This is a genomic window from Sphingopyxis witflariensis (assembly GCF_002205635.1).
Classification (GTDB): Bacteria; Pseudomonadota; Alphaproteobacteria; order Sphingomonadales; family Sphingomonadaceae; genus Sphingopyxis; species Sphingopyxis witflariensis.
In genome coordinates this window covers 1-228,074 of sequence record NZ_NISJ01000002.1, presented here as the reverse complement: position 1 = coordinate 228,074, position 228,074 = coordinate 1, and the positions used below count along the sequence as shown (strand labels likewise).

The 228,074-nt window shown below is 63.9% G+C and carries 208 protein-coding genes, 1 tRNA gene, 2 pseudogenes and 4 riboswitches (1 of these 215 running past the window's edge); of the genes and pseudogenes, 119 read left to right on the top strand and 92 right to left on the bottom strand.

Annotated features, from left to right (window positions below; genetic code table 11):
- Positions 1–296: the 5' end (the start) of an MFS transporter gene (locus CDQ91_RS05080; RefSeq protein ID WP_088471637.1), read on the bottom strand. 2,284 nt of this gene lie to the left of the window's left edge; only the first 296 of its 2,580 coding nucleotides appear in the window; the start codon lies at positions 294–296; its stop codon lies beyond the left edge, outside the window.
- 115 nt (positions 297–411) lie between these two features.
- Here CDQ91_RS05080 and CDQ91_RS05075 point away from each other — a divergent pair, with 115 nt between their 5' ends.
- Positions 412–2,031: a PP2C family protein-serine/threonine phosphatase gene (locus CDQ91_RS05075; RefSeq protein WP_088471636.1), complete on the top strand. Its 1,620-nt coding sequence runs from the start codon at positions 412–414 to the stop codon at positions 2,029–2,031.
- Here CDQ91_RS05075 and CDQ91_RS05070 read toward each other — a convergent pair.
- Positions 2,028–2,816, bottom strand: a complete 789-nt coding sequence (locus CDQ91_RS05070) for a hypothetical protein (protein ID WP_088471635.1) — start codon at positions 2,814–2,816, stop codon at positions 2,028–2,030. The two genes, CDQ91_RS05075 and CDQ91_RS05070, sit on opposite strands and share 4 nt — an antisense overlap.
- Before the next feature lie 355 nt (positions 2,817–3,171).
- Between CDQ91_RS05070 and CDQ91_RS05065 the strand changes: the two genes are divergently transcribed.
- Positions 3,172–5,790, top strand: coding sequence for a TonB-dependent receptor (locus tag CDQ91_RS05065; protein ID WP_237245824.1), 2,619 nt, complete (start codon positions 3,172–3,174; stop codon positions 5,788–5,790).
- Positions 5,791–5,903: 113 nt separating this feature from the next.
- On the opposite strand, the gene CDQ91_RS05060 is transcribed toward CDQ91_RS05065, so the two are convergent.
- On the bottom strand, positions 5,904–8,945 hold the full coding sequence (locus CDQ91_RS05060) for a TonB-dependent receptor (RefSeq protein ID WP_088471634.1): 3,042 nt from the start codon (positions 8,943–8,945) through the stop codon (positions 5,904–5,906).
- Between the two features lie 434 nt (positions 8,946–9,379).
- Between CDQ91_RS05060 and folE the strand changes: the two genes are divergently transcribed.
- Positions 9,380–9,976 carry a GTP cyclohydrolase I FolE gene (gene folE / locus CDQ91_RS05055; RefSeq protein WP_088471633.1) on the top strand — a complete coding sequence of 199 codons (597 nt, stop codon included), beginning with the start codon at positions 9,380–9,382 and terminating at the stop codon, positions 9,974–9,976.
- Between the two features lie 361 nt (positions 9,977–10,337).
- Here folE and rplI read toward each other — a convergent pair whose 3' ends face one another.
- The 5 genes from rplI to CDQ91_RS05030 all read right to left on the bottom strand — a co-directional run bounded on the left by rplI (position 10,338) and on the right by CDQ91_RS05030 (position 13,620).
- Entirely contained in the window at positions 10,338–10,955 is a 618-nt protein-coding gene (gene rplI / locus CDQ91_RS05050; protein WP_088471632.1) for a 50S ribosomal protein L9, read from the bottom strand.
- 13 nt (positions 10,956–10,968) lie between these two features.
- Positions 10,969–11,193 carry a 30S ribosomal protein S18 gene (rpsR, locus tag CDQ91_RS05045; RefSeq protein WP_088471631.1) on the bottom strand — a complete coding sequence of 75 codons (225 nt, stop codon included), beginning with the start codon at positions 11,191–11,193 and terminating at the stop codon, positions 10,969–10,971.
- 12 nt (positions 11,194–11,205) lie between these two features.
- A complete protein-coding gene (gene rpsF / locus CDQ91_RS05040) occupies positions 11,206–11,571 on the bottom strand; it encodes a 30S ribosomal protein S6 (protein WP_088471630.1) in 366 nt (121 codons plus the stop codon).
- Between the two features lie 202 nt (positions 11,572–11,773).
- Positions 11,774–12,127, bottom strand: coding sequence for a hypothetical protein (locus CDQ91_RS05035; RefSeq protein WP_088471629.1), 354 nt, complete (start codon positions 12,125–12,127; stop codon positions 11,774–11,776).
- Between the two features lie 101 nt (positions 12,128–12,228).
- On the bottom strand, positions 12,229–13,620 hold the full coding sequence (locus CDQ91_RS05030) for a Mur ligase family protein (protein ID WP_088471628.1): 1,392 nt from the start codon (positions 13,618–13,620) through the stop codon (positions 12,229–12,231).
- Between the two features lie 211 nt (positions 13,621–13,831).
- Between CDQ91_RS05030 and CDQ91_RS05025 the strand changes: the two genes are divergently transcribed.
- The 4 genes from CDQ91_RS05025 to CDQ91_RS05010 are packed head-to-tail and all read left to right on the top strand — an operon-like array spanning position 13,832 to position 17,285.
- Positions 13,832–14,659, top strand: coding sequence for an LD-carboxypeptidase (locus tag CDQ91_RS05025; protein ID WP_088471627.1), 828 nt, complete (start codon positions 13,832–13,834; stop codon positions 14,657–14,659).
- Positions 14,660–14,703: 44 nt separating this feature from the next.
- The gene (gene fabD, locus CDQ91_RS05020; RefSeq protein WP_088471626.1) at positions 14,704–15,642 is read left to right on the top strand and encodes an ACP S-malonyltransferase; all 939 of its coding nucleotides are present in this window, start codon (positions 14,704–14,706) and stop codon (positions 15,640–15,642) included.
- 24 nt (positions 15,643–15,666) lie between these two features.
- On the top strand, positions 15,667–16,407 hold the full coding sequence (gene fabG / locus CDQ91_RS05015) for a 3-oxoacyl-[acyl-carrier-protein] reductase (protein ID WP_088471625.1): 741 nt from the start codon (positions 15,667–15,669) through the stop codon (positions 16,405–16,407).
- Between the two features lie 38 nt (positions 16,408–16,445).
- On the top strand, positions 16,446–17,285 hold the full coding sequence (locus tag CDQ91_RS05010; RefSeq protein WP_088471624.1) for a hypothetical protein: 840 nt from the start codon (positions 16,446–16,448) through the stop codon (positions 17,283–17,285).
- Here the strand turns inward: CDQ91_RS05010 and CDQ91_RS05005 are convergent.
- Complete coding sequence (locus CDQ91_RS05005; RefSeq protein ID WP_088471623.1) at positions 17,263–19,383, bottom strand: TonB-dependent receptor; 2,121 nt, start codon at positions 19,381–19,383, stop codon at positions 17,263–17,265. The genes CDQ91_RS05010 and CDQ91_RS05005 overlap by 23 nt on opposite strands.
- Before the next feature lie 193 nt (positions 19,384–19,576).
- On the opposite strand from CDQ91_RS05005, the gene CDQ91_RS05000 reads away from it, so the two are divergent.
- The 33 genes from CDQ91_RS05000 (at position 19,577) to CDQ91_RS04840 (ending at position 58,838) form a co-directional block, all read left to right on the top strand.
- A complete protein-coding gene (locus CDQ91_RS05000; protein WP_088471622.1) occupies positions 19,577–20,560 on the top strand; it encodes a cysteine synthase A in 984 nt (327 codons plus the stop codon).
- Complete coding sequence (locus CDQ91_RS04995) at positions 20,557–20,934, top strand: hypothetical protein (RefSeq protein ID WP_088471621.1); 378 nt, start codon at positions 20,557–20,559, stop codon at positions 20,932–20,934. The genes CDQ91_RS05000 and CDQ91_RS04995 overlap by 4 nt, the downstream gene beginning before the upstream one ends.
- Positions 20,934–22,100: a Gldg family protein gene (locus tag CDQ91_RS04990; RefSeq protein ID WP_088471620.1), complete on the top strand. Its 1,167-nt coding sequence runs from the start codon at positions 20,934–20,936 to the stop codon at positions 22,098–22,100. Before CDQ91_RS04995 ends, CDQ91_RS04990 begins: the two co-directional genes overlap by 1 nt.
- Positions 22,101–22,375: 275 nt before the next feature.
- Positions 22,376–22,876, top strand: coding sequence for a division/cell wall cluster transcriptional repressor MraZ (locus tag CDQ91_RS04985; RefSeq protein ID WP_088471619.1), 501 nt, complete (start codon positions 22,376–22,378; stop codon positions 22,874–22,876).
- On the top strand, positions 22,873–23,865 hold the full coding sequence (gene rsmH / locus CDQ91_RS04980; protein ID WP_088471618.1) for a 16S rRNA (cytosine(1402)-N(4))-methyltransferase RsmH: 993 nt from the start codon (positions 22,873–22,875) through the stop codon (positions 23,863–23,865). The genes CDQ91_RS04985 and rsmH overlap by 4 nt, the downstream gene beginning before the upstream one ends.
- Positions 23,859–24,455, top strand: a complete 597-nt coding sequence (locus CDQ91_RS04975; protein WP_088471617.1) for a hypothetical protein — start codon at positions 23,859–23,861, stop codon at positions 24,453–24,455. Before rsmH ends, CDQ91_RS04975 begins: the two co-directional genes overlap by 7 nt.
- Positions 24,452–26,146 carry a peptidoglycan D,D-transpeptidase FtsI family protein gene (locus CDQ91_RS04970; RefSeq protein ID WP_088471616.1) on the top strand — a complete coding sequence of 565 codons (1,695 nt, stop codon included), beginning with the start codon at positions 24,452–24,454 and terminating at the stop codon, positions 26,144–26,146. The genes CDQ91_RS04975 and CDQ91_RS04970 overlap by 4 nt, the downstream gene beginning before the upstream one ends.
- Entirely contained in the window at positions 26,146–27,585 is a 1,440-nt protein-coding gene (locus tag CDQ91_RS04965) for a UDP-N-acetylmuramoyl-L-alanyl-D-glutamate--2,6-diaminopimelate ligase (protein ID WP_088471615.1), read from the top strand. Before CDQ91_RS04970 ends, CDQ91_RS04965 begins: the two co-directional genes overlap by 1 nt.
- Positions 27,582–28,958 (top strand): UDP-N-acetylmuramoyl-tripeptide--D-alanyl-D-alanine ligase, encoded by a 1,377-nt coding sequence (locus CDQ91_RS04960; RefSeq protein WP_088471614.1) that lies wholly within the window; start codon positions 27,582–27,584, stop codon positions 28,956–28,958. The genes CDQ91_RS04965 and CDQ91_RS04960 overlap by 4 nt, the downstream gene beginning before the upstream one ends.
- Positions 28,958–30,028, top strand: a complete 1,071-nt coding sequence (mraY, locus tag CDQ91_RS04955) for a phospho-N-acetylmuramoyl-pentapeptide-transferase (protein ID WP_088471613.1) — start codon at positions 28,958–28,960, stop codon at positions 30,026–30,028. Before CDQ91_RS04960 ends, mraY begins: the two co-directional genes overlap by 1 nt.
- Positions 30,025–31,329: a UDP-N-acetylmuramoyl-L-alanine--D-glutamate ligase gene (gene murD / locus CDQ91_RS04950; protein WP_088471612.1), complete on the top strand. Its 1,305-nt coding sequence runs from the start codon at positions 30,025–30,027 to the stop codon at positions 31,327–31,329. Before mraY ends, murD begins: the two co-directional genes overlap by 4 nt.
- Positions 31,326–32,564, top strand: a complete 1,239-nt coding sequence (locus CDQ91_RS04945) for an FtsW/RodA/SpoVE family cell cycle protein (protein ID WP_088471611.1) — start codon at positions 31,326–31,328, stop codon at positions 32,562–32,564. Before murD ends, CDQ91_RS04945 begins: the two co-directional genes overlap by 4 nt.
- Positions 32,561–33,742, top strand: a complete 1,182-nt coding sequence (gene murG, locus CDQ91_RS04940; protein ID WP_088471610.1) for an undecaprenyldiphospho-muramoylpentapeptide beta-N-acetylglucosaminyltransferase — start codon at positions 32,561–32,563, stop codon at positions 33,740–33,742. The genes CDQ91_RS04945 and murG overlap by 4 nt, the downstream gene beginning before the upstream one ends.
- Entirely contained in the window at positions 33,742–35,172 is a 1,431-nt protein-coding gene (murC, locus tag CDQ91_RS04935; protein WP_088471609.1) for a UDP-N-acetylmuramate--L-alanine ligase, read from the top strand. Before murG ends, murC begins: the two co-directional genes overlap by 1 nt.
- A 127-nt stretch (positions 35,173–35,299) precedes the next feature.
- Positions 35,300–36,196 carry a UDP-N-acetylmuramate dehydrogenase gene (gene murB / locus CDQ91_RS04930; RefSeq protein ID WP_088471608.1) on the top strand — a complete coding sequence of 299 codons (897 nt, stop codon included), beginning with the start codon at positions 35,300–35,302 and terminating at the stop codon, positions 36,194–36,196.
- A complete protein-coding gene (locus CDQ91_RS04925) occupies positions 36,193–37,119 on the top strand; it encodes a D-alanine--D-alanine ligase (protein ID WP_088471607.1) in 927 nt (308 codons plus the stop codon). The genes murB and CDQ91_RS04925 overlap by 4 nt, the downstream gene beginning before the upstream one ends.
- Positions 37,116–38,057, top strand: coding sequence for a cell division protein FtsQ/DivIB (locus tag CDQ91_RS04920; RefSeq protein WP_088471606.1), 942 nt, complete (start codon positions 37,116–37,118; stop codon positions 38,055–38,057). Before CDQ91_RS04925 ends, CDQ91_RS04920 begins: the two co-directional genes overlap by 4 nt.
- A gap of 4 nt (positions 38,058–38,061) precedes the next feature.
- Positions 38,062–39,318 (top strand): cell division protein FtsA, encoded by a 1,257-nt coding sequence (ftsA, locus tag CDQ91_RS04915; RefSeq protein WP_088471605.1) that lies wholly within the window; start codon positions 38,062–38,064, stop codon positions 39,316–39,318.
- Between the two features lie 153 nt (positions 39,319–39,471).
- Entirely contained in the window at positions 39,472–40,911 is a 1,440-nt protein-coding gene (ftsZ, locus tag CDQ91_RS04910) for a cell division protein FtsZ (RefSeq protein WP_088471604.1), read from the top strand.
- A gap of 77 nt (positions 40,912–40,988) precedes the next feature.
- Positions 40,989–42,941, top strand: coding sequence for a tetratricopeptide repeat protein (locus CDQ91_RS04905; RefSeq protein WP_088471603.1), 1,953 nt, complete (start codon positions 40,989–40,991; stop codon positions 42,939–42,941).
- Positions 42,938–44,110 carry a deoxyguanosinetriphosphate triphosphohydrolase gene (locus CDQ91_RS04900; protein ID WP_088471602.1) on the top strand — a complete coding sequence of 391 codons (1,173 nt, stop codon included), beginning with the start codon at positions 42,938–42,940 and terminating at the stop codon, positions 44,108–44,110. Before CDQ91_RS04905 ends, CDQ91_RS04900 begins: the two co-directional genes overlap by 4 nt.
- Positions 44,103–44,738, top strand: a complete 636-nt coding sequence (locus CDQ91_RS04895; protein ID WP_088471913.1) for a Rossmann-fold NAD(P)-binding domain-containing protein — start codon at positions 44,103–44,105, stop codon at positions 44,736–44,738. Before CDQ91_RS04900 ends, CDQ91_RS04895 begins: the two co-directional genes overlap by 8 nt.
- Positions 44,739–44,796: 58 nt before the next feature.
- A riboswitch (glycine riboswitch) is annotated at positions 44,797–44,898 on the top strand.
- Positions 44,899–45,033, top strand: a riboswitch (glycine riboswitch).
- Positions 45,034–45,086: 53 nt separating this feature from the next.
- Complete coding sequence (gcvT, locus tag CDQ91_RS04890) at positions 45,087–46,223, top strand: glycine cleavage system aminomethyltransferase GcvT (RefSeq protein ID WP_088471601.1); 1,137 nt, start codon at positions 45,087–45,089, stop codon at positions 46,221–46,223.
- Positions 46,224–46,226: 3 nt separating this feature from the next.
- A complete protein-coding gene (gene gcvH, locus CDQ91_RS04885; RefSeq protein WP_088471600.1) occupies positions 46,227–46,598 on the top strand; it encodes a glycine cleavage system protein GcvH in 372 nt (123 codons plus the stop codon).
- A gap of 97 nt (positions 46,599–46,695) precedes the next feature.
- A complete protein-coding gene (gene gcvPA / locus CDQ91_RS04880) occupies positions 46,696–48,054 on the top strand; it encodes an aminomethyl-transferring glycine dehydrogenase subunit GcvPA (protein WP_088471599.1) in 1,359 nt (452 codons plus the stop codon).
- Complete coding sequence (gcvPB, locus tag CDQ91_RS04875) at positions 48,051–49,598, top strand: aminomethyl-transferring glycine dehydrogenase subunit GcvPB (protein ID WP_088471598.1); 1,548 nt, start codon at positions 48,051–48,053, stop codon at positions 49,596–49,598. The genes gcvPA and gcvPB overlap by 4 nt, the downstream gene beginning before the upstream one ends.
- Positions 49,598–49,951: a hypothetical protein gene (locus tag CDQ91_RS04870; protein WP_088471597.1), complete on the top strand. Its 354-nt coding sequence runs from the start codon at positions 49,598–49,600 to the stop codon at positions 49,949–49,951. Before gcvPB ends, CDQ91_RS04870 begins: the two co-directional genes overlap by 1 nt.
- Positions 49,952–49,964: 13 nt before the next feature.
- Positions 49,965–50,411, top strand: a complete 447-nt coding sequence (locus tag CDQ91_RS04865) for an ABA4-like family protein (RefSeq protein WP_088471596.1) — start codon at positions 49,965–49,967, stop codon at positions 50,409–50,411.
- Between the two features lie 14 nt (positions 50,412–50,425).
- Entirely contained in the window at positions 50,426–51,043 is a 618-nt protein-coding gene (locus CDQ91_RS04860; RefSeq protein WP_088471595.1) for a DUF938 domain-containing protein, read from the top strand.
- A gap of 100 nt (positions 51,044–51,143) precedes the next feature.
- Positions 51,144–52,703, top strand: a complete 1,560-nt coding sequence (locus CDQ91_RS04855) for a fatty acid--CoA ligase (RefSeq protein ID WP_088471594.1) — start codon at positions 51,144–51,146, stop codon at positions 52,701–52,703.
- A 175-nt stretch (positions 52,704–52,878) separates the two neighbouring features.
- Complete coding sequence (locus CDQ91_RS04850; protein ID WP_088471593.1) at positions 52,879–53,550, top strand: spermidine synthase; 672 nt, start codon at positions 52,879–52,881, stop codon at positions 53,548–53,550.
- A 104-nt stretch (positions 53,551–53,654) separates the two neighbouring features.
- The gene (locus CDQ91_RS04845; RefSeq protein ID WP_088471592.1) at positions 53,655–56,666 is read left to right on the top strand and encodes a DUF2339 domain-containing protein; all 3,012 of its coding nucleotides are present in this window, start codon (positions 53,655–53,657) and stop codon (positions 56,664–56,666) included.
- A 105-nt stretch (positions 56,667–56,771) separates the two neighbouring features.
- Positions 56,772–58,838: a putative bifunctional diguanylate cyclase/phosphodiesterase gene (locus CDQ91_RS04840; protein ID WP_167836661.1), complete on the top strand. Its 2,067-nt coding sequence runs from the start codon at positions 56,772–56,774 to the stop codon at positions 58,836–58,838.
- Here the strand turns inward: CDQ91_RS04840 and CDQ91_RS04835 are convergent.
- Both CDQ91_RS04835 and CDQ91_RS04830 read right to left on the bottom strand, forming a co-directional pair.
- A complete protein-coding gene (locus CDQ91_RS04835) occupies positions 58,835–59,461 on the bottom strand; it encodes a glutathione S-transferase family protein (protein ID WP_088471591.1) in 627 nt (208 codons plus the stop codon). The genes CDQ91_RS04840 and CDQ91_RS04835 overlap by 4 nt on opposite strands.
- Positions 59,458–60,393: a DMT family transporter gene (locus tag CDQ91_RS04830; RefSeq protein WP_088471590.1), complete on the bottom strand. Its 936-nt coding sequence runs from the start codon at positions 60,391–60,393 to the stop codon at positions 59,458–59,460. The genes CDQ91_RS04835 and CDQ91_RS04830 overlap by 4 nt, the downstream gene beginning before the upstream one ends.
- A gap of 91 nt (positions 60,394–60,484) precedes the next feature.
- Between CDQ91_RS04830 and CDQ91_RS04825 the strand changes: the two genes are divergently transcribed.
- The 11 genes and pseudogenes from CDQ91_RS04825 to CDQ91_RS20945 all read left to right on the top strand — a co-directional run bounded on the left by CDQ91_RS04825 (position 60,485) and on the right by CDQ91_RS20945 (position 68,063).
- Positions 60,485–60,560: transfer RNA gene (locus CDQ91_RS04825), tRNA-Trp, on the top strand.
- Between the two features lie 91 nt (positions 60,561–60,651).
- Positions 60,652–60,972, top strand: a complete 321-nt coding sequence (locus CDQ91_RS04820; RefSeq protein ID WP_088471589.1) for a DMT family transporter — start codon at positions 60,652–60,654, stop codon at positions 60,970–60,972.
- A 97-nt stretch (positions 60,973–61,069) separates the two neighbouring features.
- Entirely contained in the window at positions 61,070–61,495 is a 426-nt protein-coding gene (locus CDQ91_RS04815; RefSeq protein ID WP_088471588.1) for an NADH-quinone oxidoreductase subunit A, read from the top strand.
- Between the two features lie 70 nt (positions 61,496–61,565).
- Positions 61,566–62,882 carry an MFS transporter gene (locus CDQ91_RS04810; RefSeq protein ID WP_158213616.1) on the top strand — a complete coding sequence of 439 codons (1,317 nt, stop codon included), beginning with the start codon at positions 61,566–61,568 and terminating at the stop codon, positions 62,880–62,882.
- Positions 62,883–63,066: 184 nt separating this feature from the next.
- Positions 63,067–63,264, top strand: a complete 198-nt coding sequence (gene secE / locus CDQ91_RS04805; RefSeq protein ID WP_088471586.1) for a preprotein translocase subunit SecE — start codon at positions 63,067–63,069, stop codon at positions 63,262–63,264.
- Between the two features lie 34 nt (positions 63,265–63,298).
- The gene (gene nusG, locus CDQ91_RS04800; protein ID WP_088471585.1) at positions 63,299–63,835 is read left to right on the top strand and encodes a transcription termination/antitermination protein NusG; all 537 of its coding nucleotides are present in this window, start codon (positions 63,299–63,301) and stop codon (positions 63,833–63,835) included.
- A 100-nt stretch (positions 63,836–63,935) separates the two neighbouring features.
- Positions 63,936–64,865 (top strand): acyl-CoA thioesterase, encoded by a 930-nt coding sequence (locus tag CDQ91_RS04795; RefSeq protein ID WP_237245822.1) that lies wholly within the window; start codon positions 63,936–63,938, stop codon positions 64,863–64,865.
- 293 nt (positions 64,866–65,158) lie between these two features.
- On the top strand, positions 65,159–65,590 hold the full coding sequence (rplK, locus tag CDQ91_RS04790) for a 50S ribosomal protein L11 (RefSeq protein WP_088471583.1): 432 nt from the start codon (positions 65,159–65,161) through the stop codon (positions 65,588–65,590).
- Positions 65,591–65,594: 4 nt separating this feature from the next.
- Positions 65,595–66,293 (top strand): 50S ribosomal protein L1, encoded by a 699-nt coding sequence (rplA, locus tag CDQ91_RS04785; RefSeq protein WP_088471582.1) that lies wholly within the window; start codon positions 65,595–65,597, stop codon positions 66,291–66,293.
- Between the two features lie 562 nt (positions 66,294–66,855).
- Positions 66,856–67,637, top strand: a pseudogene (locus tag CDQ91_RS04780) (IS5 family transposase).
- Positions 67,638–67,646: 9 nt separating this feature from the next.
- Positions 67,647–68,063, top strand: coding sequence for a hypothetical protein (locus tag CDQ91_RS20945; protein WP_144036687.1), 417 nt, complete (start codon positions 67,647–67,649; stop codon positions 68,061–68,063).
- Positions 68,064–68,085: 22 nt separating this feature from the next.
- Here CDQ91_RS20945 and CDQ91_RS04775 read toward each other — a convergent pair whose 3' ends face one another.
- From CDQ91_RS04775 to CDQ91_RS04760, 4 genes are all read right to left on the bottom strand, one after another.
- A complete protein-coding gene (locus CDQ91_RS04775) occupies positions 68,086–68,502 on the bottom strand; it encodes a VOC family protein (RefSeq protein WP_201791861.1) in 417 nt (138 codons plus the stop codon).
- A complete protein-coding gene (locus tag CDQ91_RS04770; RefSeq protein ID WP_088471581.1) occupies positions 68,499–69,146 on the bottom strand; it encodes a heme exporter protein CcmB in 648 nt (215 codons plus the stop codon). The genes CDQ91_RS04775 and CDQ91_RS04770 overlap by 4 nt, the downstream gene beginning before the upstream one ends.
- A gap of 121 nt (positions 69,147–69,267) precedes the next feature.
- Positions 69,268–69,852: a heme ABC exporter ATP-binding protein CcmA gene (gene ccmA, locus CDQ91_RS04765; protein WP_088471910.1), complete on the bottom strand. Its 585-nt coding sequence runs from the start codon at positions 69,850–69,852 to the stop codon at positions 69,268–69,270.
- A 23-nt stretch (positions 69,853–69,875) separates the two neighbouring features.
- Complete coding sequence (locus CDQ91_RS04760; protein ID WP_088471580.1) at positions 69,876–70,295, bottom strand: metallopeptidase family protein; 420 nt, start codon at positions 70,293–70,295, stop codon at positions 69,876–69,878.
- Between the two features lie 52 nt (positions 70,296–70,347).
- Here CDQ91_RS04760 and CDQ91_RS04755 point away from each other — a divergent pair, with 52 nt between their 5' ends.
- From CDQ91_RS04755 to CDQ91_RS04745, 3 genes are all read left to right on the top strand, one after another.
- The gene (locus CDQ91_RS04755) at positions 70,348–70,635 is read left to right on the top strand and encodes a 4a-hydroxytetrahydrobiopterin dehydratase (protein ID WP_088471579.1); all 288 of its coding nucleotides are present in this window, start codon (positions 70,348–70,350) and stop codon (positions 70,633–70,635) included.
- 6 nt (positions 70,636–70,641) lie between these two features.
- Positions 70,642–71,283 (top strand): YoaK family protein, encoded by a 642-nt coding sequence (locus CDQ91_RS04750; RefSeq protein ID WP_088471578.1) that lies wholly within the window; start codon positions 70,642–70,644, stop codon positions 71,281–71,283.
- 75 nt (positions 71,284–71,358) lie between these two features.
- The gene (locus CDQ91_RS04745; protein ID WP_088471577.1) at positions 71,359–72,756 is read left to right on the top strand and encodes an amino acid permease; all 1,398 of its coding nucleotides are present in this window, start codon (positions 71,359–71,361) and stop codon (positions 72,754–72,756) included.
- A gap of 43 nt (positions 72,757–72,799) precedes the next feature.
- Here the strand turns inward: CDQ91_RS04745 and CDQ91_RS04740 are convergent, their stop codons facing one another.
- From CDQ91_RS04740 to CDQ91_RS04730, 3 genes are all read right to left on the bottom strand, one after another.
- Complete coding sequence (locus CDQ91_RS04740; RefSeq protein ID WP_088471576.1) at positions 72,800–73,126, bottom strand: DUF2218 domain-containing protein; 327 nt, start codon at positions 73,124–73,126, stop codon at positions 72,800–72,802.
- Positions 73,127–73,137: 11 nt separating this feature from the next.
- Positions 73,138–73,740, bottom strand: a complete 603-nt coding sequence (locus tag CDQ91_RS04735) for a PadR family transcriptional regulator (RefSeq protein WP_419722541.1) — start codon at positions 73,738–73,740, stop codon at positions 73,138–73,140.
- A 111-nt stretch (positions 73,741–73,851) separates the two neighbouring features.
- Complete coding sequence (locus CDQ91_RS04730) at positions 73,852–74,295, bottom strand: acetyltransferase (RefSeq protein ID WP_088471574.1); 444 nt, start codon at positions 74,293–74,295, stop codon at positions 73,852–73,854.
- An 823-nt stretch (positions 74,296–75,118) separates the two neighbouring features.
- On the opposite strand from CDQ91_RS04730, the gene rplJ reads away from it, so the two are divergent.
- Both rplJ and rplL read left to right on the top strand, forming a co-directional pair.
- Positions 75,119–75,634 (top strand): 50S ribosomal protein L10, encoded by a 516-nt coding sequence (rplJ, locus tag CDQ91_RS04725; RefSeq protein WP_088471573.1) that lies wholly within the window; start codon positions 75,119–75,121, stop codon positions 75,632–75,634.
- Between the two features lie 59 nt (positions 75,635–75,693).
- Positions 75,694–76,065, top strand: coding sequence for a 50S ribosomal protein L7/L12 (rplL, locus tag CDQ91_RS04720; RefSeq protein WP_088471572.1), 372 nt, complete (start codon positions 75,694–75,696; stop codon positions 76,063–76,065).
- Positions 76,066–76,170: 105 nt separating this feature from the next.
- On the opposite strand, the gene CDQ91_RS04715 is transcribed toward rplL, so the two are convergent.
- On the bottom strand, positions 76,171–77,157 hold the full coding sequence (locus CDQ91_RS04715) for a hypothetical protein (protein WP_088471571.1): 987 nt from the start codon (positions 77,155–77,157) through the stop codon (positions 76,171–76,173).
- Between the two features lie 225 nt (positions 77,158–77,382).
- Positions 77,383–78,822 (bottom strand): 8'-apo-carotenoid 13,14-cleaving dioxygenase, encoded by a 1,440-nt coding sequence (locus CDQ91_RS04710; RefSeq protein WP_088471570.1) that lies wholly within the window; start codon positions 78,820–78,822, stop codon positions 77,383–77,385.
- 81 nt (positions 78,823–78,903) lie between these two features.
- Between CDQ91_RS04710 and CDQ91_RS04705 the strand changes: the two genes are divergently transcribed.
- Positions 78,904–79,512 (top strand): TetR/AcrR family transcriptional regulator, encoded by a 609-nt coding sequence (locus CDQ91_RS04705; protein WP_088471569.1) that lies wholly within the window; start codon positions 78,904–78,906, stop codon positions 79,510–79,512.
- Between the two features lie 81 nt (positions 79,513–79,593).
- Positions 79,594–81,378 (top strand): sensor domain-containing diguanylate cyclase, encoded by a 1,785-nt coding sequence (locus CDQ91_RS04700; RefSeq protein ID WP_088471568.1) that lies wholly within the window; start codon positions 79,594–79,596, stop codon positions 81,376–81,378.
- A gap of 152 nt (positions 81,379–81,530) precedes the next feature.
- Here the strand turns inward: CDQ91_RS04700 and CDQ91_RS04695 are convergent, their stop codons facing one another.
- From CDQ91_RS04695 to CDQ91_RS04685, 3 genes are all read right to left on the bottom strand, one after another.
- Positions 81,531–82,589, bottom strand: a complete 1,059-nt coding sequence (locus tag CDQ91_RS04695; protein WP_088471567.1) for a type 1 glutamine amidotransferase domain-containing protein — start codon at positions 82,587–82,589, stop codon at positions 81,531–81,533.
- Between the two features lie 85 nt (positions 82,590–82,674).
- Positions 82,675–82,884, bottom strand: coding sequence for a helix-turn-helix domain-containing protein (locus CDQ91_RS04690; RefSeq protein ID WP_088471566.1), 210 nt, complete (start codon positions 82,882–82,884; stop codon positions 82,675–82,677).
- Entirely contained in the window at positions 82,884–83,408 is a 525-nt protein-coding gene (locus tag CDQ91_RS04685; RefSeq protein ID WP_144036686.1) for a DUF2975 domain-containing protein, read from the bottom strand. Before CDQ91_RS04685 ends, CDQ91_RS04690 begins: the two co-directional genes overlap by 1 nt.
- A gap of 184 nt (positions 83,409–83,592) precedes the next feature.
- Here CDQ91_RS04685 and CDQ91_RS04680 point away from each other — a divergent pair, with 184 nt between their 5' ends.
- The 4 genes from CDQ91_RS04680 (at position 83,593) to rpoC (ending at position 93,422) form a co-directional block, all read left to right on the top strand.
- A complete protein-coding gene (locus tag CDQ91_RS04680; RefSeq protein WP_088471564.1) occupies positions 83,593–84,261 on the top strand; it encodes a DUF4197 domain-containing protein in 669 nt (222 codons plus the stop codon).
- Positions 84,262–84,362: 101 nt separating this feature from the next.
- Positions 84,363–84,605, top strand: a complete 243-nt coding sequence (locus tag CDQ91_RS04675; protein WP_088471563.1) for a hypothetical protein — start codon at positions 84,363–84,365, stop codon at positions 84,603–84,605.
- Between the two features lie 296 nt (positions 84,606–84,901).
- A complete protein-coding gene (rpoB, locus tag CDQ91_RS04670; protein WP_088471562.1) occupies positions 84,902–89,080 on the top strand; it encodes a DNA-directed RNA polymerase subunit beta in 4,179 nt (1,392 codons plus the stop codon).
- Positions 89,081–89,135: 55 nt separating this feature from the next.
- A complete protein-coding gene (gene rpoC / locus CDQ91_RS04665; protein WP_088471561.1) occupies positions 89,136–93,422 on the top strand; it encodes a DNA-directed RNA polymerase subunit beta' in 4,287 nt (1,428 codons plus the stop codon).
- Positions 93,423–93,796: 374 nt separating this feature from the next.
- Here rpoC and CDQ91_RS04660 read toward each other — a convergent pair whose 3' ends face one another.
- On the bottom strand, positions 93,797–93,976 hold the full coding sequence (locus CDQ91_RS04660; protein ID WP_088471560.1) for a PspC domain-containing protein: 180 nt from the start codon (positions 93,974–93,976) through the stop codon (positions 93,797–93,799).
- A 59-nt stretch (positions 93,977–94,035) separates the two neighbouring features.
- A complete protein-coding gene (locus tag CDQ91_RS21850) occupies positions 94,036–94,164 on the bottom strand; it encodes a hypothetical protein (RefSeq protein ID WP_272897605.1) in 129 nt (42 codons plus the stop codon).
- A 268-nt stretch (positions 94,165–94,432) separates the two neighbouring features.
- Here CDQ91_RS21850 and recF point away from each other — a divergent pair, with 268 nt between their 5' ends.
- The 3 genes from recF (at position 94,433) to CDQ91_RS04645 (ending at position 98,585) form a co-directional block, all read left to right on the top strand.
- Positions 94,433–95,542 (top strand): DNA replication/repair protein RecF, encoded by a 1,110-nt coding sequence (gene recF / locus CDQ91_RS04655; RefSeq protein WP_088471559.1) that lies wholly within the window; start codon positions 94,433–94,435, stop codon positions 95,540–95,542.
- An 86-nt stretch (positions 95,543–95,628) separates the two neighbouring features.
- Positions 95,629–96,183, top strand: a complete 555-nt coding sequence (locus CDQ91_RS04650) for a septal ring lytic transglycosylase RlpA family protein (RefSeq protein WP_088471558.1) — start codon at positions 95,629–95,631, stop codon at positions 96,181–96,183.
- Between the two features lie 125 nt (positions 96,184–96,308).
- A complete protein-coding gene (locus CDQ91_RS04645; protein ID WP_088471557.1) occupies positions 96,309–98,585 on the top strand; it encodes a penicillin acylase family protein in 2,277 nt (758 codons plus the stop codon).
- A 12-nt stretch (positions 98,586–98,597) separates the two neighbouring features.
- Here CDQ91_RS04645 and CDQ91_RS04640 read toward each other — a convergent pair whose 3' ends face one another.
- Positions 98,598–99,812 carry an SPOR domain-containing protein gene (locus CDQ91_RS04640; RefSeq protein WP_088471556.1) on the bottom strand — a complete coding sequence of 405 codons (1,215 nt, stop codon included), beginning with the start codon at positions 99,810–99,812 and terminating at the stop codon, positions 98,598–98,600.
- A 255-nt stretch (positions 99,813–100,067) separates the two neighbouring features.
- On the opposite strand from CDQ91_RS04640, the gene CDQ91_RS04635 reads away from it, so the two are divergent.
- The 3 genes from CDQ91_RS04635 to CDQ91_RS04625 are packed head-to-tail and all read left to right on the top strand — an operon-like array spanning position 100,068 to position 102,904.
- Positions 100,068–100,790: a ParA family protein gene (locus tag CDQ91_RS04635; protein WP_088471555.1), complete on the top strand. Its 723-nt coding sequence runs from the start codon at positions 100,068–100,070 to the stop codon at positions 100,788–100,790.
- A gap of 17 nt (positions 100,791–100,807) precedes the next feature.
- Complete coding sequence (locus tag CDQ91_RS04630; RefSeq protein WP_088471554.1) at positions 100,808–101,482, top strand: hypothetical protein; 675 nt, start codon at positions 100,808–100,810, stop codon at positions 101,480–101,482.
- 21 nt (positions 101,483–101,503) lie between these two features.
- The gene (locus CDQ91_RS04625) at positions 101,504–102,904 is read left to right on the top strand and encodes an SPOR domain-containing protein (protein ID WP_088471553.1); all 1,401 of its coding nucleotides are present in this window, start codon (positions 101,504–101,506) and stop codon (positions 102,902–102,904) included.
- A 69-nt stretch (positions 102,905–102,973) separates the two neighbouring features.
- Here the strand turns inward: CDQ91_RS04625 and CDQ91_RS04620 are convergent, their stop codons facing one another.
- The gene (locus tag CDQ91_RS04620; RefSeq protein WP_088471552.1) at positions 102,974–103,318 is read right to left on the bottom strand and encodes an arsenate reductase family protein; all 345 of its coding nucleotides are present in this window, start codon (positions 103,316–103,318) and stop codon (positions 102,974–102,976) included.
- Positions 103,319–103,488: 170 nt separating this feature from the next.
- Between CDQ91_RS04620 and CDQ91_RS04615 the strand changes: the two genes are divergently transcribed.
- Complete coding sequence (locus CDQ91_RS04615; RefSeq protein WP_237245821.1) at positions 103,489–104,217, top strand: murein L,D-transpeptidase catalytic domain family protein; 729 nt, start codon at positions 103,489–103,491, stop codon at positions 104,215–104,217.
- 131 nt (positions 104,218–104,348) lie between these two features.
- Here CDQ91_RS04615 and CDQ91_RS04610 read toward each other — a convergent pair whose 3' ends face one another.
- The 4 genes from CDQ91_RS04610 to CDQ91_RS04595 all read right to left on the bottom strand — a co-directional run bounded on the left by CDQ91_RS04610 (position 104,349) and on the right by CDQ91_RS04595 (position 108,160).
- Positions 104,349–105,713, bottom strand: coding sequence for a L,D-transpeptidase scaffold domain-containing protein (locus tag CDQ91_RS04610; protein ID WP_088471908.1), 1,365 nt, complete (start codon positions 105,711–105,713; stop codon positions 104,349–104,351).
- A gap of 87 nt (positions 105,714–105,800) precedes the next feature.
- Entirely contained in the window at positions 105,801–107,162 is a 1,362-nt protein-coding gene (gene accC / locus CDQ91_RS04605) for an acetyl-CoA carboxylase biotin carboxylase subunit (protein WP_088471551.1), read from the bottom strand.
- Between the two features lie 11 nt (positions 107,163–107,173).
- The gene (gene accB / locus CDQ91_RS04600) at positions 107,174–107,650 is read right to left on the bottom strand and encodes an acetyl-CoA carboxylase biotin carboxyl carrier protein (protein ID WP_088471550.1); all 477 of its coding nucleotides are present in this window, start codon (positions 107,648–107,650) and stop codon (positions 107,174–107,176) included.
- A gap of 69 nt (positions 107,651–107,719) precedes the next feature.
- A complete protein-coding gene (locus tag CDQ91_RS04595) occupies positions 107,720–108,160 on the bottom strand; it encodes a type II 3-dehydroquinate dehydratase (protein WP_088471549.1) in 441 nt (146 codons plus the stop codon).
- Between the two features lie 79 nt (positions 108,161–108,239).
- Between CDQ91_RS04595 and thiS the strand changes: the two genes are divergently transcribed.
- From thiS to CDQ91_RS04580, 3 genes are read left to right on the top strand one after another with little or no spacing between them, the layout of a single operon-like run.
- Entirely contained in the window at positions 108,240–108,443 is a 204-nt protein-coding gene (gene thiS / locus CDQ91_RS21940; RefSeq protein WP_237245820.1) for a sulfur carrier protein ThiS, read from the top strand.
- Positions 108,440–109,210 carry a thiazole synthase gene (locus CDQ91_RS04585; RefSeq protein ID WP_088471547.1) on the top strand — a complete coding sequence of 257 codons (771 nt, stop codon included), beginning with the start codon at positions 108,440–108,442 and terminating at the stop codon, positions 109,208–109,210. Before thiS ends, CDQ91_RS04585 begins: the two co-directional genes overlap by 4 nt.
- A 10-nt stretch (positions 109,211–109,220) precedes the next feature.
- Positions 109,221–110,069: an amidohydrolase family protein gene (locus CDQ91_RS04580; protein WP_237245819.1), complete on the top strand. Its 849-nt coding sequence runs from the start codon at positions 109,221–109,223 to the stop codon at positions 110,067–110,069.
- Positions 110,070–110,414: 345 nt separating this feature from the next.
- Here the strand turns inward: CDQ91_RS04580 and CDQ91_RS04575 are convergent, their stop codons facing one another.
- Positions 110,415–111,158, bottom strand: a complete 744-nt coding sequence (locus CDQ91_RS04575) for a pentapeptide repeat-containing protein (RefSeq protein ID WP_201791860.1) — start codon at positions 111,156–111,158, stop codon at positions 110,415–110,417.
- Between the two features lie 206 nt (positions 111,159–111,364).
- Between CDQ91_RS04575 and CDQ91_RS04570 the strand changes: the two genes are divergently transcribed.
- Complete coding sequence (locus CDQ91_RS04570) at positions 111,365–111,547, top strand: CsbD family protein (protein ID WP_088471546.1); 183 nt, start codon at positions 111,365–111,367, stop codon at positions 111,545–111,547.
- A gap of 91 nt (positions 111,548–111,638) precedes the next feature.
- On the opposite strand, the gene CDQ91_RS04565 is transcribed toward CDQ91_RS04570, so the two are convergent.
- The 4 genes from CDQ91_RS04565 to CDQ91_RS04550 all read right to left on the bottom strand — a co-directional run bounded on the left by CDQ91_RS04565 (position 111,639) and on the right by CDQ91_RS04550 (position 114,055).
- Positions 111,639–112,388, bottom strand: a complete 750-nt coding sequence (locus CDQ91_RS04565) for a hypothetical protein (RefSeq protein WP_088471545.1) — start codon at positions 112,386–112,388, stop codon at positions 111,639–111,641.
- 86 nt (positions 112,389–112,474) lie between these two features.
- Complete coding sequence (locus tag CDQ91_RS04560; RefSeq protein ID WP_088471544.1) at positions 112,475–112,927, bottom strand: DUF1330 domain-containing protein; 453 nt, start codon at positions 112,925–112,927, stop codon at positions 112,475–112,477.
- On the bottom strand, positions 112,924–113,475 hold the full coding sequence (locus CDQ91_RS04555; protein ID WP_088471543.1) for a GNAT family N-acetyltransferase: 552 nt from the start codon (positions 113,473–113,475) through the stop codon (positions 112,924–112,926). The genes CDQ91_RS04560 and CDQ91_RS04555 overlap by 4 nt, the downstream gene beginning before the upstream one ends.
- 181 nt (positions 113,476–113,656) lie before the next feature.
- Positions 113,657–114,055 carry a glycine zipper 2TM domain-containing protein gene (locus CDQ91_RS04550; RefSeq protein WP_088471542.1) on the bottom strand — a complete coding sequence of 133 codons (399 nt, stop codon included), beginning with the start codon at positions 114,053–114,055 and terminating at the stop codon, positions 113,657–113,659.
- A gap of 179 nt (positions 114,056–114,234) precedes the next feature.
- Between CDQ91_RS04550 and CDQ91_RS04545 the strand changes: the two genes are divergently transcribed.
- The gene (locus tag CDQ91_RS04545; protein ID WP_088471541.1) at positions 114,235–114,456 is read left to right on the top strand and encodes a hypothetical protein; all 222 of its coding nucleotides are present in this window, start codon (positions 114,235–114,237) and stop codon (positions 114,454–114,456) included.
- A 22-nt stretch (positions 114,457–114,478) separates the two neighbouring features.
- Positions 114,479–115,402 carry an EamA family transporter RarD gene (rarD, locus tag CDQ91_RS04540; protein ID WP_088471540.1) on the top strand — a complete coding sequence of 308 codons (924 nt, stop codon included), beginning with the start codon at positions 114,479–114,481 and terminating at the stop codon, positions 115,400–115,402.
- Between the two features lie 80 nt (positions 115,403–115,482).
- On the opposite strand, the gene pyrC is transcribed toward rarD, so the two are convergent.
- Positions 115,483–116,505: a dihydroorotase gene (pyrC, locus tag CDQ91_RS04535; protein WP_088471539.1), complete on the bottom strand. Its 1,023-nt coding sequence runs from the start codon at positions 116,503–116,505 to the stop codon at positions 115,483–115,485.
- Positions 116,506–116,565: 60 nt separating this feature from the next.
- On the opposite strand from pyrC, the gene ygfZ reads away from it, so the two are divergent.
- The 4 genes from ygfZ to CDQ91_RS04515 all read left to right on the top strand — a co-directional run bounded on the left by ygfZ (position 116,566) and on the right by CDQ91_RS04515 (position 119,421).
- Positions 116,566–117,291, top strand: coding sequence for a CAF17-like 4Fe-4S cluster assembly/insertion protein YgfZ (gene ygfZ / locus CDQ91_RS04530; protein WP_088471538.1), 726 nt, complete (start codon positions 116,566–116,568; stop codon positions 117,289–117,291).
- Between the two features lie 110 nt (positions 117,292–117,401).
- The gene (locus tag CDQ91_RS04525) at positions 117,402–118,100 is read left to right on the top strand and encodes a hypothetical protein (protein WP_144036685.1); all 699 of its coding nucleotides are present in this window, start codon (positions 117,402–117,404) and stop codon (positions 118,098–118,100) included.
- Positions 118,101–118,174: 74 nt separating this feature from the next.
- The gene (locus tag CDQ91_RS04520) at positions 118,175–118,702 is read left to right on the top strand and encodes a retropepsin-like aspartic protease family protein (RefSeq protein WP_237245818.1); all 528 of its coding nucleotides are present in this window, start codon (positions 118,175–118,177) and stop codon (positions 118,700–118,702) included.
- Positions 118,703–118,749: 47 nt separating this feature from the next.
- Entirely contained in the window at positions 118,750–119,421 is a 672-nt protein-coding gene (locus tag CDQ91_RS04515; RefSeq protein ID WP_088471535.1) for an MBL fold metallo-hydrolase, read from the top strand.
- 30 nt (positions 119,422–119,451) lie between these two features.
- Here CDQ91_RS04515 and CDQ91_RS04510 read toward each other — a convergent pair whose 3' ends face one another.
- Positions 119,452–119,892: an MAPEG family protein gene (locus tag CDQ91_RS04510; RefSeq protein ID WP_088471534.1), complete on the bottom strand. Its 441-nt coding sequence runs from the start codon at positions 119,890–119,892 to the stop codon at positions 119,452–119,454.
- A gap of 337 nt (positions 119,893–120,229) precedes the next feature.
- Here CDQ91_RS04510 and rpmF point away from each other — a divergent pair, with 337 nt between their 5' ends.
- The 5 genes from rpmF (at position 120,230) to CDQ91_RS04485 (ending at position 123,347) form a co-directional block, all read left to right on the top strand.
- Entirely contained in the window at positions 120,230–120,409 is a 180-nt protein-coding gene (rpmF, locus tag CDQ91_RS04505; RefSeq protein ID WP_011541714.1) for a 50S ribosomal protein L32, read from the top strand.
- A gap of 22 nt (positions 120,410–120,431) precedes the next feature.
- On the top strand, positions 120,432–121,466 hold the full coding sequence (plsX, locus tag CDQ91_RS04500; RefSeq protein ID WP_088471533.1) for a phosphate acyltransferase PlsX: 1,035 nt from the start codon (positions 120,432–120,434) through the stop codon (positions 121,464–121,466).
- Complete coding sequence (locus tag CDQ91_RS04495; protein WP_088471532.1) at positions 121,463–122,428, top strand: beta-ketoacyl-ACP synthase III; 966 nt, start codon at positions 121,463–121,465, stop codon at positions 122,426–122,428. The genes plsX and CDQ91_RS04495 overlap by 4 nt, the downstream gene beginning before the upstream one ends.
- Before the next feature lie 179 nt (positions 122,429–122,607).
- Entirely contained in the window at positions 122,608–122,904 is a 297-nt protein-coding gene (locus CDQ91_RS04490; protein ID WP_088471531.1) for an integration host factor subunit alpha, read from the top strand.
- Between the two features lie 14 nt (positions 122,905–122,918).
- On the top strand, positions 122,919–123,347 hold the full coding sequence (locus CDQ91_RS04485; RefSeq protein ID WP_088471530.1) for a MerR family transcriptional regulator: 429 nt from the start codon (positions 122,919–122,921) through the stop codon (positions 123,345–123,347).
- A gap of 133 nt (positions 123,348–123,480) precedes the next feature.
- On the opposite strand, the gene CDQ91_RS04480 is transcribed toward CDQ91_RS04485, so the two are convergent.
- From CDQ91_RS04480 to CDQ91_RS04470, 3 genes are all read right to left on the bottom strand, one after another.
- Positions 123,481–124,026: a SixA phosphatase family protein gene (locus CDQ91_RS04480; protein ID WP_088471529.1), complete on the bottom strand. Its 546-nt coding sequence runs from the start codon at positions 124,024–124,026 to the stop codon at positions 123,481–123,483.
- Between the two features lie 56 nt (positions 124,027–124,082).
- Positions 124,083–126,812: an ATP-dependent DNA helicase gene (locus CDQ91_RS04475; protein ID WP_088471905.1), complete on the bottom strand. Its 2,730-nt coding sequence runs from the start codon at positions 126,810–126,812 to the stop codon at positions 124,083–124,085.
- 203 nt (positions 126,813–127,015) lie between these two features.
- The gene (locus CDQ91_RS04470) at positions 127,016–127,384 is read right to left on the bottom strand and encodes a PilZ domain-containing protein (protein WP_088471528.1); all 369 of its coding nucleotides are present in this window, start codon (positions 127,382–127,384) and stop codon (positions 127,016–127,018) included.
- Between the two features lie 156 nt (positions 127,385–127,540).
- On the opposite strand from CDQ91_RS04470, the gene CDQ91_RS04465 reads away from it, so the two are divergent.
- The 3 genes from CDQ91_RS04465 (at position 127,541) to CDQ91_RS04455 (ending at position 130,922) form a co-directional block, all read left to right on the top strand.
- Positions 127,541–128,656 (top strand): hypothetical protein, encoded by a 1,116-nt coding sequence (locus tag CDQ91_RS04465; RefSeq protein ID WP_144036684.1) that lies wholly within the window; start codon positions 127,541–127,543, stop codon positions 128,654–128,656.
- A gap of 179 nt (positions 128,657–128,835) precedes the next feature.
- Positions 128,836–130,437, top strand: coding sequence for a lysine--tRNA ligase (locus CDQ91_RS04460; protein WP_174688466.1), 1,602 nt, complete (start codon positions 128,836–128,838; stop codon positions 130,435–130,437).
- Positions 130,434–130,922, top strand: coding sequence for an asparaginase domain-containing protein (locus CDQ91_RS04455; RefSeq protein ID WP_088471526.1), 489 nt, complete (start codon positions 130,434–130,436; stop codon positions 130,920–130,922). The genes CDQ91_RS04460 and CDQ91_RS04455 overlap by 4 nt, the downstream gene beginning before the upstream one ends.
- 10 nt (positions 130,923–130,932) lie before the next feature.
- Here CDQ91_RS04455 and CDQ91_RS04450 read toward each other — a convergent pair whose 3' ends face one another.
- The 4 genes from CDQ91_RS04450 to CDQ91_RS04435 form a co-directional block, all read right to left on the bottom strand.
- On the bottom strand, positions 130,933–131,964 hold the full coding sequence (locus tag CDQ91_RS04450; RefSeq protein ID WP_088471525.1) for a fatty acid desaturase family protein: 1,032 nt from the start codon (positions 131,962–131,964) through the stop codon (positions 130,933–130,935).
- 151 nt (positions 131,965–132,115) lie between these two features.
- Positions 132,116–133,039 (bottom strand): RcnB family protein, encoded by a 924-nt coding sequence (locus CDQ91_RS04445; protein WP_237245817.1) that lies wholly within the window; start codon positions 133,037–133,039, stop codon positions 132,116–132,118.
- Between the two features lie 133 nt (positions 133,040–133,172).
- Positions 133,173–133,718, bottom strand: coding sequence for a (2Fe-2S)-binding protein (locus tag CDQ91_RS04440; protein WP_088471524.1), 546 nt, complete (start codon positions 133,716–133,718; stop codon positions 133,173–133,175).
- Positions 133,719–133,745: 27 nt separating this feature from the next.
- Complete coding sequence (locus CDQ91_RS04435; protein ID WP_088471523.1) at positions 133,746–134,513, bottom strand: class II aldolase/adducin family protein; 768 nt, start codon at positions 134,511–134,513, stop codon at positions 133,746–133,748.
- A gap of 282 nt (positions 134,514–134,795) precedes the next feature.
- On the opposite strand from CDQ91_RS04435, the gene rpsU reads away from it, so the two are divergent.
- Together rpsU and CDQ91_RS04425 are read left to right on the top strand one after the other, a co-directional pair.
- Positions 134,796–135,002 carry a 30S ribosomal protein S21 gene (rpsU, locus tag CDQ91_RS04430; protein WP_003047635.1) on the top strand — a complete coding sequence of 69 codons (207 nt, stop codon included), beginning with the start codon at positions 134,796–134,798 and terminating at the stop codon, positions 135,000–135,002.
- A gap of 169 nt (positions 135,003–135,171) precedes the next feature.
- Positions 135,172–135,699: an FKBP-type peptidyl-prolyl cis-trans isomerase gene (locus CDQ91_RS04425; protein WP_088471522.1), complete on the top strand. Its 528-nt coding sequence runs from the start codon at positions 135,172–135,174 to the stop codon at positions 135,697–135,699.
- Between the two features lie 64 nt (positions 135,700–135,763).
- Here CDQ91_RS04425 and CDQ91_RS04420 read toward each other — a convergent pair whose 3' ends face one another.
- The 5 genes from CDQ91_RS04420 to pyrE form a co-directional block, all read right to left on the bottom strand.
- Positions 135,764–136,834: an AI-2E family transporter gene (locus CDQ91_RS04420; protein WP_088471521.1), complete on the bottom strand. Its 1,071-nt coding sequence runs from the start codon at positions 136,832–136,834 to the stop codon at positions 135,764–135,766.
- A gap of 11 nt (positions 136,835–136,845) precedes the next feature.
- Positions 136,846–137,694 (bottom strand): signal peptidase I, encoded by an 849-nt coding sequence (gene lepB / locus CDQ91_RS04415; RefSeq protein ID WP_088471902.1) that lies wholly within the window; start codon positions 137,692–137,694, stop codon positions 136,846–136,848.
- A gap of 6 nt (positions 137,695–137,700) precedes the next feature.
- Positions 137,701–138,102: a holo-ACP synthase gene (gene acpS, locus CDQ91_RS04410; RefSeq protein WP_088471520.1), complete on the bottom strand. Its 402-nt coding sequence runs from the start codon at positions 138,100–138,102 to the stop codon at positions 137,701–137,703.
- 109 nt (positions 138,103–138,211) lie between these two features.
- A complete protein-coding gene (locus tag CDQ91_RS04405) occupies positions 138,212–138,961 on the bottom strand; it encodes a pyridoxine 5'-phosphate synthase (RefSeq protein WP_088471519.1) in 750 nt (249 codons plus the stop codon).
- A complete protein-coding gene (gene pyrE / locus CDQ91_RS04400; RefSeq protein ID WP_088471518.1) occupies positions 138,958–139,545 on the bottom strand; it encodes an orotate phosphoribosyltransferase in 588 nt (195 codons plus the stop codon). Before pyrE ends, CDQ91_RS04405 begins: the two co-directional genes overlap by 4 nt.
- A gap of 232 nt (positions 139,546–139,777) precedes the next feature.
- Here pyrE and coxB point away from each other — a divergent pair, with 232 nt between their 5' ends.
- The 11 genes from coxB to CDQ91_RS04350 all read left to right on the top strand — a co-directional run bounded on the left by coxB (position 139,778) and on the right by CDQ91_RS04350 (position 150,299).
- Positions 139,778–140,842 (top strand): cytochrome c oxidase subunit II, encoded by a 1,065-nt coding sequence (gene coxB / locus CDQ91_RS04395; protein ID WP_088471517.1) that lies wholly within the window; start codon positions 139,778–139,780, stop codon positions 140,840–140,842.
- A gap of 15 nt (positions 140,843–140,857) precedes the next feature.
- On the top strand, positions 140,858–142,522 hold the full coding sequence (ctaD, locus tag CDQ91_RS04390; RefSeq protein ID WP_088471516.1) for a cytochrome c oxidase subunit I: 1,665 nt from the start codon (positions 140,858–140,860) through the stop codon (positions 142,520–142,522).
- Between the two features lie 58 nt (positions 142,523–142,580).
- Complete coding sequence (locus CDQ91_RS04385; RefSeq protein WP_088471515.1) at positions 142,581–143,492, top strand: heme o synthase; 912 nt, start codon at positions 142,581–142,583, stop codon at positions 143,490–143,492.
- The gene (locus CDQ91_RS21440) at positions 143,489–143,638 is read left to right on the top strand and encodes a hypothetical protein (RefSeq protein ID WP_164499229.1); all 150 of its coding nucleotides are present in this window, start codon (positions 143,489–143,491) and stop codon (positions 143,636–143,638) included. The genes CDQ91_RS04385 and CDQ91_RS21440 overlap by 4 nt, the downstream gene beginning before the upstream one ends.
- Positions 143,635–144,195, top strand: coding sequence for a cytochrome c oxidase assembly protein (locus CDQ91_RS04380; RefSeq protein WP_088471514.1), 561 nt, complete (start codon positions 143,635–143,637; stop codon positions 144,193–144,195). Before CDQ91_RS21440 ends, CDQ91_RS04380 begins: the two co-directional genes overlap by 4 nt.
- A gap of 81 nt (positions 144,196–144,276) precedes the next feature.
- Entirely contained in the window at positions 144,277–145,152 is an 876-nt protein-coding gene (locus CDQ91_RS04375; RefSeq protein ID WP_088471513.1) for a cytochrome c oxidase subunit 3, read from the top strand.
- A 1-nt stretch (position 145,153) separates the two neighbouring features.
- Entirely contained in the window at positions 145,154–145,549 is a 396-nt protein-coding gene (locus CDQ91_RS04370) for a DUF983 domain-containing protein (RefSeq protein WP_088471512.1), read from the top strand.
- Complete coding sequence (locus tag CDQ91_RS04365; RefSeq protein ID WP_164499228.1) at positions 145,542–146,186, top strand: SURF1 family protein; 645 nt, start codon at positions 145,542–145,544, stop codon at positions 146,184–146,186. Before CDQ91_RS04370 ends, CDQ91_RS04365 begins: the two co-directional genes overlap by 8 nt.
- A gap of 26 nt (positions 146,187–146,212) precedes the next feature.
- The gene (gene thrC, locus CDQ91_RS04360) at positions 146,213–147,610 is read left to right on the top strand and encodes a threonine synthase (RefSeq protein ID WP_088471511.1); all 1,398 of its coding nucleotides are present in this window, start codon (positions 146,213–146,215) and stop codon (positions 147,608–147,610) included.
- The gene (locus tag CDQ91_RS04355; RefSeq protein WP_088471510.1) at positions 147,603–148,493 is read left to right on the top strand and encodes a class I SAM-dependent methyltransferase; all 891 of its coding nucleotides are present in this window, start codon (positions 147,603–147,605) and stop codon (positions 148,491–148,493) included. The genes thrC and CDQ91_RS04355 overlap by 8 nt, the downstream gene beginning before the upstream one ends.
- 510 nt (positions 148,494–149,003) lie before the next feature.
- A complete protein-coding gene (locus tag CDQ91_RS04350) occupies positions 149,004–150,299 on the top strand; it encodes a sugar MFS transporter (protein ID WP_088471509.1) in 1,296 nt (431 codons plus the stop codon).
- 93 nt (positions 150,300–150,392) lie between these two features.
- Here the strand turns inward: CDQ91_RS04350 and CDQ91_RS04345 are convergent, their stop codons facing one another.
- From CDQ91_RS04345 to CDQ91_RS04290, 12 genes are all read right to left on the bottom strand, one after another.
- Positions 150,393–151,376 carry a GGDEF domain-containing protein gene (locus CDQ91_RS04345; protein WP_237245816.1) on the bottom strand — a complete coding sequence of 328 codons (984 nt, stop codon included), beginning with the start codon at positions 151,374–151,376 and terminating at the stop codon, positions 150,393–150,395.
- A gap of 166 nt (positions 151,377–151,542) precedes the next feature.
- Positions 151,543–152,562 (bottom strand): sugar kinase, encoded by a 1,020-nt coding sequence (locus tag CDQ91_RS04340; protein ID WP_088471507.1) that lies wholly within the window; start codon positions 152,560–152,562, stop codon positions 151,543–151,545.
- Positions 152,559–153,350 carry a 2-keto-4-pentenoate hydratase gene (locus CDQ91_RS04335; RefSeq protein WP_088471506.1) on the bottom strand — a complete coding sequence of 264 codons (792 nt, stop codon included), beginning with the start codon at positions 153,348–153,350 and terminating at the stop codon, positions 152,559–152,561. The genes CDQ91_RS04340 and CDQ91_RS04335 overlap by 4 nt, the downstream gene beginning before the upstream one ends.
- Before the next feature lie 19 nt (positions 153,351–153,369).
- Entirely contained in the window at positions 153,370–154,116 is a 747-nt protein-coding gene (locus CDQ91_RS04330) for a FadR/GntR family transcriptional regulator (RefSeq protein ID WP_088471505.1), read from the bottom strand.
- An 83-nt stretch (positions 154,117–154,199) separates the two neighbouring features.
- On the bottom strand, positions 154,200–155,108 hold the full coding sequence (locus CDQ91_RS04325; protein ID WP_158213615.1) for an alpha/beta hydrolase: 909 nt from the start codon (positions 155,106–155,108) through the stop codon (positions 154,200–154,202).
- A gap of 7 nt (positions 155,109–155,115) precedes the next feature.
- Positions 155,116–157,986 (bottom strand): TonB-dependent receptor, encoded by a 2,871-nt coding sequence (locus tag CDQ91_RS04320; RefSeq protein ID WP_237245815.1) that lies wholly within the window; start codon positions 157,984–157,986, stop codon positions 155,116–155,118.
- Between the two features lie 120 nt (positions 157,987–158,106).
- Positions 158,107–158,946: a rhamnogalacturonan acetylesterase gene (locus CDQ91_RS04315; protein ID WP_088471503.1), complete on the bottom strand. Its 840-nt coding sequence runs from the start codon at positions 158,944–158,946 to the stop codon at positions 158,107–158,109.
- Positions 158,947–158,967: 21 nt separating this feature from the next.
- Positions 158,968–159,720, bottom strand: a complete 753-nt coding sequence (locus CDQ91_RS04310; protein ID WP_088471502.1) for an SDR family NAD(P)-dependent oxidoreductase — start codon at positions 159,718–159,720, stop codon at positions 158,968–158,970.
- A 12-nt stretch (positions 159,721–159,732) separates the two neighbouring features.
- Positions 159,733–161,016 carry an MFS transporter gene (locus CDQ91_RS04305; protein WP_088471501.1) on the bottom strand — a complete coding sequence of 428 codons (1,284 nt, stop codon included), beginning with the start codon at positions 161,014–161,016 and terminating at the stop codon, positions 159,733–159,735.
- Entirely contained in the window at positions 161,013–163,178 is a 2,166-nt protein-coding gene (locus CDQ91_RS04300; protein WP_237245814.1) for a heparinase II/III domain-containing protein, read from the bottom strand. Before CDQ91_RS04300 ends, CDQ91_RS04305 begins: the two co-directional genes overlap by 4 nt.
- Positions 163,175–165,373, bottom strand: a complete 2,199-nt coding sequence (locus CDQ91_RS04295; RefSeq protein WP_237245813.1) for a polysaccharide lyase 6 family protein — start codon at positions 165,371–165,373, stop codon at positions 163,175–163,177. The genes CDQ91_RS04300 and CDQ91_RS04295 overlap by 4 nt, the downstream gene beginning before the upstream one ends.
- A 227-nt stretch (positions 165,374–165,600) precedes the next feature.
- A complete protein-coding gene (locus CDQ91_RS04290; protein ID WP_088471499.1) occupies positions 165,601–166,182 on the bottom strand; it encodes a TetR/AcrR family transcriptional regulator in 582 nt (193 codons plus the stop codon).
- 152 nt (positions 166,183–166,334) lie between these two features.
- Between CDQ91_RS04290 and CDQ91_RS04285 the strand changes: the two genes are divergently transcribed.
- The 3 genes from CDQ91_RS04285 to CDQ91_RS04275 are packed head-to-tail and all read left to right on the top strand — an operon-like array spanning position 166,335 to position 172,116.
- Positions 166,335–167,507 carry an efflux RND transporter periplasmic adaptor subunit gene (locus tag CDQ91_RS04285; RefSeq protein ID WP_088471498.1) on the top strand — a complete coding sequence of 391 codons (1,173 nt, stop codon included), beginning with the start codon at positions 166,335–166,337 and terminating at the stop codon, positions 167,505–167,507.
- Positions 167,504–170,701, top strand: coding sequence for an efflux RND transporter permease subunit (locus CDQ91_RS04280; protein WP_088471497.1), 3,198 nt, complete (start codon positions 167,504–167,506; stop codon positions 170,699–170,701). The genes CDQ91_RS04285 and CDQ91_RS04280 overlap by 4 nt, the downstream gene beginning before the upstream one ends.
- Positions 170,701–172,116, top strand: coding sequence for an efflux transporter outer membrane subunit (locus CDQ91_RS04275; protein WP_088471496.1), 1,416 nt, complete (start codon positions 170,701–170,703; stop codon positions 172,114–172,116). Before CDQ91_RS04280 ends, CDQ91_RS04275 begins: the two co-directional genes overlap by 1 nt.
- A 4-nt stretch (positions 172,117–172,120) precedes the next feature.
- Here the strand turns inward: CDQ91_RS04275 and cobU are convergent, their stop codons facing one another.
- The 17 genes from cobU to CDQ91_RS04190 form a co-directional block, all read right to left on the bottom strand.
- Entirely contained in the window at positions 172,121–172,627 is a 507-nt protein-coding gene (cobU, locus tag CDQ91_RS04270; protein WP_088471495.1) for a bifunctional adenosylcobinamide kinase/adenosylcobinamide-phosphate guanylyltransferase, read from the bottom strand.
- Positions 172,624–174,081, bottom strand: a complete 1,458-nt coding sequence (locus tag CDQ91_RS04265; RefSeq protein WP_088471494.1) for a cobyric acid synthase — start codon at positions 174,079–174,081, stop codon at positions 172,624–172,626. The genes cobU and CDQ91_RS04265 overlap by 4 nt, the downstream gene beginning before the upstream one ends.
- Positions 174,069–175,001 carry an adenosylcobinamide-phosphate synthase CbiB gene (cbiB, locus tag CDQ91_RS04260; protein WP_088471493.1) on the bottom strand — a complete coding sequence of 311 codons (933 nt, stop codon included), beginning with the start codon at positions 174,999–175,001 and terminating at the stop codon, positions 174,069–174,071. Before cbiB ends, CDQ91_RS04265 begins: the two co-directional genes overlap by 13 nt.
- The gene (locus CDQ91_RS04255) at positions 174,994–175,968 is read right to left on the bottom strand and encodes a threonine-phosphate decarboxylase (protein WP_088471492.1); all 975 of its coding nucleotides are present in this window, start codon (positions 175,966–175,968) and stop codon (positions 174,994–174,996) included. The genes cbiB and CDQ91_RS04255 overlap by 8 nt, the downstream gene beginning before the upstream one ends.
- Positions 175,965–176,684 carry an adenosylcobinamide-GDP ribazoletransferase gene (locus CDQ91_RS04250; RefSeq protein WP_088471491.1) on the bottom strand — a complete coding sequence of 240 codons (720 nt, stop codon included), beginning with the start codon at positions 176,682–176,684 and terminating at the stop codon, positions 175,965–175,967. The genes CDQ91_RS04255 and CDQ91_RS04250 overlap by 4 nt, the downstream gene beginning before the upstream one ends.
- Positions 176,681–177,250, bottom strand: a complete 570-nt coding sequence (locus tag CDQ91_RS04245) for a histidine phosphatase family protein (protein WP_088471490.1) — start codon at positions 177,248–177,250, stop codon at positions 176,681–176,683. The genes CDQ91_RS04250 and CDQ91_RS04245 overlap by 4 nt, the downstream gene beginning before the upstream one ends.
- Positions 177,247–178,263, bottom strand: coding sequence for a nicotinate-nucleotide--dimethylbenzimidazole phosphoribosyltransferase (gene cobT, locus CDQ91_RS04240; RefSeq protein ID WP_088471489.1), 1,017 nt, complete (start codon positions 178,261–178,263; stop codon positions 177,247–177,249). Before cobT ends, CDQ91_RS04245 begins: the two co-directional genes overlap by 4 nt.
- Positions 178,260–178,667 (bottom strand): DUF1636 domain-containing protein, encoded by a 408-nt coding sequence (locus tag CDQ91_RS04235; RefSeq protein WP_088471488.1) that lies wholly within the window; start codon positions 178,665–178,667, stop codon positions 178,260–178,262. The genes cobT and CDQ91_RS04235 overlap by 4 nt, the downstream gene beginning before the upstream one ends.
- A 1-nt stretch (position 178,668) precedes the next feature.
- Complete coding sequence (locus CDQ91_RS04230; protein ID WP_088471487.1) at positions 178,669–179,217, bottom strand: hypothetical protein; 549 nt, start codon at positions 179,215–179,217, stop codon at positions 178,669–178,671.
- On the bottom strand, positions 179,217–181,190 hold the full coding sequence (locus CDQ91_RS04225; protein ID WP_088471898.1) for a TonB-dependent receptor plug domain-containing protein: 1,974 nt from the start codon (positions 181,188–181,190) through the stop codon (positions 179,217–179,219). Before CDQ91_RS04225 ends, CDQ91_RS04230 begins: the two co-directional genes overlap by 1 nt.
- A gap of 142 nt (positions 181,191–181,332) precedes the next feature.
- Positions 181,333–181,524: riboswitch (cobalamin riboswitch) on the bottom strand.
- Positions 181,525–181,582: 58 nt separating this feature from the next.
- The gene (locus CDQ91_RS04220) at positions 181,583–182,275 is read right to left on the bottom strand and encodes a phytanoyl-CoA dioxygenase family protein (RefSeq protein WP_088471486.1); all 693 of its coding nucleotides are present in this window, start codon (positions 182,273–182,275) and stop codon (positions 181,583–181,585) included.
- Positions 182,272–183,048: an ABC transporter ATP-binding protein gene (locus CDQ91_RS04215; protein ID WP_088471485.1), complete on the bottom strand. Its 777-nt coding sequence runs from the start codon at positions 183,046–183,048 to the stop codon at positions 182,272–182,274. The genes CDQ91_RS04220 and CDQ91_RS04215 overlap by 4 nt, the downstream gene beginning before the upstream one ends.
- On the bottom strand, positions 183,042–184,043 hold the full coding sequence (locus CDQ91_RS04210) for a FecCD family ABC transporter permease (RefSeq protein WP_088471484.1): 1,002 nt from the start codon (positions 184,041–184,043) through the stop codon (positions 183,042–183,044). Before CDQ91_RS04210 ends, CDQ91_RS04215 begins: the two co-directional genes overlap by 7 nt.
- On the bottom strand, positions 184,040–184,891 hold the full coding sequence (locus CDQ91_RS04205) for an ABC transporter substrate-binding protein (RefSeq protein ID WP_088471483.1): 852 nt from the start codon (positions 184,889–184,891) through the stop codon (positions 184,040–184,042). Before CDQ91_RS04205 ends, CDQ91_RS04210 begins: the two co-directional genes overlap by 4 nt.
- 2 nt (positions 184,892–184,893) lie before the next feature.
- Entirely contained in the window at positions 184,894–185,502 is a 609-nt protein-coding gene (gene cobO / locus CDQ91_RS04200; RefSeq protein ID WP_088471482.1) for a cob(I)yrinic acid a,c-diamide adenosyltransferase, read from the bottom strand.
- A 58-nt stretch (positions 185,503–185,560) separates the two neighbouring features.
- Positions 185,561–187,483, bottom strand: a complete 1,923-nt coding sequence (locus tag CDQ91_RS04195) for a TonB-dependent receptor plug domain-containing protein (RefSeq protein WP_088471481.1) — start codon at positions 187,481–187,483, stop codon at positions 185,561–185,563.
- A 182-nt stretch (positions 187,484–187,665) separates the two neighbouring features.
- Positions 187,666–187,894, bottom strand: a riboswitch (cobalamin riboswitch).
- Positions 187,895–187,981: 87 nt separating this feature from the next.
- Positions 187,982–190,732: a TonB-dependent receptor plug domain-containing protein gene (locus CDQ91_RS04190; protein WP_088471480.1), complete on the bottom strand. Its 2,751-nt coding sequence runs from the start codon at positions 190,730–190,732 to the stop codon at positions 187,982–187,984.
- 184 nt (positions 190,733–190,916) lie between these two features.
- Between CDQ91_RS04190 and CDQ91_RS04185 the strand changes: the two genes are divergently transcribed.
- From CDQ91_RS04185 to CDQ91_RS04155, 7 genes are all read left to right on the top strand, one after another.
- Positions 190,917–192,857 (top strand): isoaspartyl peptidase/L-asparaginase, encoded by a 1,941-nt coding sequence (locus CDQ91_RS04185; RefSeq protein ID WP_237245812.1) that lies wholly within the window; start codon positions 190,917–190,919, stop codon positions 192,855–192,857.
- On the top strand, positions 192,857–193,303 hold the full coding sequence (locus CDQ91_RS04180) for an Lrp/AsnC family transcriptional regulator (RefSeq protein WP_088471479.1): 447 nt from the start codon (positions 192,857–192,859) through the stop codon (positions 193,301–193,303). Before CDQ91_RS04185 ends, CDQ91_RS04180 begins: the two co-directional genes overlap by 1 nt.
- Before the next feature lie 85 nt (positions 193,304–193,388).
- The gene (locus CDQ91_RS04175; RefSeq protein ID WP_088471478.1) at positions 193,389–193,805 is read left to right on the top strand and encodes a hypothetical protein; all 417 of its coding nucleotides are present in this window, start codon (positions 193,389–193,391) and stop codon (positions 193,803–193,805) included.
- A gap of 55 nt (positions 193,806–193,860) precedes the next feature.
- The gene (locus tag CDQ91_RS04170; protein ID WP_088471477.1) at positions 193,861–195,069 is read left to right on the top strand and encodes a TolC family protein; all 1,209 of its coding nucleotides are present in this window, start codon (positions 193,861–193,863) and stop codon (positions 195,067–195,069) included.
- An 11-nt stretch (positions 195,070–195,080) separates the two neighbouring features.
- The gene (locus CDQ91_RS04165; RefSeq protein ID WP_088471476.1) at positions 195,081–196,253 is read left to right on the top strand and encodes an efflux RND transporter periplasmic adaptor subunit; all 1,173 of its coding nucleotides are present in this window, start codon (positions 195,081–195,083) and stop codon (positions 196,251–196,253) included.
- 1 nt (position 196,254) lies between these two features.
- The gene (locus CDQ91_RS04160; RefSeq protein WP_088471475.1) at positions 196,255–199,512 is read left to right on the top strand and encodes an efflux RND transporter permease subunit; all 3,258 of its coding nucleotides are present in this window, start codon (positions 196,255–196,257) and stop codon (positions 199,510–199,512) included.
- 10 nt (positions 199,513–199,522) lie between these two features.
- Positions 199,523–200,461, top strand: coding sequence for a cation diffusion facilitator family transporter (locus tag CDQ91_RS04155; protein ID WP_237245811.1), 939 nt, complete (start codon positions 199,523–199,525; stop codon positions 200,459–200,461).
- A 142-nt stretch (positions 200,462–200,603) separates the two neighbouring features.
- Here CDQ91_RS04155 and CDQ91_RS04150 read toward each other — a convergent pair whose 3' ends face one another.
- The 5 genes from CDQ91_RS04150 to CDQ91_RS04130 all read right to left on the bottom strand — a co-directional run bounded on the left by CDQ91_RS04150 (position 200,604) and on the right by CDQ91_RS04130 (position 203,928).
- Positions 200,604–201,044 carry an OsmC family protein gene (locus CDQ91_RS04150; protein ID WP_088471473.1) on the bottom strand — a complete coding sequence of 147 codons (441 nt, stop codon included), beginning with the start codon at positions 201,042–201,044 and terminating at the stop codon, positions 200,604–200,606.
- A gap of 17 nt (positions 201,045–201,061) precedes the next feature.
- Complete coding sequence (locus CDQ91_RS04145; RefSeq protein ID WP_088471472.1) at positions 201,062–201,949, bottom strand: pirin family protein; 888 nt, start codon at positions 201,947–201,949, stop codon at positions 201,062–201,064.
- A gap of 22 nt (positions 201,950–201,971) precedes the next feature.
- Positions 201,972–202,253, bottom strand: coding sequence for a GNAT family N-acetyltransferase (locus CDQ91_RS04140; RefSeq protein WP_164499227.1), 282 nt, complete (start codon positions 202,251–202,253; stop codon positions 201,972–201,974).
- Between the two features lie 71 nt (positions 202,254–202,324).
- Entirely contained in the window at positions 202,325–202,966 is a 642-nt protein-coding gene (locus CDQ91_RS04135) for a hydrolase (RefSeq protein ID WP_088471470.1), read from the bottom strand.
- A 92-nt stretch (positions 202,967–203,058) separates the two neighbouring features.
- The gene (locus CDQ91_RS04130; RefSeq protein WP_088471469.1) at positions 203,059–203,928 is read right to left on the bottom strand and encodes a pirin family protein; all 870 of its coding nucleotides are present in this window, start codon (positions 203,926–203,928) and stop codon (positions 203,059–203,061) included.
- Between the two features lie 117 nt (positions 203,929–204,045).
- Between CDQ91_RS04130 and CDQ91_RS04125 the strand changes: the two genes are divergently transcribed.
- The 3 genes from CDQ91_RS04125 to CDQ91_RS21555 all read left to right on the top strand — a co-directional run bounded on the left by CDQ91_RS04125 (position 204,046) and on the right by CDQ91_RS21555 (position 205,694).
- The gene (locus CDQ91_RS04125; RefSeq protein WP_088471468.1) at positions 204,046–204,963 is read left to right on the top strand and encodes a LysR substrate-binding domain-containing protein; all 918 of its coding nucleotides are present in this window, start codon (positions 204,046–204,048) and stop codon (positions 204,961–204,963) included.
- A gap of 56 nt (positions 204,964–205,019) precedes the next feature.
- Positions 205,020–205,331: a hypothetical protein gene (locus CDQ91_RS04120; protein ID WP_088471467.1), complete on the top strand. Its 312-nt coding sequence runs from the start codon at positions 205,020–205,022 to the stop codon at positions 205,329–205,331.
- Positions 205,332–205,508: 177 nt separating this feature from the next.
- The gene (locus CDQ91_RS21555; protein ID WP_201791858.1) at positions 205,509–205,694 is read left to right on the top strand and encodes a hypothetical protein; all 186 of its coding nucleotides are present in this window, start codon (positions 205,509–205,511) and stop codon (positions 205,692–205,694) included.
- Here CDQ91_RS21555 and CDQ91_RS21665 read toward each other — a convergent pair.
- The 4 genes and pseudogenes from CDQ91_RS21665 to CDQ91_RS04095 form a co-directional block, all read right to left on the bottom strand.
- Positions 205,608–205,834: pseudogene (locus tag CDQ91_RS21665) on the bottom strand (nicotinate phosphoribosyltransferase); the annotation flags it as partial. The gene CDQ91_RS21555 and the pseudogene CDQ91_RS21665 overlap by 87 nt on opposite strands.
- A 45-nt stretch (positions 205,835–205,879) precedes the next feature.
- Positions 205,880–207,097: a Ca2+-dependent phosphoinositide-specific phospholipase C gene (locus CDQ91_RS04105; protein ID WP_088471466.1), complete on the bottom strand. Its 1,218-nt coding sequence runs from the start codon at positions 207,095–207,097 to the stop codon at positions 205,880–205,882.
- Between the two features lie 21 nt (positions 207,098–207,118).
- On the bottom strand, positions 207,119–209,404 hold the full coding sequence (locus CDQ91_RS04100; protein ID WP_088471465.1) for a TonB-dependent receptor: 2,286 nt from the start codon (positions 209,402–209,404) through the stop codon (positions 207,119–207,121).
- A gap of 101 nt (positions 209,405–209,505) precedes the next feature.
- Positions 209,506–210,699: a TetR family transcriptional regulator gene (locus CDQ91_RS04095; protein WP_088471896.1), complete on the bottom strand. Its 1,194-nt coding sequence runs from the start codon at positions 210,697–210,699 to the stop codon at positions 209,506–209,508.
- Between the two features lie 139 nt (positions 210,700–210,838).
- Between CDQ91_RS04095 and CDQ91_RS04090 the strand changes: the two genes are divergently transcribed.
- Positions 210,839–212,065, top strand: a complete 1,227-nt coding sequence (locus CDQ91_RS04090) for an MFS transporter (protein ID WP_158213614.1) — start codon at positions 210,839–210,841, stop codon at positions 212,063–212,065.
- A 207-nt stretch (positions 212,066–212,272) separates the two neighbouring features.
- Here CDQ91_RS04090 and CDQ91_RS04085 read toward each other — a convergent pair whose 3' ends face one another.
- Positions 212,273–213,196, bottom strand: a complete 924-nt coding sequence (locus CDQ91_RS04085; protein ID WP_088471894.1) for a formylglycine-generating enzyme family protein — start codon at positions 213,194–213,196, stop codon at positions 212,273–212,275.
- 192 nt (positions 213,197–213,388) lie between these two features.
- Here CDQ91_RS04085 and CDQ91_RS04080 point away from each other — a divergent pair, with 192 nt between their 5' ends.
- The 4 genes from CDQ91_RS04080 to CDQ91_RS04065 all read left to right on the top strand — a co-directional run bounded on the left by CDQ91_RS04080 (position 213,389) and on the right by CDQ91_RS04065 (position 220,939).
- A complete protein-coding gene (locus CDQ91_RS04080; protein WP_144036681.1) occupies positions 213,389–214,444 on the top strand; it encodes a LacI family DNA-binding transcriptional regulator in 1,056 nt (351 codons plus the stop codon).
- Positions 214,445–214,598: 154 nt separating this feature from the next.
- The gene (locus CDQ91_RS04075) at positions 214,599–216,896 is read left to right on the top strand and encodes a TonB-dependent receptor (protein ID WP_158213613.1); all 2,298 of its coding nucleotides are present in this window, start codon (positions 214,599–214,601) and stop codon (positions 216,894–216,896) included.
- Between the two features lie 64 nt (positions 216,897–216,960).
- Positions 216,961–218,688 carry an arylsulfatase gene (locus CDQ91_RS04070; protein WP_088471462.1) on the top strand — a complete coding sequence of 576 codons (1,728 nt, stop codon included), beginning with the start codon at positions 216,961–216,963 and terminating at the stop codon, positions 218,686–218,688.
- A 103-nt stretch (positions 218,689–218,791) separates the two neighbouring features.
- A complete protein-coding gene (locus CDQ91_RS04065; RefSeq protein ID WP_237245810.1) occupies positions 218,792–220,939 on the top strand; it encodes a beta-glucosidase in 2,148 nt (715 codons plus the stop codon).
- A 161-nt stretch (positions 220,940–221,100) separates the two neighbouring features.
- Here the strand turns inward: CDQ91_RS04065 and CDQ91_RS04060 are convergent, their stop codons facing one another.
- From CDQ91_RS04060 to CDQ91_RS04050, 3 genes are read right to left on the bottom strand one after another with little or no spacing between them, the layout of a single operon-like run.
- The gene (locus CDQ91_RS04060) at positions 221,101–222,483 is read right to left on the bottom strand and encodes an efflux transporter outer membrane subunit (protein WP_088471460.1); all 1,383 of its coding nucleotides are present in this window, start codon (positions 222,481–222,483) and stop codon (positions 221,101–221,103) included.
- Complete coding sequence (locus CDQ91_RS04055) at positions 222,476–225,553, bottom strand: efflux RND transporter permease subunit (RefSeq protein ID WP_088471459.1); 3,078 nt, start codon at positions 225,551–225,553, stop codon at positions 222,476–222,478. The genes CDQ91_RS04060 and CDQ91_RS04055 overlap by 8 nt, the downstream gene beginning before the upstream one ends.
- 1 nt (position 225,554) lies before the next feature.
- Entirely contained in the window at positions 225,555–226,619 is a 1,065-nt protein-coding gene (locus tag CDQ91_RS04050; RefSeq protein WP_237245809.1) for an efflux RND transporter periplasmic adaptor subunit, read from the bottom strand.
- 664 nt (positions 226,620–227,283) lie between these two features.
- On the opposite strand from CDQ91_RS04050, the gene CDQ91_RS04045 reads away from it, so the two are divergent.
- Positions 227,284–227,916 carry a hypothetical protein gene (locus tag CDQ91_RS04045; RefSeq protein WP_144036680.1) on the top strand — a complete coding sequence of 211 codons (633 nt, stop codon included), beginning with the start codon at positions 227,284–227,286 and terminating at the stop codon, positions 227,914–227,916.
- Positions 227,917–228,074 lie beyond the last annotated feature (158 nt).

Here is a 228,074-nt window from a genome sequence, read left to right as displayed (position 1 = left end):
CAGAGCAGCAGGCCGCCGATGACGAGCAGCAGCAGTGTCGTCGTCACCATCTGGTCGATCGAGAAGCGGACCATCAACACCGAAAAAATGCCGGTGTAGACCAGCATCACCAGCGGGGTCAGCATGAAGATGATGGGCAATTTGTCGGCGCCGACGTGGCTTAAAAAGGCCGCATCGCCAGCGCTGAAACCGATCCCCAGTCCCATCTGGAGCAGGAACCCGAACAGCCCGAACTGGACGAGCTTGGGCCATTCGCCCCGGTTCACGCGGAACAGGCGATTCAGTCTGTCGATCAAATTCCTTCGCCCTCCCGCCCTTCGTTCGTTTGCATAGCAACAAAATATTGAAGAAGTTAGCTGCAGAGTTGTCAGGCGCGCGCAAAGACGCAATGGTGGGTGCAGCGGGGTCTAAATGACAGGACGAAAACGGAAAATCGGGCTCAAGCCCCAGCTGTTGCTGCTGCTGTTCGCGCTCAATTTGATCGCGGCGGTGGCCTATTCGGTCGTGCTCTATGGCATCGATCGCGCTGAAATCATGAACGGGATCGACGGCCGGCTGCAAACCGCGGTGAATGCGGTGCAGGAGATTATTCCGGCGGGCTATCATGAGCGGATAGCCAACATGGATTCGATTGCGCCGGCGGAATTTGACGCCTTGCAGGATCGCCTGTCGCGCTTCTCGAACGATTCCGAACTCGCCTATGTCTATACCTATATGAAATTCGGGCCGCAGGTGCGGACCGTGGCGACCAGCGCGACGACCGCCGAAATGCAGGCCGGTTCGCAGACGCGCTATTTCGCCCTTTATGACACCGCGCCCACCCAGTTGCTGCGTAGCTTCGCCGACGGGCGCGTGCGCTATGACGAATATAGCGACGCCTTCGGCCGGTTCCGGTCGATGTATAAACCGGTCCGCGCTGCCGATGGCCGCATCTATGTCGTCGGCGCCGACGTCGACCTGGGACAGCTCAACCAGAAACTCAATCGGGCGCTGATGCAGTCGATCGGCGTCGGGGTGATCATGTTCATGCTGTCGCTCGCGGTCGGTTGGCTTGTCATCGGCCGGATTGTCGAGCCGTTGGTGCGCCTGACCGCCTTCACCCGCAATATGGAACGGCGCAGCTTCAACCCTGATGATCAGGAGATGGAGGCGATCCAGCGCATCGGCAGCGGCCGCGGTGACGAGGTGGGCAGTCTCGCCGAGGCGATGGCGGCGATGATCGCACGCCTGCAGCGCTATCTGATCGAGATGGAGGCTGCGACTGCGGCGCGCGAACGTGTCGAGGGCGAGCTATCCGCCGCGCGCGATATTCAGGTCGGGATGCTGCCCAGCAAATTCCCGCCCTTCCCGGGGCGATCCGACGTCGATGTCTTCGCCATGCTCGAATCGGCCAAGCAGGTCGGCGGCGACCTTTATGATTATTTCCTGATCGACGATCACCGGCTGTTCTTCGTCGTTGGTGACGTGTCGGGGAAGGGCGTGCCGGCGGCGCTGTTCATGGCGATGACGACGACCCTGTTCAAAGCGCAGGCGCTGTCCGCCGCATCGACCGCGACGATCATGACGCGCGTCAACGCCGAACTGGCGCGCGACAATGTCGCCGAAATGTTCGTCACTGCCTTCGCCGGCATATTGGATCTGCGTGACGGCAGCGTCGAATATAGCGACGCAGGGCATGAGGCGCCCTTCATCGTGCGGCGCGGTGGTGCGGTCGAACGGCTGGTCAAACAACAGGGCATGGCGATGGGGATATTCGACGATGTCGCTTATCAATCCGCCCGTTTCACCCTCGCGCCCGGCGATGCACTGATCCTGTTCACCGACGGCGTTTCGGAAGCGACCGGGGCGGACGACGCGCTTTATACCACCGACCGTATCCAGACAGCGCTCGAGCAGGCGCGCGAAAACCCTTCGGCGCGCTACATTGCCGAGGGGCTCGCCGACAGTGTGCGCACCTTTGTCGGGACGGTGCCGCAGTCGGACGACATCGCGATTTTGGTGGTCTGTTTCGAGGGTGCTGCGGCTCGCTAGGCGCCGAGTTTCAACGGCTCGCGATCGACGCCGTGCATCTTGCGCAGATATAGTCGCATGTCGGCAATGGCTTTTTGCAGCGGTGCTGCCGCGGTCGGCTCGGCGCTGGCCGCCGCGGCGACCAACGGGCAGCTCTCAACCTCCCACGGCAGGAAATCGAAACCCGTGTCGGCGTCGCACGCCCAGATGACCGGATAGGGGCGTCCGAACATCACTCCCTTCAATTCCTCATTGCCGAGCAGGTGAAGCGAAAGCTGATCGCGGTTGGGCGCGATGAGCAGCGCTTCTACAAGATCGAGCGAGAGGGTGAGGCTGGATGGACGGGCGAATTTCGACAGTCGGAAACCCAGGTCGATGTCGGGTCCGATGAAATCGATATGGTTGCCGCCGTCGCCCGCCAGTTCGGCGATGTCGAGCTCGATATTCTGTTCGCCGAATTCGACCAGCCACGCCGTGCCTTTGAGCCGCAGCGGCAGGCGTTCGAAATATTTCTTCTCGTAAAGCGTCATCGTGCGCAGCAGTGCGCGCAGGATCGACGACAGTTCGGCGGGGCTGGACGGCTGCGCGGTAAAGATCACCTCGTCGCCCATCGCCTTCCATACGTCGATCGCGGGCGTGGAATCATCGTCGAGAAATTCGAACCCGACCTGGCCTGCGAACATCAGCGGGAAATTGGTGAAAAAGACGCGAAACGTCTCCAGCCATCCCCTGTTGCCCTGCCCGGTGAGGCGGGCCTTGAATTCGGTCGAGCCGGCCATGTCGACGGACAGGAAAAGACGGATCATATCGGCTCCATGATGGGCGGGGAAATTTCGGTGCCCACTATTCTATCCGGGTGAGGTCAGCCGGCCGCTACGGCAATCTATGTTCTTCACCTTAACAATTGACTGCCTATTGCGCGTCAATCGAACTCCTAGCGGGGGCGAAGCGGGCAGTAAATCACCGAACGCATATCCTTTGCGACACTTATGTTGCGGCGCAAACTGTTGCTTTTTGGCCACAAATTTTGGAAAATTTGACAGGGTGCCAAGCATCGCGTTGACGCGGCAGTCCGCCCTATGACAGCACTCAATCACCGGTGGGGCATCTCCCTCCTTGGCCAACGTGCCGCGCTTCTACCGGTTTGGAGAGAGAGACATCATGAATTTGCGCAATATTTTGTTGGGCGCCACGATGCTGTGCGCCGCAACGACCCCTGTTTACGCCTTTGCCCAGGATGCGGCTCCCGCAGGCGAACCCGCCGCGGCGAGCGACGTCGACTATGGCAATGACATCATCGTGACCGCCAGCAAGCGGTCGCAGACGCTGCAGGATACGCCGATCGCCGTGTCGGTGACCTCGGCCGCCGACATTCAGAATTCGGCGATCCGCGACCTGATCGATCTTCAATCGGCAGTGCCCAGCCTGCGCGTGTCGCAGCTTCAGTCGAGCGCCAACACCAATTTCATCATTCGCGGCTTCGGCAATGGCGCCAACAACGCCGGGATCGAACCGTCGGTCGGCGTGTTCATCGACGGCGTCTATCGCTCGCGTTCGGCCGCCCAGATCGGCGATCTTCCGAACCTCGAACGCGTCGAAGTGCTGCGCGGGCCGCAGTCGACCTTGTTCGGCAAAAATGCGTCGGCGGGTGTCATCAGCATCGTCACGCAAAAGCCGCAGTTTGACTTCGGCGGCTCTGCCGAGGTCAGCTACGGCAATTATGACGCGATCACCGCCAAGGCCAGCATCACCGGTCCGATCAGCGAAACGATCGCCTTTTCGCTCGCCGGCAATTTCAACCGCCGCGACGGCTATGCGCAGGATCTGAACCTCGACACCGATGTCAACGACCGCAACCGCTGGGGCGTGCGCGGACAGCTCTTGTTCGAACCGACCGACGCGCTGTCGATCCGCCTGATCGGCGACTATGACAAGATCGACGAAAATTGCTGCATTGCGGGCAATGTCATTGCCGGCCCGACGATCGGTATCACCAATGCGCTTGTTGGCGGCCCCAGCGTCGATGCGAACAACCCCTTCTCGTACAATGTCTACAACAACTTCCTGTCGTCGAACGAGATCGAGAATTACGGCGGTTCGGCGCAGATCGACTATGACCTCGGCAACCTCGCGCTGACCTCGATCACCGCCTATCGCAAGGTTCAGGCCGACACCAATCAGGATTCGGACTTCACCAGCGCCGATCTGATCGGCGAAAAGAGCGACAAGGTCGGCATCGACACCTTCACGCAGGAAATCCGCCTGACCTCCGATTTTGACGGTCCGGTCAACTTCCTGCTCGGCGGCTATTATTTCCACGAGAAGGTGAAGCAGCAGAGCGCGATCAAATTCGGCGACGATTTCCGCGACTATGGCAATGCGCTGATTCAGGGGGCGAGCGGCGGTTTACTCAACGTCGGTGTGCTCGAGGGCGCTTTGGGCGCGCCGAGCGGCTCCTTCTTCAAGGTGGGGACGGGCCTCGACGAAGCCTATCGCATGAAAAACACTGCCTGGTCGATCTTCGGCACCGTCGATTTCGAAGTCACCGATCGCCTGACGCTGTCGGCAGGAGCGAACTACACGCAGGATCGCAAGCGTTTCTCGACTGACGTGGTGAGCAGCGACGCCTTCTCGAAGGTCAACCTCGACGCTGGCGCCTATGCGCCATTCCGCAACCAGCTGCTCTTTCAGGGCGGTGTCGCGGCAGGCGTCGGGCAGGCGCTCGGGTTGAATCGCGCTGCCACGGCGGCGGAGGTCAACGCCTTTGCGGGTGCGAACCCGGTCGCGTTCGGCGGGATCGCGACTGCCGCGCAGACCAATGCCAACAACAACCAGAACAACCCGGCTGCGAACCCCCTCAATCCGCTGAAGGCGTTCCAGTTCCTGCCCGACTTCTTCAACCTTCCGAATGCATTCGAGCCCAACCGGACCCGCGACAATGACCTCGCGTGGAGCCTGCGCGCCGCTTATGAAGTGACCGACACGGTCAATGTCTATGCGACTTATGCGACAGGCTTCAAGGCGAGCTCGGTCAACCTGTCGCGCGAAAGCCGTCCGCTGGCGGCGGATCTCGCAGCCATCGTTGCTGCGGGGCAGGCGACACCGAACCTCACTTCGGGCACCCGTTTCGCGACCCCCGAGGAATCGGAAGTCTATGAAATCGGCCTGAAGGGGCAGTGGTCGGTCGCAGCATTGAACCTTGCGGTGTTCAAACAGTCGATCAAGGGGTTCCAGTCGAACGTCTTCAACGGCACGGGCTTCGAACTGGTCAACGCCGAAAAGCAGTCGACCTTCGGTATCGAATTCGACGGTTCGGTGCGTCCGGTTCAGGGGCTCAACCTGACGCTGGCGGTGACCTATCTCGATCCGAAATATGACAAGTTCACCAACTCGTCCTTTGGCGACATTTCGGGAACCATGCCCGCGGGCATTCCCGAACTGACGATGGCAGTCGGCGGTACTTATACCCACGAGTTCGCCGGTGGAACGCGCGCGATCTTCCACGCCGACTATCATTATGAAAGCCCGGTCCAGATCGTCGAAGGCCTGAACGGCTTCCCGCCGAGCGTCGCACAGAGCCTTAAGCGCGAAGTGAACCAGCTCAACGCGTCGTTCACCCTCGCGCTCACCAACGGGCTCGAAGTCGGCGTATGGGGCCGCAACCTGACCAACGCCAAATATCTGACGACGGTTTTCCCGGCCGTCGCCCAGTCGGGCAGCGTCTCGGGCTATCCCAATCAGCCGCGCACCTATGGTGTGACCGGCCGCTTCAAATTCTGATCGTTTGAAGGCCGGGGCTCCGTCGCCCCGGTCTTCACGAACAGCGGACAAAGAAAAACCCCGGCCTCTCCATCGAGAGGCCGGGGTTTCTTTTGGCGTTGCCGCCGGAGCGCTTAGAATTTCACGCCCGCTGCGATGCCATAACGGCGCGGTTCGAGGGTGAAGATGTTGGTGTAGTTCCCCGACGACTGATCGGTGATATACTGGCCGGTGACGCTGTTGGCGTCGAACAGGTTCTGGATGAACCCCTTCACATACCATTTATCGTCGGCGCCGTTCAGCTGCAGTTGGGCGTTGACCTGGGCATATCCCTCGATCTTGTTGACGTTGCCGTTGAAGATGCTGCCATAGCTTTCACCGGTATAGGCGATATCGAAGCGCGGGACGAGTGTCATGCCGCCGCTACCCAGATGCGCCGTATACTGGACGCCGGCGCTGAACTTATAGTTCGGAGCCTGCGGCAGTTCATTGCCCTTGATGTTGACGGGAATGCCGGCCGAGAAAACCTGAATCCCGTTGGGATCGAAGCCGTTTCCGGCCGCCGCCGCAAAGGCTTGCAGCACGCCGCAGATGCCGAATGCACCCGTCGAAGCGATACCGCCATCGGCCGGGAAGGTCGTCGTACCCTGCAACCCCGCGCCGGGGAGAATATCTCCCTGGCCCGGCGCAATCACGCCATTCTGGTTCACGTCGACACCGGTGGTGTTGATCGTGTTGTTGACGAAATTCACAAAGGCGTTGCTGCCTGCGGCATTGCCCGCCGTTCCCGGTGCGACGGCGCAGTTCGCGCCATTGGTGATGTCCTTGATAATCACCGAGTCCGAACGCCCACCGCCGAAATCGCGCGGATTGCTGGTGAATTTGTCCTGCGATACCTTGGTATGGAGATAGCTGAAGCCCAGGTTGATCACCAAATTCGGGTCGGGCCGGACGATGGATTCGACTTCGAAACCATAAATGTCGGCGTTGACATTGTCGTTGACCGCGGTGCGGGCGACGATCTCGCTGAGCTGAAGATCCTTATATTTATAGAAGAAGGCCGTCAGGTTCAGCTGGAGCGCGCCATTGCCGAAGCTGTTCTTCGACCCGATTTCGAACGCGTCGACCTGTTCGGGCTTGAAGGTTTCGGGAACCGCAAAAATGGGCTGCAACGGCGGGTTGATGCCGCCCGATTTATAACCCCGCGAATAGGACGCATAGAGAAGATTATCGTCAGTCACCTTGAAATCGATCACCGCGCGGCCGGTGACTTTTTCATAGGAAACGCCGCGAACCTGGAAGGCTTCGCAGCCCGGGACCGAGCCCACGGCACCCACGGGCGATCCCGGCGGGCAGAGGGTGGCGCTGTCGCCGTCGAAGCGGGCGCCATAGAGCGTGTCGAACAGTCCACCGGTCATGGCGTGCGGGGCAAAGATATTGCCGTTGGAACTGGCGAGCAGCGAGCGTGCGCGAACGTCCTTCTTGTCATTATTGTACCGCACGCCGACGGTCAGCTTCAGCCGGTCGTTGAACTCGACATAGGCTTCGCCGAAGATGCCATAGGATTTGATCTTCAGATCGTCGGTGTTGTTGCGGAAAAACGGCTGGCCCAGCACCGACGGGGGCAGGCCCGCGCCCGACGCCGAGAAGGCGCCAAGCACGCCGGTGAGATAGTCGATCGGGAAAGCATTCACATAATAGCTGTTCTCGGTGAGGTGATAATTGGCATAGATGCCGCCGAGCAGGAAGTTGAACGGGCCGTCCAGATCGCTGTTCAGGATCGCTTCGGCCGACCAGCTGGTGTTATACTGGTTCGACCGGTCGAACTGCAGCGACTGGTTGCTGCAGATGCCGTTGCCGCCGTACACACCCCGGCCACTATCATCCGATTGCGACGTGCACAGAACTCCCGTCGGGCCTCCTGGAATAAGCGCCGCGGCAACGGGCGCGAAATAGGTGGCAAGACCGGGGCCAAAGGCGCCATTCGCTGCCGCCTGCAAGGTCGCGAGGCCGCCCGCATAGAGCGCGCGGTTGCCGATGTTGCTGTTATAATCCTGCTGCGCTTCCAGCTTGATCTTCTGATACTGGCCCGACACCTGCAGTGCCACGGGCCCGAAATTATGATCGATCCGACCCTGTAGCGTCAGCTCGCTGGTGAAATAGCTGGGCGTAAAGGCGGTGTTGACCGTCCGCGAGTCCGCCGGGATCGTCGTGTTGGCATAGACGTCGGGGCCATAGATACTGCCCAGTGCGAACGCCCCCGGGATGCCCTGCGTCGCCAGAAATTCCTTCGACGTCAGCACCGCGGTAAAGGTGGAATTGCCATTGAACGGCGAATTGTCGAGGCGGTTGTTCAAACAGCCAAGGATGCCTGTCGGGTCGCGCTGGCAAAGCTGTTTCTGGATGCGCGTGCGCTGGTCCTTTTCGCGGAAATAGGACGCCATCAGGTCGATCGTCGTGTCGGACGAAGGCTCCCATCGGAACGAACCGCGGACCGAGTAAAGGTCGCGGTCGTCGATGCGCGTGTTGAGGAAGGTGTTTTTCGTATAGCCGTCGCGGTTGAGATAAATGCCGGCAACGCGCAGCCCCATGGTGTCGCCCAAGGGGATGTTGACCATCGCCTTGCCCTTCATGGAATCATAATTGCCATATTCGGCTTCGGCGGCAGCTTCGAACACGCCGAGCTTCGGCTTGGCGGTGATCACGTTGACCACGCCCGAGGTCGCGTTGCGGCCGAACAATGTCCCCTGTGGCCCGCGCAGCACTTCGATGCGTTCGAGGTCGAAGAATTCGGTTTCGAACAGGCGGGTCGAAAAGAGCGGGTCGCCGTTCAAATGGATCGCAGTTGCGCTGTCGCAGGTCGTGCCGACGCACAGATCGCCGATGCCGCGAATGGTGAAGCTCGCGCCGGTGAAGTTGGTCTTGGTGAAGGTGACGTTCGGCAGCGTCAGCTGAAGATCGGACGGCGTCTTGATCTGCTGTGCTTCCAGCGCTTCGCTGGAAAAGGCGCTGACCGCGATCGGCACGTCCTGCAGGCGTTCCGACTGGCGCTGGGCCGTGACGACGATTTCGCCGCCGAAGGCATCCCTTTCCGTTTCAGCTGCGTCTTGCGCAAATACAGGCGTCGCCGCCGTCATCGCAAGAATCGACGTCCCGATCAGTGCCTTGAACTTCATGTATAGCCTCCCTTTTTCGAACCCGCGAGGTGCGGGGCCGCCCAACTCAATCAGTGGTAAGGGGAGGGGGTATGACCAGATGTGGCACAAGGTGCCCGGCCCAGATGGCCCGGTTCCATGGTGTATCCCACTTGCCAGCGGTGCTGGTCATCGTCCTCTCCCACCGGCGTCGGGGAAAACGCCGGCATCTCCGGAATACGGCTCGCTTGAGCGAACTCTGTATGAAGCCAAAGGTGCGCTTAGTTGACGAAAGCGTCAAGCCACTTGTTTGGCGCAGAAATACGCCGAAATTTGATCGTGTTTGAACGCGGGAAAACTTCGGTTTCCGCAACGTAAACTTGGTCCCGGGTCATAAAAACTTGTCGCTGCGGCCTTGCTTATCGGCCCAATCGGCCCGACATGTGCGGCTTGAAAGCAACAGTGAAAGCGGGGCGATGAGCGAAGTTGAAGTGGGGCCGGACGGCAAGATCATTGTTCCCGACCATGTGCTGGATGCCGTCCGTACGCTGATCGAATGGACCGGCGACGATGTGGCGCGCGAAGGGCTGCTCGACACGCCGCGTCGCGTAGCGCGCGCGTGGAAGGAATATTGTCAGGGTTATGCCGAGGATCCGTCGGTGTATCTGTCGCGCACCTTCGAAGAGGTCGGCGGTTATGACGAGATCGTGCTGCTGCGCGACATCCCGTTCCAGTCGCATTGCGAACATCATATGGCGCCGATCACCGGCAAGGCTTCGATCGCCTATCTGCCCAGGGACCGCGTCGTCGGCATCTCGAAACTCGCGCGCGTGCTGAATGGTTATGCGCGGCGGCTGCAGGTGCAGGAACGGCTGACCGCCGAGGTCGCGAAGTGCATCTGGGACAATCTCCAGCCGCACGGCGTCGCGGTGGTCATCGACGCGCAGCACGGTTGCATGACCGGGCGCGGCGTTCGCACTCCGGGCGTGGGCATGGTCACCAGTCGCCTGCTCGGTTGCTTCCTCGACGACCAGCGCAGCCGGAAGGAAGTCCTGAGCCTGATGGGTTATTGATGGCGGGCTGCTTGCTGGTTCTGGGGTGAGAATGGCAGAAGATCCTCCCTGTGCCGCAGGCATGGGGAGGTGGCAGCGCGAAGCGCTGACGGAGGGGCAGGAGCGCCTCGGCCCCTCCACCACCGCTTCGCGGCGGTCCCCCTCCCCTTCGTCATCCCGGACTTGATCCGGGATCCATGGCTTCCATTGCCTTCTGGGCCCCGGATCAAATCCGGGGTGACGAGGATTGGGCATAGTGAACGGCTTCTCACCTCAAAGCTGGGCTCGCACTTGCGCTCGCCGAACACCAAATCACCATAGAAAAAAGGCCCCGGAACATGATGTTCCGAGGCCTTTTCTGTCTCTTGCGAGAGGGAAGCGATTAAGCTTCTTCGCCCTCTGCGTCCGCTGCAGCGACTTCCGAAGGGGGCGTGCCCTCTTCATATTCGTCTTCGCTGTCGGGTTCCAGTGCCGTGGCGACTGCCTCGGCCTGTTCTTCCTCGAACATCGCAGCGATGACGTCGATGCCCTGCTTCTGCATTTCTGCTTCGTCAGGCGAACGTGCCACGTTGACGCTGACGGTCACGATGACTTCGGGGTGCAGCTTGACCTTGACGTCGACGAGGCCGAGCGCCTTGATCGGGCGTTCCAGCTCGATCATCGCCTTGCCAACGCCTTCGACGCCGTTTTCGACCAGCGCATCGACGATGTCGCGGACCGAAACCGAACCATAAAGCTGGCCGGTGTTCGACGCCTGACGGATCAGGACGACCTGCTGGCCGTCGATGCCGCTGGCGCGGCCTTCGGCGTCGGTGCGGCGTTCAGCGTTGTCAGCTTCGATCTTCGACCGGTTGGCTTCGAACAGCTTGCGGTTGGCTTCGTTTGCGCGCAGCGCCTTGTTGTTGGGCAACAGGAAGTTACGGGCAAAGCCATTCTTGACGGTGACGACATCGCCGATACCGCCCAGTTTCTCGATACGCTCGAGCAGGATGATTTCCATCGTTCCGCGCTCCTTACTTCACAATGTAGGGGAGCAGGCCGATGTGGCGCGCGCGCTTGATCGCACGGGCCAGCTCACGCTGCTTCTTGGTGGACACCGCGGTGATCCGCGACGGGACGATCTTGCCACGCTCCGACAGGTAACCCTGAAGCAGGCGGACGTCCTTGAAATCGATGACCGGTGCATCCTTCGTGCTGAAGGGGCAGGTCTTGCGGCGGCGGAAAAAGGGTCGTGCCATGGTGCTTGTTCCTTATTCTTCGCCGTCGCGGTCACGGCCGCGGCCGCCACGACGTTCTTGCTTGCGCATCATCACGGACGGACCCTTTTCGAGTTCGTCGACGCGGATGGTGATCCAGCGAAGGATGTCTTCGTTGATGGCAGCCTGGCGCTCGATCTCGGCGACGGCTTCGCCCGACACTTCGGCCGACAGCATCACATAATGACCCTTACGGTTCTTCTGGATCTTGTAGGCGAGCTGCTTCAGGCCCCAGGTTTCGGTCTTGTGAACCTGGCCCTTATACTCGGTAATGACGTTGGTGACGGTTTCCGCCAGCGCGTCGACCTGAGCTTGGCTCAGGTCCTGACGCGCAATAAAAACATGCTCGTAGAACGGCATGGTGCGCTTCCTCAATTTGGCCGATCGCTGGTGCCGCGCCAATCGCGTCACCCCTCCGGCTGTCGTCGTTGCTGTGCGAAATGGTGCAAAGCAAACGGGGCGATGGCAAAAGAGCCTCGCCCCGATGCGGGCGCCTATACAGATTCGCGGGCGGAAATCAAGCATTCGCTGGAAATCTGCAAACGTCGAACCGTATGGCGGTTCAGTGGGTCGCCCTTGGTCCCTGCGCCAATAGCGGTGCCCATATCGCCCGCAGGTCGCGATCGGGGGAGGGGGAGGAGGGGGTGGCAATCGTCGCAAGCGATTGTTCCATTGCTCTCACGAAATCCTTGCCGGGGGCGGGACTCAAAAATCGCCCCTGCATTTGCTCTGTCCACGTCCAGGGCTTGTTGCCCGGCTTGCTGCCGGCGGTCATGGACAACCAGCGGTCGTCCCAGACGGTGATGTTCAAAATGCGATGGGGAGAGCGGCTTTGGATGCAGGCGATCTCCACGCATCGGATATCGACCCCATCGCGGCGATCCAGGACATGCTCCACCGAAATGCTGGCGAGCATATGTTTCAAAGCCTTGCTTCGTTTTTGCAGGCTTTGCGTAACCTCATCCAGAAAGCTGCTCTGCCTCGATGGCGCCGAGCGATCGAGGGGAGGCGAGGCTGTCACAAGCCTGCCTGTTGCAATCGTCCCAGCAATTCCCGGCCGAATTCGGTGAGCGTATCGTCGCGCGCGCCGAGGATGAGGATGCGGTCGCCGGGTTTCGCTTCGTCCAGCATCGCCGCGCCGCACGCCGCACGTGTGGTCAGGTGGGCGGCCTCCGCGCCACCGGCAACGATATCGGCGACCAGCGCCTCGCTGCCGACGCTGCGGTCGACGGTGCCGCCGAAATAGACGGGGTCGCACACGAACAGCCTGTCGCCGTCGCGCATCCCGCCGGCAAAGCTCGCCGCCAGTTCCTTGCCCATCTGGCGCAGCGGGCCATAGCCGTGCGGCTGGAAGAAGAGCAAAGCCCGCCCCGGCAGCTCGGCGACGGCGGCGAGGGTCGCCGCCACCTTGTCGGGATTATGCGCGAAATCGTCGATGACGGTGACGCCATTCGCCTGCCCCAGCACTTCATAGCGGCGCGCGAGGCCGGTGAAATCGGCGAGTGCGGCGACCGATTGCCCGACCGATATATTGACCGCACGCGCCGCCGCGATCGCGGCGAGCGCATTGGCGGCATTGTGGCGCCCCGGCATGCGCAGGCGCACGTCGTGGCGGTCGGCCGCGAAGCTGACGGTGAAGCGGCAACCATCGGGAAGCGCCTCGAAATCGCCGCCGCGGATCGCTGCGGCATCGCTGAAACCGAACCGCATCACATTGTCGCCGTTGAGCAGCGGCACCGATTCCGCGTCGTCGGCGTTAATCACCGCAATCCGCGCCTTGGCGGCAAAGTCGCCGAACAGCCGGTGCAGCTCTTCGAGGCTCTTGTGATCGAGGCTGATGTTGGTGACCACCGCGACGTCGGGCTGATAAAGCGCGATCGAGCCGTCGCTTTCATCGACTTCGCTGACATAAGAGGCGGCATCGCCGACCAGCGCACTTGCGAAGGGCATGTCCTCGCCCGCAAAATTGCGCATCACCGCGCCGTTCATTACCGTCGGCTTGCGACCTGCGCTTTCGAGGATCCAGCCGATCATCCCGGTCACGGTCGACTTGCCGCTCGTCCCGCCGACGCCGATCGCCTTGTCGGCGGCGTTGAACAGCGCGGCATTGAGGTCGGCGCGCGTCATGCGCGGCAGGCCGAGCGCGTTGGCGGCGGCAACATCGGGCACGCTATCCTCGACCGCCGCCGAGGCGACGAGGATCTGCCCGGCCTTCGGTCCGCTGCCATCCTGCGGGAACAATGTGATCCCCTGATCGGCAAGCCATTGGAATTTCTCGGGCGAGCGACCTTGATCGCGGCTGCGATCAGACCCCGAAACCGCACTGCCGCGCGCCGCAACGATCATCGCCAGCGGCAACATGCCCGACCCACCGATGCCGCAAAAGAAATAGGATTTGTTTTCGGTCATGGCCCGGCGTTATGGCCTCATGCGAGCAATGGCAATATCCCCTCTCCCGTCGGGAGAGGGTTGCGCAGACTTGGCGCGAAGCGCCTAGGCGAAGCTGGGTGAGGGGATCAGGGGTGGCGCGAGTATCAAACGACAGGTCCCCTCATCCAACTTCGCCTAGCCGGCGAGCCGGCAAGGCTACATATCCTTCTCCCAAGGGGAGAAGGAGCTGATGCGCATCGGAATTGTCGCCCCCTCCACCCCCATTCTCCCCGACGACGCCGAAGCCGTGCGGGCTCTCGCCAGTCTCGGCTATCCCGGCGTCGAGTTGGAATTCGACCCGCAATGCTTTGCTGTTCACGGCCATTTTGCGGGTGAAGACGGGCATCGTTTTGCGGCGCTCGTCGAGATGGCGAACCGTCCCGACATCGACGCGATCTGGTTCGCGCGCGGCGGCTATGGTGCGTGTCGGATTGCTGAGGATGCGGTCGCGGCGATGACCCCGGTCGCGCGTGGCAAGGCCTTCCTCGGCTATTCGGATCAGGGCAATCTGCTCGGCGCGCTCTATCGCGACGGCTTCGACCATGTCGCGCATGGCCCGATGGTCGCCGACATTCGCCGCGAGGGCGGCGATGCCGCAGTGCTGCGTGCGCTCGACTGGCTGGTCGCGCGCGATCCGGCGGCGTGCGAGCCGGGGTTGCAGCACGGCGCGCGCCACGCGGCGTTCAATCTGATGACGCTGTCGATGCTGCTCGGCACCCCGCTCGAGCCCGACCTATCGGGCCATGTGCTGCTGGTCGAGGAGGTCAGCGAATATCTCTACGCCTTCGACCGCGCCCTTTTCCATGTCACAAGCTATCTGGCGCCGCGCGGCCTCGCCGGCCTGCGTCTCGGGCGGGTCAGCGACGTGCCTGAAAACGACCGGCCTTTCGGCGCCGAGGCTGAGGAAATCGCGCAGGGCTGGTGCGCGCGCGGGGGCATCCCTTGGCTCGGTCGCGCCGACATCGGGCATGATGCGGACAATAAGGTCGTCCCCTTCGGCTTGCATCGCGCCGGGTGACGCAATAGGCGCGGGGCAACAAATCACTCCACAGGGGACGCAAGATGCGCGCATTTATTTTTCCGGGTCAGGGCAGTCAGGCAGTCGGCATGGGCAAGGCGCTCGCCGACGCATCGCCGGTCGCGCGCGAAGTGTTTCAGGAGGTCGACGACGCGCTCGGCCAGAAACTCTTCCAGCTGATGAGCGAAGGGCCGGTCGAAGAGCTGACCCTCACCGAAAATGCCCAGCCCGCGATCATGGCCAACGCCATCGCGACGTTGCGTGTGCTCGAAAAGGAAGGCGGCGTGACGCTGTCGGCCAAGGCCGATTATGTCGCGGGTCACAGCCTTGGCGAATATAGCGCGCTCTGCGCCGCAGGTGCCTTCGACCTCGCGACCACCGCACGTCTGCTCAAGACGCGCGGGCAGGCGATGCAGGCGGCGGTGCCGGTCGGCATCGGCGCGATGGCCGCGCTGCTCGGCGCCGATATCGAAACCGCGCAAAAGCTTGCCGATGCCGCGGCCGAGGGCGAAGTGTGCACGGTCGCCAACGACAATGACCCGTCGCAGGTCGTGATCTCGGGCCACAAGGGCGCGGTCGAGCGCGCGGTCGCGCTGGTCAAGGATTATGGCATCAAGCGTGGCGTGTTGCTGCCGGTGTCGGCGCCCTTCCATTGCGCCCTGATGCAGCCCGCCGCCGACGCGATGGCCGAAGCGCTCGGCGCCAACTCGCCCGCCGCGCCGCTGATCCCCGTCGTCGCCAATGTCACCGCAAGCCCGGTGAGCGACGCCGCTGCGATCCGCGACCTGCTCGTCCAGCAAATCACCGGCCGCGTCCGCTGGCGCGAGAGCGTCGGCGCGATGGAAGATATCGGCGTGACCCACTTCGTCGAATTCGGCGGCAAGGTTCTGTCCCCGATGGTCAAGCGCAGCGCGTCGGGCGAAGTCGAGACGACCAGCGTCATTTCGATGGACGATATCGAGGCGCTGCTCAAAGCGCTGTAAGCTGAAAATTTCAGGAGACTAAATATGTTCGATCTCACCGGCATGACTGCCCTCGTTACCGGCGCTTCGGGCGGCATCGGCTCGGCCATCGCGCAGGCGCTCGCCGCGCAGGGCGCGCGGCTTGCGGTTTCGGGTTCCAACGCCAACAAGCTGAATGCCTTTCGCGATAGCCTCGGCGGCGATCATGTCGCACTGCCGTGCAACCTTGGCGATGGCGCCGCGGTCGATGCGCTCGTGCCGTCGGCGGTCGAGGCGCTCGGCAAGCTCGATATCCTCGTCAACAACGCCGGGGTCACCCGCGACAATCTGATCATGCGGATGAAGGATGACGAGTGGATGGACGTCATCCGCATCAATCTGGAAGCCAATTTCCGCCTCGCGCGCGCTGCCGCCAAGCCGATGATGAAGGCGCGCTTTGGCCGCATCATCTCGATCACCAGCGTCGTCGGCGCCACCGGAAATCCCGGGCAGGCCAATTATGCGGCGTCGAAGGCGGGCGTCACCGGCATGACCAAGGCGCTGGCGCAGGAACTGGCAAGCCGCGGCGTCACCGCCAACTGCGTTGCACCCGGCTTCATCGCCACCGCAATGACTGACGACCTGCCCGACGCGCAGAAGGAAGCGCTCAACCAGCGCATCCCGGCGGGCCGGATGGGCGAGGGGAGCGACATCGCTGCCGCAGTCGTCTATCTTGCTTCGAAGGAAGCCGGCTATGTCACCGGCCAGACATTGCATGTGAACGGCGGGATGGCCATGCTGTCCTGAGCCAGATGGGGCGAAGGCCCCGGTGGGGGAGGAAGCGCATGATCAGATTCTGGGTGTGCGGTGCGGCGTTGGCGACGGCAGCGATGCCGGTCGCGGCATCGGCGCAATTGGGGGACAAGCTCGATTGCGCGGTCGACAAGGCTGAGCCGCCGTTCAAGAATCTGCTGGCCGAAGCGCTGATCGGCGACGGCGAGAATCTGGGCTTTGAGCGACTGCTGGGCCAGTTTTCGACAATCGCCGATAGCTGTACCTCAGGCTTCGTACTCGATGCCGCGCAGAAGAAGGCGTATCTCGACTATGGGGTCAGCCGCATATTGCGCGACTGGCTGACCAGCCGGTTGGCGAGCTACGGCCTGTCGGCAACGGCTATCGATACCGCGCTCGATTTCGGGCCGGGCCGCAGCAACCCACGCCTGTCCGGCGAGATGAGCGAGGATCAGGTCAAGATATTGGTCCAGGCCTTCATGGAAGGCGGGGTTGATACCGAAAGCCTCAGCTCGCCCGCGTGGGAAAGCGTCGGCACCTATGCGGCGGTGTCGTCAATCTATTGGCGCCAGCGGCAGGCCTTGTCCGCATGGACGGTGATGCCGCTATCGCTGCTTGCGGAGCCGGAACGAGCGAAGCCGGCCTCAGTCGCACCTGCCGCCGGGCTCGAACCGGCCGTCGCTGCGCCGCCACCAGCAGTGGCGGTTTCTGCTCCAGCACCGACGTTCGAACCGGTGGTATCGGCTCCTGCGTCGGCTGAACCGATCCCGACTCCCGTACCGGAACCGACGCCCGAAGCACCCATCGCCACGGCGCCACCGGCCGAAGCGGCTCCGGCGCCTTCACCGGAATCCGCTCCGCCAGTGGAGGTTAGAAGCTCGCCCGAGCGGTGACGCGAATGTCGCGGCCCGCCAGCGGCACATAATCCTTCGTAAAGCTGGCGTGGCGCCGCGCATCGACGTCGAAGATATTGTTCGCGGCGAGGCTCAGCGTCAGATTCTTAGTATCGGGCAGCGGCCGCCAGCTGATCGAGGCATTGACGAGCGTAAAGCCCTTGGTCGGCGTCTCGAACGCCGCGTTGCGGTTCTGGTTGTCGGTCCACTCGACCTCGGCGCGTGCGTCGATCCGTTCGCCCTGCGCTTCGATCCCGCCCAATATCCGCATCGGCGGGATGCGCGGGACATGGTCGCCGCCCTTGATCTTGGCGCGCGTCATGTCGGCGGTGACGTCGCCGACGATGTTGAAGCCGCTGATCTGCGCCAGTCGCGCGCTCGCCTCGGCCTCAAAGCCATAGACGCGCGCGTCGCGCTGAAAATATTGGAAGACCGGCAGTTCATCCTCTTCGGCGCCGGTCGCCTCGGAATAGATGAAATTGTCGAACCAGTTGGCATAGCCGGTCAGGCTGAAATTGATCGCGTCGCTCGCATATTTGAATGAGGCTTCGCCGCCCCAGCTGGCTTCGCGCTTGAGGTCGGGATTGCCGAGTTCGAACGATTGCGTCGCGATATGCGGGCCGTTCGAGAACAGCTCTTCGGCTGACGGCGCGCGCACCGCACGGGCCAGTGACACGCCGAATTTCATGCCATCGGCAATTTCGTAATTGGCACCAAGCGCGCCCGAGACCGTGTCGAACTTGCGGGTGATGCCCAGCGCCGGCGCGCGAACGTCGGTGGTCTCAAAGCGTGCCGCGGCTTCAAGCCCGAGCGACCCCAGCGTCCATTCCTGAAGCGTGAACAGCGCGAACTGGTCGGTCAGGTTGCGCGGGACAAAGGCTTCGGCGCCGACCGCGTTGAAATCGCGGTGGCTATATTGCACCCCGCTCGCGCCGCGCCAGCCGCCGCGGTCGTTCTGCGCCAGCTCCAGTCGCCCTTCGACGCCCTGATTGGTAAAGACGGTGCCGACCTCGTCGCCCTCAAACTCGGTATGCTCATAATCGGCAAAGCCGCCGCGCAGGCGCAGCTTGCTGAAAAAGCCATCGCCCAGCTCGACTTCGCCGCGGAGATCCGCGCGCCACTGCTTCAGGCCGATCGTCACCGGGCCTTCGCCATGCTCATGCCCGCCCTCTTCACCTTCTTCGCCGCCATGGTCGTGCGACGTGTTGGGGCGGCTCGGGACGCCATATTTGCTGTCGAAATAGCCGATCGAAATGCCCAGCTGGCCACCGTCGTTGATCAGCGACAGGCCGCCGCCGGCGGTCCAGGTCTCGCTGGCGGTGTTGGCGACCTTGCCGCGTGAATTGGCCTGGGCGGTGAGTTCGTCGGCTTCGTCCTGATGACCGTCCTCGACCGCATGTTCGGCGAGGTGGAGCAGGTCGCTGCGGATTTCGGGAGCAAAGACATAGCCCCCCGCGCGGACGTCGCCGCTCTTGCGCCAGCTGCCGTCGACATGCGCGACGATCTGCGGGCTCAGCGCGACGTCGACCGAGGCGCCGACATTGCGGTCGTTGGCGGCGGTCGTATAGCCGCCGATCGCGTCGATATGGACATGGTCGGCGGGAACTTTGCGCGGAATCCGGCGGTCGAACAGATTGACCGCGCCGCCAATTGCCTGGCTGCCGAACAGCAGCACCGCGGGGCCGCGCAGGATTTCGATACGTTCGACGGTCAGCGGATCGATCGTCACCGCGTGATCGGCCGAGGTGTTCGATACGTCGATCGACCCGATACCGTCGGTCAGGACGCGGACGCGCTCACCCGAAAAGCCGCGCAGCACCGGGCGCGACGCGCCGGGGGCAAAGCTGGTTGCCGAGACGCCGGGCTGACGGGTCAGCGTGTCGCCGATCTGCCCGCGAATGTCGCGCGCCAGCTCGTCGCCCTCCAGCACCGACACATTGCCCAGGATGTCGAGGCTGCGGATATAGGGAGCGGTGACGACGATCGGTTCGCCGGTGTGGACGTCATCGTCGCTGCCCGTGGCGGCGCGATTCTGCGCGAAAGCAGGGGAGGAGAGAATGATGGCAAGCGTGAAACCGGCGGAGGAGAGCAGTCGCATCGGCGGAAAATCCTGTCAGTTGGTAAAGATGTTGCGGGGTCAGTAATGATATACTGTTACAATGACAACCCCCGAAAGTCCGCTTAGAAGGCGTTGGTCGGGCGTCGGGTGCCGTTGGTCGACAAAGGCCGAACATTGCCGCGCCAAGCGAAGCTGTCTTGCAGCGTGTCATGCGCGGCCTTAGATCAGGGGGATGACGACTATTGCTGAAAACAGCCTCGAGCTGATTGGTAACACGCCGCTGGTGCTGCTGCGCGGCCCGAGCGAAGCCACCGGATGTGAAATCTGGGGCAAGTGCGAATATGCCAACCCCGGCGGATCGGTGAAGGATCGCGCCGCGCTGTATATCGTCCGCGATGCCGAGGCGAACGGCAGCCTGAAACCCGGCGGTACGATCGTCGAGGGCACGGCGGGCAACACCGGCATCGGCCTTGCGCTCGTCGCCAACGCGCTGGGCTATAAGACGATCATCGTGATGCCCGACAATCAGAGCGCCGAGAAAATGGCGACCATCCGCGCGCTGGGTGCCGAACTGGTGCTCGTCCCGCCCGCGCCCTTTGCCAACCCTGGCCATTTCGTCCACACCTCGCGCCGCATCGCGGAGGAAACTGACAATGCGATCTGGGCGAACCAGTTCGACAATATCGCCAACCGCAAGGCGCATGTGCACGGCACCGCCGAGGAAATCTGGGAACAGATGGGTGGGCGTATCGACGGTTTCACCTGTGCGGCCGGGACGGGCGGCACGATCGCCGGAACCGGACTCGGGTTGAAGGCCAAGAGCGCCGACATCACCATCGCGCTCACCGATCCGCACGGCGCGGGACTCTATAATTATTACCAGTGCGGCGAACTCAAACCCGAAGGATCGAGCGTCGCCGAAGGAATCGGCCAGAACCGCATCACTGCCAACCTCGAAGGCGCGCCGATCGACACCCAGTTCCGCATTTCGGATGCCGAGGGGCTGGCGGTCGTGCGCAGCCTGCTGGGTGAGGAGGGCCTGTGCCTGGGCCTGTCGTCGGGGATCAATGTCGCCGGCGCGATGGCGCTGGCGCGGCAATTGGGGCCGGGCAAGCGTATTGCAACCATCCTGTGCGACAGCGGCTTTCGCTATCTCTCGACGCTCTTCAACCCTGAATGGTTGGCGAGCAAAGGTCTGGCGGAGACGGCGGCATGACGAACGGAAAGGCGGATGTTCAGCCCGTTGTGGCACCGCCTGCGCCCATAAACGACACGATGCGGCGGCTTCAGATTGGCATCGCCGGGGTGTTGACCGTCTTGCTGCTCGTTGGCATGGCAGGGCTGATCGGCGACCGTGCGCGCGAACGCGTGGCCGGCGATGTGGCGGCGGCGGGAGAGGTCAAGATACCGGGCGCCGAGCAGAAAAGCAGCGGTACGCCGCTGGAAGAACTAGGCGTCCAGCCGGTATCCAAGGATGAAAATGCGGTGACATCGGTGAAGGTGCCGCAAGCGCCGCCGTCAACCACCTCCACCGTTCCCGATCTCGAGCCCGACCCGACCCTCGAACGCGCGCGCCAGTCGAACCGGTGATGGCGGCAGCGCGGCGGCCGCTGCTGCACGGCTTGGTCGTCGCGGCGCTGGCCTTGTTGCTGGCGTGGACGGCGGGCGGGCAGGCGTTGCTTGGCCGGATCGACCCGGCGCTCGCGGTGCCGCTACTGATTCTCCCGATGCTGTTGCTCGGCTGGTGGCAGCGTGATGAACCGGCGGCGGGTCGGCGGCGGACAGTCCTGTTTACGGTGATCATCCTCGCGGCGGGGCAGGCGCTGCTCGCTTTCAGACTCGCCGGCTCGCTCGCCTTGGCGCAACTGCTCTTGGCGCTTGCTGCCGCCGCACTGGTCGGCTGGATCAGCGATGCGCTCGTCCAGCGCCGGACGTGGGGCAGGGGCTTGCGCCTCGTCATCGCCGCCTTGCTCGTCACTGGCTGGTTTGCTGGCGGGCATGCGCTGCTCTCCGCCTTTTATCGTTCCGCGCCCGTCGCCGGGGACGCACCCGCGGTCACCATGCTCACCAGTCTGCCGCTGCGCTGGGCTGGCGGTGGCGGCGATATCGCGGCGATGATTGCCGACGGGCCGGGCGACGACCCCGCGCTCGTCCGGCTTCAGGCGGCGGGACCGGTGTCGCTCGTAGATAGTCTTGTCGATCATGTTCCGCCGCCCGGCGGCACTTTGCTACTCGCCCATCCGCGCGCCCTCGCGCCGCGCGAGTTGGTGGCAATCGACGCCTTTGTTCGCGGTGGCGGCCGCGCGGTGATCCTGGCCGATGCGCTGTCGGGCTGGCCTGCGACGCATCCGCTCGGCGATCCGCGCAATCCGCCGGTGACCAGCCTGCTTACCCCGCTGCTCGATCATTGGGGCGTCACCCTTGGCGCCGCGCCGGTTGGTGAAGCGCAGGCACTGTCGGTTGACGTTGAACGCGCGCGGCTGCGCCTGTTCAGCGCCGGGCGTTTCGACCGGCTGCCCGCATCGTGCCGCGCCTTCGCCGGTCGCCGCGTTGCCCATTGCCTGATCGGGCAGGGTGAGGCGTGGCTGGTCGGCGACGCTGATCTCATCTTCGCGCCGCTGTGGCAACCGGCTGTGCCCGGCGCATCGCATCTCGGTCAGGCCGATACGATGGATTGGCTCGCCGCGCGCCTGTGGCGCGACGCCGCCACCCGTGCGCCGTTGCGCCCGCTCTGGATTCGCGCCCACACCGAATAAGCGCCGCGCAGAGCGGCCTTTTCCATCATTTCTGGCACCCGCCTGGTACGCGATTTTGCCTCGCCGATCGCTTTTGACTGGCTTTTGCTCTCGTTTTGCGATGAATTGGGTCTCTTCTCCCCATTTTGCCCTAATTTACCCCTTTCCACCCCGATCTATAGTTGGTAGTCAGGAATCGGAGAGGGGCAATCTCCACCTGAGTCATTCGGCCCGAAATCCGCGATTTTGGGGACAGGGAAGCTTTGCCCGGTGGCGCGAATACGGGGGGCAGTTCGATGGCGGTTGTGACCCCGGGTCAGTATGCGGGCACCAACTTTGCCGCGATCGATGGCAAGGGGCGCATCGCCGTCCCCTCACAATTCCGCAACAATGTGCCCCTGAATGCGGATGGCCAGCGCGTGCTCTGGGTCGGCTTCCACGAAAAGCTGCCCTGCCTGGTCGCCTATGGCCAGGATCAATATGACCGGCTGAACGGTGAAATCGAACGCGACCGCGACACCGCGCTCGCGCGCAACCTAGACTTTGACGAAGATGCCGCGTTCAAGAAGCGCTTCAGTTATACCGAGCCCTATGCGCTCGACGACAGCGGTCGTTTCCTGCCCAGCTTCATCCACCGCGACCGCGTCGGCGATGCCGGCGCGACGGCTTTTGTGGGGTCGGGACGCCGCTTTGAAATATGGTGGCTGCCGACCGTGGCCGAATGTGTCGACGCCGATCCCGTCTTGCAGCGTCTCGCCGCCGCATGGGATGCCGCAAAAGGGAAGGGGCGCAAATGACCGACCTGCCCCGCGATCCCCGCCACGATCCGGTTCTCCGCGATGAAATCGTCGCCGCGCTCGCCATTGCCCCCGGCGAGTTGCATGTCGACGCGACCTTCGGTGCCGGCGGCTATACTCGCGCGATGCTGGCCGCGGGCGCGAACGTCATCGCCTGCGACCGCGATCCCGATGCGATTGCCGAAGGGCAGGCGCTGGTCGACGCCAGTGAAGGTCGGCTGCGCCTCGTTCACGGCCGCTTCGGCGAAATCGACCGGCTGCTCGCCGAACAGGGCGTCGGCGAAGTCGATGGCATCGTCTTCGATATCGGCGTGTCGTCGATGCAGCTCGATCGCAGCGAGCGCGGCTTTTCCTTCCAGAAGGACGGTCCGCTCGACATGCGCATGGCGCAGGACGGCGAAAGCGCGGCCGAATGGCTCAACCGCGCCGATGAGGCCGAGATCGCCGACATCCTCTTTCACTATGGCGACGAGCGCCAGTCGCGCCGCGTCGCGCGCGCGATCGTCGCAGCGCGTCCGCTCAGCCGCACCGGCGAACTCGCGGTGGTGATCCGCAAGGCGCTGCGCCACCCGCCCGGTGCGCCCAAGGATCCGTCGACGAAAAGCTTTCAGGCGATTCGCATCCACATCAACGGCGAACTCGACGAGCTGAACGCGGGCCTTGCCGCCGCCGAGCGCCTGCTTCGCCCCGGCGGCCGCCTCGCGGTCGTCAGTTTCCACAGTACCGAGGATCGCATCGTGAAGAATTTCTTGCGCGAACGCAGCGGGGGCGATGCCGCCGGTTCGCGCCACCGGCCCGCGCCGCTCCCTCTGGCGCGGGCCGCAACTTTCGAAACCCCGGCGCGCAAGGTGCGGCCGAGCAAGGCCGAAGAGGCGCGCAACCCGCGCGCCCGTTCGGCAACGCTGCGCAGCGCGGTTCGCACCGCGGCCCCTGCCTGGCCCGACAGTTCGACCCAAGGAAATTCAGGGAAGGAGACGATGTCATGTTGATGGCTGCTCGTAAACTCCAGGGAATCGGCCTGGTCCTGCTCGTGCTCGTCTTCGCGATGATCCTTTATCCGGTGTCGCTGAAGGTCGCGGCGACGCGCAGCGAATTGTCGCGCATCGAAAAGCAGATCGACCGCACGCGCGACAATATCCGCTATCTCGAATCCGAACTCGCGGTGCGCGCCTCGATGCGTCAGCTCGAACAGTGGAATGCCGACACCTTCGGTTACTCGGCGCCGTCGGCAGGGCAGTATCTCTCGAACGAACGCCAACTCGCGTCGTTCGACCGCCTGCCGCGCGCGCGCGGCGCGAATGATGTCGCGCCGGTGCTGATGGCGATGGTGTCGCCGGTCGGAACGCCTGCGGCGGAAAAGGTCAGCCCGGTCACCAAGCCCATCGTCACCGCCAAGCCGATCCAGATCGCGCAGGCGGAAGCCTCGGATATTCGCAGCGACGCCGCGCCGCGCATGGCGCCGACGCGCCGCCGCGAACAGTTGAAGATGATCGAGGATCAGCTGCTCGCTGAATCGACCCTCGCCGATCTCAAGCGCGCGGCAGCGGCCGAGGCGGCGGGAGGCAAGTCCGGCCGATGAACACGCTGGTCGTCCGTCCAGCCAGGGTTCGTACCGCAGGGGTGCGGCAGCAGATATTGCTGACCGCGCAGCAGCGGCTGATGATCCTGATGTTGCTGTTCATGGCGGCCTTTTTCCTCGTGTCGGTGCGCCTCGTCTATTTCGTCGTCTTCGACGCCGGAACGGGGCGCGGCAATGGTTCGGCGGCCTTCATTCCGGCGCGCGCCGACATCGTCGACCGCAACGGCGTCCCGCTGGCGCGCACGATCGACGGCTATTCGATTCGCGTCGTGCCCGAGAAACTGCTCAACAACCGCCAGTTCCTCGCCGACGAACTCCACAAGATTTTCCCCGACATGACGCGTGAGGAATTGCTGGCCAAGGTCAGCGGATCGCGCCCGACCTATATCCGCCGCCGCGCGCTGCCCGATCAGGTTGCGGCGGTGAATGCGATCGGCGACGTCGGTTTCGACTTTCCACGCGAAAAGGAGCGCCTCTATCCGCAGCTGACGCTCGCGGCGCATGTCATGGGCTTCCTCAACGCCGAAGGCCATGGCGTCACCGGGGTCGAAGGCGCATTCGACCAGCGGCTGATCGACAAGGCGACGCGCGGCGAGCCGCTGGCGCTGTCGATCGATACGCGCGTGCAGGGCGTACTCGAAAGCGAACTCTCCAACGCCGTCACCAATTTGGAAGCGATCGGCGGGGCAGGCATCATCCTCGACGTCCACACCGGCGAAGTCGTCGCGATGACCTCGCTGCCGACCTTCAATCCCAACAAGCTGACGGGCAGCAATCCGGCGACGCGGCGCAACGCGGTCACCTATAATCTTTACGAGCTGGGTTCGACCTTCAAGCCGCTGTCGATTGCCGCCGCGATCGACGCCGGGACGGTCACTAGCATGGCGCGCCGCTATGACGCGACCCAGCCGCTCCCGATCGCAGGTTTTCGTATCCGCGATTCGCACAATATGGGGCGCTGGCTCAACGTTCCCGAAACATTGATCCATAGCTCGAACATCGCCACCGCGCGCATCGCCGACGAACTCGGCCGCGAAAAGATGGAGGAGTTGTTCCGCAACCTCGAATTCGACGGGCGGCCCGAGATCGAGCTGAAGGAACGCGCTTTCCCGCTGTGGCCCAAAAATTGGGGCCGGCTGACGACAATGACGACCAGCTATGGCCATGGCATCGCCGTGACCCCGCTGCACCTCGCCAGCGCTTATGCCGCGATGGTCAACGGCGGCATCTATCGCCCCGCGACGGTGCTGAAACTGGGCGACAAGGCGCCGCCGCAGGGGCGCCGCGTGTTCAAGGCTGCGACCAGCGCGCGGATGCGCCAGCTGCTCCGCCTGATCGTGTCCGACGGCACCGGCAAAAAGGCCGATGCTCCCGGTTTCCGCGTCGGCGGCAAGACCGGCAGCGCCGAAAAGCCGGGTGCGGGCGGCTATCGCCGGACCTCGCTCGTCTCGACCTTCGCCGCTGCTTTCCCGATGGACAATCCGCGTTACGTCATCCTCGCGATGATCGACGAGCCCAAGGGCAATGCCTTCAGCTCGGGCCAGCGCACCGCGGGCTGGACGGTCGCGCCGGTGGTCCAGAAGGTCGTGATGCGCGCCGGGCCGATGCTGGGCGTCTTCCCAGACGAGAGCCGTGACGTCGACGTGTCCGAACTGACACCGCTGCTCTGGAAAAACGGGGAAGGCGAGTAATGCGCCTCGCCGCTCTGCTCGGCGATCAGGGTCTGGCAGGGGCGGACCCGGTGGTGACCGGGCTCGCCATCGACCATCGCAAGGTCGCGCCGGGAACGATCTTTGGCGCCTTTGTCGGCGAAAAATTCAACGGCGAAGATTATATCGCGGCGGCGATTGCTGCAGGCGCGATCGCGGTCGTCGCACGGCCCGAAGCGCGGGTCGAGGGCGCGGTCCATATCGCCGACGCCAACCCGCGCCGCGCCTTTGCCCATATCGCCGCGCGCTACTTTCACCGCTTTCCTGCGACCTGCGTTGCGGTGACGGGGACCAACGGCAAGACCTCGACCGTCGAAATGACGCGCCAGCTTTGGCGGATGGCCGGGTTTCAGGCGGCGTCGATCGGCACGCTCGGCATCACGACCTCGAACGAGAGCGCCTCGACTGGCCTCACGACTCCCGATATCGTCACCTTCCTCGGCAATATGTCGGGGCTCGCCGCCGAGGGCGTCACCCATGCGGCGTTCGAGGCGTCGAGCCACGGCCTCGATCAATATCGCACCGAAGGCCTGGCGGTGAAGGCGGCTGCTTTCACCAATCTCAGTCACGATCATCTCGACTATCATGGTACAATGGAGGCCTATCTCGCCGCGAAGATGCGGCTGTTTACCGAGGTGGTCGACGCGAACGGTGTAGCGGTGCTCTGGAACGACGATATCTGGTCGCCCGCCGTAGAAGAAACGGTGACGAAGCGCGGCGTGCGCCTGATGACCGTCGGCGCGACCGGCAAGGATTTGCGTCTCGTCTCGCGTGAGCCCACCCAGCTCGGCCAGTCGCTCGTCATCGCCGCAGACGACATGACGCAAAAGGTCGAACTGCCGCTGATCGGCGCCTATCAGGTCGCCAATGCGCTCGTTTCGGCGGGCCTCGTCATCGCGACGGGCGGCGATGTTGCACAGACGCTTGGAAATCTCGCGCGGCTCCAGCCGGTGCGCGGACGGCTCGAACGCGCGGCGATCACCCGTGCGGGTGCGCCCGTCTATGTTGATTATGCTCATACGCCGGACGCTATCGAGGCCGCGCTCGATGCGCTGCGCCCGCACGCGACCGGCCGTCTGATCCTCGTGTTTGGCGCGGGCGGCGATCGCGATCAGGCGAAGCGCCCCGAAATGGGCAAGGTTGCCGCAGCCAAGGCAGAGGTTCTGATCATTACCGACGATAATCCGCGCGGCGAAGACCCCGCGCTCATCCGTGCCGCGATCGCCAGGGGTGCGCCGGGCGCGCAAATCATCGGCGACCGTCGCGCCGCGATCGCTGCCGCGATTGCGGAGGCGCGCGCCGACGACATCATCTGCATCGCCGGAAAGGGACATGAACAGGGCCAGATTGTCGGCGCGGGCGCCGAAATGCGGGTGATTCCCTTTGACGATGTGGCCGTCGCGCGCGAGTGTGCGGCATGACCCCGTTGTGGACCGCCCGCGCCATCGCCGCCGCCACCGGCGGGTCGGCGAGCGCCGACTTTACCGTGCAGGGCGTCGCGTTTGACTCGCGTGAAGTGACGAAGGGCGACCTGTTCGTCGCGATGCGCGGCGAGGCGACCGACGGGCATAAGTTCATCGACAACGCGATCGCCGCGGGCGCCGCGGGCATTGTCTGCGAAACTGCGATCGACCATCCCCACATACTCGTCACCGACAGCGTGGCGGCGCTGAACGCACTCGGCGCCGCGTCGCGCGCGCGCAGTCATGGCCGGATCATCGGCGTCACCGGATCGGCGGGCAAGACGGGGACGAAGGAGGCGCTGTTCGCCGCGCTCGACCGTTTTCGTCCGGGAAAAGCGCACCGTTCGGTCAAAAGCTATAACAACCATGTCGGCGTGCCATTGAGCCTCGCGCGCATGCCCTCGACCGCCGATTATGGCGTGTTCGAAATGGGGATGAACCACGCCGGCGAACTCGCCGAATTGACCCGCATGGTCTGCCCGCATGTCGCGATCGTCACCACCATCGCACCCGCGCATATGGAATATTTCGGCAGCGAAGAGGCGATCGCCGACGCGAAGGGCGAGATTTTTGAAGGGCTCGAGCCCGGCGGCACCGCGATCCTCCCCTTCGACAGCCCGCATTATGCGCAGCTGCGCGCCAAGGCCGAACAACATGCCGCGCATATCGTCAGCTTTGGCCTCGGCGAAGGCGCCGATGTCCGCGCGGTCGACTGGCTGTCCGACGGGCAGGGCGGTTCGCTCGTCACCGCGCAGGTGCAGGAAGCCTTGCTCTGCTTCACCATTTCGCAGACCGGCGCGCATTGGGTGTCGAACGCGCTCGCGGTGCTGGCGGCGGTCAAGGCGGTCGGCGGCGACCTGCCTGCGGCGGGGCTGGCCTTCGCCGAAATGGGCGGGCTCGCCGGGCGCGGCGCGCGGCACCGGATCACAATACCCGGCGGCGACCTGTTGCTGATCGACGAAAGCTATAATGCCAATCCCGCGTCGATGGCGGTCACCATCGAACAGCTCGGCCGCGAATCCGCAGGCCGCCGGGTGGCGATTCTGGGTGCGATGAAAGAGCTGGGGCCGGACGGAAATGCCTATCATGCCGCGCTCGCCGCTCCGCTCGTCGCGGCGGAAGTGCAATTCGCCCTGCTGGTCGGCGAAGAGATGGCGCCGCTCGCCAAAGCGCTTGAGGGGCGTATCGATTTCGCGCATGTGGCCGACCACCCGGCCGCCAAGGCGCGGCTGGGCGACTTGATCCGGGCCGGCGATGCTGTGCTGATCAAGGGATCGAACAGTGTCGGCCTGTCGCATCTTGTGACCGCGCTGACCAATGGGGAATATTGATGCTTTACTGGCTGGCGGAATGGCTTGGCTTTCCGGGGGTTCTTAATCTCATCCGCTATCTGAGCTTCCGCTCGGGCGCCGCCGTGGCGACCGCGCTGATCCTGGGGTTGTGGATCGGGCCGCGCTTCATCCTGATGCTGCGCATGCGGCAGGGCAAGGGCCAGCCGATCCGCGAAGACGGCCCGCAAAGCCATCTCGCCAAGCGCGGTACGCCGACGATGGGCGGGCTGATGATCCTGATTTCGCTGATGGTGTCGGCGCTGCTGTGGATGGACCTCTCCAACCGTTTCGTCTGGGCGTGTCTGTTCGTCACCGGTGGTTTCGCCGCAGTCGGTTTCATGGACGATCTCGACAAGGTGACCAAGGCCAGCCATCGCGGGATTCCAGGCCGCGTCCGTCTCCTCATCGAATTCATCATTGCCGGGGTCGCGGTGCTGCTGATCGTCTCGCGCACCGGGACCGACCTCTATCTGCCCTTCTTCAGCGACACGGTGATCCAGCTCGGGCCGCTCTATTATGTCTTTGCGATGGTGCTGATCGTCGGTTTCGGCAATGCGGTGAACCTGACCGACGGGCTCGACGGGCTCGCAACCTTCCCGGTGATCATCGCCAGCATGGCGATGCTGATCATCGTCTATCTGTCGGGTAATGCGAAATTCGCCGGCTATCTGGGCATCCCGCATGTCCCCGGCGCGGGCGAGCTTGCCATCTTTGCCGCCGCAATTATCGGCGCGTGCCTGGCTTTCCTGTGGTTCAACGCGCCTCCCGCCGCGGTGTTCATGGGCGATACCGGCAGCCTTGCATTGGGCGGCGCGCTCGCGACGATTGCAGTCACCGCGCAGCATGAACTGGTGCTCGTCATCATCGGCGGGCTGTTCGTGGTCGAGGCCCTGTCGGTGATCATCCAGGTGTTCTGGTACAAGCGCACCGGCAAGCGCGTGTTCCGCATGGCGCCGATCCACCATCATTTCGAACAATTGGGCTGGCCGGAATCCACCGTCGTCATCCGTTTCTGGATCGTCTCGATCGTCCTCGCACTCGCGGGACTCGCGACGCTCAAACTCCGTTGATCACCTCGCGCGCCTTTGCCGGTTGCCGCTATGCGGTACTGGGGCTGGCGCGCTCGGGGCTGGCGACGGTCGAGGCGCTGATCGCCAGCGGCGCAGGCGTCACCGCGTGGGACGACCGCGAAGCCGCGCGCGATGATGCAATGGCGCTCGGCGCCGATATCGGCGACCCGCTGGTCGTCGATCTCATCGGCTTTTCGGGGGTCGTCGTGTCGCCCGGCGTGCCATTGAACCGCCACCCGATCGCCGCCCATGCCCGCGAAGCGCATGTGCCGGTGATTGGCGACGTCGAACTCTTCGCCGAAGCCCGCGCCGAACTGCCGCCGCACCGCGTCGTCGGCATCACCGGCACCAACGGCAAGTCGACCGTTACCGCGCTGGTCCACCATATGCTCGAAAGCGCAGGCGTGCCGTCGCTGATGGGCGGCAATATCGGCCTGCCGATCCTGTCGCGCGATCCGCTCCCCGAAGGCGGGGTCTATATTCTCGAACTATCGAGTTATCAGATCGACCTGTCGCACGATCTGGCCTGCGATATCGCGGTGCTGACCAACATCACCCCCGATCATCTCGATCGCTATGATGATTTCGCGGGCTATGCGGCGTCGAAAGCGCGGCTGTTCAACCTCCAACACAAGGATCAGGTCGCGATCGTCGCGGTCGATGACGACCCGTCGAAGATGATCGCAAGCCGCATCAGCCACCGCCTCCATCGCGTCTCGGCGAAGGATATCGACCCTGTTGACCAGGTGCGCTGGCCCGCGCTGCAGGGACCGCACAACGCCCAGAACGCCGTCTGCGCGATTGCGGTGTGCCGCGTGCTCGGCCTGAACGACGAACAGATTGAACGCGGTCTCGCAACCTACAACGCGTTGCCGCACCGTATGGAATTGGTCGGCGAAGCCCGTGGCGCCCGCTGGTATAATGACAGCAAGGCGACCAACGCGGCTTCCGCTGCACCGGCGCTGGCGGCATTTCCGCCGGCGCCGGACCAGCGTTTGCACTGGATCGCTGGTGGGAAGGCCAAGGGCGACGGGCTGGAGGCGTGCCAGCCTTGGTTCGGGCATATCAAGCGCGCCTATCTGATCGGTGAGGCGATGGAGGGTTTCGCTGCCGAAATCGGCGATGCGATCCCGGTCGACCGGGCGGGTGACATGGCGACCGCGGTGGCCCATGCCGCCGCCGCCGTGCAGCCGGGCGATATCGTCCTCTTGTCGCCCGCCTGTGCGTCGTTCGACCAGTTTAAGGATTATGAGCAGCGCGGCGATGCGTTCCGCGAACTGGTCCGGAAACTCGACGCATGAGCGGCAATCTGGACAATCTGGACGCGACGCCGGAAAAGCCGGTGATCGCGGCGCAGCGCTCGACCAAGCGCCGCGGCCCGCGCCTCAGCCGCGCTGACCGCACGCCGCTGGGTCTGTGGTTCTGGGAAATCGACCGCGTGCTGTTGCTGCTCGTGTCGATCCTCGTTGCGGTCGGGCTGGTCGCCGTCGCGGCGGCGTCGCCGGTCGCGGCGCAAAAGCTGTCGACCACGACCGCCTCGCTCGATCCGCTTTATTATTTCTATCGCCAACTGATGTGGGTGATCCTCGGCGTCCCGGTGATGCTGATGGTGTCGATGTTGCCGAAGCCGCAGGCCCGGCGCTTCGCCATTTACGGCACGTTGGTGTTCGTGGTGCTGCTATTTCTTGTGCCGCTCGTCGGAACGACGGTGAACGGCGCGCAGCGCTGGATCGGCAGCGGCGCCCTCCGGCTTCAGCCGTCCGAATTCCTCAAACCCTTTTTCGCGGTGTCGCTGGCGTGGATATTGTCGCTGCGCCTTCACGACCAGAGCTTGCCCGTTGTCCCGCTCAGCCTCGCTTTCACCGGCGTCATCGCGGCGCTGTTGATGGGACAGCCTGACCTTGGACAGACGATCATCTTCGCCGCGACCTGGTTCGTGCTCGTGCTCGTCGCCGGACTGTCGATGCGGATATTGGCGGGCCTCGTCGGCGCGGGCTTCGCGGGCCTTGTCCTTGCTTATTTCTTTTACCCGGTGGCGCAGCAGCGCATCAACATCTGGCTGTTCGCGCAGGGCGACAGTTTTCAGGTCGATAAGGCGCATGCGACGCTGACCGCTGGCGGACTCGTCGGCACCGGCCCCGGCGCGGGGCTCGCCAAATTCCAGCTGCCCGAAGCGCACACCGACTATATCTTCTCGGTCATCGGCGAAGAATTCGGGATGATCGCCTGCCTCGCGATCGTCGCCATCTATCTGGCGATCATCGTCCGTGTTCTCGTCCGCCTGCTCGACGAAGAGGATAGCTTCCTGATCCTCGCGGTCGCGGGACTGATCGCGCAGTTCGGCGGACAGGCGACGATCAATATGGCGGTGAATACCCAGCTCTTCCCCTCGAAGGGCATGACCTTGCCCTTCATCAGCTATGGCGGCTCGTCTTTCATCGCTTTGTCGATCGGCATGGGTTTGCTCTTGTCGTTGACCCGGCGGAACCCCTATGCGGCACGGGTGTCGATGACCCGAAACTGGAACAAGAAATGACCGCAACCCGTCACTTCCTGCTCGCCGCCGGCGGGACCGGGGGGCATATGTTGCCCGCCTATGCCCTTGCGGGCGAATTGATCGCGCGCGGGCACCGTGTCGCGCTGGTCAGCGACGACCGCGGGCTGCGTATTCCCGGCGCGCCGGCCGAGATGGAAACCCATGTCCTTCCCGCCGGTCGCGTATCGGGCGGGCCGATAGGCTGGATCAAGGCCGCGCTCGCAATCCGCAAGGGACGGGCCATGGCGATCGACCTGATCCGCGATTTCGACCCTGCGGTTGCCGTCGGCTTCGGCGGCTATCCTTCGCTCCCCAGCCTGCTCGCCGCACGCGCGACCAAACGCCCGAGCGTCGTCCACGAACAAAATGCGGTGCTCGGCCGCACCAACCGGATGCTCGCGTCGGGCGTCAACGCTATTGCGGTCGCATATCGCAATATCCAGCGCCTGCCCGAGGCATGCGAGAACAAGCGCCACCTGACCGGCAACCCGGTGCGCGAAGAGATTATTGCGATCCGCGACGATGGCTTTCCGCCGCTCCCCGAGGATGGCATTTTCCGCCTGCTCGTCGTCGGCGGCAGTCTGGGCGCAACGGTGCTGAGCGAAGTCGTTCCTGCCGCGATCGCGATGCTGCCCCGCGCGCTGCTCGACCGCCTGCAGGTGGTCCAGCAGTGCCGCGAGGATGATATCGAAACCGTGCGCGCCAAATATGCCGACCTCGGCGTCGCCGCCGAATGTGCGCCCTATATCCAGGATTTTCCCGAGCGGCTGCGCTGGGCGCATCTGGTGATCGCGCGCGCGGGCGCCTCGACCGTCGCCGAACTCGCCTGCGCCGGGCGGCCTGCGATCTTCGTGCCCTATCCGCACGCGATGGACGATCATCAGACCTATAATGTTGTCGATATGGTCGAGGCGGGCGGGGCGGTTGCCTTTGCGCAGCCTGATTTTACCGCTGGCGCGGTGGCAAAGCATATCCAGCGCATGGCGCTCGAACCCGGTGCGCTTGAAGATGCGGCGGAACGCGCGGCAAGCTGCGGTCTTCCCGACGCAACCCGCGACCTCGCCAACCTCGTTGAATCGCTCGCCGCACCGCCGATGATGGACGTGATCCGCGTCGGCGCGAGCGCGCAGCGCGCCAGAACCAGCGGCATCGCTGCCGCACGCAAGGAAGCTCAATAATGCGCGGCGTCGCAACCGATATCGGCACCATTCACTTCATCGGCATCGGCGGCATCGGCATGTCCGGCATCGCCGAGGTGATGCACAACCTCGGCTATCAGGTGCAGGGCAGCGACATCGCGGATGGTTATGTGATCGAGGGCCTGCGCAAGCGCGGGATCAAGGTCGCGATCGGACATGAAGCGTCGAATGTCGACGGCGTCGCGGTCGTCGTGACTTCCACGGCGGTCAAGCGCGGCAATCCAGAGGTCGAGGCCGCGCTCGCGCAGCGCATTCCGCTCGTCCGCCGCGCCGAAATGCTCGCCGAGCTGATGCGTCTGAAGTCGACCGTCGCCATCGCGGGGACGCATGGCAAGACGACGACGACCAGCCTCGTTGCGGCTTTGCTCGACGCGGGCGGGATCGATCCGACCGTGATCAACGGCGGCATCATCAATAATTATGGCTCGAACGCGCGGCTCGGCGCCAGCGACTGGATGGTGGTCGAGGCCGACGAGAGCGACGGCAGCTTCCTGCGCCTCGACGGAACGATCGCGGTCGTCACCAACATCGACCCCGAACATCTCGACCATTATGGCAGCTTCGACGCGATCAAGGACGCCTTCGTCGAGTTTATCGAAAATGTGCCCTTCTATGGCGCCGCGATGCTCTGCCTCGACCATCCCGAGGTGCAGGCGATCATCCCGCGCATCCGCGACCGCCGCATCGTGACCTATGGTTTCTCGGCGCAGGCCGACGTGCGCGGCACCAATGTGACCCCGGGCGCCGACGGCAACAGCTTCGACGTCGTCGTGCGCGACCGCGACGGCAACAGCCGGACGATCGAGGGCATCCACCTGCCGATGTCAGGCCGCCACAATGTCCAGAACGCGCTCGCGGCGATCGCGGTCGCGCTCCACATGGGGGTCAGCGACGACAAGATCGTCTCGGGCTTCAACGGCTTTGCCGGGGTCAAGCGCCGCTTCACCAAGGTCGGTGAGATTGCGGCGGGGGAGGGCGTTGTCACCGTGATCGACGATTACGCGCACCATCCCGTCGAAATTCGCGCCGTGCTGTCGGCCGCGCGCGAAGGCGTCGGGACGGGCCGCGTCGTCGGCGTCGTCCAGCCGCACCGTTTCACGCGTCTGCGCGACCATATGGATGACTTCCAGCAGGCGTTTAACGACGCCGACATCGTGCTCGCGCTGCCCGTCTATGCCGCGGGCGAAAGCCCGATCGAGGGTGTGTCGTCGGATACGCTGGTCGCGGGCCTGCGCGATCGCGGCCATCGTCAGGCGAATGTCGTTGCCGACGCGGCTGCGCTCGCTTCGGCCATCGCGGACGCAATCAAGGCCGGCGAACTCGGCGCGGGCGACAAGATCATCTGTCTCGGCGCGGGCGATATCACCAAGATCGCGGCGGGCTTGGCTGCGGCGGTGGAGGCAGCATAATGTCTCGCCTTCCACTCCACCCTCAAAATCCGTTCGTGTCGAGCGAAGTCGAGACACCCATCGACCGCGCGCCGAGCCCGATGGGCGTCTCGACTTCGCTCGATGCGAACGGGAATGGGAGGGCGGTGTGACCACCGAAACCCTCCCGGCCGTGCGCGGCAAGCTGACCGCAAAAGCCCCATTGGCCCCGCTCGTTTGGTTCAAGTCGGGTGGCCCCGCCGACTGGCTGTTCGAACCCAAGGACGCCGACGACCTCGCCGACTTCCTCCGCGATCTCGATCCTGCCGTTCCCGTGATGGCGCTCGGCCTCGGATCGAACCTGATCGTCCGTGACGGCGGCTTCCCCGGCGTCGTCGTCCGGCTTGGCAAGGCCTTCGCCAAGGTCGAAGCGCTGGACGAAACCACGCTGCGCTGCGGTGGCGGCGCATCGGGCATCCTCGTCTCCTCGACCGCGCGCGACGCGGGCATTGCGGGGATGGAATTCCTCCGCTCGATCCCCGGCACCGTCGGCGGCTTCGTCCGCATGAACGGCGGCGCCTATGGCAGCGAGGTCAAGGATATCTTGATCGATTGCGACATTGTGCTGCGCTCGGGTGAGCGCCGCACCCTGCCGCTCGCCGACCTCGGCTACACCTATCGCCACAGCGAATTGCCCGAGGGCGCCGTCGTCATCGGCGCGACCTTCCGCGGTCGCCCCGGCGAACCCGCCGTCATCCAGGCCGAAATGGACCGCATCTCGGCGAGCCGCGAAGCCTCGCAGCCGCTGCGTTCCAAAACCGGCGGCTCGACCTTCAAAAACCCCGACGGCCACAAGGCATGGCAGCTTGTCGACGAGGCGGGCTGCCGTGGCTTCACCGTCGGCGGCGCGCAAGTCAGCGAGAAGCACACCAACTTTCTGATCAACACCGGCGACGCGATGAGCGCCGATATCGAAGCACTTGGTGAGGAAGTCCGCCGCCGGGTCAAGGACAAGAGCGGCGTGGAACTGCAATGGGAGATACAACGCGTGGGTAAGGCGAAGTGAGCCGGGGTCCGTGGCATGTCGCCGTCCTGATGGGCGGCTGGTCCGCCGAACGCGAAGTGTCGCTGATGAGTGGCAATGGCGTTGCCGACGCGCTGGAATCGCGCGGGCACAAGGTCACGCGCATCGACATGGATCGCGACGTCGCATTGCGTCTCGCCGAAACCAAACCCGACGTCGTGTTCAACGCGCTCCACGGCGTCCCGGGAGAGGATGGCACCGTGCAGGGCATGCTCGACCTGATGGGCCTCAAATATACCCACAGCGGCCTCGTCACTTCGGTGATCGCGATCGACAAGGAATTGACGAAGCAGGCACTGGTGCCGCATGGTATCCCCATGCCGACGGGGACGATGGTCGACAGCGAAAGCCTCTTTACAGTCGACCCTTTGCCGCGCCCCTATGTGCTGAAGCCGGTCAACGAAGGCTCGTCGGTCGGGGTCGCCATCGTCAAGGACGACAGCAATTACGGCAACCCGATCGCGCGCGGCGCGGTGGGGCCGTGGCAGGAGTTCGACCGCCTGCTCGCCGAACCCTTCATCAAGGGGCGCGAATTGACCGTCGCGGTGCTCGCCGATCAGGCGCTCGCGGTAACCGAGCTGCGCGTCAAGTCGGGCTTCTACGACTATGACGCCAAATATACCGAGGGCCTGACCGAACATGTCTGCCCCGCCGATGTCCCCGCCGAGGTCGCCGAGCGGATGAAGGATCTCGCGCTCCGGTCGCACCGCCTGCTCGGCTGCAAAGGCGCGTCGCGCTCGGATTTCCGCTGGGACGACGAACATGGCCTCGCGGGCATTTTCCTGCTCGAGGTCAACACCCAGCCGGGGATGACGCCGTTGAGCCTTGTTCCCGAACAGGGCCGTGCCGTGGGCATGGACTATGCCGAACTGGTTGAACGCATCGTGGGGGAAGCGTTGTCATGAGCAGCACAAAGATCAAGCGCGCCACCGCGCCGCCACGGCGGCCGACGCGCACGCCGAAGAAACGGCGGCGGGTGAAGGTCTCGCGCCTCAACGCGATCATCAACGCGCTGCCGATCAGCCCGCAGCGGCTGCAGAAGGTCGCCAACTGGACGATCGGGCTCAGCCTGTTCGCGGTGGCGGGGCTGATTGCGCATGCGACCGGCGTGACCGCGAAGGTCAACGAGGAATGGGCACAGGCTGTTGGCCGCGCAGGGTTCCAGGTCAAGAAGGTCGAAGTCGTCGGCGCCGACCGCATCGACCGGCTGAAGGTCTATGACATTGCGCTCGCGCAAAAGGACCGCTCGATGGCGGCGGTCGATATCGAGGATCTGCGCCACGATCTGATGCGCTATGGCTGGATCAAGGATGCGCGCGTGTCGCGGCGCCTGCCCGATACTTTGGTCGTCGATATCGTCGAGCGGACCCCGGCAGCGATCTGGCAGCATAATAACCGGCTGTCGCTGATCGACGAACAGGGCGTCGTGCTCGAACCCGTCACCGTCGCGACGATGCCCGACCTGCCGCTGGTCATCGGCCCCAAGGCGAACCAGCGTTCGCAAGATCTCGACCGCCTGCTGGCCGAGGCGAGCAGCCTCAAGGAATTGCTTGCGGGTGCAACCTGGGTCGGCGATCGCCGCTGGGATCTGCGCTTCCGCAGTGGCGAGACACTGTCGCTTCCCGAGGGCGAGGCCGACGCCAAGCTCGCGCTGGCGAAATTCGCGCATATGGATGGCGCCAACCGCTTGCTCGGGCGCGGCATATTGCGCTTCGACATGCGCGATCCCAACCGTTTCGTGCTGCGCCTGCCGCACGAGGGCCAGGTCGCGCCAGCTAAGCTCGACGAAGCGCGCGCGGCGGTCGATGCGGTCGCGGTCGCCAGCGCGGCGGAGAAGGGATAGCCTTATGGCACCGCCGCGGATCGAAAAAATCATCACCGCGCTCGATGTCGGGTCGTGGAAGGTGTGCGCGCTGATTGCCGGGCAGACCGCCGACGGCCAGCTCCATGTCCTCGGCACCGGCCAGCGCGAAAGTCGCGGGGTTCAGCGCGGCTATGTCGCCGACATGGAACAGACCGAGCATATCGTGCGCGAGGCGATCGAACAGGCCGAACGCATCGCGGGGCTCAACATCGACGACGTCTGGGTCAGCTTTTCGGCGGGCAGCCTGATGAGCGACGTCGCCCCGATCGAAAGCGAACTTGGCGGCCACCGGATCGAACAGGAAGATGTCGACGATCTGCTTGCCGCGGGTCGCGCCGGGATCGATCCCGAAGGGCGCATGATCCTCCACGCCCAGCCCGCGCTCTATACGCTTGACGGGCTGACCGGGGTCCGGAACCCGATCGGACTCCACGCCGACCGGCTTGGCGTCGATATCCACATCATCATGGCCGACGGTGCGCCGGTGCGGAACCTTGAGGCCGCGGTGCGACAGGCGCATCTTGACGTCAACGCGGTCGTCGCTTCGCCGATCGCGGCGGGGCTCGCCTGCCTGTCCGACGAGGAACGCGACCTCGGCGTCGCGCTCGTCGAGCTCGGCGCGGCGGTGACCACCGTGTCGCTCTATGCCGGCGGGATGCTTGTCGAAATGGTGTCGCTGCCCTTTGGCGCGACCGATATCACCGACGATATCGCCTCGGCCTTCGGCATCCGCCGTAGCCAAGCGCAGCGGCTTCAGAGCTTTTATGGTTCGGCCTCGGCATCCCCGCGCGATAATAATGAGATTATCGAACTCGATCCGGGCGCGCCCGCGGGCAGCGATGCGCCGCGCATCACCCGCGCCCAGCTTGTGACGGTGATCCGCCAGCGCCTCGACGCGATGATGGGGGAGATTGGCCGGACGCTGAAGGACCTGCATTTCGTCGGCCCGATCGGCCGACAGGTGGTGCTCGTCGGCGGCGGCGCCGACCTCAAAGGCATTGCCGATTACACCCAGAGTGCGCTCGGCCGTGCGGCCCGCGTCGGGCGACCGCGCGGCTTGCACGGCCTGCCCGATGCGCACAGCGGACCGGCTTTCGCAACGCTCGCCGGTCTGGTTCTCTATGCCGCGTCGGACCCCGTTGATCTTCGCGATTTGCCCACGATGTCACAGGACGTCTATCGGCCGAAGGGCAGTTCGATCCTGCATCGCCTTATGGCGGCGCTGAAAAGTAGTTTTTGAAGGCGCAGCGCGTGAAAAGGTTAATTTTTTGGGTGATTCCCAAGTCACAATAGTGCAATGCGGTATCAGATAGTCGGGCGGTCGGACCGCCGCCCAGACAGGGTTGCAGAGTGAGGAAGCGGTAATGGTTGGCCGCTGCAGGGAGACTGATTGATGAGCATCAATATTGGCCCGCCGCAGGTCGATGAGCTGAAGCCGCGGATCGCGGTGATCGGCGTCGGCGGCGCGGGCGGCAATGCCATCGCAAATATGATTGCCGCGCGCGTCGAGGGTGTCGATTTCATCGTCGCCAACACCGACGCACAGGCGCTGAACGCTTCGCCCGCCGAACGGCGCATCCAGCTGGGAACACAGATCACCCAGGGGCTGGGTGCCGGTTCGCGGCCCGAAGTCGGACGCGCGGCGGCCGAAGAAAGCATCGCGCAGGTCGAAGAGGCGCTGAACGGCGCGCATATGTGCTTCGTTGCGGCCGGCATGGGCGGCGGCACCGGCACCGGTGCGGCTCCGGTGATCGCCAAGGCGGCACGCGACCGCGGCATATTGACCGTTGGCGTCGTGACCAAGCCCTTCACCTTTGAGGGGCAACGCCGCATGCGTTCAGCGGATGCAGGCATCGCCGAGCTGCAAGAGCATGTCGACACGCTGATCGTCATTCCCAACCAGAATCTGTTCCTGGTCGCCAACCCGAACACGACCTTCAAAGAAGCCTTTACCATGGCGGATGAAGTGTTGCAGCAGGGCGTTCGCGGCATCACCGACCTGATGGTCATGCCCGGCCTGATCAACCTCGACTTCGCCGACGTGCGCAGTGTGATGCGCGAAATGGGCAAGGCGATGATGGGCACCGGCGAAGCCGAAGGCGACGGCCGTGCACTCGAAGCCGCGCAAAAGGCGATCGCTAACCCGTTGCTCGACGGCGTTTCGATGGCGGGCGCCAAGGGTGTGATCGTCTCGATCGTCGGCGGCGAAGATATGCGCCTGATGGAAGTCGACGAAGCCGCGAACCATATTCGCGAGCTGGTCGATCCCGACGCCAACATCATCTGGGGCAGCGCTTTCAACGAATCGCTTGCGGGCAAGATTCGCGTGTCGGTCGTCGCCACCGGCATCGACAGCAACAACGAAGCGGCGGCGCCCGCCGCACCCGCGACGCGCAGCTTCTCCTTCGCTCCGGCGCGCGCTGCAACGCCCGCTCCGGTCGTCGAAGAGGCAATCCAGCCGGTGGTTGAAGAAGTGCCGGTTGCCGAAGTAGCCCCGACCCCTGAACCCGCACCCGGCTTCTCGCTCGGCGGCCACGCCGAACCCGAAGCCCCGGCGGCTCCGGTCGAGGAGGAGCCGATGGTCTTGTCGCAGGTCGCTGCGACCTATGACGATCTGGCCGGTGAACTGGTGCTCGGTGAACCCGCTGCACCGGCGCCCAGCTACCAGCCGGCTCCGGTCGAGGAAGCCCCCGCGCGCGCTGCGAGCGGCGGCACCTTGTTCGAGCGCATGTCGCGCCTGTCGCGCGGATCAACCGCGCCCGACAGTGAAGAGGGTGGCAAGGAAGACGGGGTCGATATCCCGCGCTTCCTGAATCGCCAGAACAACCAGTAACGGGGCCAATTCCATGGCCATTGCTCCGGGCAAGGGCAGGCCGAAATTCGGGATGATCTGACTTGCCCCAGCGGCGAATGAAATCAACGGGCGGGCCGGGACGCGCGCAGCGATATGCTGCCGCGCTCGGTGCGCTGCTCCTGTCATCGGCGGCGCTGTCGCCGGTCCATGCGATGCAGGCGCCATCGCCTGACTCCGCCACCAGGGCGGCGATGGACAAGCGCACTGCGGCGCGGAGCCTGTTGTCGTCGGCGCTCGCGCGCATCGCGGCGAACAGCAACGATGTGGCGGCGCTGCGCGATGCAGGCCGGGCGTCGATCGAGCTTGATGATTATCGTGCGGCGCTTGGCTTTCTGCTCCGCGCCGAACAGGCCGCACCGCGCGACGGCACGGTAAAGGCCGCGCTGGGTTCGGCGATGGTCCACATGGAAAACCCGACCCGCGCGCTTGACTATTTCGGCGAGGCGCAGTTGCTTGGCGCGCCCGAACGGACATTCCTGTCCGACCGCGGGCTGGCGCGCGATCTGCTCGGCCAGCAGGATGCGGCGCAGCGCGATTATCAGCTCGCGCTGTCGATGGGCCCCAATGACGACACGACGCGCCGTTATGCGCTGTCGCTGGGGATCAGCGGCGACGCTGATCGCGCAGTGCAATTGCTGACTCCGCAATTGCGCGCGCAGGATCGCGGCGCATGGCGGCTGCGCGCGATGATTCTGGCGATGAACGGCCGCGACAAGGAGGCGACCGAGATCGTCAACGCGACGATGCCCGCGGCGCTGGCGCAAAATATTCTGCCCTATCTCATCCAGCTCGATCGGCTGAACCCTGCGCAGCAGGCGGCGGCCGCGCATTTTGGTCGTTTCCCTGAAGGCAATCTGGGTCCGAAGCGTAAGCCGGTCCAGATCGCGGCAGCGGTCCCGGCGCCGGCAGCGGCGGCGGCCACACCGGGCAAGCGCACGTCGGGACGGCGCCAGCCCGCAGCATCGGCGACCCCGGCTCCCGCGCGCGCAAAGCCCGATCCTGTCCCGGCGGCTGCCAGACCGGCACCGTCACAGGCCGCTCCGGGGTGGGCGGTTGCAACGAAGCCGCAGCCCGCGCCTGCGGGAGTGACTGCGCCGGGCGCTACGCTGCCGGCTCCATCGCAACCCGCTCCGGGATGGGCCGTCGAAGCGAAGCCGCAGCCGCAACCGCAGCCGGCTCCCGCTCCCGCTCCGGGATGGGCGGTCGCGGCGAAACCGCCGACGACCATGCCCGCACCCGCACCGACTGGTGGCCAGCTTGCCGCGCCGCCATCGTCTCAACCGGCCATTCGCCCAGCGAATCGCCCGGCACTGGAGGCAGCGACATTGGCCCAGATGTCTGACGCCGTGACCGCGCCATCGCCTGTCGCCGCGACGCCGGGATCGATCGGCGTGGCCATGAACCAAAATACGGGTCCGGTCGGGCCTGGCTATTCCATCGCGGACACAGGGCCTCCCCCTGCTGCCGCGTCGATTCCGACCGCGACGCCAGCGCCTGCATTCACTGCCGCTGCACCGCTCGCTTCATTGGCCGACATTGTTGGATCGATCGAAATTCCGGCAGAGGAGCTGAGCCGCCCCGACAATGCAATTGGCGCCGCAACGCTCGCCAAATTGCTCGACGACAAGCGCCGCGCCGAAGCCGCCGAAGCGGCAAAGCGTGAAAAGGAGGCCGTCGCGGCCAAAGTCAAGGCGGAAGCCGACGCCAAGGCGAAGGCTGAAGCCGCAGAGAAAAAGGCCAGTCCTGCGCGCATCTGGGTTCAGATCGCCGCAGGGGCCAATGCGCGCGCGCTCGCCACAGATTATGGCAAGTTCGCCAAGAAGAGCCCCGACCTGTTCAAGGGCAAGTCGGGTGGAATCGTCGAATGGGGCAAGATCCGCCGTCTGCTCGTCGGTCCGTTCAAGGATCGCAAGGCGGCGCAGGATTGGCTTGCGAGCTATAAAAAGGCCGGCGGCGACGGCCTCCCGTTCAACAGCGAAGCGGGTCAATCCGTCGATCCCGTCAAGTGAGCATTGCGAAATGCGCTAGCGACCCCGCGCAAAGCCGCGGGCGTCGTTATGAAGAACCGGGCCGTGTCGTGCGCGGGCCGCGCGATGACTTTCAGCGCGACCGCGACCGTATCATCCATTCGATCGCCTTTCGCCGCCTGCGCCACAAGACGCAGGTGTTCGTCGCCCCCGATGGCGATCATTATCGTGTCCGTCTGACCCACAGCATCGAGGTCGCGCAGATCGGCCGCGGCATCGCGCGCGCGCTCGGGCTGAACGAGGATCTGACCGAGGCGCTATGTCTCGCGCACGATATCGGCCATCCGCCCTTCGGTCATGCCGGTGAGGATGCATTGAAGGCCGCAATGACGGGGCATGGCGGCTTTGACCATAATGGCCATACGCTGCGTACATTGGCCTTGCTCGAATGTCCTTATCCGCGTTTCGATGGGCTCAATCTGACGTGGGAAACGCTCGAAGGGCTCGCCAAGCACAATGGTCCGGTGACCAACCCAGGCTGGGCGCTCTCCGGGATCGACGCCGACTTCCCGCTCGACCTTTCGAGCTATGCGAGCCTCGAAGCGCAGATCGCCGCGGTCGCTGACGACATCGCCTATGACAATCACGATATTGACGATGGCCTGCGCGCCGGATTGCTCTGCATCGACCAGCTGATGGAACAGCCCTTCGTCGCCGCAAATTTTCGCGCCGTCGAGGGGCGTTTTCCCGGCGCACCGCGCGATCGGCTGCTGCGCGAACTGGTTCGCGACCAGATCGGGGTGATGGTCAACGACGTGATCGCTGCGACGCAGGCTAATGTTGCGGCCGCTGGCGTCCAAAGCGTTGCAGACGTCCGCGCGGCGGGGCAGACGCTCGGCGGTTTTTCGCCCGAACTCGCCGCGCAGGAACGCGACCTCAAACGTTTCATGTACGCCAATCTCTATCACCATCCGGAACAGATTGCCGCCGCCGAAGGTGCGAACGAGATCGTCGGCCGCTTGTTCGCCGCCTATGCCGACGATCCGCGTCTGATGGGCGCCGATTGGGCGGGGCGGATGCCCGAAGAAACATGCGAGACAGTGCGTCATATCGGTGACTATATTGCCGGCATGACCGATCGCTTCGCCATCGACCGCTTTGCCGATATCTTCGGGCGCGATGCAGTGCCCGCGGCGCTGGCGCATGTCTGACGCGCTCATCGTCGGCGCGACCGGGCTGGTCGGGCGGGCGGTGGTGGCGAATGCTGGCACGCGCAAGCTGACGATCGTCGCGCGGCGTGAAGTTGCGGGACAGTCCGCGCTCGTGGCACCGCCCGAACGCTGGGGTGACATCATCGCCGCCGAGAAGCCTTCGGTCCTGATATCCTGCCTAGGCACGACGATCCGGCAGGCGGGGTCACAGGCCGCCTTTCGCGCCGTCGATCATGACCTGATCATGGCGGTCGCGCAGGGCGCCCGCGCTGGTGGCGCGTCGCATATGATCGTCGTCAGTTCGGTCGGCGCCTCGGCCAAGAGCAGCAATTTCTACCTCCGCACCAAGGGCGAGATCGAGGAGGGGCTGGGCGCGCTCGGCTTCGACCGCCTCGACATATTGCGCCCCGGCCTGCTCACCGGCGACCGCGAAGGCCCGGCGCGGCTGGGGGAGGGGATTGCGATGGTCGCGGCGCCGCTCGCCGACCTGTTGATGCACGGATCGCTCCGCCGCTATCGTTCGATTTCCGCCACTACCGTCGCAAAAGCGATCGTCGCGCTCACCGCTGAGCGCATGGCGGGCACCTATGTGCACGAAAATGACGCGATGCAGCGGCTCGCCGATTGACTCTGCACAGGCGCGGCGCCAAGGCTCGGGCGTTCGTTGGATCTCCGCAAGGGATTCGACCAACTGCGCGGGAGAGCGTGGATAGCGGGCAACCGCCGGTCCACCACCGAAGGAGCAACCGCCCCGGAAACTCTCAGGTCAGCAGGACCGCGCGGTTGGACTGAACACTCTGGAAAGCGTTCCGGCTGCCTGAATAAGGATTGGGCCGGGACCACCGAAGGGGTAACTCCATGCCCATCCCTGTTCGAGGGCGCGTGGAGGAAAACTCTCAGGTTCCCGTGACAGAGGGGGCATGGCGACAGGGCGGCATCTTGCCGCGTCTTGCCGTGCCAGTAACGGGAGTGCGATATGCGCGAAGATGAAGAAGTTGCGACCGAAATAGCGCCGGAAACCGCGACGCTGCCGCTCGACGCCTGGCACCGCGCCAAGGACGCGCGGATGGTCGAATTCGCCGGCTATTGGATGCCGATCCAATATGAAGGCATCATGGCCGAACATATGTGGGTGCGCGAACATGCGGGCCTGTTCGACGTCAGCCATATGGGTCAGATCAGCCTGTCGGGTGACGGCGCCGCCGAAGCCCTCGAAACCCTCGTCCCCGGTGATATTTCGGCTCTCAAGCCCGGCCGCATGCGCTATTCGCTGCTGCTCGCCGAAGACGGCGGAATCCTCGACGATCTGATGGTCACCAACGAAGGCGACCAGATCGGCATCGTCGTCAATGGCGCGGTGAAGTGGGAAGATATCGGCTATTTGCGCGAAAACCTCCCCGACGACATCACCCTCAACCATAATGAAGATTATGGCCTGCTCGCGCTTCAGGGCCCCAAGGCTGTCGCCGCGCTGTCGCGGCTCGTTCCCGAAGCCGCAGGCCTCGTGTTCATGCAGGCCGCCAAGGCGACCTGGAACGGCCACGCCATCGCGCTCAGCCGCTCGGGCTATACCGGCGAGGATGGTTTCGAAATCTCGCTGCCGAACGAGGCGCTTGCCGATTTCGCCGACGCGCTCTGCGCGATGGAAGAGGTGAAGCCGATCGGCCTCGGCGCCCGCGATTCGCTGCGCCTCGAAGCCGGCCTGCCGCTCTATGGCCATGATCTCGACGAGGGTATCGACCCGATCGAGGGCGATCTCGCCTTTGCTATCTCGAAGCGCCGTCGCGAAGAGGGTGGTTTTCCGGGCGCTGCACGCATCCTCGGCCATCTCGCCGACGGCAGCCCGCGCAAGCGCGTCGGCCTGCTGATCGAGGGCAAGATGCCCGTCCGCGAAGGCGCCAAGCTGTTCGACGGCAACACCGAAATCGGCGTCGTGACCTCGGGCGGTTTTGCTCCCAGCGTCGGCGCGCCGATCGCCATGGGTTATGTTCCGCGCGACCACGCCGCGCCGGGCACCGCGATCGCCGCCGAAGTGCGCGGCAAGCGGGTGCCGGTGACGGTCGCCGCGACGCCCTTTGTTCCCCACAATTATGTCCGCAAACAGGGAGGTTGATCGATGCCGCGTTATTATACCGAAGAGCATGAATGGCTTGATGTCGATGGGGACGTCGCAACGGTCGGGATTACCGACTTTGCGCAGGGCCAGCTTGGCGACATTGTCTTCGTTGAGGTTCCCGACACCGGCGCCGAACTGACCGCTGGTGGCGACGCTGCGGTGGTGGAATCGGTGAAGGCGGCGAGCGACGTTTATGCCCCCGTCGACGGCACCGTGACCGAAGGCAATGGCCAGCTCGAGGAAGATCCCGCGCTCGTCAATTCGGACCCCGAAGGCGAAGGCTGGTTTTTCCGCATGACGCTGAGCGACAAGAGCCAGCTCGACGCGCTGATGAACGCTGCGGCGTACAAGGCCTTCTGCGACGATCTTTGATGCTTCTCCCCTCCCGCGTGCGGGAGGGGCCGCGCTTGACTCTGCGGCGAAGCCCACCCCCAGCCCCTCCCGAAAGCGGGAGGGGGGAGATAGTGAAATGCGTTACCTTCCGCTCACCCCCGATGATCGCACGGCGATGCTCGCCACGATCGGCGCGGCATCGATCGACGATCTGTTCGCCGACGTTCCCGCTGAAGCGCAGCTCGACGGTCCGATCGCCGGCCTGCCGATGCACGCCAGCGAGCTTGCGGTCGAACGCCACATGGGGGCACTGGCGCGCCGCAATCGCGCGGCGGGTGACGGTCCTTTCTTCCTCGGCGCGGGTGCCTATCGCCACCATGTGCCGGCGAGCGTCGATCATCTGATCCAGCGCGGTGAGTTTCTGACCGCCTACACGCCTTATCAGCCCGAAATCGCGCAGGGCACGCTGCAGATGTTGTTCGAATTTCAGTCGCAGGTTGCGCGTCTGCTCGGCACCGATGTCGCCAATGCCTCGATGTACGACGGCTCGACCGCGTGCTGGGAAGCGATCGTCATGGCGCGCCGCATCACCAAGCGCGGCAAGGCATTGCTCTCGACGGGCCTCCACCCGCATTACCGCAGCGTCGCGCGGACAATGGCAAAATACACGGGCGATGTGCTCGTCGATGGCGACCCCAGCCTTGAGGCCGGAACCGACTGGTCCGCGCTCGCCGCGGCGGTCGGCAAAGACACAAGCTGCGTCGTCGTTCAATATCCCGACATTCTCGGCCGCATCGACGACATGACCGCACTGGCCGCCGCCTGTCAGGCCGCCGGTGCGCTGCTGATTGCCGTCGTCACCGAACCCGTCGCTTTGGGCCTGATCAAGGCGCCCGGCGAAATGGGCGCCGATATTGTGGTGGGCGAGGGGCAGTCGCTCGGCGTCGGGCTCCAGTTCGGCGGGCCTTATGTCGGACTGTTCGCGTGCAAGACCCAATATGTCCGCCAGATGCCCGGCCGCCTGTGCGGCGAGACCGTCGATGCCAATGGCAAGCGCGGCTTCGTGCTGACCCTGTCGACCCGCGAACAGCATATCCGCCGCGAAAAGGCGACGAGCAATATCTGCACTAATTCTGGCCTTTGCGCGCTGGCGTTCAGCATCCACATGACCTTGCTCGGCGAAGCTGGCTTGCGTCAGCTCGCGGCGATCAACCATGGCCGGGCGAAGGCGGCCGCGGCGGAACTGGCGAAGGTTCCGGGCGTGTCGGTCCTGAACAACAGCTTTTTCAACGAGTTCACTTTGCTGCTGCCCACCGAAGCGCGCCCGGTGATCCACAAGCTCGCCGAACGCGACATTTTGGGCGGCATCTCGCTCGGCCGCCTCTATCCCGACAATCATGATCTGGCGAACGGCCTCGTCGTCGCGGTGACCGAGACGGTCACCGAAGCGGACATCTCGGCCTTTGCCGACGCTCTGAAGGAGGTGCTGGCATGACCGCGCTAAACCCCGCCGGCTGGCGCCCCGAAATGAATGTCGCCGGCGGCGCCGACGACAATGCCACCTTCACCGGCAACCGCGCGTTGATGCTCGAGGAAGCGTTGATCTTCGAAATCGGCTCGACCGAGACGACCGGCGTCGATTTTGACGAAGCGGCCCCCGCCGCCGATATGGGCGCGCTCGCGCGCACCGCGCCGATCGGCCTGCCGGGCCTCGCCGAATCCGAAACGGTGCGCCATTACACGCGCCTGTCGCGGCAGAATTACGCGATCGATCTCGGCCTCTTCCCGCTCGGCAGCTGCACGATGAAGCATAACCCGCGCCTGAACGAAAAGGTCGCGCGGATGCCCGGCTTTGCCGACGCGCATCCTTTGCAGCCGCAGGAAACGGTGCAGGGCGCCTATGCGGTGATCCATGAACTTGCCGAGTGGCTGATCACGCTCACCGGCATGCACAGCGTCGCAATGTCGCCGAAGGCCGGCGCGCATGGCGAACTATGCGGTATCCTCTGCATCAAGGCGGCGCTCGAAGCGCGCGGCGAAGACCGCCGCGTCATCCTGGTTCCCGAAAGCGCGCACGGTACCAACCCCGCGACCGCAGCCTTCGCGGGCTTCACGGTCGAGGATATTCCGGCGACCGCCGAAGGCCGCGTCGATCTCGCGGCGCTGAAGGCGCGGCTCGGCCCCGATGTTGCGGGCGTGATGGTCACCAACCCCAACACCTGCGGCCTGTTCGAACGCGACATGAAGGCGATTTCGGACGCGGTCCATGCCGCGGGCGGCTACGTCTATTGCGACGGCGCCAATTTCAACGCGATCGTCGGCCGGGTGCGTCCCGGCGACCTGGGCGTCGATGCGATGCACATCAACCTCCACAAGACTTTCTCGACCCCGCACGGCGGCGGTGGCCCGGGTTCGGGCCCGGTCGTGCTGTCGGCGGCGCTCGCGCCCTTCGCGCCCTTGCCCTTCGTCACAAAGCAGGCCGATGGCGGTTTCCGCCTGATCGAGGAAGAAAATGCGGGCGAGGATCATCCACAGACCTTCGGGCGCATGACCGCGTTCCACGGCCAGATGGGGATGTTCACCCGCGCGCTGACCTATATTCTCAGCCACGGCGCCGACGGGCTCAAGCAGGTTGCCGAGGACGCCGTTCTTAACGCCAACTATATGCTGCGCAGCCTCGAAGACGTGCTCGACGCACCCTTTGCGGCGTCGGGGCCGTGCATGCATGAGGCGCTGTTCAGCGACAAGGGGCTCGCCGAGGGCTTCTCGACGCTCGACGTCGCCAAGGGGCTGATCGATGAGGGCTATCACCCGATGACGGTCTATTTCCCGCTCGTCGTCCATGGCGCGATGCTCGTCGAGCCGACCGAGACCGAGAGCAAGGCGGCGCTCGACCAGTTCATCGGCGCGCTGCGCAGCATCGCGCTGCGCGCGAAGAATGGCGACCCGATGCTCAAATCGGCGCCGCATTTCGCGCCGCGCGCGCGGCTCGACGAGACGCTGGCCGCCCGCAAGCCCGTGCTGGCTTGGGAAGGCTGATGACCGACACCCCGCCGCCCGGTCCGGACGATATGCCCCGGACCGGGCGCGGTTGGGGATGCGTCGGAGTCGGCGCCTTATTCGCTTTCACCGCAATCATCGGCTGGCTGCTCGCGATCCTGCTCTTCGGATTGGTCGTCGAGCAGTGGGCGATGATCCGCGTCCGGCGCGAATTCAGTTATGACTGGGTCTTTCTTTATGCGCCGCTGTTCGCCATGGGCAGCGGAGCCGTGGTCGCCCTTTGGGCGTTGCGGCGCGCGTCGGCGGCGCGGCTGACATTGTTGATCCTGCTGGCGGGCGCCGCGGCGCTGGTCGGCGGGGTGGCGCTGTTCGGGCTGGGCGGATTGATCTGAAAAGGGGCGGGGTATGAGCTGGGAAACAATATTTTCGCTGACCAATGGCTGGGCGCTGGTCAGCTGGCTCGCGCTCGCCGCAGCACCGCGCAATCCCAAGATACTCGCGCTCATCCTCTATCTCGGCGTCATGCTTCTCTGCCTGGCCTATGCGATCATGTTCGGCGGGCTTTTCTTCGGCGGCTGGGGGCCGAGCAAGACCCCCGACCTCACGACGCTGGCGGGCGTGATGGCGCTGTTCGACAGCAAGGGCGGCGCGGTTCTCGGCTGGACGCATTATCTGGCCTTCGACCTGTTCATTGGCATGTGGATCGCGCGCGATGCCGATCAAAAGGGTTTCAGCCGCATCGTGCAGCTTCCTTTCCTGTTCCTGACGCTGATGGTCGGTCCCATCGGCCTGTTCGCGTGGTTGATCGTCCGTGATCGCCGTTCGCGGGCGCAGGCGGCGAAGGCAAAGTGACGCCGCAGCCGTGGATGCCCGGTGACGGCGAACGCGTCGCCAAACGCCATGCCCCGGCAACGCTGCGCAACCGCGATGCGATCGCCGCGGTGCTTGCCGACTGGCTCCCCGCTACCGGAACAGTGCTGGAGATCGCGAGCGGATCGGGTGAACATATCGTCCATTTCGCCGCCGAATTTCCGCATCTGAACTGGCTGCCGAGCGATCCCGATCCCGCCGGGCTGACCTCAATCGCCGCGTGGCGCGCCGAAGCCGGACTGCCCAACATCGCCCCGCCGCTCTCGCTCGACGCGGCAGCCGACGTCTGGCCGATCGAGCAAGCCGATGCGATCCTGTGCATCAACATGGTCCATATCAGCCCGTGGGTGGCGACGCTGGGGCTGTTCGCGGGCGCATCGCGGTTGCTCGCGCCCGCCGCGCCGCTGATCCTCTACGGCCCTTATACTGAGTCTGGCGTGCCGACAGCGGAAAGCAATCTGGCATTCGATGGCAGCCTGCGTCGCCGCGATCCGGCGTGGGGTTTGCGCGATACCGCCGACGTGAAGGCCTCCGCTGCCGTAGCCGGTTTTGCCTTTGCCGAACGCCGCGCAATGCCCGCGAACAATCTGATGCTGCTGTTCCGCCGGACCTGACGTAGCTGACAGGATTGTTGATCGCCGCTTTACGTCGCGCGTTCAGCCGCTAGCCTCCCCCTTAACGCGTGAAAAACGCGATTCGAGGAGAGAGAATGCCATGCCCCGCGACGTTACGGAGCTTTTCACCTTTGACGAATTCCTGACCCATTGGGCGGGTGAGCGGCCTGACCGGCTCGCGATGCGCGAGGAAGATCGCGTCTTCACCTATGCCGAACTCGAAGACCGGACCGCGAAGGTCGCAACGGCATTGCTCGCGGCGGGGCTGAAAAAGGGCGATCGGATCGCCTGGATCGGCAAGAACAGCGACCTTTATTTCACCCTGTTCTTTGGCGCAGCGCGGGCGGGGATCGTGATGGCACCGATCGGCTGGCGCCTCTCGCCTACCGAATGGGCATATATCGTCAATGATACGCAGGCGAAGATGGTCTTTGCCGGGCCGGGGTTCGATACGCTGGCCGAGCAGCTCGCCGGAAAGCTGGACCATGTTCCCGCGATCGTCAGCGCCGCCGAAGCGCGCGCGATGATCGACCAAACCGTCCGCGCGCCGTTCGAGCCATCGGGAACCGACGAGGCGGTGCTACAGCTCTACACATCGGGCACCACCGGCAACCCCAAGGGCGCGGTGCTGTCGAACCGCAATCTGTTCGCGCTGCGCAAACATTCGAACGAGCTCGATCTGCCCTATACCAAATGGGAGGATGACGAGGCGGTGCTGGTCGCGATGCCGTGCGCGCATATCGGCGGCACCGGGCTGGGCATCATGGCGCTCGGCGCCGGTCTTCCGGGCATTGTCCTCGCCGAATTCAATCCCGAAGGAGTATTCGACGCGGTCGAGAATCATGGCGTCACGCGTTTCTTCATCGTCCCCGCGGCGCTGCACATGCTGCTGCTCCATCCGCGCTGCGCCAGCGTCGATTTCAGCCGGCTCAAATATATCCTCTATGGTGCGGCGCCGATCCCGCTCGAACTGCTGCGCCAGTGCATCAAGATGTTCGGCGCGCAGTTCATTCAGGCCTATGGCATGACCGAAACGACGGGCACGATTTGCATGCTGCCGCCCGAAGATCATGATCCCGAGGGCAATGCGCGGATGCGTTCGGCCGGAAAGCCGCTTCCCGGCGTCGAGATCCACATTCTCGGCCCCGACGGCGCGCAGGTCGCGACCGGTGAGGTGGGCGAGATCGTCACGCGATCGTCGAACAATATGATCGGTTACTGGAACCTGCCCGATGCGACGGCAAAGACGATGACCGCCGACGGGTGGATCCATACCGGCGATGCGGGCTATCTCGACGCCGATGGCTATCTCTTCATCCACGACCGGATGAAAGACATGATCATTTCGGGCGGTGAGAATATCTATCCGGCCGAGGTCGAAAGCGCGATCTTCGGCCACCCCGCAGTGCAGGAAGTCGCAGTGTTCGGCATCCCCGACGAAAAATGGGGCGAGACGGTGAAGGCGGTCTGCGTGCCGAAGCCCGGCATGAGCGTCGACGAGGCCGATATCATCGCCTGGGCCCGCGAACGCATCGCGCCGTTCAAATGCCCGCGCAGCATCGACGTGATCGAGGCGCTGCCGCGCAACGCGAGCGGCAAGATTTTGCGCAAGGACCTGCGCGCTCCCTATTGGGCGGGTTATGAGCGGATGGTGAACTGAGGCAGCGAATGCCCCGCCAGCCTCTATGGCGGGAGGAGCGTCACGAAGCGGGGATGAACGGCGCGTTCGTTCGCGGGGCTACCTCCCAGCCTTGACAGTGTTCGAGGCGAGCGCCCATGGCGACGGTCGCGTTGCGGTGGAAATACCTGTTTCGCGTGATGAAGGGCTGAGTGTTTTGATACCGCGCACGTTACTCGGCACCGCGCAGGTGCCCCAGGGAAGCGAACTTCGGCTGTTCAGCCGCGGCGATGATTTCATCATCGCGCTCGATCGCAATGAGTTGATGAGCAGCCGGATGAGCGGATCGGAAGAGGCGCTGGCGGTGATGAGCTGCGAGCGACTGCCGCGCGGCGACACTCCCCATCTGCTGATCGGCGGTTATGGCATGGGGTTTACCCTGCGCGCGGCGCTGGCCGAGCTGGGGCCGAAGGCGCGGATCAGCGTCGCCGAGCTTGTGCCCGAAATCATCGACTGGGCGCGCGGGCCAATGGCCGCGATGACGGCGGGCTGCCTTGACGATCCCCGCGTCGAACTGGTGATGGACGATGTCGCCCGCGTGATCGGGGCGGCGACCGGCCGTTATGACGCGATCCTCCTCGATGTCGACAATGGCCCCGATGGCCTGACCCGTGCGGCCAATAATCGCATCTATTCGATGGCGGGCCTCGCAACGGCACGAAGGGCGCTGAGGCCCGGGGGCATATTGGCGATATGGTCGGCCGCGGCCGATCCGCAATTTACGCGTCGGCTGGAAAGCGCCGGCTTTGCTGTCGATCCCGTCGCCGTTCGGGCGCGCAGCAACGGAAAAGGCGCGAAGCACATGATCTGGTTTGCGAGGTCGCGATAGCGGACCGCTCCCTCATCTGGCGCCGCTGATGACGCGCACAACAAGTTGACCGATATTCGCCCGCCTGCTTCATAGAGAGGGCAGGAGCCGAAGGGATCAAAATATTGGGCGCACTGACGTTTTTGGCGATCATCATCCTGTTTGTCATGCTGATGGACATGCGGGGCCGTTTGAAACGGGCCGAAGCGACGTTGGACGAAGCCGCAAAGCGTATCGGTGCGTTGCAGCGCCATGCAGGCCTGCTGCCTGCCAAGGTCGGTGAGAGCGGAGCCTCCGCACCGGGGACCACGCCTGCTGAGGCAATATCGAAGACACTCGTCGATGCCGACGACGAAAAGGCGCCAGTCGCGGCGACCAGTGCGCCTCTGCCCGCGATGGTGCAAAAACTAGCCGAAGTTGAACATACCGACGTGGCGGAACCACCGGTTCTTGCGGCCAAGCCGGAAGCCGCTGCGCCGAAGCAAGCTTCCGCTCCGCGCAACGAAACCCTCAAAGCCCCCCGCAACCTGTCGCTCCAGTTCGAAAATCTGTTCGGCAAGACGCTGCCGATCTGGGCGGGCGGAATCACGCTCGCTGTCGCCGGCGTGCTGATCGTCCGCTATGCGATCGACGCCGGTTTCTTTGCGCGCATCTTCACCCCCGGGGTGCAGATCGTCGCCGGACTGTTGTTCGGGCTGGGGCTGATCGGCGGCGCCGAATATGCCTGGCGTAACGAGGAAAAATTGCGCGACGTGCGCGTGCCGCAGGCGCTGGCGGGCGCCGGTATCGCAACGCTCTATGCCGCGATCATGGTCGCGGCGAATGTCTATCAACTGATCGGGCCCTTTCTGGCCTTTGCCTCGCTCGCGCTCGTCACCGCGTCGGCGCTGGGCCTGTCGCTTCGCTTCGGTAGCCCCAGCGCGCTGCTCGGTCTCGCGGGCGGCCTCGCCGCGCCGGCGCTGGTCGGGGCGGTCGCGCCCGATGTGCCGCTGCTTGCGGTCTATCTGGCGCTGACGATTGCGGGCCTTGCCGGGGTCGCGCGGATGCGGCGCTGGCCGTGGCTGGCGCTGGCGGCGCTGATCGGTGGCGCGGGCTGGGGGCTGTGGATGATCCTCGCGAACAGCGGGCTCGACATACTGGGCTCGCTTTCGATCGGCGGGTTCGTCCTGCTGCTCGCCATCGCGATACCGATGATGACGTTCGACGGGCCGCGTGCAGCCTTGCTCCGGTCGGCATCGGCGATCGTCGGCGCGCTGCAACTGGCGTTGCTCGTCGGCTATGGCGGCTTTGCGCCGCTCCATTGGGGCCTGTTCGCGCTGCTCGCTGCGGCGGCGCAGTGGCTTGCCTGGCGCGAGCGAAATTTCGCCATCGTGCCGACAATCAGCGCGGCGCTGTCGATCCTACTCCTCGCGGCATGGCCCGATCCGACACCCTTATGGTTCGCGCTGATCGGGCTGTCGTTGCTGGCGATCCATGCCTTGCCGCTTCTCGCGCGGCTCTGGGATGACCCCAAAGCGCTGCGACGCACACTCGAACTGTGCATGATCGCGCTCGCGCTGCCGCCGCTGACCAAATGGCATATGTGGGACATGGGCGATGCGGGTCTGGCGCTGGTCGCGCTTGGCGGCGCCTCGCTGGTCGGGGCGGGCATCGCGCGCGGGTGGAAGGTCGAGGGCCGGGCTGCCGACAGCCGTTTCGCGTGGCTGACCGTGACTGGGAGTATCCTGCTGGCGCTCGCAATCGTCCTGATCCTGCCACACTGGCTGGCACCGATCGGTATCGGGATTGTCGCGACCGGGCTGCTCTTTTTCGGCAAGGTCGCGCAGGATCGGCGTATCGAGCCATTTGCCGCAGCCTTTGTCGGCGCGGCGATCCTCGCGCTCGCGGCCACCCCGTCGGTGTTCGACGAGCTGGCACGGCTTTTCGATGGCGCGGACGGGGACGGCGGACGTGCCTTCCTGCGCTGGGCGGCGCTTGGCTTGATCGCTGCGATTTTTGCGATTCGGGCGGATGGCGCGATTGTTCGGCGGCTGGGTCAGGTCGCCGGGGCGTTGCTGGCCTATGCTGCGCTCGCCCAGATCGTCCCCGGCTCGGCGCTCATGCTGGTTCCCGCGCTCGGCGGCGCGGCGGCGCTGCTCGCGGCGCGCCGGGTCCCCTTCGCGCGCGTCGATGGTGCCGCGGCGAGCTTTGCGCTGCTTTGTCTTGGCTGGGCGGCGCTGCCGCTCGCGGCCTGGTCGAGCAACGCACTGCTCTCGCTTTCGGGCGTGCCGATGCCGGTCGACGCCGCCGGATTGCCGGCCAGCCAATTGCTGCTGCGATGGCTGGTGCCCGCCTTGCTGCTTGGCATCCCCCTATGGTCGATACGTGTTCAACTCCCCCGCTGGTTGGTGCTGACAGGCCTCGGCGTGACAAGTCTTGTCGGGGGCGTTGCGGTGCATTGCTTCTACCGCCTCGGCTTTGCCGCCGTAGCGGGTCAGGATTTCGTTGCGACCGGCATTGCGCAGCGACTTATCTGGGAAGCACTGCTGATCGGCGGCGGCTGGTTCGCGATGCAGCGCGGGGCAATGACGCTCGCGCGGCCGCTCATCCTCGCGGGAGTGGCGCATATCCTGTGGTATGGCCTGCTTCATCACAATCCGCTCTGGGCCACCCAAGCCGCCGGCGGCTGGCCGCTGTTCAACCTGCTCGCGCCATTGTTCCTGCTGGCGTGGTTCGGGGTGACGCAGGTCGAGCGATTGTTCCCGGCTGCGCCCGCTACGCTTGGTCGCGGCGTCCAGATCATCACCATGCTGCTCGTGGCGGGCTTCGCCTGGGCGACATTGCGCCAGCTCTTCCATGGCGGTCTGCTCGATGAGGCAGGAGTCGCGCCGGCAGAGAATATCCTGCGTTCGATCCTGATCCTCGCGCTGGCGATCGGCTTCCTCCTTTGGGGCATCCGTACCGGACGTCATGATTGGCGCATCGCCTCGCTCGTGCTCATGCTCGGTGCGGTTGGAAAGGTGTTCCTGTTCGACGCGTCTGGTCTCGAGGGGCTGCTCCGCATAGCGTCGTTCGTCGCGCTGGGTTTCAGCCTGATCGGGATTGGTTGGCTCTATAGCCGCCAACTTGCCCCGGCTTCGACGCCGCCTTCGCCCTGAATATGTTTGATTTTCGGTAATTTAACGCAAATTTAGGGATTGGGATTGCACGGGGGCCGACCGTTCGGAGCCGCCCTGTCGGGCGGGGGCGGTCAAGGACAATCAATGATCAATGTCGCCTTGTGCATCGCGATCGAGCACAATCCCTGGATGGTGCTGCTCGCCGTTTTCATCTGTTGCTGCGGGGCGTTTGCGATTGTGCAGATGTTCGAGCGCGCGAAGAATACAATGGGGACGCAACGCGTCGGCTGGACGTTTCTGACCGCCGTCGGTGCCGGTGCGACGATCTGGTGCACCCATTTCGTTGCCATGCTGGCCTATCAGGCGAAGGTCGCCGTTACGCTCGATCCGGTGCTGACCATTGCATCGCTGATCATCGCGGTTGTCGGCACCGGTCTGGGTTTCGGCGTCGCCTTGGTCCGTCGCCATATCCTTTTCCATGTGACCGGCGGGCTGATCGTCGGCACCGCGATTTCGGCGATGCATTATGTCGGGATGGCCGCGTACCGCGTGGACGGCATTGTCGAATGGCGCTGGCCCTATGTTCTCGCGTCGCTCGTGTGTGCTGCGCTTTTTTCGGGCGCGGCGGCCGCGATGCTGGGGACTGACCGATCGATCAAATATCGCCGCCTCATCGGCGCCGCCTTGCTCGTCGCCGCGATTGCATTGCTGCATTTCGTGGGGATGACCGCGCTGCGGATTACGCCGCTGGCGCTCAGCCAGACACCGCTCGACCCGGGGCAGCTTCACGCGCTGGGCCTCGCGACGTCGCTGGTCGGGCTGGTGGTGATCGGCGCAGGGGTGTCCGCGGCGTTCATCGACCGGAAAACGCGGTCGGACGCGATGGAAAAATTGCACCATATGGCGATGAACGATGCGCTGACGGGGTTGCCGAACCGGATCAGCTTTCAGCGCAAACTGGACCGCCTGCTCGACAAGGCGCGCATCTCGGGCAGCGAACTCGCGCTGATCGCGATCGACCTCGACCGGTTCAAGGAGGTCAATGACATCCATGGGCATAAGGCGGGCGACGATGTTCTCGTCGCTTTCGCGCGGCGCATGCGACAGGAAGTGGGCGAGCAGGGTTTTGTCGCGCGGCTGGGCGGCGATGAGTTTGTCGCGCTGCGCCCTTATGTCGACCGTGACGAACTGGCGACGCTCGTGACCGGGCTCGATGCGGTGCTGAAGGCGCCGCTGCGCCTCGGCAGTTTTGACGCGCATCTGGGCGCCAGCATCGGCGTGGCGATCTATCCGCAGGATGCGACCACCGCCGATATGCTGTCCAACAACGCCGATCTGGCGATGTACCGGGCGAAGGGGTCGAGCATATTCGGCCCCTGCTATTTCGATCCCGAACAGGATGATGCGGTTCGCGAGCGGCGCGAGCTGGCGAATGATTTGCGCCATGCGATCGATGCCAATCAGCTGGACGTCCATTATCAGGTGCAGGCGTCGGTCGTGACGGGCGAAGTGACGGGATATGAAGCGCTTTTGCGCTGGCAGCATCCCGAGCGCGGCGATGTTCCGCCCGAAATCTTCATTGCCATCGCCGAGGAAAATGGCCTGATCCTGTCGCTGGACGAATGGGTGCTGCGGCGCGCGTGCGCTGATGCCACCGGTTGGGATCATCAGACGAAGGTTGCTGTCAACGTGTCGCCGGTGCAGCTTGCCCATGCCGGTCTGCCGCAATTGTTCCATCAGGTGATGCTCGATACCGGGCTGCCGCCGCGGCGGCTGGAAATCGAGTTGACCGAGACTGCGATCATGGCCGACCGCGATCGTGCGTTGCATGTGCTGCGCCAGATCAAGGCGCTGGGGGTCGGGGTGGCGCTCGACGATTTCGGCACCGGATATTCGTCGCTCGAAACCTTGCGCGCCTTCCCCTTCGACAAGATCAAGATCGACCGGGTCTTCGCGTCCGAACTCGAAAGCTCGCCCGAGGCGACGGCGATCGTCCGCGCGGTTCTGGCGCTGGGCAAAAGCCTGTCGATCCCCGTACTGGCCGAGGGGATTGAGACCGATCGGCAACTCGAGGTTTTGCAGCGCGAGGGCTGCGATGAAGCGCAAGGCTTCTTGCTCGGCTATCCGGCATCGGGACCGGTGTCGGGACAGTCGCCGTTCGGCGATGCAAAGCCGCTCCCGCAACAGGCGTCGGCTGAGCAGGTCGCTTAGGCGCTGGTCAGTTTCTGCCGCTCGCGCGCCCGGATGAAACCGTCACGCGCGATGCAGCGGGCCAGCCATGCCTGCGTCTTTTCGCCCAGCACATCCTCGGCGCCGAGCGTTGTCGCGAGGAAGGCGGCATAACCGATGACGATATCGGCGGAGGTGAAGCGCCCCGCGACGAGCCATTCGCGGCCGTCGGAGAGCGCCGCCTCGATGCTCTTTGCGCGGCCGCCGAAAAAGGCTTTATAGTCATCGACGGCTTGCGCGAGGCGCCGTTCGGGCACTTCGACGCGGGTGTAGCGAATCATGATCGCGAGCGGGAAGGTCAGCGTCGCGTCGCTGCGGTGGAGCCAGTTGCGCCATTCCCAATAATCGCCCTCGTCACGGCGCACTTCGAGCGGGGTTCCCTCGGCGATGCGTTCGCAGATCGCCGCTGATTCGGTCATCAGCCGCCCGTCCTCCACCCAGCCCGGCACCGTCATCAGCGGGTTAACGGCGCGATATTCGGGTGCAAAGGCGCGCGGCGGGAAGGGCAGGGTCTTGAGGTCGATGTCGATCCCGGCTTCCTCGACCGCCCACAGACAGCGCAGCGACCGGGCGTCGGGGCAATGGTAGAGGATCGGAAGCGTCATGCGGTGATATCCTTTGTGCGTTCGATATGCAGACGATGCTCGCGCCAGGCGATGAACAGGCCGCTCGCAATGATCAGCGGCGCGCCGATCCACGTCGTCTCGGCGGGGAAGGTGCCGAAGAAGAACCAGCCGCAGGCGATTGACCAGAGCAACGCCGAATAATCCATCGGGATGACCACCGCGACGGGCGCGAGGCGCAGCGCGCCGGTCAGCGACATTTGCACCACCGCGCCCGAAACGCCGAGCCCGAGCAGCAGCAGCCATTCATAGCTGTCGTGCGGGGTGATGAAGAAGGGCAGCGCGATGCCGAGCGGGACCATCGAGAGCAGGCTGAACCAGAAAACGATTGTCGCCGAATTTTCGGTGCGGCCGAGGTCGCGAACGGCAATGGTGATCAGCGCGGTCATGATCGCGCCCGACAGTGCGATCAGCGTGCCGATGCCATGATCGCCGCTGAAGCCGCCCGCGAAGATCGTGCTGGGGTCGAGCACGACGAGAACGCCGATAAAGCCGACAATCACCGCGCTCCACCGCTGGACCCCCGTGCGTTCGCCGAGCAGCACCGCCGCGAAAATGACCGCGAAGATCGGTACCGACAGGTTGATCGTCGTCGCCTCCGCCATCGGCAGGAAGATCATGCCGCCGAAATTGCAGCACATCCCAGCGAGACCCATCATTGCACGGCGCGCATGGGCGCCGATTCGCTGGGTCTTCAACGACGCGACACCGCCGTGCGAGACCGCCCAGGCAAAGACGAAGGGAATCACTACCGCCTGGCGCCAGAACAGGCTTTCGACGACATGGACTCCCGTTTCGGCGATCAATTTGACCAGCACGAACATCAGCGAGAGGCTCAGCATCGCCAGCAAACGCAGGGCGATTCCGCCGAGATAATTTTGCGGTGCGGCGGAAGAGGGGGTGGCGGCGGTCATGTGCAAATGCGCATATCAGGCCAGTTGTCTCTTGCAACCTGTGATCCCTCTTGCCCCGCTTCGCCAATCGGGCTAGTGGCGCATCCGGCCTAGGGGTATAGCTCAGTTGGTAGAGCATCGGTCTCCAAAACCGAGGGTCGTAAGTTCGAGTCTTACTGCCCCTGCCAGGCCACAAAAAAATAGAGGCCACGTCCTCGCCCGCGTTTCGCGGGTTACAGGTCCGGGACGGCCCGGCAGCCCGATGCAAAGGAGGCTGTTTTGGCTTGGATTTATCTTACCATCGCTGGCGTGCTCGAAATCGTCTGGGCCTTTTCGATGAAACAATCGGAAGGTTTTACGAAGCTCGTGCCGTCGCTCGTCACTTTGGTGACGATGGTCGCGAGTTTCGCGCTGCTGTCGCTGTCGATGAAATCGCTGCCGCTGGGCACTGCTTACACGATCTGGACCGGAATCGGCGCGGTCGGCGCCTTTGTCGTCGGCATCCTTGTCCTGGGCGAGCAGGCGAATGCGATGCGGATCGGCGCTGCGGTGCTGATCGTCAGCGGTCTGGTGCTCATGAAAATCTCGTCGCCGGCCTGACCGGCGCAACATAGCGAGCGAGGCCACGTCCTCCCCTGCGCAGCCCGCGCAGGCTCAAGCCCGGGACGGCCCGGCTCCACTGAAAAGGGGAGCTGTCATGCCGACGTTATCGATCCCATCATCCGCCAATGCCATCGTCGAACCCGCGTCGTTCGTACTGCTCGATTATCTGCCGATCCTGATCTTCCTCGGGGTCGCGCTGACCCTGTCTGCGCTGTTTGTCTTCCTGCCGATGGCGGTGTCCCGGTTGACGGGCACGCACGCACCCGATCCTGAAAAAACATCCGAATATGAATGTGGCTTTCCCGCCTTCGAAGCGCCGCGCGCGCAATTCGACGTACGATTCTATCTCGTCGCGATCCTGTTCATCATCTTCGACCTCGAGGCCGCCTTTCTGTTCCCCTGGGCGGTGACGGTGACCGACCTCGGGTGGGGGGCGTGGGGCGCGATGATGGTGTTTCTCGGCATATTGACCGTCGGTTTCATCTATGAATGGAAGAAGGGCGCGCTCGATTGGGAATAGGTTCGGCCTGGTGCGTTGACACATCTGTCAATAGCTGAAAGCTTGGCGCTTCCTGTGGGAGCTTTGTATTTTGGCCAACACCGTCCCGTCATTGGCCGAACCCCCGGCTTTGCGGCCGCGCACCGTGGCGGCCTACGCGGCAACGGCGGGGCCTACGGTGATTCTCGGCCTGCCGTTCAGCGTCTATCTGCCGCCCTATATCGCCGATGGCGGGGTGATCGCGGTCGCGCTGGTCGGGCTGCTCTTTTCGTTCACGACCATCTGGGACGGCGTCGTTGACCCCTTGATCGGGACGATGATCGACCGGGTGGGGACGGAGATCGGCGCGCACCGGCGCTGGATGCTGCGCGCGCTTCTGCCGTTGCTGCTCCTCCTTCTTGTCATCGTGACGGTCGGTGACCGGCTGCCCTTTGCAGCGCTGTTCGTCGTGATGATCCTCTTTTATTCGAGCTTCAGCCTTTACGATGTCGCACAGCTGTCGTGGGGCTCGGCGCTGGTGCGGACCCCCGCTGAAAGCGCCTTGCTCTATGGTGCGCGCGACTGGTTTTCGAAGATCGCGCTGATTACGGCCTTCGCGGCGCCCGCTGCCGCACAATTTCTGATGCCCGACATCAGTCTTCAGGGGCGGATCATGGCCTATGCCAGCATCTTTCTGGTCATGGCGCCCGTCGCGCTGTTCGCGATCCGCCGCGTGCCGCCGCGCCCGGTGATTGCCGCGCCGGGCATCGGCTGGCGGCAGGAGATTCGCGCCTCGCTGTCCTTCCCGCCGCTGATGCTGTTGCTCGGCGTGCAATTCCTCAACAGCTTTGCCTTTGGGGCGCTGACGTCGCTTTTCATCTTCTTCGCCGCCGCGGTGCTCGGCCTCGATACGCAAAGTGCGTTGCTGCTGTTCGCAAGCTTCATCGGCGGGGCGATCGCCTCGCCTGTGTGGACCTGGCTCGCGCGGCGCTATGGCAAGCCGCTGATGATGATCGCGATGGGTTTGCTGATCTCTGTACTGTTGGTCGCGACGCTGGCGCAGCAGCCGCGCGGCTTTGCACAGGCGGCCGGATTTTCGTTGATGCTGGGGACGGGGTTCGTCGGGCTGCTCTTCATTTACTCGATGCTCGCTGACCTGATTCCGCGCGATGCGGCGCGGTGCGGGCGCAATCGCTCGGCCTTTCTTTTCGCGCTTTTGAACCTGATGCAAAAGTTCGGCGTCGCGGCCGCGATCGCGGTCAGCTATGCGTTGCTCGATCTTGTCGGCTTCGATCCGAAGAATGGCGAAGTGTCGGCTCGCGAACTCCATTTGCTGTTCGCGCTGCTGCCGACCACCGCCTGGGTGATCATGATGGGCCTGCTCATCGCGATGCGGCGGCACATGCCGCACGCCGCGGCCCGCCTTTGACTTGCAATCACCGCGCCGCCCAAGTAAAGGCCGCCCATTCGGACAGATGCGCCGTTTTCCTTCCGCCTTTCGCCGACCTGCTCGGGGAGGGTGGGCGGACTATTGCCCGAAGCACGCTTGACGCGCGGCGGGTGGTGACCCATCTGATCGATTATTGAACGCTTACGAGGACAGGACGAACGACATGGCCAAGACCAGCATCGGCGAATTCGTCAACCAGGTGAAGACCGAAGCCGGCAAGATCGTTTGGCCCACGGGTCGCGAGACCGTGCAGACGACGATTCTGGTGCTGATCATGACCACGATCCTTTCGATGTTCTTCCTCGGCATCGACACGGTTTTCAACGCGATCGTCAGCTGGCTGACGTCGCTCGCGCGCTGATCAGCGCGACAATTCAGACAGGACAGGCATAGCTATGGCGCGCTGGTACATCATTCACGCCTATTCGGGTTTCGAGAACAAGGTGCGCGATTCGGTGCTCGCCGAGGCTGAGCGCATGGGGCTGACCCAGCTCGTCGAAGCGGTCGAAGTGCCCGTCGAGACGGTGACCGAGGTGAAGCGCGGCAAAAAGGTTCAGGCCGAACGCAAATTCTTCCCCGGTTACGTCCTCGCCAAGCTGACGATGACCGACGATGTTTATCACCTTGTGAAGAACACGCCGAAGGTCACGGGCTTCCTCGGTTCGATGGGCAAGCCGCAGGCGATCAGTGAAGCTGAAGCCGCGCGCATCCTCAACAGCAAGGAAGAGGCTGCGGCCCGTCCGAAGCAGGAAATCCGCGTCGATTACGAAATCGGCGATCAGGTCAAGGTGCTCGACGGTCCCTTCGCCAGCTTCAACGGGTTGGTCGAGGAACTCGATTTCGAAAAGGCACGCGTCAAGGTCAGCGTCTCGATCTTCGGTCGTGCGACGCCGGTCGAACTCGACTTCGAGCAGGTCGAGCGCATGAAATAATGAACGTCGCCCCAGCGAAAGCTGGGGCTGCGGGCGGTCTCCAGATCCGCCAGCGATCGCGGCTTTCGCCGGGATGACGAAAAGGGGGCAAGCCGACATCGTGACTGCGCTGACTCCAGAAGAAATTCAGGCCCGCATCGAACGCGCCCGCGCGATCAACGACAGCGTTGCGCCCGGAAAAGTCGTCGGCGCGGTGTCACGGCTGTTCGATCTCGAACCTGCGGGGGCTCCCGACGAGTTCGACTTTCCGGCGCTTGCGACGACCGCGCGCGATCGCATCTTCGGCGGTCAGGTGATCGCGCAGGCGATGGTTGCGGCGGCGCGTACCGTCGATCCCGATAAGCATGTTCATTCGCTGCACGCCTATTTCCTGCGCGGTGGCGATGAGACGAAGCCGCTGCATTTTCGCGTCCACCGCGACTTTGACGGGCGCAGTTTTTCCAACCGCCGCGTCGTCGTGCGTCAGGACGACAAGGTGATCTTCAACCTCACCGCTTCGTTCCAGCTGCCGACAGAGGGGCTGTCGCATCAAGTGTCGATGCCCGACCTGTTGCCGCCCGAGGAATGTGTGGACTTCACCGACACGCTCGCCGCCGACCCCAGCATATCCGACGAGCGGTTCGCCTATATGGCGCGGCGTCGGCCGTTCGAAATGCGCAGCTATCGCCCGCCCGCGTCGGCAAAGGCGACCCAGCATTATCAATGGTTCCGGGTCGCGGCGCCGATCGGCGACGATCAGTTGATCCATCGCGCTTTCCTGGCCTTTGCGTCGGATATGGGATTGCTGTCATCGGCGATGCTGCCGCACGGTATCACCTGGACGACGCCGGGGCTGTTTTCGACCAGCCTCGATCATGCGATGTGGTTTCATGGCGACGTGCGCGTTGATGAATGGTTCGTCTATGTCATGGACAGCGACTGGACCGGCGGCGCGCGGGGCATCAACCGCGGGCTGATTTACCGTCAGGACGGCACGCTGATTGCCTCCGCGGTACAAGAGGGGCTTGTCCGCATCACGCCGCCGGCCTGAGGTCGCGCCGTCGCTCCAAGCCCTCGTCATTGCGAGGAGTGAAGCGACGAAGCAATCTCCAGCTTTCGGCCTTGCGCCGGGCCGAGCGCTGGAGATTGCTTCGCTGCGCTCGCAATGACGCGGTGAGACCGACTGCCTCCCTTGCTTTTTTCGGCTGCACCGGCTAACGGCGCCGCTTCGCATCAGATACGGGTGTGATTCCGCGCGGGAGGAAGGGGTGATGCCCTTCTGTTCGACCGCTTATTTTGAGGTTCACCCGCAAGGGCGGACCAATAGATTGAAAGGAGGCTATCATGGCCAAGAAGATTAGCGGCTATATCAAGCTGCAAGTTCCGGCAGGGACCGCAAACCCCTCGCCGCCGCTCGGGCCGGCACTCGGCCAGCGTGGCGTGAACATCATGGAATTCTGCAAGGCGTTCAACGCTGCGACCGGCGAAATGGAAAAGGGTACGCCTACCCCGACCATCATCACCGTCTTCGCCGACAAGAGCTTCACCTTCGTCACCAAGACGCCTCCGGCGACGTATCTGATCAAGAAGGCCGCGAACCTGAAGTCGGGTTCGAAGGAGCCCGGCAAGATCAGCGGTGGCAAGATCGCGCGCTCGCAGCTCGCCGAAATCGCCCAGATCAAGATGAAGGATCTGAACGCCAACGACATCGAACAGGCGACGAAGATCATCGAAGGCAGCGCCCGCTCGATGGGCCTCGAAGTAACGGAGGGCTGAACCGATGGCAAAGCTGACCAAGAAGCTCAAGGCCCTCGAGGGCAAGGTTGACGCGCTGAAGCTTCACGCTGTCGACGAAGCGATCAAGACGATCCGCGAACTGGCCTCGGCCAAGTTCGACGAATCGCTCGAAGTCGCGATCAACCTGGGTGTCGATCCGCGCCACGCCGACCAGATGGTCCGCGGCGTCGTGACGCTGCCCGCCGGTACCGGCAAGGACGTCAAGGTTGCCGTGTTCGCACGCGGCGACAATGCCGAAAAGGCTCTGGCCGCCGGCGCCGACAAGGTTGGTGCCGAAGACCTGATGGAAGACATGCTCGCGGGTAACCTCGACTATGGCCGCGTCATTGCGACGCCGGACATGATGGGCATCGTCGGCCGCCTCGGCAAGACGCTGGGTCCGAAGGGCCTGATGCCGAACCCGAAGCTGGGCACCGTGACCCCGAACGTCGCCGAAGCCGTGAAGGCCGCCAAGGGCGGTCAGATCGAATTCCGCGTCGAAAAGGCCGGTATCATCCACGCTGGCCTCGGCAAGCTGTCGTTCGGTGAAGAAAAGCTTCGCCAGAACTTCGACGCTTTCGTCGATGCGATCGTCAAGTCGAAGCCGGCTGGCGCGAAGGGCAAATATGTCCGCAAGATCGCACTGTCGTCGTCGATGGGCCCGGGTGTGAAGGTCGACACGACCGACGTCACCGGCGCCTGATTTCGATCAGACTGATTTAGGGAAGGGCCGGGGGAAACTCCGGCCCTTTTCTTATGGGCGGGTCGGGCGCGCGAACCCCATGGCCATCTTCATCGCCCCAAGCTGGATCCGGGCTCCGGCTGCGCAAGGACCGCATGATATTCCAAAGTTCAGTAAAGTTCAGCCTTGTGCGGCCCCAATTTGGACGTCGCGCTTTGCTGGGTCCCCCGGCGCACCTCGCCGTGGGCGCACTGGCAAGCCGGGCAGCAACCGTTTCTATCCACCAAATGAAAGAGCCGGATGAAGGCTGGCACGGTCGGATAATGTAGGAAAGGCTTATTTGAAGGCGATGCCGGCTTTGGGGTGCAAAGTCGCCACAGCTTCTCAACCCTCGTCACCCCGGACTTGATCCGGGGTCCAGAAGGCGAGGGCGGCCATGGATCCCGGATCAAGTCCGGGATGACGAAGTGGGAATGTCTGAATTGGGGTGGCAAGCGGACATTTGGAAGACTAGGCCGTGTTGACAAAAGGGATTCCCAAACCCGCCTTGTTCTGATTCAAGACTGCTTTTTGAGGGGCAGTCATGGGTCGCGGGGATTTGTCGGACGCGGAGTGGGATCTGATCGGGCCGCTACTGCCGCCTGAGCGCGGTCGCTGGGCGCGGCCGGCGGGCGATAACCGGCGCTTCCTCAATGGAATGCTTCACGTGCTGCGGGTCGGCTGCCCCTGGCGCGACATGCACGAGCGCTACGGCAAGTGGAACTCGGTCTATGTGCGCTTCCGTCGCTGGGCCGAACAGGGTGTCTGGGATGCCCTGCTGCAAACACTGGTCGATCTGGGTCTGACCGACGACTGGCAACACATGATCGACAGCACCAGCGTTCGCGGCCATGTCTCGGCAGCGGGCGGAAAAGGGGGGCTTGTGCGAACGCTCTTGGTCGATCACGCGGCGGCTTTACGAGCAAAATCCACGCCCGCTGCGACAATCAAGGACTGCCTGTCGGCTTCATCCTCACCGGCGGCGAGGCTTCCGATTACACCGCTGCCGAACCGCTGATGGCGATCCCCGCCGCCACGCCCAAGGCGCTGCTCGCGGACAAGGGTTATGATGGTGATCACTTCCGGGAAAGCCTGCTGACCCGGGGCATCCTGCCGATCATCCCGCCTCGCTCGAACCGCAAGGTGCCAGAGCATCCCGACTATCGCCGCTACAAGGACCGAAACCGCGTCGAGCGCATGTTCGGCAAACTCAAACAGCAACGACGCATCGCAACCCGCTATGACAAAACCCTGCTCTCGTTCGAGAGCTTCCTCAACCTCGCCGCTACGCGCCTATGGCTGAAGTCTTTTGTCAACACGGCCTAGCCTACTGCGATGCGAAAATTGCTCACGTTGACTACCTTCGCTTTGGCGGCAGCTTGCACCCAGAACTGGCCCGAAGAAGGAATTGAACAATCAAAGGGTCTATTGGCAAGGGGGACGGCGGGTCTGGATTGTTGGGATTCGGGGTGGATGAAGGCGCGCGATAGACGCCATTCTCCCCAGTTGCGGGACGCGCATGCCTGCCTCTTTCCCGAGAAGGGAATTAAGCTGGTCCATTCTGACGAAAAGGCCTCCAGCATAGGACGCTGCAAAGCGGTATCGACGACAGTTGAGGTGTCGGTGACTATCTTCAAGTCACGAGAAGCTTCAAGTTACTGGGGCGGATATTTTTGTTCAATCGCACAAGGCGATGAATTGAATGGCATGCCAATTGGAGCCGCAACCGACCGTTCGACCGCGCTCCACTAATGTCCGGTTCCGGCCGTCGCCGTCATTCCCGCCGGCGAAACTCGATCAGATCCCATTTGTTGCCATAAAGGTCGAGGAACACCGCGACGGTGCCATAATCGGCCTCAATCGGCTCGCGTTCGATCCGCACGCCCCGGTCGAGCAGACGCTGATAGTCGCGCTGGAAGTCGTCGGTTTGCAGGAACAGGAAGACGCGCCCGCCCGCCTGGTCGCCGATGAATTTCGCCTGTTCGGCATTGCTTGCGCGGGCGAGCAGGATCGTTGCACCGCCATCGGGATTGCCCGGCGGGGCGACGAGCACCCAGCGCTTGTCCTGTTCAGGCTGATCCTGATCGGCGACGAGGGTGAAGCCGAGGGTGCCGACGTAGAAATCGATAGCCTCGTCATAATCGCGGACGACCAGCGCGATATGCGCGAGCGACTGGCGCACCCTGCTCACTCGCGCAAGCCCCTGAGCGCCGCCCCCGCCGCGAATGGCCCGATCACCGTCAGCAGCAAACTCGTCGCACCGAGCAGCTTCATCGCGCCGCGCCCTGACGGGTCGAGCATGCCGGCGCCGAAGATCAGCATCGGTACCGCGAGCGGCAGGATCAGCAGCCCGCCGATCGCGCTGCCGCCCTTGAGGTTGGCGGTCAGCGCCGCGCTCAGCACCGCGAGCGAGGCGAGCGCAGGGATGGCGATGGCGAGGCCGGCCGCGAGTATCTCCACCCGCGCCATATCCTGCGCAAGCAGCGCCGCCGCGGGCAGCAGCGCGATCAGCAGCGGCAGGCCAAAGCCGATCGCGTGAGCGCCGATCTTGACCGCGGCGATCACCTCGTCGGGCATGCCGCGCACCGCGAGTCGGTCGAGCACCCCCGCATCGAGGTCGGGGCGGACCAGCCGGTCGATCGGCAAGAGCGCCGCGAGCAACGCCGCGACCCAGATCATCCCGCCACCGGTCCGTGCCAGCAACGGCGCGTCGGGGCCGACCGCAAAAGGAAAGGCCGTGGCGACCAGCAGGAAGAACAGCACCGGCAGCCACAGCGCGCCGCTGCCCCACGCCCGGCGCAGGTCGCGCCAGAAGAGAGCGATCAGCGCGGTCACTTCATTTCCCCGTCATTGTGAGGAGCGAAGCGACGCGGCAATCTCCAGCTAGCGGCCTTGCGTGAGGCCGATAGCTGGAGATTGCTTTGCTGCGCTCGCAATGACGAAGGTGGGAGTTCGGTCATGCCAGCGCCCCCAGATCGAGTTCGGCCAGATCGCCCAGTCCGAGCGGAAAATGCGACGCGAGCAGCACCGCACCGCCATTGGCGCGATGCTTTGCGATCGCCGCGACCAGCCGCGCCTGCGCCGCATCGTCCATGCCGTTGGCAGGCTCGTCGAGCAGCCAGATCGGCGCACCCGATGCGATGACGCGCACCATGGCGGCGCGCTTGCGCTGGCCGGTCGAGAGCATGCCGACGGGCACTTCGGCGAGCGGCGCCAGCGCCATTTCGGCGATCGCGCGGTCGACGCTATGGCCGTCGACCGTGTCGATCCGCGCCCAGAAATCAAGCGCGCGGCGCAGCGGCAGTTCGGTATCAAGCGCCGCATTCTCATCGATCAGCGCGCTACGTTCGTAGCGCTCGACTGTGCCTGCGGCGGCGCGCAGCAATCCGGCGGCGACGCGGATCAGGCTCGACTTGCCGGTGCCATTGGGTCCGCGCAGCCACAAGGCATCACCGCGGTTCAGCGTCAGCGACAGACTTTCGAACAGAAGCCGGTCGCCGCGAATGCACGCCACCCGGTCGAGCCGCAGCAGTGCCGTCATGCCCCCTGCGCGCGGATGCGCGCTCACGTCATCGCTTCCAGCGCGTGCATGTCATCGTCCGAAAAGCCGAAATGATGGCCGATTTCGTGGATCAGCACATGGCGCACCAGTCCGCCGAGTGGCTCGCCGGTCTCGATCCATTCGACGAGGATCGGGACACGATAGAGGGTGACGCGGTCGGGCATGCCACCGCTCTGGTCGATGCTGCGCTCGGTCAGCGGGCGGCCTTCGTACAGGCCGGTGAGGTCATAGGGATGCTCGATGTCGAGCGATTTCAGAACCTCGTCGTCGGCGAATTCCTCGACCGCGATCACCACGCCCTGAATGTGCGGCAGGAACTCCGCAGGCATGGTTTCCAACGCCGCCTCGGCCATCGCGAACAGCGCGTCGGCGTCGGGCGGGCCGCCGGTCCAGCCGTCTGGAAGGGTGGGCTTGTCGCTCATTGCGCTCACCCTTATGGCGGGCGGGCCGGATTGGCCAGCGGGAGAAGAGACGATGATCCAGAAACTCGACGATGCGGCGCGCGCGGCGCTGTTGGCCCGATTCCCTGACTGGGCGCATGAGCCCGTCCGCGATGCGATCACCCGTCAGTTTAAATTTGCCGATTTCGCGCAGGCGTTCGGCTTCATGGCGAGTGTCGCGATCATTGCCGAAAAGATGGATCATCACCCCGAATGGTCGAATGTTTACAACCGGGTCGATATTTTGCTGACGACGCACGACGCCGATGGGCTTTCGGAACGCGACTCCCGGCTGGCCGAGGCGATCGAAGCGCTGGTCTGATCGCCGATGATCCGCTTTAACCGGTCGCACCAGATATTGGCGGTGGGGATTTCCATGCTTGCCGGTTTTGTCGATGCGATCGGCTTTGTCGAAACGGCGGGTTTCTTCGTGTCCTTCATGACCGGAAATTCGACGCGACTTGCAGTGGGTGCGGCGCAGGGGCATCAGACGGCGCTGATTGCCGGAGGTATTATTGCCTTGTTCGTGACCGGCGTGATCACGGGTTCGCTCCTGGCTGCCCGCGCTCGGTCCGCGCGGACAGTGGCTGTCCTGTCGCTTGTCGTAATATTGCTTGCCGCCGCAACGCGACTGAGGCTCGATGGCGCCGGGTGGCCAGCCGTCGCCTGTCTCGCGCTGGCTATGGGCCTGGTAAATTCGGCGCTGGAGGGAAGGGACGGTGCGGTCGTTGGCGTCACCTATATGACCGGCACTCTGGTGCAGATGGGGCATAAAATCGCCAACGCGTTACGCGGGGGAGAGGATCGGCAGTGGCTGCCCCATCTAGCGCTTTGGGCCGGGCTGGTCGCAGGCGCGATTATCGGCGCGCGGCTGGTTCTGTGGTCAGCTCCCGCAGGTTATGGCGTTGCGACCGCGCTGGCCGCGGTCCTGATGCTGCGTGCGTTCGTCATCATGCGGACAGACGCCTGACGCCATTATGTTGTTATCTTGCGCTGACGCATCACTCCCTTACAAGCAGGGGAAAGCACAAGGGGAACCCACTACATGAATGCCAGCCTGTTTCGTCGCAAAGCCATCGTTCCCGACCATCAAGATGGGCAAGGGCTGGCGCGGACGCTGGGCTGGCCGCATCTGATCGCATTGGGGGTCGGCGCGATCGTCGGCACGGGGATTTTGACGCTGATCGGCGTCGGCGCCGACAAGGCGGGCCCTGCCGTGATCCTCTCCTTCGGCATTGCGGGCCTGATCTGCGCCTGCGCTGCGCTCGCCTATGCCGAAATGGCGACGATGATCCCGGCGTCGGGCAGCGCCTATACCTACAGCTATGTCGTCATCGGCGAAATCATCGCCTGGGTCGTCGGCTGGAGCCTCATTCTCGAATATTCGCTGGTGGTCAGCGCGGTTGCGGTCGGCTGGTCGGGCTATGCCGCGCCTTTACTACAGGCATGGGCGGGCGTGCCGATGGCGTTAATGCAAGGGCCGGAACTCGGCGGCATCGTCAACCTGCCGGCGATCGGCATTATTGCGGTGGTTGCGGGCATGTTGCTCGTCGGGACACGCGAAAGCGCGACGGTCAACGCTATCCTCGTTCTCGTCAAAATCGTCGCGCTCATTGTGTTCGTCGCAGTCGCGCTTCCGGCTTTCGACGCCGCTCATTTCGAACCGTTCAGCCCCTACGGCTTTTCCAAGCATGTCGGACCTGACGGCGTGGAGCGGGGCGTGATGGCCGCGGCGGCGATCATCTTTTTCGCCTTTTACGGCTTCGATGCGATTGCGACCGCGGCCGAAGAAACCAAAAATCCCGACCGTGACCTGAAGATCGGCATCGTCGGTTCGATGCTGGCCTGCGTGCTCATCTATATCGTCGTCGCGGTCGCTGCCGTTGGCGCCATCGCTTACACCCGCTTCACCAACAGCCCCGAGCCGCTGGCGCTGATCCTGCGCGAACTGGGCAGTCCGCTCGCGGCGCAATATCTGGCCGTCTCGGCAATCATCGCGCTCCCCACGGTCATCCTTGCCTTCTTCTATGGCCAGAGCCGCATCTTTTTCACCATGGCGCGAGACGGACTGCTTCCCGCGAGCCTTGCGAAGCTGTCATCGCGCGGGACGCCGGTGCGCATCACCATTTTTACCGCAATCGTCGTAGCGGTACTCGCGGGTTTCATTCCCTTGGGTGAGCTGGCGGCGCTCGCCAACGCGGGGACGCTCGCGGCGTTCACCGCGGTGTCGATCTGCATGCTGATCATGCGCCGCCGCGCCCCCGATGCGCCGCGTACCTTCCGCGCGCCGATGCCATGGGTGATCGGCACCATCGCGGTGCTTGGCTGTATCTATCTTTTCTTCAGCCTGCCGGCGCAGACCCAATTCTGGTTCCTGCTGTGGAACATTGGCGGGCTGGCGGTTTATTTCCTTTACGCAAGGCAGCGCGCTTTGGTCGGCTGATCGGCCAGGTGGAGCGGGGCGGGCAATGTCCCGCCCCGACATCTTACTTCGCTACCGCGCGCCAGTCGAAAGGCAGCGGCGCTTCGCGGAAAGCGAAGCGGTCGAGGTGGCGCGCGACCGCGCCCTTCAACCCTTCGAGCTGCCCGCCGACGCTGGCGTCGATGCGGACCGCCAGCGCATCGGCGCCGGCGTCGAAGGTGACCAGCGCATCGCCCGGCCAGTCGGCGCCGCGCGCGTCGCGGGGGAAGGTCACGGTGCCGTGCGAAGCGATGAATTCCACCGAGAGATTATGCTCCCAATGCTTGCATAGTTGTTGCAGATATTTGCTGGCGTGCGCGGTGGGTACGCTCGCGATGGCCGAAACCGTCATGCTGTCGCTCCTTACAGTCGCTCGATCTTCTGCGCCGCCTCGTCGATCAGCGCCACGACGGCGTGCAATGTCGCATCGTCGAGATCGCGCTGGCCGAGCCGGTTGAGGAGCACCTGCTTCAAATTGCCCATCGCGCGGCGCACCGATGCACTGTCGGTCCGCTGCCGCTCCTCGCCGAACGCGGTGAGGCGCGCGATCAGTGCATCGACGACATCCTTGCTGGCGTCGAGTTCGACCTGTCCCTCGGGGGTGATTGCGAACAGCTTTTTGGCGCCGTCGCTCTGCTGCGCCTCGATCTGACCCATATCGCCCAACAGGGTGAGGGTGGGGTAAATGACCCCGGGGCTTGGCGCATAGGCGCCGCTGGTCAGTTCCTCGATCTGGCGGATCAGGTCATAGCCGTGGCGCGGTTCGTCGGCGATCAGTTTGAGCAGCACGAGCCGCAGCTCGCCGCTGTCGAACATCCGGCGGCGCGGGCCGCGACCCTCATCGTCATCGCGGTGCCGCCCACCGAAGCCGCGCCCATGGCCGTGGCCAAAGCCGCGCCCGCCGCGGTGCATGGCGTGTCGCTTGTCGCAGCCATGCCCGCTCATTTTTCCGTGAAAGTGCATCATATCCTGCCTTAGAGTGATTCTTGATAGCTCTAAGATATATCTTAAATGCAATGGCGCAAGGGGTATCGTGCGAAATTTCGCATCGTGCCAGGCGGGCGGTGTTGAGTGCGGTTAGTCCGCGCCGCCGAAGCGCAAGTGAATCAGCGGGTAAGCGCGCCCCTGACCGTCGCGCTCGGAGCGTCCGATGGGAATGAAGCCCATATGTTCGTAGAAGCCGACCGCCTGCATATTCTGCTCATTCACTTCGGTCGTGAGTATAGGGTGGCGTTCGAGAGCATGTGTAATGAGCGCCCGTCCGACGCCTTCGCCGCGGTGCGCTGGGTCGATGAACAGCGCCTCCATGCTCGCGCCATCGAGCAGCATGAAGCCGATCGGCCGGTCGGCGCCATCGACGGCGAGCCAGAGCGGGGCGGCGGGCAGGAAGCCCGCGACCTCCTGCTCGATCGCTACCCGGTCTTCGGGGCGAAGGAAATCATGCGTCGCATCAACGGCGTCGCGCCAGATCTGCACGGCGCGTTCGCCGTCTGCGGGAGTGGATTGTCTGATATTGATCATAGCGGCGCTTTTAGCGGAGGGGGTGGCGCCGCACTAGGTCACGCGTGGCCGAACTGTGACCTGATCACTCTTCGTTACCCCGGGCTTGATCCGGGGTACTGCGGCATGGGCGAAAAACGGATCCCGGATCAAGTCCCGGACGACGATGAGAGGAGGCGCAGCAAGTGACCGAAACCTGCGTTGCAATTGCCGTGATATTCTGCTCACCATCAATTTCGAGTTGACGGAGTGTAATCGATGAGGTGGCGGGAAGAATTGACGCTAATTTGCCTGACAATTATTGCCGCGCGAGGCGTGGAAAAATGGTTGTGGAGCGAATTTCTCACGGCGCTTGTTGGTCTCGGGTTGGCAGTTGTCTTTGGTTCTCGATTCCGGGAGGCGATCAAATCGGCCAAGGTACGACAGGGGCGGGCACACCGCTGACCATCCCTTCGCTTCTTCATTCAGCTCTATGATGGCGTAATCGCCCGTTTGCACCGCATGGTGTCCTGATCACCGCACCGCCCCGCACCATCGCAACTTGACTCCGCAGCCGTCGCCGTTATTAGGCGCCCCTGTGTTGTCATCGCTCCGGCGGTGGCGATTCCGTCCGAGACAGTTGGTGAAGGGAATATGCCCTTCTTAATTTCCAGCCGAGACGGGGAACAGTCTTTTTCGGTCGCCCGCCTGTTTGATCAGGCGACGCGTCTTGACCGACCCCTTCGGACATCGTTGCGCAAATGCAGGTGAGCCTTGGCTCGCGTCGGCATTTGCGTGTGTTAGCCGCCCGGCGGCGCGTGCGTTTCGGCGTGGGCGGTTCCGGGCAGATGAGTGGAGTATAGGCATGGATCGTACGGAAAAGGCCGAAGCCGTATCCTCGCTGAACGCTACCCTGTCGTCAGCTGCTTCGGTTGTGGTCGTCCGCAACCTTGGCATGACCGTCGCTCAGTCGACGGTGCTGCGTCAGCAAATGCGTGATGCAGGAGCCGACTTTCGCGTCACGAAGAACCGTCTTGCCAAAATCGCGCTCGACGGCACGTCCTACACCGGCATCGGCGATCTGCTGACCGGTCCCACGGCACTTGCATCGTCCACCGACCCGGTGGCTGCTGCGAAAATCGCCGTGGAATTTGCCAAGACCAACCCCAAACTGGAAATCGTTGGTGGCGGCATGGGGGATGTGATCCTCGACGTTGATGGCGTGAAGGCGCTGGCTTCGCTTCCCTCGCTCGACGAGCTGCGCGCCAAGATCATTGGTCTGGTGCAGGCTCCGGCCACCAAGGTTGCGCAAATCGCCGCAGCCCCGGCGGGCCAGTTGGCGCGGGTTTTTGGCGCATATGCCGCCAAAGAGGCCGCATAAACTTTCGAACCGAACTTGAACTGGTGCCGGGCATGTCCCGGTTTTAATGGAGAAATAACATGGCTGATCTCGCAAAGATCGTTGAAGAACTGTCGACGCTGACCGTCCTCGAAGCGGCTGACCTGTCGAAGATGCTCGAAGAAAAGTGGGGCGTTTCGGCTGCTGCTGCTGTTGCTGCCGCTCCGGCTGCTGCCGCTGCTGGCCCGGCTGCTGAAGAGCAGACCGAATTCGACGTCATCCTGACGGGTGACGGCGGCAACAAGATCAACGTGATCAAGGAAGTCCGTGCGATCACCGGTCTGGGCCTGGGCGAAGCCAAGGCGCTGGTCGAAGGCGCACCGAAGGTCGTCAAGGAAGGCGCCAACAAGGCAGAAGCTGACGAACTGAAGAAGCGCCTCGAAGGCGCTGGCGCGACCGTCGAACTGAAGTAATTCGGTTTGCGGGCCCCGGCCGGTTGATCCGGCCGGGTTCCAGCGAAAAAGAAAAGGGCGGTGCCGCGAGGCGCCGCCCTTTTTTTGTCGCAAACAGGTTGCGATTTAGTGGCGGATCAAGCCCGGGCGGAGGCTTCCGGGGCGCGCGTTGCCGCGTTCGGGGCGGCGCACTTCCTGTTCAGCGGGGGCGGGAACGACGCGGTGCGCAATTTCCCAGGCGCTGACGGGTTTGCGCTGCATATCTTTCTGCGCGCCAAGCGTGACTTCATATTGTGCGCGTTCCTGTCGATCGAGAAAGCGGGCGCGTTGCAATCGCTTCTTGAGCGTCTCGAACGGATTGTCGGGCGTCGGCCCCGTGAGCGCCAGTGCTTCGTGGCGGCCCATGCTGCCATGGGGTGCGGCGGCGAAGCTCGGCGTGCTGCGCATCGCGGGTTGCGGAGCGGGCTGCGGAACGACGTCCGCGCGCGCGGGACTATAGGGAACCGCCTCCGCAGCGGCCATTTCTTCGAAGCTCATCGCCGTTTCGTCGGCGCGATCGTTCGCGCGGCGACGGCGTGCGAAGGCAAGGCCCGCGCCGCCTACCAGCAGCAAGGCCGCAGCACCGCCGGCGAGTTCCCAAGGGAAGGCGTCGCTCGTTGCGGCGATCTCTGCGGGCGCCTCTTCAACGGGTAGCGGCGAGAGGTTTGCGGCGGGTTCGACGGGCGCCGTCGCCGGCGGGGTGGCCGGCAGAGCTTCGCTGGTCACCAGAGTGGCAGCGGCCGGAGCGATGGCTTTCGCGGCGACCGGGTCGGGTTCAGCGCTGCGTGCGCGGGCTGCGCTGCGTTCGGCGCGCACTGGTGTGGCCTTGGCAGTCGCGGGTGGACGTTCGGTCGTCTTGGCCACCGGTTCGGCGGGTTCGCTCGGCAAATCGATCGGGAGACGAATGACGGGTTTCGGCGCCGCGGGCTCGGCAGCTTGTGGCGCGGTGACCGGCGCCGGGGCGCTCGGTTCGGGCGCGGCGACGGGCGATACCATCGGCGGAATGTCGGTGGGGGCAGCCTGCGCAAAGACCTGCGGGGCGGAGAGGGCCAGGAACGCGGCAATCGCGCTCATGGCGGGGCGAGAGAGGGGGATTGCTTTTTTCATAGTGAACAGGAAACGAGCGGCATCGGTAAAGCGATGCCGAAAAGCGCCTGATTTCAAGGTGAGCCGTGGCCGTGCGGCGACTGGGCGAAGATTCCGCCCCGGTTTGTCGCGCGCAGCGACCGACTTTGCGACCGAACGAGGTACCGGGATCGGTCGGTGCGGTTTTGGCCGCCGCCAATCCCGGTAAGTCGGTCAGTCGGCGATCCAATTGCCGTGGAAGCCCGGCGGAACGCGGTGCGGCAGATGGACGACGGCCTGTGGTGCGCCAGCAAAGTCGTCGGCATTCAGGATCACCAGATCGGTCGTCTCATCATTCATGTCCACGACCAGCCCGATCAGCCAGCCGTCATTCTCGGCGCTGTCGGCGCCGCGCGGAACGAAGACAAACTCGCCGGGATGGCGGCCGGGACCGAAGTCGTGGATGTCGGTCGTTCCCGCATCGAGGTCGTGACGGAACAGGCGCGTGTCGGCCAGCGCCCATTCGATCGCCTCGCCATCGGGCATCGCGACGCTGTATATATAGCGATAGGGCCGCGTCGTCAGCCGTTCGTCATAGCGCGGGAATTCCTGCGCATGATCGTGGATGATCGTGCGGACGGTGGTGCGGGCGACGGGATCGATCGTCCAGCGTTCCATCCGCGACTTTTCGCTGTCGGGGCCGCGCGTCGACTGTGCGAACATCGTGTCGTGCGCGACGACATCGACGATCACCTTGCCGTCGGCGGTCTCATGGGCGTTGGCAGGGTGGAAGACATAGCAGGGCTCGACCGGAACCCAGATGATGCTGTCGCCGCTGCCATTCCGCGGGAGCAGACCGACGCGCGCCGGATGGGCCTCGTTCCACGCATAGGGAAAGCGATAGCCACCGATCAGCAGCTTCATCGAGAAAGTGACGGGCAGGTCGAAGATCAGCGCATAATTTGCGGTAATCGCGCAGTCGTGGATCGACGGGCCGTCGCTGACCGCCACCGCTTCCTCGCGGATCACATGCGCGTCCTTGTCGAGCACGACGTGCCAGACCTTGGTCGGCGTATCGCCCTTATAGGTGATCGCGTGGGTTTCACCGGTCGCGGGGTCGAGATGCGGATGCGCCGTGTAAGCCCCCGCGAGCGTGCCATCGAACGGGTTGTGCGCGATCGTATCGAGTTGATAATTCAGCTCGACCGGCTTGCCGCCGGCTTCGACGATGGCAAAGGTCCGCCCGGCCAGGCCGACGACATTGGTGTTCGGCGCGTCGCTGGTCTCGCGGGGGCCGGGGGGCAATTCCTCGCCCAGCGCGGCGCAGGCTTCTGCACCGCGCACCCAGCGGTTGCGATACCAGTCGGCCTTGCCGCCCTCGATGCGGATGCCGTGGACCATGCCGGCGCCGGTGAACCAGTGATAGCTCGCCGGATCGGGGGCGACCGCGGGGTTGGGGCCGTTGCGCAGATAGCGCCCCGTCAGCGCTGCCGGAATTGCGCCATCCACGCGCAATGTTTCCAGCGTTAACTCCTCCGTCATCGGCGTGTGGATGCCGGTGAGGAAGGGGTGCGCGTCGGTGGGGCTCGGAAGGCGTTTGCGGTTGAATTCGGCGACCTTGACGATGCCTTTGGTCACCGCGCCGCGGATCATGTTTTCGACATTGCTAGCCATGGAGACGCTCCTTATGCGGAAGGTTGCAGGCGGGTCGCTTCGCGGGTTGTGCTGGCGACTCGAAATGTTTACGGTGACAACATGATCAACGAAGATAACAGTGTCAACATAAATGAGGCGGACGGTAAGGCGGCGCGTGCCTATCATCATGGCGACCTGCGCGCGGCGGTGATCGCCGCCGGGATGAAGCGGCTGCGCGATGGCGATGACGGCGAGCTGGGGCTGCGCGCGCTGGCGCGCGACGTCGGGGTCAGTGCGACCGCGCTTTATCGTCATTTCCCCGACAAGGAGGCGCTGCTCGATGCCCTCGCCGACGAGGGGCTGCGACGGCTTGGCGCGTTGCAGGCACAGGCGTGGCTGAAGGCGGGCGGCGGTCACGCCGGCTTCAAGGCGACGGGCATCGCTTATGTCCGCTTCGCCTATGAGGAGCCGGCGGTGTTTCGGCTGAGCTTTACTCGCCAGATGTCCGAACGCTGCCAGCCCGGCGCCGACGGGGGAGAGGTGGGCTATAATCTGTTGCGGGCCGGGGTCGCGCAGACGATGCCCCACCTTGAAGATCCCGACACCGCGGCGCTCCACGCCTGGGCGCTCGTCCACGGTCTTGCGATGCTGCTCCTCGACAAGCGGGTGGAATGGGACGAAGCCATGGTCGAAGAGGTCGTCGGCCTGACCTTTGGCGGTAACGCCTAGCCGCTGTACGGCGGGTCGGAGCCGGAATGGCCGAGGCATGAAGTTCATTGTTTCTTTTCCAGCTTCTCGTAGCGTAGCCACATGACGCGAGCGCTCCCCCCCAGAGTCGAGGCGACTTTCTGGCTCCTGCTCACGGCGCTCGGTTATTTCCTGCTGGCGCATCTCTCGCTCCATGCGACCAAGGGCGCCGATAATATCGCGGCGATCTGGCCGCCGAGCGGATATTTTCTGGCGTTGCTGTTGCTCATGCCCGCGCGGATGCGCATCGGGGCGTTCGTTGGCATGGTCGCTGCGAGCCTGTCGGCCAATATGCTGGGCGGCGCTCCGCCGCTGACCGCCGCTGCTTTTACACTGGCCAATGCCTGCGAGCCGGTCGTTGCGCTGTGGGTGCTCCGCCGCCGCGAACCGGCCATGATCTCGTTCATGGTCCCGCGCGCAGTCGGGAGCTTTTGTATCGCGGCCATGGCGGCCAGCATCGTCAGCGCAGCTATCGCGACGCTGCTCGCCGGAACCGGCGTCGATTTTTTCCTGTCCTGGATGAGCACGGTCGCGCTGGGCATGTTGATCGTCACGCCGCCGATCATCATGCTGTCGCGGATGATCGCGTCCAACGCGATGCGCAACGCGACGATCGCGATGAAGGTCGAGGCGACGGCGATATTGACCGGTGCGGCCCTGTTGACCGTAGCCTCCTTTTCACAGTCCCATTTTCCGGCAACTTTCCTTCCCTGTGTCGCGGTCATTCTTGCCTCCTATCGGCTCGGCCCCTTTGGCGCGGCGGCGGGGATGCTGATCGTCGCCGTCATTGCCGCGTTGCTGACGGGGCAGGGGCTTGGCCCCATCGCGGCGATCGACGGGCCGCAGAAGGTCAAGATATTCTTCCTGCAATTTTATCTGGTGACGATGCTGTCCATCGCGCTGCCGCTCGCGGCGCTGATCGTCGTGCGAAAGCGGCTGGCCAAGCGGCTGGAGGAAAGCAATCGCTGGCTGCTTCAGGCCGAAGCGGTGGCGCTGGTCGGCCACTGGCGCGTCGATCTGGTGCGCCGGACGATCCAATGGTCGGACCAGTCCTATCGCATCCATGGGCTGGAGCCGGGGGCCGGTATGACGGTCGAGGGCAGCCTCGCCTGCTATCTCGAGGATGATCGCGTGCGGGTGCGCCATGTGCTGAAACAGTCCATTGCGAGCGGCGCGCCCTTTGAATTCCAGGGGCGGATCCAGCGCGCCGACGGTGATGTACGCCACGCCAAGTCGCACGGATCGATCGAAATGGACCGCAATGGCGTCGCGGTCGGCATTTTCGGAACGATCCAGGACGTGACCGAGACGGTCGAAAATGCGCGGATCCTCGAAGCGGCGCGCAGCGCGGCGGAACGGGTCGCCAACACCGACATGCTGACCGGCCTGCCCAACCGCCGGCAAACGCTCGCTTTTCTCGAAAAGGCTTTCGCTGCCGCGCGGGACGATGGCGCACCGCTGGCGGTCGCGATCTTCGACATCGACCATTTCAAGCGGATTAACGACAGCCATGGTCATGCCGTGGGCGACAATGTGATCCGCCGCGTCGCACAGCGCGCCAAGGCGCCACTTCGCGAAACGGATCTGGTCGGCCGCTTCGGGGGAGAGGAGTTCGTTTGTATATTGCGGGGCGACAGCGCGCTGTCCCCGGAAATGGTCGCCGAACGTGTGCGCAAGACGATCGAGGCGGAAGACGGCGTTGCCGGTAATTTGCCGAGAGTGACGGTCAGCATCGGCCTAGCTGTTTACGCTGCGGAGGCGAGCGTCGAGGAATTGCTGCATCGCGCCGACAAAGCGCTGTATGTCGCCAAAAGCGATGGCCGGAACCGGCTGCGCATGGCGGCCTAGGCGCCGTACTCAATCACCACGCGATCGAGGCGCCCAAATGGCCCATTGCTTCGTCGAGAAGCCTTGAAATATCGACATATCCCTGCGCCTTCCCTCCTCGCACTGAGCCATTTTACTTCAAACCTCCCCCGCGTGGTGATGGAGTACGGCCCCTAGTCTGACAGCTTTATATTGCCGGGGGTCGCGAGGGCCTTGCGCACGGCAGCGATGGCCTGATGCAGGCCGTCGTCATCGAACCAGGGCTGGGCGGCCTCCATGACGTGCAAGCCCTCGGCTGTGCCTGCTTTGTCCCCGGCCGCCTCGATGGTGCGATAATAGCCCCAGATCGCGATCAACGGCACGTCGAGTTGCTTGTGCTGCTTCGCCAACGCGCTTGTCAGCGCACCGGGCTTTTCCGTCAGCGACGATGCCAGCAGCGCCATGCTTTTTTTGTCGGGCCATGGTGCGCGCGCGGCGGGGGATTTTCCCAGCATGGCCACGAGAGCTTCGGCGGCGGGGGCGACTGAATAGGGGTTCTGGCCGGTCACCATGCGATCGTCGACCGCGACGTGGGGCAGCATGAACGCGGCTTCGCTAAACTTGGCGCCCTGGCGACGCAGTTCGGTTTCGAGCAGGAAGGGGAATTCGGCGACCCATTTCTTGCCGAACAATGCTTCCTCTTCGTCGGTGAAGCCGGTGACGGTGCGGCCCATGACGAAGGGCTTGCCCTCCGCGTTGCGCAGCCGTGCGAGCACCGCCGGGCCGTGGCATACCGCGCCGATCACACCACCACGGCCATGAATGTCCGAAACCAGCCGTGCCAGCGACTGGCTGAACGGCAGATCGAACATGGCGCCCTTGCCGCCGATGACGAAGACGGCGGCATATCGGCCGGGGTCGACCGTCGACAGGCGCAGCGTGGCGGCCAGCTGAGCCGATGCGTCGCGGTCGTCAGCGAAACTGCGATTATACGCTTTGTCGGCGGCATATTCGTCGGGAACGACGACGCCGCCTTCGGGGCTTGCAATATCGGCAGCAAAGCCGTTGTCGCGGAAGATCAGCCATGCCTGCGCCAGCTCGTCCATTTCGAAGCCGGGTTGGGCCTTGCCGCCATCGCGGCCGTGGCTGCTCACGACGAGCAGGATGCGTGCCCGGTCGGCGGGAGCGGTGGCGACCGCAGCCGAGGGGAGGAGGCCGGTCAGAAAGAGCGAAAGGATCAGGACGGACCGCATGACATTCTCCAGCGTCTGGATGTGCGAGGGGGTTCGGCATCGCGGCTGGCGATGCCGTGAACAGGCAGGATTGATATGGTCGGAGCTATTCGTCCGGTTGAAAGGCCAGAAGATCGCCGGGCTGGCACTCGAGCGCGGCGCAGATGGCGGCGAGGGTCGAGAAGCGGATCGCCTTTGCCTTGCCGGTTTTCAGGATCGACAGATTGGCGAGGGTGATGTCGACGCGCTCGGCGAGTTCGGTCAGCGTTATGCGCCGGTCGTGCAGCAGTTCGTCGAGTTTGACCAGAACGGGCATCAGATGGTCCCTTCCAGCTCTTCGCGCATCTGCGCGCCGCGCTCGAACACCCCGGCGAGGGCGAACACCAGCAGGATCGCGAGCAGGCCGTTGAGTGAAAGGTCAGAGCCGCCGCCGTGCGTGCCCGTCAGGCTCGCGACCCGGTCGATCATCAGCCCCAGCGCGATGGCGGCGACCTGACCTGCGACCATCAGCCAGCCGATCGCCTTCAACCGCCGGCTGTTCGCGGCGATGAAAGGGTCGCCTTCGGAAACGCTCGCGACGATCGCCCGCAATTTGCTGAGGGTGGCCCAGATGAGGCCCAGCGCGATCAGGCCAAACAGGAAGGCCCCGTAAAGCGGCGGGTAGAGCGTCGTCATGTTGAGCGCCGGGGCCTGTTCGGCCAGCGCACTTGCGACCTCGCTTCGATAAAAGGGCAGGGCCAGCGCCGCGGCCGTCAAGCCGATTGCACCGGCGGCGACCAGTCCCATGATCAGCAGGATCAGCCCGCGGGTGGCGAGGAGGATGCGATTATCGGTCTTCATATCGAACTCCAATATGCGATTTATTGAATAACGATATATCGGATATCGCGTCTCGTCAATTTGAATATCGTTTTTCGATAAATTGACTGTGCCGCGAGCAATTTGGTCCCATGGCCATCGGGCTTTGGCGGTCGCAACTTTGCTGCTAGCCTGATCGCCGGACGCAGGGCAGCGGAGGTGCGCTATGAAATGGGATGAGGAAATAGCCGGCCGGCGGGCGATGCTCGCGGGCGCCGTCGGCGTGCTGGCGATCGCCTATGCGCCATGGAGTCTGGCGAAACTGCCGAGCAGCGGCGTGAAGGGCTTGATCGGTAATGCCTCCGACGGGGCGCTCGACAAATTGGCCGCGCCCGGCGCCTTTTATCGCGATGCCGCGGTGCGCATCCTGTTGCCGGGCGCAGGCGGAAAGCTCGCCTCGAAACTTTTCGGCATGGGCGACAAGCTCGGCCTCACGACCAATTTGACCAAGAGCTTGAACGATGCGGGCGGCCGGGCAGCGGGCGAGGCGAAGCCGGTGTTCTGCGCCGCGATCGACAATCTGCGCTGGTCCGACGCCCCCGCGCTGGTGTCGAAAAATGACGGGGCGACGCGTTATCTTCAATCGAGCGCGGGCAGCGTGCTGTTCGGCAAGGTGTCGCCGCTGATCGGTTCGGCATTGGAAAATGTTGGCGCCTATCGCCAGCTCGATCAGCTATCGAAGGGCAATCAGCTGATGGCTTCGACTGGGCTGACCCGCGACGGCTTGACCCGTTCGGTGACCGAACAGGCGCTGAAGGGCATCTTCCATTATATGGCGGGGGAGGAGGCGTCGTTGCGTCGGGATCCGACGCGGCTGCTCAAGGGCATCTTCTAGGCTTTAGCCTGAATGGCTGGACGCGACCGGTTGCAGACGTTCGCGCCGTCGGCCAGTATGCCGTGACACAGACGTGGACGTGTGCAGGGGAACTCGTGGGCATGAGCAGATTTGACCGGGCCAACAAGGTCCGACACTTAGGCATCATCTCCACGCTCGTGATGCTGGTTGGTGCAATCTCGGGCAACCTATACTTGCTGTTCGCCGGTATGACGCTTGCCGGAGTGCTCGGCACCTTCCTCCTGTGCGAGCAATGCAGCCGAATATATCTGCGCAAACCTCTGCGATGGCTACTCACCGGGCAAGGCGATGGCGTCTGTGTGAAGTGTGAGCACCGCAACTGAATTTGATGCACACTATTCGGTCGATGTAGCCACGGCAGCTTCCCACCCCAAAGCCGACGCGCATGCTCATGCGGCATCCGACCAGTCCCGTTGACACCGCGACCCCCCAATCCTATATCGCCTCCATACCCCATCGTCCGAGATAGAGCCTGACTTTGCGCAGCGGGTTGTACGGATAGGTCGGCGGGGATTTCGACAGGCGTGGAAAGCTGCGGTAAACCGGCGACGGTTGCCTGCGGCTTTTTTCGCGTCGGAGCGCTCGCGATTTTGATATTTGACAGGCGAGACAATCACTTATGGCGACCAAGGCGAAGTCGGTGGGCAAGTCCCTCGAAGCAACCGCGACCAAGCGAATCCGCAAGCTGTTCGGTAACATCCACGAAGCCGTGGAAATGCCCAACCTCATCGAGGTTCAGCGCGAATCCTATGAGCAGTTCCTGCGGTCCGATCCGTCGGTCGGCTATGTCTCTGGCCTGGAAAAGACGCTGCGCAGCGTTTTCCCGATCCGCGATTTCGCCGGCACCGCCGAGCTCGACTTTGTTCATTACGAACTCGAAGCGCCGAAATATGACGTCGACGAGTGCCGCCAGCGCGGCATCACCTATGCGGCGCCGATGAAGGTCACGCTGCGTCTGATCGTCTTTGAAGTCGACAGCGAAACCGACACCCGCTCGGTCCTCGATATCAAGGAGCAGGACGTTTACATGGGCGACATGCCGCTCATGACCGGCAACGGTACCTTCTTCGTCAATGGCACCGAGCGCGTTATCGTGTCGCAGATGCACCGTTCGCCTGGTGTGCTTTTCGACCATGATCGCGGCAAGACCCATTCGTCGGGCAAGTTCCTGTTCGCTGCACGCGTGATCCCATATCGTGGTTCGTGGCTCGATTTCGAATTTGACGCCAAGGACATCGTTAACGTCCGTATCGACCGCAAGCGCAAGCTGCCGGTGACCAACCTGCTGTTCGCGCTGGGCATGACGGGTGAGGAAATCCTCAACCATTTCTATGACCGGGTGATCTTCGAGCGCGACGCGAACGGCTGGAAAATTCCGTTCATGCTCGAAAATTGGCGCGGTGCGAAGCCTGGCTTCGATGTCGTCGACGCCAAGACCGGCGAAGTCGTCTTCGCCGCCGGCCACAAGATCAGCCCGCGCCTTGCCAACAAGGCGGCAAAGGATGGTCTCGACACGCTGCTGATCCCGACCGAGGAAATCTTCGGCCGTTACAGCGCCTATGATCTGATCAACGAAGCGACGGGCGAGATTTACATCGAAGCCGGCGACGAAGTGACCGCCGAAAACCTCGAAAAGATCGACGCTGCGGGCCTCGAAAAGCTCGAGCTGCTCGACATCGATCACAACAACACCGGTCCGTGGATTCGCAACACGCTGAAGGCCGACAAGGCCGAGGATCGCGATCAGGCGCTGAGCGATATCTATCGCGTCATGCGCCCTGGCGAGCCGCCGACCCGCGAAACTGCTGAAGCTTTGTTCGGTGGCCTGTTCTTTGACCCCGAGCGCTACGACCTGTCGGCCGTGGGTCGCGTCAAGCTCAACATGCGCCTTGGCCTCGACGCCGAGGACACGGTGACGACGCTGCGCAACGAGGATATCCTCGCTGTCGTCAAGGAACTGGTGAACCTGAAGGACGGCAAGGGCGAAATCGACGATATCGATAACCTCGGTAACCGTCGTGTCCGTTCGGTCGGCGAACTGCTGGAAAACCAGTATCGTGTCGGCCTGCTCCGCATGGAGCGCGCGGTGAAGGAGCGCATGAGCTCGGTCGACGTGTCGACCGTGATGCCGAACGATCTGATCAACGCGAAGCCTGCCGTGGCTGCTGTCCGCGAATTCTTTGGTTCGTCGCAGCTCAGCCAGTTCATGGATCAGACCAACCCGCTGTCGGAAGTCACCCACAAGCGCCGCGTGTCGGCGCTTGGGCCGGGCGGTCTGACGCGCGAACGCGCGGGCTTCGAAGTCCGCGACGTTCACCCGACCCATTATGGCCGTATCTGCCCGATTGAAACGCCGGAAGGCCCGAACATCGGTCTGATCAACTCGCTCGCGACCTTTGCGCGCGTCAACAAGTACGGCTTCATCGAAACCCCGTATCGCAAGATCATCGACGGCAAGGTGACCAACGACGTCGTCTATCTGTCGGCGATGGAAGAGCAGAAGCACACCGTTGCGCAGGCGAACGCCGATCTCAACGAAGATGGCAGCTTCATCGACGAGCTGATCTCGGCACGCGAAGCGGGTGAATTCCTGATGGCGCCGCGCGATCAGATCACCCTGATGGACGTATCGCCGAAGCAGCTGGTTTCTGTCGCGGCGTCGCTCATTCCGTTCCTGGAAAACGATGACGCCAACCGCGCGCTCATGGGATCGAACATGCAGCGTCAGGCTGTGCCGCTGCTGCGTGCAGAGGCTCCGGTCGTCGGCACCGGCATGGAAGAAACCGTTGCGCGTGACTCCGGCGCAGCCATTGCGGCGCGCCGCGGCGGCATCATCGATCAGGTCGATGCGACGCGTATCGTTATCCGTGCAACCGACATGATCGAACCCGGCAAGTCGGGCGTCGACATTTATCGCCTCCAGAAGTTCCAGCGTTCGAACCAGAACACCTGCATCAACCAGCGTCCGCTGGTGAAGGTGGGCGAAGTCGTCCGCACCGGCGACATCATCGCCGATGGTCCGTCGACCGAGCTGGGCGAACTGGCGCTGGGCAAGAATGTCCTCGTCGCGTTCATGCCGTGGAACGGCTATAACTATGAGGATAGTATCCTCATCAGCGAACGCATCGTGAAGGATGACGTCTTCACCTCGATCCACATCGAGGAATTCGAAGTCACCGCGCGCGACACGCGCCTTGGGCCGGAGGACATCACCCGCGATATCCCGAACGTCGGCGAGGAAGCGCTTCGCAACCTCGACGAAGCCGGGATCGTCTACATCGGTGCCGAAGTCGGCCCGGGCGACATATTGGCCGGCAAGATCACCCCCAAGGGTGAATCGCCGATGACGCCGGAAGAAAAGCTGCTGCGCGCCATTTTCGGTGAAAAGGCCAGCGACGTGCGTGACACCTCGCTTCGTCTGCCGCCGGGCGTGTCGGGTACGGTCGTCGAAGTCCGCGTCTTCAACCGTCATGGTATCGACAAGGACGAACGTGCGATTGCGATCGAACGTGAAGAGATCGAACGTCTGAAGCAGGACGCCGACGATGAACGCGCGATCCTTAACCGTGCGACCTTCTCCAGCCTCAAGGAACTGTTGGTTGGTCAGGCGACCAGCGCGGTTCCGAAGGGCCTGAAGAAGGGCGATGTCGTCACCGAAGAGATGCTGGTCGAAATCGATCGCGCCGATTGGTGGAAGCTTGCGGTCGTCGACGACAATAGCCAGACGGCATTGGAAGCGATCAAGGCGCAATATGATGACGCGATCAAGCGCATCAGCGCGAAATATGAGGATCGCGTCGAAAAGCTGCAGCGTGGCGACGAACTCGCCCCGGGCGTGCTCAAGATGGTCAAGGTCTTCGTCGCGGTGAAGCGCAAGCTGCAATCGGGCGATAAGATGGCCGGCCGTCACGGCAACAAGGGCATCATCAGCCGCATCCTGCCGGTCGAAGACATGCCGTTCCTGGAAGATGGCACGCACGTCGATTTCGTGCTCAACCCGCTGGGTGTGCCGTCGCGCATGAACGTCGGACAGATTCTGGAAACGCATCTTGGCTGGGCATCGCGCGGCTTTGGTCGTCAGATCACCGAGGCGCTTGAAGATTGGCGCATGGCGAATCCCGACCCCGAGGCCGGGGCGCCGCCCGAGGCGGTGCGCGCGGCGCTTCTTCATGCCTATGGCGATGAATATGCCGAGGAAATCAAGGCGCGGACCACTGATCAGGTGGTCGAGCTTGCCGGCAATCTGTCGGTGGGCGTGCCCTTTGCTACGCCGGTATTCGATGGCGCCCGTGAAGCCGATGTGTCGGCAATGCTGGAACGTGCCGGTCTCGATCGGTCGGGTCAGGTTGATCTGTATGACGGCCGCACCGGTGACCGGTTCGACCGCAAGGTGACGGTGGGATATATGTATATCCTGAAGCTCCATCACCTGGTCGACGACAAGATCCACGCCCGTTCGATCGGTCCCTACAGCCTCGTCACCCAGCAGCCGCTGGGCGGTAAGGCCCAGTTCGGTGGCCAGCGCTTCGGGGAAATGGAAGTGTGGGCGCTGCAGGCTTATGGCGCTGCGTACACGCTTCAGGAAATGCTGACGGTGAAGTCCGATGACGTGATCGGCCGCACCAAGGTTTACGAAGCGATCGTCAAGGGCGACGACACCTTCGAGGCCGGCATTCCCGAAAGCTTCAACGTGCTCGTCAAGGAAATGCGCTCGCTGGGCCTCAACGTCGAACTCTCCTCCTATGCGGAGCAGGATCCCGACGAAGCCCCGGATGCCCTTCCCGAAGCCGCCGAATAAGATCTTATCCTCACCCCCTTCGCCTGCGGCGAGGGGGGAAGAGTGGAGCTAGAATATGAACCAGCTTACCAACTTCATGAACCCGGTCGCGAAGCCCGAAACCTTCGACATGATCAAGATCGGCATCGCGAGCCCGGAGCGCATCCGCTCATGGTCGTTCGGCGAGATCAAGAAGCCCGAAACCATCAACTACCGCACGTTCAAGCCCGAGCGTGACGGCCTGTTCTGCGCGCGCATCTTTGGCCCGATCAAGGATTATGAATGCCTGTGCGGCAAGTATAAGCGCATGAAATACAAGGGCATCGTCTGCGAAAAATGCGGTGTCGAAGTCACGGTGACCAAGGTCCGCCGCGAGCGCATGGGCCATATTGAGCTCGCCGCGCCGGTCGCGCACATCTGGTTCCTGAAGTCGCTGCCGTCGCGCATCGGCCTGCTGCTCGACATGCAGCTCAAGCAGCTCGAGCGCGTCCTCTATTTCGAAGCCTATATCGTTCTTGAGCCCGGCCTGACCCCGCTCGAGAAGTTCCAGCTGCTGACCGAAGACGAACTGCTCGACGCGCAGGACGAATATGGCGAAGACGCATTCAGCGCCGGCATCGGCGCCGAAGCGATCCGCGTGCTTCTCGAGAATCTCGATCTCGAGCAGGAACGCACCGATCTGCTCGAAGATCTGGCGACGACCAAGTCGGAGCTGAAGCCCAAGAAGATCATCAAGCGTCTGAAGGTCGTCGAAAGCTTCATCGATTCGGGCAACCGCCCCGAGTGGATGATCCTCGAAGTCGTTCCCGTGATCCCGCCCGAATTGCGCCCGCTGGTGCCGCTCGACGGCGGCCGCTTCGCGACGTCGGATCTCAACGATCTCTATCGCCGCGTGATTAACCGCAACAACCGCCTGAAGCGCCTGATGGAGCTGCGCGCGCCGGACATCATCGTCCGCAACGAAAAGCGCATGCTTCAGGAAGCCGTCGACGCGTTGTTCGATAACGGCCGCCGCGGCCGCACGATCACCGGCGCCAACAAGCGTCCGCTGAAGTCGCTGTCCGACATGCTCAAGGGCAAGCAGGGCCGCTTCCGTCAGAACCTGCTCGGCAAGCGCGTCGACTACTCGGGCCGTTCGGTCATCGTGACCGGTCCCGAACTCAAGCTGCACCAGTGCGGTCTGCCGAAGAAGATGGCGCTCGAACTGTTCAAGCCGTTCATCTACGCGCGCCTCGACGCCAAGGGTCTGTCGATGACCCTGAAACAGGCGAAGAAGTGGGTCGAAAAGGAACGCAAGGAAGTCTGGGACATCCTCGACGAAGTCATTCGCGAGCACCCGGTCATGTTGAACCGCGCTCCGACGCTTCACCGTCTGGGCATCCAGGCGTTCGAGCCTGTGCTGATCGAAGGCAAGGCGATCCAGCTTCACCCGCTGGTCTGCTCGGCCTTCAACGCCGACTTCGATGGCGATCAGATGGCCGTTCACGTTCCGCTGAGCCTTGAGGCGCAGCTGGAATGCCGCGTCCTGATGATGTCGACGAACAACATCCTGTCGCCCGCAAACGGCAAGCCGATCATCGTTCCGTCGCAGGATATGGTCCTCGGTCTCTATTATCTGTCGATGGAGCGCCCTGGCGAACCGGGCGAAGGCATGTTGCTCGCCGATATGGCCGAAGTGCATCAGGCGCTTCACATCGGTGCGGTCACGCTGCACAGCAAGGTGACGAGCCGCGTTCCGCAAACCGATGAGAAGGGCAATGAATATTTCAAGCGCTTCGAAACGACCCCGGGGCGCATGCTGATTGCAGAGTGCCTGCCGAAGTCACACACCGTGCCCTTTGATGTCGTCAACCGCCTTCTGACCAAGAAGGAAATCGGCGACGTGATCGATCAGGTCTATCGTCACACAGGTCAGAAAGAGACCGTGCTGTTCGCCGATGCCATCATGGGGCTGGGCTTCCGCCACGCGTTCAAGGCGGGCATCTCGTTCGGCAAGGACGACATGATCATTCCCGCTTCCAAGGAAGGCATGGTCAACGAAACCCGCGCGCTCGTGAAGGATTTCGAACAGCAGTATCAGGACGGCCTGATCACGCAGCAGGAAAAGTACAACAAGGCGATCGACGCCTGGTCGCAGTGCGGCGACAAGGTCGCGACCGCGATGATGGACGAAATTCGGGCCGAGCCGATGGATCCGAAGACGGGTCGTCTCGCTCCGATCAACTCCATCTATATGATGGCCCACTCGGGTGCTCGTGGTTCGCAGGCGCAGATGAAGCAGCTTGCCGGCATGCGCGGCCTGATGGCCAAGCCGTCGGGCGAGATCATCGAAACGCCGATCATCTCGAACTTCAAGGAAGGCCTGACCGTTCTCGAGTATTTCAACTCGACCCACGGTGCACGTAAGGGCTTGGCCGATACGGCGCTCAAGACGGCAAACTCGGGTTACCTGACCCGCCGTCTGGTCGACGTGTCGCAGGATTGCGTCGTGATCGAGGAAGATTGCGGCACGACCCGCGGCATGGAAATGCGCGCGATTATCCAGGGCGGTTCGACGATCGCCTCGCTGGGCGAGCGTATCCTGGGTCGCACGACGCTCGAAGACGTGGTCGACAAGGACGGCAATGTCCTTGCTCCCGTCGGCACGCTGCTTGACGAACCGACGACGCAGCTGATCGAGGACGCCGAAGTTCAGGCGGTCAAGATCCGTTCGCCGCTGGTTTGCGAAGCGGTGCTGGGTGTTTGCGGCAAATGCTATGGCCGTGACCTTGCCCGCGGTACGCCGGTCAACATCGGTGAAGCTGTCGGCGTTATCGCCGCCCAGTCGATCGGTGAACCGGGCACGCAGCTGACGATGCGTACCTTCCACATCGGTGGCGCGGCGCAGGTCAACGAACAGTCGAACGCCGAAGCGATCTCGGACGGCACGATCGAATATCGTGATATGCCGACGATCGTCGATCAGCGTGGTCGCCGTCTGGCGCTGGCGCGTTCGGGTGAAATCGCGATCATCGACAGTGAAGGCCGCGAACGCGCGTCGCACAAGCTGCCCTATGGTGCGCACATCCTCCACAAGGATGGCGACAAGGTGAAGAAGGGCGACCGGATTGCCGAATGGGATCCGTTCACCATGCCGCTGATCACCGAAAAGCAGGGCGTCGTGAAGTATCAGGATCTGGAAGATACCAAGACCCTGATCGAACAGGTCGACGAAGCGACGGGCATCGCCCAGCGCGTCGTGATCGAATATCGCTCGGCGGGCCGCAGCAAGAAGGAAGATCTTCAGCCGCGCCTCACCTTGCTCGACGATCAGTCGGGTGAAGCGGCACGCTATCTGCTCGCGGTCGGCACGATGTTGTCGGTCGAGGACGGTCAGGAAGTGCAGGCGGGCGACGTGCTGGCACGTGTCAGCCGCGAAGCGTCGAAGACGCGCGACATCACCGGTGGTCTGCCGCGTGTTGCCGAGCTGTTCGAAGCACGCATTCCCAAGGACAACAGCGTTATCGCGAAAATCAGCGGCCGCATTGAATTCGTCAAGGATTACAAGGCGAAGCGCAAGATCGCGATCGTTCCGGAAGAAGGCGATCCGATCGAGTATCTCATTCCCAAGTCGAAGGTCCTCGAAGTACAGGAAGGCGATCAGGTCAAGCGCGGCGATGCGCTGATCAGCGGTTCGCCCAACCCGCACGACATTCTCGACGTCATGGGCGTGGAAGCACTGGCCGAATATCTCGTCGCGGAAATCCAGGAAGTCTATCGACTCCAGGGCGTGAAGATCAACGACAAGCACATCGAGGTGATCGTTCGCCAGATGCTGCAGAAGGTCGAGATCACCGACGGCGGCGACACCACCTTGTTGCCTGCCGAACAGCTCGATTATCTGGAGATGATGGAATATAACGCCAAGCTGCCGAAGAATGGCCGTCCCGCCGTCGGGCGTCCGGTCCTCCTCGGCATTACCAAGGCGAGCCTGCAGACGCGCAGCTTCGTTTCGGCGGCGTCCTTCCAGGAAACGACCCGCGTTCTCACCGAGGCTTCGGTGCAGGGCAAGATCGATTCGCTGCAGGGCCTCAAGGAAAACGTCATCGTCGGCCGCCTCATCCCGGCGGGTACCGGCGCTGCGATGAACCGCGTTCGCGTTACCGCGTCGAGCAAGGATGCTGCACTGCGCGCCGCGATGCGCGCTGCGAACCCGGCGCATCTGATCGCACCAAAGACCGCTGCCGAAGAGCATGCTGCCGAACTGGCGCAGGGCCCCGAAGCCGCGATCGGCGACGATCCGCTGGGCAAGGTCCAGGGCGAAGACTTCACCACCGACGATGTGATGGTCGAAGATCGTCCGGAAGCTGACGGCGAGGAATAACTTCCTCGGCCTGGTGCTGACAGAAAAGGGCCCCGCTGGAGCGATCCGGCGGGGCTTTTTCTTTGCATTCGGGAGGCCGCTTCGGGGTGGGAAGAGGACATAAAGATCCTCCCTGTCGCGCAGCGATGGGGAGGGGGACCGCCGCCGCAGGCGGTGGTGGAGGGGCAGCGACGTCAGCGCCCATAGCCCCTCCGTCAGCCCTTCGGGCTGCCACCTCCCCATGCCTGCGGCACAGGGAGGATCGAATGGCCGCAACTGGTCGAATGCAGCCGTCGGGAATTGCGAAATAGAAAGGGGCCCACCGGGTGGCCGGCGGGCCCTTTGTTCTGGGGAATATGCGGGCCCCGCGTGTTTGCGTCCGGCCCGGGGCTGTCCTAGGGCGCGAGGATCGCGACCGCGAGGTACAGCAGCAGCGGCAGGCCGAAGCCCAAGAGCGTCAGCGCCACAAAGGCGATGCGCGTCCACAAGACGTCGACACCGAACTGGTCTGCCATCCCGGCGCACACGCCGAAGATCACACCATCGCGACGATTCTTGCGAAAACCCTGTTTCATTTCTTTCCTTTCAGTCCCGGCTGGCGCCGGCGTTTTTTTGGTTGTGAGGAGGCCGCTGGTCAGATGACCAGCGAACCAACCTGCGCACCATTCTGACCGGCAATCGCGAGCAGCATGACCGAGCAATAGACCGAAGCAACCGCGGCGACGGCGTAGCTGCGGAGCGAGTCGATGTTGAAATATGCCATGATATTGTCCTTCCTGTATCCTTCCCATCGGACCATCCGGGGGATGCCAAAGGTAATGCAGGAGGCGTGCCAATTTCATTCATTGGCGGTTAAGCGGGATTTTTGGGGTTTTGGATTTTTCCGCCGTTGCGAAAATAGCTCTAAGGTGGGAGAATATCCCAATATTAGGAAATTTATTTCACCCATATGGATTGTCCGTCACCCCCAAGCGAGAGGGAGGAAACTGTTCATTCCTTCAAACTGCGAAATCCCCTAGGACGGCGCCGACATGACGCTCATCCGCCTCTCGCTGACCGATTTTCGCAATCATGCCGGCGCGGACATGGCGGCCGACGCCGGGCTGGTTGCGCTTCACGGCGACAATGGTGCGGGCAAAACCAATATATTGGAAGCGATCTCGCTGCTCGCGCCGGGGCGCGGGCTGCGTCGCGCGGCGTTGCCGGACATGGTGCGTGACGGTGCGAGTGGAGGCTTTGCGATTTTTGCCGAGGTGCAGGCAGGTGTCGGCCTGTCGCCGGTCGCGCTGGGGACAGGGATCGAGCCCGCGCACCCCGGACGACGGATCGTGCGGATCAATGGGGCATCCGCTGCCGCAGGGTCGCTTGGCGAGTGGGTTGCGGTCTTGTGGCTGACCCCGGCGATGGACCGCTTGTTCGTCGAGACCGCAGGGAACCGGCGGCGCTTCCTCGATCGACTGGTGCTGGCGCTCGATCCGCGCCACGCGCAGCACAGCAACCGCTATGAGGCGGCGCTGCGCGCGCGCGGAAAATTGCTCGCCGACCCGTCGTCCGCCGATCCGCAATGGCTCGCGAGCCTCGAGGCACAACTGGCTGAACATGGCGCGGCGATGGACGCTGCGCGGCAGGCCATGCTGGCCGCCTTGTCGGCTGAACTGGCGGGGCAGCCAGACGCGCCCTTTGCGCGCCCGCTGCTGACGCTCCTCGACAGCGACGGCGCGGAGCGCGAGGCGCCGCACGAGGCCGATGCGCTGAAGACGTTGTTCGCAGCCCGGCGGCGGATCGACGCAGCGGCAGGGCGGGCGACCGCCGGCCCGCACCGCGATGACCTGTCCGCCGTCCACGCCGTGACGCGCCGCAGCGCTGCCCGTTGTTCAACCGGCGAGCAAAAGGCGATGCTGCTGTCGCTCATCCTTGCGCACAGCGATTGTGTCGCGCGGGCGCGGGCCAGGCGTCCGCTCCTGTTGCTCGACGAGGTTGCCGCGCATCTGGACCCGCTGCGACGTGGCGCGCTCTATGAAAGGCTGGCGGGGCAGGGCGGGCAAGCGTGGCTCACCGGGACCGAGGCTGCGCTCTTCGCCGACATGCCGGGTCCGGTAACGCGATTTCGCATCGCCGGTGGGCGGATTGCGGCGGGATAGCGGGCGCCGGAGGGAAGAGAAAGTCGCCAAAGGGCTTTATCCCCATGCGCGCTCTATCTAGGGTCGGGCAAATGCAGCGATGTTCCATGACCCGATTGGTGAGCGCCGTGGCGCTGGTCCTGATGCTTTCGGCCTGCGCGGGCGGCGGCGGTTTTCGGGCGGTGAGCGATGCGCCGGTGCGGATCGGCCCGGCCTATGCGGTTCGCGGCACAACCTATGTGCCCGCGGCCGCGCCCGACTATGATCGGGTAGGTTATGCGAGCTGGTACAGGAATGAGTCCGGCAACCGCACCGCCAATGGTGAGAAGTTCCGTCCCGGCTGGATGACTGCAGCGCACACCACCTTGCCCTTGCCGACCTATGTTGAGGTGACGGCACTCGACACCGGGCGGCGGATCGTCGTGCGGGTCAATGATCGCGGCCCTTTTGCGGCGGGACGGATCATCGATCTGTCGCGGGGGGCGGCCGAAGAATTGGGCATCAAGGCGCAGGGCCATGCGATGGTGCGGGTGCGCCGCGTCGAACCGTCGGAGAAGGATCGCAAGCGGCTGCGCGAAGGCAAGTCCGCGGCCGCGCTGGCGCCCGTGGCGGGACGCGAACTGGAGCGGCTGCGGGGACAGGTTTCGGCTGGAGTTCGGTGAGGCGCGGGGACATGCTGTGGACACTGATGTCAATACGGGCGCTTGACGTTTCCGGGTGCTGCGCGCCACTTGCGGACTGAGCTGGTCTGCTACGTAGCCGACGTCAATTGTCGAGGGATTTCCGTATGATGAAATGGGTTGCGGCGGCGGCTTTGGCCGGTGCGGTGTCGATCGTACCGGCGACGGCGAAGGATCGCCTCGACGCAACGATCGTCCGCACGACCTATGGCATCCCACATATCAAGGCAAAGGATTGGCGCGGCCTCGGCTATGGTGTCGGCTATGCCTATGCGCAGGATAATCTGTGCATGATCGCCGAGGAGTTTGCGACTGTGGCGGGCGAGCGGTCGCTCTATTTCGGCGCGGCGAACAAGGCGGTTCTGGGCTTTAGCGAAATCGACAATTTGTCGTCGGACGTATTTTTCCGCGCGACGATCGACCTGCCGCGCCTGCGCGCGGGTGCGGCGGCGCAGGGCCGCGAGATGGCGGGGATGGTCGATGGCTATGTCGCCGGATATAATCGCTGGCTGCGCGAGATCGGCCCGAACGGCGTGCCCGAGGGGTGCCGCGGCAAGGCGTGGGTGCGGCCGATCAGCAGCGATGATCTGTTGCGCCTCAATGAGAAAACGATGTTGTTGGCGGGTTCGCTGGCACTGGCGAACGGGATCGCCAATGCCGCGCCGCCGGGTAAAGCGGTCGCAAGCCTTTCGGGCGGGCTGCCCGGCCCGGATGATGCGCGCTTTGGCAGCAACGGTTGGGCGTTCGGCGCCGAGACGACGGCGGACGGCCGCGGGCTGTTGATCGGCAATCCGCATTTTCCGTGGAATGGCCCCAACCGCTTCTGGCAGATGCATGTGACGATACCGGGCCAGATCGACACCATGGGAGTTGGTCTCGCCGGGACGCCGCTGCCGATACTTGGTTTCAATCGCGACATCGCCTGGACGCATACGGTGACCGCCGCGCGCCATTTCACCCTGTTCCAGCTGAAGCTCGATCCCGCCGATCCCACCGCCTATCTGGTCGACGGAAAATCGGAGAAAATGGGCACGCGGACGATCAGCGTGCCGATGGGTGATGGCGCCGCGCCGGTCAGCCGCACGCTTTATACGACGCGTTTCGGCGCGCTCGTCGCGCTGCCGTCGTCGGGGTTGACGTGGAGCGGGACGACGGCCTTTGCGATGCGCGACGTCAACAGCGGCAATCAGCGCGCGCTGGGGACATGGGTTCGCATCGCACGCGCGAAGAGTGTCGGTGAGGTACGCCGCGCGGTTGAGGAAACGCTGGGCATTCCGTGGGTCAACACGATCGTCGCCGACCGCAACGGCGACATATTGCATGCCGACGTGACCGCCGTGCCCAATTTGTCCGCCGACAAGATCAAGGCCTGTGCGACCCCCTTTTCGGCGCTTGCCGCCAGCGTCGCGACCCTGCTCGACGGATCGCGTGCCGAATGCGACTGGGATGTGGCCGAAGGCACGCCGGTTCCGGGGCTGCTGCCTGCGGCGTCGCAGGCGGTCTATGCGCGGCGCGACTATGTGACCAACAGCAACGACAGTTACTGGATGAGCAACGCCAGCGCGCCGCACAAGCCGCTATCGCCGATCCTCGGCGGTGCCGAAAGCGCATTGTCGCTGCGCACCCGCTCGAACTTCATCGAATTGGGCCATTTGCTGAACGGTGAGGGCGGCAAGCCGAGGGTGAAGATCGACCATGCGGTCGCCAAAGAACTGACGCTGGCGAACAAGAGCCTCGCTGCCGACCTTACGGTCGACCGGCTTCTTGAACTGTGCCGGGGCAAGACCGAAGTGGCGCGCGGATGCGCGGCACTGGAGGGTTGGGATCGCCGCTTCAACCTCGACAGCCGGGGCGCCTATCTGTTCACGGTCTTCTGGAAGAGCGTCCATAAGATGCCCGGGCTGTGGGCGGTGAAGTTCGACGTTGCCGACCCGGTCCACACCCCGCGCGACATGGTGACGACGGGTGAGGTCGGGGCAAAGTTGCTTGCCGCGCTGGCGACGGCGACGGCGCAACTCGACAAGGAAGGGGTCGCGCTCGATGCGCGCTGGGGCGATGTCCAATATGCACCGCGCGGCGATGAGCGGATTCCGGTTCACGGCGGCGAAGGCATTGCCGGGGTGCTGAACCTTCAGAACGCCGCACCTGCGCCCGGCGGGGTCATCCCCTATCATGGGTCGAGCTATATCCAGATCGTCGGGTTCGATCCTTCGGGGCCGGTCGCCGACGCGGTGCTGTCCTATTCGCAATCGACCGACCCGGCATCGCCGCATTTCGCCGATCAGACGCGGCTTTATTCGGCGAAACTATGGCATCGCCTGCCCTTCAGCGCGAAGGCGATTGCCGCCGATGGCGCCAGCAAGCCGGTGCGTATCAGGGAGTGAGCAGCGCCTGGCCTATTTATCGACGACGAGGCAGGCCTGATCCGGTTTGCGCACCGCCGCGCAGAAGCTTTCGGCTTCGCCCTTGTTGGCAAAGCCGCCGGCCTGAAGGCGGGTGATCTTGCCGCTTTTGACCAGATAGGGCTGGCGTCCCGCAAAGGCGGGGTTCTTCTTTTCGAGCGAGGCCCACAGGTTTCGGGCATTCGCCTCGACCCCGAAGGCTCCAAGCTGGGCACGCCAGGGGCTGGCGGCGGCGTTCTGCGTCGGCGTGGCGGGCGCGGGCTTGGTGATCACCGCTTTGGGCGGCACCTGCACGGCAGGCTTCACAGGCGCGGGCTTTGTCGGCGCAGGCGACAGCGTGCCGCTTTCGGGCGGCGCGGGATAGCTGGTGCCGGGCGTCGTCGTTGTCGGGGTGGCAGCCTTGGCAGCAGTTGCGGCCGCGGTCGCGGCGCTCGCGGCTTCGGCGGCGCGGACGGCGGACGGGGGTGGCGTGGTCGCAGGCGGAGTCGGTTTGACCGCCGCGATCACCGGCGGCGGGGTGTAGCTGGCGCCGGGGACCGAAGGCGGGACGCTGGCGACCTTGATCGGCGAAGGGGCGGTCGCCTTGGTCGCCGGGGGGGCGGCGGCGCTTACCGCAGCGAGGCGCGCGCGCTGTTCGGCTTTTTCAATCTCGGGCAGCATCGCGAGGCCGCGCTGCCGCTGCTCGAGCGGGATGAGCTGATCAAGCTGCGAAAGGCGGGCCGAAGCGATGGTGAGGCCGGCGTCGCTCGCGCGCTTGGTCAGCGCATAGGCGCGCGGCCAATCCTCCTTGGCGAGGTCGCCGTTGAAATGGGCGGTGCCAAGGACATATTGCGCGCGCGGTTCGCCGCGCTCGGCCGAGCGGAGGATGAAGGGCATCGCCTCCTCGCGGCGATTGGCGGTGAAGAGGATGAGGCCCAGATTATCCTCGGCCTGCAAATGCCCCTGTTTGGCGGCACGGCGATACCAGCTTTCGGCCTGACCGAGATCGGCGGGGACGCCACGGCCAAGCTTATAGGCCTGGCCGAGGTTGAACTGGGCGTCCGCATCGCCGGTGATCGCGAGCGGGCGCCATTGGGCGACCGCAGCCTTATAGTCGCCGCTTTGCCAGGCATCGACGCCGGCCTTGACGTCGGCATGGGCGGGCACCGCGATCAGGGCGGCGACGGCCAAGGACAGGGCCAGCGAACCGGCGGTGCGGAAATTACGCATCAATAGTCTCCAATGGCATGCCCCGGCTGGAAGCGGCTGCAGTCCCGACATGCCGGTTAAGCGGAAATGGCTAACATCATGTTAGCGAAACCTAAAAGCGTCAATTTTGCTCCGCTATGGCACAATGTAGCATTAAGTCGCTGTTTACCACGGGCTCCAACGGATCGTTCACCATCATTTTATCATCGTTAACTCAATTTTAGCGCCCCGCATGGCATTCCACCGCCAATTCGTGGATTTATCAGGGGGACGGCTGTGCGCGTTTTGGCATTGGCTTCACAAAAGGGGGGGTCGGGTAAAACCACCCTGTCGGGGCATCTGGCGGTACAGGCGCAAATTGCGGGCGCAGGGCCGGTCGTCCTTATCGACATCGATCCGCAAGGCTCGCTCGCCGACTGGTGGAACGAGCGCGAAACGGACCTTCCGGCCTTTGCCCAGACCACCGTCGCACGGCTGGCATCCGACCTCGAAATCCTGCGCCAGCAAGGCTTCAAACTGGCGGTCATCGACACTCCGCCGGCAATCACCATGGCGATCCAGAGCGTGATTTCGGTATCCGAACTGATCGTTGTTCCGACCCGGCCGAGCCCGCATGATCTGCGTGCCGTCGGCGCCACCGTTGATCTGTGCGAACGCGCCGGCAAGCCGCTGGTGTTCGTCGTCAACGGCGCAACCCCGAAAGCGAAAATCACCAGCGAAGCCGCTGTCGCATTGTCGCAGCACGGTACAGTTGCCCCCATCACCCTGCACCACCGCACCGATTATGCCGCGTCGATGATCGACGGTCGCACGGTGATGGAGGTCGACCCGAACAGCCGGTCGGCCGAAGAGATCCGCCAATTGTGGACCTATATGAACGACCGGCTCGAAAAGAATTTCCGCCGCACCGTGTTCAGCTCGCCGATCCCGGCGCAGGCTGGTTATGGCGCAGTCCGCCCGATGGGTGGTGGCTTCGGCCGCCGCATCGCGGGCCAGTGAGAGAGGGAGTGGATATCATGGGCGAACCCAAACCCCTCGCATCGCTGAGCGCCGGATTGCTGGCCCGCAAGGGCGGCGCACGGCCTGCCATGCGCCGTCAGCCGCTGGGCAGCGGCCCCGTTTCGATGAGCGGCACCGGTTATGACGACCTCGGCTGGAACGACATGGGCTATGACGTCGATCCCGACCAGTCGGGCGAACCGGCGCAGATGCTCGATTTGAAGCCGCTGCTTACCGGATCGGTCTTGGCGCATAATGTCGAGGCCGAACAGGCTGTCGAGGAAGGTGTCGGCGGCGAGCTGACCCAACTGGTCGAGCCAACCGAGATCATGGGCGTCGATGCGGATTATGTCGCCGAAGCACCCGCGATCCCCGAGATCGTTCGCCAGCAGGAATCGCTGATCGACCGCGTCGCCGCAGTGGCGCGCAAGGTCGAGGCGCGTCCGGCCCCCAAGACACCGAAAGCCAAGGCGCCGCGCACGCTGCGCGCTCGGGAAAAGGCGGCCTTCACGCTGCGGCTCGATGCCGAACGTCATCTCCGGTTGCGGTTGGCGAGCGCGGTGACGAACCGCTCTTCACAGTTGATCCTGATCGATTTGCTCGACGAATATCTGGCATCGCTGCCCGAAATCGACGCGATGGCGAGCCGCCTGCCGGCGGTGCGGCCGCCGCGCCGGACGGCACAGGGTTAGGCCAGCAAGGGGGATGACATCATGAACCGCAAAATGCTGATGAAACTGGCCGTATCGGGCTTTGTTCTGACCGCTACGACCGCGGGTTGCAGCGGCCTGGGGCAGATGGCGTCGGCGCCCGCCAACGCAGCGGGCAAGCCCGACGTCGCCGCCAGGTCGGCCGACAAGGCGCGCGCGGCGATCGTGGAGGACAAGGCCGGCAACGCCGTGGGCTTCGCTGAAGCAGCGGTCGCAGCAAGCCCGCGCGATGCCGACTATCGCGCGTTGCTGGGGCAGGCCTATCTGAACGACGGCCGCTTCGCGTCGGCCACCGCAGCATTGACCGAGGCGATGGAGCTCGGCGCGACCGACAGCAACACGATCATCGCGCTGGCGCTGGCCCAGATTGCACAGGGCAAGGCGGTCGATGCGGCCGCGTTGCTGGGCGCGCATCAGGACAAGGTGCCCGCATCGGACACCGGCTTGGCGATGGCGCTGGCCGGCGACAGCGAATCGGCAATTTATATGCTGAGCGAAGCTGCCCGGGCTCCCGGCGCCAATGCGCGCACGCGTCAGAATCTGGCGCTGGCATTCGCTTTGTCGGGGCGCTGGGCGCAGGCCCGCATTCTTGCTTCGCAGGATCTGTCGCCTGCGAAGCTCGAGGGGCGAATGGCCGAATGGTCGAAGCTCGCCGAACAGCCGAACGCACAGTTCCGCGTCGCGAGCCTGATCGGCGCCAAAGTACAGAGCGATGCCGGCATGCCGGTGCGTCTGGCGCTGAGCAATTTTGCCGACACGCAAATGGCCGCTGCGCCCGCTGCGGTCGAACTCGCCAGCATCGACCCGGCCCCGATCGCTGCTTTTGCTCCGCCGCCGCCCGTGATGGCCGACGCATCAGGCACGATCAGAACCGTCGAACTGCCGATGCCACAGCGCACCGCCGATGGCGTGGTGCCGGCGACCGAACTGCCGCAACCGAAGGCAGCGGGAGAAGTGATCCTGGCCGAGGCCGCGCCATATCGCGCCGCGCCGCGCGTTACGGGCGAAGCCAGCGAACGGTTGCGTCCGTATCAGCAGCAGGCGCTGGAAATGGCGACGCGCATTGTGCCCGCAGCGATGGGCTTCGATTCGAAAAAGCCGTCGGGCTGGGCCGTGCAACTCGGCGCTTATGACAGTCTGGGTATCGCCAAGGAAAAATGGGGCGGCCTGAAAAAGCGGAGCGCCATGCTGGCGAACTTCCCGGCATCGAGCCACGCCGCGACAGTGAAGGGGCGCACCTTTTACCGCCTGACCGTCAACGGCCTTACGACCCGCAACGATGCGGTGAGCCTGTGCAACGAGTTGAAGGCGCAGGGCCAGACCTGTTTCATCCGCCAGATGGGGGGCGGCGAAAGCATCCAGTGGACGGCAAAAGCCAGTCCATTGCGGATGGCTTCGCGGTAAGTTTTCGACACTCCGGGGGGAGTGGACCGAGAAGGGGCGTGGCCGCAAGGCTGCGCCCCTTCGCTTTTGTCAGAGAATCTCGTGCACTACATCCTGCGGACGGCACAGGCGCACGCCCTTGTCGGTTTCGACAATCGGGCGTTCGACATAGGCTGGGTTGGCAGCCATCGCGGTGATAATATCATCCTCGCTCGCATCCTTGAGGCCGCGTTCTTCGGCATCGGTGCCGCGCAGGCGCAGCGCGTCGCGCGCGCCGAGACCGGCGTCCGCGAACAGCTGACGCAGCTTGTCCGCCGCATAGGGATTTTTCAGATATTCGACGATGGTGACGTCGACGCCGGGCGTCTCTTGCAGAATCGCGAGGGTCTTGCGCGAGGTGCCGCAGGCGGGGTTATGCCAGATGGTTGCGTTCATGGAGGCGTCCTAACGCGGGCTTATCGCAGCGTAAACCCGCTGTTCATGGCATATATGGCACATTTGCCCGCATGAAGAGGCACCACCTGCTTGCCTTTGAAGGCCGGACCCATGATTTGTCGAGGAATCGAGGGACCGTAAAGGCGGCCAATGCGGGGTATGGGTTGCACGTGAATGAATTGATTGATCGCAGGGCGATGTTGGCGGGACTGGCGAGCGCAGGTGCGTTGGCCGCGACTTCGGCGCGCGCCCAGATGCCAGGCTGGATCCAGCAGCCGGCACCCCCCGCGCCGGTAGACTATCTGGCCGTCGCGCGGACGCAGCTCGCGCGCCAAGGGCGCAATATCACGCAGACCGATCGTGTTGGCATCGTCGATTTCGGCCTGCCGTCATCGCGCCCGCGCTTCGCGCTCGTCGATATGGTGGCGGGGAAGATCGACATGTATCCGGTCACCCACGGCCGCGGGTCAGACCCTCAGCACGACGGCTGGCTCAAGAGCTTTTCGAACCGTGTCGGCAGCCTCGCAACCTCGCGCGGCGCCTATCGCACCAGCGACTATTATCTGGGCGGAAACGGCTCGTCTATGCGGCTCGCCGGGCTGGAACCCGACAACAATAATGCCGATGTGCGCGCGATCGTCGTCCACGGTGCTTGGTATGCCGAACCGTCGCTGATCGCCACACAGGGCAAGCTGGGGCGCAGCGAAGGCTGTTTCGTGTTCGGTGAGGAATTGCTGCCCCTGATCCTCTACAAGCTTGGCCCCGGGCGGCTGTTGTTCGCCGACAAGCTCAGCATTGCGCCGCCGGTGTTCAAGCCGTTCGACATTCCCGCACCGGGGACGGAGAATATCCGGCGCGCGGGTTCGGTCAGCGGGACGTTTCCGACCACAGCGGATTAAGTAGCCGCTCTAACCCCGTCGTCATTGCGAGCTTCGCGAAGCAATCTCCTGCCATCGGTCACGAGCAAGGTCGATGGCTGGAGATTGCTTCGTCGCTCTGCTCCTCGCAATGACGAGAGGCGGGAGGACCCTCAATAAATCCCTGACGTTCCGGGTGTCGTCGCGCGCGCGGTCGTCGTCACCGTCGGCACGACCGGCGGAGCCTTGGGTGCGACGATCGTGGCGGTGGGGCGACCGGGTTTGGCGAAGCTGGCGACGACGGGTGCGTCGCGCCCATAGATATCGGCGAGTTTCTTCACGCCGCCCTTGCCGTCGGGAACGATGGTCCAATAAGCGACATAGACGGGGAAGGGATCGTCGAAGCCGAAGCGCGTCGTCTTGCCGCTTGCAACCACTTCACCGAACTCTTCGGGGCTGCGCCCCGCAAACATCACCGCCATCAGGCCGGAGAAGTGCAACGCGCGTTCGGTGCGGATACAGCCATGGCTGAACGCGCGCGCGGCGGCGGCAAAGGCGCCCTTTGACGGCGTGTCGTGCAGATAGATCGCATGCTCGTTAAGCATTTCGAGCTTCATCACGCCCAGCGCATTGCCCGGGCCGGCCTTTTGCACGACCGACAAGGTCTTGCCGCTGCCCGTCCAGGTATAGCCCTGCGCGCGGGCGCGGGCGGGGTTGTTAGCGATCGTCGCGCCAATACCCTCGTTGATGATGCTGCGTGGCAGCGTCCAGGTCGGGTTGACGATGACGCCGGTCGCCATCGGATTGAGCTGCGGCGTCGGGGTCGACGCCTTGCCGACCACCGCCTTGTGGGTCGCGATGACCGTGCCGCCATGGACGACGCGGGTCACATATTCGGGTACGTTGCTGACGACATAGCGTTCACCAAGGTTGCGCGGCATCCAGCGCCAGCGTTCCATGTTGACGCGGATCGCATTGGCGTCGGCGGGTGCTTTTGCCTTGGCGAGCGAGGCCTTGAGTGCGGCGAAATCGGGATGTGCGGGGTTGAGCGACGCCAGTGTTTCGGTGATCGATCCCGCATTCAGCGCGGTGGCCAGAAGCGCGAGCAAGGGTTCGCTGTTACTGTCGCTGTCGACCATGAACCATTGTTTGCGCGCCGCATTGGGCGTGCGGCCGTCGCGCAAATGTGTAGCGAGGAGCAGGAAGGTGTCGGTCGCGACGCGGTCGAGCTGCGTCTGGTCATCGCCAAGGATCGCGGCGGCCAGCGCGTCGGGATTATAATCCTTGGCGAACAGGCCTTCGGTGCCGATGCGTTCGATCGCGGTCAGAAGTGCTTCGGCATTCCGCTTCGACCAGTCCGGCAGATTTGCTTCGGCGGCTGTCTCGACGACGGGGGCGTCATCCTTCACCTTGTCGGGCTGAAGGACCACCGAATCTTCTTTGACACCCGGCTGCGCCAGCGCGGGCGCGGCGAGGAGGGTGAGGGGAAGGAGAAGCGCCGCGGCGGGACGTGCGAAATGGGGGGAGGTTTTGACCATGGTCGATGCCATAGCCAAAAATATCCAACAGTTAAAGTGACGCGCCTCACATCGTCATCCCGGCTTTCGCCGGGATGACGATGAATATCAGGCGGCGCCTTCTTCGGCCTCGCGGGCCAGCCAGTCTTCGAGCCATTTGATGGTATAATCGCCATGAATGACGTCGGGGTCGGCGAGCAGCGCCTGGTGGAGCGGGATGTTCGTCTTGACCCCGCCGATCACCATTTCCTCGAGCGCGCGGCGCATCCGCATCATGCAGCTTTCGCGGGTGCGACCGTAAACGATCAGCTTGCCGATCATGCTGTCATAGTAAGGCGGGATCGAATAGCCGGCGTAAAGCCCGCTATCGACGCGTACATGCATGCCGCCTGCGGCGTGATAGCTGGTGACCTTGCCCGGCGAGGGCATGAAGGTCCGCGGATCTTCGGCATTGATGCGGCATTCCATGGCATGGCCACGAAATTCCAGATCCTCTTGGCTGACCGACAGGCCCGCACCGCCTGCGATGCGGATCTGTTCGCGGACGAGGTCGAAGCCGGTGATCATTTCCGTCACCGGATGTTCGACCTGGATGCGCGTGTTCATCTCGATGAAGAAGAACTCGCCATTTTCCCACAGAAATTCGATCGTACCGGCGCCGCGATATTGCATCGCGGCCATCGCATCGGCGCACACTTTGCCCATCCGCGCGCGTTCGTCGGCCGAGATGATCGGCGAGGGGGCTTCTTCGAGCACCTTCTGGTGGCGACGCTGGAGTGAGCAGTCGCGTTCGCCCAGATGGATGGCCTGGCCCTTGCCGTCGCCGAACACCTGAAATTCGATGTGCCGGGGATTGCCGAGATATTTTTCCATATAGACGGTCGGGTCGCCGAACGCCGCCGCCGCTTCGCTCGACGCCTGACCCATCAGGCTTTCGAGGCTGTCGGCGTCGGGAACGACCTTCATGCCGCGCCCGCCGCCGCCTGAAGCGGCCTTGATCAGCACCGGATAGCCGATGCTTTCGGCGATCTTGAGCGCTTCGTCGCCATAGGTGACCGCGCCGGGCGAGCCGGGAACGACCGGCAGGCCGAGCGCGACCGCAGTGCGCTTCGCCTCGACCTTGTCGCCCATGGTGCGGATATGTTCGGGCTTGGGTCCGACGAAGATCATGTCATGCGCTTCGATGATCTCGGCGAAGCGCTCATTTTCCGATAGAAAGCCATAGCCGGGATGGATTGCGTCGGCGCCGGTGATCTCGGCGGCCGAGATGATCGCCGGGATGTTGAGATAGCTGTCCTTCGCCGCCGGCGGGCCGATGCATACGGCCTCGTCGGCGAGGCGGACGTGCATCGCGTCGGTATCGGCGGTCGAATGGACCGCGACCGTTTTGATGCCCATTTCATGGCATGCGCGGTGGATGCGCAGCGCGATCTCGCCGCGATTGGCGATCAGAAGCTTTTCGATGGCCATCAGCTAAGGCCTCAGCTGATGGTGAACAGCGGCTGGTCGAATTCGACCGGCTGGCTGTTCTCGACATGCACGGCTTTCAGCGTGCCTGCGGCGGGCGCAACGATCGGGTTCATGACCTTCATCGCCTCGATGATCAGGATGGTGTCGCCGGCCTTCACCGCCGAGCCGACCGCCGCGAAATTGGGCGCGCCGGGTTCGGGCGAAAGGTAAACGGTGCCGACCATCGGCGATTTCACCGCATCCGCGAAACTGTCGACAGCGGGCGCGGCGGCAGCGGGTGCTGCGGCGACAGCCGGAGCGGCGGCAGGTGCCGCCACCGGTGCGGGGGCATAGGCGACGGGCGCGGCGGTCAGCGTGCGGACGACGCGGACCTTGCGGTCGCCGTCCTCGACCTCGATTTCCGAAAGTTGCGTGTCGTCGAGCAGTTCCGCGAGCGCGCGGACATATGCCGGATCGATGTTGATGCCATTGTCTTTATGGTCACCCATGAGAATATTTCCTGTTGTTGCGGCGTCGTTGGTGCGACGCTCGACCCCGATTATGATGGCGCCCTCTTGTCAGAGACCGGCGGCGGCGTCCAGCGCCAGCGTATAGCTTTGCGCGCCATGGCCAGCGAAATGGGCCACGGCGGCCATGCCGATGTAGCTGATATGGCGAAAGGATTCGCGTTTCATCGGGTCCGACAAATGAACCTCGATCACCGGCACCTTGATCGATTTGATCGCGTCGTGGAGCGCGATCGACGTATGCGTATAGCCCCCGGCGTTGAGCAGCACGGCTTTCGCGCCCGCGACATAGGCTTCGTGGAGCCAGTCGATCAGCACGCCTTCATGGTTCGACTGGCGGCATTCGAGGCGCAGCCCCAGTTCGGCGGCCTGCGCCTCGAGCCGCGCATGGATGTCGTTCAGCGTGTCATGACCATAGATTTCGGGCTCGCGCGTCCCGAGCAGATTGAGATTGGGGCCACTCAGGACATAGACGGTCGGCTTATCGGTCAATGCACGGGCTTTCGGTTGCGGCGATGGACGCTCCCCCTATATGGGCTGCATCGTAAAAGGCAAAGAAGGTAGGGTTGCGGTGATTTCGATCAGGCTCAATGGCGAGCAAAGACAGGCGCGCGAGGGCAGCATTGCCGATCTCGTCGCGTCGCTGGGTCTTGATGTCAAAAAGGTCGCGGTCGAGCGCAACCGCGAAATCGTGCCGCGCTCGACCCTGGCCGATGTCGCGCTCGCCGAGGGCGACGAACTGGAAATTGTACATTTTGTGGGAGGCGGTTGTTGACCGATCAATGGAGTGTGGCCGGACGGACATTCACGTCGCGGCTGATTGTCGGCACCGGCAAATATAAGGATTTCGAGCAGAATGCGGCAGCGGTCGCGGCGTCGGGGGCGGAAATCGTCACCGTCGCGGTGCGCCGCGTCAATGTGTCCGATCCCACGGCGCCGATGCTCACCGACTATATCGATCCCAAGAAGATCACCTATCTTCCCAACACCGCGGGCTGTTTCAACGCCGACGACGCGATCCGCACCTTGCGGCTGGCGCGCGAGGCGGGCGGCTGGGATCTGGTGAAGCTCGAAGTGCTGGGGGAAGCGAAGACGCTTTATCCCAATATGCGCGAAACGCTGACCGCGACCGAGACACTGGCCAAGGAAGGCTTCCTGCCGATGGTCTATTGCGTCGACGATCCGATCGCCGCGAAACAGCTTGAGGATGCGGGGGCGGTCGCGGTGATGCCGCTGGGCGCGCCGATCGGTTCGGGACTGGGGATCCAGAACCGCGTCACGATCCGCCTGATCGTCGAGGGCGCGTCGGTGCCGGTGCTCGTCGATGCGGGGGTCGGCACGGCGAGTGACGCCGCGGTGGCGATGGAGCTTGGCTGCGATGGCGTGCTGATGAACACTGCGATTGCGGAAGCGAAAGACCCCATCCGCATGGCGCGTGCGATGAAGCTGGCGGTCGAGGCGGGGCGTGATTCCTACCTTGCGGGGCGGATGGGCGTGCGGCGCTATGCCGATCCGTCGAGCCCGCTGGCCGGCCTGATCTGAGGCCCGAGCCATGAAAATCCTGCCGCTTCTCGCCGCCGCAATCTTGCTCGCGCCGGGCGCGGCGGCGCAGCCATCGTTCGACAGCCATGTCCACCTGTGGGACGGCGAAAAGTCGATCGACGCATATCAGGCGCAGGTGCAGGGCGCTGGCCTCGACCTGGCCGGTTTCGGCGGGATGTGGTTCGGCGGTCCGAACCAGGCACTCGCGGGCAATCCTGACGACATCCGCGCCCGCAACGATGCGCTGCTCGCGCTGGCGGCGAAGCATCCGAACATGGTGCCGATCGCCACAGTCCATCCTTACGACGGCCCCGCCGCGCTGGCCGAGTTGCAGCGGATCGCCGGGCTTGGCGTGAAGCTGCTCAAAATCCATCCGCATACGCAGAAGTTCGATCCGGCCGACTCGCGGGTGCTGGCGTTGGTCCGGCGCGCCGGCGAGCTTGGCGTCGCCGTCGTGATGGACAATGCCAATATCGTTCCGGGCGGCGACAGCGAAAAGCTGTTCAACCTTGCGCTGGCCGCGCCCAGGACGAAGTTCATTTTCGCGCATATGGGCGGGCTGAATTTCCGTTTCTGGAATATTCTCAAAATGGCGCGCACCGCCGAGGGGCTGTTCGGCGACAATATCTATTTCGACATTTCGGCGATGGTCACGCTCGCTGCCGATGCGCCGATCGAGGAAGAGTTTATCTGGACGATCCGCAATGTCGGGGTCGATCATGTTCTGATCGGGTCCGACTATCCGCAATTCTCCATGGCGCAAACGCTCGCGGCGTTTGAAAAGCTCGATCTGACCGCGGCGGAAAAGGCGAAGATTCGTTTTGAGAATGCGCGCGGGTTGTTTGGGCTGAAGCGCTAGCAGGCTCGTTCCGTATCGCGCGGGCGCGACCATGACGAATGTCCGGAATGACCGAAACTAGCTGTTCCCCGGCGAAAGCCGGGGTCCAGGGCGTCATGGGACCGACGCCTGCGCTGTAACTCGCGCGGCCCCGGCTTTCGCCGGGGAACGGGAGTGGCAGAAAGCGACCGAAAACCGCCGTTTCATTTATCGTCACCCTGAATTTGTTTCAGGGTCCATGGTCAGTCCTCTCCATCAGCGCCGCACCGGATTAGGGGGCAGGCCATGGATGCTGAAACTAGTTCAGCATGACGAAATCATTGTCAGCTTCCCACCCCAAAGCCGACAGTCAGTTCTCTACGCACCTCACCCCATCGAGACGTCCAGCCCCATCGCCGCCAACAGGTTTGGCTGCTGATCGGGTGACACGATCATGCCTTCGAGGCTGGCCAACTCCCTGAGGTTCACGCCCGCCAGTTCCGCGCCGCGAAAGTCGGCGCGGGCGAGCTTGGCGCCGGCGGTCAGCGCGAGGACGAAATCGCAGCCGCGCAGGTCGGCGCCCTCCAGATTGGCGTCGAATAGCACCGCTTCGCGAAAGCTGGAGCCTGAGAGGTCGCAGTCGGGCATTCGCGCCCCGTTGAGGTCGGCGAATTCGAGATTGCAGCTACGCATCGTCGCCATCGTCTTGACGAGCGTGCGCCCGAAGGTGCGGCTGAAATCAGTCTTGTCGAACGCCGCGCCGCGCATGTTGCAGGCGTCCATCTCGACCCCGAACAGCGCCGAGCGATCGAATTTCGCGAAGGACAGATCGCAGCGGTTGAACCGTGTCTGTTCGAGACGCGAAAAGGCGAATTGGGCGCCGCTATGCTCTACATCGTCGATGAAGGAGCAATTTTCGAAAACCGCATCGCGCAGGTCGGCATTGGCAAAGCGGCAGCGGATCAGGCGGCATCGCGTCAGCCGTGCATCCTGCAGGCACGTCCCGGTAAATTGCACGTCGCGCATCACGCAGTCGGTCAGCACCGCGCCGGCGAGGTCGGCGTCGGCGAAATCGTGGTCGGACAGATCGGTATCGTGGACGACGCAATTGGGTTCGAGCTTCACCGGCATCTCCATCTCCCTGGAATCGGTCCGTCGATAAGCATGGGAATGGAACACATCAAGAACAATGCGTGGGGTGGGCGGGAAGATGGTTCCAATCCGTGGGCTACCCTTCGCCAGCAACGCTTGGTCCCATAGTCTGGAACGTCGGCCGCAAGGGGCCGTTGATCCGGCAAGAGGCACTGCCGCCTCTGCCAAGATCAAGGAGAACTCCCATGGGTGAATTCACCGAAAAAGCCAAAGGCGCCGCCAACGAAGCCGTTGGCAACACCAAGCAGGCGATTGGCAAGGCTACCGATAACGAGCGCCTCCGCGCCGAAGGCGAAGCGCAGGAACGCAAGGGCGAAGCCCAGAATCTGAAGGGCAAGGTCCAAGGCGCGCTCGGCGACAAAATCTGACGATCTTTACGAACGTCACGCAAGAGAAAGGCCCCGGGAGACTGGGGCCTTTTTTTGGTCCCCCATCGCTGTGCGACAGGGAGGATTGAGATTATTTCCCGCCCGACGCGACCAGGTCGACGTCGGTCATCCCGCCGTCGCGGCGCATGAACAGGACATAGGCGAGGTCGCCCTTTGTTCCGCCGAGCATATGTTCGCTGCCGTTGACGCGGTGGTCGCTGGTGTAGCCGTTGCGTACGGCCAGCGTGTGATAATAGTCGAGAACGATCTGCATCGGTGCCGCAGTCTGGAAGTTGACGACGCGGATGTTGCATTTGCCGCCCGCGATCCCGGCCGCCTCGCGCAGCGTTGCACGCGGATAGACTTTAAAGGCGGCGGGCAGGCGTTCGGCCCAGGCATTGCCATAGGTCAGCTTGGCATCGCACGCGCCCTTCGATTGCTCCTGGGCGAGCGCGCCGATGGTGACGGGACGCTCTTTTGCCTCGCAGCCATCGCAGCCGGCCTCGAATGGCAGCGCCTTGGGGGTGGAAAGTAATTTGCCGACTTTCAGCGCGGCGGCGGCTTCGGCGGCGGTGGCGGCCTTGCCGCCAGCGACGCCGGGAACCCCGCCATCGACGGGACGATCGCCCGGACCCGCGGCGTTCCGGTTCGCCTGACCCGTCAGCTTGGGATCGACCATGATCCGGTCTTCGAGCGCGCCCTTGATCGCGGGGTCGGCATCGGTCAGTCCGTCGTCGATCGAACCGAGCTCCGCCTTGGCATCGGGATTGTCCCGGCAACCGGCGAGCGGCGCAGCGGCCATCAGCAAGCCGGTGACCAGCCATTTTCCGCGCGACATCATTGCGAACACTCCCCTAATCTTCCACCGGAATTGCCGGTATAGGATCAAGGAAATATGAGCAAATTTCGCGAATGGGCAGGGGTTTGTCAGCCAAAAACTGTACCGGCCTGAGACGCTTTCGGATCGCAGCGGATCAGCCGCGAGGTTTCGACCGCTGCCTGCCGATGGAACACCGCTACGCGATAGACGGGGTCGGTCACCATTTCCATGAAGGCGCCGCTATTCGGATATTCGGCGATGAACATAGCGTCCCAATATTCCCCGTCCGGCCCGATGACCATGGCCTCCATCGTCCCGCGCCAGACGATGCGGCCGCCGACGCGCTGAAACACGGCGCCGCTGTCGGCGCCATAATGGGCATAGGCTTCGGCACCGCTCAGGCCCTGCCCGGCGAGAGCATGGTCGGCCGGATAGGTCGCCTGTTCCTTGAAGCGCACGAGGTTGAGCATATGGATGGGCGTATCGCGTGGTAGCGCCTTGAAGGCGTCGAACTGCGCGCGTTCGGGGTCGATATGATGGTCGCCTGAGCGGTCGCTCACGGCCGTAACTCCTTGCGCTTTACCCGCCACTGGTCAGCGCTTTGCTTCCATGCGTCGACCGATATGTCCTCAAGCGGTGCGGGCAGCCGGGTCGGGCCGCTGTTCGTCGCGCCGAGCCGCGCGGCGAGTGCCTGCGATCGCGTGTTGGCGGGATCGATGCAGTGCATCAGTTCGGGCCATTTCAGGAAATCGACCGCGAAGTCGCATGCCGCGATCACGCCCTCGAACGCATAGCCTTTGCCAGCAAATTTGGCGCGGACGCCATAGCCGATCTCGGGAGCGGGCCAGCCATCGGGTTCCCACGGACCCAGCCGTCCAACCCATTCGCCGGTTTCGCGCTCGATTACCGAAAACATCGAAAAGCCACGGATGTGCCAAGCGCCGGCGAGGGTGCACCACAGCCGCCACGCCTGCGATCGGGGGCAAGTGCCGCCGAGGAACTGCATCGTATCGGCTTCGGCGCTCATTTCTGCAAAGCCGTCGAAATCTTCGGTTGCGGGTGGCCGCAGGATCAGCCGCTCGGTGACAAGAAGGGGGCCGTTCAACATCGTCGGTCCTTTCCGAAGGTGCGCAACAAAGCGCGCTTCTGCGGCAAGAACCCCGGCGGGGCAAGGCGAAAGGGGCACATTCTGAACGCGTAGAGGGCGCCAACCAGGTTGACGCCCTCATCCATCGCCGGTGCGGGCGGAGGGGTCTCGGACCCGCGCCTGCAATGGGATCGCTTATCGCTTAGCGGCAGCGATATTTGTCACGGTCGATCTCGCGGCCGAGCAGGGCGCCCGCGCCCGCACCGATTACGGTGCCGAGCAGCTTGTCGCCGCGGCCGGCGATTTCGTTGCCGGCCAGGCCGCCAACGGCGCCGCCGATGAGCAGGCCGGTGGTGCCATTATCCTTTTTGCAGTGATAACGGCCGTCATTGCCGCGCCAGACGCGGCTATTCGCTCCGAGGCGCTCGTCGCGCGCATAATGGCGGTGACCCTTGCGCTTCTTGTGAAAGCCGGCCGATTGATCGAGGCTATGATAGCCCTCCGCCTGCGCGGGAGCGGCGATGCCGGCATAGGCCGGGGTGGTTGCGAGGATGCTGGCGGCGATGAAAGCGCCGGTCAGGCCCTTGGTGAAATTACGCATATCAAGTCCTTTCCTGGTTTTGCGCCTCGATCCCGGCGACGGGAGCGGGTGCTTCGGGGGGAGAACGGTTGGAATCTGCGGGGCGTTGCATTAACCCTAGGCAACAAGACGAACCGAGTGCTGACGGCGACGAACCGAAAGGCCTTGCCGCATCGCGGGCGGCATGCGACACTTCGCCCATGCTCAACATCGCCTCGCTCGCCATTGGCGTCATCGCGCTCATTCTCGCGGTTTTCGCTTTCATCCCGTTCCTCGGTTGGGCGAATTGGGTGATCATTCCTTTCGCCGTGATCGGCCTTGCGCTGGGCGCAATGTCGGACAGGACGAGCGGACGCAATTTGAACATCGTCGTCGTCGTCGTCGGTGCTCTGCGACTGATGCTCGGCGGTGGCCTCATCTGATCCCCCCGAAACGAGCCGTATCATGACCCAGCCATCGGCGCCCGCCCCCGCGGGAAGCCATCAGGGCGGCTTGCCCTATGCCCTTGCCGCCTATGCGATCTGGGGCATCGTTCCGCTCTTCTTCAAATTATTGACCAGCGTTCCGCCGGTGGAGGTGCTGGCGCAGCGGATCATCTGGTCGCTGCCTCTATGCTTCCTGATCATGATCTTCCGGCGGCAGATCGGCGACTATCTGGCGGCGTTCAGGGATTGGCGCGTGCTGCGGATGCTGATCGCCAGTTCGGCGCTGATCGCGCTGAACTGGTTGGTCTATATCAATGCCATCTTCACCGATCATGTGCTGGCGGCCAGCCTTGGCTATTATCTGAATCCGCTGGTCAATGTGATGCTGGGGATGATCTTTCTGGGCGAAAGGCTCAGTCGCCTGCAGGCGCTTGCGGTTGCCTTTGCGGCGGTGGGCGTCGCCATCCTGCTCGCGGGCGCGCTCGATACGCTGTGGATCAGCCTGACGCTGGCTTTCACCTTCGCCTTCTATGGCCTGATCCGCAAGGTGATACCGGTCGGGGCGCTGCCCGGCCTGGCGATCGAGACGACCTTGCTGATGCCGGTGGCGATCGCGGCGGCGGGATATTATCTCTGGATCGGCGATGGCCGGGGTTTCGGAACCGGTACGGGGATCAGTCTGTTGCTCGCGGCCGGGGGTGTCGTCACCGCGGTGCCGCTGCTCCTGTTCGCGACGGCGGCGCGGCGGATGAGCTTTGCCGCACTGGGATTCGTGCAATATCTTGCGCCGAGCATCGTTTTCCTGCTCGGCCTGTTCGTGTTTGACGAACCGTTGAAGCCCGTGCAGCTCGTCTGTTTCCTGCTGATCTGGATCAGCATCGCGATCTTCAGCTTCGACATGTGGCGCAAGATGCGCGCGGAGCGGATGCTGGCGGTGGCTTGACTGTCTTCGTCATGCCGGACTTGATCCGGCATCCATGACCGCATGGACCCCGGATCAAGTCCGGGGTGACGAAGGTTGGTCTAAACCAGCTTCCACCCCAGCGTTTCGCCCGCATGGAAAGGGACAACCTCGCCGCAGCGTTCGGGAACTACCGTCTCGCCGCGCTCGAGGGTGATCGTGCCGCTGTTGAGCGGCAGGCCATAGAAATTCGGACCATGCTCGCTGGCAAAACCCTCGAACTTGTCGAGCGCGCCGTCCTGATCGAAGGCGGTGATATAGGATTCGAGCGCATAGGGCGCATTGAAGATGCCGGCGCAGCCGCATGCGGCTTCCTTGGTGTGCACCGCGTGCGGTGCGCTGTCGGTGCCGAGGAAGAATTTGGGCGAGCCCGAGGTCGCGGCGGCGCGGACCGCGACGCGATGCGCCTCGCGCTTGGCGACGGGCAGGCAGTAAGCGTGCGGACGGATGCCGCCGACGAGCATGGCGTTGCGGTTGATGTGCAAATGCTGTGGGGTGATCGTCGCGGCAACATTGGCGGGGGCGTCGGCGACGAACTGAGCCGCCTCGGCCGTCGTGATATGTTCGAAGACGATCTTGAGCGTGGGAAGCTGCTTCACCAGCGGCGCCAGCGTGCGGTCGATGAACACCGCCTCGCGGTCGAAAATATCGACGTCATGGTCGGTGACTTCGCCGTGGATGAGCAAAGGCATGCCGATCTCGGCCATGCGTTCCAGCACGGGCATGATCTTCGCGACATCGGTCACGCCATGCGCGCTGCCCGTGGTCGCGTTTGCGGGGTAGAGCTTCGCGGCGGTGAACACCCCTTCGGCATGGCCGCGCGCCATTGTGCCGGGGTCGCTGTTGTCGGTGAGGTACGCGACGATTAGCGGGGTGAAGTCGACCCCGGCCGGGACCGCGGCGCGGATACGGTCGCGATAGGCGATGCCTTCGGCCGCCGTCGTCACCGGCGGCGACAGGTTGGGCATCACGATCGCCCGAGCGAACTGACGTGCGGTATAAGGCACGACATGGTCGAGCATCGCCCCGTCGCGCAGATGGACGTGCCAGTCGTCGGGGCGGCGGATGGTGATGCGGTCGGTCATATGTCTCTCGCGAGTGAAATGGATGCTTGGTTTTGGCTGCCGCGTCCCTAGATTATCGCCATGACCAATACCACCCTGAACGATCGCGCGCTTATCCGTCTTGCGGGCGAGGATGTCCGTGGTTTCCTGCAAGGGCTGGTGACCAATGATGTGTCGGGCAATCTACCCGTCTGGGCGGCGCTGCTCAGCGCACAGGGCAAGGCGCTGTTCGATTTCCTGATCTGGGGCGATGAAGACGATATATTGATCGATTGCGAGCGTCATGCGGCGGATGATTTGGCCAAAAGGCTGAAACTCTATCGTCTGCGCCGCGCGATCATAATTGAGCGTGAACCCGATCTGGCCGTCCATTGGGCGCCGGTGGGCGATCTTGGCGTCGTTGATCCGCGCTTGTCCGGCCTTGGCCAACGGTGGCTGGAACCAGCCGACGAAGGCGAGGGCGCCGATGCTGCGTGGCGCGCGCACCGGCTGGCGCTCGGCGTCACCGAAGGCCGCGCCGAGCTTGGCGACGGGACGACGCTCTGGCTGGAATGCAATGCGGTCGAGCTGAACGGGGTGAGCTTTTCGAAGGGCTGTTATGTCGGGCAGGAGAACACCGCGCGGATGAACTGGCGGCAAAAGGTCAACCGGCGGCTGGTCGTCGTGCCGCTGGCCGAAGCCGATGCGAAGCGGCAGGTCGTCGCCTATCCCGAGCTTGGCTGGTCGGTCGAGCATCGCCGGGTCGAGAATATCGATGTGGCCCGCGCGCCGGGCTGGATGCGCGAAGGACTTCCGGTTGGCGAGTGAGGTGGCGTGTCTGACTACCCCTCTATCGTCACCCCGGACTTGATCCGGGGTCTATGCCGCCGCCGCCGAATGGATGCCGGATCAAGTCCGGCATGACGAGGGGTGGGGAAGTGTCTGCTCCTCGAAGCTGTTACAAGGCCGCGCTCCACCGGTTCATGACAGGTGCAGCCATTGCTGATAAACTGCCGGCCATGCGCGCTTTCCTGATTTCGTCGGCGCTTGCCGCCGCTTTCGTTGCAACGCCGGCCGCCGCCGAGGGCCGCTGCGTCACTTTGCCCGTTTCAACCTCTGACGCCGCCTCATCGGCGCCGCTGGTCGCGATCGCGCCCGAAGAAGCGGCTGTGCCCGCGAGGCTTGCCCCGCTGGCCGCCGATTCGCCCTGGCAGGCGCGGTTCGAGGCGGCAGCGGACGAATTATTCGTCGCGCTGCAATCGCGCGATGAGAGCCGCTGGCAGCCGTTGCTCGGTGGCCGCTGGCTGGGCGAGGCCGATCGCAGCGCAATCGCGGCGATGATCGACGACCCCTGCGGCGCCTTTGGTGCGCTGCTCAAGGCACCGGACCCGATCGAACGCCGGATATTGGGATGGAATATCCCCGCTTCCTATTCGGCCGCCGACAAGGCCGAGATCGCCGCGCGGCCCGAAGCCGAAGCACTCGCCTGCTGGTCGGCGCGTTCTGCGACGGCATGGCCGCTGACCGCCGCCGAGGCTGATAATCGCGGGGATCGCCCCTATGCGTGCGCGCGGATCGCCTATTCGGTGCGCGGCGATACCCCGCTATGGCGCGGCTTCATCGAAACGCCCCGCTGAGCAGGCGCCCGCATTTAACGATTCTCCAACGCAATTCTGCAACACAGGCCCTCATGTTGGGGCGCATCCTTGTTATGGCCGCGATGATCGCGGCAACATCGGTCGGCATGGCGCGCTGCGCCAGCCGGACTGCCGGTGACGATACCGGACAATCGACCGTAAAATCCGTCGATGATGGCGGTTGGAGCCAGCGTGGCGGAAGCGGCTGGTCGTCGGCATCAGCCCGAAAAACCGGGTCGGGCGCGGTGCAGTTGGGGCGCTCGGGCGACTCGCATTTCTATGCCGATACGCGTGTCGACGGGGCGAGCATCAAGATGATGGTCGATACCGGGGCGTCGATCGTCGCGCTGACCCGCCGCGATGCCGAGGCGATCGGGATCGACGTCGACGGGCTGCCGGTCGTCGGCACGGCGCGCACCGCGGGCGGCGAGGTGCCGATGCGGGTTGTCATGCTCAACAGCGTCGAAATCGGCGGGATCGAAGTGCGCGGGGTGCAGGCGGCGGTGATCGACGCCGATATGGGGGTCTCGCTGCTCGGACAGAGCTTTCTCTCGAAACTCGACGCGGTGAATGTCGAAGGCGATATGATGACGCTGCGCTGAGGCGCCCGGTATTGCCAAATCCGCGCGCTTTGCCCACATCAGCCGGCATGAACGCTCCCAATCCCCCGCTGCGCGCCGCGATCGTGCCCGTCACCGCCTTTCAGCAGAATTGCACCCTCCTCTGGTGTACCGAGACCAACAAGGCGGCTTTCGTCGATCCCGGCGGCGACCTCGACAAGCTGAAGGAAGCGATCAAGCAGACCGGGGTCGAGGTCGAGAAGATCCTCGTCACCCATGGCCATATGGATCATTGCGGGCAGGCGGGGATGCTCGCGAAGGAACTCGGCGTGCCGATCGAGGGACCACATGAGGACGACCGTTTCTGGATCGCGCAATTCGCCGAGGATGGCGCCCGTTTCGGCATGGTGGGCGAATCGTTCGAGCCCGACCGCTGGCTGGTCGATGGCGACACGGTGACCGTCGGCAATCTGACGATCGACGTCATTCATTGCCCCGGCCACACGCCCGGCCATGTCGTTTTCCATCATGCGCCATCGAAACTCGCGATCGTCGGCGACGTGATTTTCCAGGGATCGATCGGCCGCACCGATTTTCCGCGCGGCAATCATCAGCAATTGCTCGATTCGATCACGCAGAAATTGTGGCCGCTCGGCGGCGACACGACTTTCCTGCCCGGGCATGGCGCGCGCAGCAGCTTTGCGCACGAACGGCGCAGCAATCCCTTTGTCGGCGATATGGTGCTGGGGACGGCGGGTTAACCCCCTCCCGCAGGCGGGAGGGGGCTGAGCCTATTTCTGTTCCAGAACCACCGTCTCGGTGACATCGACCGAGGTGAAGCTCGTCGGGGTCATGTAGACGGCGGTCAGCGCGGTGGCGGCCAGGCCAAGCTGGGTCAGCATGGTGATGATCGTGCCGACCATCCGGCCCCACATCGCCCCGTCCATACCGATCGCGTGCAGGATGCGGCCGACCAGATAGAGCGCGCCGGCGCCCCACAGCCACATCGACGACCCAAGGCCAAGCTCGACGAGCGCGAGCAGGATCAGCACGAAAGCCGTGTTTTCGACATAATTGCTGTGTGCGCGCATGCGCCGCATCACCAATTCATTGCCGCCGTCACCGACAAAGACCTTCTCTTTCGTCCGCACCCGCCCGACGCGAACCGAAAGCCAAAGGTTGAGCAGTGCCGCTCCCGCGGCGATCGTCAGGCTGACAGGCAACAAGATCATAGTTATCCCCCAAGTGGATCGGCCGGCGCGCCCCTGCGGTCCGGCGAGGCGCGAGGTGTGGCATTCCCATAAGGGAAGGGCAAGCGCACCCGCCCGCAACCTCATCGCCTCGAACGCGATCCGGGGCTTGCCTTTGCGGGCGAAAACGCTATAGCCCCGCCCAATCCGGCACCCGACACCATCAGGCGTTGAGGCACCCTTCGGCGGAAGATTTTTCTTGTCATATCCAGGCAGGAACGGGCTTCGGCACGGCGGGCGGGCCAGTTATTCCCGGCAACGGGAATGACAAATCCGGGTTTGCCGATTCGTGTAAACATTTAAGAATGCAGGAAATATCATGGCCGTCCCCAAGCGAAAAACCTCGCCCTCGAAGCGTGGCATGCGTCGTAGCCACGACAGCCTGAAGGTTGAAGCCTTCCAGGAATGCCCGAATTGCGGCGAGCTGAAGCGCCCGCACAATCTGTGCAACGCCTGTGGCCATTATAATGGCCGCGAAGTGGTGTCGGTCGGCGCTTAATCATTAGCCGGAGGGCGTCATCATGAGCCTGACACCGCGAATCGCAATCGATGCGATGGGCGGTGACGTCGGCGTGCGCGTGATGTGCGCAGGCGCGGCGATGGCACGCCACAAGCATGACGGCCTCCGCTTCCTCCTCGTCGGCGACGAGGTGCGGATCAAAGCCGCCCTCGAAAATCACCCGAATCTCCGCGCGGCGACCGACATCATCCACACCGATGGTGTCGTCACCGGCGAAGACAAGCCCAGTCAGGCGCTTCGCAAGGCGAAGAGCACGTCGATGGGATTGGCGATCGACGCGGTGAAGCGCGGCGATGCCGGCGGTGCCGTGTCTGCGGGAAATACCGGGGCGCTGATGGCGATGGCAAAGGTTGCGCTGCGCACCATGCCGGGGATCGACCGTCCCGCGCTGGCGGCGCTGCTCCCGACTCTCGGCAACAATGACGTCGTGATGCTCGACCTCGGCGCCAACACCGACTGCGACGCCAACAACCTCACGCAATTTGCGGTGATGGGCGCGGCCTATGCGCGCACCGCGATGGGGCTGGAACGCCCGCGCGTTGCGCTGCTCAACATCGGCACCGAGGAATTGAAGGGCACCGACGAGATTCGCGATGCCGCGGCGATGCTGCGCGCTGCGAAGGGTCTGCCGATGGATTTCACCGGCTTCATCGAGGGTGACAAATTGTCGCGCGGCGATGTCGATGTGATCGTCCACGACGGCTTTTCGGGCAATATCGCGCTGAAGACGATTGAGGGGACGGCGCGTTTCGTGACCGACCTGTTGCGCCGCGCTTTCACCAGCTCGACCCGCTCGAAGATCGGCTTTCTGATCTCGCGTCCGGCGACCGAGCTGCTGCGCCACCATCTCGACCCCAATAATCACAATGGCGCCGTCTTCCTGGGATTGAACGGCGTCGTATTGAAAAGCCATGGCAGCGCGGATGCCAAGGGGGTCGCCAATTGCGTCCACCTGTGCGCCGAGCTGATCGAAAAGGACATTACGCGGCAGGTGACGCAGGATCTGGCCAATTTCCGTAACGGCGACGCAGCATGACCCTCCGCGCCATATTGGCCGGCACCGGGTCGGCCTTGCCCCGCACCCGCGTGTCGAACGCTGAACTCGCCGAGCGAGTCGATACGAGCGACGAATGGATCGTTGAACGCACCGGTATCCGCTTCCGTTATATCGCCGAACCCGATGAGACGACCGCGACGCTCGGCGCCGCCGCTGCGCAGCAGGCGCTTGCCGCCGCCGGGCTTCAGCCTTCGGACATTGGCCTGATCATCCTCGCGACCGCGACCCCCGACAACACATTTCCGGCCAGTGCGACCAAGGTGCAGGCGTTGATCGGCGCACCCGATTGCATCGCTTTTGACGTCGCTGCGGTCTGCTCGGGCTTTCTCTATGCCGTGACAGTCGCCGATTCGATGCTGCGCACGGGCGCCGCGAAACACGCGCTGGTCATCGGTTCGGAAACCTTCAGCCGCATCCTCGACTGGGAAGACCGCACGACCTGCGTCCTTTTTGGCGACGGCGCCGGCGCGGTTGTGCTGTCGGCAAAGGATGTCGACGACGATCAGGGTATCCTCGCGACGCGGCTTCATGCCGACGGCAAATATTCGGGCATGCTCTATGTCGATGGCGGGCCGTCGACCACCGGCACGGTCGGTCATGTCCGCATGCACGGGCGCGAAGTGTTCCGCCACGCGGTCACCAACCTTGCATCGGTGCTGGGCGAGGTGCTGGAAGATACCGGCCTGTCGCCGAGCGACGTCGACTGGGTCGTGCCGCATCAGGCGAACCGCCGGATCATCGATGCGACCGCCAAAAAACTGGGGCTCGACCCCGCGCGCGTCGTGATGACCGTCGACCAGCATGCCAACACGTCGGCGGCCTCGGTGCCGCTGGCGCTCGACCTCGCAGTGCGCGACGGGCGCATCAAGCGCGGCGATTTGGTGGTGCTCGAGGCGATGGGTGGTGGCTTCACCTGGGGCGCCGCGGCCCTCAGAGTTTAGCCGGGTCACCCACATTGGCGCATTTGCGCCACTGGATGATCTCACCGCATCAACTCTTCCGTCCATCCGTTTCAGTTTGGCGGATTTATTCGCTTTTGTTACAAGGTGCTTCGGGACTCGCGAAGGTGGGGGCCTTCCTGATCCCGAATATGCATTCGCTTCAGTAGGGGGAAGGGAAGATGATGGCAGCAGGGACACTCACCCGCGCCGATATTTCGGCACGCATCAACCAGCAGATTGGTCTGTCGCGCAATGAGTCGGCGCATATCGTCGAATCGATTTTGAATCATATGTCAGACGCGCTTGCGGACGGGCAGAATGTGAAGATCTCGGGCTTTGGCACCTTCGTCCTGCGCGACAAGGCACAGCGCATCGGCCGCAATCCCAAGACCGGCATCGAAGTGCCGATCCTGCCGCGACGGGTCATGACCTTTCGCGCCAGCCAGACGATGCGCGCCCGCGTCGCGGGTAAATAATATGGGGTGCCGCCATGTCTGACTTTGACGATTCGGGCGATGGCGGCCCCAACGACAGCGGCAAAGCCGTCGGCGCGATGCTCGCGATCGGTGAACTGGCGACGCGCATCGGCGTTCCGACGCATGTGCTGCGCTATTGGGAAACGCGCTTTCCGCAATTAAAGCCGCTCCAGCGCTCGGGGCGCCGCCGCTATTACCGCGCGGAAGATGTCGCGCTGGCCGAACGTATCCACCATTTGCTGCATGTGCAGGGCTTTACCGTCGATGGCGCGCGCAAGGCGCTGTCGGGTCCGGGCGCCACCGGGCCCGTTGCCGCATCCATCGCCGCTGAAACGCGCTCGCCGTCGTTAGAGAGCGCCGCGCCGGTGCAGAGGATTTCGGGGGTTCCGGTCGAGGCGCTGGTCGCGCTGCGCCGCAGGCTTGCGGCCGCGCTGGGCGCTTAGTCAGCTTATTCTCATCGTCATTGCGAGGAGCGTAGCGACGCGGCAATCTCCCGCTGTCGATTTTGCGCAAGGCTGATGGCTGGAGATTGCTTCGCTTCGCTCGCAATGACGATTTAAAGCGAAGTGATCACGTTCAGTCGATCGCTGGCGACAGGGCCGGGTCAAGGTCGCGCGGGCGGATGAATTGGGTGAAGCGTGCGATTCCGGTATCGAGCGCATGCCAGTCGTCGATATCGAGCTCAAGCCGCGCCAGCGCCGACGTCGGCAGTTTCTGGTCCACCTTGGCGCGCAATTCGTCGTCGGCCGATTCGGGAACGAGCATCAGGATCAGATCCTCCAGCCCCGGATTATGTCCCGAGATCAGAAGGTGCGTCGCGTCGCGGCCGCCCTCGCGAATGACGTCGATCAATGTCGCTGCTGAGGCGAGATAGATACGCCTGTCCCAATGGGGTTCAAGATGGTCGAGATCGGCGGCGGGCTGGAAGATGTCGAGCGTCTGGGTCACGCGCACTGCGGGCGATGCCAGGATATGATCGACCGGCAATTTCTGCCGCTTCAGCCATTGGCCGACCAGTTCGGCGCCGCGCTGGCCGCGCACATTGATCGGACGGTCGAAATCGCGCTCTACGGCGGCGTCCCAGCCCGATTTGGCATGGCGCAGGATCGTCAAACTCTTCAAAATCTCTCCCCGCGCCGCAGCGCACTTCCCTCGTTGCGCCGCCTTGTGCCGCAAACTCATGACGGTGAAAAGGCGGCAAAGGCGCTTTTTCTCCGTTCGACGTTCGCGGCGGCGACATGGTTCACCACTTCGTCGAGCGGCAGGCGGCGGATCGGCGTGCCTTCGGGAAAAGCGCTGAGCAATCGCGACGGGAAAGACGAGGACAGCATCACGAACTGCCCGAAATCATCGGCGCGGCGGATCAGGCGGCCAAAGGCCTGACCTATGCGGCCGCGAATGACCATATCGTCATAGGCGCTGCCGCCCTGCGCCGCGCGCCGCGCCGCGTGGAGGATCGTCGGCCGCGGCCAGGGCACGCCCTCCATCACCACGAGCCGCAGCGATTCGCCGGGCACATCGACCCCGTCGCGCAGCGCGTCGGTGCCGAGCAGCGAGGCGTGCGGATCGGCGCGAAAAATATCGACGAGCGTTCCGGTGTCGAGCGGATCGACATGCTGCGCATAGAGCGGCAGCCCGGCGCGCGCGAGCCGGTCGGCGACGCGCGCATGGACGATGCGCAGCCGCCGGATCGCGCTGAACAGCCCCAGCGCGCCGCCGCCCGACGCCTCGATCAGGCGGCTGTATGCGCCGGCGAGTGCGGGCAGATCGCCGCGCGCGATATCGGTGACGATCAGCACTTCCGACTGGCGGGCATAGTCGAAGGGACTGGGAACCGCGAAATGGCGGACGCTGCCGTCCAGATGGCGCGCGCCGGTGCGGATATCGGCGTCGGCCCAGCCACCATGACCATGGCCGCCGTTGCGGAGCGTCGCCGAGGTGACGAGCACGCCCTGCGCCGGGCGATAGACCGCCTCGGCGATTGGCCGTGCGGGATCGAGCCAGTGGCGATGCAGTCCGCAATCGAACTCGCGTCCGTCATAGCGGTCGACCGCGAGCCAGTCGACGAAATCGGGGTTGGCGGGGCCGCCCACGCGCCCGAGCAGCGACAACCAGCCACCGAGCGTGTCGATCCGGGTGTTCAGGCTGTGCCGCGCGCCGTCGATGCGCGCGCGCGCCTGTCCGTCGAGCCAGTCGGGCGGGTCGTCGATCAACGCCTCGAGCCGCTTGCCGAGCGCCAGCAGGGGGCGCAGCAGCGCATCGAGCGCGTCGCTCGCGCTTGCGGCGGCGTCGACCAGCCCTGCATCGGGATCGGCAAGCTCGGTTTCGATGCCATAGCCGGCGTCGGCGGTCTTGGTTTCGACCGCGCGGGCGAAGGTCATCGCGCGCACGGCGGCGAGCAGCCGTTCGACCGCGCCCAACGGATCATTTTCGGTCAAGCGGCCGAGCCAGCCGTCGCCGGGCAGCTCTGCCGCGGCGGTGATCGCGGCCTGAATTGCGCGGTCGCCGGCTTCGTCATAGCTGGCGAGATCGGCGAGGCGTGCCGCGAGCCCGCGCCGTCGCCCGCGCGACTTGCCCTCGGGACCCAGCACCCAGCGACGGATTTCGACTGCTTCCTGTCCGGTGAGCGCGGCGGCGAACATCGAATCGGCGGCGTCCCACAGATGATGGCCTTCGTCGAAGATCAGCCGCGTCGCGGGCGCGCCGCCGTCGCGCGGCCGCGCCGCCTGCACCATCGTCAGCGCATGGTTGGCGATCACAATCTCGGCCTGCGTCGCGGCGCGTGCCGAGCGTTCGATGAAGCATTTGCGGAAATGCGGGCAACCGGCATAGATGCACTCGCCGCGCCGGTCGGTCAGCGCGGTGGTGCCGTTGCGGCGGAACAGCGCGGGCAGCCAGCCGGGCAGGTCGCCGCCGATCATGTCGCCGTCGCGGCTATAGGTCGCCCAGCGCGCGACCAGCTGCGCGAGGATCGCGGCGCGGCCCGAAAAGCCGCCCTGCAACGCATCCTCGAGGTTCAGCAGGCAGAGGTAATTTTCGCGGCCCTTACGCACCACCACCTTTTCGCGGTGGGTCGCGGCGTCGGGATAGAGTTTCTCGGTCTCGCGCGACAATTGGCGTTGCAGCGCCTTGGTGAAGGTCGAAATGCAGATGCTGCCCGCCGACTGGTCGATCCATTGCTTCGCGGGGGCGAGATAGCCCAATGTCTTGCCGATCCCGGTTCCGGCTTCGGCGACCAGCATCTGCGGCGCATCCTTGCGCTCGCGCGGTTCGAAGATCGTGGTGACGGCGCGGGCATAATCCTGTTGTCCCGGGCGGCGTTCGGCGCCGTCGCCGGTCAGCCGGTCGAGCCGTGCGGTCACATCGTCGGGATTGATCGTCACCTGTCGCGGCGGCAGGCGCGCCGGTCCTTCCTCCCATTCGGGCAGGCGCGCGAACAGCCAGCGGTCGGCCTGATCTGGCGCGGCAAGGCGCGGCTGGACCAGCGCCGCCCACGGCCAGCGCTGGCGGGCGAGCGCCTGGAGGCCGTGCCATGCACCCTCGCGCTCGGGCCAGTCAGGATCGGCGAGGCTGGCGAGCATCGCGGCGGCGGCCTCCGGCAGGAAGGCGGCAATATCTTCCTCTGCCTTGGGTGGTTCGAGCCCGATCGCGGCGGCGATTCCCGCCGGGGTCGGCACCGCGAAACGCGCGGGATAGAGGAAGGCAAAGAGTTCGAGCAGGTCGAGCCCCGACAATTCGGGATAGCCGAGCCGGTCGCCGGCCAGCGTCGCGCCGAGCAGCAGGTGCGGGGTGGCCGCGACCGCAGCGATCGCCTCACCGCGCCCGACGCGCTGCACGCGGCCGTCGGGGCTGGCGATCCAGATACCGACGTGACTCGCATGGATCGCGGGCAGGGGAGGGAGAGCGATGGGCGACACCGCGCCAAACTAGGGACAAAGCGCGAACGCGGCAAGCGCGAGGTGTGACGTTGATCCTCCCTGTCGCGAAGCGATGGGGAGGGGGACCGCCGCGAAGCGGTGGTGGAGGGGCCGTGGCGTCATAGCCCCTCCGTCAGCCGCCTAGGGCGACTGCCACCTCCCCATGCCTGCGGCACATGGAGAATTGTTTCGTTTCAGCTCAGTCCGCGGCGTCCAAAACCCGAAGGGCGGTTGCTCAGGAAAATCCGCGCCGGGTCGAGCATCGCCGCACCGCGTGCGCGTTCGAGCGCGTTGAACAACGGCCCATGGGTCAGCTCATAGGGAAAACGCACCCCCATGCGATCAAACTCGGACCACATGACGACCGCATAAACCACCGCGCCGCCATAATGGATTTCGCAGCGCGATCGTGCGGGCAGGCTGACCCCGTCGATCCGTGCGCCGCCTTCGGACAGGTCGGTGATCCGGCCGTCGACATGGTTGAGCACGCCGTTGACGGTGATCTCGATCGAGACGGCGGTGCGCTTGTGGCCACGGGGCTGCGGGGTGCGATGGGTCATCATGCGCCGATCTTAGGCGCAACATGGTAAATTTCGGGTAACTATGACCTTCCGCTCATTCTCCCGTCGATCGTCACCGGGAAGGATTCGGGCTATATTTCTGATGGCTAATGGTCAGTATAAGCGCCAATCCGGGAAAGAAATATGCGGGTAAAGATCATGCAATTCAGGACATGGGCGATCGCGGCGACCGCGCTGGGCCTCGCGCCCGTTGGGAACCTTGCGGCGCATGCCCAAGAGGGGTCGCGCCCGGAAGTCGCCCATAAAGCCGCGCGCGCGTTGGTCGGCAATACGCTCGTCTACGCCAAGCCCGGCCAGCCCGGCGCGGAGATCGGCGTTTTTCTCTACCTCGACGGCACCGGACGGGCGATAACGCGCGGACCCGATGGTGCCAGCGAACCGCGCGCCATCCGATGGGCCAATCTGTCGGATGGAAAATTCTGTATCACCGATCTTGGGCGCCAGCCTTGGGACGGAGATTGCGGAATACTCTCGGTCGACGGTGCCAGCGCGACGCTGGCCCCCCCGAGCGGACCGGAATGGTCCGGCAGGGTTTTAGAAGGCGATGCATGGAGGCTCGATCCGGCGACGCTTTCAGGGGAGAGGCTCACCGGGAGAGCGGCCATTGATGCGCTGGTCGGCAATACGCTCGTCTTCATTCCCGAGGGTGGCGGCCGGGAATATCGGGCGCATTATTTCATGCCGGGCGGAACGGCTCGACGGGCGCATAATGATCAGCCCTATTTCGATCATTGGGTGCTTCAGGCCGATGAAAAATGGTCGATCCGCGGGCGCGATGATCAATTGTGCCTGAGCGGAGGGCAGTGGAAGGGAAGCTTCTGCGCCGCCGTTGCGATCGCGGGTGATCTCGTGACCCTGCGTGACGACAGAATCGGCCCCCTGCATGCCCGGTTTTTGAAGGGGGACGCCCGCCACCTCTCGCCCGCAGCCGGGGCGGAGACCCGGAAGATGGCCGACGCGTTGATCGGCAATACAATGTTGTTGAAGGCCGCCGACCGACAGGCCGAAACCGATAGCGTCGTCTATTTTCTGCGCGACGGCTCCGGTCTGGCGAAATGGGGCGATGGGGCGCCGACGTCGATCAAATGGCTGGTGCAGACCGACGGCAAGCTGTGCGTCGCCGAGCAGTGGCGCGATTTTCGCGATCAGGACTGTGCCAGCCTGTCGATCGACGGCGACGCGGTGACGCTGGCGGCGCCGGACCGCCCTGCGATTCCCGGCCAACTCCTGAAAGGCAATGCGCTGAAACCATGAACTGCGCGGGGGCGCCAAAGGCTGGGGGAATGCGGCCTTTCCTACATTGTCCCGCCGTGCTTCATTCGACCCATGTTGCCGACCGGTGCCTTCTGGCGCCGGGAGGCGAATCGCGAATGAAGTTGCGCAGATTTCCGCGCTTCTTCCCATCCTGCTTTCTTCCCGCTATGGGCGCTTTCATGACTGATATGCATCTTGATCCCGCCCTGCGCGCATCCGCGCAAACCTCCAAGGCCTGGCCGTTCGAGGAAGCGCGCAAGGTGCTGAAACGCTATCCCGACGGCAAGCCCGGCGGCGAGGCCGTGATTTTCGAAACCGGCTATGGTCCCTCGGGCCTGCCGCATATCGGCACCTTCAACGAAGTGTTGCGCACGACGATGGTCCGACGCGCCTATGAGGCGATCACCGGCGGTGCGCCGACGCGGCTGGTTGCATTCAGCGACGATATGGACGGGCTGCGCAAGGTTCCCGACAATATTCCGAACGGCGACATGCTGCGCGCGCATCTCGGCAAGCCGCTGACCGACATTCCCGATCCGTTCGGAAAGTATGAAAGTTTCGCACATCATAACAACGCAATGCTGCGCGAATTTCTCGACCGTTTTGGCTTTGAATATGAATTTGTCAGCTCGACCGATCGTTACAAGTCGGGTGCGTTCGATGATGCGCTGAAGAATGTCCTGCGCCACAATCAGGATATTCTCGACATCATGCTGCCGACGCTGCGCGCCGAACGCGCCGCGACCTATTCGCCGATCCTGCCGGTCAGCCCCAAGTCGGGGATTGTGCTGCAGGTGCCAATCACCGTCGTCGATGCCGAGGCGGGACTCGTGTCGTTCGAGGATGAGGGCGAGACGATCACCCATTCGATCCTCGGCGGCGGCGCCAAGCTGCAGTGGAAGGTCGACTGGGCGATGCGCTGGGTCGCGCTCGGCGTCGATTATGAAATGTACGGCAAGGATCTGACCGACAGCGGCGTCCAGTCGGGCAAGATCGCCAAGGCGCTCGGCGGCCGCAAGCCCGAAGGGCTGATCTACGAAATGTTCCTCGACGAAAAGGGCGAGAAGATTTCGAAGTCGAAGGGCAATGGCCTCAGTCTCGAGCAATGGCTCGACTATGGCAGCGAGGAAAGCCTCGCCTTCTTCGCCTATCGCGAGCCCAAGGCGGCGAAGCAGCTTCACATCGGGGTGATCCCGAAGGCGGTCGATGAATATCTCCAGATGCGCGGCAATTATCCGGCACAGGACGGCGACAAGAAGCTCGGCAATCCGGTGCATCACGTCCATGTCGCGCGCGGCGAGCCGGTGCCCGTGAAGGAACTGCCGGTGACCTTCGGCCTGCTGCTGAACCTCGTCGGGGTGATGGGCGCCGACGCGTCGAAGGACCAGATCTGGCGTTACCTCGGCCAATATGTCGAAGGGGCCGACGCGGCGACCTATCCCGAGCTCGACGGGCTGATCGACAATGCGATGGCGTATAACCGCGACTATGTCGCGCCGACGCTGAACCGCCGCAAGCCGCAGGGCGGCGAGGGCGCGGCCTTGCAGGAACTCGACGCCAGGCTGGCGGCGCTTCCCGCCGATGCGGGCGCCGATGATATCCAGAACATCGTGTATGAGATTGGCAAGAACGAGGCCTATGGCTTTGAAAATCTGCGCGACTGGTTCAAGGCACTGTACGAAACCCTGCTCGGATCGAGCGCGGGGCCGCGCATGGGCAGCTTCATCGCGCTGTTCGGGATCGACAACACGCGGCGGCTGATTGCCGAGGCTTTGGCGTGACCGACGCGATCGAAATCTTCACCACCGGCGGGACGATCGACAAGGTTTATTTCGACGCGCTTAGCGAATTCCAGATCGGCCCCGCGGCGATTCCCGACATGCTGCGCGAGCATAATGTCCATGTTCCGCACCGCGTCACCCAGTTGATGCGCAAGGACAGTCTTGAGCTCGACGACGCCGACCGTGAGCTCATTCGCGTTGCGGTCGCGGCAAGCGAGGCGACGCGTATTCTCGTCACCCACGGCACCGACACGATGCCCGTCACCGGTCGCGTACTTGCGGGCATAGAGGGCAAGACGATCGTGATGACGGGGGCGATGCAGCCCGCGTCGGTCCGCGCGAGCGATGCCGAATTCAACGTTGGCTTCGCGCTCGCGGCGGTGCAGACGCTGCCGCCCGGGGTCTATATCGCGATGAACGGGTTGATCTTTGACCCCGCAAAGACGGTCAAGGACCGCGCCGGGCAGCGTTTCGTTCAGGAGTAGGGCAGGCGGCTCAGCCTTTTGCGGTGACCTGCCGCAGCACTGCCACGTAATTCGGCGCGATCGTCATCGCGTCATGCCGACCGGCGCGGCCGAGTGCGGCATGGACCTCTGGCAACCGATAGCAGGGGACACCCATGAACAGATGATGTTCGGAGTGATAATTGACCCAATAGGGTGCAACCGTCGCCCGCGCCAGCCAGCCGGCGTGTGTGGTCCGTGCGTGAGTGAAGGGATCCTGGCTACCCGTCGTCGTGCACGCATGCTCGGCGATATTGCGGACGCGCAGGTAAAGCTGAAAGGTCGTCGCGAGCCCCGCCAGCCAGAGAAGATAGGGCGTCCAGCCATAGAGGGCGAGCGAAGCCGCGAGCAATATCGCCTGAACGACAAGGAAACGGCCGACCGCGCGGGCCACCGCCATCGCCCCCGCGACGTCGACCGTCGGTGAGGTCATGCCGTCGTCGGATTGTTTGTTGAACGGGGTCCCTGCCTTGGTGCTGGCGCCGCTCTTCACTGGCTGCTCGCCGCGGAGCATCGCTTTCACGCCGACCAGCGCATATCCGAACTGCGCCACGCGCTGTTTGAAGAAGGTCTGGCCAGTCATATCGCGCAGTACCTTGCGCCACAGGCTGGCACGCGTGGTGGGGAAGGGTCTCGACAGTGCGAGGTCGGGGTCTTCGGGCTGCTGGGTAAATTTGTGATGCTGCAAATGATAGGTGCGATAGGCGATGAGATCGGATCCGACCGCGGCACCCGTCATCCACTGGCCGAGGAAATTGTTGATTTTCCGGTTCGGATGCAGCGCGCCGTGCGCGGCATCGTGCATCAGGATCGCAAGGCCGAGCTGACGCCCGCCGACGAAAATCACCGCGAGCAGCCATGCGATGGGGTTCTGCGACCAGGCGGCAAGGCCGACGAGGGCGATGCTGACGATCCACGCGTGGGCGACCAGCCATGGGCCACGCCAGCGCGACGCGGTGGTGATCGCAGACCATTGGGCGCGGTCGAAAAACTGGGTGGGCGGCAAGAGGCGAACAGCAGGCATGTCAACGCTATAACAAGTTGCTAAGCGAAACGGAATAGCGCCCGTTTCGGCCCGGGGGCCGGGCCATCAATTGCCGGATATTTCTCCATTACATAAAAAGAGGGGCCGGCGAACCGACCCCTCAGTTTGTCTTCGGGTAACCGAAAGGATATTACCAGAAGAAGTCGTAAAGAACGTCGACCACTTCGCCCGAATAGGTATCGACCAGAAGCGCGTCGTCATAATAGCGGATCCAGCGATAGCCCCCATAAGCGGGCGGCAGGCGATAATGACCAGGGTCGTTGATCCAGTAGCGCTGGCCATAGAAGAGCGAACCCAGGGTGAAGCCGATGCTGAACCGCGTGTAATTATGGTTCCGGTAGGGCGAATAATATCGCGGCATCCGGTAATAATTGCGATTCGACTGGCGATAGCTGCGCCAGTCATAGCGCCGGTCGCTGCGCCAATCGCGGTTCCAGCGATTGCCCCGGTCATTGTCGCGATAGCGCCGGTCGTTATAGCGATCGCGATCGCGGTTGCGATCGGTGCGCCGGTCGACACGGTTGTTATCGTTGCGGTCCCAGCGGCGGTCGATCTGACCGTCGCGGTTGCGGTCGGTTCGCCGGTCGACCTGACCGTCGCGGTTGCGGTCCCACTGACGGCCGGTGCGGTCGTCGCGGTTGCGATCGGTTCGCCGGTCGACCTGACCATCGCGGTTGCGATCATAGGTGCCGCGCTGGCGATCGCTCTGCTGCGTCTGGCGCGGTTGGTCATTATTGCGCTGCTGTTGCCATTGCTGGCGCTGTGCCTGCCGCTGCTGATCATTGCCGCGCTGTTGCCACTGCTGCTGGCGCGCTTCGCCGCGTTGCTGGCGCTCGACTTGCGGCCGCTGGCCCTGCTCACGGTCGGGGCGGGTCTGACCGCCGCCATTGCCGACACGGCGCACTTCGGGGCCGCGTGGCCCACGGTCGCCTCGATCTCCACGGTCGCCGCGCTGCGCAATCTGGACCCGTTCGCCCGAGGCCTGCGCGGCCGCCGGGGCGATGGGGGTCAGGATCGTTGCAGCGATCAGCAAACCTCCGAACATCTTCTTCATCTCGCCATTCTCCAACCCATTTCCCGATCGCTGAAGGCACCAGCCGGGATGATGAAGTGATTCTTACGCCTCGCAAGATGATCGACGGCTGACCGGGCCGTTGCCTGCGGTTCAGCTAGATGAACGGGGCTGTTCAGTTTCTGCGGGCCGGGCGCAGCGCTGGCACTGCGCGCGCGGCATCGGCCGGGCGGATGCCCGGCGGCGGGGCGGCGGCGATCCGTTCTTCGCCGCGTATCACGCGTCCGGCGAGGCGGATCGCGGTGCGGATGCGCAGATAGGTGCCGCATCGGCAAATGTTGGTCATCGCCGCGTCAATCTCTGCGTCGCTGGGATTGCTGTTCGTCCGCAGCAGCGCGGCGGCGGCCATGATCATCCCCGACTGGCAGAAGCCGCATTGCGGCACCTGTTCGGCCACCCACGCCTGCTGCACCGGATGGCTGCGGTCGCGCGCCAGCCCCTCGATCGTCGTGACGAAGCGGCCCTCGCATTCGGCGATCGTGACCATGCAGCTGCGGATCGCCTCGCCGTCGATATCGACGGTGCAGGCGCCGCATTCACCGGTGCCGCAGCCATATTTGGTGCCCGTCAGGTTCGACGCATCGCGCAGCGCCCACAGCAGGGGCGTTTCGGGCTCCATGCGATATTCGACCGGACGGTCGTTGACAGAGAATCGCGTCATGCGGGCCGGTTTAGCCGTCTGGCCGGATTAGTCACGCCAGCTTGTGTCGATCTTGTCGACCTTGCGCACCATCGCGTCGAATTCGGCCTTGCCCGACTGGCGGCCGGGAATCTGCGCCATATAGAGGTCGCGCTGGTGGACCTTGACGACATCGTCGCTGATCAGGATCGGCTTACCCATGCTCATTGTCGCGAGCTGGATTTCGCACGCGCGCTGGAGCGCCCAATATTTTATGAAGGCGTCGGACAGCGACTTGCCCATCACGACGGGGCCGTGGTTGCGCAGCATCAGGATGCGCTTGTCGCCGAGATGCTCGACGAGTCGCGTGCCTTCTTCCTCGCGCACCGTAATGCCTTCGAAATCATGATAGGCGAGCTGGCCCATGAAATTGCAGGCGTAGAAGTTCGTCGGCTGCAATCCGCCTTCGAGCCCGCACACCGCCATCGTCGCGGTGGTGTGCGTGTGGATGATCGCATGTGCGTCGGGCAGGACGCGGTGGAACAGGCTGTGCTGGACGAAGCCCGCCTTGTTGACATGCCAGGGATTATCCTCGTCCAGCTTGTTGCCGTCGATGTCGATCTTGATCAGGCTGGAGGCGGTGACTTCGCTAAAATGCATACCATAGGGGTTGATCAGGAAAGCGCCTTCCTGATCGTCCAGCTTCACCGTGATATGGTTGAAGATCATCTCGTCCCAGCCCATCATCGCAAAGATGCGATAGCAGGCGGCAAGCTCCTGTCGCGCCGTCCATTCGGCTTCGCTATATTTGCTGTTGCGTTTCAGCTGGGTCGCCATGGTCAATCCTCTCTTGCCGATTATGTCGGTTTCGTCCTGCTACCTATGCCATAGGGTACAGGGGCGGCACAATCCCGCAGCGGGGAAGCGGGGCTTGCGGCGGTCCGGGCGCGGTTCACCGCGCGGGGGCTTGCATTTGAGCGCGAATCTCTCTAGTTGGCGCTTCATCCGAACGTCGCTGGCTTGCGGCGCTCTTTTTATTGCCCGAATATAGGCGATTCATGATGCACCGGTCTTTCCCGGAACCATGGAGCGTCCGACGAACAGGAGACGACACGGCGTATGCAGATCATCGTTCGCGACAATAATGTCGACCAGGCCCTTCGCGCGCTCAAGAAGAAGCTGCAGCGTGAGGGTGTGTATCGCGAAATGAAGCTGCGCCGTCATTACGAGAAGCCCAGCGAAAAGCGCGCGCGTGAGCGCGCTGCAGCTGTCCGCCGCGCCCGCAAGATGGAGCGCAAGCGGATGGAACGCGACGGGATCAAGTAGAACCCGTCGATCCATTCGGGATCCAGTTCGTGAAAAGGGCGCTGCGGCAACGCGGCGCCCTTTTTCGTTATGCGCGCGCGTATATTGCCACTGGACCGCTCTGCGCCGCTCCGCCTATAGGCTTGCCCGTGTTTTCGCCCTCTGACGGGGCAGGGAAGGATCAGCGACGATGAGTGTGACGACGGTTCCATTGCGCCCGGTGGGCAAGGGCGGTTTGTGGCTGCTGTGGATCGGCCTTGTGGCGCTGCTCGCTGCGGGCGCGGCCTTCGCCTATTACAGCACCCCGCGCATCAGCTTCGAGGTTGTAAAGGCCGGCACCGGTCCCAGTCCGACGATCGCTGACGTGGTGCTGGTGAAATATGAAGGCAAGCTCGACGACGGTACCGTTTTCGATGCCAATGAACAGGCGCCGATGCAGGTTGCCCAGGTTGTTCCCGGCTTTTCCGAAGCGCTGACCCGCATGCAAAAGGGCGGCAAGTATAAGATCAGCATTCCGGCGAAGCTGGGCTATGGCAACCGCGAAGCCGGGCCGATCCCGGCGAACAGCACGCTGCATTTCGATGTCGAATTGCTCGATTTCCGTTCGGAAGCCGAAGTGCGCCAGATGCAGCAGATGATGCAGCAACAGCAGCAGCAGATGCAGGGCGGCGCTCCGGGCGGTCCTGCAGGTCCGCCTCCGGGCGCGCCGCAGCCGTAATCGGCGCGGTCAGGGATATGCCAAAAAGCGGCGGTGGGCTGGATCAGCCCGCCGCCGTTTTCCTTTATTCGGGCTGCGTTTCCGCGTTGCGCTCGGCCTCGCGCTCCAGCGCAACTTTGATCATCGCGACGATCGGGTCGGCAAGAAACAGCCCCATCAGTCCGAGCAGCGCGCCGAACAATATCTGAGCGCCGAGGACGAGAGCCGGGGCGAGGTCGACCGTCTTCTTCGCGACCATCGGCACGATCAGATAGCCGTCGACCGTCTGGACGACGAAATAGATAGCGATGGCATAGAGACCGGTGTCCATCCCTGCCGAAAAGCCGACGAGGACGAGCAGCACGCCCGACACGATCGCGCCGATATTGGGAATGAACGCGAGCAGGCCGGTGAGGAGCCCCATCAGCGCCGCCATCGGAATCCCTACTGCAAGACAGGCGAGCCATGTTCCGATGCCTTCAACGAGCATGCCGAGCAGGCGTCCCGCCATCAGCCGGCGCAGCGTGAAGCCCATGCGCGCGGTGGTGATGTAGAAGTTCTCGCGGCTCTTCATCGGCAGCATCCACGCGACGCCGCGCTCGTACAGCCGCGGTTCGATCGCGATGAAGATGCCAAGCACGACAATCATCACCAGGCTGGTCAGGCCGCCGAGGACCGAACCCACCGCCGCCGTGACGCGTCCGAAGGTACCGGCGAGATTGTCGGTGATGGTCTTCGTATCGAGCTGGAAATTGCCCATGCCGTGTGCGCTCGCCCAAGCGGCGATGCGTTCGACCTGGACCATGATGACCTGTTGCAAGGTCGCGGCCTGATCGGCGATTTGCGACCCCGCAAACATAACCGTCCATGCCATGAAGGCGACGAGCGTCAGGCAGACGATCGCGAGGCGCCAGCCGCGCGCTATGGGCAGCACGCGACCGAGCAGGCGCGTGCCGCCGTCGAGCATCGAGGCCATCACGATGCCGGCAAAGATCAACAGGATCGGCTGGACGAGGATGATGCAGGCGCCGATCAACAGCGCCATGCCCAGCCAGACGCTGGCCTTGAGCAGTTCGGTGCGGACCAGGTGACTCTGGATTTCAGTGGGGCCGGGGGCTTCGGCGCGTGCTTCTGTTTTTCCTTCGCTTTGCGCCATGCCATTACTCCCTAATTTATATTGGCCTGACGCTCGGGACGCAGGTCGGTTCCCGCACGGCCCGACCGCAATGCCTGGAACCAGCTCAGCGGATTATACCATTTGGCGGTGCCATCGGTCGAAAAGCTGATGATTTCAGCGCGGCCCGCGATCGCGTCAAACGGTACGGCGCCGCCTAGGCCCTTGGCCTCGAGGGGCGCGCGACTATCGGCGCTGCCGTCGCGGTTATCGCCCATCAGGAACAGATGATCCGCCGGGACTTTATAGGGGCCATAATCGTCGAGTTGGCTCGCGCCGAGGTCGATGGTGTCGAAGGTAGCGCCACCGGGGAGGGTTTCACGGACGATCGGGACTTCGAGTACGGGCTGGCCGTCGGCGCCGGGCACGACGTTGCGCGACAGGCTGCCGTCGCCCGACGGCGTGTTGGCGTCGACGGGGATCGACAGCATCGGCTGAACTTCGCGCTTCACCGGTTTGCCGTTGATCGACAGCGCCCCCGCCTTGACCTCGATGGTGTCGCCCGGAAGGCCGATAACGCGCTTGATATAATCTTCGCGCGTGACCGGATGTTCGAGCACCACGATGTCGCCGCGTTCGGGCAGCTTGCCGAACAGTCGGCCCGCGAACTTGGGTGCGAGGTGGAAGCTCACCGAGGCATAGGACCAGCCATAGGGATATTTGCTGACGATCAGCCGGTCGCCCGACAGCAGCACCGGCATCATCGAATCGGACGGGATATAGAAAGGCTTGGCGATGAAGCTGTGGATGCCGAGAACGAGCAGCAGTATGACCGCGATATCGCGGATCGTCTTGCCCCAGCTTTCGTCCTTCGCCTTATCCGTCGCTGCCTTCTTCGCCATGCTCATTCAGTCCTTGATTGCTTCGATGATGACAAAGGCCTGCGCCCAGGGATGGTCGTCGGTCAGTGTCAGATGGATATGCGCGCTGTGGCCGGGCGGGATCATCTGGGCCAGCCGGTCAGCAGCGCCGCCGGTCAGCGCCAGCGTCGGTGCGCCCGATGGTGCGTTGACGACGCCAATGTCTTTCATGAACACGCCGCGCTTGAATCCGGTGCCGACGGCCTTCGAAAAAGCCTCCTTCGCTGCGAAGCGCTTGGCGTAGGTTCCGGCGCGGGTGAAGGGGCGGCGCGCCGCCTTGGCGCGCTCGACATCGGTGAAGACGCGATTTTCGAAGCGCTGGCCGAAGCGATCGAGCGAGGCCTGGATACGTTCTATATTACAAAGGTCGGAACCCAGGCCGATGATCAAGACATCACTCCAATTTCGTCATTGCGAGGAGCCGAAGGCGACGCGGCAATCCAGGGGCGGCATTGTGCCGCTCTGGATTGCTTCGCTTCGCTCGCAATGACGAAATGGGTCATGCGGCGCCGCGCGCCTCGTCCATCAGCAGGCGCATCCGGCGCACCGCATCCTCCAGCCCGGTAAAGATTGCCTCGCCGATCAGATAATGGCCGATGTTGAGTTCGGCGAGCTGCGGGATCGCCGCGACCGGGACGACATTGTCATAAGTCAGGCCGTGCCCGGCGTGCGGCTCAATGCCATTTTTCCACGCGAGCGCGGCTGCGTCGGCAAGGCGGCGCAGTTCCGCCGCGCGTTCCTCGCCTTCGACATGCGCATAGCGGCCGGTGTGGAATTCGACGACGGGCGCACGCAAACGCATCGCCGCCTCGATCTGCCGTGCGTCGGGCTCGATGAACAGGCTGACGCGAATGCCGGCGTCATTCAGTCGCGCGACGATCGGGGCGAGGTGGTTGTGCTGGCCCGCCGCATCAAGCCCGCCCTCGGTCGTGCGCTCTTCGCGCTTTTCGGGGACGATGCACGCCGCGTGCGGATTGTGGCGCAGCGCGATCTCGACCATTTCGTCGGTCGCCGCCATTTCAAGGTTGAGCGGCAGATCGGTCGCGGCCTGGATGCGCGCAAGGTCGTCGTCGCGAATATGGCGCCGGTCTTCGCGCAGATGCGCGGTGATGCCGTCGCCGCCGACCGACGCGACGATTTCTGCCGCACGCACGGGGTCGGGGTGCTCGCCGCCGCGCGCGTTGCGGATCGTCGCCACATGATCGATGTTGACGCCGAGCCGCAGCCGGGCGGGGCGGGGCGGGGTCAAGCTGCCGGGCTCCGGCTGCCGGGCTTGATCGCCGGCGTCGCTGCCAGGGCTTCAGGAAGCTGATCTTCGGCATAGGTCGGGAAATTGATCGCGACGAGCGGATAGAAGGGAACGCCCAGATCGACGCTGCCCGCCGAGCGGTCGACCAGCGCGGCTTCGGCCAGCACTTCGCCGCCCGCCGCGCGCACCGCTTCCATCGCTTCGCGCGACGACAGACCGGTGGTGACGACGTCCTCGACCATCAGGACTTTGCTGCCGGGTGCGATCGCAAAGCCGCGGCGCAGTTCGAAGGTGCCGGTGGGGCGCTCGACGAAGATTGCGGGCTTGCCGAGCGCGCGGCCCATCTCATGCCCTATGATAATGCCGCCCATTGCCGGCGAGACGACCACGTCGATGGCCTGTTTCAGGTCGCGCGGCAGCTTGGCGGCGAGCGCGACGGCGAGACGCCCCGCGCGTTCGGTGTCCATCAGAACGCGCGCGCATTGCAGATAATATTCACTGTGGCGTCCGGAAGAGAGCAGGAAGTGCCCCTGTAGCAGCGCGTCGGCGGCGCGGAATTCGGCCAGGATTTCATCGTCGGTCATCGGGAGTGCGTTCTTTATATATAGAGCGTCGCTCTTGATGGGCGACGGGGTTTTGGCGGCGCAGATTTGCTGACCGCAAAATAGTGTTAGAGATGCTTGAGGCAAGCGGCAAGCGGGTCTATAGCGCCCGCGAGTTTCAGCCCCTCTGCCGGCTGCCCCGACCCGTGTCGGTGGTTGGCACGGACGGGCTGAGCCAACGAAAGAACAACAGGCAACGGGCGGCACTATCCTTATGAAGAGCTTGAAAACCCTTGTAATTGCGGCAGCTTTGTCGCTTGGCGCCGTCGGTGCGGCCCATGCGCAAGCACCTGCTACGGCTCCGGTCGAAGCGCCCGTCGCAACGGCAACCGCGAATCCGGCGCCCGTCGCGCCCGCAGCGGCCACAACTGCGGCGACTCCGGCCAAAGCTGATGCGGCAGTGCCCGCCGGCGACGCGACCTATGTCCCAATGAAGCCCACTGCGGGTGTCGGCCAGCCGGTCGATGCAGGAATTAATTTCCAGCCGCAGGTGACGCCGATCGGTCAGCAGGCGTATGAGTTTAATCATTATATCCTGCTGCCGGTGATCACCGTGATCACGCTCCTCGTGCTCGGCTTGATGCTCTGGGCGATGGCACGCTACCGCGCCAAGGCGAACCCGGTTCCGTCGAAGACGACCCACAACACCTTCATCGAGATTATCTGGACCGCTATTCCGGTTCTGATCCTCGCGGTGGTCGCGGTCCCGTCGATCAAGCTGCTCGCCGCGCAATATGCGCCGCCGTCGAAGGATGCGCTGACGATCAAGGTCACGGGCTACCAATGGTATTGGGGCTATGCCTATCCTGACCAGGGCATCGGCGAATATGTGTCGAAGATCCTTCCCGAAGATAAGGCCAAGGCCGCTGGCGAACCCTATCATCTCGCCGTTGACAATCGCATGGTCGTCCCCGTTGGTCGTCAGGTGAAATTGATCATCACCGGGGCCGACGTGATCCACAGCTTTGCGGTTCCTGCTTTCTGGACCAAGATGGACGCCGTTCCCGGCCGTGCCAACGAAACGACGTTCACCGCGACCAAGGTTGGCGTCTATTATGGCCAGTGTTCGGAACTGTGCGGCGTCGATCATGGCTATATGCCGATCGCGGTAGAAGTGCTGCCGGTCGATAAGTGGGAAGCCTGGGTGCGCTCGAAGGGCGGCAATCCTTCGGGTGAAACTGCGGCGGCGCCTGCCGCTGTCGCGCCGACGCCTGCTGCCGCCACGACCGAAGCAGCCCCGGCTGCGGCTCCCGCCGCCGCTCCGGCCGCCAAGAATTAATAAGGGGTCCGACAGATGACCGATATTGCAGCGACTGCACCCGCACATGGTCACGACCATGCGCATGACGACCATGATACGCCGAGCTTTTTCGTCCGCTGGTTCATGTCCACGAACCACAAGGACATCGGCACCCTCTATCTGATCTTCGCGATCATTGCCGGTATCGTCGGCGGTGTGATCTCTGGGATGATGCGCCTCGAGCTGGCGCATCCCGGCGTTCAGTATCTGACCGGCTGGGCCCAATTCTTTGACGCAGGCGCGGGCGAAGTTCAGGGCAAGCATTTCTGGAACGTCATGATCACCGCCCACGGTCTGATCATGGTCTTCTTCATGGTCATGCCCGCGATGATCGGCGGCTTCGGCAACTGGTTCGTGCCGCTGATGATCGGCGCGCCCGACATGGCCTTCCCGCGCATGAACAACGTTTCCTTCTGGCTCACTGCGGTTGCGTTCGTGATGCTGGTCGGTTCGATGTTCGTCCCTGGCGGTAGCGGCCTTGGTGCCGGCACCGGCTGGACGGTCTACGCACCGCTGTCTACCAGCGGCTCGGTTGGGCCCGCTGTCGACATGGCGATTTTCTCGCTCCACCTTGCAGGCGCGGCGTCGATCCTTGGTGCGATCAACTTCATCACCACCATCTTCAACATGCGCGCGCCGGGCATGACCCTGCACAAAATGCCGTTGTTCGTGTGGTCGGTGCTCGTCACCGCCTTCCTTCTGCTGCTCGCGCTGCCGGTTCTTGCGGCCGCAATCACCATGCTGCTGACCGACCGTAACTTCGGCACGACCTTCTATGATGCCACGGGCGGCGGCGATCCGGTGCTTTACCAGCATCTCTTCTGGTTCTTCGGTCACCCCGAAGTCTACATCATGATCCTGCCCGGATTTGGCATCGTCAGCCAGATCATCTCGACCTTCAGCCGCAAGCCGGTGTTCGGTTATCTCGGCATGGCCTATGCCATGGTCGCGATCGGCGCCGTCGGCTTCATCGTGTGGGCCCACCACATGTTCACGGTCGGCATGAGCGTGAACCTCAAGATGTACTTCACCGCCGCGACGATGGTCATCGCAGTCCCGACGGGCATCAAGATCTTCAGCTGGATCGCCACCATGTGGGGCGGTTCGATGAGCTTCAAGACCCCGATGGTCTGGGCGCTCGGCTTCATCTTCATGTTCACCGTGGGCGGCGTCACCGGCGTCGTACTCGCCAATGGCGGCGTCGATACCGCGCTGCACGACACCTATTATGTCGTCGCGCACTTTCACTATGTGCTTTCGCTGGGCGCGGTCTTCTCGCTCTTCGCCGGCTTCTATTACTGGTTCCCGAAGATGTCGGGCCGGATGTACAACGAGTTCCTCGGGCAGTTGCACTTCTGGATCTTCTTCATCGGCGTGAACGTCCTGTTCTTCCCCCAGCACTTCCTGGGTCAGCAGGGCATGCCGCGTCGCTACCCCGACTATCCCGAAGCCTATGCCTTCTGGCACCTGATCTCGTCCTATGGCTATGTGATCATGGCGGTCGGCGTGCTGATCTTCTTCGTGAACATCCTCTACTCGCTGGTTGCCGGTAAGAAGGCCGCCGACAATCCGTGGGGCGAAGGCGCGACGACGCTCGAATGGACGCTGTCGAGCCCGCCGCCGTTCCATCAGTTCAACGAACTGCCGCGTATCGCCTGATCGGTTTCGCCCCCTGCCAATTCTGGCAGGGGGCGTTTCCTACCAGGCTGGAGTTATCATGGCGCAGAGCCTGACCCATGCCGAAACGGCGCTTCCCGCCGATTGGCGCGACCTGTTCGCGCTGACCAAGCCGCGCGTCATGTCGCTGGTGGTGTTCACTGCCTTGTGCGGTCTGCTCGCAGCGCCGGGACACGTCCATCCGATTCTCGCATTCTCTTCGGTTCTGGCGATTGCGCTGGGCGCAGGGGCGTCGGGCGCGCTCAACCAATGGTATGAGGCGGGAATCGACGCGAAGATGAAGCGGACGGCCAATCGGCCGCTACCCGCCGGGCGGCTCGATCCGCAGACGGCTTTGCAATTCGGCGTCGGATTGGCCGCCTTTTCGGTCTTTCTGATGCTTTTTGCATCGAACTGGCAGGCGGCGTTGCTGCTGGCCGCTTCGATTCTTTTCTATGTTTTCATCTATACGATGTGGCTGAAGCCGCGCACGCCGCAGAATATTGTCATCGGCGGCGCCGCCGGTGCGTTCCCGCCGCTGATCGGTTGGGTCGCGGCGACGGGAGGCATTGCGCCGTTGCCGGTGCTGCTCTTCCTGTTGATCTTCCTGTGGACCCCCCCGCATTTCTGGGCGCTCGCACTGTTCGTGAAGTCAGATTATGCCGCTGCGGGCATCCCGATGATGCCCGTCGTTGCCGGCGAGAAATCGACGCGCCGCCAGATTCTCCTTTATGCGGTGATCATGGCGGCGGCGGCGATCGTGCCCTGGCCGCTCGGTTACACCGGGGCGCTTTATGGCTGGACCGCTGTATTACTCTCGGCACTGTTCGTATTGCTGTCGATCCAGGTCGGTACGCGGACGACGGGCGAGGGCGATCTGATGCGCCCTGAAAAGCGCCTCTTTGCCTATTCGATCGCTTATCTTTTCATTTTGTTCGGCGCAGTCGTCGCCGACCATTGGTGGCCACTATGACCCAGGAACCGAATCAAGAGCCGTTCGACGAGGCGGAATATCGCCGTCGCCAGCGCAGTCGCGCCAATATGATGGCGTGGATGCTCGGCGCGCTCGCGATCCTTTTCTTTTTGATCACCATCGCAAAGATGCAGATTTTCCAATGAAGATTGAACTCTCCCCCAATGCAAAGACGGCGAGCCTCGCTTCGGCGATGGCGCTGGCGATGGTCGGGGTCGGCTTTGCCGCAGTGCCGCTTTACGATCTGTTCTGCCGTGTAACGGGCTTTGGCGGCACGACGCAGCGTTATGATCCGGTCGCGGCCGCCGCCGAGCCCGAGATTCTGAATCAAACGATGTCGGTGCGGTTCGACGCGAATGTGTCGCCAAAATTGCCATGGAAATTCTATCCCGAGCATCCCCGCGATACGGTGAGCATCGGCGCGCGCGACATGGCGATCTTTATCGCTGAAAATAATTCGGCGCATCCGGTAGTCGGGACCGCGAGCTTCAATGTCACGCCGACTCAGGCGGGAAAATATTTTACCAAGATACAATGCTTCTGCTTCACCGAACAACGGTTGGAGCCAGGGCAGCAAATGCGCATGCCGGTGTTGTTCTTTGTCGATCCCAAGATCATGGACGACCCCGATGCGCGCGACGTTCAGGAAATCACCCTCAGCTACACCTTCCACCCTGTAGACGAGGGTAAAAAGGCGAGCTAAGGCCGCGATCAAGAGTCTAATCAAAGGACCGGCGAGCGATGGGGAATCGCGATGCTGGGGCTGCAAAACGGGAATAGTGACATGGCTGGTGCCAAACATCATGATTATCACCTGGTAAATCCCAGCGTCTGGCCGTTGTTCGGCTCGGTCGCTGCGCTGGTGATGTTCTTCGGGCTCGTGATGACGATGCACGCGGATTATTTCGGCGGCGTCGGCAAATGGGTGCTCGGCCTGGGCCTTATGGGCGTGATCGGCACCTTCTTCAGCTGGTGGTCGGACGTCATCAACGAAGCCCATGCAGGCGACCATACGCCGGTCGTTCAGCTTCACATGCGTTACGGCATGATCCTGTTTATCGCGTCGGAAGTCATGTTCTTCGTTGGCTGGTTCTGGGCCTGGTTCGATTTCTCGCTGTTCCCGGTGCCGATCGAGGTCGTCGATGGCGCGGTGACGTCGCTGTTCGGCCAGGATGGCGCCACGGCGATCACGCAATGGCCGCCGAAGGGCATCGAAGTCATTGACGGCTTCACGCTGCCGCTGCTCAACACGCTGATTCTGCTCTGCTCGGGCACGACGATCACCTGGGCGCATCATTCGCTGATTCACGGTGACCGTGAAGGCCTGAAGAAGGGCCTGTGGCTGACGATCATTCTTGGCGTCGTCTTCTCGACGATCCAGGCATATGAATATATGCACGCGCCGTTCCCGTTCGGTCAGACGAATTATAGCTCTGCCTTCTATATGGCGACCGGCTTCCACGGTTTCCATGTGCTCGTCGGCACGATCTTCCTGATCGTCTGCCTCGTGCGTACCTATAAGGGCCACTTCACGCCCAAGCAGCATTTCGGTTTTGAAGCCGCTGCATGGTATTGGCACTTCGTCGACGTGGTGTGGTTGTTCCTCTTCATCATCGTCTACATCTGGGGCGGCTGGGGCGCACCTGTCGCCGCGCACTAAGTTGACGCAAGTCGATCCGACTCCAAAGGGGCGGCCGCCGGTCTGGCGTGCCGCCCTTTTTGGTCTGTGTCCCGAATGTGGTTCATCGCCGCTGTTCGACGGGCCGGTGCAATTTCGCGAGCGCTGCGAAGCGTGCGGGCTCGATTTCGGTCGATATAATGTCGGCGACGGTCCTGCGGCCTTTCTGACGCTGATCATCGGAGCGCTGCTGATCGCGCTTGCACTGACGCTCGATTCGCTCTTGGCGCCGCCTTTGTGGGTGCATATCCTGCTGTGGGTGCCGTTGACTGTCGGGGCGGTGATTTATGGGCTGCGCATCGTCAAGGCGGCGCTGCTCGCCAGCGAACATCAACGACAGGCCGCCGAAGGGCGCCGCGTGGAGGATGAGCATGACTGAAACCGCCGCCACCGTCTCCCGTCGCTGGCCATTGGTCCCGACGATTCTCGTGCTCGCCGCCGTCGCGATCATGATCGCGCTCGGCGTCTGGCAATTGCAGCGCAAGGCCGAGAAGGAGGGGCTGATTGCGCTCTATCAGCGCAATATGGCGATGTCGGCGACCGTCGCTTATCCCGACCTGCCGCCGGTTCCCGATGCACTGCTCTATCGCAAGAGCAGCGTCGTCTGCCTCGAGCCGGTGCGCTGGGATCCGCGCAGCGGCAGCGACGCCAAGGGGCAGGCAGGCTTTCGCATGATCGCCGACTGCCGCACGGGTGCCGAAGGGCCAGGCGTCTTGGTCGATGTCGGCATTACCGACGATTTTACGCCGCCCAAATGGAGCGGTGGAACGGTGGCGGGGACGATCGTCCCGGGGCCAGAACAGCCGACGCTGATCGAGCGGATGACGGGTAAGGCCGCGCCCGCGCGCGCGATGCTGATCGCCGACAAGCCGCTTCCGGGGCTGCGCGCCAGCGCGGTTCCCTCCGCAGCCGACACGCCGAACAACCACCTCGCCTATGCCGGGCAATGGTTCCTGTTCGCGCTCGCGGCGCTCGTTATCTACGCTCTCGCTGTCCGCCGCCGCTTGCGGCCATGACCTGTCGCCGCTAGGCGCATTTCGTCATGGATTATATCAGCACCCGCGGCTCCGCGCCGACCCTCGACTTTCGTGCCGCAACGCTTGCCGGACTGGCGAACGACGGTGGCCTCTATGTGCCGGCGCATTGGCCGAAAATGACGGCGGACGAGATCCGCGCACTGGCGGGGCTCGACTATGTCGAAACCGCGGTGCGGGTGATGACGCCCTTCGTCGCGGGCGCGCTGAACGAGGATGAGCTGCGCGAGCTGTGCAAGGCCGCCTATGGACGCTTCGGGCACGACGCGGTGACCCCGCTGGTCCAGCTCGATCACCGCCACTGGCTGCTCGAACTCTTCCATGGCCCGACACTGGCGTTCAAGGATGTCGCGCTGCAATTGCTCGGCCAGCTGTTTGAGAAATTCCTGAGCGGCGGTGAGACTGACATCACGATCGTCGGCGCAACGTCGGGCGACACCGGATCGGCGGCGATCGAGGCGGTCGCGGGCCGCGAGCATATCCGCATCTTCATGCTCCACCCCGAAGGCCGGGTCAGCGACGTCCAGCGGCGCCAGATGACGACGGTGCTGGCGCCCAACGTCTATAATATCGCGATCGACGGCAGCTTCGATGATGCACAGGCGATGGTGAAGCGGCTGTTCGGCGATGCCGAAGCCCGCGATCAACTGACGCTCTCCGCCGTGAACAGCATCAACTGGGCGCGGCTGATGGCGCAGGTCGTCTATTATTTCTACGCCGCCGTGCGGCTGGGCGGACCCGACCGCAAGGTCGCGTTCAGCGTCCCCACGGGCAATTTCGGCGATGTGTTCGCGGGCTATGTCGCGGCGCAAATGGGGCTGCCGATTGCGCGGCTGGTCGTCGCGACCAACGTCAACGACATCCTCCACCGTGCGCTGACCAGCGGCGACTATAGCGCCGGAACGGTCACCGCGACCGCGACGCCGAGCATGGATATTCAGGTCAGCAGCAATTTCGAACGCCTGCTGTTCGACCTCGCCGGCCGCGATGGCGCGGCAATCACCAGCATGATGGGTGAATTTGATGCGAAGCGTGCGATGACGATCCCCGGCGATATGCTCGCGGGTTCGCGCGGGCTGTTCTCCAGCGCCAGCATCGACGGCGACGCGATGGCGCTCGCGCTGCGCTGGGCGCAGGAACATGGCGGCCAGATTATCGATCCGCACACCGCTGTTGGTCTCGCGGCGGCGCGCACGCTCGACATTGAGGCCGACGTACCGATCGTCACGCTCGCAACCGCGCACCCGGCAAAGTTCCGTGAAGCGGTCGAGCGCGCGACCGGGGTGCGGCCGCCGTTGCCCGCGCGGCTTGGCAATTTGTTCGAGCGCGAAGAACGCTACGAGCGCCTGCCCGGCGACTATGACGCGGTGAAGGCCCATATCTTGGCGACGGTTGCCCGTGGCTGAGCTTCAGCCCATCCAGACGCTGATCGGTGAGGCGTGGGACGATTATGGGCTGGTCGACAGCGGCGGCGGGCGCAAGCTCGAACGCTATGGCCGTTTCCGTTTCATCCGCCCTGAACCGCAGGCTATGTGGGCGCCCGCGCTGCCCGCGGCCGACTGGGACGCCGCTGATGGCGAATTTATTCCCGCCTCCGACGATGATGGCGGCGGCCGCTGGTATTATAACAAGCCGGTGCCGACCGAGGGCTGGCCGCTCGGCTGGCGCGAGACGCGCTTCACCGCGAGTTGCACGCCTTTTCGCCATTTGGGCTTCTTCCCCGACATGGCGCCGGTGTGGGACTGGCTGCGCGAACGCATCGCCGACAAGCCCGATCCGGCGTTTCTGAACCTGTTCGGCTATACCGGCGTCGGCAGTCAGGCGCTCGCCGCCGCAGGGGCGTCGGTGACCCATGTCGATGCGTCGAAAAAGTCGGTTTCGCAGGCGCGCGAAAATGCAGCGCTGGCGGGGCATGACGACAAGCCGATCCGCTGGATCGTCGACGATGCGGGCAAGTTCACCGCGCGCGAAGTGCGCCGGGAAAAACGCTATGATGCGATCCTGCTCGATCCGCCCAAATTCGGTCGTGGTCCCGACGGTGAGCGCTGGCAGCTTGAGGAAGGGCTGGCGCCCTTGCTCGCCGATTGCCGGAAACTGCTCGACGCCGACAGCCGGGCTTTGTTTCTGACCGTCTATGCGGTGCGCATGTCGGCGTTGGCGATCGGAGAGTTGCTGAACCAGCTGTTCGCTGATTTGCCGGGCACGATTGAATGCGGTGAGTTGGCGGTGCGCGAGGAGGCGAGGGGGCTGTTACTGCCGACCGCGATTTTCGCGCGCTGGAGCCGTTGATCCTTCGCTAGCGAAAAGCGACATACCAGCCCCCCGTCAGGGGGCGGATACAGCCTCAGCGCCCATTGCTGGAATTTCGCCCCGACACCGGCATAGAATTGGCCGCCATTGTGATAGATGGCGCGCGGCCGCGACATCGGTCCCGAATATTGCTCGATCGCCGTCGGTCTCGAGCCCCAATGGCTCTATCGCTGTCCGCTCGGTCGATGCGGTTGGTTCGGGGCCGTTCGGCTAAAGCCGGGCGGGCTTGGCGGTCGATATTTCCGATGATGTCAGGCGCGCATGCAGGGGGCCGTGTGACCATCTGGGTGCCGCTGCGCTGCTTTGGGGGGGGAGGCGGGTGCCGACTTGCTGGGCGTAGGGGGCACCCAGATGGTCGACAAGGGGCTGGCGGTGACCTTGCTGCATACGAATGTCGAAGCCGTTGGCGATAATCTGTCTTGCCCGCCCGCAGTAAAGTGATCAGACCCCAAAATGGGACGGCGTAAGCCGATCATTGGGGAGAGAGAAATGGCACTTGCGCCAGAGATTGCGCCCAGCGGCGATGCGGCTGTTGGAAAAGGCGGCGGGACGCATATCGATGCGCCCGAGCTGCGCCTGTTCGTTATGGGGCTGTTCTTCATCTTTGGCGGGATCACGTCGCTCAACGACGTGATTATTCCGAAGCTGAAGGAGCTCTTCACGCTCAATTATACCCAGGCGATGCTGGTACAATTCTGCTTTTTCACCGCCTATCTGGTGATCGGTATTCCGGGCGCGAAGCTGGTCAAGAAAATCGGCTATATGCGCGGTGCGGTCGCGGGATTGCTGACGATGATGGTCGGCTGCCTGCTCTTCATACCGGCCTCGCAATATGCGGTTTATGGCCTGTTCCTGTTTGCGCTTTTCGTGCTGGCGAGCGGCGTGGTGATCGTCCAGGTCGTATCCAACCCGCTGATTTCCATGCTTGGAAAGCCCGAGACGGCGCACAGCCGCCTGACCTTTGCGCAGGCGTTTAACTCGCTGGGCACCACCATTTTCCCGATCGTCGGCTCGGTCCTGATCCTCGGCAGCCTTGCGACGCTCAGCGCCGACCAGCTTTCGGGCGCCGAACTCGATGCCTATCGCACCGCTGAAAGCCAGGCGATCGTTCATGGCTATTTGGGCATTGCCGTGGCGCTGGCGGTGGTTGCCAGCGCGGTGTGGCTGTTTCGCAATCGCCTGCAGGGTGAGCGGCACGAAGCAAGCGCCGGGCTCGCCGGCCTTGATTTGCTGAAGCGTCCTCGCTTTGGTTTCGGTGCCCTGTGCATCTTCCTTTATGTCGGTGCGGAAGTGTCGATCGGGTCACTGGTCGTCAGCTATCTGATGCAGCCGGGCGTGATGGCGCTTCCCGAGCAGGCGGCGGGCAAGCTGATCGGCATCTATTGGGGCGGGGCCATGATCGGCCGTTTCATCGGTTCGGGCCTGATGCGTCTGGTCAGCCCCGGCAAGCTCCTTGCCTTCGTCGCGGTCGGAGCGATCAGCCTGATTTTGATCTCGACCAATACGGTTGGTGTCGTTTCGGGTTATAGCTTGCTTGCAATCGGCCTGATGAATTCGATCATGTTCCCGACGATCTTCAGCCTTGCGTCCGAAAAGCTCGGCAGCCGTGCTGCCGACGGGTCGGGGATTATCAATGTCGCCATCTTTGGCGGTGCTGTGGTGCCGCTTGCAACCGGTGCGATCGCCGATCTCACCGGGAGCCTCGCGACAGCGCTATTGCTCCCGGCTCTCTGCTATGCGGTCATCGCCGGGTTCGGCTTCTACGCCCGGCGTCCGGCTGCCTGAACGCTCAAAGGGATAGTCGCGGGCGATCATTCTTGCATGAACGATCGCCCGCGGCCTTCCGCCCCCTCGCGGGAAGCTTGATAATTTAAGACCCTAGGCCGGAGTGGCCAGCTCGATGCGGTTCCGGCCGCCTTCCTTCGCGCGATAGAGCGCGTCGTCGGCGGCTTTCAGCGCGGCACGGACCTCGCCATAGCCAAAGACGTCCGCAACCCCGCCCGAGAAGGTGACCTGGCCAAATGGCTCGTCGGTCTTGCGGTTGATCAGCCTCCGCTCGGCGAGGCTGTCGCGCGCCTCGTCGAGCCGTTGTGCGGCGTCGGCCGGCGGCAGGCCGCGGAACAGCATGACGAATTCCTCGCCGCCATGACGTGCGACGTGGCAATGATCGTCGGATATTTTCGCCAGCGTGTCGGCGATCAGCTTGATCACCCGGTCGCCGGCCTCATGTCCGTGAAGGTCGTTGATCTTTTTAAATTCGTCGATGTCGCAGAAAGCGACGCTCAGCGCCTCGCACTCCGACTTCGCTTCGGCATAATGATGTTCGAGCAGGATTTCGAACGCGCGGCGGTTGGGCAGGCCGGTCAGATAGTCGATTTCGGCGTCGCGCTTGGCGCGGGCGAGGCTACGGCGCAGCGCCTTCGCCTCGTTTTCGCTTCTGCGCATATCATTTTCGGCCTTGCGCGTCCGTTCGAGCATCGCGCGGGCGAGCCCGGCGAGGTTGGTAACAAGCTGGCCGGTTTGCTGGACCTGTTCAAGGTCGACGACATGCTGTTCGAGTTCGGATCCGTAATCATGAGCAACCGTGCGGGCCGCTTTGGTGTGGGTGGAAAATGTTTCGAGATTGCTTTCGAGCCGCGCGATCAATCGGTCGAGATCCGCCTGATCGGGCATCCGTCCATCGCTGGCCGCGAGTTCCTCCAGCCAGCTCTGGGTGATGGGCTCTCCCGACTGCGCGCGCATGGCGATCTTTCGCGCGAGCTGGGGATTGGCGCCGGAAAAGGCGGCATGCGCCAGCGACAGGTTGGCGGGCGACACGTCCAGATCATGGTCGATCAGAAAGGACGCGATCGCCTGCGCCAACGCGCGCCGGGTCTGACGCGGGTCGGGTGGCGGTTCGTCCGTCGGGGCACCGCTTCGTGGGTTTCGAAGCCCCAGCCAATCCAGGAGCCGCCCTACCGGCTCGCGAGATGTTGCATTTGTGGTCATGCGCCCATTAACGGGCGCCAGGGCGCGGGATTAAGCGATGCTAGCGGGCGACGTCGGCGGCGGTGAATGAAACGCTTTCGACCATGGGACGCGTGAAGGGAGCGAAATCGCCTTGCAGCCCGTGCTTGAGCGCCGCCAGCGCCAGTCCGCGTTGCACTGCTGCACCCAAGGTTTCGGTGGTCAAAAGGCCGTGGATCACGCCTGCCGCAAAGGCGTCGCCAGTTCCGATGCGGTCGGTGATTGGCGTGATATCGGCCGTTTCGGTCTGTGCATGGTCGTCGCGGCGATCGATGCGCGCGACGATCTGATGTTTCGTCGGCTCGACGATATGCCGTGCGGTCGACGCGACGGTTTCGAGTTTCGGAAAGGCGTCGAGGAGTGCCAGCGCGGCATCGCGGCGTCGGTCGGGACCATCGCCCGAAAATTCGCGGCCGAGCAGCAACGTGGCGTCGCGGTGGTTACCGAACAGCACATCGGCTTCGGCGACGATTGGGCGAAGGGTCGCTGCGGGGTCGCTGTTCCAGCGGCTCCACAGGCGGCCGCGCCAATTGCCGTCGAACGATATGCGGATGCCCGCTGCGCGCGCGGCGCGCACCGCCGCCAGCGTCGCTTCGGCACTTTGCGGTCCGAGCGCGGGGGTCACGCCGGAGACATGGAGCCAATCGACCCCGGCGAGCAATTCGTCCCAGCGCCAGTCATCGGCCTTCGCCGCGGCAAAGGCCGAATCGGCGCGGTCATAGACGACTTCCGCGGGGCGCATCGTGCCGCCGGGTAGGTAATAATATAGGCCCATGCGTCCCGCCGGACGCAGCATATGCGCGGCATCGACACCGTGACGGCGCAGTTCGCTGACCGCTGCGTCGCCAATCGGTCCGTCGGGAAGCGCGCCGAGCATCCGCACCGGATGGCCGAGAGTGGAAAGGGCGACCGCGACATTGGTTTCGGCGCCGCCAACATAGGTGTCGAGGCGCGGCGATTGCAGCGGAAATTCGCCGACGGGGACGGCCAGACGCAGGACGGTTTCGCCGAAGCAGGCGATGGTTTTGGTGGGCGAGGTCATCTTGGGTATCCAGTGTCTGGAATGGTGGTGCAGGCGATGCGGATTGCGGTGCCGAATTGCGCGGTAGCGGTCTGTCCCGCCGCGATCGGATGGACGCCGGTGATCGCTCCGGCGGAGATCCATTGCCCCGGCTCGAGCGTGATCACGCCGTCGTGGTGAAGGTTGACGAGAAAGCGTAGCGAGCCAAGCGGACCATCGAGCACGCCTGACGGCCGTCCTGTCCCCACATGTACGCCGTCGATCTCGGTCGAAACCTCGATCTCGTCGAAGTCCGCAAGGTCGATCTGCGGGCCGAGGAGCAGGCCATTGTTGATGCCGACGTCGGCGATGGTTCCGAAGGGGCTGTAGTCGAAAACGTCAGGGGCGGGCGAACTCGCAACCTCGAACCCTGCACGCACCTCTTCAACATAGGTCAGCGCTTCGTCGTCGCTGTCGATCCGGTGATCGGGGACGCTACGCAGACGAAGCATCACCTCGATCTCTATCGCGCTGGCGCCGCCGACAAAGATGCGCGCTTCGCCAGGATTTTCGCCATCGAGATCGGCGCAGTGCAACACGGGGCCTGCGAGCCGCGTCGCGCCGAGCGAGGCGACGAGGGGCGGCGGTACGCGCCCGAGCTTCCAGCCAAGCACTGGCCGGCCGAGCGCGACGCGAAGTTTGTGCTGGGCGGCATAGGCGTCGGCGAGGGTGGCGGGGACGGGGGCAGGGAAAGCCGGCAATGCCTGACCCGACAGACGGGCCTCAAGAAGCGCAGCGACAATGTCCTGCGCGTTGGGTGACGCGCTCATCCGAAAAAATCTCCGAACATCAGGCGATTTTGGCGCTGAGCAGATAACGTTCGCGGCTTTCGGCGGCCCGGCGGCGCAAATCGACCAGCGCGCGTTCTTCGGTTTCGTCGAGCATCGATTCGATCAACCGGTTAAAATGCTTCCGCATGGCCAGTCGCGCGCCGGCACCGTCGCGGTTGCGCAATGCCTCGACGACATCGGCATGTTCGGCCTGACGCATGCTGCCATCCTTCTGGCACACCATTGCATGGCTGTGCTGCACCTCGGGTAATTCCAGCCGCATCCGCCACAGGCTTTCGATCACATGGATGATCGCCTTGTTGTTCGAGGCCGCGGCGATCGTCATGTGAAATTCACGATCGATTACGTTGATTTCTTCCTCGCTGGCATTCGTGTCGGCCATCGCTTCCAGCAAGGCTTCGAGCTTTTCGAGGGTTTCGGCCGAGATGGTCGGCGCGGCGAGTGCGGCGGCTTCGGCCTCGAACAGCGAGCGCGCTTCGGTGAGCTCGAACGCGCTGACCGAGGGGAGGAGGGCATTGTCGCCCGGAAGATGCGCCTGAACATAGGCGCCCGCGCCCGTGCGGATATGGATCCAGCCTGTCGCTTGCAGCGCAATTTCGGCCTCACGGATCGTGACGCGGCTGACCTCGAACCGTTCCGAAAGTTCGCGCTCGCCGGGCAACCGGGTTCCCGGCGGATAGGTTCCGTCGAGAATCAGGCGCCGGATCGTGTCGGCGACATCCTCAAAAAGGCGGCGTTCGGCCATGGTTTAGTCATCTCCCCATTTATCTGCTTGGGAGTCCATACAATCAGGTATGACAAGTTTGAAGCCCATGACGAAGGGGAAATTCATATTCCCTCTGGCGCCGGGCATGCGCCGGCGGAAAGCAGTTTCCGGCCGCAGAGAAAGGCAATGGCTCTTTTCATCATCGCGGATCTCTGCTCGGGCGGAAATTTGCCGTGACCGCCTCCTATCGCGATGAACAGGTCGGACGGCACTCCCAGCGCATCGAGCCGCTGTTTCAGGTCGATCGATTGCGTGACGGGCACGATTGGATCGGCATCGCCATGGGCGATGAAGATCGGCGGACTATCGGGGGCGAGATGGGTAATCGGCGACATTTTGCGCGCCATGGCGTTGGCGTCTGACCCGCCGCCGATCCAGTTTGCGATCGTCGGGGACCGTGCGTCGGTGACGGTTCCGCCCCCCGTCAGGTCGGCGGGGCCATAAAAGTCGAGGATCGCCGCTGCCTTAGGCGCGGCCTTGCAGGCGTCGAGGTCGATATCATTGTCGGTGGAGAGCAATCCCGCCATCAGCGCCAGATGGCCGCCCGCCGAGGTGCCCGAGACGATGATCCGGCTGGTGTCGAAGCCATATTCTGCTGCGTTCGCGCTAACCCAGTGAAGCGCGCAGCGCGCGTCCTGCACCGCGGCGGGGGCAGGCGCTTCACCGGCGAGGCGATATTGGACGGTTACCACCGACATTCCGGCGGCGAGATAGGGGCGAAAGCCCGTCCAGCTTTCGGGCCGCGCGCCGCGGGCCCAGCCGCCGCCGTGAAAATGGATCAGGACGGGGGTGGGAGCTTTCGCGGCAGCGGAGTGGACATAGACGTCGAGGTGCAACGCTTTGCCGCCTGTCGTCAGATAGGGAATGTCTTTGGCGATCCGCACCGGTCCCGCCTCGTCCGAGGCGGCGGCGGGCGATGCTGTTGCCAGCAAAGCCGCCGCCACGATCGGGCCAAGGACGGATACTTGCATCGCGCGCCTAGATCCGCGCCCGGATGCCGATGAAATATTTCGCGCCATAATAATGATATTGGCGGCTGCTTCCATAGATCGGCATATAGGTCGACTTCGGTTCGTTGAAGAGGTTGAGCGCTTCGAAGCGGAGCGACACGCCCTTCATCAGGTCGAGCGAAGCCCGGAAATCGACGGTTTCGCTCGGCCCGACATAGCGCAACTGGCTGTTGCCGCCGACGAAGTCCTGGAAATATTTCGAGCGATAATTGTAGATCGCCTGCAGCGACACCGGGCCGATTTCATAATAGGCCTGCGCCGACAGCACATGCTTCGAATAGCCTGAGATATTGGCGGGCGGAATGAGCCCCGGCGATACCGTATCGGTTTCTGGATCATATTGGTCGCCAAGCCGGATGTCCTGGGTCTCGAAATTGGAGTCGGCGTAATTGTAGCTGACCTTCGCGCCGAGGCCGTCGAGGGGCTTGGGCAGGAAGCTGAAACGCGTCGCCGCGGTCAGCTCAAGGCCATAGATGCGCGACTTGTCGGGACTGTTGCGTGTCTGCGCCACCGGAACGGTGATCTGTTCGCCGTCGATCGTGAAGGTTTCGTCATAGACGACCGGCTGGAAACCGCCGCTGAACTGCTTGTAATAGACCGTCGCCGACAGCAGGCTGTCCTTGTTCGGATACCATTCGATCGCGGCATCGGCGTTCCACGACATCAGCGGCTTCAGGCGCGGGCTGCCGTTGGACATGATGTCGCCGATTGCTTCCTCGATCGTGTCGTAACCGAGACTATCGTCCCGAGGCGTGATCCGGCGACCGGCACCGAGCGCGCTCGGGTTCGGGCGCGACATCGCGCGATAACCCGCGAGGCGGAACTGGGTGTCGGGGGCGACTTCGAAAATCGCGTTGATGCTTGGCAGGATACGCGTGCTGCTGCTCTTGATCGTCACCGTGTCGAACTCACCCGTGGGGGCGAGGTTGATCTTGCTGGGATCGTCGTCATTCGGCACCACGGTGAGGCCGCTGCGCAGGCCATTGGAAACAACGCGCGTGTTGACGACGCGGACACCGAAGTTGCCGCGTACCGGCACATTGCCCAGATCGGCGTCATATTCGGCCATCACGTAGCCGGCAAGGGTGCGTTCGGTGACGTCCCGGTTGGCGTCAGAACGCGTGTCGGCGAGGTTGCCCGGGTCTTCGGTACCCATATATTCGCGGAACAGGCAGTCGACGTCGAAGGTCGCCCAGCTGTTGATGCCATTGCCCTTTGCGGCCGACAGATAATCGGTCTGCGGAAAGGCCTGGCGGCACAGATTGTTGATGCGCTTGTCCTCAGCCATCGCCGGGTTGAAATTGAAGTCGCCGTTGCGGACGTCATAATCGCGGTAGGTCAGCTGTGACCAGCGAGCACCGGCCGATATGTTGCTGAAGAAACCGTCCATTTCATAGGCGGCGTCGAAGCGGCCTGCGAAAATTTCGTTATGGCGGCGGACTTCGTCGCGGCGGAAGCGGGCATCGTCCCAGAAGAGATCATGATTGTTGAGGTCGAAGCGCGGATCGATGGTAATCGTCGGGACGAAGCTGCCCGGCTGGATTTCATAGGTATAGGGGATGCGCATGTTGTTGAACACGGTGCGCACGCCGTTGACGTCCATCGGGTCGGTGCGCAGGCGAACGTTGCGCTCGACCTCGGAACGGATGGTGCGCGAATAGCTGCCATCGGCCGTCAGCTTCAGGCGATCGTTCGGCTTCCATTCGATCGACAGGCCGCCACCGAGATATTCTTCCGAACGCGACAGTTCGGACCCGTTGGATTCGAGAGCGCTCAAGCCGTTCAGCCGCTGGACAATGCCATTTTCGTCATATTCGACGTTGGTCAGGCCATTGCGGCCCTCCGACAGATTGAGGTCGCGGCGGCTCTCGACATAGGTGCGGTCCGAATATTGGACGTCGAGGTTGATGTTGAACTGGTCCGACGGACGCCACTGGATCGACCCGAACACCGCGTCGCGCTTGTCGGTCTCGCTGATCTGACGGAAGGTATAGGCGTTGGGGACGAGGAAGAAGGGGGCCTTGCCATAATCCTCGCGCTTAAGCTCGGTGCAATTGCCGGTCGCGACATTGTCGGCGCGGCACGCGACCCAGGTGCTGCTCCCCGCATAGGTTTCTTCGGGATTGTTGGTGTCGTTGCGCTGCATGCCGATCGCTATGCCGATCGTGTCGTTCGCGAACTGATCGACATAGCTCAGCGTCCCGCGCCAGCCCACGCCGCCCGATCCACCGACGATGCGGTCGCCATAGGGGTTGTACTGCGCCTTGATCTCACCCTGCAGACGGCGCTTGCCGAAGTCGAGCGGGCGAAGCGTGCCGATCTCGATCGTCCCGGCGACGCCGCCTTCGACGAGGCTCGCCTGCTGTGTCTTATAGATTTTGATATTGTTCACCAGTTCCGACGGGAACTGGTTGAAATTGACCGAACGATCGCCGCTGCCGTTCGATGCGTCGCGGCCGTTGAAGGTGGCGTTTGAAAGGAAGGGCCCCAGACCGCGCAGCGCGATTTCGGACGCATCGCCCTTTTCGCGGTGGGTGGTCGCGCCGGTAATCGTCTGGATCGCCTGGCCGACCGAAAGCGCGGGAAGGTCGCCGATGTCGTCGGCCGACAGTGCGTCGACGATCGCGGTTTCCTGACGCTTGACGTTGATTGAGTCCTGGATCGTCGCGCGGATGCCGCTGACGACGATTTCGTCACCCTCGTCGCTCGGGGCGGCGATGTCGGCGGCTGCGCTGTCCTGCGCCACGGCGGGCATGGCGACGAGCAGGAGGGTCGATCCCGCGCCGGTCAGGAAGGCGGCGCGTAGCGCGCGGACGCGGGTCTTGTTCTCAGAATTCACTTCGGTCTCTCCCTGGTCAAACGAATCTGTTCTAACCAATTCACTTGAGCATCGTAACAAAATTGTCAACAATTGTGTATGTCAAATTGGACTAGCCAATGGCGTAGTCCAATTTGTCGATTAGCGGACCAGCTGGCTCCGAAGCCCCGGCGCGACGCGAGCGAGGCCCTGCGTCACCAGTCGTGCGGTCACTTCCGCGCCGATGTCGCCCACATGGGTGTAATCGAATTTGCGCGTGACCTGACCGCGTGCGCCATCGCCCTCGATCGGCGGCGGGGCAGGCGGGGCGGGGCGCGCGGGCAGCGTGGTTCCGGCGCGGGCAGCGGCCAGCTCCTCGGCGGTCGGCGCTTCCTGCGCGAGCTTCGTCGCCATTTCAGCGCCCATCTCCTGTACCTGTGCCGCGCTGAGCGCGTTGAGGTCGACGAGCGGAACATCGAGCGCCTTGGCGACGCCGCGCACCTGATCGGACCAGCTGGCAAGGCTGTTCTTGAGCTTGCCGTCCTTGAACTCGCGCCGCGTCAGCGGAGTGACGAGCACGGGGATCGCGCCCTTCGCGCGCACTTCTTCGACGAAGCGGCGCAAATTGGCGGGAAATTCGGTTGTCTCGTCGGTCCGGCGTTCGGGCTTGGTCGACTGGTCATTATGCCCGAACTGGATGAGCACATAGGTTTCGCGATAGCCCGGAACGCCCGCCTCCGCGAGGATGATGTCCCATCCGCCTTCCTGACGATAGCTGCGTGTGCTGCGTCCGCCGCGTCCTGTGTTCAGGCACGCAACCGACGATTTCACATGCTGTGCGCAAAAGGCACCGCCCCAGCCGCTGTGCGGCGCCATCGTCGAATCGCCGACCAAAATGACTTTATAGGGCAGAAGGGGCGGCGCATCGCTGCGCTCGCCCTCCTGTGCCTGCGCGCCGCTTGCGAGTGCAGCGGCCATGACCCCGGTAAGAAGCCTGCGCATAATCCTCTCCCTTAGATGCAATCAGGAAAAATACAGCCCGCCGTTCACGTCGAGGCAGACCCCGGCGAGGAAGCTGGCGGCCGGCGAGGCGAGATAGGCGATGGTTTCGGCAACCTCATCGGGATGGCCTTCGCGGCGCAGCGGGGTGTTGCCCGCTGTCGCGGCCCGGCCTTCGGGCTTCGAGAAGATGTCATGGAAGCTGGTGCCGATCAGGCCCGGGCAAACGGCGTTGACGCGGATACCCTGTGGCCCGAGTTCCTTCGCCATCGAACGGGTATAGGTCATCAGGGCGCCCTTGGCGGTTGCATAGATCGAGGCACCGGGGCCACCGCCGTCGCGGCCGGCCTGCGACGACACGTTGACCACCGACGAACCCTCGCCAAGGAACGGCTGCGCCGCCTGAAGGACGAGGAAGACCGATTTCAGGTTCAGTGTCATGACGTGGTCGAAGAAGGCTTCGTCCATTTCGCTGAGCGTCTTGCGCGCGACCATGCCGCCGGCAAGGTTGACGAGAATGTCGAGACGGCCGCTGAACGCCACGCCGACTTCTGCGAGCATCGTCTTGACCGCGGCGGTGTCGGTGACATCGGCCTGGATCAGAAAGGCGTCGCCGCCGGCGGCCTTGATCGTTGCCAGCGTTTCTTCGGCGGCTTCGCGGCCGCTGTTATAGTTGATGGCGACGCGCGCGCCGGCGCGGGCGAGGGCGATCGAGACCGAGCGGCCGATGTCGCGTCCGCCGCCGGTGACGAGTGCAGTTTTGCCCTGGAGAGTCATTCTGTTTTTTCCTTATTCTTGGGTGTTGGAGGGGTTGGTGGTGACCGGTTCGACGCGACCGCCGACCAGCCAGAAACAGAGGAAGGAGACCGGCACGATCGCCGCGCTGAGCGCGAAGATCGGGGCGTAGCTCGTCTTGGTGAGCACGGGGACGAGCCAGGTCGTGATCAGCGTCCCGGCGACCGCGGCGGTGCCGCTGATCCCCGCGAGGCTGCCGACCGCGCCGCCGCCGAAATAGTCGCTCGGCAGCGTCTGGATGTTGCCGATCGCCATCTGGAATCCGAACAGGATGCAAGCGATCAGCAGCACTGCGGTCAGCGGATCGCTGGCGCCCATGGTGAACAGCAGCGACGGCAGCATGATCGCACAGCCGATGGCGATGGTTAGCGTCCGCGCCTTGTGAACACCGCCGCCCGCGGTGATGATCCGTCCCGAAAGCCAGCCGCCGAACAGGCTGCCGATCATCGCGCCGACAAAGGGAACCCACGCGAACATGCCGATCTGCTTGACGTCGAAGCCAAAGGTTTCGGCGAGATAGATCGGCAGCCACGATACGAAGAGCCACCACACGGGATCGAGGAAGAAGCGCGACAGGATGACGCCCCAACTCTGGCGATAGCGCAGCAACTCGCCCAGCGGGATGCGGCGGCCCTCATCGCGGCCCGCCTCGGTGCGGCCCGTCAGGATATATTCGCGCTCTTCCTCGCTCAGTCCCGGATGCTTTTCGGGATCGGCCTTGTAGAACCAGAGCCACGGCAGCAGCCATAGGAAGCCAAAGATGCCGATGACCAGAAACGTCCCGCGCCAGCCGAAATAGACGAAAAGCAGAGCGACGAGCGGGGCCGAGACGATACCCCCCAGCGACGCGCCGGCGTTGAAGATGCCCTGTGCCAGCGCACGCTCGCGCGACGGGAACCACAGTGCATTGGCCTTGGTTGCACCGGGCCAGTTGCCCGCTTCGCTGATGCCGAGGGTTGCGCGCAGCACGGTGAGCAGCGGCAGTGAGCGGACGAGGGCATGTGCCGCGATCGACAGCGACCAGACGATGATCGAAAGAGCAAAGCCCATCCGCGTGCCAATGGCGTCGAAAATCCGCCCGAAGAGCGACTGGCCGAAGGCGTAGAAGATCATGAAGATCGTCACCAACAGCGCATAATCTTCCTTCGTGGCGCCGATGTCCTTCGACACTTCGGGCCACATCACGGCGAGCGCGTTACGGTCGATATAGTTGATGACGGTCGCGAGGCCGATCAGCCCGATGACGCACCAGCGGAAACGGCCCTTGATATTGCTCATTTCTTCGCTCCGGTTTTGGCGAGGTCGAAGCGGCCGACGGGGCCGGTCCATGCGAGGGCGCGGCCGTCGACCGTCACGCTATGCTTGATGCCCGCCGCAACATCGTCGGCGACCGCAACGGCGAAGCGCCGCCCGTCGACCAATGTGACGAGGATCAGGTCGGCGGCGCCTTCGCGGCGATGCTCGAGCGCGGTGACCCGCGCGCTGCTCGCGACAACCGCCTCGGACGAGGCGTCATATTCGCCATGCGGTTCGAGCAGGCTGACGAAAGTCGCGTCCGCAGCGCCGTCGAGGCGCTGGATCAGCGCGGGTTCGCGGCGCAGGTTGAACTCGGGGTCGTTCGCGCCGCTTTCGGCGACGATGAAGCGGGCGCCCGCGGGTGGGAGCATGTGATAGCTGTAGAAACGGCTGCCCTGCATCCACGTCAGCCGAGCCTTGCCCGCCTTCGTTCCTTCGCCGTCGACCCACAGATGCTGATAGCCGTTGGCTTTCCCCAGCACCGGCCGTTCGGCGAGGTTGCGGGTGAACGCGATGTCGTTGTCGATGATATGCCCCGAGAAATGGAGCGGCAAGTCGTAGCGATGCTTGGTGCCGCTCGACGCGCGAAGCAGATCGAGCGTCAACGGATTGGCGAGGCCGGGGACGTCGAGCAGCAACAGCGCGCGGCGAAAGCGCACGTCTTTATACGCCGTGCCGATCTCGGCGATCGAGTAACGCGTTGGGCCATCGAGCGCGGTTGCGAGCTGTTGCGTGGGATATTTTTCTCCTGTTTTCCAGTTGCCTGCGAAGTGACTCTGTTCATCGACAACAAGAGTGTTGTGCGCAACTGTCGCGCTCGCCCAACTGTCATTCTCGGGCAGATAGCGTCCGCCGCGTTTTGCCTCGACATTCAGGAAGCGCGCCGCGCCATAATCGGTGACCACTGCGCCGGTCTCGTCATAATAGAGCCAGCCGAGCCGATCGAAATGGCCGTGGCCCATGCCCTGAACGCTGTTCTTGGCGACGAGTAGCGGCCCCCTCGGATCGGGCTTGGTGCGCAGCAGGACGAGCGCGCCCTGCTCGCCGTCGGGGCCGTCGCCAAGCAGGCGCGAAGCGAAGGGCCAGGGCTTTGCCTTGCCCGCCGCGAGATCGGACGCCATCACTTGCCCGGCGGGCGTCAGCACCGAGCGGCCTTGCCAGTCAGCGATCGACAGGAATGCCGGATCCTTCGTCGCGGCATAGGCGATGGCAACCGCGTGATAGAGTTCTTCAGTGCGCAAGCTCTTGTCGGGCATCGCATCGTTGAGCGGCAGGAAATTGCCGTCATGCGTCACTTCGATCGCGGTGCGCACGGCCTTCAGGACGATCCCATCGCGATGTTCGAAAATTTTGCGGTCGGGATCATGGGCCGCAATCGCAGCTGCGAACACGACAAAAGGTTGCAGTGCATAGCGTTGATAATAGGGACCTTCGGCATAATAGCCGTCGGGCGAGAAAAGCAGGTCGAGCTGGCGCAGGAAGCCCGCCTTGCCGCTCTTGTCGAGACCGAGCAGCGCCTTGTCGACAAGGTCGCGGTCGCCGAGCAAATAGCCCGACAGGCCGACCCCGGCCGCGGCCCAGGTCGCGTGATTGTGAATGCGATTGATCACCTCGGGCGAGCCGTCGGACAGGAAGCGCGCCATCGGGCGGATCATATTGTCGTCGATGCGCGTACGGTCGGCGGCGGGCAGCGTATCGCGGATCGCGCCATAGCCCTGCGCGGCATTCACCAGGAACACGCTGTCGTTGAGACTTTGCCAGAACAGTCGGCCGGGCACCTGATTGGCGGCGGCGGGGTGGGGGCCGAGCTTCGGATAAAGGTCGGCATAAGCGAGCAGCAGGTCGCGGACATGATCGCGGTAGCGCACGTCTCCGGTCAAGCGGTACAACTGGCCGCCTTCGAAGATCGTGCGATAATTGCGCTTATGCTGTTCGTGGGTGACGCCGCCACCCGGATCCTTGGGGACGGGAACATGCACACCCGCACGGATCGATGCCTCGACACCGGACTTGGCGCGCGCAATTTCGGCCGCGAACAGGGGCGAATAGGCAGGCTGCGGTACGGTAGCGGATGTCTGCGCCGGGGCGGTCATCGACTGCGTCGCGGCGGCGGCCGCAAGCAAAAGGGCGAGGGTGCGGGTCACGGGCGGGCCTCCACTATATTGTCTGACAGTTTTGCGCGGACCGGCCCCTTATAGGCGAGTTCCTCGATCCGGGGCTCGGGGGTCGCGATGAAGCGGTTCTTGGTGATGCGCGTGTCGGGGGTGCCAACCGAGTGGATCAAGGTGACAGGCGCCGATCGGGTGAAGTCATTGCCGGTGATCGCCGTATGCTGAACGCCCGAGAGGCGCAGCGAAGCGTCATCGGCGCCGCTGTCGGTGACCTGCGATTCGGTCATCGCGAACCAGGGGCCAAAGGTGCTCTCGTCGCTGCCCTTGCGCAGCAGGTCGGCGACCATGCCGACGCGCGTGAAATGGCTGTCGGCGATTGTCAGCCGTTCGACCGGATACCAGCCTTTGGGTGTTTGCTCGGCGGTGCCGAGGACGACCGCGCCTGCCAAGTCGGTGAAGCGGCTGCCGGTAATGTCGATTGCGTCGGCGAAGGTGCCGGGCGCCATCGTGATGCCGTCGATCCGGGCTTTCGCGCCGGGACCACGCACCGTGACGCCATGCATTGCGATGCTGTAATTGGGGGCGACGTCGGCGCCGATGGCGACCAGTACGGCATCCGTCCGCGCGGCGCGGGCGTCGATCTCGACCCGTTCGAGCTTCAGACCGCCGCCCGCTTCGACCCGCGCGAGCCCGCCGGTGGCGAGCCGCAATATGGGGTTGGCGCCCTTTTGGCCGGCGATGGTCAGGCGGTGGCGGATCGCGATCGGCGCCAAGACGTCATAAGCGCCGGATGCCAGCGCCAGCGTGTCGCCGGGCCGCGAAGTAGTGACCGCTTCCGCCAGCGAAGCCGCAGCGGTGAGGGGAATGGTGCGGCCCGCGCCGAAAGCGGCTTCGGCCGCAGCCGAGCGGTACCAGGACACACCTGCTTCCTCGCGCTTGACCGGCACCAGATCGCGCGGCGCGCCGACATTCGCCAGCGTGGGGTCGGTCGGATAGAGCAGGCCGTTCGGCGCGCGAACGAGCGCAACGTCGCGCTGTTCGACGCCGCTGGTCAGCAACGGCTTGGCGACCTTCGCCTCGACATTGCCCGCCAGCGCGATGCCGGCGATATCGCCGTCGACGCGAAACGGGTCGCTGCCGTTCGCGCCTGCGATCAGATTGTGGCTGAAGCGGCTGTCGATCGGCGGCGCCGAGCGTTCGGCGTCGGCGCCCGCAGCAAAGGTGATACGCGCGCTACCGACGATTGAATTGTGTTCGATCACCGCGCCTGAAACCTGATGATAGCGGTTGATCACTGAATTAGGAACGCCGTTCATCACGCTGATTGCGCTCTTTAAATCCTTACCAGCGAGGCCCTCGAAATAATTGTCGCGGACGGTCTGGTCGCGGTTGATGATGCGGACGCCGCCGCTGTCGGGAACATTGTTGCCGAAGAAGATGTTGCGCTCGACGCGATTGCCGTTGCCGTGGCGCAGCACAAAGGCACCCTGTGACGACAGCACCAGATTTTCTCGCAAGATGTTGCCGCCTGACTTCACCGAGACGATCTCGACCTCGCCGCTGGTGCGGTCGAAGATATTGCGTTCGACGATCGTGTTCGATGCCGAGAGCGATTCCTCGCTGGTGCCGATGCGGATCGTTTCGCCTCCGTTCGAGCCAAGCGGTGGGCGCGGGCCGAAATAATTATGATCGATGCGATGGCGGTTATCGAGCGGCTGGCCGGCGCGGCGGATGACTGCGAGGGTAACGCCCGCGTTGGTCTTGCCCTCGAAATGCGAATGATCGACGCGGTTTCCGGTGCCATAGAGCGCGACCCACATATCCTCGGCGCGGCGGTCGGTCTTGCTGTAACCGTCGATCACCACTTCGGTGATGCGCGAATCTTGCGCGAACGACCTGGAATCGCGGCGGAAGGAAATGACCTCGCTTGTCGGGCTGAAGCCGTCGCGGAAGATCAGGCCCGATACGACCAGATGACGTCCGCTGAGGCGCAGGTTCGACTGGCCGGTCAGGACAACCTTACCCTTGGTCTGTGCGGTGAGGGTGATCGGTTTGTCGGTGCGGCCTTCGCCAGAGAGGACGGCCTGAAAGTCGCGCCATTCGCCATCGGCGAGAAGGATCGAGTCGCCCGCCTTTGCGGCTTTGACCGCCGCCTTGAACTGGGTCTGGTCGGCGACCAATATATCGCGGGCGAGCGCCGGGTGCGCTGCCGCGGCCGTGATCGCCAATGTTAAAGCCGTCCGCAGCAGCATGTCGTTCCTTCCCGGGGAATGTCTTATGCGGCATTGGACTATACAAGTGGTATGACGATTTCAAGCATCTTTGACAGGCGATAAATCAAACCAATTTGCGGTGCAGCCGCACGCGCGAACGCGTTGGCGCGAATGGCCGACGTGAATGGGGTGATAGAAATGGATGGACCCAAGGCGCCGGGGCATTAGCCCCGGTCACAAGATCAGCAGCTTAGCGCCGCTTCGAACAGGCCCTGGAACCGAGCCATGCACTCGTCAGGGTTGGCGACATCGTTGATGTCATCGACCATCATGATGGTACGCAGGACGCCGACGCCCATCAGTATGGCGAGCAGCATATTGGCGCGAAGCGCGCCGTGATCGCCGCCGATCAATTCGGTGAGCGGGCCGAGTATGTCGAGATGGACGAGGTCGCGGATGATTTCGCCAGCCTTCGGAGAGGAGGCCGATCGCAGCATGATGATGAACATCTCCATTCGTTCCTGCAGATCGTCACCCTCGTCTTCCGCCATGAGCCGGGCGAGATAGGCGGGAAGTTCGGCGCGGCTTTGCGGTTCGCGGAACACATTGGGCCGGGCGTCGTTGGAAACGACCTCGCGGAACAGGCTTTCCTTGCCGCCGAAGTAACGACTGATCAGTGCGACATCGACTCGGGCGTCGCCGGCAATGTCGCGCAACCCGACATTGTCATAACTTTCGCGTAGAAAGCGTTGATGCGCCGCGGCTAAGATGGCCGCCCGGGTCGCGACAGAATCGCGTTTTTTTATCGTTGTGTTACTCTCCATGCCGTAGCCCTTATACGCGTTGAAATTTAAATCAACAGCTATTGACTTGCGAAGGAGCCCACACTAATCGCCGCAACCCGGCATCGGGCAGCTCCCTCCCCCCTCCCAGCTGCCCGGTGTCGGACCGCCCAGACAAGAAAAGATCCAAAGCCATGATGAAGCGCCAAGCTCTCGCGCCCCTGATGTTCCTTTCGCTCATGCTCGCCGGCTGTTCCGGCAGCGACGATGCGCAGGGCGGCCCGCCGGCCCTGCCGGTGACGGTCGCCAAGCCGTTGGTGAAGGAAGTGACCGAATGGGACGATTATGTTGGCCGCTTCGAAGCGGTCGACAGCGTCGAAGTGCGGCCGCGCGCGTCGGGCTATCTTCAGCGTTCGCATTTCACCGACGGCCAATATGTCCGCGCCGGGCAATTGCTGTTCACCATTGATGCGCGCCCGTCGCAGGCCGCGCTCGATCAGGCCCGCGCTCAGCTGGCGCGTTCGCAGGCGACGCTTGCCAATGCACGCACCGAACTCGCGCGTTCCGAAACGCTCGCCAAGTCGCAGGCTGCGAGCCAGGAAGAAGTCGAATCACGCCGCGCTGCGGTTCGCACGGGCGAGGCGGATGTCGCCGCTGCCCGCGCCGCGATCCGCGGGTCCGAACTCAATGTCGGCTTCACCCGTGTCACCGCGCCGATTTCCGGCCGCGTGTCGCAGCGCCTCGTCGATCCGGGCAACTCGGTCACCGCCGACCAGACGGTGCTGACGACGATCGTTTCGACCAATCCGCTCCATTTCACCTTCCAGGGTTCGGAGGCGAGCCTGCTCGACTATGAACGCCAGGGTGACGAGCTGGAAGGTTCGCCAGTCCGTATTCGCCTGCAGGGCGAAACCGACTATACGCGCAACGGCCGCATCGATTTCGTCGACAATGCGCTGAGCAGCGGGTCGGGGACGATTGCGGTGCGCGCCATAGTCCAGAATCCCGATGGCAAGCTGCGTCCGGGCCTGTTCGGTCAGCTCCAGCTTGCGGCATCGGCTCCGCGTCCGGCAATGATGCTGCCCGATACCGCAATCGTCACCGATGGTGCCCGCCGCGTCGTCTATGTCATCGGCAAGAAGGACGTCGTTCAGGCGCGACCCGTTCAACTCGGCCCCGTCGTTGGCGGCCTGCGCGTCATCCGTTCGGGGATCACCGAACAGGATCGGGTCATCGTGAACGGCCTCCAGCGCGCGAGGCCGGGCCAGCCCGCGAAGGTTGAGGCCGGAACGATCGCCGCCGACGGCAAGGTGCTGACGCCGAAGGGCGCTGCCCCCGCCGGCAAGCCCAAGGGTGACGCGAAGTGAATTTCAGTCGTTTTTTCGTCGATCGGCCGATCTTTGCGGCCGTCATCGCGATCTTCATCACGCTGATCGGCGCCTTCGCCTATCCGCTGCTTCCGCTCGCCCAATATCCGGAGATCGCGCCGCCGACGATCAGCATTAATGCCGCTTATCCGGGCGCTTCGTCCGAAACGATCGCCGAAACGGTCGCCGCGACGTTGGAGCAAGAGATTAACGGCGTCGAGAATATGCTCTATCTGCAGAGCAGCTCGACACAGGGTGCGGCACAGATAACGGTTACTTTCCAGCCCGGCACCGATCTCGATGCCGCGCAGGTTCTGGTGCAGAATCGCGTTGCGCTGGCCGAGCCGCGCTTGCCTGAACAGGTGCGCCAGATTGGTGTGCAGGTGAACAAGCAGGAAAGCGGCTTCCTGATGATCGTCGCGCTGACGTCGAGCGACCCGGCGGTCGATACCGACTATGTCGGCAACTATGCCAATTCGACGCTGCGCGACCGGTTGCTCCGCCTCGAAGGCGTCGGCGGCGTGCAGATTTTCGGCGGCGGCAATTATTCGATGCGCGTGTGGATCGACCCTGACAAGGCCGCCGCGCGCAACATGACTGCGCCCGAAATCATCGCGGCGCTGCAAAGCCAGAACGTACAGGTCGCCGGCGGTTCGGTCGGCGCCCCACCCTATGGCAAGGGCAATCCCGCCTTTGAGCTTCCCGTTGAAGTTCTCGGCCGCCTTGTCACGCCCGAGCAATTCTCGAACGTCGTGATCAAGACCGACACCCAAAATGGTGCCATCACCCGGCTGAAGGACGTCGCGCGGGTCGAGCTTGGCAGCCAGGATTATGGCGTGCGCGGCGTATTCGATGGCCGCGAAGGCGTCGGCATGGCGGTGATTCAGCAGCCGGGTGCCAACTCGCTGAACGCTGCCAATCTGGTGCTGGAGGAAATCAAGAAGGCCTCGGACGACTTCCCCCCGGGTCTCGAATATTCGATTCCGTTCAACCCGACCGAATATGTCCAGGCATCGGTGACCGCGGTGCAGGAAACGCTGGTCGAGGCGATCTTCCTCGTCGTCCTCGTCGTCCTCGTTTTCCTTCAGACATGGCGCGCCGCGATCATTCCGATCGTCGCGATTCCGGTCGCACTGGTCGGCACTTTCGCGGTGCAGCTTGCACTCGGTTATTCGATCAATTCACTGTCGCTGTTCGCGCTGGTACTCGCGGTCGGGATCGTCGTCGATGACGCGATCGTGGTCGTCGAGGCGGTTGAAAAGCATATGCGCGACGGGCTGAGCCCGCGCGAAGCCGCGCATAGGACGATGGGCGAAGTGTCGGGCGCCTTGGTCGCGATCAGCCTCGTGCTCGTTGCGGTGTTCGTGCCGACCGCTTTCGTCCCCGGTATCCCCGGCATCTTTTATCAGCAGTTTGCGGTGACCATTGCGGCGGCGACCCTATTCTCGTTGCTCACGTCACTGACGCTGTCGCCGGCGATGGCGGCGCTGTTCCTGAAGCCGCACGAAACCGGCCATCGTGAAGAGCCGAAGAACCCGATCATGCGCTTTGGCCGCCGCGCGGCAGACAAGTTCAACACCGGCTTCGATAATCTGGCCGACCGCTATGGCCGCACCACGGCGACGCTGGTGCGCAAGACGGGGATGATGCTGATCATCTATGCGGTGCTGCTTGCCTTTACCGGCTGGCGTCTGACCGACACGCCGACGGGCTTCATTCCCGATCAGGATCAGGGCGTGCTGATCGGCGTCGTCCAGCTTCCGCCGGGGGCGTCGCTCGACCGGACCAGCGAAGTGCTGAAACGCGCGCAACAGGTTGTGGCCGGCATTGAAGGCGTCGACAGCATTTCGACCTTTGCGGGCCTCGATGGATCGAGTTTCTCGACCGCGTCGAACGCCGGCACGATGTTCATACGCCTGACCGACTGGGGCGAGCGCGGGAAAGAGCGGAGCGCCGTGGCGCTGTCGCAGCAGCTTTCGGGCGCCATGGCGGCCGCGTTGCCCGAAACCAATGCCTTTGTCATTGCGCCCCCTGCGGTGCCGGGGCTTGGCACCGGTAACGGCTTCACCATGATGCTTCAGGCAACCGGTGGCGGTAGCTATCGCGAGCTGGAGCAGGTGACCGGTGCGATGATGGGCGCTGCCCAGGAAGAGCCCGACGTCACGCAGGTCTTCTCGCTGTTCAATACCGGAAGCCCGCGCATCTTTGCCGATGTCGATCGTGACAAGGCGTTGATGCTGGGCGTTGATCCGGGGCAGGTTTACTCCGCGCTCGGTACCTATCTGGCCTCGACCTATGTCAACGACTTCAACTTCCTCGGTCGCACCTTCCGCGTGACCGCACAGGCAGAGCCGACGTCGCGCAGCAAGATCGAGGATGTCGGACGGTTGCAGGTCCGCTCGACCTCGGGCGAGATGGTGCCACTGGCTTCCGTCGCAACCTTCCGCGACGATAGCGGCCCGACGCGTGTCGTTCGCTACAATATGTTCCCCGCAGTCGAATTGCAGGGAGCGGCGGCGCCGGGGGTATCGTCGGGGGCGGCTCTGGTCGCGATGGAGCAATTGGCCGCCAAGACGCTGCCGTCGGGCTTTACCTATGAGTGGACCGGCCTTGCCTATCAGGAAAAGGCGGCGGGCAGCGGCGCGGTGCTGATCTTCCTGCTTGCGGTGGTGTTCGTCTTCCTCGTGCTTGCGGCGCAATATGAATCGCTGCCGCTGCCGCTCGCGGTGATCCTGATCGTGCCCATGTGTATTTTGGCGGCGATGCTTGGGGTCAATTTGCGCGGGATGGACAATAATATCCTGGTGCAGGTTGGTCTGGTCGTGCTCATCGCGCTCGCGGCGAAGAATGCGATCCTTATCATCGAGTTCGCCAAGCAGGCCGAGGAACAGGACGGGATGAACGTGCTCGATGCGGCGGTCCATGCCGCGCGGTCGCGCCTCCGCCCGATCCTGATGACCAGCTTTGCCTTCATCTTCGGTGTCATCCCGCTCGCGATCGCGACCGGGCCGGGGCAGGAGATGCGGCAGGCGCTGGGCACTTCGGTGACCTTCGGCATGCTGGGGGTGACGGTGTTCGGCCTGATCTTCACGCCTGTCTTCTATGTCGTCTGCCGTGGACTCGGCGATCGCATGGCGCGCCGCGGCGCGAACAAAACAAAGAATGCGGACGAAACGCCGCTGGAGGCTCCATAATGACCCGCACATTGTTGCTCACGGCCGTCGGCGCGCTCGCGCTGACCGGCTGTACGGTCGGTCCGGCCTATGTGTCGCCGACCCCTGCGGCGCCGTCGCAGGCGCCCTTCCTCGAAACCGGCAAGTCGCCCGCCTTCACCGGCGAACAGCCGCCGGGTGAATGGTGGAGCCTGTTCGCCGATCCAACGCTCGACGCGCTGGTCGAACAGGCGCTGGTCGCCAACACCGACCTGCGCGTTGCCGCGGCGAATCTCGCACAAGCGCGTGCAGTGCTGAACGAGTCGCGTGCCGGACGCCTGCCGACGACCAGTATCAGTTCCGGCGGTACCTATGCACGCCAGCCGAGCCCGCTCGGGACCGGTGCGGTCGAGGGTGAAAGCTACAACGTCGGGCTCGACGTCGGTTATCAGATCGATCTGTTCGGCCGGGTCGGCAGCGCGATCCGCGCCGCCCGGGCCGATGCCGACGCGGTGCAGGCGGCGTTCGACCTCACCCGTATCACCGTCGCCGCCGAAACGACGCGCGCTTATACCGACGTCTGTTCGTTCAATCGCCAGGTCGCGGTAGCTGAAGAGACGCTGCGTATTCAGGAGCGCACTTTCGACCTGACGCGCCGCCTCTATGAGGGCGGCCGCGCGACCCGGCTCGAAACCGGACAGGCGGGCGCGCTGCTCGAACAGACGCGCGCGACGATCCCGACGCTCACCGCCCAGCGCTCGGCGGCGCTCTACCGCCTCGCGGTGCTCACCGGGAAACCCCCGGCGGAAGCGCCGCAAGTGGTGCTGCAATGCCAGACGGCCCCCGAACTGGGCCGTCCGGTTCCCGTCGGCGACGGCGGATCGTTGCTCGCGCGGCGTCCCGATATTCGCCGTGCCGAACGCCAGCTCGCCGCCGCCGCGGCGCGGGTCAATGTCGCGACCGCTGATCTTTACCCGAGTATCAGCCTGGGCGGGTCGATCGGATCGGCGGCCGACTCGATCTCGGGGCTCGGCAAGTCTGACGGCTTCCGCTTCTCGCTCGGGCCGCTGATCTCGTGGAATTTCCCCAACATGGCGGTCGCGCGTGCGCGACTCGGTCAGGCGGAAGCGGGCGCCGATGCGGCGCTGGCGACCTTCGACGGCGCATGGCTTGGCGCGCTCGAGGAAACCGAGAGTGCGCTCGCGCGCTATGCGGGCGAACTCGACCGGCTCGCGGCGTTGCGCCGCGCGGCGGACGAAGCGGGCGAGGCGGCGCGGATCGCGCGGCTGCGCTATGAAGCGGGGCGCGAGAATTTCCAGGTTGTGCTCGACGCCGAACGGACGCTCGCGGGCATCCAGGCAAGCATCGCGCAGTCGGAGCAGCAGCGCGGAACCTATCTCGTGTCGCTGTTCCTCGCGCTCGGCGGCGGCTGGCAGGAAGCTCCTGCCGCAGGCTGAGCGATTATTTCAGGCGTAAAGGCAGGCCCGCGGCGATGAAGCTGACTTCGTTCGCCGCGGCCGCCACCGCCTGATTGACGCGGCCGGCCTCGTCGCGAAAGCGGCGGGCGAGGGCATTGTCGGGGACGATCCCCAGTCCGACCTCATTGGCGACGAGGATCACGGGTCCTCGTGCGTCGCCCATTGCGGCGATCAGCTCGTCGGTCGCCGCGACGATATCGCGTTCGGCGTGCATCAAATTCGATACCCATAGGGTCAGGCAGTCGATCAGCAACAATTTGCCGGGCGCCGCACGCGCACGGATCGCCTCGTCGAGCGCTAACGGCGCCTCGACCGTATCCCAGCGTGGTCCGCGATCGGCGCGATGATGCGCGATACGCTCTGCCATCTCGTCATCGAACGCCTCGCCGGTGGCGATGAAGATCAGATCGCCGTCAAAGGCTTCGGCGAGCGTTTGCGCATAACGGCTCTTGCCCGAGCGCGCGCCGCCGAGGATCAGGTGCGACGTCATCGGCCCGCACCCTGCGCAATTTCGAGCATCCGGTCGATATCGGCATGGCGTTCGAGTTCGGCCGCGATGTCGTCGAGCGCGGCATCGACCGCCGCGCAATAATCTGCGCCGCTCGCAACCTGACCGAAGCGTTCGAGCAGCGCGCGCCGTATGTCTGCGCTGGCGAAGAGGCCGTGCAAATAGCTACCCATCACCCGGCCGTCGCCGCTGATTGCGCCTTCGCTGCGCCCGTCGATCGTCGCGAACGATCGCGCGGTGTCGGGGCCATCGGTCTTGCCCATGTGCATTTCATACCCCTCCACCGCCGCGCCAAGGGCAGTGCCCCGGACATGTCGCAGCGTCTTGGCCGGCGACAGGGTCGTCGCGACGTCGAGCAACCCGAGCCCTTCGGCGATCGTCATCGCGCCCTCGATCCCGTCCGGGTCGGCGACGCTGCGACCGAGCATCTGATATCCCCCGCACAGCCCGAGGATCAACCCGCCGCGCCGATAGTGCGCGTGGATGTCGATATCCCACCCTTCGCTGCGCAGCGCCGCGAGGTCGGCGATCGTCGCCTTCGATCCGGGCAGGATGACCAGCGCGGCCTCAGCCGGGATAGGCTGTCCCGGCGGCACCATCACGAGCCGAACGGCGGGCTCGAGCTTCAGCGGATCAAGGTCGTCGAAGTTCGAAATGCGCGGCAGGATCGGGCAGGCGATGGTGATGCGCCCGTCGTCGGCCTTGGCATGCCGTTCGAGAATCACCGCATCCTCGCTCGGCAGATGTTTCGCAGCAGTGAGCCAAGGCACGACACCGAAACCCTCCCATCCTGCGCGCCGTTCAATCTCGCGATAGCCATCCTCGAACAGGGCCGGGTCGCCGCGGAATTTGTTGATCAGGAAACCGCGGATCATCGCTGCATCCTCGGCATCGATTACCGCGCGGGTGCCAACGACCGAGGCGATCACGCCGCCGCGGTCGATATCGCCGATCAGGATGACGGGGACATTGGCGGCGCGTGCGAAGCCCATATTGGCGATGTCGCCCGCGCGCAGGTTGATCTCTGCGGGCGATCCAGCGCCTTCGATGACGACGATATCGCACTGCGCACGAAGGCGGTCATAGCTTTGCATGACCTCGGCGATCAGCGCGCCGCGCGCTTCGCGAAAATTGCCCGACCCCAGTGTTCCGCGCACTTTGCCATGGACGATCAGCTGCGAGGTGCGGTCGGCCTGCGGCTTCAGCAGCACCGGGTTCATGTCGCTATGCGGTTGGGCGCGGCAGGCGATCGCTTGCAAAGCCTGCGCGCGCCCGATTTCGCCGCCGTCGATCGTCACCGCGGCATTGTTCGACATATTCTGCGGCTTGAACGGGCGCACGCTCAGGCCGCGATTGACGAGCGCGCGGCACAGTCCGGCGACGAGTACCGACTTGCCGACGTCGGACCCGGTTCCCTGCAGCATCAGCGCAGCCATGTCGCGCCTCCGGCGATCAACCACAAGAGCAGGCAGGCGCCCAGATAGATGCGCAGCGCGCGGTCGATATCGTCGGCACCGGCTTGCGCGCGGCCATCGCCGATCCAGGGTTTGTCGTGCATCGCGCCATCATAAGCGATCGGGCCCGCGAGGCGAACGCCCAAAGCGCCTGCCATCGCGGCTTCGGGCCAGCCCGCGTTGGGGGAGGCGTGCTTGCGGGCATCGCGCCACAAACTCCGCCATCCGCCGCGCCCGGCGAGGCAGATCAGCAGGCCCGACAGGCGCGCCGGAAAGAAATTGGCGGCATCGTCGATACGCGCCGCCGCCCAGCCGAAAGCGCGCCAGCGCTCCTCGCGGTGGCCGATCAGGCTGTCGGCGGTGTTGATCGCCTTATACGCCCATATGCCGGGAAGGCCGAACAGGAGCAGCCAGAACAAGGGCGCGGCAACGCCATCGCAAGAGCTTTCGGCGAGGCTTTCGATCGCGGCGCGCGCGACCCCGGCTTCGTCGAGCGCCGCCGTATCACGGCCAACGATCGCGCCGACAGCGGTGCGCGCGGCGGGAAGGTCGCCGCTATCGAGTGCCTGACCCACGATCCGGACATGATCGTACAGGCTGCGCTGCGCGAGGGCGGGCCAAGCGAGAATGGCGACGAACAGCCACCCATAGGGGAGGGCGATGAGCCACGACTGGATGGCCCAGCCGCTGCACGCGACAAGCAGGATGAGCAGGAGGATGGTGAGGATGCCGAATGCGCGGCGGGCGGCGAAACTGGTTTCCGGACGGTTCCACCGCGCCTCGCATCCGTCGATGATGCGCGCGAACAGCCCGACCGGATGGCCGATGCGGCGATAGAGCGACTGTGGCCAGCCGAACGCCGCGTCGATGGCGAGCGCTGCCAGCGCGATGGGCTCAGCCATGGGCGAGTGCCGCCGCGAGACGTGCCGCCGTGGCATCGCCGGAGGGGAGGCCGATACGCAGCCATTGCGGTTTGTCGGCAAAGGGGCGGGTGAGGATTGCGGCGCCGGCAAGACGTTCGAACAGCGACTGGGCATCGTCCACCTCGATCAGGCGAAACAGCGGACATTCGCCGATCGGCTGGTGACCTGCGCCCGCGAGTATCGCGTCGAGCGCAGCGGCTTGTTCGGGCAGACGGTGGCGGGTCGCGGCGATCCACGCCTCATCCTGATAGGCGGCAGTCCCGATCTCCACCGCCGCGGCGGACAGCGGCCACGCGCCGAGCAGGCGGCGCAGCGGATCGAGGATCGAGGGCGGCCCAAGGACGAAACCGAGCCTGACCCCGGCGAGGCCAAAGAATTTTCCGAACGAGCGGAAGATGACGAGGTTGCGGGTATCGCTGACCAGTCCGGCGAGGCTGATCGTCGGTTCGGGGTCGGCAAAGGCTTCGTCGATGAGCAACCAGCTTTCGGGCGTGCGCCGGTCGAGAATGTCGTGCAGCACGTCGGCCTCGATCACGCCGCCGTCGGGGTTGTTGGGGTTGGCGAGGATGAGCGTGCCGTCATGATGTTCGCTGCCCGCCCGGTCGATCGCGGCTGCATCTGCGATCATCTCGCCATGGGTGCGATAGCTGGGGGCCATATATCGCGCTTCGCCGCCGATCAGTGAACCCGTCAGGCGCAGGCCGATTTCGGTGCCAGGAACGGCGCAGACATGTTCGGGGGCGACGCCAAAGAAGCGCGCCGCGACCTCTTCCAGACGGCGAAGCGCGTCAGTGTCTGGCAGGCGCTGCCAATCGATCGCGATATCATCGGCGCCGGGCCAGGGATCGGGGTTCATGCCGGTCGACAGGTCGAGCCAGTCGGCGCCGCCGAAATGGCGTTTCGCGGCTTCGACGCCGCCACCATGCCACATCCATGGATTGGTCATGCCAGATGGACCGCGACTAGCGCCGCCGCGAGAAGCAGGCTTTCGCTGATTTCAATGCCCGCGCCGTGACCGTCGCCCGAAATGCCGCCGAGCTTGCGCTTCAGCCAGAGGCCCCAGCCTGCGAGGGCGAGCGGTGTGACGAGCAGCGAGGGCGATGCAAGGGCGGCGGCAATCAGCGCGGCGGTCCAGACCGCGAAATCGACCGGCCGCACCACTCCGCGAAAGCGCGACCCCAGCCCCGAATGAAGGTCGGGCAACCAGCGCGACCAGACGAGCGGTCCGATACGCGCCGCAAAAGGGATCAGCGCGATGGCGGCAAAGGCCTGTGCATCGATCAGCGCGTGGAGCAGCACCAGCTTGGCGACCAGCTGCATCGCAATCACGACGACTGCGAAGCTGCCGACATGCGGGTCGGACAGCACCGCCAGCATGCGTTCGCGATCCTTGTGCGCCGCGCCGCTGGCATCGGCGACATCGCCCAATCCATCGAGGTGCAGCGCGCCGGTGACGGCGACCCACAGCAGCAGAGCCGCAAGTGCGCCAGTCCAGGCATCAAGATGCGCCCCGGCCCAGCCTCCCGCCGATACAAGGCCGCCGACGACCAGGCCGACCGCCGGGAACCAGCGCATCGACGCCGCGAACTCGGCGCCCGACACGCTCAGGCGGGGGGTCGGCAGCCGGGTCAGGAACTGGATCGCGACGATCAGGCCCTTCATGAAGTGAGGCCGATAATCTGCGCGTTCGGCTTTTCACCGGGCCAGACTTGCAGCGTCAGCCGCGCGGCATAGGGCAGGTCGAACGCCCAGAGCTGGCGTTGGTCGAAGCCGCACAGCGCGTGCAGCGCCGCGCGCATCGCGCCGCCGTGCGTGACGACCAATGTGGTTTGCGGCACCATATCCGCCAGCGCCGCCGATACGCGGGCGACCAGCGACGACCAGCGCTCGCCGCCCGGCGGTGGGTTGGCATCGGGATCGTCCCAGAAGGCGCCGAGCGTCCCCTGATCGACCGCGCCGCTCGCTTTGCCGTCCCAGTCGCCGAAATCCAGCTCGCGCCAGCGCGGGTCGACGGTAAGCGGCAGGCCGAGCGCGTCGCTGATTGCGGCGCCCGCCTTGCTCGCGCGCTGGAGGTCGGAGGAGATAAGCTGTTCGACGCCAAGGCCCGCTGTTTGCGCGACGCAGGCAGCGATACCCGCTGCGGTCGGGGCTCCGTCGGTGCGGCCCATCATCAGGCCGGGCTGTTCGAGCGCGCCATGGCGCAGCAGATGGAGCGTGAAGCCGCTCACAGCGACGCCGAAACCTCGGCCTCGGCAAAGGTCGCCATCTGGTCGTGCGCCGCGAGCGCAGCGCGGATCACGCCGGTTGCGACCGCCGCGCCGCTGCCTTCGCCAAGCCGCATGCCAAGCGAGAGAAGGGGAGACAGGCCGAGCTTTTCCAGCAGCCCCGCATGGCCGGGTTCGGCCGAGCAATGGCCTGCGATGCAATGGTCGGTGATTGCGGGATTGTCGGCGGCGAGCGGCGCGACCGCCGAGCAACTGATGAATCCGTCGAGGACGACCGGGATGCCCAGCTGCCGCGCGCGGATGACGGCGCCCGCAATCGCTGCAGTCTCGCGCCCGCCTACGCGGCTTAGGGTTTCGAAAGCCGATGCCGGTGCGTCGGCGTGGAAGGCAAGCGCGCGCGCGATAACGTCAGTTTTGCGCGCAATGCCATCACGATCGACCCCGGTGCCGGGGCCGACCCATGATGCGCCGCCGCCGCCAAAGCTGCGCGCGCAAAGCGCGGCGGCTGCGGTCGAATTGCCGATCCCCATCTCGCCGACCGCGATCAGGTCGAGATCATCGGTGACCGCATCGGCTCCGGCGTTGAGCGCATCGAGGCATTCGCCTTCGCTCATCGCCGGTGCGACGGTGAAATCGGCGGTCGGCCGGTCGAGGTCGAGCGCGACGATCTTGAGTTCCAACCCCGACGCGCCTGCCAGCGCGTTGATTGCCGCTCCGCCGCTTTCGAAATTCGCGACCATCTGCACCGTGACGCTGGCCGGAAAGGCGCTGACGCCGTGGATCGTCACGCCATGATTGCCCGCAAAAATGGCCGCACGCGCGCGTTCGATCTGTGGCCGCGCCTCGCCCTGCCAGCCCGCGAAGAAGACCGCAATCTCCTCCAGCCGCCCCAGCGACCCCGCCGGCTTGGTCAACACCGCCTGCCGCTCACGCGCGGCATCTTCAGCCTGCGGGTCGGGCCGACGTAAATCGGCGAGGGCGGTTTCGAAAGCAGCGACGGACGCAAAAATTGTCATTCGGCAACAAATCCCGGTGGTGGTGTGCGGGTAATGAAATGGCCTTTGACAGCTTCGGGCCACAGCGAAAAGGGCACGCGGCCATGCTCGCTCGCCGCATAATGGACGGCATAGTCCATTATGGCGCGTGCGTCGTCGTCATTGCCGTCGAAGCGCCCCAAAACATAGCCGACTTTGTCGGGCGCGCGCAGATGGATGGTGCAATAATCCTGACATGCGAACAGGCAGGCCATTTCCTGCACCGCGACCCCGGCGTAGCGCGGATCGCTGGCCTTCACGCGATGCAAGGCCGCGACAAGGCGCGCGCCGCCGCGAACGCCGTCCGCATCGTCGCGCGCCTCTTTGCTGTAGCGGCAGGTGTTGCAGGCCACCACCGCGGGTCCGGGATCGACCGGGGTCAGCATGTCATGCGGCGGCCGTCGCCGGTCGCGGCGGCGCGGGAACGCCAACCGCGACGAGCGCGCGATAGAGGCCGTACAGCCCGATCAGGATCGCGCCGTTGCGCAGGAATTGCTCGACCAGCAGATCGGGCGCCATTGCGGTGTGGAGCCCGCCAAGGACGAGCGCCCAGAGCAGGATGATCCCCTTGAACGCGGTGAAACCCGCCGCATAAGCGGTCGCCATGCGCGCCGCCGTCGACTTATAGTTGAGCGCGCGGAGCACCGCATAGCCCGCGAGCGCAGAGCCGACCGCGGCCGTCCCGAGCCCGACACCCCAAGCGAGAGTGCTCCCGTCGCGGGGATAGCCGAGCAGCAGAAACCCCACCGCCTGGCTCGCCGCCCATGCGAGTAGCATCAGCGCGATGCCGTCGCGGCGGCGCATATGCACCGCCGCGAGTGCCGCAAGCGCCGGGAAAGGGGTCGCGCAGGCGAGCGCCAGCGTCGTCACTGTGCTCGCCGCAGTGAGCAGCGATACCCACAGCGCCGACGCGCCCCGGTTAGACAGCGCGGCCATCAGAACCGCCCCCGGATGCCGGCATAGATGCTGCGGCCGAGCGACCCGTAGCGAAACGCCGTCATATATTCCTCGTCGAAGATATTTTCGGCGCGGGCGAACAGCTTGACGCTCTCCGACAGCGCATATTCTGCGCGCAGGTCGACGAGCGTATAATCGTCGAGCCGGGTTGAATTGGTCACATTGTCGAAGCTTTTCCCCGACCAGCGCACTGCGGCGCCCAAGCCGAGGCCGAAGTTGAAGTCATAGCTGACCGAAGCATTGGCGGTATCGCGCGGGCGGCGCGGCAGCCATTTGCCGAAGTTGGTGCCGGTTGAGCGATCCTCGGAGACGATCCAGCTGTAATTGCCGTCGAGGGTCAGCCCGCCGAGGGTCAGCGTCGCGGTTGCTTCGATCCCATGCGCTTCGCTGCGCGCGACGTTCGAATAATAGCCGAAGCGCGGTGTGGTCGTGCCGGGAACGAAGCACATCGGGTTGGGTGGAGGGGCCGCAGGGTCGGTAGAGGGCGCTGGGCAGCCATTGTAAATGATCTGGTTTGTCGTTTTGCGGTCGAACCAGGTCGCCCCGACGATCAGCTTGCGGTCGAAGAGATGCTGTTCGATGCCTGCTTCCCAGCCGTGTGCGGCTTCGGGGTCGAGGGCGACATTCCCATATTCGCTGAACTGCTGGTAAAGCGATGGGGCCTTGAATCCTTCGCCATAGCTCACGCGTAGCACTGTTCCGGTCGGCAACCGCCACACGCCGCCCGCCGCGAACAAGGTCTGGCCCCCATAGCGATCATGATCGTCGTAGCGAACGCCGCCGTTGAGGGTCAGACCGTCGATCGGCTGGACGCTGAGCTGGCCATAGACGCTGGTGAGTTCGGCCTTGCCGATCGCGAAGGGCGGCAGTGGGGTCGCAAGCGAGGCGGAAGGCGAGCGGCTCTTGAAGCTGGAGCGTTCATTTTCGACCCCGAAGATCGCCGAAATGCCGTCGCTGACCGCGAAGCTGCCCTGATATTCCCAGCGCTTGTTGCGGCCCTCGGCGTCGAAGCTTTGCTGCCGGGCGCGGGTCGGGTTGAAATTGTCGCGGTTGGTATCGGTGTAGGCATAGGCGAAGCGGTTGCGGAAGCGCCCGTCGGCGAGGGCGATGTTGAGCCCCGCATAGCCGACGAATTCCTTGTTCAGCCCATAGTCGGCGCTGTCGGCGTTGAAGCCATCGAATTCGACCCGTCCGCTCGCATAATAGCCGCGCACATCGACGCTGATATTCTGGGCGAGTTCGAGTTCGGCGCGGCCCGAAACATTGCGGTTGCGATAGCCGTCGCGCTCCTTGCCGCCGAACGCCGCTGCATGCGATGAAATGCCGTCGGTGGTGAAGGTCTGGCCGCCGAGGCGCCAGCTCAAGGGACCGGTGCGACCGCCGATTGCGGCACGCGCGCTGACGGTGTCGCGCGATCCGGCTTCGATGTCGAAGCTGCCTTCGAGCGATTTTTGCGGGGTGGCGGTTACAATATTGACCACGCCGCCGATCGCCTGACTGCCCCACAGGATCGATTGCGGCCCGCGCAGCACTTCGATCCGGGCAATATCACCGACGAGCAGGTTGGTGAAATTGAAGCCGCCGCCGGTCGACGACGGATCGTTGAGCTTCACCCCGTCGATCACCACCACTGAATGTTCGGGCTCGGCACCGCGGATGCGCAGCGAGGTCGAGGTGCCGTAGCCGCCATTGCGCGAGATGCTGATCCCCGGCGTACGGAGCAGCAGTTCGGTGACGCCAATATCCTGCGAGCGGTCGATCGCGGTCTTGTCGAGCGCGGTGATCGAGGCGGGAATTTCGTCGAGCGTCAGCGGCGCGCGGGTCGCAGTGACGATGATGCTGTCGGCGTCCGCCGCAACGGCATGCGATATTGGCATCTGCTGGGCGAACGAGGTGGACGATGCCGCGATAGCGGCAAAGGAAACGGAAAAACGGCAAATTGACTTGAACATAATAACCCCATCGACAGGGCGTTGCGCACGCGCGGGGTCGATGCGGTTGCCATGGGCGCGCGACATCGGCCCGCGTGAACACGCGGCCAGACTTGTCGTCGCTCGGGTTTACCCCCGTCCGCCCGGCACACCCTGTCCGCGCGAAAGACGACGGCGACGGGCAGGTCTCCTGGCTTGCGGGTCGACGCCGGTTCGGACCGCCTTCTCAGGATCGTCGAAGATCCCAATGGCATATGGCCCGATGACTCACCGCTCACAGTTGCAGGGGCAGCCGGGGTTTTGTCCCCGTTCCCTTTCAATCCCCTTTCGGGGAACCTGTCGCTGGCGGCGCGTTACATCGAATATTGCGTGCGGGTCAATTGCTGCGTTGCAATAAGATCGCGGCCATCAAATCAGGCGGCCTTCATCCAGACAACCAATGCAAAGCGCGCGTCGGTCGTCGGAAGGGTGCGATGCGGGGTGAAGCGGTCGAGAAACAATGCGCTTCCCGCCGGGCAGGACGGCTGGATACGCGGCAGGCCGATGAGCCGCTCTTCGGCAATTTTATAGCCGTGCGGCGTCAGTTCGGCCATCGGCATGGCGCGGCGTCCGGGAATGACTTCCAGGCCGCCGCGGTCGGGCCCCGCGTCGCTCAGCGGAATCCAGGCGGTGACCCACACTTTGCCGCACGCGGTCCCGTCGTCGCGCGCAACGTCCGAATGCCAGGCATGGCGATGCTCGGGAAAGCTCGCGATGCTCGCGCGGACGCGGACGACCGTTCCCGACAGGCACCGCCCACCGAGGCGGGTCGCGGCCTCGACCAATCGTGGGTCGTTGACGATTTCCTGCAAGCGGGGGCCGCGATGCGCGTCGGTGCAGATTGCGACGCGCAGCAGATTGGCCTGGCTGCGGTCGGTTTCGAAAATGCGATCGAGCCGGCTCGCGAGCGGCGCGTCGGGACAGCTGCGCTCAAAGGGCAGATACATGGCGCACGAAAGCCGGTTGATATGCTCGGCGATATCGGCCTGCGCCGCCCGGATCAGCTCGGGATCGAACAGGGGGAGGGCGGCATAGCCCTGTTCGGCATATTGCGCCTCGGGGGTCAAGGCCTTGCGCGCCCGAAGGTGGTGACGGTGGGCCAGTCGCCGCCGCTCTCGACGCGCGCCTCGATGCCGTAGACGGTGCGGAGCAGGTCGGGGGTCAGTACCTCGTGCGGGGTGCCGTCGGCGACGATTCGGCCATCGTCGATCAGCAGCAACCGGTCGCAATAGCGCGCCGCCATCGTCAGGTCGTGGAGCACCGCGATCACCAACGCCCCGGCATCGGCCTCGGCGCGCATCAGCTCCATCACATCGATCTGGTGACCGGGATCGAGGCTGGCAAGCGGCTCATCGGCGATCAGCCCGGGCGCCTCGACCGCCAGCGCGCGGGCGAAGAGGACGCGCGCGCGCTCGCCGCCCGACAATTCGGTCGCGATCCGCGTGCGCAGACCCTGTACATCGGCGCGAAGCATTGCGCGCTCGATCGCGGCGCCGTCGGCGTCCGAAATCTTCGACATCGGGGCGAGGTGGGGCAGGCGGCCCAAACCGACGAGGCGTTCGACGGTCAGCGGCCAATGCAGGGTCTGCCCCTGCGGCAGATAGGCGATGCGCCGTGCGAGGTCGCCGCGCGGCATTGCGGCAACTGCATCGCCGTCGATCGATATGCGGCCGGTCGCGGGGACGAGCGCGAGCATCGCGCGCGCCAGCGTCGACTTGCCCGCGCCATTGGGGCCGACAATTCCGGTCAGCGTTCCGGGCGCGAAGGCGGCATCGACGCCCTGCACGACGCTGCGGCGACCAAGCTGGACGCCAACATGTTCGAGGATCAGCATCACCACAGCCTTTTCTCCCGCATCAGGTGGATCAGGAAGACGGGAACCCCAAGGAAGGCGGTGACGACACCGAGTTTCAGCTCGTTCGTCGTCGGGATGATCCGTACGCCAAGGTCGGCGAGCGTCAGCAGCGCGGCGCCGCCGATTGCCGAGGGCAGCAGGATAGCCGAAGGGCTGCGGTCGGTCAGGGGGCGGATGAGGTGCGGGACGATCAGCCCGATGAAGCCGATCGATCCCGATACAGCGACAGCGCCCCCGACCCCGATTGCGGTGCCGATCAGCAGGCGCAGGCGCGTGGCGCGAAGGTTGACTCCCATCGCCTGCGCGGCATCCTCGCCCAGCGTCAGCGCATCGAGCGCGCGGGCGTTCCACAGCAACAGCGCGCTGCCGATCACGATACAGGGCAGGGCAATCCAGAAATGCTGGAACGACCGGTTTTCGAGGCTGCCGAGCAGCCAGGTCATGATCTCCATCGCGGCAAAGGGGTTCGGCGACATGTTGAGCGCGAGGCTGGTTCCCGCGACCGCGAGCGTGCCGACCGCGATCCCGGCGAGGATCAAGGTCAGCGGGCTTTCAGACCGGCCCGAGAGCGCGAAGAGCAAGGCGAGTGAGAGCAGCGCGCCGCCGATCGCGAGAACCGGCAGCATGGCCGGATGCAGTTCGGCGATCCCGAAGTAAATCGCGCCGACCGCGCCGAGTGCGGCGGCGTTCGAGGTGCCGAGCACCGAGGGCTCGGCTAGCGGGTTGCGCAAATAGCCCTGCAGGCCTGCCCCTGCGAGCCCGAGCATCGCGCCGACAACGAGCGCGAGCAGGGTGCGCGGCAGGCGCAGGTCAAAGAGGATGATCGTCGCGACCTCGTCGTCGCCACCCGTCGCGGCGGCGATCAGCCGGGCGACCGACAGGTCGACGGCGCCGAACAGCAGCGACGCGACCGCGGCGATCAGCGTCAGCGCTGCGAGCATTGCGATCAGTGTCCAGCGGGGCGGGGCGAAGCGCGTCATGAGCCTGTCCTGTCGATGCGTGCGATTTGGGCGGCCATGCTGCGCGCAGCCCGCGTGTAGGCGGGGCTGCCGCACACGGTCCACGCCTGCGGCACGCTGATGCGCGGGATGTCCTTGAGTGCGGGATGGTGCAGCATTTCGCTCCCCTGATCGGTGACGTCGTCGGTCGCGCTTTCGACGATCAGGAAATCGGGCTGTGCCGCGACCATTTCCTCGAGGCTGAGCTGTGACAGCGGCGGCTTGCCGAGCTTGCCCGCCAGATTGACGAGGCCGGCGCGCGTCATCAGCTCGTCGATCAGCGTTTCCGTTCCGGTCATATAGCCGCGCCGCTGATAATAGGCCGCGACCCGCCCGCGTCCGGGTTTCGGAAGACCGGCAAGCTCGCCCTCCATCCGCGTGACGAGTGCTTCGCCGCGCGCGGGGTGGCCGACGGCCGCCGCTGTCTGGCGGATCGAGGCATAGATCTGGTCGAGCCGGTCGGCGGTTTCGAGGTCGAGCAGCGGATAGGTTTTGCGCGGCAGGGCGGCGAGCGCCGCGCTGCGGCTGGCGGGCATTCCGACGATCAGATCGGGACCGATCGCCAGTATCTGCTCGGCGGAATCGCTCATCATCAGCAGTCCGCGCGCCGCCGCGGCTTCGCCCGACATGGTGGGATCGGTGGCATTGTGCGTCAGTCCGGCGATCTGCCTCCGGTCAGCGAGGGCAAGGACGAGCTGGTCGGCGCACAGATTGATCGAGACGATGCGTTTCGGAACCGCGGGCGCCTTCGCCACCGGCCGCACTGTCGCTGCCCACAGCGCACCCGCGCCGCCGAGCAGCAGCGCCGCGGCCAGCAGGCTGGCGCGCATTGTCAAAATTCGATCCCCGCCTGCGCTTTGACATTCTGCTCGCGAAAGGGGTGTTTGACTTGCGTCATTTCGGTGACGAGGTCGGCGGCATCGATCAGCGACTGCGGCGCGTTGCGGCCGGTGATGATGACATGCGTCATTTCGGGCTTGGCGGCGAGCGCCTCCAGCACCTCGTCGGTGGGCAGATAGTCGTAGCGCAGCACAATGTTGAGCTCGTCGGCGATGACCATCTTGTACGACGGATCGGCGATCATCCGCTTGACCTCGTCCCACGCGGTGCGTGCGACCGCGATGTCGCGGGCGCGGTCTTGTGTGTCCCAGGTGAAGCCTTCGCCCATCGGCTTGAATTCGATCAGGTCGGGGAAGCGATCGAACACGGCTTTTTCGCCGGTCGCCATCGCGCCTTTCACAAACTGGACGACGCCGACCTTCATGTCATGGCCGATTGCGCGCACCGCCATGCCGAGCGCCGCCGACGTCTTGCCCTTGCCGGGGCCGGTGTGGACAATGATCAGGCCTTTTTCGACCGTCTTGGCCGCGACCTTTTTCGCCTGCGCGGCCTGAATTTTCTTCATCTTCGCATTATGTTCGGCGTCGGTGCGCGTCTTCATGCGATTTCTCCCGTCGGTGCGCGACGGCCCAGCGCGAAAGCCGGGCCGTCGCGATGCATCAGAAGCTCAGGCGGACGCCGCCATAAGCGGCGCGGCCAGCCGCGACGAAGCTGAAGACTTCCTCATAATCCTCGCCCAGCAGATTCTCGATCCGGCCGAATAGCGAGAAATTGTCCGAAATCTTGTAGTCGGCGCCAAGATTGACGAGGACATAGTCCTTCATCTCCACGGTCACAGGAGCATAGGTCGTGTCGGTATAGGCGACGTCGGTCGTCCGGCCGTTGTAGCGGATGGTCAGCGTGCCGGCGAAGCGCTGGTCGGCGCTCGAGACCGTCGTGTTGAAGCTGGCGATATGCTTGGGGCGACGCACTTCGGCGACGCCATTTTCCTTCGACTTGAGCCAGGTGTAAGCGAGGTCGAAGCGGAGCTGGGGGATTGGCTGGGCGCTGACGAACGCCTCGATCCCGTGCTGTTTGCTGTCGGTAGTGCGGTTCGCTGGGCTCGCGGGGAATCCTTGGGTGAAAATCTCGTCCGTCAGCTTTGCGTCGAAGTAAGTTGCACCGATCGTCGCCCAATCACCGGCTCCAAAGCTCTGCTCAAGGCCTGCTTCCCAGCCCTCCGACTTTTCGGGCTTCAGGTTCGGGTTGCCGATATATTTGCCATCCATATAGCCATATAGTTCGAAAAAGCCGGGGTTCTTGACCCCCGTGCCATAGGCGGCGCGGACGCGGGTGCCAGTCGGCAGGCGATAGCTGCCCTGAACGCGCCAGGTCGTTGCATCGTCGAAGCGGTTGTTGTCGTCGTGGCGGACCGAGGCGCCGAGCGAGATGTCGCCCGCGGTCAGCTCATATTGGCCAACCAGTCCCAGATTGTCGGCCTGTTTTTCACCCTGAAAAGCGCCGAGAGTTAGCGTCCGGAACGTCTCGCGCTCGACATCGACCGCACCGGTTAACCGGTGCGTGATGGCGTCGGTGCCGAAGCTGAAGCTTGAGGTGAAGCTGCCCTTATAGCGCCGCCCCTTATTGCCATAGTCGAAGCCGAAGGGGCTGTAGCCTTTGCGTGTCGTATCGGCGAATTGACCCGAAAGCGTGTTGATCCAGCGGCCGTCGAGCGCGCTGAACTGCGCCGAGAGAAGGCCGTAAAAACCCTCGCTGGTATAAAAGACGCCGGGGCTGTCGACCGTGTAGCCGAACAGCGGACTCGCCGTATTAAATTCGCTGTTGTTCGTGTCGGCGTTGACATGATTGTAGCGGAGCACGGCGGAGAGCTTGAACGCTTCGCTCGGCGACCAGTTCAGCTTGGCGCTGGCGCCGATTGTGTCGGACCCGACATCGCGGGTGCCGCCGCGGGCGGTGGCATAACCGTCGGTCCCATAATAGCTGCCCGTGACGGCATAATCGAAATTGCCGCTCGCACCCGCCGCGCGTGCGGCGCCGCTGATCGTGCCGAACGAACCGCCCTCGATCCGCGCGCTATATCCCGGGGCTTCGCGGCCCGACAGGGTGATATAGTTGATCACGCCGCCGATCGCGTCCGAACCATAAAGCGACGACTGCTGGCCGCGCAGCACTTCGATGCGCGCAGCGGGGTTGGCGGCCATCGTTCCGAAATCAAATTCGCCCTGATAGGGATCGGCGGCTTCGATGCCGTCGATCAGGACGAGGACATGGTTGCTCTCGCTGCCGCGCACGCGGATCTGCGTCTGGCCGCCGATTCCGCCGATGCGGGTGATCGCGACGCCGGGTACGTCGCGCAGGACGTCCGAAATGATGCGCGTCTGGCGCTGTAACAGCGCGTCGGTGTCGATCACGGTGACGGAGGCGCCGAGTTCGCTCGCGCGGACGCCTTCGCCCGACCGCGATGCGGTGACGATGATCTCGTCGCCGGGCTTGGCGGCGTTCGCGCTGTCGGTGGATTGGGCAAAAGCGGGCGTCGCCGCCGTCAGTGCCAGTAAGGAAATGGTGGTCGTAAATTTCAACATGGGAGTCCCCGCACGCCGGCAACGAGGGCGGGAGCCTGCCGATGCGCTTTGGGGGCGATCGACCAGTGCATGGGCTGCGGGCGGGCGCAATGCGCCCACGTCCCCTGCACCGAAGCGGCTCCAGCCGCTTGGTCGTCGCTCGACGGAAATCTCCGTGCCGTGGCCTTTCCCTGGGCCCAGGCATTGAGCGACCCACGCCGGCAGGTCTCCTGGCTCGCGGGTCAGGGCTTGATGCACGCCTTCCCAGGTTGCCCCAGTGGCTGTCCCGGACCTTAAAGGATCGGGACGGTGCATCGCGCTCACCGCTTACAGTTGCAGGGACAGCCGCGGAATCGAGAACTCTTTTGGAAAGAGCCTTCTCACCGCGTTCCCATATTAAGCCCTTTCGGGCACCGGCGCGATCATGTGGGGGCGAAAGCCCTCACGGCGCTGCCCATAGCGCAGCGGGGTTTTTGCGCAAGCCCCCGGCCGTGGGTGGCCGGGGGAGGCGGGGGGCGATCAGAGCGCCGAACCGCCCAGCTTGTAGGTCAGCTGCATGAAGACGCTGCGGCCGATGCTGTCGAACCAGCTGGTGTTATAATAGGGATAGCCCGACCAGGTCGGATCCTTCACCGGGTTGGTGTCGAACAGGTTCCTGATCGTGAGCGACCCGCGCATATGATCGGTGAAATCATATTGCAGCGAAGCGTTGAACAGCGTGCTCGCCTTGATGAAGGCATCTTCATCATAGTTGGGCAGCTTGCCGAGGCGCGTGCCCGATACCGTCAGTTGCAGGCCGTCGGCTGCCCAACTGATGCTGCCGTTCGACTTGTCGCGCGGCAGGTAATAGCTGCTATCAGCGGCAAGTTTGTTGATGTTCGGATCGCCCGGATATTGCTGGAAACTATGTTTCAGGACATGGCTGTGGCTGAGCGATAGGGTGAAGTCGCCAAAGCTGGTCGGCAAAGTTCCGCGAAAGGCGACATCGATGCCGCTGGTCTTTTCGCGCGCAATGTTGATTGGGTTGATGCGGATTGATTCGAGCCGCCCGTCGCGTGCGCCGCCGTCGAAACGCTGGACGCGCGCCAGCGCATCAACGCAGGTCGGGGAGTTCCGATCGACCGTCGCGCCGCTTTCAGTCGTGCCGATCGTGCAATCTGCCTCGGTGCGGACAAGTTCGCGTGCTCTCAGATCATCGACTTGATTGTCCAGAGTCACACGGAAATAGTCGACCGAGACATGTAGGCGACTGGACGGTGAGAAAACGGCACCCGCGGTCAGCGAGCGTCCCGTTTCAGGCTTCAAATCACGATTGCCGTTGCGGTTGAGTACCACGCCTTCGCCCGAGCGCTCGCAATCCTCGATTTCGACGCCGGGTTCGTTCTGGCGGCAATAGAGATAATCGTCGACGCTACCTTCGACATTGCCGGGGCCGGTGAAGACATAGTGAAGGTCGGGTGCGCGGAAGGCCGTGCCATAGGCCGCGCGAAACAGCAGGCTGTTGAGTGGTCGCACTTCCAGTCCGCCATTATAGGTGAATTTCCCGACATCACGTCCAGCGAAGCTGAAACGGTCATAACGCGCCGCGCCGGTCACTGTGACGAAATCAAGCACCGGCACGCGAACTTCGCCGCCGAGCGCGGCATGGCTCCGCTTGCCTTGGCCGTCGCTGTCCTTCCAGCTGAAATAATAATCGGTCAACGCTAGCGGATCGGGATGGAGATTATACCCCTGTTTCCCATATTCGGCGACCACCGCGATCCCCACCGGCCCGGCGGGAAGCTGCAGCAACTCGCCGTTGCTCAGCGTTGCCTGCAGGTTGCTGGTCCAGCTGACGGGTTTGTAGACCGTGTCGGCGGAGATGCTGTCATATTCGGCACGGGTCAGCGGGCGATAAAGCCGCGCCGGATCGGCGTTATAAATCGGATAGTTGCTATCGGGGTCGATTCCCATCTGCTCGCCGAGGAACAGCGCCTGAGCCTTGCTGTTGATGATCTGCGGCCAGCGGACGATCGATTTGTAGCGGCTGTAATTGAACGACAGTTCGTAATTCCAACTATCGGCAAAATTCCCGCGAACGCCCGGCGTGATGCTGTAGGTCGTCTGCTTGCTGCGCTGCATTTCGAAGCCACCGGTCTCTTCCGGTGTGAACTGGCGCCCCCAATCTTCCACTTGCCCGGTGAAAGAGTTGAAGAAATTATTGTCCGCGCTGCTCGACGATTGTTCGAAGGCCCAGCTTGTCACGTCGTACATCAGCTTGACCTTGCTGATCCCGAACTGGAAATCGGTGAACAGCTTGGCATTGTCGGAGAGTTCGTAGGACATGGTGCCAAAGCTGTTAAAGCCTTTGCGACCCGAAATGATCGTGCCGTAGGCGATCGATTCCTTGCTGCCGCAGAAATCGCCATAGCGCGGCCGGTTATACAGCTTGACCGAACCGAAGTTGAGATTTGACAGCGCGTCGCAGGCCCCCGCAGGCGGTGCGATATAGTCTACATTTTCGTCGGCCCGGACGAAGGTACGCCGCGCGACCGTGTTTACCGGATTGTCGTCGGTGCTGTCCTGGATGTTGCGCTGGAACGCCCAAAGTGGTCTCTGGTCGAGATATTCTACGCCCCCCGAGATGCTAAAACGGTCGGTCGACCAGCCGCCGGTCGCGGTAACACGGTGCGACATGCCGCCGCCATGCTCGGTCCGGCCGTGGCGATAGTCGAGCGTGATTCCGTCCAGCTTTTCCTTCATCTTGAAGTTGACGACGCCCGCGATGGCGTCGGAGCCATAAATGGCCGATGCGGCGCCGCTCAAAATCTCGACCTTCTCGATCAGGCTGACCGGGATGTTCGAAATGTCGGTGAAGTTGCTGCGGCCGATATAGGGCAGCGGGAAATCGGCGATGCGTCGGCCGTTGATCAGAACCAGCGTGTGGTTGGGACCAAGTCCGCGCAGATCGACCTGCTGCGCGCCGGGGGTGAAGTCGGAGCTGCTGCCCGATTGCGGGCTTTGTGTTTCGCCGCTGTTCTGGGTCATCGCCGCCAGCAGCTCGGGAACGCTGGTATAGCCATTGGCGCGGATCGTGTCGGCATCGATCGTCGTGACGGGCGAGGGGCCCTGGTCGCGGATTGTCGGGATGCGCGATCCGGTGACGATGATTTCATCGCCTGTCGCCGCATCGCTCGCGGCTTCCTGCGCCCAAGCCGGTGCGATTATTGCGGGCAGGCAGACGCCCAGCCCCAGCATAATGCGCAACGAGTGTTGACCCAGACCCTTCATGACATGCCCCTTTTGCTGCTTGTGGCGCGACTCAAGCCGCGCCGACCCAATCCCTGTTTCATCCTGCCTTCACCAGAAACCGTCGATAATTTCAATCAATATGACATTATGTGAAATCATATTGTCTTTGACTGTGTATATTATGTAACATCCTGCGGTCAGTCTATCGGGTCGGGAGAATGGAATGTTGCGGATGATGATGCGGGCGGTGGTGGTGCCATTGCTCGCCGCACTCGGCCTTGCGCTCATACCTGCCGGGGCCAAGGAGGCCAAAGCGAAGCCCTACGAGCATTATGTATTCGGAAAGCTCGATACCCCGACCCCCGGCCCGGTATCGGGCGGCCTGCTGTTGATGGGCGGCGGCGACCGCAATATCGATTCGATGAAGTGGTTCTTCGGCAAAGCCGGAAACGGCCATATCGTCGTGATCAGTGCGTCCTATGGCAAAGAGATCGGTCAGGAATTCTACAAGGATATCGGCGGCATCCAGTCGACCGAAATCTTCGTCTTTCACAGCCGTGCCCAGGCCGCGAACAAGAAAATTCTTGAACGCCTCCGTAAAGCCGACGGCATTTTTATCGCGGGCGGCGATCAAGCGCGCTACGTCCGATACTGGCGTGGGACACCGGTGGCCGACATTCTCAACGCGCATGTCGCGGCGGGCAAGCCGCTCGCGGGCACGAGCGCGGGCCTCGCAGTGCAGGGCGAGAAGCTGTACGGCGCGATGGACGATGGCAGCATCACCAGTCCCGAAGCGCTCGCCGAGCCGTTCGGCCCCGCCAATACGATCGAAGGCGACTTCCTGCATTTCGCGCTGCTCAAGGGCATCGTCACCGACACGCATTTCAAGGAACGCGACCGGCTCGGCCGCCTGTTCGCTTTCGTCGCCAAGGCGCAGGCCGGGCGCCCCGCCGACCAGCCCGCGATGATTGGCCTTGGGGTCGATGAAAGCGCGGCGCTGGCGGTCGAGCCCGACGGCCGGGCGCGCATCTATGCCACCGAACCCGACGGCTATGCCTGGGTGGTCGACGGATCGGGCCTGCGCGATCTGTCACAGCGCGGCCCGCTCGACGCGCCGCGCGTCAAGGTGACCGGGGTAGGCCCCGGTTCTGTTCTTCACCTTCCTTCGGGACAAGTCGATGCCCCGGTTTTCGTGCGCAATTATGCCGCGCGTGCGGGCGAGATCGTCGAGGTTCCGCGCTGGTCGCTCGCGATCCATGGTGGAGCCGGGGTGATCGAGCGCGGCTCGCTGCCGCCCGAGAAGGAAAAAGCGTATCGCGCCGGGCTCGACGAAGCGCTTCGTGCGGGCGCGGCAGTGCTCGACAAGGGCGGGGCCTCGCTCGATGCCGTCGCCGCGGCGGTCCGCGTGCTCGAGGATAATCTGCTGTTCAACGCGGGGCGCGGCGCGGTGTTTACCGCCGAGGGCAAGAATGAACTCGACGCCGCGATCATGGACGGCAAGACGCAGAAGGCCGGCGCCGTTGCCGGGGTCACCCGCACCCGCCATCCAGTCGACCTTGCGCGCGCGGTGATGGACAAAAGCCCGCATGTCATGCTGGCGGGCCCGGGTGCCGACCGTTTCTCGGTCGAACGCGGGCTCGAACAGGTCGATCCGGCCTGGTTCCGCACCGAGGAACGCTGGCAGGGCCTGCTCCGCTGGCGCGAGAAGCAGTTGGGGGCGGTCGATCCGACGCATTTGTTCGGCACCGTCGGCGCGGTGGCGATCGACGCCGACGGCAATCTTGCCGCCGCGACGTCGACCGGCGGGATGACCGGCAAGCGCTGGGGCCGCGTTGGTGATTCGCCGATCATCGGCGCGGGCACCTATGCCAAGAACGGTCAGTGCGCGGTGTCGGCGACCGGATCGGGCGAATATTTCATCCGTGAAAGCGCGGCGCGGCAGGTCTGTGACCGGGTGGGGTGGAAGGGCGAGAGCCTCGCCGATGCGGCGCAGGCGACGATCATGGCGGTCGGCGCAATCGGTGGCGACGGCGGGCTGATCGCGATGGGCCCCGACGGGCGGCCAGCCTTTGCGATCAACGATCTGGGCATGTATCGCGGCCGGATGAGCGCCGGGGGGAAAGCCCAGACCGCGATCTTCGCCGACGAAAAGTGGGCCGACTGATGCCGCAGTCGGGCGTCACCCTCGACGATGTGGACGACCGCCTGCTGACGCTGTTGCGCGACGATGCGCGGCAGACGATTGCCCAGCTTGCCAAGGAGCTCGGCATTTCGCGCGGGCAGATTTATGCGCGCCTCGCGCGGCTCGAGGAGGCGCATGTCGTTGCGGGCTATACCGTCCGTCTCGGCAGCGCGTTCGCGGCGAGCCGGGTGCGCGCCCATATGATGATCAAGACATTGCCGCGCTATCACCGCGAGGTCGAACAGGCGCTGGCGCAGTTTTCGCTGGTCCAGGCGATTCATGCGATCAGCGGCGAATATGACATCATTGCGATGCTCGAGACCGAGGACGGCGCACAACTCAACGAATTGATCGACGAGATCGGCTTGCTCGATGGGGTAGAGCGCACCACGACGTCGGTGATATTGGCGACGAAGGTCGAACGCTAGCCTCGTCGTTTTCATCGCTTGACCCTGTAGCTGCTACAGAGTGCATAAGCTGACCCGACTCGAATGCGATCGACAGGGATTTTCGATGCTTGGCCGTTTTGACATGGATGCGGGAGAGGCGATGCGATTGTCGTCCGATGCTGCGCATGTTAGGTGGCGGCCGATGTCGGCTTTTCTCGTCCGCCTGGTTCTCGCTTTCTCGCTGCTGTTCGGCAGTGTGGCGGTTCCTGCGCTTGCGAAGGCCGAACCGGGCCATCATGCGCTGGAAATGATCGACCTCGATTGCAGCCTGACCGAAGCGGACGACATCGGGAACGAAACCGCGCCCGATGCCACGCCTCCGCTGCATATCGATCATCACCATTGTTCGGCCTGCATCGAACTCGACGGCCCCGCCCAGACGCACGATGTGCCCGTTTTCAGCGGCCTTTTCTTCCGCGAGCGGGCCTCGGTCCTCACCTCGCGCGCGACCGCGCCGCCGACTCAGCCTCCTTCAGCCTGATCCTTGCTTCGCGCGGGCCCTCGCCCGTGTCGTCACGCATTGATCAGGAGCATTTATGTTGAAATCATTGGGCCCCCTGCTGCTGGCAGGGGCACTGACCATGACGGGGAGTCCGGCGTATGCGGAGCCCGTTACGCTGGCCGACGCGCTGACGCGCGGGCAGCATGTGTCGCCGCGGATTGCGAAGGCGCGCGCCGAAGTGAAGGCCGCCGAAGGACGCGCTTTGCAGACGGGCGTCCGGCCGAACCCCGAATTGTCCGTCGACGTTGAAAATTTCAGCGGCACCGGACCCTATCGCAGCTTTGGCCAGACCGAGACGAGTGTCGCGGTGTCGCAGCAGTTCGAACTCGGCGGCAAACGCCGGGCGCGAAAGGCGGTTGCCGCGGCCGAGCGTGACTATGCCGAACTCGCGCTGCGGCGCGCGGAGGCGGACCTCGCCTATGACATCGGGATCGCGCACGCCGAATTGCGGGCGGCCGACGATCATATGGTCCTGGCGCAAGGCGTTCTCACGCGCGCGGCCGAACTGGCGCGGATCGCCGAAACACTCGTCGACGTCGGTCGCGATCCGCCGCTGACCAAATTGCGCGCCGATGCGTTGCTTGCCGAGGCGAATGCGGAACGGCTGCGGGTCACTGGGCAATGGCTGTCGGCGCGTCAGCGGCTGGCGCTGCTGATCGGCAGCGACGACCCGGAACTGTCGGCGGTGGCGCAGGATGTGCCGACGCCGCCCACGCTGGCGGCCGATGTGCAAAGCCTCGACGAAAGGCTGGCCTCGGTCGAGCGCGACGTGGCGTCGGCGCGCATCCGGCTGGCGCAGGCGGAAGGCATCCCCGACGTGACCGCATCGGGTGGTGTGCGCAATTTTCGCGAGGGCGGCGAGACGGCGGTTATGATGGGCTTCTCGATCCCTTTGCCGCTCAGCAATCGCAACCGCGGCAATATCGCGGCGGCGCGCGCCGGTGGCGAGGCGGCCGAAGCGCAGCTCGCGCAGACGCGGCTCGACACGCGCTTCTCGCGCCGCGATGCCGAACTGATGCTGACCGCCGCAAGCGAGCGGCTGTCGGCGCTGTCGGGCGCGGGGCTGTGGCAGGCGAGTGAGGCCGCGCGCATCGCCGAGATTGGTTATCAGCAGGGCAAGTTCACGCTGGTCGAACTGATCGATGCGCAAGAGGCGCTGACCGGCGCCAACCTCAAACTCATCGAAGCGCAGCTCGACCGCGCCCGCGCGCTCGCCGCGCTGGGCCGCGCCAACGCGCAATAGGGATAGTGATCATGAACATCATGGAAAACCGGAATTATCTGCTCGCCGCCGTCGCGGCCGGCGCGATTATCATGGGCGGCGGTGGCATATTGCTTGGCCGCTCGATGGCGGTGCAGCCTGTCGCCTCTCCCGCCGCTGCGCCAGCCGAAACCGAAGAAGAAGGACATGTTGAAGGCCAGATCCTGATGGATGCGGCGCGCGTCAAGGGCGCCGGCATCATGACCGAAACCGTCCAGGCGGGCGGTCTGGGATCGGAAATATTGGCGCAGGCTATCGTGGCGGCGACACCCGATGGCGAAGCGATTCTCACCGCGCGCGCCGACGGAGCGATCACCCGCATCCATCGCCGCCTTGGCGATGCAGTCGGGGCTGGGGAAGCCGTCGCGGTGATCGAAAGCCGCGACGCGGCGGCGATTGCGTCGGAACGCAGTTCTGCGACCGCCCGGCTGGTGCTTGCGCGATCGGCCTATGCGCGCGAGAAGAAGCTCTTCGACGCGCGCATCACTGCCAAACAGGATCTGGAAGCCGCCGCCGCGGCGCTCGCCGAGGCAGAGGCCGAAGCGCGCCGTTCGCAATCCGCAGCGGCGGCCGCCAAGCTGTCGGGCGACGGCCGCACCCTCGCGGTAACCAGCCTGATTTCGGGGCGGATCACCAAATCGGATGCCAGGTTGGGCGCCTATGTCACTGCGGGGACTGAATTGTTCCGCGTGTCCGATCCTCGGCGGATTCAGGTCGAAGCATCGGTTCCGGCGGTCGATACCCGCCGTATCCAGCCCGGCGATACTGCGATGATCGAGCTGCCCGGCGGTGAGACGGTGAGCGCGGTGGTGCGTTCGGCAACCCCCAGCCTCGATCCCGAAAGCAAGACTGCGACGATCGTCCTCGTACCGGGCAGCATCGCCGGGCTAACCCCCGGGCAGGGGCTGCGCGCGCGGATCAAGCCGCGCGGAGGTGCCACGTCCGGCCCGATCGCACTACCCGACGAAGCAGTGCAGTCGGTCGAGGGGCGCGATGTGGTGTTCGTAAAGACCGCGAAGGGATTTCAGGCGGTTCCGGTGGTCACCGGCAATCGCGGCGGCGGACGGATCGAGATCGTCGACGGCGTCAAGCCCGGCACGGTGATCGCGACGCGCGGTGCCTTCATGCTCAAGGCCGAACTCGGCAAGGGCGAGGCGGAGCATTGAGATGATCGAAAAACTCCTCGATGCGTCGATACGCTTTCGCTGGGCGGTGGTTCTCCTCACCCTCATCATTTCGGCCTACGGATTGACGCAGCTTCTGAAGCTGCCGATCGATGCCGTTCCCGACATCACCAACAAACAGGTCCAGATCAACACCGTCGAGCCCAATCTGGGGCCGCTCGACATCGAACGGCTCGTCACCTTTCCGATCGAAACCGCGATGGCGGGGATACCTGGCCTGCAAAGCTCGCGCTCGATCTCCCGCAACGGCTTCAGCCAGGTCACGGTGATCTTCGAAGATCATTCCGACCTCTATTTCGCGCGCCAGCAGGTGGCCGAGCGGCTTGCACAGGCCAAGGGCACTCTGCCTGAGGGCGCTGAACCGCAAATGGGTCCGGTATCGACCGGGCTTGGCGAAGTGCTAATGTATACGGTCGATTTTGACCGAAGCGGGGGCAAGGCGAAGCTTGCGGGCAAGCCGGGGTTCCAGCCTGATGGTTCGTATATGACCCCCTCGGGCGAGATGTTGACCGATGAGGTCGCGAAGCTCGGCTATTTGCGCACGGTGCAGGACTGGGTGATCCGCCCGCAATTGCGTTCGGTTTCGGGTGTCGCCGGGATCGATTCGATTGGGGGCTATGAAAAGCAGTTCGTCGTTCAGCCCGACGCGACGAAGCTGGCGAGCTACGGCATCAGCTTCTCCGAACTCGCCGAAGCACTCGAACGCGCCAATATCTCGGTCGGCGCCCATTTCGTCGAGCGCGGGGGCGAGGCCTTCCTCGTGCGCGCGGATGGCCGCATCCGAACCCTCGACGAGATTGGCCGCGCGACCGTGGCGAGCCGCGGCGGGGTGCCGGTGCTGGTGCGTGATGTCGCGACGGTCGTGATCGGTGGCGAACTGCGCACCGGGTCGGCGTCGGAAAATGGCAAGGAACTGGTCATCGGCACCGTGCTGATGCTCGCTGATGGCAACAGCCGGCTTGTTGCGTCGGCGGCGGCCGAGCGACTGAAAGAGGTCGCGCGATCAATGCCGGCGGGGATTGTGGTGAAACCGGTCCTCGACCGGTCGGAACTGGTCGATGCGACCATCGGCACCGTCGAGAAAAATCTGGCCGAGGGCGCCTTGCTGGTGGCAGCGGTGTTGTTCTGGCTGCTCGGCAATTTCCGCGCCGCAGTGATCGCAACTTTGGTTATCCCGATTTCCTTCCTCATCATGGGAACGGGGATGAACATCACCGGCACGTCAGGTAATTTGATGAGCCTCGGCGCGCTCGATTTCGGGCTGATCGTCGACGGGTCGATCATCATCATCGAAAACTGCCTGCGGCGTCTCGCCGAGCGGCAGCATCATGAAGGACGTTTGCTCACGCTGTCCGAGCGGCTGCACGAGGTGTTCGAAGCCTCGCGCGAGATGATCAAACCGACGATCTATGGTCAGGCGATCATCTTCCTCGTCTTCGTGCCGCTGCTGACCTTCACCGGGGTCGAGGGCAAAACCTTCTCGCCGATGGCGATCACGGTCCTGCTTGCACTGGGCGGCGCGTTCATCGCCTCGCTCACCTTCGTGCCCGCGATGGTGGCGCTGCTCATCCGCGGCAAGGTCGCCGAAAAGGAAGTGAAGGCGATCGCGTGGGTCAAGCGCCGCTATGCGCCGCTGCTCGAACGCGTCATTGCGCGTCCCTGGCCGTGGATCGGCGCGGGCAGCGGCACCTTCGCCGCTGCGGTGCTGGCGTTCGGCATGCTCGGCAGCGAGTTCATCCCGGTGCTCGGCGAAGGCAATCTGGCGATGCAGGCGCTGCGCATTCCCTCGACTTCGCTTGCGACGTCGCAGGCGATGCAGCTTCAGGTCGAAAAGGCGGTGGCACAGCTGCCCGAGGTCGCCTTCATCTATTCGAAGACCGGGACGGCGGAGGTCGCGAGCGACCCGATGCCCCCCAATGCATCGGATACCTTCATCATCCTGAAGCCGCGCGATGCCTGGCCCGACGGGGTGCGAACGAAGGATGACGTGATCGCGCGGGTCGAAAAGCAGCTCGAACCGCTGGTCGGCAATGCCTTTGAAATCAGCCAGCCGATCCAGCTACGCTTCAACGAGCTGATCGCCGGGGTGCGCGGCGATATTGCGATCAAGCTGTACGGCGACGATCTCGATGAAATGGGCCGCGCGGCGCAGCAAGTCGCGGCGATCCTGAACACCGTGCCGGGCGCCGCCGACGTCAAGGTCGAACAGACCGCGGGCTTCCCGGTGCTCGACGTCCAGTTCGATCGCGACGCCATCGCGCGTTACGGCCTGACCTTGCAGGATGTCAGCGATACCGTCGCGGCGGCGCTCGGCGGGCGTGAGGCGGGCATCGTCTTCGAGGGCGACCGGCGATATGATATCGTCGTCCGGCTCGATGGCGCGACGCGCGATGACCTTGATGCGGTCGGGGCGCTTCCGGTTCTGCTTCCCGGCGAAGGCGGTGCGCGCGCATCGGTGCCGCTCAGCGAACTCGCCAAATTCCACTTCTCCGAAGGGCTGAATCAGGTCAGCCGCGAAAATGGCAAGCGCCGCGTCGTGGTGCAGGCAAATGTTCGCGGCAATGATCTCGGCTCGTTCGTCGCCGAAGCGCAGGAGAAGGTGAAGGCACAGCTGAAACTGCCGTCGGGCAGCTTCATCGAATGGGGTGGGCAGTTCGAAAATCTGCAAGCCGCTTCGGCGCGCCTGTCGGTCGTCATCCCGTTGATCTTTGCCGCAATTTTCGGAATATTGTTCATGGCGCTGGGGGGCGTAAGACAGGCGATTGCGGTCTATTCGGCGATCCCGCTGGCGCTCGCTGGCGGGGTGTTTGCACTGCTGCTGACCGGGCTGCCCTTTTCGGTATCGGCAGCGGTCGGCTTCATCGTGCTGTCGGGTGTCACCGTGCTCAACGGGCTGGTTGTGATGACGAGCATCAATCAGCGCATCGATGAGGGCAAGCCCGTCGATGTCGCGATTGGCGAGGGGATCATGGAGCGCGTCCGCGCGGTCCTGATGACCGGGATCGTCCCGGCGATCGGCTTCGTGCCCATGGCGCTCGCCACCGGGACGGGGGCAGAGGTGCAAAAGCCGCTGGCGATCGTCGTGATCGGCGGGCTAATCACCTCGACCCTGCTGACGCTGTTCGTGCTTCCCGCGATCAGCCACTTGCTGTTGCGCGGGCGATATCGGAAGCATGTCGCCGGCGATTACAGCGATGTCACCACGCTTGGCGGCCCAGCCGTCCCGAGCGAGGGTAGCTAGGAGAAGCGATGTGAGCGACACCCACTCTCATGCCGATCATGCCGGAGACGGTGGGGGTGGTCATGTCGGTCACAACCATGGCGCGGGGGCGAGCAGCAACAGGCTTGCTCTCGCGCTGGGGCTGACATCCACCTTTCTGGTGGCCGAACTTGTGGGGGCCTATGTCTTCGACAGCCTCGCGCTGTTGTCCGACGCGGCGCATATGTTCACCGATTCCGCTGCGCTCGCCATTGCCCTGGCCGCGGTGCGGATCGGGCAGCGTCCGCCCGATGACCAGCGCACCTTCGGCTATCGCCGGTTCGAGATACTCGCGGCGGCGTTCAACGCGATCCTGCTGTTCGCGGTCGCGGGCTATGTGACGATCGAGGGCATCGGGCGCTTCTTTGACCCGCGACCGGTCGAATCGCTGGGGATGCTGGCGGTCGCGTCACTGGGGCTGATCGTCAATCTGATCGCGATGCGTATCCTCGCGGGCGGGCGCGAGAGCAGCCTCAACATCAAAGGTGCCTATCTGGAAGTTTGGGCCGACATGCTCGGTTCGCTCGGGGTGATCGGCGCCGCGGTCGCCATTTATCTGACCGGATATTTCTGGATCGATCCGATTGTCGCGATCGCGATCGGGCTGTGGGTGTTGCCGCGGACCTGGGTGCTGCTGCGCGACACCACCCATATCCTGTTGCAGGGCGTTCCGCGTGGCTTCGACCTCAAGGGCATTCGCGCGGCGATGGAGGAAGTCGCGGGGGTCGATGACGTCCATGACCTGCACCTGTGGTCGGTCGCCGGCGACGACGCCAGTCTGACCGCGCATGTCGCGCTCACTGCGGACGGGGATGCTGAGACGGTCCGCCGCGCGGTGATCGAGATGCTGGGGTCGCGCTTCGACATTCGCCACGCGACGATCCAGACCGAGGCCGAATCCTGTGAGGGGGAAGGGATCATGCACCCCTGAAGTGACGGGCCGCTAGAGCATGATGACATTGTTTTGACTTGTCATTGCGAGGAGCGAAGCGACGCGGCAATCCAGAGTTCGCGTACACCGCTCTGGATTGCTTCCCCCGGCTTTCGCCGGGGTCGCAATGACGAGGCAAAAGCTAGCCAGCCGTTGCGGGCTCCGGGTCCATCACCGTGGTGATATGAGCGCCATTTTCCAGCGTGCGATGCACCGGGCATTTCGCCGCGACATCGAGCAGACGGGCGCGCTGCTCGTCGGTCAGCGCGTCGCCGCGGATCGTTACCGTCTTGGTGAAGATATCGACCTTTCCGGGGCGTCCCTCGACTTCGCCCTTGCGGTGCGAGACTTCGGTTGCGACATGATCGAGGGGCCATTTCTGTTGTCGCGCGAACCAGCGGACCGTCATCGTGCTGCACTCGCCGAGCGCCGACGCGAGCAGTTGATAGGGTGACGGGCCCAGATCCTTGCCACCCATATCGGCGGGTTCGTCGCCGGTCAGGCTGTGGCGCCCGGTGGTGATGCGAACGGCGAAATCGCTCTCGCCGGTTTCGGTGACGGTCGCGCTGACGATGTCGGTCATATTTTTCTCTCCTCCCGTCAGGATTTGGTGGATGGTGGCGGCCCATCGGGCAGCGGGATAAATTCATCATGGTCGGCATCGGGCAGCTTCATCCGGCCCGCTTTCCAATCCTCGGCCGCCTGCGCCAGCCGGTCCTGCGACGAGGACACGAAGTTCCAATAGAGGAAGCGCTCGCCGATCGGCTCGCCGCCCAGCAGCATCACCGTCGCTTGCTCAGTGGCACGCAGTTTCGACGCGCCCTTGCCGAGCACCAGCATCTTGCCTGCCTCATAACGCGCGCCATCAAACTCGACCGCACCCGTCGCAACATAAAGCGCGCGTTCCGAAAAATCGGAAGGGATCTCGGCGACCGCGCCCGGCACCATCTCCAGATGGGCATAGAAAAGCGGCGAATGGGTTCGCGCCGCGGCGGTCAGGCCATAGGCGCTTCCCGCGATCAGATGCCCCTCAACCCCCGCATCGCTCCAGTGCGGCAGGTCGGCGCCTGCGTGGTGCGAAAAGGAGGGGGCTTCTTCCTCGTCGGCGGTCGGCAGCGCGACCCATGCCTGGATGCCGTGGAGATGATCGCCCGTCGCGCGCGCCTTTTCGAACCGCTCGCTATGGGTGATCCCGCTTCCGGCGGTCATCCAGTTAACCTCCTGCGGCCGGATCGCCTGCTGCGATCCGACGCTGTCGCGGTGCATGATCTCACCCGAGAAGAGATAGGTGACGGTCGACAGGCCAATGTGTGGATGCGGCCGGACATCGAGGTCGCGTCCGGCGCCCGCCGCGACGTCGAGCGGCCCCATATGGTCGAAGAAAACAAAGGGGCCCACCATGCGCCGCTTGGCGAAGGGCAGCACCCGGCCGACCTCGAGCCCGCCGCCAAGGCTGCGTCGCCGCTGTTCGATCACCATTTCGATCATATCTTGTCTCCTCCGTCGGCGGTTAGCCGTCGACAATGTCCGAATATTCGGGATGCGCGGCATAGAAACGCGCCATGAAACTGCATTTGAGAACGGCCTTGCGCCCGCTGGCGCGGATCGCGTCGAACACCCCCCTGGCGAGAATTGATCCGATCCCCTGGCCCGAAAATTCATAGGGCACTTCGGTGTGGGTCAGCACGACCCGGCCATCCTCGATCCGGTAATAAGCGCCGGCGACCTGATCATCGTCCAGCGTCAACTCGAAACGCCGCTGGTCCGCATTGTCGATGATCTGGCCGTCCATGCAATCAAACCTTCCGTGGCCGCCGCGCGAATCCCGTCCGCATCCGGTAAGGGATGCGGACGGAGTATCTATCATTCGGTCTTGTCGTATGAGAACTGAATTCCAGCAGTGCCGCCGGTTTCGATGAACAGGTTCATGAAGGCCGGAACGGTCTCGCTGCGCTTCCAGTCGCGCTGGAGTTCGCAGAACAGTTGAGGCACCGAAATCATCTTGCCGCCCGCCTGCTCGATGCGGCGGAGCGCGGCATCGTGCGCGGCGAGCGAGGTGCCGCCCACGGCATCGACCGGGACATACACCTCATATCCTTCGGCAAGCGCGTCGAGCGCCGGGAAGGTCAGGCAGGCTTCGGTCCAAAGCGCGGTCATGATCAGCTTTTTGCGGCCGGTAGCTTCAACTGCCTTCTTGAATTCGACATCCTCCCAGCTGTTGATCGTCGTGCGGTCATAGGTGGGATAATTGCCAAGCACTTTGCGGACCTGCGGCACCGGTGGCTTGTTGAGGCCGGTTTCGACATTCACCGTCGAATGGACGATCGGCAGGTCATAGGCGACCGCCGCACGCGCGCAGCCGGCGATATTGTTGAGCAGCAACTGCCGGTCCATCGAAGCGATCGAGTTCACCTGAACGGGTTGGTAATCGATGATGATGAAGGCGGAATTCTGCGGGGTCAGCAGATGGTCGGCCTTGGGGTCGCGGATGGGTTCGCTGGACATGTCGGTATTCCTTTCGTCGAGTGCGGGCGGCTGCCCGGAAAGTTGAACCCGGCTCCCCGGGAGGACGGGGGAAGGGGGGAGCCGGGTTCGCGTCAGGCTGCGGCTTGCGCAAACCTGCCGTTATTGAAGTCGTCGATCGCCTGGCGGATCTCGGACTCTGTGTTCATGACGAACGGGCCGTGGCCAAAGATCGGCTCGTCGATCGGCTCGCCGGTCAACACCAGCAGCGTCGCTTCGCCGTCGGCATGGATGGCAACGTCGCCGCCTTCGCGGCTCAGCAGGATCATCTCGGCTTCGCCCGCCGCTTCGCTGCCGCCCACCGTGACATGGCCGCCCAGCACGACCAGCATTGCGGTGTGGCCTTCGGGCAGGTCGAGCGTGAGGCCGGCGTCGGCTTTCAACCGGACGTCCCAGACGTTGATCGGGGTAAAGGTCTTTGCGGGACCCTTCGCACCGAGCAATTTGCCCGCGATGACCCGCGCCGTGCCCGCACCCTGCGGCAGGTCGACGTGCGGAATATCGGCCGCGACGATGCCCTGATAACCCCCGGACGCCATCTTGTCCTTTGCGGGCAGGTTGACCCACAGCTGCACCATCTTGAACGGCCCGCCGGTCTTGCCGAAGGCTGGTGAATGATATTCCTCGTGCAGGATACCGCCGGCGGCGGTCATCCACTGGACGTCACCGGGGCCGATGATGCCGCCATTGCCCGCCGAATCCTTATGCTCGACCTCGCCGTCATAGACGATCGTCACGGTTTCGAAGCCGCGATGCGGATGCTGGCCGACGCCGCGGCGATCGGTGGTCGGCGCAAAATAATGCGGCCCCGCATAGTCGAGCAGCAGGAAGGGGCTGATGTGCTCGCCCAGCATATTGTAGGAAAAGAGCGAGCGGACGGGGAAGCCGTCGCCCACCCAGTGGCCACGGTCGTTGCCATAGCGGCCCAAAATGGTCTTGCTCATAGCGTGTCTCCATATGCGACGGACGAAAGCGTCTCATCGCTGTTGGGGCCGATATAAATGAGAGACGCCGGGTGCAGAAGATTGCGATATCCGACACAGCGTCCTATCGTTGGAACGATGCAGGACCTCAACGACCTTTATTATTTCGTCCAGGTTGTTGACCATGGCGGCTTTTCGGCCGCGGCGCGCGCGCTGGGGTTGCAGAAATCGAAACTCAGTCGGCGTATCCTCGCGCTTGAGGAGCGGCTCGGCGTCCGCCTGCTCAATCGCTCGTCGCGCCATTTTTCGGTGACCGAGATCGGCCATGATTTCTATCAACGATGCCTAGCGGTGCTGGTTGAGGCCGAGGCTGCCGAACAGCTGGTCGCCGAACGCCGTGCCGAACCGCGCGGTGTCATTCGCATCAGTTGCCCCGTCGCGCTGCTCAACTTTCAGTTCGGGGCGCTCTTCGCGCGTTTCATGGCCGAAAATCCGGCGATCGAACTCCACCTCGAGGGCACAAATCGCCGCGTCGATATCGTCGCCGAAGGCTTCGACATCGCGATTCGGGTGCGCTTTCCGCCGCTCGAATCGAGCCAGCTTGTGATGCGCCGCCTCGACGACAGTACCCAGTGCCTCGTCGCCAGCCCGGAGCTGGTCGCGGGGTCGCTCGGCTTTCCCGCGGATATCAAGGGGCTCCCCAGCCTCGACCTCGGGCCGCCGCACCGCGACCATTTATGGCAGCTGGAGAATGCCGACGGCGCGACCGCGATGATCCGCCATCATCCACGCCTGATTACCGACGATATGGCCGCGCTGCGTGAAGCCGCGATCGGCGGCGTCGGGGTGGTGCAATTGCCGACGATGATGATCTGGCAGGATATTGACGCCGGGCGACTCGTCCATGTGCTGCCCGACTGGCGTCCGCCGGCGGGGATCATCCACGCGGTCTTTCCGTCGCGGCGCGGGCTGCTGCCGTCGGTGCGCGCGCTGCTCGACTTTCTCGCGGGCGAATGCGCGGTGCAGCGCGACCGAGCGGCGTTGGCGATGCAATAGCCTCTAAACGGCGCACGAGAATGGACAGCTGAGACCGGCGCGTCCAAAGACATGCGATGGTTGAGTATTTTGAAATCTATAAATTTGTCGTCCAAAGTGTCGGAGATCGGACGGGGGCATCCGATTCACTTCTTCACGTCCACGCCGGGATGGCGGTGATGTTTCTGGCACGTCTGGTCACTCGGCGATCCTTGGCGACATGGACGCCGTTTCTCGCCGTGCTGGCCGCGGCTTTGGCAAAGGAAATCGTCGACCGGGCGGCCCATGGTGCGTGGCGGATGCCCGACACGATGTTCGACATCATCAACACGATCTTCTGGCCCTTTGTGTTGATGGTCGGGCTGCGCTGGAGGCGCGCGCGCTCGTGAACGGTGGGGCCCTTGAAGAGCGCTGGCGGGCAGAGGCCTGCGAAACGGTGACCATGGTTATGCCATAGCGCATGTTGTTCCCGTCTTATCGAATTGCGCCCAATGTTCTCCCGGCTTTGCCTTTAGTGCCCCGGCGAATTACACAGGTCCAATAATCTGGATCGGAGATTTGGCAGCATGGCAAAGATCGTCTTTGGGATGAACCAGTCGCTGGACGGCTATGTCGACCATGATAAATTTGCGCCCGATCCCGCGCTTTTCGGCTACTGGACAGAGCGCCCTGTCGGGAGGAAATTCGGTCCAGTCGGTGACCCATTCGAGCATTTTGCGCAGGAATGCGGTCGTGCCGAAAGCGTCGGGTAGCGCGATCAGAAAATTGCCGCCATCAGTGTGATGCTATTCGTCGAGTATGCGATAGGGAGCGCGGCATCGTCCTCAGCAAGCGCGGCGATGACCATCGGCAGTTCGTGCGCATTGGTGCCGATTGCTTCGAGGTTGATGTCCCTCCCTGGGCGTACAAAGTGCTGAGCGACGGAGGTTCGATCGAACTACCGGGTCGGCGGGCAGCGAGCCGTCCGGGTATTGCACCGCCACCCACCGGAAAACGGCGCCAGGTGATATGGGTTCGCATAGACGTTGGGGGCGGTCAGATAGTCGGTTGAGATGATCTGCGCCCCGCTTTCCATCGCCGCGTCTCTGCGGCTGCCGTCATTCTTGCGGGCATCGGCTGTGTCGATGTCGGCGCGGGTCCGGACCAGATAGCCCTTCTGGACGGCGCTGCGGATTTCTGCGTTGCGTGTCAGGGCATTGTCGAACAGCATGAAGGCTGTGTGGGCTATGCCGGGCTTGCCCTGCACAAAGGCCATCCGCCCCTGCAGTGACGGCCGCCCGTCGAGATACGGGGTGAAGGCAGGAAGATTCATACCCGGCACAAGGTACAGGAACAGGAACTTGCCCCGCGCCTCCGCGACCGTTGGCCAACGCCTGGCGAGCGCCGCAGCCTCCAGCGTCGGCATGTCACCGCGAAGATCGTCAGGAGTGAAGACCCTGTCGCGTCCCAATATGCTGCGGATGCTGTCGTCGATCTCGTCGAACGCAGCCTTGTCGAAGGGCGGGACCGTGGTTGCGCCGGGAATGGCCCGTTCGAGGCCCGACATTTTGGGCTCCAGCAATATGAAGACCGGGCTGTGGTCCGGTTCCGAATCAGACCATTGCTTCAACAATGTCAGGCACGAGCGCAGGGTTGGGCACTGGCTGCGGAAATCGAGGTCGGCGACGTGAAACACCTTCATGCCGGGTTTTGCCAACTCTTCGCGGTAGATCGGCGCCAGATCGGTGACCCCCTGTTCGCGCAGCTGTCGATAGGGCAGCGGATCGGCATAAATGCCGCCTTTGGGGTCGGGCTGCAGATCGATTTCCAGACTGCGTACGCCGCTGCGGAGCTGCGCCTGAAGCGGCATTTGCACATAGTCCAGCGTCTGGGCCATGTCGGTCAGCCCGCCCGGATGCTCGTCCTGCATCGCGGCGGCTTGGGCTGGCGACATCATCTTGACCATGGATTGCATCAGGGCGGTCAGGCGCGGGGCCATCAAGGCCATGACGCGGGGGTCGGCCGGCAGGGCATAGCTGTTGTGAGTGCCGACGACCTGGATCTGGTTGATTTGCAATGAGTCCGCAGGGGCCGCGGTTGTTCCGCTACCCTGCGCCGCTGCGCTGCTCGCGAGGAGTGCCCCCACCGCCAGCCCGCCAATGATATTCTTGTGCATCGACTGTCTCCGGTCCGGCAATCAGAAGCTGACGTTGACGAAGGCGCCAACGGTACGCCGCGCGTTGGGCGAGGTGTAGTGAAGCAGGCCGAGCGCCCCATAGACTTGCCAGCCGGTCGAGAAATATTTGTCGAACAGATTGCGGCCATAGACACCGAACTCGATGTTTTTGTCCGGAAGCGAGAAGGTCAAGCGGCCGTTGACAAGACCATAGCCAGGCACGTTGGAATAGTCGGGCTGACCCACGACGGTCCAATATTCGCTGCGATAGGCATAGTCGGCGTGGGCGCGCACGCCAAAGCCCGATCCGAACTCGGTTTCATAGTCGATCGCCGCAGTGCCCGCCCATTTGGGTGAGTTGGTCAGGCGCGTGTCGGTATAGTCGGTGGTGGCGTTGTAGACATAGTCGGTGAATTTGGCGTCGGTGTAGGTGAGCGCGCCCGACAGGGTGAGGCCGCGCACTGGCTGCACCGCGACATTGCCTTCGACACCTTGCGTGCGCAGGCCGCCGGCGTTGCCGATGACGGTCGCATTGAGGAAACCGCCCGCGCCATCTGGAATTTTGGTCAGGATGGTTGCCTGGAAATCCTTGAAGTCCGAACGGAAGATGTCGACATTGACGCGCAGGCGACGGTCGAACCACTCGGACTTGATGCCTGCTTCCCATGCTTTCACCGTCTCGTCGCGATAGGGCGCATATTTGTTGCCGACGAAGGCGATGCCCGCCGGTTTGTAGCCGGTCGAATAGCTCGCATAGAGCATCACATTGTTGGTGATCTGATATTGCGGCGCGATGCGGTACGAGAAATTGTCGCCCGACACCTTGCCATAGTTGATCGCCGGCGCGGCGCTCGATCCGACGAAGCTCGGAGTATAGCCCGCGACCCGCACCGGATCGACGGTGATGAAGTCCAGCCGCTGCGAAACATTGTCATGGGTATAGCGGCCGCCCAGCGTCAGGCTGAGCTGCGGGGTGAAGTTGAATTTGATCTGGCCGAATGCCGCCATCGTCTCGTTCTGGGCGTCGAAAAGCGAGGCATTGGCATCGACGCCGATTGCGCCGGTCAGCGCAACGAGTGTCGGGCGCGGTACGCCATTGGCATCATAGAGCGGCGCGCCCAGTGTCGCCCATTGCAGCTGGGTCTGACGCGCCTTGAGGTTGTTGTAAAAGCCGCCGAGCAGCCATTCGACGAAGCCGCCGGTCGGCGAAGCGAGGTGAATTTCCTGGCTGACCTTGTCGGTGTCGAGATAGCCGAGGTTGAAGGGAATGTACGCATATTGGTCGACCGGCGTCAGATTGGCGGGGGTCGAATTGTCATAGCGGGTGCGGCGATAGGCACTGATCGACGTCAGGTCGAGATCGCCGAGCTTTGCGTTGACGCGCAGCGACGTGCCCCATTCCTCGGTGGTGATCTCGCCGAACGAAGAGTCGGCGGTGTCGGCACTCTTCGGCCCGGGGAACACTCCTAGCGAGTTGAGGATCGCGGTAACATTGGCGGGCTGGCCCGACACCGGCGTGCGGACGCTGCTGTCCCAATGATAGGCATAGTCGCCCGACAGGGTCAGGTTGAAGCTGTCCGACGGCTCCAGATAGAGCTTTGCCCGCCCGCCATATTCATGCTGCGACCCGACCTTGCGGTTCAGCGTCACATTGCGGCCGTAACCGTCGAACGCCTGGTCGAAACCCGACACGCGCAGCGCGGCAATCGAGCCAAGCGGAATATTCACCGTGGCGTTGAGAATGCGTTCGTCATGCTCGCCGAAGCTGGCGCTGGCACGCACCGACGTCTCGCCGATGCGGGGCTTCCCCGTCGTCACCGCGATGACGCCCGATGTCGCATTCTTGCCGAACAACGTGCCTTGTGGTCCCATCAGGACGTCGACGCGCTCGATGTCGACCAGACCGGTCAGGCCGTTGGCGCGCTGGCCGTCCATGACGACGTCGTCGACGACGACGCTGACCGATTTGGCGTTGGAAAAGTCGAAGGAGGTGCTGCCGACCCCGCGGATCTGGAATGCCGCGCCCTGGGTCGGGTCATATTGCACGCCCGGCATGGTATATTGGAGGTCGGTGATCGAGGTGTAGCCGGTCTTTGCCAGCGTTTCGCCGCTGATCGACTGGATCGCGAGCGGAACTTTCTGGCTGCTTTCGGCGCGCCGTTCGGCGGTGACGACAATTTCTGACAGTCCATCCGCTTCGGCAGCTGCGTCCTGTGCATGGGCGGCACTTGCGAACAAGGGGCTGACCCCGGCCATCAGCATCGCCGAAACCAGGCGAAAACTGCGCTTATTTCTATTTCCCGACATGGTGTTTGCTCCGTCCCGTTGAACCGTTGGGAGGCGCACTAGTCGTCGTCGATGACGGATTTAAGACGATGGTTCGGTAATTTTATCCTGAATTATTTGAATTAAAAAACATGTGTACGGTTTTTGAGGAGGGTCTTTACGGCCTCTGCGGCGGGCAGGGGCGTCTCTCCTGCGGCCAGCATGCGCAGGCCGTTGCCCATCAGGGCCATGACGATGGCCTGAACGCGCGGGCGATCGGAATGGGGAGGGATGCCCAGTCCTTCCGCGATCTGAATGTGGACATTTTCGGCCCTGCGCCGCCGCATATCGATCGCAAAGGGAAGGAAGGCCGGATTCCAGATGGCCGTGAGCGCGCTTTCATGTGTGAGGCGAATGACTTCGCCCCCGCCGGGCACAGTCCCGCCCGCCGCCTCTATGTTCGCGCGCATTCGCCGATAAATCGCCTCAACCCCCGCAAACAGGATATCGCGCTGGGTGGGATAATGATGCGCGATGCTGGATGCCGCCGTCGTGGATGCTTCGGCGATGACGCGGTGCGAGAGGGCGCCGACGCCCTGTGCGATGACGACGTCGGCGATATGCTCGGCGATCATGGCCTTCGCCCCTTCGGTTATGCTCGCGGCCTTGTCGAGCGCGGCGGCGGCCGGGGCGGCCAGCCTCTCCACCAGCAACATGTGCCAGTTGCTCCAGTCCTTATTGGCCAATTCCGCGTCGTCCCGAAGCAGGCCGCGCACGGTCGATTGCCGCAATAGCCGGTAATCGGCGTTCGCCGACAGCAGCAGGGAAAAGGGTTGTTCGTCGATGCAGTAGCTGGCGATTCGCCTGGCCGTGATTGCACCGCCGGGCGTGGTGGCGAGCAGGTCGCGCCAGAAGGTTTCGCCGGCGTCGAACAGCGCCGCCACTTTGGGCAGCGATTGCGGGTCCCGGCTCGCCAAAAGGGCGAGCTCGCACCCGACGATCGCCGAGGTTCTGCGTTCGCCCAGATCCAGCCATTCGCAGATCAGATCGGGCAGGATGCCCGCCGCGACCGGCGCGATCCCGTCCAAGCGAGCAAGCCAGTCCTGTGCGAACGCGGCCACGATCTCGATTTCCCGATCCACGATCGCCGTGACCAGCGCGGCGCGATCGCCGATCCGATAGCTGATCGATCCGACCGAGACGCCGGCATGCTCCGCGACTGTGCGCAGACTCATCCCGGCGAGGCCGCGCTGTGCGATGACGGCACGGGCGGCGTCCAAAATGGCTGCATTGCCTTCCGCTGTCCGCGCGGCGTTTCGATCGGCTTGGCTGGTCATGGCCTCCTGCATATCGTCCGGTGCCGAACAGTCCAGCGGGGTCGGGCGGTTTGGTGCGCTATTGTCGCAGGCTTGTCATGCGCTCGCACTAGGGGCCCGGACCGTGACCCCAAACCGGCTTCTCCCCATCGCCTTTGGCATGACGCATGCCGGCAAGAGCCTGTTGTGGGCGGGCACCGATGCTTTCAGCTTCTTCATTCTCATCAAGATCGTCCAGATTCCGCCGGTCGCGGCCGGAACCCTATTCGTCCTGTCCTCATTCTGGAATGCCATGATCGACGCGCTTTGGGGAAATGGCATCGAACGCGTCGGGACAATCCGGAAGGCCCTACCGGGTCTGTGCGGCCTTGCTGGCATGCTCGCCTGTTTTTCTTTCGCGCTTTTGCCCTGGTTGCCAACAGGGTCCATGCTTGCGACCGTCGTTGCGCTCTTTCTGTTCAGAACGGCGTTTTCGCTGCTGGATGTTCCGCACAACGCCACCGCAGCGGCGCTCGCCCATGTCCATGGCCACCTGATCGTCGCACGTTGGCGGTCGACCCTGAGCGCGGTGACGGCGCTCGCAATCGCGACCGCCGCTCTCCCCGTGGTCGGCGCAGCGTCCGCGTCGCCGCGTACAGCGCAGATCATGTTCATGACGGTCGCCGCCGTGGCCTTCCTGTTGCTGGTACCGCTTCCCTGGCTGGTACGCACGACCCGCCTTATGGTCGTTGCTCGGCCGCGCGTTCGCGAAACCGTTCCCGCCGTGTTTTCGCCCGGCGGCTTTGTGCTCTTCTGCTTTGCGCAGATGCTGGGCTTCGCCGCACTGGCGTCGGTGGGCAAGGCGATTTTGCACGCGGACGCCCTGAACGAGCGGCTATTCGGCTATGCCCTGCTGCTGATTGCACTGGCGCGCCTCGCGGCGATCGGCCTCTGGGCCCCCCTCGCAGCGAAGATCGGCTCGGCGCGGGCGCTGGGCTTCGCCTATGTGGCAAGCGCTGCCGCCGCTCTTTGCCTTCCGGCGGCGATCGGCCAGGGTCCGGTCAGCATGATGATCGTCCTCGCCTTGCTGGGCCTGTCTTTCGGCGGAGTGGGCCTCCTTGCATGGTCATCCTTCTCCGAACTGCTCGCCCTAATGCGCACGGGAGAAGACCCGGCAGTCGCCGCCCGGGCCTATGGGTGGTTTACCTCAACGTCGAAGATCGGCCTCGGCTTTTCCGGCGTGCTGACCGGTGTGTGGTTGAGCCAGGTCCGGGGCGTGGGTACGCAGTCGCTTTGGTCTCTTGTCGTTCCCGTTGCGGCGCTATGCCTTGCAAGCGCGCTTATGATGTGGCTCGGCCTGGTCAACGGGCGCAGGCAGCTCGAAAAGCGCTGGTCTGAACAGCAATAAAAAAGGCCAGCTTCGGCGCATAAATCGGACAATCGATACTGCGTTGGGGAGGTAAGGCTATCGGGCGCATCACGACAGCACCCGGCTGTTTCCGGGTTGCTGCAAAGAAGGGCTTTTAGAATTATTCAGCTGGAAACAGACGGTCCGCCATCCGCCAGATATGGTCAACCAATGAGCTACCAATCGGATGCCCGTTTTGGGTTTTCCTTACTCGCTGACACGCTTCACGCATCTGAATCCGATGTGGCCAGTTGAACTGTCCACCGTCTCCGGATGTCGGGCAGCGGGGCGATAGCGCTGGCAATAATTTGCGGCGCACAAATATGACCCCCCCTTCAAAACTTTGCGGCCGATACGAATGTCGGGCTGATCGGGATCATAGCTGCGCCTGAGAGGGCCGCCACGCGGATTGTCCATCGTGCAGCAGGATTTCCTGCCCTTTGCCGCCGCGGCGGAAGGTTCTGACCACCAGTCCTGCGTCCATTCCCAGACATTGCCGATCATGTCGTACAGGCCGAAACCGTTGGCGGGAAAACTGCCGACCGGGGAGGTCCCCTCCCAGCCGTCGAGGCACTGATTGGCGAAAGGGAACAGGCCCTGCCAATAGTTGGCGAGCATCATTCCGTCCGGCGCGAGTTCGTCACCCCACGCATATTCGGCACCATCGCGGCCGCCGCGCGCCGCATATTCCCATTCCGCCTCGGTGGGGAGCGCCTTGCCGGCCCAGTCGGCATAGGCTTTGGCATCGGCATAGGCGATGTGGACGACCGGATGATCTTCCAGCCCCTCTATCGCGCTTTGCGGGCCAGCCGGGTGGCGCCAGTCGGCGCCGAATTCGAACCGCCACCAATTGCCGGGATTGTCGAGATCGACGGGGCGATCCGCTTTCTGGAAAACGAGCGATCCGGGGCGATCCATGCCGGGCAACATTCCGGGGTAATGCTTCGGGTCGGGTGCTATCTCTGCGACCGTGACATAGCCGGTCGCGTTGACGAAGCGTTCGAACTCGCGGTTGGTGACGGCGGTGGTATCGATCCAGAAAGGATCGACCCGCACGGTGCGGAGCGGCGCTTCCTCGGGATAGAAATGCTTCGATCCCATGGTGAACACACCGCCCGGAACGAAGCGCATGTCGCGCGGTGAGGCGGCGGAAACGATCGTCTCGGTCACCTGCGTCATCTCCCTCATGTTTGCGCTTTCGCCGCGACCGGACAAGCGCATCTTCGCATTTTGCCTGCGCGGCCTCGAAGGCGGTTTGATTTGCATCCGCTGCCGTCTATCGTGATCGCCGGTAGCCCAACGGGCAAGACAACGGGAGGGTTTTTGAAGCGGTCTGTCACGATCATCGATATCGCCAAGCGCGCGGGCGTATCGTTCAAGACCGTTTCCCGGGTGCTGAATGGAGCGCCCACGGTGGCGGAGGCGCTTCGGCACAAGGTCGAAGAGGCGATGCGCGAGCTCGACTATAAACCCAACCGCGCGGCGCGCCTGCTGCGCGGAGGAAAGGCCCATTCGCTGGGGCTGGTCATTGGATCGAGCGCCCGGTTCGTCAGCTCGCCCGAACCCGACCGGCGCCTGCCAAGCTATGCTGCAGACGTGATATTGGGGCTGTTGCAGGCGTGTCACCCGGCCGAATATCATCTGGTGATCGAAAGTGTCGCGCCGGACGACGCGGACGGGCCGGCAGCGCTGGAGCGGTTCCTCGACCTCGTCCGGCTCGACGGCGTCATCCTTGTTCCGTCCTTGTGCGATACCCGGTGGGTTCTCGACCTCCTCGAAAGCCGGGGTATGCCCTTCGCCCGAATCAACCCGGGGCTCGACCTCGATCGGGCGCTCTGTCTGATCATCGACAACCGAAGTGCCGCGCGCGAAGTGGGCGAAGCGATTCTGGCCCATGGCCACCGCCGGATCGGATTTATCGACGGCCCCTTCGCACATGCCGCGCAGCGCGAACGCAAAACCGGCTTGCTCGACGCCGTGTCGAAGGTGCCAGGTGCGCATGTCGAAGTGCGTCAGGGCAATTTCCTGTTCGCGTCGGGACTGGAGAAGGGAAGGGAGCTTCTCGAACTGGACGATCGTCCAACCGCCATTTTCGCGGCGAATGATGAAATGGCGGCGGGCGTTCTGGCCGCAGCGATCGATGCCGGCATCGATGTACCCCGCCAGCTGTCGCTGGTGGGTTTCGGCGGGCTCGCCATCGCAGAACACACCTGGCCGCGCATCACGACCGTTAGCCAGCCGACGACCGAGATCGCGCGGATCGCTGGCCAGAAGCTCATCGCGCAGGGTGGGCATACGGACGACGGCTGGCCTCAGCTGATCACTGTTCCCTATGAATTGACGATGCGGCAGTCGCTCGCTTCGGTGTCCCGCCCTTAGGCGGAACGCCTTCAACCATTGAATGGCCAATCTTGACGTGCGCATTGCGTCTCGCTACCTGATCGAGACAACGTTGTCTCGAATCGCAACCAGGGTTCGAATTCCAGTGCCGATGCGCGGGACGACCGTCGAAAATATCTGGGGGAGGATCAGAATGAATTATCGTCACAAAGCGCTTTGGCTGTGCACCGCCGCGATCGCGATGTCGGTGCCTGCTGTCGTTCAGGCGCAGGATGAAGCAGCCGTTGCGGCGAACGAAGCCGGGAGCGATGAAATCATCGTGACGGCGCAAAAGCGCGAACAGAATTTGCAGAAGGTTCCGGTTTCTATCTCGGTGCTCTCGGCGTCCGCGCTGTCGGACAATCGGGTCAACGGCCTGGAACAATTGTCACAGGTCTCGCCTTCGATCGGCTTCACCAACAGCGCCAACACGCGCGGGCAGGGGCTTTCGATCCGCGGTATCGGCACGCTCAATTTCTCCGATGGCGTCGAGCCGTCGGTATCGACCGTGATCGATGGCGTCGTCATCGGCCGTTCGGCGGCGTCCTTCTTCGATTTCAACGATATCCAGCGTATCGAGGTGCTCCGCGGGCCGCAGGGAACGCTGTTCGGTAAGAACTCTTCGGCGGGGGCGCTGAACGTCGTCACCGAAAAGCCGAGCCTGTATGACTCGAGCCTCGAAGCGTCGGCGAGCTATGGCACCTTCAACGATGTCCGGCTGAAAGGCACGGGGTCGCTCGTTCTCGACGAAGGGCGTGCGGCGCTTCGCCTGTCGGGGTTCCGTTCGACCGCGGACGGCATCATCACCAACACCTTCAACGGCAAAAAGCTCAACAATGCCGACAGCTGGGGCGTGCGCGGCAAGTTCCTCTTCGAACCGAGTGATGCCACCTCAATTTATGTGATCGGCGACTATGGTGAGAGCAACCGCGACTGCTGTGTCTCCACCGTGCGTTCGGTCCTGCCGACGACGACCTACTATAACGGCCAGACGCGCGCTGCGCTGTTGTCGGCACAGCATCTGGGGCCGCTCAACCGAGAAGTGACGATCGACGGAGAGCCTTTCAACCGTCAGAAAACTGGCGGTGCGTCGGTCGAGATCAACACCGAACTCGGCGGGCAGACGATTACATCGATTACGGCCTACCGCGAATTCCGGGTATTCGACAATAATGACGCCGACGGCGTGTCGCTACCCGTCGCCAGCGTCAACAATGCGCGCCAGAAGCAGCAGCAGTTCACACAGGAATTGCGCCTGACGTCGCCATCGGGCGAGCCGATCGAATATGTCGTCGGCCTGTTCTATTTCTGGCAGGATGTGGTCAGCCAGACACAGGTTAAGGGCAATCTGGTCGTGAACCTGCCGGCGGGGCAATATCTGGGCAATCAGGTCGATCGCGATATCACCACCAAGAATGTCGCCGCGTTTGGCCAGTTGACCGCGCACCCGACCGACAAGCTGTCTCTGATCGGTGGTTTCCGCCTGACGTCAGACCAGTCCGTGGCGCATTTCAACCGGACGATCCTGCCGGGCGCTCTCGCGGTGATGCCGAGCCTTGGCGGGCCAGTCTATATGTCGCCGACGCTGAAGGCCACGGACACCGATTTCAGCTATAAGCTGGGCGCGCAATATCAATTCTCGCCCGACATCATGGCGTACTTCACCTACACGCGCGGATATAAGGGACCCGCGCTTAACCTGCTGAACAACCTGACCGCAGCGACTGTCAATTCCGGGCTCGCGGTGCTGAAACCCGAAATTGCGCAAAACTGGGAGGGCGGACTCCGCACGACCCTTTTCGACCGGATGCTGACGCTCAACGTCACGGGTTTCTATGAAACCTTCACCGATTTCCAGGCGCAGACCTATAGTGCGGCGTTGACGTCGTTTCAGCTTACCAACGCGGGCAAGCTGATTACCCAGGGTGTCGAGGTTGAAGCGATCCTGCGGCCTGTCGATGGCCTGACGCTGACCGGCAATCTGGCCTTTACCGATACCGAGGTGCGCGGACTGGTCCTCAGTTGCTACCCGGGACAGACGGCGGCGCAGGGCTGTCAGACCGGTAATAGGCAGGATGTGTCCGGTGAAGCACTGACCAATGCGCCGAAATGGGCCTATTCGATCAACGCCAACTATGGTGCCGACATAGGAAATAATCTGCGGGGAAGCGCCAATCTGGCGTACACTTACCGCTCGCAAGTGTTCTTCAGCTATCGCGATCCGAAGACCATCCAGCCGGGCTATGGGCTGCTCAACGGCCGCGTTTCGCTCGAAACGCAGGACGGGCGCTATCGCGTATCGGTGTTCGGCAAGAATCTGACGAACAAGCATTTCGCCAGCTTCATCGGTACCGGCCTGCTCGACACCTCGGCTACTGGTGCGGGTTACACCCAGCTTTTGACCCCCGATGCCTTCCGTACCTTCGGTGTCGAGGGCGCGGTCCGCTTCTAGTTGTTATCACAGCGGGGGCGCCAGTGGATTGGTGACCCCCGCGGCCATATGGAGCGCCTGATCCATGCAGATTTCCCGTCGCGGCTTTGTCGCCACGCTTCTCGCTACCACGACCCTCTACAGCGGTGCGGGGGCACGGTCTTTGGGGCATGGCGGGCCGCGGCCCAACATCATCACCATCGTCCTCGATGACGTCGGCTATTCCGACCTCGGTTGCTTCGGCGCCGAGATTCGTACCCCGGCGATCGACAGTCTGGCGACGGCTGGCCTGCGTTACGTACATTTCGATACCAAGTCAGTCTGCGCCTCGACCCGAGCGTCGATGCTCACGGGGCGCAACAGCCACACAATCAATATGCCCGACGTGCCCGACATTGCTGCGGTGATGGGAAAAGACCCCAATATAGCGCGCCTGTTCCGTATGCCCGGCAATGCGCAGAATATGGCGCAGGTGCTGCAAAAGCAGGGCTATGCCACTTGGGCGGTCGGCAAATGGCATATGATCCCGATGGACGAACTGGGCCCGGATGCCGGGCGCGGCAACTGGCCGTTGCAGCGCGGCTTCGACTATTTCTATGGATTTCCTCGGGGTTGGACCGATCAGTATCGCCCCGAACTGGTCGAGAATGACGGCTATCTCAAGCGCGACTTTCCCGCCGATTATCATCTCTCCGTCGATCTCGCCGATAAGGCAATCAGCCTGATCGACGACCATGTCGCCGCGAAGGGCGACAAGCCTTTCTTCATGAACCTGGGCTTTGGCACGGCGCATTCGCCGATCCAGGTCGCGCGCAAATATTCGGCGCCCTATGATGCCATCTATGAAAAAGGCTGGGACGCGGTCCGCGAGGAACGCTTTACCCGCATGAAGCGGATGGGCCTGATCCCGGCAAATACCCGAATGCCGCCGCGCGAGGCGCGCGACCGGGCGTGGGACGATCTGTCCGACGATGAGAAAGCCGTCTTCGCTCGCTATATGGCGGTGTACGCGGGCTTTATCGAGCATTGCGACGAACAGATCGGCCGATTGCTCGATGCGCTGCGAAAAAAGGCGCTGTTCGAAAATACCATCATCATCCTGATCTCGGACAATGGTGCGGCTTCCGAAGCGGGGCAGGAGGGCTTTTTCGACGGTCTCTATCGTGCAAACAATATCCCGATCGCGGAACAGCGCGCGCGGATCGACGAATTGGGCACGGCCAAGACGCAGGCGGAATATCCGCGGCCTTGGGCGATGGTCGGCGATACGCCGCTGCGGCGATACAAGCTCTGGCCCTATTCGGGCGGCACCCGCACGCCGATGATCTTTCACTGGCCGCGCCATGTAACCGACCCGGGCGCCATCCGGCGGCAATTCGTCGATGTCATCGACATCGCGCCGACCCTGCTCGAGGCGGCCGATACGCGCTTCGATTCCGTAGTCGACGGGGTAATGCAAATCCCTGTCGCGGGACGCTCTTTTCTCTCGTCGGTGCGGAGCAGGAAAGCGCCCGGACGGCAGGTCCAATATTTCGAGCTGCGCGGTAATCGGGCGATCACCAGCGGTCGCTGGCGGGCGGTCGCCATTCACGATTGCGACCAGCCCTATGCCAATGATCGCTGGGAGCTGTTCGACCTCGAAAGCGACTTTGCTGAAAGCACCGATCTTGCCGCCAGATATCCGGCGAAGGTCAAGGAATTGAAGGCGCTTTGGGACGATCAATGGGCTCGATATGGGACCGGCGAACTGGCGCAGCCGACGGCGCTGACGTGCCGCTATTCGGACATGTTTGACCGCCGTCCGGTGGGTTAGCCGGTTGCCGACCGGCAGAGACAAATCAAAAATACAGGGGAGCGGGACGATGCGAGGCCTATATGCGACGACAGCGCTGGCGATGTTTTTTGGGGCAACGACAATGACGGCTTCTGCTCAGGATAAAGCGGCTCCAGCCCGCGTCGAAGCGGCAGCGGACGACTGGGCGGCAAAAATCGAAGCGCAGATGACCGATGACGAGCGTTTTTCGATACTCCACGGCTTCATGCCGATTCCGCTTGGCCCTTATGCCAACCCCGAACTGCAGGCGAAATGGCCGAAGGATGTGATCCCGGGGGCCGGCTATGTCGCCGGCGTGCCACGCCTCGGTATCCCGTCGCAGCGTGCGACCGATGCCAGTCTGGGCGTGACCAACCCCTTTGGCGTTCGCAAGGGCGACACGGCGACGGCTTTGCCTGCCGGTCTTGCGATCGGCGCGACCTTCAATCCCGAACTGGCGTTTGCGGGCGCGCATCTGGTCGCCAGCGAAGCGCGCGCCAAGGGCTTCAATGTCCTGCTTGGCGGCGGCATCAACCTTGTCCGCGATCCGCGCAATGGACGTAACTTCGAATATATTTCGGAAGATCCGCTCCTCTCTGGGGTCATGGGCGCCGAGGCGGTCCGGGGCGCACAATCGGCGGGCGTCGTGTCGACGGTAAAGCATTTCTCGCTCAACTCGAACGAAACCAACCGCCACACCTGGAATGCCGAGATCGACGACGCCCCGCATCGCGAAAGCGATCTGCTTGCCTTTCAGATCGCGATCGAGCGCGGCCGGCCGGGGTCGGTCATGTGCGCTTATAATCTCGTCAACGGCGAGAAGGCGTGCGGTAACGATCATCTGATCAACACGGTGCTCAAGCGCGACTGGCGCTACAAGGGCTGGGTGATGTCCGACTGGGGCGCGGTGTCGGGGGCCGATTTCGCAATTAAGGGCCTCGACCAGCAGGCGGGCGAGCAGCTCGACAAGCAGGTGTGGTTCGACGCGCCGCTGAAGGCCAAGCTCGCCGACGGCAGCCTGTCACGCGAACGCCTGTCCGACATGGTCCGGCGCATCCTGCGCTCGATGAAGGCAAGCGGCCTCGTCGATGCCGCACCGGCGCCCGCGGTAGACATGGCGGCGCATGCACAAATCGCGCGGCAGGTCGCGCAGCAGGGCATCGTGTTGCTCAAGAATGACGGCAATGCCCTGCCGCTCGCCGCCAATGTCGCGTCGGTCGCAGTGATCGGCCGCAACGCGCATGTTGGCGTCCTCTCGGGCGGCGGATCGTCGCAGGGCCTGCCGCCGCGCGGCTGGGCGGCATCGGTGCCGGTCGGTGGCGGCGAGGGATCGATCGGTGCCTGGCGGGTCGAGCGCTGGTTCGCGGGCGCTCCACTGACGGCGCTGAAGGAGGCTCTGCCCAAGGCGCATATCGGCTTCGATCCCGGACTTTATTCGCAGGACGCCGCGGCACTGGCGGCACGCTCCGACGTCGCGATCGTCTTCGTCAGCAAATATGAGGCCGAAGGGTTCGATTCCCCCGATCTCTCGCTTCCCGGCAATCAGGATGCGATTATCGAGGCGACGGTGGCGGCCAATCCCAATACCATCGTGGTTCTCGAAACCGGCAATCCCGTCGCCATGCCCTGGCTCGCCAAGGTGAAGGCCGTCGTCGCAGCCTGGTATCCGGGGCAGGAGGGGGCAGCGGCCATTGCCGATGTGCTGACCGGCAAGGTCAATCCGTCGGGCCGGTTGCCCGTCAGCTTTCCGGCCACGACGGAAACGCTGCCGCGTCCCACCATCCCCAGCTATGGCACACCCGAACACACGCATGTCACCGTGCGAATGACCGAAGGCTCGGATGTCGGCTATCGCTGGAATGCGCGGCAGGGGATCAAGGCGCTCTTCCCATTTGGGCATGGCCTTTCCTATACAGGCTTCGCCGCGCAGGGCCTCAAGACGGACGGCGCAAAGGCAAGCCTGACCGTGCGCAATACCGGAGAGCGGGCGGGAGCAACGGTCGCCCAGCTTTATCTCGTTTCGCAGGGCGGCAAGCCGACGCGGCGACTGGTCGGCTTCCAGCGCGTCGAACTGGCACCGGGAACCGAAAGGACGATCGAGATGACGATCGACCCGCGCCTGCTCGCCGACTGGAACGGTGCTGGCTGGACGATCGCGAAAGGCGATTATCGCTTTGCGTTGGGAGAAAGCGCCGAGGTGCTTTCCACGCCGGTCACGGTGTCTCTGAAAGGCCGCATCTGGCAGGACTAGGCCGAAATTCCGAACCCGGTGATGACCGGACGGATGCCCTTCGAGGGCTGACGGGCGACCATTGAAGTAAGGTGACGCCCGAATATCTGCCGCGAAAGGGCGCGCGCGGCAGATATTCGGCTATGCACAGGCGAGGCTGCCAACCTGTCGTATCGCCGGTTTCAGCCCCAGCCGCCGCCCAATGCCTTGAACAAATCGATCCGCGCGGACCCTAGCTGCTGCTGCGATGTCGCCAGCGTGGCGCGGGCTTCGATGAGCGATTGCTGCGCGATGACGGTATCGAGCAGCGACACCGATCCGGCCCGATAGCGGGCCTGCGCGAGGCCGTAGCTGGTCTGCGCCCGGTCACGGGCTTCGGTCAGCGCGGCATGGCGTTGTTGTCCGGCATCATATCGGGCCAGCGCCTGTTCGACTTCCTTAAGTGCGCCGATCACCTTGCCGTCGAACGTGGCGAGCGATGCCTCGCCCTGCGCCTCTGCCTGTTTGACCCGCGACCGGGCGACGGCGACGTTGGGGAAGCTCCACGACAACAGCGGACCCAAGGAAAAGCCGAAGCTGTCGCTACCCTTCGTGTCATCGTCGCGCAGGAAATTACCGTTCGCGCCCAACTGGATGCGCGGATAAAGATCCGCCGTTGCGACGCCGATCCGGGCGGTGTCGGCGGCCAGACGGCGTTCGGCCTCGCGCAGATCGGGGCGCCGGCGCAGCAGTGCGTTGCCGTCGCCAATCGGGAGGGTAGCGATCGGCGCCGGGATGTCGGTGCAATTCTGTGCTTCGATCGGCACGTCACCCGGCTGGCCGCCGAGCAAGGCCGCCAGTTCCAGCAACGCGACGCGGCGCAGGCCATCGAGTTCCGGGATGGCGGCACGCGCGGTGGCGACCGCACCCGCCGCGCGTTCGACCTCCAGCCGCCCGACTGACCCGGCCTGTTGCTGGGCGGTGACGATGCGCAGGCTGTCCTCGGTCGTTGCAAGCGATGTACGGGCGATCATTGCCGATGCGCCAAAGGTGCAGGCGTCGCCATAGGCGCGCGCGGTTTCGGCGGCGACGGTCACACGCACGGCGTCGCGAACGGCTTCGACCGCCTCCGCATCCGCGCGCGCGGCACCGATCGCACGGACGACACGGCCGAACAGATCGACTTCCCACGACAGGGCGAGCCCGCCGCTGTGCGTCCATTGCTCGTTGCCCGCGGGCTGCGGGGAACCACCCGTGGCGCTGCCATAGCTGGTGCCGCCGCTGAGGCCCGTGGACGGGAGCCGCCCGGCGCGCGTTTCGCCCAGCACGGCCTGCGCCTTTGCAAGATTGGCACTCGCAACGCGCAGATCGGTGTTGGCGGCGAGTGCGCGCTCGACCAGCCCGTCGAGGACAGGGTCGTCATAGAGCCGCCACCAATGATCGGGCAGCGCGGCCGTGCCGTCTACGCCATGTGCTTCGGTTATATACGCGCCCGCCGATTTCACCTCGATCTGCGGCGGTTCATAATGAGGACCGACGGCGCAGCCGGCGGTGGTCAGGGAGAGGAGGAGGATGAGCTTACGCATATGCGATCTCCGCTTGCGCCAGTTCGGCTTCGCGCGCGCTGTGCGACGTCGCGCGATGGTCCCTGGCGATCAGGCTGTAGACGGTGGGAAGGACGAAGAGGGTGAACAGGGTGCCGATGAGCATCCCCATCACGACGACGATGCCGATGGCGAAGCGGCTGGATGCCCCGGCTCCGTTGGCGAAGAGCAGCGGGACGAGGCCCGCGACCATCGCCGCGGTGGTCATCAGCACCGGCCGCATCCGCACCGCCGCCGACTTGCGGATCGCGGCGATCCGGTCGAGCCCTTCGTGTTTCTGGATCTGATTGGCGAAGGACACCATCAGGATGCCATGTTTGGAAATCAGGCCGATCAGCGTCACGAGCCCGATCTGGGTATAGATGTTGAGCGTCGCATAGCCCAGCCACAGCGGCACCAGCGCCCCGCATATCGCCAGCGGCACGGTGACGAGGATCACCAGCGGATCGCGGAAACTTTCAAACTGGGCCGCAAGCACGAGGAAGATCACGATCAGCGCAAAGCCGAACGATATCGTCAATCGGTCGCCTTCGGTCACATATTGGCGGCTGTCCGAAAGCCAGTCGACGCTGGTTCCGGCGGGTAGCGGCTGGCCCTTCAGGAAATCAACCGCCTGTCCCATCGTCACGCCGGGGGCGAGGATCGCTGAAAGCGTCGCCGAATTCATCTGGTTGAACTGCGACAGGCGATTGGCCTCGGGGCGCATCTCGACCTTCGTGACCGTCGACAGCGGTACCAGCGCACCCGATGCGGTCTTGATATGATATTGACCGAGATTGTCGGGCGTCAGCCGCTGCGCCGCCGGAACCTGTGCGATGACGTCGTAGGAGCGGTCGTGCCAGTTGAAGCGGTTGACGTAATTCTCGCCGACCATCGTCGCCAGCGTGTCGGCGACGGCTTCCATCGTGATCCCCATTTCGCCGGCCTTGGCGCGATCGATGCTGATCCGCGCTTCGGGGCTGTCGAAGGCGAGGTCGCTGTCGACGAAGGCGAACAGGCCGCTTTTCCACGCGGCACCCTTCACCTTTTCCAGCGCGGCATAGAGTGTGGTGAAATCGTCCGATGACCGGATGACCATTTGCACCGGCAGGCCGCCGCTCGAGGCGGGAAGGGCGGGGGCCTGGAAGGCGGCGGCATAGACGCCGGTGACACCCGAACCCTTGGCGTTCAATTCGCCTTGGATCGCATCGGCGCCACGCTCGCGTTCGTCCCATTCCTTCAGGATGACGCCGCCAAAGCCGTTGTTCAGGCCGTCGGTGCCATTGTCGAACCAGCTGCTCACATATTCGGGAAGCCCGCGGAACATTTGTTCGACCTCATGGGCATAGCGGGTCGTATAATCGACATTGGCATATTGCGGCGCTTTCGTCTGAACGAAGACATAGCCCTGGTCTTCCTGCGGCGCGAGTTCGCGCTGGGCACCGGTGAACAGGATGATGATTGCCCCCATCACTACCGCGCCGACCAGCAGCACGGCAGGCCGCGCGGCCAGCGTTGCACCGAGCAGACGGCCATAGTTCTGCGTCGCACGCTGCATATTATGCTCAATCGCACGCGACAGCTTGCCCTCGTTCATCTGGCTGTTGAGCAGCAGGCTGCTCATCATCGGCGACAGAGTCAGCGCGACAACCCCCGACACGACGACCGATCCGGCGAGGGTGAAGGCAAATTCGCGGAACAACGCGCCGGTCAGTCCGCCCATCAGGCCGATCGGCGCGTAAACCGCCGCGAGCGTTAGCGTCATGCCGATGACTGGCCCGACAATCTCTCGTGCACCGAGCAATGCGGCGCGAACCGGCGACAGGCCTTCCTCGATATGGCGGTGGATATTCTCCACTACGACGATCGCGTCATCGACGACCAGTCCGATCGCCAGCACCATAGCGAGCAGCGTCAGCAGGTTCAGCGAAAAGCCGAAAGCCAGCATCAGCGCGGCGGTGCCGACCAGCGACAGCGGGATCGTCACCACCGGAATCAGCACCGCGCGCAGCGAGCCGAGGAACAGGAAGATGACGACGACGACGATCACGATTGCCTCGACCAGCGTATGGCTGACCTCGTCGATCGAGGCATTGACGAAATGCGCGACGTCGAACTGGCTGACCACTTCGACGCTTGGGGGAGCGACCCTCTGCATGTCCGGGATCAGCGCCTTGACCGCCCGGACGATCTCGAGCGGGTTGCCGTCGGGCGTGGGGGTGATGGCGATGGAGACAGCGCGCCGGCCCGAACTCATTGCGTTGCTGTCGTAATTTTGCCCGCCAATCTCGACGGTCGCGACGTCGCCCAGCTTGACGATGCCGCCGTCGACGCGCTTCACCACCATCTGGCGAAAGGCGTCGAGGTCGCGCAGGTCGGTACCGGCGGTGATGTTGATCGCGGTGTCGGTGCCTTTCAGACGCCCCGGGGCCGACTGGACGTTGTTCGCTCGCAGCGCCGCGGCGATATCTCCCGCCGACAGGCCGCGCGCGGCGAGGCGCACGGGATCGATCCACACGCGCATTGCCAGCGTCTGCCCGCCGCTGATCTCTGCCGATGCGACCCCCGGAACTGCGGTGATCAGCGGCTGCGCGATACGCGCGGCGAAGTCGGTGATCTGCGGGACGGGCAGGGTGTCGCTGACGAAGGCGATATATTGCACGGCCGACGCCCCATCGGTCATCTTGGTGATCACCGGATCATTGGCCCCGGCTGGCAGGCGATATTTGACCTGCTGTACCTTGGCCAATATTTCGGTCATCGCACGGTCGGCGTCGGCGTTCAGCACCAGCTTGGCCTTCACCTGGCTTTTGCCGAGGGTCGAGGTGGAGGTGAGATAGTCGATGCCGTTGGCGGTCGCGATCGCCTGTGCGATCGGGGTGGTGACAAAGCCCTGCATCACGTCCTGCGTGGCGCCGGGATAACCGGTGTCGACGACGATGGTGGCGCTTTCCATATTCGGATATTCGCGCACGGGCAGCGAAAAGAGCGCCGCGCCGCCGACGAGCAGAATCAACAGGCTGACGACCACCGCCAGAATCGGGCGGCGGATGAAAATGTCGGTGAAAGCCATCTCAGCGTGCTCCCTTGCGCGCGGGCGCCAGCGTGACCGGCGCGCCGGGCTGGACGCGAAGCTGGCCACTGGTCACCACGACATCGCCGGCCTTGAGGCCGCGGGTCACGACCACCTTGTCGCCAAAGCGGCGGCCGGTCGTGACGGGCACGATCTCGGCGGTGCCGCTGCGGCCGCCCTTGCTCATCTTTACGCGGGTGATGCTGTCGCCCGACGCCGATGTCTGGATCGCGGTGGCGGGGACGACGAGCGCGCCGGCGATCGGCGGCAGCGCAAGTCGCGCGGTCACATACATTCCGGGGCGCAGCGCAAGACCCGGATTGGGCAAGGTCGCCTGCACCATGACATTGCGCGTATCCTTGCCGACTTGCGGCTCGATGGCTGTAACACGCGCCGTAAAGCGCCGGTCGGGCCAGGCGTCCGACAGGATTTCAACGGTCGCGCCGGGTGTCAGTCGCGAGAAATCCTGCTGCGGCACGGCGAAGTCGACATAGAGGCTGTCGAGCGCGGTCAGTGTCGCGACCGGATCTCCGGGGTTGAGATATTGGCCCAGATTGACCTGCCGCACGCCGAGCGTTCCGGCAAAGGGTGCGCGCAGCTGCTTCTGCACGATCCGCGCGTCGATCTGCTGAATCACAGCCTGCGCCTGCGCCTGCTCGGCGCGGCGCTGTTCGAGCAATTCGCGCGGTTCCGCGCCCGAGGGTTCCAGTTCGCGCGAGCGTGCGAGTTGTAGCCCGGAAAAATCGGCCTTGGCCTTTGCTGCCGCGCGATCCGCGCGTTCGGGTGCGTCAAACAGCTGCACGAGCAATTGTCCAGCGCCGACCTGTGCGCCCGCGGCAAACCGGATCGCGGTCACCCGCCCCGCCACTTCGGGAGCCAGCACGACTTCGCGAACGGCGCGGAGCGAGCCGATCGCCTCCAGCGCAGCCGGCACGTCGGTCGGGGTGACGACGGCCGTTGCCACTGGAACCGGCGGCATCTGGCCCGGTCCATTTTCGGCGGTCCGCGCCGATCGCCAGGCATAAAGGCCGCCGATCAGCAGGATGAGGCTTGCTCCTACCAGCAAGATCGGACGCCAGTGAAGCGATCGGGGGGGCGGAGATTCGGGAGAATATTCGAAAGTCGACATGAGAGCCTCTCAGAAACCGACAGATGGTCGATCATGTTGGGACGATTGGTTGTGCGAAAACTTGGCAAGAGGGGCGCGTCCCCGATGGGAAAGCGGCTACGCAATCTTGGGGGGCTGATTGCTATTGCGTCCCCGGCAGATGGCGAACCGGAGTACGGTCCTGGCCGCGCCGGTGAGCGCGCTCATTGCCGCATGGAATGGTCGACGATGTGTTGGTGGCACAGGCCGTAGGGGCATGCGATCGCACGGCTCTCCCGGCCTGTGCCTGGAGGCCGGGAGAGCCCGGTTTTTCTTCGTATCTGTACAAGCGATGCTCCCATATTCGAATCGGGGAGCGCTTCTATAGAACCTCAACCCAAGTTGAGATAAAGCGAGAAATTCAGTGGTGGACGGAGCTTGGCGGAACATGGTCGCGCTGCAGCGGGTGGTTTCGCAAAAGCCATGACAGACCTCGTTCCGCTATCGGCCAGATTGCGCGTGACAGCCGATTTCCATGGTTATTCCGCGTCTTGCGCTTCCTGCGGCCGGAAACAAGCTGTGTTCGCCGCCGATTTCGCTGCTAGCATGCCGGTCGTTGACCGAAACAGGATATGGATGTTCGATGCTTTTTGTGGCTCTTTTTCTGACCGCTGCCGATCTCCCCGCCTTTGACCAGGTCGCCATATTGCAGCGCTGTGCCGAGGAACATGGCAGCAATGTGGATGGCCAATTTGGTTGCCTGAAGGAAGAGATGGAGGATCATCACCAGTTTCGGCTGCTATGGACCCACGATCGGCCGGAAAACCGGGCAGGTTACCGTCAATGCCTCGCCAGACACTGGGAAGAAGGCGAGCAACCGGATTGGGGAATGGCCAATTTCTGCGCGGAGCGAGCCACCAATCCTCAAGCGGAAGCATTGGAATCCGGTGGAGCATTCAATGTGAAAGCGGCAGCGGCCTTTTGCGTGCATGAGGGGAAGGAGCGAATGGTCTCTCCCGATGGCAGCAGGCGCGAAATCGAAAATGCGGAATGTCTGTCCGACCAGGCCGCCGGGCACCGTGGCTTTCGCCTGATGCGCGCGCAGATCGGGAAAGAGGCATCCGGCCTTGATGCCCCGGCGCTCGATTATTGCTATCAGAACTGGATAAAGGACAAGGCTGACGAGGGCGGTAGCGATTGGAACATGGCCAATTTTTGTGCGCATCAACAATATAGCGCGCGCTTGCTTCTGAATGAGCTGAAGTCCGGCCAATAGGGCCTTGTGCTAGGCCGTGTTGACAAAAGGGATTCCCAAACCCGCCTTGTTCTGATTCAAGACTGCTTTTTGAGGGGCAGTCATGGGTCGCGGGGATTTGTCGGACGCGGAGTGGGATCTGATCGGGCCGCTACTGCCGCCTGAGCGCGGTCGCTGGG

Coding starts and splice junctions, on each gene's coding strand:
- CDQ91_RS05075 (WP_088471636.1), top strand. CDS start 412: ATGACAGGACGAAAACGGAAAATCGGGCTCAAGCCCCAGCTGTTGCTG.
- CDQ91_RS05070 (WP_088471635.1), bottom strand. CDS start 2,816: ATGATCCGTCTTTTCCTGTCCGTCGACATGGCCGGCTCGACCGAATTC.
- CDQ91_RS05065 (WP_237245824.1), top strand. CDS start 3,172: ATGAATTTGCGCAATATTTTGTTGGGCGCCACGATGCTGTGCGCCGCA.
- CDQ91_RS05060 (WP_088471634.1), bottom strand. CDS start 8,945: ATGAAGTTCAAGGCACTGATCGGGACGTCGATTCTTGCGATGACGGCG.
- folE (WP_088471633.1), top strand. CDS start 9,380: ATGAGCGAAGTTGAAGTGGGGCCGGACGGCAAGATCATTGTTCCCGAC.
- rplI (WP_088471632.1), bottom strand. CDS start 10,955: ATGGAAATCATCCTGCTCGAGCGTATCGAGAAACTGGGCGGTATCGGC.
- rpsR (WP_088471631.1), bottom strand. CDS start 11,193: ATGGCACGACCCTTTTTCCGCCGCCGCAAGACCTGCCCCTTCAGCACG.
- rpsF (WP_088471630.1), bottom strand. CDS start 11,571: ATGCCGTTCTACGAGCATGTTTTTATTGCGCGTCAGGACCTGAGCCAA.
- CDQ91_RS05035 (WP_088471629.1), bottom strand. CDS start 12,127: ATGCTCGCCAGCATTTCGGTGGAGCATGTCCTGGATCGCCGCGATGGG.
- CDQ91_RS05030 (WP_088471628.1), bottom strand. CDS start 13,620: ATGACCGAAAACAAATCCTATTTCTTTTGCGGCATCGGTGGGTCGGGC.
- CDQ91_RS05025 (WP_088471627.1), top strand. CDS start 13,832: ATGCGCATCGGAATTGTCGCCCCCTCCACCCCCATTCTCCCCGACGAC.
- fabD (WP_088471626.1), top strand. CDS start 14,704: ATGCGCGCATTTATTTTTCCGGGTCAGGGCAGTCAGGCAGTCGGCATG.
- fabG (WP_088471625.1), top strand. CDS start 15,667: ATGTTCGATCTCACCGGCATGACTGCCCTCGTTACCGGCGCTTCGGGC.
- CDQ91_RS05010 (WP_088471624.1), top strand. CDS start 16,446: ATGATCAGATTCTGGGTGTGCGGTGCGGCGTTGGCGACGGCAGCGATG.
- CDQ91_RS05005 (WP_088471623.1), bottom strand. CDS start 19,383: ATGCGACTGCTCTCCTCCGCCGGTTTCACGCTTGCCATCATTCTCTCC.
- CDQ91_RS05000 (WP_088471622.1), top strand. CDS start 19,577: ATGACGACTATTGCTGAAAACAGCCTCGAGCTGATTGGTAACACGCCG.
- CDQ91_RS04995 (WP_088471621.1), top strand. CDS start 20,557: ATGACGAACGGAAAGGCGGATGTTCAGCCCGTTGTGGCACCGCCTGCG.
- CDQ91_RS04990 (WP_088471620.1), top strand. CDS start 20,934: ATGGCGGCAGCGCGGCGGCCGCTGCTGCACGGCTTGGTCGTCGCGGCG.
- CDQ91_RS04985 (WP_088471619.1), top strand. CDS start 22,376: ATGGCGGTTGTGACCCCGGGTCAGTATGCGGGCACCAACTTTGCCGCG.
- rsmH (WP_088471618.1), top strand. CDS start 22,873: ATGACCGACCTGCCCCGCGATCCCCGCCACGATCCGGTTCTCCGCGAT.
- CDQ91_RS04975 (WP_088471617.1), top strand. CDS start 23,859: ATGTTGATGGCTGCTCGTAAACTCCAGGGAATCGGCCTGGTCCTGCTC.
- CDQ91_RS04970 (WP_088471616.1), top strand. CDS start 24,452: ATGAACACGCTGGTCGTCCGTCCAGCCAGGGTTCGTACCGCAGGGGTG.
- CDQ91_RS04965 (WP_088471615.1), top strand. CDS start 26,146: ATGCGCCTCGCCGCTCTGCTCGGCGATCAGGGTCTGGCAGGGGCGGAC.
- CDQ91_RS04960 (WP_088471614.1), top strand. CDS start 27,582: ATGACCCCGTTGTGGACCGCCCGCGCCATCGCCGCCGCCACCGGCGGG.
- mraY (WP_088471613.1), top strand. CDS start 28,958: ATGCTTTACTGGCTGGCGGAATGGCTTGGCTTTCCGGGGGTTCTTAAT.
- CDQ91_RS04945 (WP_088471611.1), top strand. CDS start 31,326: ATGAGCGGCAATCTGGACAATCTGGACGCGACGCCGGAAAAGCCGGTG.
- murG (WP_088471610.1), top strand. CDS start 32,561: ATGACCGCAACCCGTCACTTCCTGCTCGCCGCCGGCGGGACCGGGGGG.
- murC (WP_088471609.1), top strand. CDS start 33,742: ATGCGCGGCGTCGCAACCGATATCGGCACCATTCACTTCATCGGCATC.
- CDQ91_RS04920 (WP_088471606.1), top strand. CDS start 37,116: ATGAGCAGCACAAAGATCAAGCGCGCCACCGCGCCGCCACGGCGGCCG.
- ftsA (WP_088471605.1), top strand. CDS start 38,062: ATGGCACCGCCGCGGATCGAAAAAATCATCACCGCGCTCGATGTCGGG.
- ftsZ (WP_088471604.1), top strand. CDS start 39,472: ATGAGCATCAATATTGGCCCGCCGCAGGTCGATGAGCTGAAGCCGCGG.
- CDQ91_RS04905 (WP_088471603.1), top strand. CDS start 40,989: ATGAAATCAACGGGCGGGCCGGGACGCGCGCAGCGATATGCTGCCGCG.
- CDQ91_RS04895 (WP_088471913.1), top strand. CDS start 44,103: ATGTCTGACGCGCTCATCGTCGGCGCGACCGGGCTGGTCGGGCGGGCG.
- gcvT (WP_088471601.1), top strand. CDS start 45,087: ATGCGCGAAGATGAAGAAGTTGCGACCGAAATAGCGCCGGAAACCGCG.
- gcvH (WP_088471600.1), top strand. CDS start 46,227: ATGCCGCGTTATTATACCGAAGAGCATGAATGGCTTGATGTCGATGGG.
- gcvPA (WP_088471599.1), top strand. CDS start 46,696: ATGCGTTACCTTCCGCTCACCCCCGATGATCGCACGGCGATGCTCGCC.
- gcvPB (WP_088471598.1), top strand. CDS start 48,051: ATGACCGCGCTAAACCCCGCCGGCTGGCGCCCCGAAATGAATGTCGCC.
- CDQ91_RS04870 (WP_088471597.1), top strand. CDS start 49,598: ATGACCGACACCCCGCCGCCCGGTCCGGACGATATGCCCCGGACCGGG.
- CDQ91_RS04865 (WP_088471596.1), top strand. CDS start 49,965: ATGAGCTGGGAAACAATATTTTCGCTGACCAATGGCTGGGCGCTGGTC.
- CDQ91_RS04860 (WP_088471595.1), top strand. CDS start 50,426: ATGCCCGGTGACGGCGAACGCGTCGCCAAACGCCATGCCCCGGCAACG.
- CDQ91_RS04855 (WP_088471594.1), top strand. CDS start 51,144: ATGCCCCGCGACGTTACGGAGCTTTTCACCTTTGACGAATTCCTGACC.
- CDQ91_RS04840 (WP_167836661.1), top strand. CDS start 56,772: ATGATCAATGTCGCCTTGTGCATCGCGATCGAGCACAATCCCTGGATG.
- CDQ91_RS04835 (WP_088471591.1), bottom strand. CDS start 59,461: ATGACGCTTCCGATCCTCTACCATTGCCCCGACGCCCGGTCGCTGCGC.
- CDQ91_RS04830 (WP_088471590.1), bottom strand. CDS start 60,393: ATGACCGCCGCCACCCCCTCTTCCGCCGCACCGCAAAATTATCTCGGC.
- CDQ91_RS04815 (WP_088471588.1), top strand. CDS start 61,070: ATGCCGACGTTATCGATCCCATCATCCGCCAATGCCATCGTCGAACCC.
- secE (WP_088471586.1), top strand. CDS start 63,067: ATGGCCAAGACCAGCATCGGCGAATTCGTCAACCAGGTGAAGACCGAA.
- nusG (WP_088471585.1), top strand. CDS start 63,299: ATGGCGCGCTGGTACATCATTCACGCCTATTCGGGTTTCGAGAACAAG.
- rplK (WP_088471583.1), top strand. CDS start 65,159: ATGGCCAAGAAGATTAGCGGCTATATCAAGCTGCAAGTTCCGGCAGGG.
- rplA (WP_088471582.1), top strand. CDS start 65,595: ATGGCAAAGCTGACCAAGAAGCTCAAGGCCCTCGAGGGCAAGGTTGAC.
- CDQ91_RS20945 (WP_144036687.1), top strand. CDS start 67,647: ATGCGAAAATTGCTCACGTTGACTACCTTCGCTTTGGCGGCAGCTTGC.
- ccmA (WP_088471910.1), bottom strand. CDS start 69,852: ATGACGGCACTGCTGCGGCTCGACCGGGTGGCGTGCATTCGCGGCGAC.
- CDQ91_RS04760 (WP_088471580.1), bottom strand. CDS start 70,295: ATGAGCGACAAGCCCACCCTTCCAGACGGCTGGACCGGCGGCCCGCCC.
- CDQ91_RS04755 (WP_088471579.1), top strand. CDS start 70,348: ATGATCCAGAAACTCGACGATGCGGCGCGCGCGGCGCTGTTGGCCCGA.
- CDQ91_RS04750 (WP_088471578.1), top strand. CDS start 70,642: ATGATCCGCTTTAACCGGTCGCACCAGATATTGGCGGTGGGGATTTCC.
- CDQ91_RS04745 (WP_088471577.1), top strand. CDS start 71,359: ATGAATGCCAGCCTGTTTCGTCGCAAAGCCATCGTTCCCGACCATCAA.
- CDQ91_RS04740 (WP_088471576.1), bottom strand. CDS start 73,126: ATGACGGTTTCGGCCATCGCGAGCGTACCCACCGCGCACGCCAGCAAA.
- CDQ91_RS04735 (WP_419722541.1), bottom strand. CDS start 73,740: ATGATGCACTTTCACGGAAAAATGAGCGGGCATGGCTGCGACAAGCGA.
- CDQ91_RS04730 (WP_088471574.1), bottom strand. CDS start 74,295: ATGATCAATATCAGACAATCCACTCCCGCAGACGGCGAACGCGCCGTG.
- rplJ (WP_088471573.1), top strand. CDS start 75,119: ATGGATCGTACGGAAAAGGCCGAAGCCGTATCCTCGCTGAACGCTACC.
- rplL (WP_088471572.1), top strand. CDS start 75,694: ATGGCTGATCTCGCAAAGATCGTTGAAGAACTGTCGACGCTGACCGTC.
- CDQ91_RS04715 (WP_088471571.1), bottom strand. CDS start 77,157: ATGAGCGCGATTGCCGCGTTCCTGGCCCTCTCCGCCCCGCAGGTCTTT.
- CDQ91_RS04710 (WP_088471570.1), bottom strand. CDS start 78,822: ATGGCTAGCAATGTCGAAAACATGATCCGCGGCGCGGTGACCAAAGGC.
- CDQ91_RS04705 (WP_088471569.1), top strand. CDS start 78,904: ATGATCAACGAAGATAACAGTGTCAACATAAATGAGGCGGACGGTAAG.
- CDQ91_RS04700 (WP_088471568.1), top strand. CDS start 79,594: ATGACGCGAGCGCTCCCCCCCAGAGTCGAGGCGACTTTCTGGCTCCTG.
- CDQ91_RS04695 (WP_088471567.1), bottom strand. CDS start 82,589: ATGCGGTCCGTCCTGATCCTTTCGCTCTTTCTGACCGGCCTCCTCCCC.
- CDQ91_RS04690 (WP_088471566.1), bottom strand. CDS start 82,884: ATGCCCGTTCTGGTCAAACTCGACGAACTGCTGCACGACCGGCGCATA.
- CDQ91_RS04685 (WP_144036686.1), bottom strand. CDS start 83,408: ATGAAGACCGATAATCGCATCCTCCTCGCCACCCGCGGGCTGATCCTG.
- CDQ91_RS04680 (WP_088471564.1), top strand. CDS start 83,593: ATGAAATGGGATGAGGAAATAGCCGGCCGGCGGGCGATGCTCGCGGGC.
- CDQ91_RS04675 (WP_088471563.1), top strand. CDS start 84,363: ATGAGCAGATTTGACCGGGCCAACAAGGTCCGACACTTAGGCATCATC.
- rpoB (WP_088471562.1), top strand. CDS start 84,902: ATGGCGACCAAGGCGAAGTCGGTGGGCAAGTCCCTCGAAGCAACCGCG.
- rpoC (WP_088471561.1), top strand. CDS start 89,136: ATGAACCAGCTTACCAACTTCATGAACCCGGTCGCGAAGCCCGAAACC.
- CDQ91_RS04660 (WP_088471560.1), bottom strand. CDS start 93,976: ATGAAACAGGGTTTTCGCAAGAATCGTCGCGATGGTGTGATCTTCGGC.
- CDQ91_RS21850 (WP_272897605.1), bottom strand. CDS start 94,164: ATGGCATATTTCAACATCGACTCGCTCCGCAGCTACGCCGTCGCCGCG.
- recF (WP_088471559.1), top strand. CDS start 94,433: ATGACGCTCATCCGCCTCTCGCTGACCGATTTTCGCAATCATGCCGGC.
- CDQ91_RS04650 (WP_088471558.1), top strand. CDS start 95,629: ATGACCCGATTGGTGAGCGCCGTGGCGCTGGTCCTGATGCTTTCGGCC.
- CDQ91_RS04645 (WP_088471557.1), top strand. CDS start 96,309: ATGATGAAATGGGTTGCGGCGGCGGCTTTGGCCGGTGCGGTGTCGATC.
- CDQ91_RS04640 (WP_088471556.1), bottom strand. CDS start 99,812: ATGCGTAATTTCCGCACCGCCGGTTCGCTGGCCCTGTCCTTGGCCGTC.
- CDQ91_RS04630 (WP_088471554.1), top strand. CDS start 100,808: ATGGGCGAACCCAAACCCCTCGCATCGCTGAGCGCCGGATTGCTGGCC.
- CDQ91_RS04625 (WP_088471553.1), top strand. CDS start 101,504: ATGAACCGCAAAATGCTGATGAAACTGGCCGTATCGGGCTTTGTTCTG.
- CDQ91_RS04620 (WP_088471552.1), bottom strand. CDS start 103,318: ATGAACGCAACCATCTGGCATAACCCCGCCTGCGGCACCTCGCGCAAG.
- CDQ91_RS04610 (WP_088471908.1), bottom strand. CDS start 105,713: ATGGTCAAAACCTCCCCCCATTTCGCACGTCCCGCCGCGGCGCTTCTC.
- accC (WP_088471551.1), bottom strand. CDS start 107,162: ATGGCCATCGAAAAGCTTCTGATCGCCAATCGCGGCGAGATCGCGCTG.
- accB (WP_088471550.1), bottom strand. CDS start 107,650: ATGGGTGACCATAAAGACAATGGCATCAACATCGATCCGGCATATGTC.
- CDQ91_RS04580 (WP_237245819.1), top strand. CDS start 109,221: ATGAAAATCCTGCCGCTTCTCGCCGCCGCAATCTTGCTCGCGCCGGGC.
- CDQ91_RS04575 (WP_201791860.1), bottom strand. CDS start 111,158: ATGCCGGTGAAGCTCGAACCCAATTGCGTCGTCCACGATACCGATCTG.
- CDQ91_RS04570 (WP_088471546.1), top strand. CDS start 111,365: ATGGGTGAATTCACCGAAAAAGCCAAAGGCGCCGCCAACGAAGCCGTT.
- CDQ91_RS04565 (WP_088471545.1), bottom strand. CDS start 112,388: ATGATGTCGCGCGGAAAATGGCTGGTCACCGGCTTGCTGATGGCCGCT.
- CDQ91_RS04555 (WP_088471543.1), bottom strand. CDS start 113,475: ATGTTGAACGGCCCCCTTCTTGTCACCGAGCGGCTGATCCTGCGGCCA.
- CDQ91_RS04550 (WP_088471542.1), bottom strand. CDS start 114,055: ATGCGTAATTTCACCAAGGGCCTGACCGGCGCTTTCATCGCCGCCAGC.
- CDQ91_RS04545 (WP_088471541.1), top strand. CDS start 114,235: ATGCTCAACATCGCCTCGCTCGCCATTGGCGTCATCGCGCTCATTCTC.
- rarD (WP_088471540.1), top strand. CDS start 114,479: ATGACCCAGCCATCGGCGCCCGCCCCCGCGGGAAGCCATCAGGGCGGC.
- pyrC (WP_088471539.1), bottom strand. CDS start 116,505: ATGACCGACCGCATCACCATCCGCCGCCCCGACGACTGGCACGTCCAT.
- ygfZ (WP_088471538.1), top strand. CDS start 116,566: ATGACCAATACCACCCTGAACGATCGCGCGCTTATCCGTCTTGCGGGC.
- CDQ91_RS04520 (WP_237245818.1), top strand. CDS start 118,175: ATGGCCGCGATGATCGCGGCAACATCGGTCGGCATGGCGCGCTGCGCC.
- CDQ91_RS04515 (WP_088471535.1), top strand. CDS start 118,750: ATGAACGCTCCCAATCCCCCGCTGCGCGCCGCGATCGTGCCCGTCACC.
- CDQ91_RS04510 (WP_088471534.1), bottom strand. CDS start 119,892: ATGATCTTGTTGCCTGTCAGCCTGACGATCGCCGCGGGAGCGGCACTG.
- rpmF (WP_011541714.1), top strand. CDS start 120,230: ATGGCCGTCCCCAAGCGAAAAACCTCGCCCTCGAAGCGTGGCATGCGT.
- plsX (WP_088471533.1), top strand. CDS start 120,432: ATGAGCCTGACACCGCGAATCGCAATCGATGCGATGGGCGGTGACGTC.
- CDQ91_RS04495 (WP_088471532.1), top strand. CDS start 121,463: ATGACCCTCCGCGCCATATTGGCCGGCACCGGGTCGGCCTTGCCCCGC.
- CDQ91_RS04490 (WP_088471531.1), top strand. CDS start 122,608: ATGATGGCAGCAGGGACACTCACCCGCGCCGATATTTCGGCACGCATC.
- CDQ91_RS04485 (WP_088471530.1), top strand. CDS start 122,919: ATGTCTGACTTTGACGATTCGGGCGATGGCGGCCCCAACGACAGCGGC.
- CDQ91_RS04470 (WP_088471528.1), bottom strand. CDS start 127,384: ATGATGACCCATCGCACCCCGCAGCCCCGTGGCCACAAGCGCACCGCC.
- CDQ91_RS04465 (WP_144036684.1), top strand. CDS start 127,541: ATGCAATTCAGGACATGGGCGATCGCGGCGACCGCGCTGGGCCTCGCG.
- CDQ91_RS04460 (WP_174688466.1), top strand. CDS start 128,836: ATGACTGATATGCATCTTGATCCCGCCCTGCGCGCATCCGCGCAAACC.
- CDQ91_RS04450 (WP_088471525.1), bottom strand. CDS start 131,964: ATGCCTGCTGTTCGCCTCTTGCCGCCCACCCAGTTTTTCGACCGCGCC.
- CDQ91_RS04445 (WP_237245817.1), bottom strand. CDS start 133,039: ATGAAGAAGATGTTCGGAGGTTTGCTGATCGCTGCAACGATCCTGACC.
- CDQ91_RS04440 (WP_088471524.1), bottom strand. CDS start 133,718: ATGACGCGATTCTCTGTCAACGACCGTCCGGTCGAATATCGCATGGAG.
- CDQ91_RS04435 (WP_088471523.1), bottom strand. CDS start 134,513: ATGGCGACCCAGCTGAAACGCAACAGCAAATATAGCGAAGCCGAATGG.
- rpsU (WP_003047635.1), top strand. CDS start 134,796: ATGCAGATCATCGTTCGCGACAATAATGTCGACCAGGCCCTTCGCGCG.
- CDQ91_RS04425 (WP_088471522.1), top strand. CDS start 135,172: ATGAGTGTGACGACGGTTCCATTGCGCCCGGTGGGCAAGGGCGGTTTG.
- CDQ91_RS04420 (WP_088471521.1), bottom strand. CDS start 136,834: ATGGCGCAAAGCGAAGGAAAAACAGAAGCACGCGCCGAAGCCCCCGGC.
- lepB (WP_088471902.1), bottom strand. CDS start 137,694: ATGGCGAAGAAGGCAGCGACGGATAAGGCGAAGGACGAAAGCTGGGGC.
- pyrE (WP_088471518.1), bottom strand. CDS start 139,545: ATGACCGACGATGAAATCCTGGCCGAATTCCGCGCCGCCGACGCGCTG.
- coxB (WP_088471517.1), top strand. CDS start 139,778: ATGAAGAGCTTGAAAACCCTTGTAATTGCGGCAGCTTTGTCGCTTGGC.
- ctaD (WP_088471516.1), top strand. CDS start 140,858: ATGACCGATATTGCAGCGACTGCACCCGCACATGGTCACGACCATGCG.
- CDQ91_RS04385 (WP_088471515.1), top strand. CDS start 142,581: ATGGCGCAGAGCCTGACCCATGCCGAAACGGCGCTTCCCGCCGATTGG.
- CDQ91_RS21440 (WP_164499229.1), top strand. CDS start 143,489: ATGACCCAGGAACCGAATCAAGAGCCGTTCGACGAGGCGGAATATCGC.
- CDQ91_RS04380 (WP_088471514.1), top strand. CDS start 143,635: ATGAAGATTGAACTCTCCCCCAATGCAAAGACGGCGAGCCTCGCTTCG.
- CDQ91_RS04375 (WP_088471513.1), top strand. CDS start 144,277: ATGGCTGGTGCCAAACATCATGATTATCACCTGGTAAATCCCAGCGTC.
- CDQ91_RS04365 (WP_164499228.1), top strand. CDS start 145,542: ATGACTGAAACCGCCGCCACCGTCTCCCGTCGCTGGCCATTGGTCCCG.
- thrC (WP_088471511.1), top strand. CDS start 146,213: ATGGATTATATCAGCACCCGCGGCTCCGCGCCGACCCTCGACTTTCGT.
- CDQ91_RS04350 (WP_088471509.1), top strand. CDS start 149,004: ATGGCACTTGCGCCAGAGATTGCGCCCAGCGGCGATGCGGCTGTTGGA.
- CDQ91_RS04340 (WP_088471507.1), bottom strand. CDS start 152,562: ATGACCTCGCCCACCAAAACCATCGCCTGCTTCGGCGAAACCGTCCTG.
- CDQ91_RS04335 (WP_088471506.1), bottom strand. CDS start 153,350: ATGAGCGCGTCACCCAACGCGCAGGACATTGTCGCTGCGCTTCTTGAG.
- CDQ91_RS04330 (WP_088471505.1), bottom strand. CDS start 154,116: ATGGCCGAACGCCGCCTTTTTGAGGATGTCGCCGACACGATCCGGCGC.
- CDQ91_RS04325 (WP_158213615.1), bottom strand. CDS start 155,108: ATGCAAGTATCCGTCCTTGGCCCGATCGTGGCGGCGGCTTTGCTGGCA.
- CDQ91_RS04315 (WP_088471503.1), bottom strand. CDS start 158,946: ATGCGCAGGCTTCTTACCGGGGTCATGGCCGCTGCACTCGCAAGCGGC.
- CDQ91_RS04310 (WP_088471502.1), bottom strand. CDS start 159,720: ATGACTCTCCAGGGCAAAACTGCACTCGTCACCGGCGGCGGACGCGAC.
- CDQ91_RS04305 (WP_088471501.1), bottom strand. CDS start 161,016: ATGAGCAATATCAAGGGCCGTTTCCGCTGGTGCGTCATCGGGCTGATC.
- CDQ91_RS04290 (WP_088471499.1), bottom strand. CDS start 166,182: ATGGAGAGTAACACAACGATAAAAAAACGCGATTCTGTCGCGACCCGG.
- CDQ91_RS04285 (WP_088471498.1), top strand. CDS start 166,335: ATGATGAAGCGCCAAGCTCTCGCGCCCCTGATGTTCCTTTCGCTCATG.
- CDQ91_RS04275 (WP_088471496.1), top strand. CDS start 170,701: ATGACCCGCACATTGTTGCTCACGGCCGTCGGCGCGCTCGCGCTGACC.
- cobU (WP_088471495.1), bottom strand. CDS start 172,627: ATGACGTCGCACCTGATCCTCGGCGGCGCGCGCTCGGGCAAGAGCCGT.
- CDQ91_RS04265 (WP_088471494.1), bottom strand. CDS start 174,081: ATGGCTGCGCTGATGCTGCAGGGAACCGGGTCCGACGTCGGCAAGTCG.
- cbiB (WP_088471493.1), bottom strand. CDS start 175,001: ATGGCTGAGCCCATCGCGCTGGCAGCGCTCGCCATCGACGCGGCGTTC.
- CDQ91_RS04255 (WP_088471492.1), bottom strand. CDS start 175,968: ATGACCAATCCATGGATGTGGCATGGTGGCGGCGTCGAAGCCGCGAAA.
- CDQ91_RS04250 (WP_088471491.1), bottom strand. CDS start 176,684: ATGAAGGGCCTGATCGTCGCGATCCAGTTCCTGACCCGGCTGCCGACC.
- cobT (WP_088471489.1), bottom strand. CDS start 178,263: ATGACAATTTTTGCGTCCGTCGCTGCTTTCGAAACCGCCCTCGCCGAT.
- CDQ91_RS04235 (WP_088471488.1), bottom strand. CDS start 178,667: ATGCTGACCCCGGTCGATCCCGGACCCGCGGTGGTGGCCTGCAACACC.
- CDQ91_RS04230 (WP_088471487.1), bottom strand. CDS start 179,217: ATGGCCGCGCTGTCTAACCGGGGCGCGTCGGCGCTGTGGGTATCGCTG.
- CDQ91_RS04225 (WP_088471898.1), bottom strand. CDS start 181,190: ATGTTCAAGTCAATTTGCCGTTTTTCCGTTTCCTTTGCCGCTATCGCG.
- CDQ91_RS04210 (WP_088471484.1), bottom strand. CDS start 184,043: ATGACGCGCTTCGCCCCGCCCCGCTGGACACTGATCGCAATGCTCGCA.
- CDQ91_RS04205 (WP_088471483.1), bottom strand. CDS start 184,891: ATGCGCGCCAGCCTGCTGGCCGCGGCGCTGCTGCTCGGCGGCGCGGGT.
- cobO (WP_088471482.1), bottom strand. CDS start 185,502: ATGAAGACGCGCACCGACGCCGAACATAATGCGAAGATGAAGAAAATT.
- CDQ91_RS04195 (WP_088471481.1), bottom strand. CDS start 187,483: ATGTTGAAATTTACGACCACCATTTCCTTACTGGCACTGACGGCGGCG.
- CDQ91_RS04190 (WP_088471480.1), bottom strand. CDS start 190,732: ATGAAGGGTCTGGGTCAACACTCGTTGCGCATTATGCTGGGGCTGGGC.
- CDQ91_RS04185 (WP_237245812.1), top strand. CDS start 190,917: ATGTTGCGGATGATGATGCGGGCGGTGGTGGTGCCATTGCTCGCCGCA.
- CDQ91_RS04180 (WP_088471479.1), top strand. CDS start 192,857: ATGCCGCAGTCGGGCGTCACCCTCGACGATGTGGACGACCGCCTGCTG.
- CDQ91_RS04175 (WP_088471478.1), top strand. CDS start 193,389: ATGCTTGGCCGTTTTGACATGGATGCGGGAGAGGCGATGCGATTGTCG.
- CDQ91_RS04170 (WP_088471477.1), top strand. CDS start 193,861: ATGTTGAAATCATTGGGCCCCCTGCTGCTGGCAGGGGCACTGACCATG.
- CDQ91_RS04165 (WP_088471476.1), top strand. CDS start 195,081: ATGAACATCATGGAAAACCGGAATTATCTGCTCGCCGCCGTCGCGGCC.
- CDQ91_RS04160 (WP_088471475.1), top strand. CDS start 196,255: ATGATCGAAAAACTCCTCGATGCGTCGATACGCTTTCGCTGGGCGGTG.
- CDQ91_RS04150 (WP_088471473.1), bottom strand. CDS start 201,044: ATGACCGACATCGTCAGCGCGACCGTCACCGAAACCGGCGAGAGCGAT.
- CDQ91_RS04145 (WP_088471472.1), bottom strand. CDS start 201,949: ATGATCGAAATGGTGATCGAACAGCGGCGACGCAGCCTTGGCGGCGGG.
- CDQ91_RS04140 (WP_164499227.1), bottom strand. CDS start 202,253: ATGGACGGCCAGATCATCGACAATGCGGACCAGCGGCGTTTCGAGTTG.
- CDQ91_RS04135 (WP_088471470.1), bottom strand. CDS start 202,966: ATGTCCAGCGAACCCATCCGCGACCCCAAGGCCGACCATCTGCTGACC.
- CDQ91_RS04130 (WP_088471469.1), bottom strand. CDS start 203,928: ATGAGCAAGACCATTTTGGGCCGCTATGGCAACGACCGTGGCCACTGG.
- CDQ91_RS04125 (WP_088471468.1), top strand. CDS start 204,046: ATGCAGGACCTCAACGACCTTTATTATTTCGTCCAGGTTGTTGACCAT.
- CDQ91_RS04120 (WP_088471467.1), top strand. CDS start 205,020: ATGGTTGAGTATTTTGAAATCTATAAATTTGTCGTCCAAAGTGTCGGA.
- CDQ91_RS21555 (WP_201791858.1), top strand. CDS start 205,509: ATGGCAAAGATCGTCTTTGGGATGAACCAGTCGCTGGACGGCTATGTC.
- CDQ91_RS04105 (WP_088471466.1), bottom strand. CDS start 207,097: ATGCACAAGAATATCATTGGCGGGCTGGCGGTGGGGGCACTCCTCGCG.
- CDQ91_RS04100 (WP_088471465.1), bottom strand. CDS start 209,404: ATGTCGGGAAATAGAAATAAGCGCAGTTTTCGCCTGGTTTCGGCGATG.
- CDQ91_RS04095 (WP_088471896.1), bottom strand. CDS start 210,699: ATGACCAGCCAAGCCGATCGAAACGCCGCGCGGACAGCGGAAGGCAAT.
- CDQ91_RS04090 (WP_158213614.1), top strand. CDS start 210,839: ATGACGCATGCCGGCAAGAGCCTGTTGTGGGCGGGCACCGATGCTTTC.
- CDQ91_RS04085 (WP_088471894.1), bottom strand. CDS start 213,196: ATGCGCTTCGTTCCGGGCGGTGTGTTCACCATGGGATCGAAGCATTTC.
- CDQ91_RS04075 (WP_158213613.1), top strand. CDS start 214,599: ATGAATTATCGTCACAAAGCGCTTTGGCTGTGCACCGCCGCGATCGCG.
- CDQ91_RS04070 (WP_088471462.1), top strand. CDS start 216,961: ATGCAGATTTCCCGTCGCGGCTTTGTCGCCACGCTTCTCGCTACCACG.
- CDQ91_RS04065 (WP_237245810.1), top strand. CDS start 218,792: ATGACGGCTTCTGCTCAGGATAAAGCGGCTCCAGCCCGCGTCGAAGCG.
- CDQ91_RS04060 (WP_088471460.1), bottom strand. CDS start 222,483: ATGCGTAAGCTCATCCTCCTCCTCTCCCTGACCACCGCCGGCTGCGCC.
- CDQ91_RS04055 (WP_088471459.1), bottom strand. CDS start 225,553: ATGGCTTTCACCGACATTTTCATCCGCCGCCCGATTCTGGCGGTGGTC.
- CDQ91_RS04045 (WP_144036680.1), top strand. CDS start 227,284: ATGCTTTTTGTGGCTCTTTTTCTGACCGCTGCCGATCTCCCCGCCTTT.